This window comes from Roseovarius sp. SK2, assembly GCF_028807495.1.
GTDB classification, from domain to species: domain Bacteria; phylum Pseudomonadota; class Alphaproteobacteria; order Rhodobacterales; family Rhodobacteraceae; genus Roseovarius; species Roseovarius confluentis.
In genome coordinates this window covers 1-204,073 of sequence record NZ_JARAMK010000010.1, presented here as the reverse complement: position 1 = coordinate 204,073, position 204,073 = coordinate 1, and the positions used below count along the sequence as shown (strand labels likewise).

General features: G+C 61.3%; 214 protein-coding genes, 3 tRNA genes and 3 pseudogenes. 103 read left to right on the top strand and 117 right to left on the bottom strand.

Going from position 1 to position 204,073, the window contains the following annotated elements; translation table 11 throughout:
* Positions 1–103: 103 nt before the first annotated feature.
* Positions 104–922: pseudogene (locus tag PVV74_RS18100) on the top strand (polysaccharide biosynthesis protein); the annotation flags it as partial.
* Positions 923–929: 7 nt separating this feature from the next.
* Here PVV74_RS18100 and PVV74_RS18095 read toward each other — a convergent pair.
* The 3 genes from PVV74_RS18095 to PVV74_RS18085 form a co-directional block, all read right to left on the bottom strand.
* Positions 930–2,762, bottom strand: a complete 1,833-nt coding sequence (locus PVV74_RS18095) for an ABC-F family ATP-binding cassette domain-containing protein (RefSeq protein ID WP_274594203.1) — start codon at positions 2,760–2,762, stop codon at positions 930–932.
* 46 nt (positions 2,763–2,808) lie between these two features.
* Positions 2,809–3,546, bottom strand: coding sequence for a GNAT family N-acetyltransferase (locus PVV74_RS18090; protein ID WP_274594202.1), 738 nt, complete (start codon positions 3,544–3,546; stop codon positions 2,809–2,811).
* A gap of 88 nt (positions 3,547–3,634) precedes the next feature.
* A complete protein-coding gene (locus PVV74_RS18085; RefSeq protein WP_103761147.1) occupies positions 3,635–4,081 on the bottom strand; it encodes an outer membrane protein assembly factor BamE in 447 nt (148 codons plus the stop codon).
* 97 nt (positions 4,082–4,178) lie between these two features.
* Between PVV74_RS18085 and PVV74_RS18080 the strand changes: the two genes are divergently transcribed.
* The 8 genes from PVV74_RS18080 (at position 4,179) to PVV74_RS18045 (ending at position 9,868) form a co-directional block, all read left to right on the top strand.
* Entirely contained in the window at positions 4,179–4,733 is a 555-nt protein-coding gene (locus PVV74_RS18080) for a YceD family protein (RefSeq protein ID WP_274594201.1), read from the top strand.
* 151 nt (positions 4,734–4,884) lie between these two features.
* On the top strand, positions 4,885–5,091 hold the full coding sequence (gene rpmF, locus PVV74_RS18075; RefSeq protein ID WP_057789461.1) for a 50S ribosomal protein L32: 207 nt from the start codon (positions 4,885–4,887) through the stop codon (positions 5,089–5,091).
* Positions 5,092–5,116: 25 nt separating this feature from the next.
* Positions 5,117–6,217 carry a phosphate acyltransferase PlsX gene (gene plsX / locus PVV74_RS18070; protein WP_103761146.1) on the top strand — a complete coding sequence of 367 codons (1,101 nt, stop codon included), beginning with the start codon at positions 5,117–5,119 and terminating at the stop codon, positions 6,215–6,217.
* Positions 6,214–7,188 carry a beta-ketoacyl-ACP synthase III gene (locus PVV74_RS18065; protein ID WP_274594200.1) on the top strand — a complete coding sequence of 325 codons (975 nt, stop codon included), beginning with the start codon at positions 6,214–6,216 and terminating at the stop codon, positions 7,186–7,188. The genes plsX and PVV74_RS18065 overlap by 4 nt, the downstream gene beginning before the upstream one ends.
* Before the next feature lie 112 nt (positions 7,189–7,300).
* A complete protein-coding gene (gene ihfA / locus PVV74_RS18060; RefSeq protein ID WP_057789467.1) occupies positions 7,301–7,603 on the top strand; it encodes an integration host factor subunit alpha in 303 nt (100 codons plus the stop codon).
* Positions 7,604–7,613: 10 nt separating this feature from the next.
* On the top strand, positions 7,614–8,579 hold the full coding sequence (locus PVV74_RS18055) for a MerR family transcriptional regulator (RefSeq protein ID WP_245890351.1): 966 nt from the start codon (positions 7,614–7,616) through the stop codon (positions 8,577–8,579).
* Between the two features lie 62 nt (positions 8,580–8,641).
* A tRNA-Pro gene (locus PVV74_RS18050) sits at positions 8,642–8,718 on the top strand.
* A gap of 73 nt (positions 8,719–8,791) precedes the next feature.
* Complete coding sequence (locus tag PVV74_RS18045; protein ID WP_274594199.1) at positions 8,792–9,868, top strand: 2'-deoxycytidine 5'-triphosphate deaminase; 1,077 nt, start codon at positions 8,792–8,794, stop codon at positions 9,866–9,868.
* Here PVV74_RS18045 and PVV74_RS18040 read toward each other — a convergent pair.
* The 8 genes from PVV74_RS18040 to PVV74_RS18005 all read right to left on the bottom strand — a co-directional run bounded on the left by PVV74_RS18040 (position 9,865) and on the right by PVV74_RS18005 (position 18,517).
* Positions 9,865–10,083: a hypothetical protein gene (locus PVV74_RS18040; RefSeq protein WP_146049934.1), complete on the bottom strand. Its 219-nt coding sequence runs from the start codon at positions 10,081–10,083 to the stop codon at positions 9,865–9,867. The two genes, PVV74_RS18045 and PVV74_RS18040, sit on opposite strands and share 4 nt — an antisense overlap.
* Before the next feature lie 82 nt (positions 10,084–10,165).
* Positions 10,166–10,837 (bottom strand): SMC-Scp complex subunit ScpB, encoded by a 672-nt coding sequence (scpB, locus tag PVV74_RS18035; protein ID WP_274594198.1) that lies wholly within the window; start codon positions 10,835–10,837, stop codon positions 10,166–10,168.
* Positions 10,838–10,844: 7 nt separating this feature from the next.
* On the bottom strand, positions 10,845–11,633 hold the full coding sequence (locus tag PVV74_RS18030) for a segregation and condensation protein A (protein ID WP_211286090.1): 789 nt from the start codon (positions 11,631–11,633) through the stop codon (positions 10,845–10,847).
* Positions 11,626–12,633, bottom strand: a complete 1,008-nt coding sequence (gene nagZ / locus PVV74_RS18025; protein ID WP_274594197.1) for a beta-N-acetylhexosaminidase — start codon at positions 12,631–12,633, stop codon at positions 11,626–11,628. The genes PVV74_RS18030 and nagZ overlap by 8 nt, the downstream gene beginning before the upstream one ends.
* Positions 12,630–13,625 carry an SPOR domain-containing protein gene (locus PVV74_RS18020; protein WP_274594196.1) on the bottom strand — a complete coding sequence of 332 codons (996 nt, stop codon included), beginning with the start codon at positions 13,623–13,625 and terminating at the stop codon, positions 12,630–12,632. The genes nagZ and PVV74_RS18020 overlap by 4 nt, the downstream gene beginning before the upstream one ends.
* 77 nt (positions 13,626–13,702) lie before the next feature.
* Positions 13,703–15,448: an arginine--tRNA ligase gene (gene argS / locus PVV74_RS18015; RefSeq protein ID WP_103761139.1), complete on the bottom strand. Its 1,746-nt coding sequence runs from the start codon at positions 15,446–15,448 to the stop codon at positions 13,703–13,705.
* A gap of 48 nt (positions 15,449–15,496) precedes the next feature.
* The gene (locus tag PVV74_RS18010) at positions 15,497–17,344 is read right to left on the bottom strand and encodes a cation:proton antiporter (protein ID WP_274594195.1); all 1,848 of its coding nucleotides are present in this window, start codon (positions 17,342–17,344) and stop codon (positions 15,497–15,499) included.
* Between the two features lie 3 nt (positions 17,345–17,347).
* Entirely contained in the window at positions 17,348–18,517 is a 1,170-nt protein-coding gene (locus tag PVV74_RS18005; RefSeq protein WP_103761137.1) for a deoxyguanosinetriphosphate triphosphohydrolase, read from the bottom strand.
* Positions 18,518–18,594: 77 nt separating this feature from the next.
* Between PVV74_RS18005 and PVV74_RS18000 the strand changes: the two genes are divergently transcribed.
* Entirely contained in the window at positions 18,595–18,921 is a 327-nt protein-coding gene (locus PVV74_RS18000; RefSeq protein ID WP_057789486.1) for a HesB/IscA family protein, read from the top strand.
* Position 18,922: 1 nt separating this feature from the next.
* Here the strand turns inward: PVV74_RS18000 and PVV74_RS17995 are convergent, their stop codons facing one another.
* The 3 genes from PVV74_RS17995 to PVV74_RS17985 are packed head-to-tail and all read right to left on the bottom strand — an operon-like array spanning position 18,923 to position 21,235.
* The gene (locus PVV74_RS17995; protein ID WP_274594194.1) at positions 18,923–19,825 is read right to left on the bottom strand and encodes a DMT family transporter; all 903 of its coding nucleotides are present in this window, start codon (positions 19,823–19,825) and stop codon (positions 18,923–18,925) included.
* On the bottom strand, positions 19,822–20,898 hold the full coding sequence (locus PVV74_RS17990) for a DUF6902 family protein (RefSeq protein WP_274594193.1): 1,077 nt from the start codon (positions 20,896–20,898) through the stop codon (positions 19,822–19,824). The genes PVV74_RS17995 and PVV74_RS17990 overlap by 4 nt, the downstream gene beginning before the upstream one ends.
* A 43-nt stretch (positions 20,899–20,941) precedes the next feature.
* On the bottom strand, positions 20,942–21,235 hold the full coding sequence (locus PVV74_RS17985) for a DUF6749 family protein (protein ID WP_274594192.1): 294 nt from the start codon (positions 21,233–21,235) through the stop codon (positions 20,942–20,944).
* 325 nt (positions 21,236–21,560) lie between these two features.
* Between PVV74_RS17985 and xth the strand changes: the two genes are divergently transcribed.
* Entirely contained in the window at positions 21,561–22,343 is a 783-nt protein-coding gene (xth, locus tag PVV74_RS17980) for an exodeoxyribonuclease III (RefSeq protein WP_274594191.1), read from the top strand.
* On the opposite strand, the gene PVV74_RS17975 is transcribed toward xth, so the two are convergent.
* Both PVV74_RS17975 and dksA read right to left on the bottom strand, forming a co-directional pair.
* Entirely contained in the window at positions 22,340–23,509 is a 1,170-nt protein-coding gene (locus tag PVV74_RS17975) for an FAD-dependent monooxygenase (protein ID WP_274594190.1), read from the bottom strand. The genes xth and PVV74_RS17975 overlap by 4 nt on opposite strands.
* Before the next feature lie 72 nt (positions 23,510–23,581).
* Complete coding sequence (gene dksA, locus PVV74_RS17970; protein ID WP_057790282.1) at positions 23,582–24,004, bottom strand: RNA polymerase-binding protein DksA; 423 nt, start codon at positions 24,002–24,004, stop codon at positions 23,582–23,584.
* 204 nt (positions 24,005–24,208) lie between these two features.
* Here dksA and PVV74_RS17965 point away from each other — a divergent pair, with 204 nt between their 5' ends.
* The 7 genes from PVV74_RS17965 (at position 24,209) to PVV74_RS17935 (ending at position 31,123) form a co-directional block, all read left to right on the top strand.
* Complete coding sequence (locus PVV74_RS17965) at positions 24,209–25,048, top strand: AAA family ATPase (protein ID WP_274594189.1); 840 nt, start codon at positions 24,209–24,211, stop codon at positions 25,046–25,048.
* 353 nt (positions 25,049–25,401) lie between these two features.
* On the top strand, positions 25,402–26,757 hold the full coding sequence (locus tag PVV74_RS17960) for a DUF2927 domain-containing protein (RefSeq protein WP_274594188.1): 1,356 nt from the start codon (positions 25,402–25,404) through the stop codon (positions 26,755–26,757).
* 17 nt (positions 26,758–26,774) lie between these two features.
* Positions 26,775–26,942 (top strand): hypothetical protein, encoded by a 168-nt coding sequence (locus PVV74_RS17955; RefSeq protein WP_170067084.1) that lies wholly within the window; start codon positions 26,775–26,777, stop codon positions 26,940–26,942.
* Positions 26,943–26,950: 8 nt separating this feature from the next.
* Positions 26,951–28,135 (top strand): vWA domain-containing protein, encoded by a 1,185-nt coding sequence (locus tag PVV74_RS17950; RefSeq protein WP_103761129.1) that lies wholly within the window; start codon positions 26,951–26,953, stop codon positions 28,133–28,135.
* A 152-nt stretch (positions 28,136–28,287) separates the two neighbouring features.
* Entirely contained in the window at positions 28,288–29,229 is a 942-nt protein-coding gene (locus tag PVV74_RS17945) for a nucleoside hydrolase (RefSeq protein WP_274594187.1), read from the top strand.
* Positions 29,226–29,672, top strand: a complete 447-nt coding sequence (locus tag PVV74_RS17940; RefSeq protein WP_274594186.1) for a GNAT family N-acetyltransferase — start codon at positions 29,226–29,228, stop codon at positions 29,670–29,672. The genes PVV74_RS17945 and PVV74_RS17940 overlap by 4 nt, the downstream gene beginning before the upstream one ends.
* 32 nt (positions 29,673–29,704) lie before the next feature.
* Positions 29,705–31,123, top strand: coding sequence for a protein adenylyltransferase SelO (locus tag PVV74_RS17935; RefSeq protein WP_274594185.1), 1,419 nt, complete (start codon positions 29,705–29,707; stop codon positions 31,121–31,123).
* Between the two features lie 2 nt (positions 31,124–31,125).
* Here the strand turns inward: PVV74_RS17935 and PVV74_RS17930 are convergent, their stop codons facing one another.
* Entirely contained in the window at positions 31,126–31,776 is a 651-nt protein-coding gene (locus PVV74_RS17930) for a hypothetical protein (RefSeq protein WP_274594184.1), read from the bottom strand.
* Positions 31,777–31,814: 38 nt separating this feature from the next.
* Between PVV74_RS17930 and PVV74_RS17925 the strand changes: the two genes are divergently transcribed.
* The 5 genes from PVV74_RS17925 (at position 31,815) to PVV74_RS17905 (ending at position 35,763) form a co-directional block, all read left to right on the top strand.
* Entirely contained in the window at positions 31,815–32,516 is a 702-nt protein-coding gene (locus PVV74_RS17925; protein ID WP_274594183.1) for an endonuclease/exonuclease/phosphatase family protein, read from the top strand.
* Positions 32,517–32,588: 72 nt separating this feature from the next.
* Entirely contained in the window at positions 32,589–33,002 is a 414-nt protein-coding gene (locus PVV74_RS17920) for a Fur family transcriptional regulator (protein WP_103761123.1), read from the top strand.
* 84 nt (positions 33,003–33,086) lie between these two features.
* Positions 33,087–33,965: a DMT family transporter gene (locus tag PVV74_RS17915; protein WP_103761122.1), complete on the top strand. Its 879-nt coding sequence runs from the start codon at positions 33,087–33,089 to the stop codon at positions 33,963–33,965.
* A 99-nt stretch (positions 33,966–34,064) separates the two neighbouring features.
* Complete coding sequence (eno, locus tag PVV74_RS17910; protein ID WP_103761121.1) at positions 34,065–35,342, top strand: phosphopyruvate hydratase; 1,278 nt, start codon at positions 34,065–34,067, stop codon at positions 35,340–35,342.
* 1 nt (position 35,343) lies between these two features.
* Positions 35,344–35,763 (top strand): cupin domain-containing protein, encoded by a 420-nt coding sequence (locus tag PVV74_RS17905; protein WP_274594182.1) that lies wholly within the window; start codon positions 35,344–35,346, stop codon positions 35,761–35,763.
* On the opposite strand, the gene pgi is transcribed toward PVV74_RS17905, so the two are convergent.
* The 3 genes from pgi to zwf are packed head-to-tail and all read right to left on the bottom strand — an operon-like array spanning position 35,760 to position 39,517.
* Positions 35,760–37,355 (bottom strand): glucose-6-phosphate isomerase, encoded by a 1,596-nt coding sequence (gene pgi / locus PVV74_RS17900; protein WP_103761119.1) that lies wholly within the window; start codon positions 37,353–37,355, stop codon positions 35,760–35,762. The genes PVV74_RS17905 and pgi overlap by 4 nt on opposite strands.
* Positions 37,356–37,394: 39 nt before the next feature.
* A complete protein-coding gene (gene pgl, locus PVV74_RS17895; RefSeq protein ID WP_274594181.1) occupies positions 37,395–38,066 on the bottom strand; it encodes a 6-phosphogluconolactonase in 672 nt (223 codons plus the stop codon).
* Positions 38,063–39,517, bottom strand: a complete 1,455-nt coding sequence (gene zwf, locus PVV74_RS17890; RefSeq protein ID WP_274594180.1) for a glucose-6-phosphate dehydrogenase — start codon at positions 39,515–39,517, stop codon at positions 38,063–38,065. Before zwf ends, pgl begins: the two co-directional genes overlap by 4 nt.
* Before the next feature lie 128 nt (positions 39,518–39,645).
* On the opposite strand from zwf, the gene PVV74_RS17885 reads away from it, so the two are divergent.
* Both PVV74_RS17885 and PVV74_RS17880 read left to right on the top strand, forming a co-directional pair.
* Positions 39,646–40,599 (top strand): radical SAM protein, encoded by a 954-nt coding sequence (locus PVV74_RS17885; protein WP_274594179.1) that lies wholly within the window; start codon positions 39,646–39,648, stop codon positions 40,597–40,599.
* Between the two features lie 114 nt (positions 40,600–40,713).
* Complete coding sequence (locus tag PVV74_RS17880) at positions 40,714–41,415, top strand: M48 family metallopeptidase (protein ID WP_274594178.1); 702 nt, start codon at positions 40,714–40,716, stop codon at positions 41,413–41,415.
* 21 nt (positions 41,416–41,436) lie between these two features.
* Here PVV74_RS17880 and PVV74_RS17875 read toward each other — a convergent pair whose 3' ends face one another.
* The 5 genes from PVV74_RS17875 to PVV74_RS17855 form a co-directional block, all read right to left on the bottom strand.
* Positions 41,437–41,982, bottom strand: a complete 546-nt coding sequence (locus PVV74_RS17875) for an RSP_2648 family PIN domain-containing protein (RefSeq protein WP_274594177.1) — start codon at positions 41,980–41,982, stop codon at positions 41,437–41,439.
* Positions 41,979–43,175: an RSP_2647 family RNA methyltransferase gene (locus tag PVV74_RS17870; protein ID WP_274594176.1), complete on the bottom strand. Its 1,197-nt coding sequence runs from the start codon at positions 43,173–43,175 to the stop codon at positions 41,979–41,981. Before PVV74_RS17870 ends, PVV74_RS17875 begins: the two co-directional genes overlap by 4 nt.
* Before the next feature lie 19 nt (positions 43,176–43,194).
* Positions 43,195–43,848, bottom strand: coding sequence for a DUF6778 family protein (locus tag PVV74_RS17865; protein WP_274594175.1), 654 nt, complete (start codon positions 43,846–43,848; stop codon positions 43,195–43,197).
* Between the two features lie 126 nt (positions 43,849–43,974).
* Complete coding sequence (locus tag PVV74_RS17860; protein ID WP_103761111.1) at positions 43,975–44,238, bottom strand: hypothetical protein; 264 nt, start codon at positions 44,236–44,238, stop codon at positions 43,975–43,977.
* Positions 44,231–47,017, bottom strand: a complete 2,787-nt coding sequence (locus PVV74_RS17855; protein WP_274594174.1) for a glutamine-synthetase adenylyltransferase — start codon at positions 47,015–47,017, stop codon at positions 44,231–44,233. Before PVV74_RS17855 ends, PVV74_RS17860 begins: the two co-directional genes overlap by 8 nt.
* A 207-nt stretch (positions 47,018–47,224) precedes the next feature.
* Here PVV74_RS17855 and PVV74_RS17850 point away from each other — a divergent pair, with 207 nt between their 5' ends.
* The 5 genes from PVV74_RS17850 (at position 47,225) to PVV74_RS17830 (ending at position 51,115) form a co-directional block, all read left to right on the top strand.
* A complete protein-coding gene (locus PVV74_RS17850) occupies positions 47,225–47,683 on the top strand; it encodes a DUF2852 domain-containing protein (protein WP_274594173.1) in 459 nt (152 codons plus the stop codon).
* 69 nt (positions 47,684–47,752) lie between these two features.
* The gene (locus tag PVV74_RS17845; protein ID WP_274594172.1) at positions 47,753–48,202 is read left to right on the top strand and encodes an RDD family protein; all 450 of its coding nucleotides are present in this window, start codon (positions 47,753–47,755) and stop codon (positions 48,200–48,202) included.
* A gap of 85 nt (positions 48,203–48,287) precedes the next feature.
* Complete coding sequence (locus PVV74_RS17840) at positions 48,288–49,118, top strand: arginyltransferase (protein ID WP_103761107.1); 831 nt, start codon at positions 48,288–48,290, stop codon at positions 49,116–49,118.
* 140 nt (positions 49,119–49,258) lie between these two features.
* The gene (locus PVV74_RS17835) at positions 49,259–50,269 is read left to right on the top strand and encodes a serine hydrolase domain-containing protein (protein WP_274594171.1); all 1,011 of its coding nucleotides are present in this window, start codon (positions 49,259–49,261) and stop codon (positions 50,267–50,269) included.
* Positions 50,270–50,398: 129 nt separating this feature from the next.
* Positions 50,399–51,115: a DUF1194 domain-containing protein gene (locus PVV74_RS17830; protein WP_425061862.1), complete on the top strand. Its 717-nt coding sequence runs from the start codon at positions 50,399–50,401 to the stop codon at positions 51,113–51,115.
* A gap of 8 nt (positions 51,116–51,123) precedes the next feature.
* Here PVV74_RS17830 and PVV74_RS17825 read toward each other — a convergent pair whose 3' ends face one another.
* The 4 genes from PVV74_RS17825 to PVV74_RS17810 form a co-directional block, all read right to left on the bottom strand.
* Positions 51,124–51,666 carry an AAA family ATPase gene (locus PVV74_RS17825; RefSeq protein WP_274594169.1) on the bottom strand — a complete coding sequence of 181 codons (543 nt, stop codon included), beginning with the start codon at positions 51,664–51,666 and terminating at the stop codon, positions 51,124–51,126.
* A 73-nt stretch (positions 51,667–51,739) separates the two neighbouring features.
* Entirely contained in the window at positions 51,740–54,094 is a 2,355-nt protein-coding gene (locus PVV74_RS17820) for a TRAP transporter large permease (RefSeq protein WP_274594168.1), read from the bottom strand.
* Positions 54,094–54,984, bottom strand: a complete 891-nt coding sequence (locus tag PVV74_RS17815; protein WP_274594167.1) for a TRAP transporter small permease subunit — start codon at positions 54,982–54,984, stop codon at positions 54,094–54,096. Before PVV74_RS17815 ends, PVV74_RS17820 begins: the two co-directional genes overlap by 1 nt.
* Before the next feature lie 107 nt (positions 54,985–55,091).
* The gene (locus PVV74_RS17810) at positions 55,092–56,174 is read right to left on the bottom strand and encodes a TRAP transporter substrate-binding protein (RefSeq protein WP_103761101.1); all 1,083 of its coding nucleotides are present in this window, start codon (positions 56,172–56,174) and stop codon (positions 55,092–55,094) included.
* A 539-nt stretch (positions 56,175–56,713) separates the two neighbouring features.
* Between PVV74_RS17810 and PVV74_RS22895 the strand changes: the two are divergent.
* The 4 genes and pseudogenes from PVV74_RS22895 to ilvN form a co-directional block, all read left to right on the top strand.
* A pseudogene (locus tag PVV74_RS22895) lies at positions 56,714–57,080 on the top strand (LuxR C-terminal-related transcriptional regulator); the annotation flags it as partial.
* Positions 57,081–57,204: 124 nt separating this feature from the next.
* Positions 57,205–57,531, top strand: coding sequence for a hypothetical protein (locus PVV74_RS17800; RefSeq protein WP_146049931.1), 327 nt, complete (start codon positions 57,205–57,207; stop codon positions 57,529–57,531).
* 685 nt (positions 57,532–58,216) lie between these two features.
* Positions 58,217–59,974, top strand: a complete 1,758-nt coding sequence (locus tag PVV74_RS17795) for an acetolactate synthase 3 large subunit (RefSeq protein WP_103761096.1) — start codon at positions 58,217–58,219, stop codon at positions 59,972–59,974.
* Between the two features lie 49 nt (positions 59,975–60,023).
* The gene (gene ilvN / locus PVV74_RS17790) at positions 60,024–60,584 is read left to right on the top strand and encodes an acetolactate synthase small subunit (RefSeq protein WP_103761095.1); all 561 of its coding nucleotides are present in this window, start codon (positions 60,024–60,026) and stop codon (positions 60,582–60,584) included.
* Between the two features lie 19 nt (positions 60,585–60,603).
* On the opposite strand, the gene PVV74_RS17785 is transcribed toward ilvN, so the two are convergent.
* Positions 60,604–60,999, bottom strand: a complete 396-nt coding sequence (locus PVV74_RS17785) for a hypothetical protein (RefSeq protein ID WP_146049930.1) — start codon at positions 60,997–60,999, stop codon at positions 60,604–60,606.
* 419 nt (positions 61,000–61,418) lie between these two features.
* Between PVV74_RS17785 and PVV74_RS17780 the strand changes: the two genes are divergently transcribed.
* The 4 genes from PVV74_RS17780 to PVV74_RS17765 all read left to right on the top strand — a co-directional run bounded on the left by PVV74_RS17780 (position 61,419) and on the right by PVV74_RS17765 (position 64,085).
* Positions 61,419–62,048: an XRE family transcriptional regulator gene (locus PVV74_RS17780; protein ID WP_338020431.1), complete on the top strand. Its 630-nt coding sequence runs from the start codon at positions 61,419–61,421 to the stop codon at positions 62,046–62,048.
* A gap of 122 nt (positions 62,049–62,170) precedes the next feature.
* Positions 62,171–63,331, top strand: a complete 1,161-nt coding sequence (locus PVV74_RS17775) for an aromatic ring-hydroxylating oxygenase subunit alpha (RefSeq protein ID WP_274594165.1) — start codon at positions 62,171–62,173, stop codon at positions 63,329–63,331.
* Positions 63,328–63,543, top strand: coding sequence for a hypothetical protein (locus PVV74_RS17770; RefSeq protein ID WP_103761091.1), 216 nt, complete (start codon positions 63,328–63,330; stop codon positions 63,541–63,543). Before PVV74_RS17775 ends, PVV74_RS17770 begins: the two co-directional genes overlap by 4 nt.
* A gap of 380 nt (positions 63,544–63,923) precedes the next feature.
* Positions 63,924–64,085 carry a hypothetical protein gene (locus tag PVV74_RS17765; RefSeq protein ID WP_274594164.1) on the top strand — a complete coding sequence of 54 codons (162 nt, stop codon included), beginning with the start codon at positions 63,924–63,926 and terminating at the stop codon, positions 64,083–64,085.
* Here PVV74_RS17765 and PVV74_RS17760 read toward each other — a convergent pair.
* Entirely contained in the window at positions 64,082–64,813 is a 732-nt protein-coding gene (locus PVV74_RS17760; RefSeq protein WP_274594163.1) for an RlmE family RNA methyltransferase, read from the bottom strand. The genes PVV74_RS17765 and PVV74_RS17760 overlap by 4 nt on opposite strands.
* The gene (locus tag PVV74_RS17755; RefSeq protein ID WP_103761088.1) at positions 64,813–65,943 is read right to left on the bottom strand and encodes a Ppx/GppA phosphatase family protein; all 1,131 of its coding nucleotides are present in this window, start codon (positions 65,941–65,943) and stop codon (positions 64,813–64,815) included. Before PVV74_RS17755 ends, PVV74_RS17760 begins: the two co-directional genes overlap by 1 nt.
* Before the next feature lie 232 nt (positions 65,944–66,175).
* On the opposite strand from PVV74_RS17755, the gene PVV74_RS17750 reads away from it, so the two are divergent.
* Genes PVV74_RS17750 through PVV74_RS17740 form a run of 3 tightly spaced genes read left to right on the top strand, consistent with a single transcriptional unit; the run spans position 66,176 to position 68,511 of the window.
* On the top strand, positions 66,176–66,481 hold the full coding sequence (locus PVV74_RS17750; RefSeq protein ID WP_103761087.1) for a virulence factor: 306 nt from the start codon (positions 66,176–66,178) through the stop codon (positions 66,479–66,481).
* 32 nt (positions 66,482–66,513) lie between these two features.
* The gene (locus PVV74_RS17745) at positions 66,514–67,446 is read left to right on the top strand and encodes a methylenetetrahydrofolate reductase (protein ID WP_274594162.1); all 933 of its coding nucleotides are present in this window, start codon (positions 66,514–66,516) and stop codon (positions 67,444–67,446) included.
* A gap of 3 nt (positions 67,447–67,449) precedes the next feature.
* On the top strand, positions 67,450–68,511 hold the full coding sequence (locus PVV74_RS17740; RefSeq protein ID WP_103761085.1) for a methyltetrahydrofolate cobalamin methyltransferase: 1,062 nt from the start codon (positions 67,450–67,452) through the stop codon (positions 68,509–68,511).
* Positions 68,512–68,584: 73 nt separating this feature from the next.
* Here the strand turns inward: PVV74_RS17740 and PVV74_RS17735 are convergent, their stop codons facing one another.
* Positions 68,585–69,478: a YihY/virulence factor BrkB family protein gene (locus PVV74_RS17735; RefSeq protein ID WP_274594161.1), complete on the bottom strand. Its 894-nt coding sequence runs from the start codon at positions 69,476–69,478 to the stop codon at positions 68,585–68,587.
* 615 nt (positions 69,479–70,093) lie between these two features.
* On the opposite strand from PVV74_RS17735, the gene PVV74_RS17730 reads away from it, so the two are divergent.
* Entirely contained in the window at positions 70,094–71,485 is a 1,392-nt protein-coding gene (locus PVV74_RS17730) for an Nramp family divalent metal transporter (RefSeq protein WP_211286089.1), read from the top strand.
* An 84-nt stretch (positions 71,486–71,569) separates the two neighbouring features.
* Here the strand turns inward: PVV74_RS17730 and PVV74_RS17725 are convergent, their stop codons facing one another.
* The 3 genes from PVV74_RS17725 to PVV74_RS17715 all read right to left on the bottom strand — a co-directional run bounded on the left by PVV74_RS17725 (position 71,570) and on the right by PVV74_RS17715 (position 75,356).
* Positions 71,570–73,168 carry an ABC transporter substrate-binding protein gene (locus PVV74_RS17725; RefSeq protein ID WP_274594160.1) on the bottom strand — a complete coding sequence of 533 codons (1,599 nt, stop codon included), beginning with the start codon at positions 73,166–73,168 and terminating at the stop codon, positions 71,570–71,572.
* 323 nt (positions 73,169–73,491) lie between these two features.
* Positions 73,492–74,241 carry a maleate cis-trans isomerase family protein gene (locus PVV74_RS17720; protein WP_274594159.1) on the bottom strand — a complete coding sequence of 250 codons (750 nt, stop codon included), beginning with the start codon at positions 74,239–74,241 and terminating at the stop codon, positions 73,492–73,494.
* Positions 74,238–75,356: an anhydro-N-acetylmuramic acid kinase gene (locus PVV74_RS17715; protein ID WP_274594158.1), complete on the bottom strand. Its 1,119-nt coding sequence runs from the start codon at positions 75,354–75,356 to the stop codon at positions 74,238–74,240. The genes PVV74_RS17720 and PVV74_RS17715 overlap by 4 nt, the downstream gene beginning before the upstream one ends.
* A gap of 63 nt (positions 75,357–75,419) precedes the next feature.
* Between PVV74_RS17715 and tyrS the strand changes: the two genes are divergently transcribed.
* Complete coding sequence (tyrS, locus tag PVV74_RS17710) at positions 75,420–76,673, top strand: tyrosine--tRNA ligase (RefSeq protein WP_274594157.1); 1,254 nt, start codon at positions 75,420–75,422, stop codon at positions 76,671–76,673.
* A gap of 72 nt (positions 76,674–76,745) precedes the next feature.
* Here the strand turns inward: tyrS and PVV74_RS17705 are convergent, their stop codons facing one another.
* Positions 76,746–77,726 (bottom strand): zinc-binding dehydrogenase, encoded by a 981-nt coding sequence (locus PVV74_RS17705; protein ID WP_103761079.1) that lies wholly within the window; start codon positions 77,724–77,726, stop codon positions 76,746–76,748.
* On the opposite strand from PVV74_RS17705, the gene PVV74_RS17700 reads away from it, so the two are divergent.
* From PVV74_RS17700 to arsH, 3 genes are read left to right on the top strand one after another with little or no spacing between them, the layout of a single operon-like run.
* Positions 77,725–78,228 carry an ArsR/SmtB family transcription factor gene (locus PVV74_RS17700; protein ID WP_443217229.1) on the top strand — a complete coding sequence of 168 codons (504 nt, stop codon included), beginning with the start codon at positions 77,725–77,727 and terminating at the stop codon, positions 78,226–78,228. The genes PVV74_RS17705 and PVV74_RS17700 overlap by 2 nt on opposite strands.
* A gap of 28 nt (positions 78,229–78,256) precedes the next feature.
* Entirely contained in the window at positions 78,257–79,321 is a 1,065-nt protein-coding gene (arsB, locus tag PVV74_RS17695) for an ACR3 family arsenite efflux transporter (protein WP_274594156.1), read from the top strand.
* On the top strand, positions 79,318–80,043 hold the full coding sequence (gene arsH / locus PVV74_RS17690) for an arsenical resistance protein ArsH (RefSeq protein WP_274594155.1): 726 nt from the start codon (positions 79,318–79,320) through the stop codon (positions 80,041–80,043). Before arsB ends, arsH begins: the two co-directional genes overlap by 4 nt.
* Before the next feature lie 49 nt (positions 80,044–80,092).
* Here the strand turns inward: arsH and aroB are convergent, their stop codons facing one another.
* Together aroB and PVV74_RS17680 are read right to left on the bottom strand one after the other, a co-directional pair.
* A complete protein-coding gene (gene aroB / locus PVV74_RS17685) occupies positions 80,093–81,205 on the bottom strand; it encodes a 3-dehydroquinate synthase (RefSeq protein WP_103761075.1) in 1,113 nt (370 codons plus the stop codon).
* Positions 81,202–81,783 (bottom strand): shikimate kinase, encoded by a 582-nt coding sequence (locus PVV74_RS17680; protein WP_274594208.1) that lies wholly within the window; start codon positions 81,781–81,783, stop codon positions 81,202–81,204. The genes aroB and PVV74_RS17680 overlap by 4 nt, the downstream gene beginning before the upstream one ends.
* A gap of 89 nt (positions 81,784–81,872) precedes the next feature.
* On the opposite strand from PVV74_RS17680, the gene PVV74_RS17675 reads away from it, so the two are divergent.
* The 3 genes from PVV74_RS17675 to PVV74_RS17665 are packed head-to-tail and all read left to right on the top strand — an operon-like array spanning position 81,873 to position 84,512.
* Positions 81,873–82,022: a hypothetical protein gene (locus tag PVV74_RS17675; protein WP_170067083.1), complete on the top strand. Its 150-nt coding sequence runs from the start codon at positions 81,873–81,875 to the stop codon at positions 82,020–82,022.
* Positions 82,009–83,547, top strand: coding sequence for a hypothetical protein (locus tag PVV74_RS17670; RefSeq protein WP_274594154.1), 1,539 nt, complete (start codon positions 82,009–82,011; stop codon positions 83,545–83,547). The genes PVV74_RS17675 and PVV74_RS17670 overlap by 14 nt, the downstream gene beginning before the upstream one ends.
* Positions 83,544–84,512, top strand: a complete 969-nt coding sequence (locus tag PVV74_RS17665) for a site-specific tyrosine recombinase XerD (protein ID WP_274594153.1) — start codon at positions 83,544–83,546, stop codon at positions 84,510–84,512. Before PVV74_RS17670 ends, PVV74_RS17665 begins: the two co-directional genes overlap by 4 nt.
* Here the strand turns inward: PVV74_RS17665 and PVV74_RS17660 are convergent.
* A complete protein-coding gene (locus PVV74_RS17660) occupies positions 84,461–85,267 on the bottom strand; it encodes a metallophosphoesterase family protein (protein WP_274594152.1) in 807 nt (268 codons plus the stop codon). The genes PVV74_RS17665 and PVV74_RS17660 overlap by 52 nt on opposite strands.
* Before the next feature lie 70 nt (positions 85,268–85,337).
* On the opposite strand from PVV74_RS17660, the gene PVV74_RS17655 reads away from it, so the two are divergent.
* The gene (locus PVV74_RS17655) at positions 85,338–86,645 is read left to right on the top strand and encodes an HlyC/CorC family transporter (protein ID WP_103761070.1); all 1,308 of its coding nucleotides are present in this window, start codon (positions 85,338–85,340) and stop codon (positions 86,643–86,645) included.
* Positions 86,646–86,844: 199 nt separating this feature from the next.
* On the opposite strand, the gene PVV74_RS17650 is transcribed toward PVV74_RS17655, so the two are convergent.
* Entirely contained in the window at positions 86,845–87,720 is an 876-nt protein-coding gene (locus tag PVV74_RS17650) for a PA0069 family radical SAM protein (protein WP_274594207.1), read from the bottom strand.
* A 373-nt stretch (positions 87,721–88,093) separates the two neighbouring features.
* Positions 88,094–88,363: a helix-turn-helix domain-containing protein gene (locus PVV74_RS17645; protein ID WP_274594151.1), complete on the bottom strand. Its 270-nt coding sequence runs from the start codon at positions 88,361–88,363 to the stop codon at positions 88,094–88,096.
* Between the two features lie 69 nt (positions 88,364–88,432).
* Here PVV74_RS17645 and PVV74_RS17640 point away from each other — a divergent pair, with 69 nt between their 5' ends.
* Genes PVV74_RS17640 through PVV74_RS17630 form a run of 3 tightly spaced genes read left to right on the top strand, consistent with a single transcriptional unit; the run spans position 88,433 to position 89,497 of the window.
* Entirely contained in the window at positions 88,433–88,840 is a 408-nt protein-coding gene (locus PVV74_RS17640; RefSeq protein WP_274594150.1) for a hypothetical protein, read from the top strand.
* 13 nt (positions 88,841–88,853) lie between these two features.
* Entirely contained in the window at positions 88,854–89,249 is a 396-nt protein-coding gene (locus PVV74_RS17635; protein WP_274594149.1) for a hypothetical protein, read from the top strand.
* Complete coding sequence (locus PVV74_RS17630; protein ID WP_274594148.1) at positions 89,228–89,497, top strand: type II toxin-antitoxin system CcdA family antitoxin; 270 nt, start codon at positions 89,228–89,230, stop codon at positions 89,495–89,497. Before PVV74_RS17635 ends, PVV74_RS17630 begins: the two co-directional genes overlap by 22 nt.
* A 135-nt stretch (positions 89,498–89,632) precedes the next feature.
* On the opposite strand, the gene PVV74_RS17625 is transcribed toward PVV74_RS17630, so the two are convergent.
* The 3 genes from PVV74_RS17625 to PVV74_RS17615 form a co-directional block, all read right to left on the bottom strand.
* Entirely contained in the window at positions 89,633–90,055 is a 423-nt protein-coding gene (locus PVV74_RS17625) for a hypothetical protein (RefSeq protein ID WP_274594147.1), read from the bottom strand.
* A 99-nt stretch (positions 90,056–90,154) separates the two neighbouring features.
* A complete protein-coding gene (locus PVV74_RS17620) occupies positions 90,155–90,451 on the bottom strand; it encodes a hypothetical protein (protein ID WP_274594146.1) in 297 nt (98 codons plus the stop codon).
* Positions 90,432–92,462, bottom strand: a complete 2,031-nt coding sequence (locus tag PVV74_RS17615) for a PHP domain-containing protein (RefSeq protein ID WP_274594145.1) — start codon at positions 92,460–92,462, stop codon at positions 90,432–90,434. The genes PVV74_RS17620 and PVV74_RS17615 overlap by 20 nt, the downstream gene beginning before the upstream one ends.
* A 217-nt stretch (positions 92,463–92,679) precedes the next feature.
* Here PVV74_RS17615 and PVV74_RS17610 point away from each other — a divergent pair, with 217 nt between their 5' ends.
* Positions 92,680–92,952, top strand: a complete 273-nt coding sequence (locus tag PVV74_RS17610; RefSeq protein ID WP_274594144.1) for a hypothetical protein — start codon at positions 92,680–92,682, stop codon at positions 92,950–92,952.
* 649 nt (positions 92,953–93,601) lie between these two features.
* Here PVV74_RS17610 and PVV74_RS17605 read toward each other — a convergent pair.
* The 7 genes from PVV74_RS17605 to PVV74_RS17575 form a co-directional block, all read right to left on the bottom strand.
* Entirely contained in the window at positions 93,602–94,861 is a 1,260-nt protein-coding gene (locus PVV74_RS17605; RefSeq protein WP_274594143.1) for a benzoate/H(+) symporter BenE family transporter, read from the bottom strand.
* Between the two features lie 38 nt (positions 94,862–94,899).
* Positions 94,900–95,721 (bottom strand): enoyl-CoA hydratase/isomerase family protein, encoded by an 822-nt coding sequence (locus tag PVV74_RS17600; RefSeq protein WP_254703961.1) that lies wholly within the window; start codon positions 95,719–95,721, stop codon positions 94,900–94,902.
* A gap of 20 nt (positions 95,722–95,741) precedes the next feature.
* The gene (locus PVV74_RS17595) at positions 95,742–97,271 is read right to left on the bottom strand and encodes an AMP-binding protein (protein ID WP_274594142.1); all 1,530 of its coding nucleotides are present in this window, start codon (positions 97,269–97,271) and stop codon (positions 95,742–95,744) included.
* Positions 97,264–97,770, bottom strand: coding sequence for a (2Fe-2S)-binding protein (locus PVV74_RS17590; protein ID WP_274594141.1), 507 nt, complete (start codon positions 97,768–97,770; stop codon positions 97,264–97,266). Before PVV74_RS17590 ends, PVV74_RS17595 begins: the two co-directional genes overlap by 8 nt.
* The gene (locus PVV74_RS17585) at positions 97,758–98,585 is read right to left on the bottom strand and encodes an FAD binding domain-containing protein (RefSeq protein ID WP_274594140.1); all 828 of its coding nucleotides are present in this window, start codon (positions 98,583–98,585) and stop codon (positions 97,758–97,760) included. The genes PVV74_RS17590 and PVV74_RS17585 overlap by 13 nt, the downstream gene beginning before the upstream one ends.
* The gene (locus tag PVV74_RS17580) at positions 98,582–101,566 is read right to left on the bottom strand and encodes a xanthine dehydrogenase family protein molybdopterin-binding subunit (RefSeq protein WP_274594139.1); all 2,985 of its coding nucleotides are present in this window, start codon (positions 101,564–101,566) and stop codon (positions 98,582–98,584) included. Before PVV74_RS17580 ends, PVV74_RS17585 begins: the two co-directional genes overlap by 4 nt.
* A 115-nt stretch (positions 101,567–101,681) precedes the next feature.
* Complete coding sequence (locus tag PVV74_RS17575) at positions 101,682–102,479, bottom strand: helix-turn-helix domain-containing protein (protein ID WP_274594138.1); 798 nt, start codon at positions 102,477–102,479, stop codon at positions 101,682–101,684.
* A gap of 647 nt (positions 102,480–103,126) precedes the next feature.
* Here PVV74_RS17575 and PVV74_RS17570 point away from each other — a divergent pair.
* Positions 103,127–103,978 (top strand): metallophosphoesterase, encoded by an 852-nt coding sequence (locus PVV74_RS17570; RefSeq protein ID WP_274594137.1) that lies wholly within the window; start codon positions 103,127–103,129, stop codon positions 103,976–103,978.
* 639 nt (positions 103,979–104,617) lie between these two features.
* Here the strand turns inward: PVV74_RS17570 and PVV74_RS17565 are convergent.
* Positions 104,618–104,977 (bottom strand): TA system antitoxin ParD family protein, encoded by a 360-nt coding sequence (locus tag PVV74_RS17565; protein WP_274594136.1) that lies wholly within the window; start codon positions 104,975–104,977, stop codon positions 104,618–104,620.
* A gap of 411 nt (positions 104,978–105,388) precedes the next feature.
* On the opposite strand from PVV74_RS17565, the gene PVV74_RS17560 reads away from it, so the two are divergent.
* From PVV74_RS17560 to PVV74_RS17550, 3 genes are read left to right on the top strand one after another with little or no spacing between them, the layout of a single operon-like run.
* A complete protein-coding gene (locus tag PVV74_RS17560) occupies positions 105,389–108,049 on the top strand; it encodes a class I SAM-dependent DNA methyltransferase (RefSeq protein ID WP_274594135.1) in 2,661 nt (886 codons plus the stop codon).
* Positions 108,049–110,127 carry a DEAD/DEAH box helicase gene (locus tag PVV74_RS17555; protein ID WP_274594134.1) on the top strand — a complete coding sequence of 693 codons (2,079 nt, stop codon included), beginning with the start codon at positions 108,049–108,051 and terminating at the stop codon, positions 110,125–110,127. Before PVV74_RS17560 ends, PVV74_RS17555 begins: the two co-directional genes overlap by 1 nt.
* A 4-nt stretch (positions 110,128–110,131) precedes the next feature.
* A complete protein-coding gene (locus tag PVV74_RS17550; RefSeq protein WP_274594133.1) occupies positions 110,132–111,364 on the top strand; it encodes a GIY-YIG nuclease family protein in 1,233 nt (410 codons plus the stop codon).
* Between the two features lie 59 nt (positions 111,365–111,423).
* Here PVV74_RS17550 and PVV74_RS17545 read toward each other — a convergent pair whose 3' ends face one another.
* The 8 genes from PVV74_RS17545 to PVV74_RS17510 all read right to left on the bottom strand — a co-directional run bounded on the left by PVV74_RS17545 (position 111,424) and on the right by PVV74_RS17510 (position 122,030).
* Positions 111,424–112,719: a reverse transcriptase domain-containing protein gene (locus tag PVV74_RS17545; protein WP_274594132.1), complete on the bottom strand. Its 1,296-nt coding sequence runs from the start codon at positions 112,717–112,719 to the stop codon at positions 111,424–111,426.
* A 373-nt stretch (positions 112,720–113,092) separates the two neighbouring features.
* A complete protein-coding gene (locus PVV74_RS17540) occupies positions 113,093–115,042 on the bottom strand; it encodes an AAA family ATPase (protein ID WP_274594131.1) in 1,950 nt (649 codons plus the stop codon).
* Positions 115,039–115,497, bottom strand: coding sequence for a hypothetical protein (locus PVV74_RS17535; protein ID WP_274594130.1), 459 nt, complete (start codon positions 115,495–115,497; stop codon positions 115,039–115,041). The genes PVV74_RS17540 and PVV74_RS17535 overlap by 4 nt, the downstream gene beginning before the upstream one ends.
* Positions 115,498–115,552: 55 nt before the next feature.
* A complete protein-coding gene (locus PVV74_RS17530; RefSeq protein WP_274594129.1) occupies positions 115,553–116,023 on the bottom strand; it encodes a hypothetical protein in 471 nt (156 codons plus the stop codon).
* Complete coding sequence (locus PVV74_RS17525; RefSeq protein ID WP_274594128.1) at positions 116,013–118,442, bottom strand: hypothetical protein; 2,430 nt, start codon at positions 118,440–118,442, stop codon at positions 116,013–116,015. The genes PVV74_RS17530 and PVV74_RS17525 overlap by 11 nt, the downstream gene beginning before the upstream one ends.
* Positions 118,439–120,361 carry a hypothetical protein gene (locus PVV74_RS17520; RefSeq protein WP_274594127.1) on the bottom strand — a complete coding sequence of 641 codons (1,923 nt, stop codon included), beginning with the start codon at positions 120,359–120,361 and terminating at the stop codon, positions 118,439–118,441. The genes PVV74_RS17525 and PVV74_RS17520 overlap by 4 nt, the downstream gene beginning before the upstream one ends.
* On the bottom strand, positions 120,361–121,233 hold the full coding sequence (locus PVV74_RS17515; protein ID WP_274594206.1) for a tyrosine-type recombinase/integrase: 873 nt from the start codon (positions 121,231–121,233) through the stop codon (positions 120,361–120,363). Before PVV74_RS17515 ends, PVV74_RS17520 begins: the two co-directional genes overlap by 1 nt.
* A gap of 539 nt (positions 121,234–121,772) precedes the next feature.
* Positions 121,773–122,030 carry a hypothetical protein gene (locus PVV74_RS17510; RefSeq protein WP_274594126.1) on the bottom strand — a complete coding sequence of 86 codons (258 nt, stop codon included), beginning with the start codon at positions 122,028–122,030 and terminating at the stop codon, positions 121,773–121,775.
* 203 nt (positions 122,031–122,233) lie between these two features.
* Between PVV74_RS17510 and PVV74_RS17505 the strand changes: the two genes are divergently transcribed.
* From PVV74_RS17505 to PVV74_RS17495, 3 genes are all read left to right on the top strand, one after another.
* Positions 122,234–122,938 carry a corrinoid protein gene (locus PVV74_RS17505; RefSeq protein WP_103761068.1) on the top strand — a complete coding sequence of 235 codons (705 nt, stop codon included), beginning with the start codon at positions 122,234–122,236 and terminating at the stop codon, positions 122,936–122,938.
* 97 nt (positions 122,939–123,035) lie between these two features.
* Positions 123,036–123,221, top strand: coding sequence for a hypothetical protein (locus PVV74_RS17500; protein WP_146049929.1), 186 nt, complete (start codon positions 123,036–123,038; stop codon positions 123,219–123,221).
* Position 123,222: 1 nt separating this feature from the next.
* Positions 123,223–123,852 (top strand): DUF1638 domain-containing protein, encoded by a 630-nt coding sequence (locus PVV74_RS17495; RefSeq protein ID WP_274594125.1) that lies wholly within the window; start codon positions 123,223–123,225, stop codon positions 123,850–123,852.
* A 119-nt stretch (positions 123,853–123,971) separates the two neighbouring features.
* Here PVV74_RS17495 and PVV74_RS17490 read toward each other — a convergent pair whose 3' ends face one another.
* On the bottom strand, positions 123,972–124,382 hold the full coding sequence (locus PVV74_RS17490) for a SufE family protein (protein WP_103761065.1): 411 nt from the start codon (positions 124,380–124,382) through the stop codon (positions 123,972–123,974).
* 166 nt (positions 124,383–124,548) lie between these two features.
* Between PVV74_RS17490 and PVV74_RS17485 the strand changes: the two genes are divergently transcribed.
* Positions 124,549–125,103: a hypothetical protein gene (locus PVV74_RS17485; protein WP_274594124.1), complete on the top strand. Its 555-nt coding sequence runs from the start codon at positions 124,549–124,551 to the stop codon at positions 125,101–125,103.
* Positions 125,104–125,107: 4 nt separating this feature from the next.
* On the opposite strand, the gene rnd is transcribed toward PVV74_RS17485, so the two are convergent.
* Positions 125,108–126,268, bottom strand: a complete 1,161-nt coding sequence (gene rnd, locus PVV74_RS17480; protein WP_274594123.1) for a ribonuclease D — start codon at positions 126,266–126,268, stop codon at positions 125,108–125,110.
* 209 nt (positions 126,269–126,477) lie between these two features.
* Here rnd and PVV74_RS17475 point away from each other — a divergent pair, with 209 nt between their 5' ends.
* Positions 126,478–126,654, top strand: a complete 177-nt coding sequence (locus tag PVV74_RS17475) for a hypothetical protein (RefSeq protein WP_274594122.1) — start codon at positions 126,478–126,480, stop codon at positions 126,652–126,654.
* A 31-nt stretch (positions 126,655–126,685) separates the two neighbouring features.
* On the opposite strand, the gene purN is transcribed toward PVV74_RS17475, so the two are convergent.
* Together purN and purM are read right to left on the bottom strand one after the other, a co-directional pair.
* On the bottom strand, positions 126,686–127,279 hold the full coding sequence (purN, locus tag PVV74_RS17470; protein ID WP_274594121.1) for a phosphoribosylglycinamide formyltransferase: 594 nt from the start codon (positions 127,277–127,279) through the stop codon (positions 126,686–126,688).
* Positions 127,276–128,322 carry a phosphoribosylformylglycinamidine cyclo-ligase gene (gene purM / locus PVV74_RS17465; RefSeq protein WP_274594120.1) on the bottom strand — a complete coding sequence of 349 codons (1,047 nt, stop codon included), beginning with the start codon at positions 128,320–128,322 and terminating at the stop codon, positions 127,276–127,278. The genes purN and purM overlap by 4 nt, the downstream gene beginning before the upstream one ends.
* Positions 128,323–128,449: 127 nt before the next feature.
* On the opposite strand from purM, the gene PVV74_RS17460 reads away from it, so the two are divergent.
* Positions 128,450–128,526: transfer RNA gene (locus tag PVV74_RS17460), tRNA-Ile, on the top strand.
* 133 nt (positions 128,527–128,659) lie between these two features.
* Positions 128,660–129,985, top strand: coding sequence for a S8 family serine peptidase (locus tag PVV74_RS17455; RefSeq protein WP_274594119.1), 1,326 nt, complete (start codon positions 128,660–128,662; stop codon positions 129,983–129,985).
* Between the two features lie 326 nt (positions 129,986–130,311).
* Here PVV74_RS17455 and PVV74_RS17450 read toward each other — a convergent pair whose 3' ends face one another.
* The 46 genes and pseudogenes from PVV74_RS17450 to PVV74_RS17225 all read right to left on the bottom strand — a co-directional run bounded on the left by PVV74_RS17450 (position 130,312) and on the right by PVV74_RS17225 (position 162,265).
* The gene (locus PVV74_RS17450; RefSeq protein WP_274594118.1) at positions 130,312–131,430 is read right to left on the bottom strand and encodes a hypothetical protein; all 1,119 of its coding nucleotides are present in this window, start codon (positions 131,428–131,430) and stop codon (positions 130,312–130,314) included.
* On the bottom strand, positions 131,431–131,766 hold the full coding sequence (locus PVV74_RS17445; RefSeq protein WP_274594117.1) for a hypothetical protein: 336 nt from the start codon (positions 131,764–131,766) through the stop codon (positions 131,431–131,433).
* Positions 131,767–132,116: 350 nt separating this feature from the next.
* Positions 132,117–132,287 carry a hypothetical protein gene (locus PVV74_RS17440; protein ID WP_274594116.1) on the bottom strand — a complete coding sequence of 57 codons (171 nt, stop codon included), beginning with the start codon at positions 132,285–132,287 and terminating at the stop codon, positions 132,117–132,119.
* Position 132,288: 1 nt separating this feature from the next.
* Entirely contained in the window at positions 132,289–132,555 is a 267-nt protein-coding gene (locus tag PVV74_RS17435; RefSeq protein WP_274594115.1) for a hypothetical protein, read from the bottom strand.
* A 129-nt stretch (positions 132,556–132,684) separates the two neighbouring features.
* Positions 132,685–132,921 carry a hypothetical protein gene (locus PVV74_RS17430; RefSeq protein WP_274594114.1) on the bottom strand — a complete coding sequence of 79 codons (237 nt, stop codon included), beginning with the start codon at positions 132,919–132,921 and terminating at the stop codon, positions 132,685–132,687.
* On the bottom strand, positions 132,918–133,106 hold the full coding sequence (locus PVV74_RS17425) for a hypothetical protein (RefSeq protein ID WP_274594113.1): 189 nt from the start codon (positions 133,104–133,106) through the stop codon (positions 132,918–132,920). The genes PVV74_RS17430 and PVV74_RS17425 overlap by 4 nt, the downstream gene beginning before the upstream one ends.
* Positions 133,103–133,696, bottom strand: a complete 594-nt coding sequence (locus tag PVV74_RS17420; RefSeq protein ID WP_274594112.1) for a hypothetical protein — start codon at positions 133,694–133,696, stop codon at positions 133,103–133,105. The genes PVV74_RS17425 and PVV74_RS17420 overlap by 4 nt, the downstream gene beginning before the upstream one ends.
* Positions 133,696–133,986, bottom strand: coding sequence for a hypothetical protein (locus PVV74_RS17415; RefSeq protein WP_274594111.1), 291 nt, complete (start codon positions 133,984–133,986; stop codon positions 133,696–133,698). The genes PVV74_RS17420 and PVV74_RS17415 overlap by 1 nt, the downstream gene beginning before the upstream one ends.
* Entirely contained in the window at positions 133,973–134,194 is a 222-nt protein-coding gene (locus PVV74_RS17410) for a hypothetical protein (RefSeq protein ID WP_274594110.1), read from the bottom strand. Before PVV74_RS17410 ends, PVV74_RS17415 begins: the two co-directional genes overlap by 14 nt.
* A 72-nt stretch (positions 134,195–134,266) precedes the next feature.
* Positions 134,267–134,635, bottom strand: coding sequence for a hypothetical protein (locus tag PVV74_RS17405; protein ID WP_274594109.1), 369 nt, complete (start codon positions 134,633–134,635; stop codon positions 134,267–134,269).
* A 500-nt stretch (positions 134,636–135,135) separates the two neighbouring features.
* Entirely contained in the window at positions 135,136–135,564 is a 429-nt protein-coding gene (locus tag PVV74_RS17400) for a hypothetical protein (RefSeq protein WP_274594108.1), read from the bottom strand.
* A 66-nt stretch (positions 135,565–135,630) separates the two neighbouring features.
* Positions 135,631–136,458 (bottom strand): annotated as a pseudogene (locus PVV74_RS17395) (SU10 major capsid protein); the annotation flags it as partial.
* 99 nt (positions 136,459–136,557) lie between these two features.
* A complete protein-coding gene (locus tag PVV74_RS17390; RefSeq protein ID WP_274594107.1) occupies positions 136,558–137,277 on the bottom strand; it encodes a hypothetical protein in 720 nt (239 codons plus the stop codon).
* A gap of 73 nt (positions 137,278–137,350) precedes the next feature.
* Positions 137,351–137,497, bottom strand: a complete 147-nt coding sequence (locus PVV74_RS17385; protein ID WP_274594106.1) for an SU10 major capsid protein — start codon at positions 137,495–137,497, stop codon at positions 137,351–137,353.
* Between the two features lie 24 nt (positions 137,498–137,521).
* Positions 137,522–138,574 (bottom strand): hypothetical protein, encoded by a 1,053-nt coding sequence (locus PVV74_RS17380; RefSeq protein ID WP_274594105.1) that lies wholly within the window; start codon positions 138,572–138,574, stop codon positions 137,522–137,524.
* A 37-nt stretch (positions 138,575–138,611) separates the two neighbouring features.
* Entirely contained in the window at positions 138,612–138,854 is a 243-nt protein-coding gene (locus PVV74_RS17375) for a hypothetical protein (RefSeq protein ID WP_274594104.1), read from the bottom strand.
* A gap of 6 nt (positions 138,855–138,860) precedes the next feature.
* The gene (locus PVV74_RS17370; RefSeq protein WP_274594103.1) at positions 138,861–140,918 is read right to left on the bottom strand and encodes a portal protein; all 2,058 of its coding nucleotides are present in this window, start codon (positions 140,916–140,918) and stop codon (positions 138,861–138,863) included.
* 234 nt (positions 140,919–141,152) lie between these two features.
* On the bottom strand, positions 141,153–142,694 hold the full coding sequence (locus tag PVV74_RS17365; RefSeq protein WP_274594102.1) for a hypothetical protein: 1,542 nt from the start codon (positions 142,692–142,694) through the stop codon (positions 141,153–141,155).
* On the bottom strand, positions 142,691–144,217 hold the full coding sequence (locus PVV74_RS17360) for a hypothetical protein (protein ID WP_274594101.1): 1,527 nt from the start codon (positions 144,215–144,217) through the stop codon (positions 142,691–142,693). The genes PVV74_RS17365 and PVV74_RS17360 overlap by 4 nt, the downstream gene beginning before the upstream one ends.
* Positions 144,217–145,152, bottom strand: a complete 936-nt coding sequence (locus PVV74_RS17355; protein ID WP_274594100.1) for a hypothetical protein — start codon at positions 145,150–145,152, stop codon at positions 144,217–144,219. The genes PVV74_RS17360 and PVV74_RS17355 overlap by 1 nt, the downstream gene beginning before the upstream one ends.
* Positions 145,152–145,904: a DUF4214 domain-containing protein gene (locus PVV74_RS17350; protein WP_274594099.1), complete on the bottom strand. Its 753-nt coding sequence runs from the start codon at positions 145,902–145,904 to the stop codon at positions 145,152–145,154. Before PVV74_RS17350 ends, PVV74_RS17355 begins: the two co-directional genes overlap by 1 nt.
* Positions 145,905–145,908: 4 nt before the next feature.
* Complete coding sequence (locus PVV74_RS17345) at positions 145,909–146,238, bottom strand: hypothetical protein (protein ID WP_274594098.1); 330 nt, start codon at positions 146,236–146,238, stop codon at positions 145,909–145,911.
* Positions 146,239–146,257: 19 nt separating this feature from the next.
* The gene (locus PVV74_RS17340; RefSeq protein WP_274594097.1) at positions 146,258–146,464 is read right to left on the bottom strand and encodes a hypothetical protein; all 207 of its coding nucleotides are present in this window, start codon (positions 146,462–146,464) and stop codon (positions 146,258–146,260) included.
* A complete protein-coding gene (locus PVV74_RS17335; RefSeq protein ID WP_274594096.1) occupies positions 146,461–147,939 on the bottom strand; it encodes a hypothetical protein in 1,479 nt (492 codons plus the stop codon). Before PVV74_RS17335 ends, PVV74_RS17340 begins: the two co-directional genes overlap by 4 nt.
* Positions 147,940–147,942: 3 nt before the next feature.
* On the bottom strand, positions 147,943–148,542 hold the full coding sequence (locus PVV74_RS17330) for a hypothetical protein (protein ID WP_274594095.1): 600 nt from the start codon (positions 148,540–148,542) through the stop codon (positions 147,943–147,945).
* Positions 148,539–149,102: a hypothetical protein gene (locus PVV74_RS17325; RefSeq protein ID WP_274594094.1), complete on the bottom strand. Its 564-nt coding sequence runs from the start codon at positions 149,100–149,102 to the stop codon at positions 148,539–148,541. Before PVV74_RS17325 ends, PVV74_RS17330 begins: the two co-directional genes overlap by 4 nt.
* Positions 149,103–149,123: 21 nt before the next feature.
* The gene (locus PVV74_RS17320; RefSeq protein ID WP_274594093.1) at positions 149,124–149,471 is read right to left on the bottom strand and encodes a hypothetical protein; all 348 of its coding nucleotides are present in this window, start codon (positions 149,469–149,471) and stop codon (positions 149,124–149,126) included.
* Positions 149,468–150,649 carry a hypothetical protein gene (locus PVV74_RS17315; protein WP_274594092.1) on the bottom strand — a complete coding sequence of 394 codons (1,182 nt, stop codon included), beginning with the start codon at positions 150,647–150,649 and terminating at the stop codon, positions 149,468–149,470. The genes PVV74_RS17320 and PVV74_RS17315 overlap by 4 nt, the downstream gene beginning before the upstream one ends.
* Positions 150,649–150,831, bottom strand: a complete 183-nt coding sequence (locus PVV74_RS17310; protein WP_274594091.1) for a hypothetical protein — start codon at positions 150,829–150,831, stop codon at positions 150,649–150,651. The genes PVV74_RS17315 and PVV74_RS17310 overlap by 1 nt, the downstream gene beginning before the upstream one ends.
* Positions 150,828–151,436, bottom strand: a complete 609-nt coding sequence (locus PVV74_RS17305; RefSeq protein ID WP_274594090.1) for a phage adaptor protein — start codon at positions 151,434–151,436, stop codon at positions 150,828–150,830. Before PVV74_RS17305 ends, PVV74_RS17310 begins: the two co-directional genes overlap by 4 nt.
* A 52-nt stretch (positions 151,437–151,488) precedes the next feature.
* Entirely contained in the window at positions 151,489–151,875 is a 387-nt protein-coding gene (locus tag PVV74_RS17300) for a hypothetical protein (RefSeq protein ID WP_274594089.1), read from the bottom strand.
* Positions 151,872–153,164: a PBSX family phage terminase large subunit gene (locus PVV74_RS17295; RefSeq protein WP_274594088.1), complete on the bottom strand. Its 1,293-nt coding sequence runs from the start codon at positions 153,162–153,164 to the stop codon at positions 151,872–151,874. Before PVV74_RS17295 ends, PVV74_RS17300 begins: the two co-directional genes overlap by 4 nt.
* The gene (locus PVV74_RS17290; protein WP_274594087.1) at positions 153,139–153,450 is read right to left on the bottom strand and encodes a hypothetical protein; all 312 of its coding nucleotides are present in this window, start codon (positions 153,448–153,450) and stop codon (positions 153,139–153,141) included. Before PVV74_RS17290 ends, PVV74_RS17295 begins: the two co-directional genes overlap by 26 nt.
* Positions 153,451–153,795: 345 nt before the next feature.
* The gene (locus PVV74_RS17285; protein WP_274594086.1) at positions 153,796–154,341 is read right to left on the bottom strand and encodes a hypothetical protein; all 546 of its coding nucleotides are present in this window, start codon (positions 154,339–154,341) and stop codon (positions 153,796–153,798) included.
* A gap of 92 nt (positions 154,342–154,433) precedes the next feature.
* Positions 154,434–154,703 carry a hypothetical protein gene (locus tag PVV74_RS17280; RefSeq protein WP_274594085.1) on the bottom strand — a complete coding sequence of 90 codons (270 nt, stop codon included), beginning with the start codon at positions 154,701–154,703 and terminating at the stop codon, positions 154,434–154,436.
* A complete protein-coding gene (locus PVV74_RS17275; protein ID WP_274594084.1) occupies positions 154,703–154,918 on the bottom strand; it encodes a hypothetical protein in 216 nt (71 codons plus the stop codon). Before PVV74_RS17275 ends, PVV74_RS17280 begins: the two co-directional genes overlap by 1 nt.
* Positions 154,915–155,655, bottom strand: a complete 741-nt coding sequence (locus tag PVV74_RS17270; protein ID WP_274594083.1) for a hypothetical protein — start codon at positions 155,653–155,655, stop codon at positions 154,915–154,917. The genes PVV74_RS17275 and PVV74_RS17270 overlap by 4 nt, the downstream gene beginning before the upstream one ends.
* Positions 155,655–155,867, bottom strand: coding sequence for a hypothetical protein (locus PVV74_RS17265; RefSeq protein ID WP_274594082.1), 213 nt, complete (start codon positions 155,865–155,867; stop codon positions 155,655–155,657). The genes PVV74_RS17270 and PVV74_RS17265 overlap by 1 nt, the downstream gene beginning before the upstream one ends.
* 186 nt (positions 155,868–156,053) lie before the next feature.
* Positions 156,054–158,150, bottom strand: a complete 2,097-nt coding sequence (locus PVV74_RS17260; RefSeq protein ID WP_274594081.1) for an AAA family ATPase — start codon at positions 158,148–158,150, stop codon at positions 156,054–156,056.
* Positions 158,150–158,881, bottom strand: coding sequence for a hypothetical protein (locus PVV74_RS17255; protein WP_274594080.1), 732 nt, complete (start codon positions 158,879–158,881; stop codon positions 158,150–158,152). The genes PVV74_RS17260 and PVV74_RS17255 overlap by 1 nt, the downstream gene beginning before the upstream one ends.
* Positions 158,882–158,890: 9 nt before the next feature.
* Positions 158,891–159,106 (bottom strand): DUF6511 domain-containing protein, encoded by a 216-nt coding sequence (locus PVV74_RS17250; protein ID WP_274594079.1) that lies wholly within the window; start codon positions 159,104–159,106, stop codon positions 158,891–158,893.
* A gap of 355 nt (positions 159,107–159,461) precedes the next feature.
* Positions 159,462–160,067: a hypothetical protein gene (locus tag PVV74_RS17245; protein WP_274594078.1), complete on the bottom strand. Its 606-nt coding sequence runs from the start codon at positions 160,065–160,067 to the stop codon at positions 159,462–159,464.
* An 11-nt stretch (positions 160,068–160,078) separates the two neighbouring features.
* A complete protein-coding gene (locus tag PVV74_RS17240; RefSeq protein ID WP_274594077.1) occupies positions 160,079–160,342 on the bottom strand; it encodes a hypothetical protein in 264 nt (87 codons plus the stop codon).
* 5 nt (positions 160,343–160,347) lie between these two features.
* Positions 160,348–161,187, bottom strand: coding sequence for an ATP-binding protein (locus PVV74_RS17235; protein WP_274594076.1), 840 nt, complete (start codon positions 161,185–161,187; stop codon positions 160,348–160,350).
* A gap of 105 nt (positions 161,188–161,292) precedes the next feature.
* Positions 161,293–161,700 carry a putative PDDEXK endonuclease gene (locus tag PVV74_RS17230; protein ID WP_274594075.1) on the bottom strand — a complete coding sequence of 136 codons (408 nt, stop codon included), beginning with the start codon at positions 161,698–161,700 and terminating at the stop codon, positions 161,293–161,295.
* Between the two features lie 103 nt (positions 161,701–161,803).
* Positions 161,804–162,265, bottom strand: coding sequence for a hypothetical protein (locus PVV74_RS17225; RefSeq protein ID WP_274594074.1), 462 nt, complete (start codon positions 162,263–162,265; stop codon positions 161,804–161,806).
* Between the two features lie 280 nt (positions 162,266–162,545).
* Between PVV74_RS17225 and PVV74_RS17220 the strand changes: the two genes are divergently transcribed.
* The 15 genes from PVV74_RS17220 to PVV74_RS17150 all read left to right on the top strand — a co-directional run bounded on the left by PVV74_RS17220 (position 162,546) and on the right by PVV74_RS17150 (position 170,800).
* Positions 162,546–162,956, top strand: coding sequence for a helix-turn-helix domain-containing protein (locus tag PVV74_RS17220; protein ID WP_274594073.1), 411 nt, complete (start codon positions 162,546–162,548; stop codon positions 162,954–162,956).
* A gap of 191 nt (positions 162,957–163,147) precedes the next feature.
* Positions 163,148–164,278, top strand: coding sequence for a DUF7666 domain-containing protein (locus tag PVV74_RS17215; RefSeq protein WP_274594072.1), 1,131 nt, complete (start codon positions 163,148–163,150; stop codon positions 164,276–164,278).
* Positions 164,279–164,429: 151 nt separating this feature from the next.
* Complete coding sequence (locus PVV74_RS17210; protein ID WP_274594071.1) at positions 164,430–164,978, top strand: hypothetical protein; 549 nt, start codon at positions 164,430–164,432, stop codon at positions 164,976–164,978.
* Positions 164,975–165,325, top strand: a complete 351-nt coding sequence (locus PVV74_RS17205) for a hypothetical protein (RefSeq protein ID WP_274594070.1) — start codon at positions 164,975–164,977, stop codon at positions 165,323–165,325. The genes PVV74_RS17210 and PVV74_RS17205 overlap by 4 nt, the downstream gene beginning before the upstream one ends.
* Positions 165,326–165,523: 198 nt before the next feature.
* Positions 165,524–166,075, top strand: coding sequence for an HNH endonuclease signature motif containing protein (locus PVV74_RS17200; protein ID WP_274594069.1), 552 nt, complete (start codon positions 165,524–165,526; stop codon positions 166,073–166,075).
* Positions 166,076–166,158: 83 nt separating this feature from the next.
* Entirely contained in the window at positions 166,159–166,365 is a 207-nt protein-coding gene (locus PVV74_RS17195) for a hypothetical protein (RefSeq protein ID WP_274594068.1), read from the top strand.
* A complete protein-coding gene (locus PVV74_RS17190; protein WP_274594067.1) occupies positions 166,362–166,553 on the top strand; it encodes a hypothetical protein in 192 nt (63 codons plus the stop codon). The genes PVV74_RS17195 and PVV74_RS17190 overlap by 4 nt, the downstream gene beginning before the upstream one ends.
* 124 nt (positions 166,554–166,677) lie before the next feature.
* Positions 166,678–167,121 (top strand): hypothetical protein, encoded by a 444-nt coding sequence (locus tag PVV74_RS17185; protein ID WP_274594066.1) that lies wholly within the window; start codon positions 166,678–166,680, stop codon positions 167,119–167,121.
* On the top strand, positions 167,118–167,255 hold the full coding sequence (locus PVV74_RS17180) for a hypothetical protein (protein WP_274594065.1): 138 nt from the start codon (positions 167,118–167,120) through the stop codon (positions 167,253–167,255). Before PVV74_RS17185 ends, PVV74_RS17180 begins: the two co-directional genes overlap by 4 nt.
* 242 nt (positions 167,256–167,497) lie before the next feature.
* Positions 167,498–168,031 (top strand): hypothetical protein, encoded by a 534-nt coding sequence (locus PVV74_RS17175; RefSeq protein WP_274594064.1) that lies wholly within the window; start codon positions 167,498–167,500, stop codon positions 168,029–168,031.
* Entirely contained in the window at positions 168,021–168,266 is a 246-nt protein-coding gene (locus PVV74_RS17170) for a hypothetical protein (protein WP_274594063.1), read from the top strand. Before PVV74_RS17175 ends, PVV74_RS17170 begins: the two co-directional genes overlap by 11 nt.
* Positions 168,267–168,376: 110 nt before the next feature.
* Entirely contained in the window at positions 168,377–168,805 is a 429-nt protein-coding gene (locus tag PVV74_RS17165) for a hypothetical protein (RefSeq protein ID WP_274594062.1), read from the top strand.
* A 213-nt stretch (positions 168,806–169,018) separates the two neighbouring features.
* Entirely contained in the window at positions 169,019–169,504 is a 486-nt protein-coding gene (locus PVV74_RS17160) for an HNH endonuclease (RefSeq protein ID WP_274594061.1), read from the top strand.
* Positions 169,504–169,707 carry a helix-turn-helix domain-containing protein gene (locus PVV74_RS17155; protein WP_274594060.1) on the top strand — a complete coding sequence of 68 codons (204 nt, stop codon included), beginning with the start codon at positions 169,504–169,506 and terminating at the stop codon, positions 169,705–169,707. Before PVV74_RS17160 ends, PVV74_RS17155 begins: the two co-directional genes overlap by 1 nt.
* Positions 169,697–170,800, top strand: a complete 1,104-nt coding sequence (locus tag PVV74_RS17150) for a tyrosine-type recombinase/integrase (RefSeq protein WP_274594059.1) — start codon at positions 169,697–169,699, stop codon at positions 170,798–170,800. Before PVV74_RS17155 ends, PVV74_RS17150 begins: the two co-directional genes overlap by 11 nt.
* A gap of 427 nt (positions 170,801–171,227) precedes the next feature.
* Here the strand turns inward: PVV74_RS17150 and PVV74_RS17145 are convergent, their stop codons facing one another.
* The 4 genes from PVV74_RS17145 to PVV74_RS17130 are packed head-to-tail and all read right to left on the bottom strand — an operon-like array spanning position 171,228 to position 174,487.
* Positions 171,228–172,130 carry a helix-turn-helix transcriptional regulator gene (locus tag PVV74_RS17145; protein ID WP_103761060.1) on the bottom strand — a complete coding sequence of 301 codons (903 nt, stop codon included), beginning with the start codon at positions 172,128–172,130 and terminating at the stop codon, positions 171,228–171,230.
* 55 nt (positions 172,131–172,185) lie between these two features.
* The gene (locus PVV74_RS17140; RefSeq protein ID WP_425061850.1) at positions 172,186–173,004 is read right to left on the bottom strand and encodes a substrate-binding domain-containing protein; all 819 of its coding nucleotides are present in this window, start codon (positions 173,002–173,004) and stop codon (positions 172,186–172,188) included.
* A 27-nt stretch (positions 173,005–173,031) separates the two neighbouring features.
* Positions 173,032–173,787 carry an ATP-binding cassette domain-containing protein gene (locus tag PVV74_RS17135; protein ID WP_274594058.1) on the bottom strand — a complete coding sequence of 252 codons (756 nt, stop codon included), beginning with the start codon at positions 173,785–173,787 and terminating at the stop codon, positions 173,032–173,034.
* Positions 173,780–174,487: an ABC transporter permease gene (locus PVV74_RS17130; protein ID WP_371931571.1), complete on the bottom strand. Its 708-nt coding sequence runs from the start codon at positions 174,485–174,487 to the stop codon at positions 173,780–173,782. Before PVV74_RS17130 ends, PVV74_RS17135 begins: the two co-directional genes overlap by 8 nt.
* A 158-nt stretch (positions 174,488–174,645) precedes the next feature.
* Between PVV74_RS17130 and tsaA the strand changes: the two genes are divergently transcribed.
* Genes tsaA through PVV74_RS17105 form a run of 5 tightly spaced genes read left to right on the top strand, consistent with a single transcriptional unit; the run spans position 174,646 to position 178,789 of the window.
* Positions 174,646–175,116, top strand: a complete 471-nt coding sequence (tsaA, locus tag PVV74_RS17125; RefSeq protein WP_274594057.1) for a tRNA (N6-threonylcarbamoyladenosine(37)-N6)-methyltransferase TrmO — start codon at positions 174,646–174,648, stop codon at positions 175,114–175,116.
* A gap of 32 nt (positions 175,117–175,148) precedes the next feature.
* Positions 175,149–175,940 carry a molybdate ABC transporter substrate-binding protein gene (locus PVV74_RS17120; RefSeq protein ID WP_274594056.1) on the top strand — a complete coding sequence of 264 codons (792 nt, stop codon included), beginning with the start codon at positions 175,149–175,151 and terminating at the stop codon, positions 175,938–175,940.
* Between the two features lies 1 nt (position 175,941).
* The gene (locus tag PVV74_RS17115) at positions 175,942–176,970 is read left to right on the top strand and encodes an iron ABC transporter substrate-binding protein (protein ID WP_274594055.1); all 1,029 of its coding nucleotides are present in this window, start codon (positions 175,942–175,944) and stop codon (positions 176,968–176,970) included.
* The gene (locus PVV74_RS17110) at positions 176,943–177,965 is read left to right on the top strand and encodes a FecCD family ABC transporter permease (protein WP_103761055.1); all 1,023 of its coding nucleotides are present in this window, start codon (positions 176,943–176,945) and stop codon (positions 177,963–177,965) included. Before PVV74_RS17115 ends, PVV74_RS17110 begins: the two co-directional genes overlap by 28 nt.
* Positions 177,965–178,789 (top strand): ABC transporter ATP-binding protein, encoded by an 825-nt coding sequence (locus PVV74_RS17105; protein WP_274594054.1) that lies wholly within the window; start codon positions 177,965–177,967, stop codon positions 178,787–178,789. Before PVV74_RS17110 ends, PVV74_RS17105 begins: the two co-directional genes overlap by 1 nt.
* Here the strand turns inward: PVV74_RS17105 and PVV74_RS17100 are convergent.
* Positions 178,744–178,953: a TOBE domain-containing protein gene (locus PVV74_RS17100; protein ID WP_274594053.1), complete on the bottom strand. Its 210-nt coding sequence runs from the start codon at positions 178,951–178,953 to the stop codon at positions 178,744–178,746. The two genes, PVV74_RS17105 and PVV74_RS17100, sit on opposite strands and share 46 nt — an antisense overlap.
* 111 nt (positions 178,954–179,064) lie before the next feature.
* On the opposite strand from PVV74_RS17100, the gene PVV74_RS17095 reads away from it, so the two are divergent.
* The 10 genes from PVV74_RS17095 to PVV74_RS17050 all read left to right on the top strand — a co-directional run bounded on the left by PVV74_RS17095 (position 179,065) and on the right by PVV74_RS17050 (position 192,144).
* A complete protein-coding gene (locus PVV74_RS17095; RefSeq protein ID WP_274594052.1) occupies positions 179,065–180,219 on the top strand; it encodes a putative sulfate/molybdate transporter in 1,155 nt (384 codons plus the stop codon).
* 105 nt (positions 180,220–180,324) lie between these two features.
* On the top strand, positions 180,325–181,212 hold the full coding sequence (locus tag PVV74_RS17090) for a LysR family transcriptional regulator (protein ID WP_103761830.1): 888 nt from the start codon (positions 180,325–180,327) through the stop codon (positions 181,210–181,212).
* A 92-nt stretch (positions 181,213–181,304) separates the two neighbouring features.
* On the top strand, positions 181,305–181,781 hold the full coding sequence (locus tag PVV74_RS17085) for a formate dehydrogenase subunit gamma (RefSeq protein WP_274594051.1): 477 nt from the start codon (positions 181,305–181,307) through the stop codon (positions 181,779–181,781).
* Entirely contained in the window at positions 181,778–183,286 is a 1,509-nt protein-coding gene (locus tag PVV74_RS17080; RefSeq protein WP_274594050.1) for a formate dehydrogenase beta subunit, read from the top strand. Before PVV74_RS17085 ends, PVV74_RS17080 begins: the two co-directional genes overlap by 4 nt.
* Complete coding sequence (fdhF, locus tag PVV74_RS17075) at positions 183,283–186,216, top strand: formate dehydrogenase subunit alpha (RefSeq protein ID WP_274594049.1); 2,934 nt, start codon at positions 183,283–183,285, stop codon at positions 186,214–186,216. The genes PVV74_RS17080 and fdhF overlap by 4 nt, the downstream gene beginning before the upstream one ends.
* Positions 186,213–187,043 (top strand): formate dehydrogenase accessory sulfurtransferase FdhD, encoded by an 831-nt coding sequence (gene fdhD / locus PVV74_RS17070; RefSeq protein ID WP_425061849.1) that lies wholly within the window; start codon positions 186,213–186,215, stop codon positions 187,041–187,043. The genes fdhF and fdhD overlap by 4 nt, the downstream gene beginning before the upstream one ends.
* Complete coding sequence (locus PVV74_RS17065) at positions 187,033–187,239, top strand: formate dehydrogenase subunit delta (RefSeq protein WP_103761048.1); 207 nt, start codon at positions 187,033–187,035, stop codon at positions 187,237–187,239. Before fdhD ends, PVV74_RS17065 begins: the two co-directional genes overlap by 11 nt.
* A gap of 261 nt (positions 187,240–187,500) precedes the next feature.
* The gene (locus PVV74_RS17060) at positions 187,501–187,806 is read left to right on the top strand and encodes an SH3 domain-containing protein (RefSeq protein WP_103761047.1); all 306 of its coding nucleotides are present in this window, start codon (positions 187,501–187,503) and stop codon (positions 187,804–187,806) included.
* A gap of 218 nt (positions 187,807–188,024) precedes the next feature.
* A complete protein-coding gene (locus PVV74_RS17055; RefSeq protein WP_274594048.1) occupies positions 188,025–189,086 on the top strand; it encodes an efflux RND transporter periplasmic adaptor subunit in 1,062 nt (353 codons plus the stop codon).
* Between the two features lie 4 nt (positions 189,087–189,090).
* Entirely contained in the window at positions 189,091–192,144 is a 3,054-nt protein-coding gene (locus PVV74_RS17050; RefSeq protein WP_274594047.1) for an efflux RND transporter permease subunit, read from the top strand.
* 43 nt (positions 192,145–192,187) lie between these two features.
* Here PVV74_RS17050 and PVV74_RS17045 read toward each other — a convergent pair whose 3' ends face one another.
* Positions 192,188–193,492, bottom strand: a complete 1,305-nt coding sequence (locus tag PVV74_RS17045) for an ATP-binding protein (RefSeq protein WP_274594046.1) — start codon at positions 193,490–193,492, stop codon at positions 192,188–192,190.
* 46 nt (positions 193,493–193,538) lie between these two features.
* Between PVV74_RS17045 and PVV74_RS17040 the strand changes: the two genes are divergently transcribed.
* The 8 genes from PVV74_RS17040 to PVV74_RS17010 all read left to right on the top strand — a co-directional run.
* Positions 193,539–194,441, top strand: a complete 903-nt coding sequence (locus tag PVV74_RS17040; RefSeq protein WP_274594045.1) for an MBL fold metallo-hydrolase — start codon at positions 193,539–193,541, stop codon at positions 194,439–194,441.
* Positions 194,442–194,511: 70 nt separating this feature from the next.
* Positions 194,512–194,586 (top strand) — tRNA-Asn (locus PVV74_RS17035).
* Between the two features lie 1,067 nt (positions 194,587–195,653).
* Positions 195,654–197,345, top strand: a complete 1,692-nt coding sequence (locus PVV74_RS17030) for a glycine/sarcosine N-methyltransferase (protein WP_274594044.1) — start codon at positions 195,654–195,656, stop codon at positions 197,343–197,345.
* A 70-nt stretch (positions 197,346–197,415) separates the two neighbouring features.
* Positions 197,416–198,288, top strand: coding sequence for a methylenetetrahydrofolate reductase [NAD(P)H] (metF, locus tag PVV74_RS17025; RefSeq protein WP_103761026.1), 873 nt, complete (start codon positions 197,416–197,418; stop codon positions 198,286–198,288).
* Positions 198,289–198,303: 15 nt separating this feature from the next.
* Positions 198,304–199,377, top strand: coding sequence for a homocysteine S-methyltransferase family protein (locus PVV74_RS22890; protein ID WP_443217228.1), 1,074 nt, complete (start codon positions 198,304–198,306; stop codon positions 199,375–199,377).
* Positions 199,374–202,040, top strand: coding sequence for a methionine synthase (gene metH, locus PVV74_RS17020; RefSeq protein ID WP_443217227.1), 2,667 nt, complete (start codon positions 199,374–199,376; stop codon positions 202,038–202,040). The genes PVV74_RS22890 and metH overlap by 4 nt, the downstream gene beginning before the upstream one ends.
* 66 nt (positions 202,041–202,106) lie before the next feature.
* Complete coding sequence (gene metK / locus PVV74_RS17015) at positions 202,107–203,297, top strand: methionine adenosyltransferase (protein ID WP_103761828.1); 1,191 nt, start codon at positions 202,107–202,109, stop codon at positions 203,295–203,297.
* Positions 203,298–203,331: 34 nt separating this feature from the next.
* The coding region (locus tag PVV74_RS17010; RefSeq protein ID WP_274594043.1) for an adenosylhomocysteinase at positions 203,332–204,073 on the top strand (742 nt) is incomplete at its 3' end.

Here is a 204,073-nt window from a genome sequence, read left to right as displayed (position 1 = left end):
CGTAACTTCGTGATAATTTCTTCGGGCTTCGGTCGCTTGATTGCCATGTGGTTCCTCCGTTTTCCTAAACATAGCGGAGGACCACTTCATTGGGGGAGGATCAATGCGGTCCCACGAGATCGACATCGTGCTGCACGCCGCCGCCTACAAGCACGTGCCGATGGTTGAGCAGAACGCGCTGGAAGGAATCCGGAACAACGTCTTCGGGACGCGGACCGTGGCCAGCGCGGCGATGCGCGAGGGCGTGGACCGGTTCATTCTTGTGTCGACGGACAAGGCTGTGCGCCCGTCGTCGATTATGGGCGCGTCCAAGCGCTTTGCCGAGCTGGCGGTACAGGACCTTGCGACGCGATCGAGCACAACGCGATTTTCAATGGTGCGCTTCGGCAACGTACTAGGCTCTTCGGGTTCGGTCATTCCGCTGTTCCAGGAACAGATTGCGCGCGGCGGCCCTGTGACACTGACTCACCAAGACGTAACGCGGTATTTCATGACCATTCCCGAGGCGGTTCGCCTGGTGCTGCTGACCGGATCCTTCGCGCGGGGTGGCGATGTCTTCGTGCTGGACATGGGCAAACCCGTGCCGATTTACGAATTGGCCCGGCGGATGATCGAAAGCGCCGGCCACACGGTGCGCGACGACGAAAATCCGGGCGGCGATATCGGGATCGAGGTGACCGGCCTGCGCCCGGGCGAGAAGTTGCACGAGGAATTGCTGATCGGGTCAGACATGCTGACCACGCCGCACCCCAAAATCCTGCGGGCGCAGGAAAAGCACCTGTCGGAGATTGAAATGGCCAACGCGCTGCAATCGCTGCGGCAGGCCATCGACAGCCGCAACGTGGAACAGATGGAAGCCACGTTGCAGCAATGGATGGAAAAGAGCGACATGAAGGTCGGCGGGAAATCCGTCAACGAGTGAGCTGCCGTCAGCCTGCGTGCTCGGACTTCTCCGCCAGTACCAGCCATTCTTCCTCCGCCTTTGCGAGCGCGGTCTGGCGCGTGCTGAGTCCCTCGCTCGCCTTGGCGAATTTGACCGGCTCGCGGGTGAAAAGATCAGGGTCGGACAGCAGGTCTTCCAACTTGGCAATCTCGGCTTCGAGCCGCGCGATTTCGTCGGGAAGCGTGTCGAGCCGGTGCTGATCCTTGAAGCTGAGTTTGGTTTTGCGGGGCTTGGCCGGTTCGGCGGATTTCGACGACGCGGGCGCGGCCGGCGCCGGTTTGTCGGGCTTTCCCTCTGTTGCGGACTCCGGCGGAACGCGCTGCGCCATGTAATCGGTCCAGCCGCCGGCGTAGACGGTCTGCCGGCCGCGTCCTTCCATGGCGACGGTGGTGGTGGCCACGCGGTCAAGAAAATCCCGGTCGTGGCTCACCAGAAGGACGGTGCCGTCGTAGTCGTCGAGCAGTTCCTGAAGCAGGTCCAGCGTTTCGATGTCGAGATCGTTGGTCGGCTCGTCCAGCACCAGCAGGTTGCTGTCCCGTGCCATCAGCTTGGCCAGTAGCAGGCGGGCTTTCTCGCCCCCGGACAGCGAACGGACCGGCGCACGGACCTGGCGTTCATCAAAGAGAAAATCCTTGAGATAGCCCACCACATGGCGCGGTGTGCCGCGCACCATAACCTGGTCGGCCTGCCCCGAGACGCGCATGTCGGAATCGCCGGTCAGGCTGTCCCAGAGGCTCATGTCGGGGTCGAGCTGGGCGCGTGCCTGGTCGAAAACGACAGGCACGAGGTTGGTGCCGTGGCGCACCTCGCCCGAGTCGGGCTCGAGCGTCTTCATCAGGAGATTCAGAAGCGTCGTCTTTCCGACACCGTTGGGACCGATGAAGGCGACGCGGTCCTTGCGCTGGATGGTGAGGGAGAAGTCGCGCACGATGGGCGCACTCTCGAAGCTCTTGGAGACGCCAAGCGCCTCGATGACCTTGCGCCCCGATTGCGGCCCGCTGGACAGCGCCATGGCGGCCGTACCCTGCCGCTTGATCTGCGAAGCGCGCTCGGCCCGGAGCGCCTGTAGGTTGCGCACCCGGCCCTGGTTGCGTTTGCGCCGGGCCGAAATGCCCTCGACCGCCCAGCGGGCCTCTTCGGCGATCTTGCGGTTGAGCTTGTGGCGAGCCTGGTCCTCTTCCTCCCAGATCTTGTCGCGCCAGGCTTCGAAATTCTCGAACCCCTTTTCCTGGCGGCGTGTGGCGCCGCGATCGATCCAGAGCGTGGCACGGGTGAGCGCGCGCAGGAAGGCCCGGTCGTGGGATATGAGAATATAGCCTGCGCGGGTCTCGCGCAGTTGTTGCTCAAGCCAGCCGATCGCCTCGATATCGAGGTGGTTGGTCGGCTCGTCCAGCAGCATGAGATCAGGCGCCTGCGCCATCAGCTTGGCCAGCGCGGCGCGGCGGCGCTCACCGCCCGACGCGGTGGCGACGGGGCGGTCGGGGTCGAACTTGAGGCCCTCGGCGGCCATTTCGATCCGGTAGTGTTCGGCCACGTCCAGCCCGTCGGCGGCAAAGGCCCCGAGCGTGTCGAAGCCTGTCATGTCCGGCTCCTGCTCCATGTAGCCGACGGAGGTGTCCGGATGAAGCACACGGGTGCCGCGATCGGGTTCCACGAGGCCGGCGATAACTTTCATCAGGGTCGACTTGCCGGACCCGTTGCGGCCCACCAGCGCCACGCGGTCGCCGGCTTGGACGACCAGAGACAGGTCGTCAAAGATCGGCGCTCCGCCGAAGGTCAGGGAGATGTCGGAGAGTTGAAGAAGGGGTGCACGCGCCATGGCGCAGCGCTATCCCGCGCGAGGTACGGCGTCAAGCGACGACGCGCTAGCCCGAAACGGCCCTCAGCAGGCGCTTGCGCGCGGCCGGGATGGCGTTGATCTCGAGCCCGGTGAAAACGTGCAGGGTATTCATTTGCCGGTCCACAACCGCATGGTCGCTGACCCAGCCTCCCATCACCAGGTAGGTGCGCAGGAGCGGTGGCATCCGTAGCATCGCCTGCTTGGCGTCGGGCTTGCGCAAGCGCAGTGCTTGGGCAAAGCGAAATACAGACGGCGCCTTGACCCGCGGCAGCCAGCGGCGAGGCGCAAGGTGGCGGTCCTTTAGCATGGCAAAAGCGTCGAGATAGGTGTCAGCGTCGGTGCCCTTGAACGAAGAGCAGCCGAAGAGCAGTTCGACCTCGTTTTCATCGACATAGCGGGTCATCGCGGCCCAGGCCAAGCGCAGGATATCCGGGTCGCGCGCGTCGGGATGGACGCAGAAGCGGCCCATCTCGACCATGCGGCCGGGAAAGGCGCGCAGCGCGGACAGCTCGTAAAACTGGGCGGAATAGCTGCGCTCGATCTCGTCCCCGCCATTGAGAGGCAGCATCCTGAAACTGCAGATCAGGCGATTGTCCGTGGTGTCCTCGACGAGGATGTGCGTGCAAATGCCGTCAAAGCTGTCCTGGTCGAGCGCCCCGGTCGCCTCGTCACCCTTGAAGGCCAGATGCCGCAGGCGTTGCGCCGCTTCGATATCGGCTGCGCTTTCGGCCGTTCGCGTCCTGTAGCGTCCCTTGCTCAACATGTCAGCCTCATCTGTGACGGTCGCCTAGACGGTATATATATGCGAACCGCTTAGCATGAATCATGTGACAGGCGAATGACGTCGAAGGTCAGAAGAACTCGCCCGGATCGACATTGCCGAAGTTGCCAAGAATCTGACGCAGGAAGCCGTTGTTGACGACCGAGGAGTCGGTCACCCGACGGGTCAGAGGCACGATGTTGCCGTCGGCCAGCGAGAAGGTCTCGATATTGGCAATGGTATCATTCGGGGCGAAGCTGATGGCCAGCACCTGACGCTCGATCACCTCGGGGCGGTACATGCCGAGCTCTTTGACCCGACTGCGTACGTAATAGTAATCGCCGCCGCTGAGCATGCCGGCTGAGGACGGCGGGCCGACCACGTCGTCGACGGTTTCGCGTGTGTCCACACCCACCTGAAGGTTGTTGAGGTCTTCCTGAAGCGGAATATACCCGTGGTTGCGATAGGTCGGCGTACAGGCCGCGAGCGCCACGAACAGGCACAACATGACCCCCATCTTGGCAAACCAGATTTTCATGCCACACCTCTTCGCCTCTTGAACGGGTCCCCATTGCCCTTTTATTCCGATACAACAAGGTAGCGGTAAGGTTCAAGAAAGGATAGGTCATACGCCCATGACCGGAAAGACAGAAAATACGACCGTGCTGCATCTGGCACAGATGGCGATGAACCGACCGCATCCGTTTCGGATCGAGCCCGATACCGCAACCATGGCGCGGATGGCCGAGGATCTTGGGATCCTCTCTCTGAAAAAGGCCGTGTTCGAAGGCACGATGCATCCCGAGGACGGCGAGAACTGGCGGCTGGAAGCGCGGTTGGGCGCGACGGTGGTGCAGTCCTGCGTAGTGACGCTGGACCCGGTCACCACCCGCATCGAAGAACCGGTCACTCGCAAGTTCCGCAAGGACTGGCTCGGGGTTGACACCGATCAGGAAGAGATCGAAATGCCCGAGGACGAGACAATCGACCCGCTGAACGACCATATCGACCTGTCGGCCTTCATGCAGGAGGCCATCGCACTGGCCTTGCCCGCTTACCCGCGTAGCACAGCGCAGGAACTGGGAACCGCTCGGTATGCGCCCCCTGGCGTGACCCAGCTGACGGACGCGGATGCCAAGCCGTTCGCGGCACTGGCAAAGTTGAAGGAGCAGTTGAAAGACGACGATTGAGAGCTCGAAAGAATCGCTGGACAGCAAGCGATTTCCTTGTATTTTCGCGCTCTCACCGGATTTAGGGTTGCACGCCGGGCTCTTCAGGGATTAAGAGCCGCGTCAGCGTATGAAACCGGGCCGAAAGGCCCATAAAATTTGAGGTTGTGACATGGCCGTCCAACAGAACAAAGTATCGAAATCGCGCCGCAACAATCGCCGGGCGCATGACTCGCTGGAGGGTGCAAACCCGAACGAGTGCCCGAACTGCGGTGAACTGAAGCGCCCGCATCATGTGTGTGTCGCCTGTGGTCACTACGCGGATCGCGAAGTCATCGCGTTGGATGACGAGGTCGACCTGGACGAAGACGCAGCCTGAACGGCGGCATCAAGGGACGCGTCCAATGACGGCATCGGCCGACAGTAAGACAAGCGGGCGCATCCTTATTTCCGTAGACGCCATGGGTGGTGATCTTGGCCCGGCAACCGTTGTTGCCGGGATTTCCGTGTCTGCAAAGAAGAATGACCGGATCGGGTTTATCCTGCACGGGCCCGAGGACGTGCTGAAACCGCTGGTCGCCAAGCGAAAGCACCTCGCCGGGCGCTGCGAGATTCGCAACGCGGGCGACGTGGTCGAGATGGAGGACAAGCCGAGCCAGGCGCTGCGCCAGGGCAAGGACACCTCGATGTGGTCGGCACTGGAATCCGTGCGCAACGGCGAGGCGAGCGTCTGCGTGTCCTGCGGCAATACCGGCGCGCTGATGCTGATGTCAGTCATTCGCCTGCGCAAGCTGCCGGGGATCTATCGCCCCGCTATCGCGGTGCTGTGGCCGTCGCAGAATCCGCAGCGGCACAACATCATGCTGGATGGCGGCGCCGATATCCGGGCCGATGCCAAGGACCTGATGCAATACGCGCTGATGGGCACGTCCTATGCCCGCAACGGCTTTGGTCTGGAGCGGCCGCGCGTCGGGCTTTTGAATGTGGGCACCGAAGAGCATAAGGGCCGCGCAGAACTGCGCGAGGCGTACGATCTGATCGAGGGCAATGCGCGAAACGGCGATTTTGAATTCGTGGGCTTCGTCGAGGGGCGCGACCTGCCCGGCACGGTCTGCGACGTGATCGTGACCGACGGATTCACGGGCAACGTGGCGCTGAAGACCGGCGAAGGCACGGCAAAGCTTATTCGCGAGTTGCTCAAGGAAGCCTTTGCGCACACGCCGCTGTCGCGGCTCGCCTCGATCCTGGCGCTGACCTCACTGCGGCGGATGGGCAAGCGGATCGATCCCAGCCGGGCGAATGGCGGAGTATTTCTGGGTCTCAACGGGACAGTGGTGAAATCGCACGGCTCGGCCGATGCCACGGGGATATCCGCCGCCGTCAAGCTTGCCTTTGAGCTGGCCGATACCGGGTTCACCGAAAAACTGGCCGCACGGGTTGCAACTGCGACGATGCTTGAACAGGATGCCGCAAACGAACCCGACAGTAACGGTGAACAGGCATGACGATTCGCGCCGTTGTAGACGGTGTCGGTCACTACCTTCCTGAACGAGTGGTGCCGAATTCTCATTTCGAGACGTTTCTCGAGACATCCGACGAATGGATCAGGAGCCGGTCGGGGATCGAGCGCCGCCATTTTGCCGCCGAGGACCAGACCACGTCCGATCTTGGCGCTCGTGCGGCCCTTGCGGCGATGGCCGATGCGGGGGTTGGGCCCGACGACATCGACGGCATTCTCGTGGCCACCTCGACGCCGGACCTGACCTTTCCCTCGGTCGCCACAATGATCCAAAAAGAACTGGGCATGACACGCGGCTTCGGCTTTGACGTACAGGCGGTCTGTGCCGGGTTCATCTATGCGCTGGCAAATGCCAACGCGCTGATTGTGTCGGGCCAGGCCAAACGCTTGCTGGTGATCGGGACCGAAACGTTCAGCCGGATCATGGACTGGACCGACCGCTCAACCTGCGTACTGTTCGGTGACGGGGCCGGCGCGGTGGTGCTGAGTGCCTCCGAGGCCGACGGCACATCGCAAGACCGTGGCATCCTTTCGACCGATCTCAATTCGGACGGGCGTTATATCGACATGCTGTATGTCGACGGGGGCGTGTCGTCGACCGGTACCTCGGGCAAGCTGAAGATGCAGGGCAACCTGCTGTTCAGGCAGGCCGTAGAAAAGCTGACCACCACCGCCGAGGCCGCCCTTGAGAAGGCCGCGCTGAGTGATGACGATGTCGACTGGATCGTGCCGCACCAGGCCAATATCCGGATCATCCAGGGCACCGCGAAGAAACTTGGGGTCCCGATGGACCGGGTCGTCGTGACGGTGCAGGATCACGGCAACACATCGGCCGCATCAATCCCGCTGGCGCTTTCGGTGGGCGTGGCAGAGGGCAAGATCAAGCGCGGCGACGTAATCGTTTCAGAGGCCATCGGTGGCGGCCTGGCTTGGGGCGCCGTGGTTCTGCGCTGGTGAATGTCGGAACAAAGCGCGATTTTTCCGCTTAAACTGTACCTTCCAAGTCATTGACATTGACTCGGAAAATTCTTCGCCCCTAAAGTTCTTTGCAAACGACAAAGGGGATGTGATGACAAACGATACGGTGACACGGATGGACCTGAGCGAAGCAGTGTTTCGCGAAGTGGGTCTGTCACGCAACGATTCCGCCCAACTGGTCGAAAGCGTTTTGGAGCATATGTCGGACGCACTGGTGCGTGGCGAGCAGGTCAAGATCTCGTCCTTCGGTACCTTTTCTGTCCGCGACAAGTCCGCCCGCGTGGGGCGTAACCCGAAGACCGGCGAAGAAGTCCCGATCAACCCACGGCGTGTTCTGACATTCCGTCCGTCGCACCTGATGAAGGACCGGGTGGCGGCAGGCAACAAGGCCTGAGGGTCCACCGATGGGCAAATCCGCCGACGCGTTCCGGACCATCAGCGAGGTCGCCGATTGGCTTGAAACCCCGGCGCACGTGCTGCGTTTCTGGGAAAGCAAGTTCAGCCAGGTAAAACCGGTGAAGCGCGCAGGTGGTCGGCGGTATTACCGTCCCGCGGACATGAAGCTTCTGGGCGGAATCAAGAAACTGCTGCACGACGATGGCATGACCATCAAAGGCGTGCAGAAGATGCTGCGTGAACAGGGCGTTGGCCATGTTTCGGAGTTCTCCCAACCGCTGGGCGATGCGGCGGATGACGTCATAATAGATCATGTCGAGGATGCGCCAGCAGCGGAATCGGCCGATGCCGTGGCGGACATCACCTCACCTGAAGCTCAGCCGGATCCGACGGACCCGGTGGGGCGCCCTGCCCCACCCGCCGCTATGCCTGCAGGTTCGGCGCCCGAGTCGAACGCCCCACCACCCCAGCAATCGCCGGGCGCCGTGCCCGACCCCGCACCGCTGACGCCCAGTGCCGCGCCCGAGCCCGCGCCGGTTGCCTCAAGTCTGCCGCCGCGGCCGGATCGCGTGGCACAGACCGAGACACCGCCGTCCGAGCCACCTCAGAGCGCAAGCGACGAAAGCCCGGTGACCTTCAGCCGGAACAAGACTGAAGCCGAGTCGCCGCAAGAAGACGTCCCGCCGCTGCCAAGTTTCCTGCAACGGCGGAATGCATCAACTGAAGCCTCCGCGGCGTCCGGCACCGTGGACGGCCCGGTCGACGAACCGGAGCCTGCCAGGGCCGAGCCGCCTGCGTCGCAACCGATCGAGGTAGATGTTCCCGACGACCCTGATGACGGACTCGACGTCGATCCGGGTGTTCTGTCGATGCTGGCGCGGGTACGAAGACCGCTGACGCCCGACACGATTACCAGACTTGAAAGCCTGCTGTCCCGGCTGCGCGCGACAACCGGTTCCACGCCCAGAGAGTAGCGCGTGAATCTGGAATTTCCCCCTTGTCCTTGGCGCGAAAACCAGTATGAACGGCCAGACGTCGGGCTATGGCGCAGCCTGGTAGCGCGTCCGTCTGGGGGACGGAAGGTCGCAGGTTCGAGTCCTGCTAGCCCGACCAATTCTTCGCGTACCACAGGCCTTTTTTCCCGGGGCAACTCGGGTGCCGCCACGGCGCGTGTAAGGAGGATCGCATGACCGGCGTTCTGGCCAGCCAGCAACTGAGGGCAATGATCCTCGACGGGCGTCTTTCGGCACAACCGGCGATCACCGACGAACAGGTACAGCCCGCATCCCTGGATTTGCGGCTTGGTACAACGGCGTACCGGGTCAGGGCGTCGTTCCTTGCCGGGGCCGGTGCGAAGGTCGAGGACCGGCTGAAGGAATTCGAGATGCACCGGATCGACCTCTCGGACGGCGCGGTGCTGGAAAAGGGCTGTGTCTATGTCGTGCCGCTGATGGAGCAGCTGGACCTGCCGTCGAATATCCATGCGGTAGCGAATGCCAAATCCTCGACCGGGCGGTTGGACCTTCTGACGCGCACGATCACGGATGGCGGCGAGGAGTTCGACCGTATTCCGGCCGGTTATGCCGGGCCGCTTTACGCAGAGATCTGCCCGCGGTCCTTTTCGGTGCTGGTACGGCCCGGAATGCGGCTGAACCAGATCAGGTTCCGGTCCGGTCAGGAGGTGTTGAACGATGCCGCGTTGAGCGCGCTGCACGCCGAAAGCCCGCTGGTGGACGCCCCACCGGTGATCAGCGACGGGCTGGGATTCTCAGTCGACCTGAAGCCCGAGGCCGGTACGCTGGTTGGCTATCGCGCCAAGCCCCACACGGGCGTGATCGACCTGGACAATATCGCGGGCTATGACGCCGCCGAGTACTGGGAACAGGTCCATAGCGACACGGGCCGCATCATTCTGGACCCCGGCGCTTTTTATATTCTGGTAAGCCGCGAGGCGGTGCATATCCCGCCTGCCTATGCGGCCGAGATGGCACCCTACCTAGCGATGGTGGGAGAATTCCGGGTGCATTACGCGGGATTCTTCGACCCCGGGTTCGGCCATGACGCGGCCGGTGGTGCCGGATCGCGCGGGGTGCTGGAAGTGCGCTGTCACGAGGCGCCCTTCGTGCTGGAACACGGGCAGATCGTCGGACGGCTGGTGTACGAGCAGATGGACGAAGTGCCCGAACAACTCTACGGCGCGGGCATTGCGTCAAATTACCAGGGCCAGGGGCTCAAGCTGTCAAAGCATTTCCGGGCGGCCTAGAACTTACCAATCTTGCGCGCGACGCGCATGGACTGGCGCATACGCTTCTGCGTCTCGGCCGTCTGCTTTTTCTGCTGCGGGTCCGCTGCGCCCTTACCCTCGGGCGATTTCTTCCCGCGCTGCGAGAACTTGTCGATGCCGACATTCACGCCCGAGCGAACCACACGGTTCATGACCATGCGAATGACCATGTTGATGATACGGTTGGCGTTCATTGCGCCCTCCTCGTCCTGTGTCTTCTCCATGATGTAACACGGAAAGATGAAATTTTCAGGGCTTTGACCGAATTATCGCGGCTCAGTCCTCGAATAGCTCGGTCTGGCCTTCTTCGGTCTCTTCGTTCAGGTCATCGTCGCCATCGCCCATCTGCGGCATGTCGCCGGGTGGCGGACGATTTTCCAGCAGGCCGGCGGCGCGCAACTCCTTCAGACCCGGCAGGTCGCGGGCATTTTCCAGGCCGAAATGGTCGAGGAAATGGGGTGTAACGACGAAGGTCACCGGCCTCCCCGGCGTCATTTTGCGGCGTCCGAAGCGGATCCACTCCATTTCCAGAAGCTGATCCACCGTACCACGGCTGACGCTGACGCCACGGATTTCCTCGATCTCGGCGCGGGTGACGGGCTGGTGGTACGCAATGATGGCCAGCGTTTCGATCGCAGCGCGGCTGAGCTTGCGGGTCTCGACCGTTTCCTTTTGCATCAGGAAGCCGAGGTCGGGTGCCGTGCGCATGGCCCAGGCGTCGCCGACCTTGATCAGATGCACGCCCCGGCCCTCGTAGCGTTTGCGCAGATGTACCAGCGCCTCGGCGGCGTCACAGCCATGCGGCATCCGCGACTCGATCTCCTTTGCCGAGATCGGCTCAGCAGTCGCAAATAGGATCGCTTCGCACATGCGCTCCTGCTCGGCCATGGGAGGGGCCTCGAAAAGGCTTTCTTCCTGCGGCGCGGGGTGTTCAGTTTCGTCCGACATAGGCCTCTTATCCTTTACGCCGCAGTTCCAGCGGCGCGAAAACCTCAGACTGGCGCAGTTCGACCTTGCCCTCCTTGGTCAACTCGAGCGCGGCCGCGAAGGTCGAAGCAGTCGCCGAGCGCCGGCGGGCCGGATCGGCAGTGAAGCCATCGGGCAGATAGGATGCGATGTCGGTCCATGCGCCGGCAAATCCGATCAGGCCGCGCATCCGTTCCAGCGCTTGTTCCAAGGTGAATAGCGCCTCGCGGTCGAACGCGTATGGGCGAAACTCATCCCTTGTTCGGATGCGGGCATAGCCCTGCATCAGGTCAAGCAGCGTGGCGGTGTACTGCACGCGGCGGATGCGCGTGACGTCCTCGGGCAGGCCGCGGGCAAAGAAATCGCGGCCGAGCTGGTCGCGGCCCATCAGCCGCGCGGAGGCCTCGCGCATGGCTTGCAAACGCTCCAGCTGGAAGGCGAGGTGTGCGGCAAGCTCCTCGCCCGAGGGGCCCTCTTCCGACGGATCGGGTGGCAGTAGGAGGCGGGATTTGAGGAAGGCCAGCCAGGCGGCCATCACGAGGTAGTCGGCGGCCAGTTCCAAGCGTAGCGCCTTGGCGCGTTCGACAAAGGCGAGGTATTGTTCGGCCAACTGAAGCACGGAGATCTTGCGCAAGTCGACCTTTTGCGTACGGCTGAGTGTCAGCAGCAGGTCAAGCGGTCCCTCGTAGCCGTCCACGTCGACGATCAGCGCCTCGGCCGCCATGCGATCGCTCACGCTTTCGATTTGCCCCATTTCTTCGAATGTATCTTCAGACATTGCCCTGGCCGTGTAGCAGTTCGGCAAGCTTTGCCTCCAGCGCAGGAATGTCAACCTTTGTTGGGGTTTTCCGCGCGGCAAGGGCAGCTTCGGCCCGCCGCAGGGCGGCACCGGCCAGCGTGCCGGAGGCGCCGGTGACCGCCTTCATCTCGTCGAACGTGCCATTGCAATGCAGGATCACGTCGCAGCCCGCTTCGATCGACTGCCGCGACAGAGTGGCAAGATCGCCTTTGAGCGCCTTCATCGAGATGTCATCCGTCATTATCAGGCCGTCGAAACCGATCTGGGCGCGGATCAGTTGCATCATTCGGCGCGACGTGGTCGCGGGCGCTGCATCGCAGGCCTCATAAACAAGATGCGCGGTCATGCCCATCGGAAGATCGCTGAGAGCGGCGAAGGGGCGAAAATCGGTCTCGGCGAGGGTGTCGATGTCGGTATCGACGACAGGCAGGTCGAAGTGGCTGTCAACGACGGCCCGGCCATGACCGGGGATGTGCTTGACCACCGGCAAAACGCCACCGTCCAGATGCGCGTTGGCCACAGCGCGGCCAACCTTCGCCACCGAATCCGGATCCGTTCCATAGCAGCGGTTCTTCAGAAACGGGTGCGTTTGGCGCCCGGCGACGTCGACCACAGGCGCGCAGTTGGCGTCTATGCCCAGTTCGATCAGTTCGTGCGCGATGATGCGATAGCGCGCGTACATCGCCTCTTCGGCGTGACGTCCGGCCAGTTCGACCTGTTCCAATGGCGGCAGCCATTCGCGCCAGACCGGGCCGCGCAAGCGTTGGACGCGCCCGCCCTCCTGGTCGATCAGGATGGGCGCGTTGTGATCCGCGGCTTGACGCAGGCTGTCACAGAGTGCGCGCACCTGGTCGGGGCTGTCGATATTGCGGGAAAACAGGATGAAGCCGAAAGGACGGCTCGCGCGGATGAGAGCAGTCTCTTCCGGTGTCAGTTCTGTGCCCGCTACGCCAAGGATCGTGGCGCCAAGCGTGCTCACCTTGTCACCACCGGAATGCAATCGGCCTTCTCGGCCACCAGCGCCGAGCAGAAGCGACGCGCATCACTGAGGTCGCCGAAGCCCATGGCCCGCAGGCGATAGAAGGTACGGCCGCCGCTTTGCGCTTTCTGGATCACCCGCTGCTTATCGTCGAGATATTCCGCGAACTTGTCCGACAGCTTGCCCCATTGCTGTTCCGCAATGGCGGCGCTTTCGAAGGCGCCGAGCTGGGCCATGCGAGTGCCGGCGGGGATGGTCTCGGGATTGATTTCGGGCGCGGCCTGCGCGGCGACGCTAGCGGCGACAGCATCCTCAACGGTGCTGACCTGCGCGGGGCGAGCCCTTGGCCGCAATGAGCGCCCAAGACCTTCGGTCACCTGCGTGGCAGTGGAGTCGGGCTCTGCCGCAGGCTCTTCGTCGGCATCAAGCGCCGGTTCGGCGGTGGCGTTATCTGTGCTGTCGTCCGTTGCAGGGGCGACAGGAGTCAGGGGCGCGACACCATCAGACAATTCGTCGGCCAAGGTGTTGAGGGCGGCCAGCGTGGCGGCATCTTCGTCGGTTTCAACGGCATCCTCGGACTCGGCGATTGGGGTCACTTCTTCTGTTGCATCCTCGGTTCCTGTTGCCGGAGCGGCGACCTGTGTTTCTGCCTGGGGCGTGTCCTCGAGGCTGAGAGCCAGCGGTTCCGGTGCCAGCACCAGTCGGTCCGCCGGCTGTGCCGCAGAGCCGTCGGCGGCCACGTCGTTGACCGCAAGCCCCTGGTTTTCAGCCGTGGAGCCACCGGGATTCTCGGGCTGAATGCGCATCGGGCCTTCTGCGACGCGCACCACCGGCACGCCGCTGACATCGCGCACGAGGATCTTGTAACCCCAGACGCCGATCCCGATCACGAGGGCCAGCGATATCGCCGCCCCGGCCATGTTGGTGAATTTCTGAACTGATATCTGCCGAACTGTCCCCGTTTCATCGGAGACACCATGCATCTGTGCCATCGCTCGCCTCGCTACCTCCGGCGATACTTGGCCGCCGGGTTGGATTACTGCCACGTCCCCGGCGCTGGCACGGTTTATTACCGCATCTCTTCGGCCGGAGTTACGCCCAAGATACCAAGACCGGCGGAAATAACAACGGTTACGGCCCGCGCAAGCGCAATTTTCGCCTGCGAACCGGCGATATCGGTCTCGTCAAGGAAGCGAAGCGCAGGCAAGTCGTTACCCCGGTTCCAGAGGCTGTGCAGGTCGCTGGCGAGGTCGTAGAGATAGAAGGCCACGCGATGCGGCTCGTTTGTGCGACCTGCGATCTCGACCAGCCGGGGCCATTCGGCGATTTTCTTTGCCACGGCGAGTTGTGCGGTGTCCTGAAGCACCGAGAGATCCGCGCCGGCCAAGGTGGTGTCATCGACATCGATGCCGGCCTCGCGTGCCTTGCGCATTACGGAAGAAATCCGCGCATGAGCGTATTGCACGTAAAAGACCGGATTTTCCTTGGATTGCTCCAGGACCTTGTCGAAGTCGAAATCGAGCGGCGCGTCGTTCTTGCGGGTCAGCATGACGAAACGGGTGACGTCCGGACCGACCTGGTCGACCACGTCGCGCAGCGTGACGAAGGTCCCTGCCCGCTTGGACATCTTGAACGGCTCGCCGTTCTTGTAGAGTTTCACCAACTGGGTGAGCTTGATGTCGAGCGGCACGCGGCCATCGGTGAGCGCGCTGACGGCGGCCTTCATCCGCTTGACGTAGCCACCGTGGTCGGCCCCGAAGACGTCGATCAGCGCGTCGAAGCCACGCTCGACCTTGTCGTAGTGGTACGCGATGTCGGGCGCGAAGTAGGTCCAGCTGCCATCGGATTTCTTGACCGGGCGATCGACGTCGTCGCCATGTTCGGTGGACTTGAAGAGCGTCTGTTCGCGCGGCTCCCAATCCTCGGGCTTCTTGCCCTTGGGCGGCTCGAGCACGCCTTCGTAGATCAGACCCTTGGCTTGCAGCGCGTCAAGCGCCTGTTCGATCCGGCCCGTGCCATAGAGGGACTTCTCGCTGTAGAAGACGTCCATCCGGACACCGAGCGCGCGCAGGTCTTCGCGGATCAGATCCATCATCGCGTCGGTGGCGAAGTCGCGGACCTCTTCCAGCCAGACGGCCTCAGTCTGGCCGACATATGCATCGCCCACCTTCGCCTTGAGCGCTTCACCGACCGCGATGAGGTAGTCGCCCGGATAAGTGCCGTCTTCGAAGGCGATTTCCTGGCCATGCGCCTCAAGATAACGCAGGTAGACGGAGCGTGCGAGCACGTCGACCTGGGCGCCGCCGTCGTTGATGTAGTATTCGCGGGTGACGTCATAGCCCACGTAATCCAGCAGGCTGGCCAGCGCGTCGCCGAAGACCGCGCCGCGGGTGTGACCCACATGCAGAGGACCAGTCGGGTTGGCCGAGACGTATTCGACATTGACCTTCTTGCCGTTGCCCAACTCGGACCGGCCATAGGCCTCACCGCGCTCAAGCGCGGCGCGCAGGACGTCCTGCCAGAGCGTGTCCGACAGGCGCAGGTTCAGAAAGCCCGGTCCCGCCACTTCGGCGCTCTCGATCCGGTCATCGGCGGCCAAGAGACCGGCCAGCGTGTCGGCGATATCGCGGGGTTTCTGGCCAGAGGGCTTGGCCAGAACCATCGCCGCATTGGTGGCCATGTCGCCATGCGCGGGATCGCGGGGCGGCTCGACCGTGACGTTCGACATCTCAAGGCCGGCCGGCAGTTTCCCCTGCCCCTGCATGGTATCAAGGGCGGCAAGGACGCAGGCGCGGATTTCGGTAAACAGATTCATCGGACAATCCTTCATTTCGGCGCCGGTTTATCACCCGGGCCGGTCGCGTCAATCCGCGCTGTCCGTCTCGGCGGCCGCCTCGGGCGTCTTGTCTTCGCGCGGGGGCCCAAGCCAGAGAAGCTTGAACTCGCCGCCGGTCTCGACTTTCGAGGTCTCGGACAGGATCCGTAGACCGGTGGCCGGGCTGTGCGTGGCGAGGGGGATGCCTTCTTCGTTCTGGGCTGACCAGTCCTCCATCGTGAAGTCGTCGGTCATGTTGGTGGCGCGGACCTGCCAGTCTTGGACCATCCTGCTCGCCAAATCGGTATAGCCATAGCCCTGCGCCACGACGCGCCCACCCAGCGAGGCGGGAAGCGCGTGGCGCTTGCTGTCCTGCTTGGCGCGGCCAAGCTGGTAGACGTTCTCGCGCCCGAATTCCGGCGCGAGGTCGGTGGCGACCAGCGTGTTGTAGGCGTCGTTGTCACTGAGCGCGAGAACGACGCCGTATTTCATGATCTCGGCGCTGTGCTCGGCGGCCTCTGACAGCACGTCGCCGAAAAAGGTCGGCAACCCGGCTTCACGTGCGCTGCGCAGGCGGGCACGGTTGGTGTCGGTGATCAGGATCGGCACCTCGAGGTCCTGAAGTGTTTTCGCGAAGGAGGTGGCGAATTGCGAACCACCCGCCAACAGAACGCCCGGCTGCCCCTTGCCCGCCAACCCCATGGCGCGGGCCAGCGGGGCCAGCGTGAAGCCGTGCAGAACTACGGTCGCGGCGACCAGCGCAAAGGCGAAGGGTGTGAGAAAGGCCGCGTCCTCGACCCCTTCGGCCACAAGCCGCTCGCCGAAAAGGCCCGCGACCGCGACCAGCACGACCCCGCGTGGCCCGGTCAGCCCGACAAGCAGTCGCTCGCGGAAGGGAATGTTGGTGAAGGCCAGTGAGAACAGCACCGTCAGCGGGCGCACCAGCAGGATCACGACCGCCACCATTGCGGCCGCGTTCCAGTTGATCCTGTTGAGTGTTGCAACGTCCATGCTGGCCGCCAAGAGGATAAACACCCCCGAGACCAGCAGGATCGTCGCGTGCTCCTTGAAGCGGCGCAGTTCGGTATAGCTGGGCAGGTTGGCGTTGGCCATCACAACGCCCATCACGGTGACGGCCAGAAGGCCGCTTTCGTGAAGCATGTAATCGGTGACAGCGAAGATTCCGAGCAGGATGGCGAAGAGCACCGGCACCTTCATGTATTCCGGCACGTACGCCCGGCGGAACGCCTCGCTGAGAACCCAACCTCCGGCCCAGCCAAGCGCGCCCGCCACGACGATACCACGGATGATCTGCCAAGCCGCGAGGCCGAGACTGCTCTCGCTGGCCGTCAGGACGACAACCTCGAAGGCCAGCACGGCGGCAAGCGCGCCGATAGGATCGTTTACGATGGCTTCCCATTGCAAGAGCTGCGCGGGACGACGATTGAGACGCGCCTGGCGCAAAAGCGGTGCGATGACTGTGGGGCCTGTGACGATCATGATGCCGCCGAAGACAGCGGAACTTTCCCAACTGAGACCGCCCACATAATGCAACGCCAGGGCGCTGCCGATCCAGCCCACGGGCGCTCCCAGCAGAACGAGACGCTTAACGCCCTGCTCGGCCCCGCGCAGGGAGTGGAAATCGAGCGTCAGCCCTCCCTCAAAGAGAATGATGGCCACGGCAATGGAAATCATAGGCCCCATCAGCGTGCCGATGTCGCGTGCCGGATCAAAGATTCCGAGGATCGGTCCCGCAATGAGGCCCGCGGCGAGCATCAGCACGATCGCCGGCATCCGCAGGCGCCACGCCACCCATTGGGCCCCGACGCCGAGCGCCCCCACCAGCGCGACCGCCATGACCGGGTCGATCGCCCCTTCCGCACCGCCAGTTGCCATAGGCTATATTCCCTTTCTCTCGCTCATGTCGGCGTCGCCGCCCAACAGCCGCGCATGAGCCTCGAGCGCGAACCGGTCCGTCATTCCCGCGATATAGTCCGCGACCAGACGCGCCAGCGCCGTTTCATCGGGGGCATCGGCCACGTCCTGAAGCCACCGCCGCGGAAGGAAGTCGGGATGCGACATGTAGAACGGAAACAGGTCCTCGACTACGTTGGTGACACGCTTGCGCATCTCGACCACTTTGGGAGCGCGGTACATACGTTTGAAAAGAAAAGACCTTATCTGCTGAAGATCAGACCACATTGGATCGGAAAAGCGGATAACGGGGCGGCCAAGGTCACGCACTGCCTGGGCGTCGGCCGGCGCAGCGCGCTGAAGACGCGCATGCGAGGTTTCGATCACGTCCGTGACCATGACGCCAAAGACTCGACGCAGCGCCTCGTGTCTTCGGCGATAAGGATCGAGTCCGGGATATTTTGCATCCACTTCACGATAGCACGCGCCGACGACCGGAAGCTCGGCAATGTCGTCTTCGCTGAAAAGTTTCGCGCGCAGGCCGTCATGCAGATCGTGATTATTGTAGGCTACGTCATCGGCAAGTGCGGCCACCTGCGCCTCGGCACTGGCATAAGTGTCGAGTTCAAGGTCGTGGCGAGCATCATAGTCGGCCAGCGCATAGGGAAGGTCGCCCGAGACTGGGCCGTTATGTTTGGCGATGCCTTCCAGCGTGTCCCATGTCAGGTTCAGGCCATCGAATTCGGCATAATGCCGCTCCAGCGAGGTGACTATGCGAATGGCCTGCGCGTTATGATCAAATCCGCCATATTGCGCCATCAACGCGTCGAGCGCATCCTCGCCGGTATGGCCGAAAGGTGTGTGGCCCAAATCATGCGCCAGCGCCACGGCCTCGGTCAATTCGACATTCAGACCAAGCGCCCCGGCGATGGTCCGGGCCACTTGCGCCACTTCGATCGAGTGTGTCAGGCGGGTGCGGAAATAATCGCCCTCGTGCTCGACGAAAACTTGCGTTTTGTGCTTGAGACGACGAAACGCACTGGAATGGATGATCCGGTCGCGATCCCTTTGATAACAAGACCGAAATGCGCTTTCTTCTTCGGCGTACAGACGTGCGCGCGCTGCTGCCGGATCCGAAGCATAAGGGGTATGCATCGCCTGTTTCCTTGTCGTCCTGTCCCAGCGTTCGTATATTCCAAGATGAACGGCAAAGAAACCTTGAGGATCGCCAGATGCAAATGCCCCCCAAAGTGACGCAACGCGCCTATGAACGCCTTGCTGAAATCGGTGCCGGCGAACAGGGTCAGGCCCTGCGCGTCGCCGTCGAAGGCGGCGGGTGCTCGGGCTTTCAGTACGACATCAAGCTGGACGCGCCCACGGGTGATGACCTTGTTCTGGAAGGCGGCGATGGTCAGAAGGTCATCGTTGACAGTGTGTCCCTGCCCTTCCTGGCCGGGGCGACGATTGACTTCACCGAGGAACTGATCGGCGCGCGGTTCACCATCGACAACCCGAACGTGACCAGCGCCTGCGGTTGCGGGACGTCCTTTTCAATGTGATCTATTCGGCGGGCACGGCCGCTTTCGGTGCATGGGTCCGGACCTGGTCCCAAACCAGCCATGCGCCGGCCGCGATCAGGAGTGCGGCGCCAAGAAACACCCCTGCCCCAGTCCGTTCGCCGAACGCGAGCGATCCGATAGCGACCATCCAGAGAAATTGCAGGTTCATCAAGGGTGTGACCACATAGGCCGGAAGCAGCTTGAGCGCGGCCACGAGAACCCATCGCGCGGCAAAAAGCAGCCCGGCGTAATAGGTCACCCACATCACATCCAACCAGCCCATCGGCACGAAGACGAAAGGCAAGGCAGCGCTCATCATGACCATCAGCGCGAGGTTGGGATAGAAGACCTGCGACAGCAGCCCACCCGGGTCGCGCTGGCCGATATAGCGCGAAGCGACCATGGAAACTGCTCCCATCGCAACTGCAAGAAAAGCGACGAGATGGCCTGCCCCGAAACTGTCAAGGCCGCCAGGAAACAGCGCGGCCATGCCGAGGACGCCCAAAATCATCGCGCCCCAGACCTGCCCTCCCGCGCTTTCTTTAAGCATCACCCGCGACAGAAGCGCGGCTAGGATCGGGATGATGGCGATAAACAGGAAAACCTCGGCGAAGGGCAGCAGCTTGAACGCATAGAAGAAGGCGCAAGTGCCGATGACGGTGGCGGCGGCGCGCAGCGCCATGACGCGTGGGCATCGGGTGGCAAGCACGCGCGTGGCGGCGGATTTGCGGCCCGCCGCCAGGCAAAAGAGTGAGACCAGACCGCCGGAGAGCGCGAACATCTGGGGTGCAGCGTAAGTGGATGAAAAAAGCTTGGTGATGGCATCGGCACCTGTGATCAGTAGCGTGTAGATCACTGTCAGAAACACACCCAGAAAGACCGCCTCGCGGCCCCGGGCGATCATGCCGGTATTCCTTTGACGGTCGCGGCGCGGGAGAAGCCGTGGAAGAAGGCGTCGAAGTCGACGGCCTTTTCGGCGGCCTCGACCACCTCGCGGGCCTCGGCGGTCAGGAGCGGGTCGATGCGGGTGCGCATCCGGGACCAGTCGGCAATGCGGTCGCCCTCGAGGCGGTACATGCATTCCGACAATTCGCGCAGCGGGGCCACGTGCGGCCTTGGCGCGGTGATCCGAAGCCCGCCTTCGGGAAGCATCGTACCGAACCCGCCAAGCCCGGCAGTGGACAGGAACCATTGGACCATCAGGTAGGGATGGTAGTCGTCCGACACCCAACCAGTCGCGTCGGCCTCGATCACGAAATGCCGTGCCTGCGCCGCCAGCCAGCTTTCCCAGGTGTCAGGCGGAGTTTGCCCGGAAAAGCGCAGGGCGATGCAGATTTCGGCAAGGAGGTCGATGTTCATTTCGAGGAACGCTACAGTTCCGGCAAACCGCAGGCTGTCGATGAAAACGGCTGGCAGGTCGGGATCGCGGTGGCCGTACTCGGACAGATAGAAGACAATATGAGTGAGTTCGTAGGCGGCCTTTTTGTTGGGGAGCGTGAACGTCGCGCTTCGGCTGCCGAAGCCGCGCAGTCGATCATCCAGCCCAGAGTCGCAAAAGGTAGGATCTATGCCGCGGCGTAGGCAAAGGCGACGGGCCTCGGCACGCTGAAGGTCAGAGAGCTCTGCATGCACCAGCCCCTCAAAGGCAACCCACTCTACTGATCGTGCGCCCATGTCTCCGGGCATGCCGAGATCCTCGAGGTCGAGGCAAAGCGACAGGAGGAACCGGTAATATTGGGGGAAGAACGCAAGCTTGCGATCCAACGTGATGTAGTGCGGGTCAAATGGAGCAAGGGCCGAAAGCGGTAGCTTTGCGCCTGTGCTCGTCAGAATGTTCAGAACCTCGGCGTTTTCCTTGAGCCAGAAGACGTCGGTGTCAGGCCGCCGCTCGCAGGCGAAGCGTTGCAGGAGCGCGGTTTGCCGGGCGTCCCGCGTGGTCTGGCGGAACGGAAGGTCGAGTGTGACAACGGATCCCATAGTTATGATATCCCTGTAATTTGTTTCCGTTCCGCCGTAGGTCTTAGAGGCTTGACGTGAAGGCGCCGACAATTTCGCCTTCGCCGGCACGCTCTGTCCGGACGGGGCTGAGGCTGGACGTGAATGCTTCGACGGCGTCGCCAGCGCTGGTGGTGGTTCCGGTCACCGGGCCGAGGCTGGAGGTGAAGAGGTCAACCGAGTCACCGGTTGCGCTGTCGGACGTTGCGCTGGCGGCCAAGCTGGAGGTGAAAGCTTCGACAGCGGTGCCGTCGTGCAGGCTGGCCTCGATAGAAGCGGCGGAGTTTTCGGCGAAACGATTTTTGCGAAGTGCAACCATTGGTGGTCTCCTGATTTGGTCAACACTCAAAACGGTTACACGCAAAACGGGTTTTGCAAACTGAAATTCGCGGTTAGCGAGTTATCCACAAGGCTAATTTTCTGATCGCGATTTTCGCGCGGCCTTGCCTGCTTTTCCGTGCGCTGCTTTGCAGCGCACGGAAAAATTTGTTTTCCACAGCGCAACGAATCTGTGGATAACCGGATGATTGTTTCCAATTTAAGCCGAATCAGCCTCGATGAGAATCGTTAAGGAAGTCCTTGTTCCGGCTTGCCTCGCCATTCGTGCTGAGCGATAGATTGCAAAGAACCGAGGGGGGCCGTGCATGAAGATCGCCAGTTTCAATATCAACGGCATCAAGGCCCGGCTGAGTGCCCTGACCGATTGGCTGGATGAAGCACAACCTGATGTGGCGTTGCTGCAGGAGATCAAAACGGTCGACGAAGGCTTTCCCCATGAACCATTCGAAGACCGCGGGTATAACGTAGAAACCCATGGTCAAAAGAGCTTCAACGGGGTTGCGATTCTGTCAAAACTGCCCTTGGAGGACGTCACACGTGGCCTGCCCGGCGATGACGAAGACGACCATGCGCGGTGGATCGAGGCGACGGTCGTGGGCGAGAAATCGTCGGTGCGTCTGTGCGGGCTTTACCTGCCCAACGGAAACCCGGCGCCGGGTCCGAAATACGACTACAAGCTTGCCTGGATGCAACGTCAAAAGAAGCGCGCCGCCGAGTTGCTTGCGACCGAGGAGCCCTTTTTGATGGCAGGCGATTACAACGTTATTCCACAGGATGAGGACGCCAAGCGCCCAGAGGCCTGGGCCGAGGACGCGCTGGCCCTGCCGCAAAGCCGGGGAGCCTTTCGCGAGCTTCTGGCCATGGGATTCACCGAGGCCTTCCGTGCGCGTGTGCCTGGGCCCGGCCACTACACATTCTGGGATTATCAGGCGGGCGCCTGGAACCGGGACGACGGCATCCGCATCGACCATTTCCTGCTGAGCCCGCAGGCGGCGGACCTTTTTGTCGGCGTGGGCATCGACAAGGATGTCCGCGGTCGGGAAAAGCCCTCGGATCACGTGCCGATCTGGGTCGAACTGGATGCTTAGACGTCCGTCGCCGTAACGTCGTAGCCGTAGATCCAGTCGAACTGTCCAACCATGCGGCCGGGCATCAAAGCCCCGCCAATACGAAGGGCGGCGTGTGCCGCGGCGCGGAGCGGCGGAAAACTAAGGTGGTATTTCCAGGCATTTCGGCTGGCGGTGTCTACAACCCGTCGCACGCGGTCAAAACGCATGTCTTGGTAAGCACTTAGCGCGGCTTCCAAAGTCGAGCCGTCGCCAAGGCAACGGCCAAGAGCGAAGGCGTCTTCCAGCGCCATATTGGCCCCTTGCGCCATGAAGGGAAGCGTAGGATGGGCCGCGTCTCCGGCCAGAACCACGGCACCCAAATGCCATTTTGCGGCCACCGAATGGCGGAAAAGCCCCCAGCGATTCACTTTTTCCACCCGGTCGAGCAAATCCTTCGCGTCGCGCCCGAAATCCCCGAAGACGCCGCGCAGCGTTTCCGGATCATCCTCGGCGGTCCAGCTTTCCTCGTGCCACTGAGCCCGTTCCTGTACAGCGACGAGGTTGCGCATACGCCCGCCGCGGAGGGGATAGGTGACAAGATGCCGGTGTGGGCCCATGAACACCTGCGCCTGAGGGTCGGCGCCGGTTTCGGGTATCACGGCGCGCCAGGCCACCTGCCGGGTAAAGAAAGGGGCGGACGTGCCGTTGAGCGCCTGTCGCGCAACCGAATGGAGCCCGTCGGCGCCGACCACCAGATCGCAGTCGAGCATGGATCCGTCCTTCAGGGTGACCTGGGGCGCCGGTCCCGGCGTCACGGACATCGCCGTATGGCCCAGCGATATCTCGACCCCTGCTGCAAGGGCTGCGTGTTCGAGGATGTGGACGAGGTCGGCGCGATGCACGAAATGGTAGTCACCGCATGGCAGCCGCGCGAGATCGAGACGGACGACTTCGGTCCCCTTGTAGTCGCGCAACAGCACCGACTGCCCGCGCACGGATTTCGCCCTCAGCGCACTGCCCAAGCCCAGCTTTTCGAGCACGACGAAGCCGTTGGGACTGATCTGCAGGCCCGCGCCCACTTCCGTGATCCGGGGGGCTTGTTCAAGAACGCGCACGGCGGCGCCCGCGCGGCGCAGCATGATCGCCGTTGTCAGCCCACCAATGCCTCCGCCGAGAACGATGCAATTGAGAGACGCGATATCCATGACGATCCTTTGAATGCGAAAACGCCGAAGCAAAAGCCTCGGCGTCTTGAATTCGCTTAGGTTCTCCGGCGATCAGTCGTCGCGGTGAACCTTTTCGCGCCGTTCGTGACGTTCTTGCGCCTCGAGACTCATTGTCGCGATCGGGCGCGCATCCAGACGCTTGAGGCTGATCGGCTCGCCGGTCACTTCGCAATAGCCGTATTCGCCCTCGTCAATCCGGCGCAGCGCAGCGTCGATCTTGGCGACAAGCTTGCGCTGGCGATCGCGTGTGCGCAGTTCCAGCGCCCGGTCGGTTTCCTCGCTGGCGCGGTCGGCCACGTCGGGGATGGCGCGCGTGCCGTCCTGAAGGCCCTCGATGGTATCGCGGCTGTCCTCGAGCAATTCGCTCTTCCAGGTCAGCAGCTTGCGACGAAAATACTCCACTTGCCGTTCGTTCATGAACGGCTCGTCTTCGGCCGGAGTGTAATCCTCCGACAGAACCACGTCCTGTTTCATTTCCACTCCCTCCTGCAGGTCCCCGTCGGTCACCCAACTTCCCCTTTAGAAATCCACCTTGTGGCGTGCAATTACACGCGCCTCGACAGATTGTCACTACACAAATGCCCGCCATTGATGTGAATTCCCCATGACACTAGGGTGCTGCAAAAATTCCATGCGACCCGCCACTTGCGCGTGGCGGGACCAAGAAAAGGGACGCTCATGAAATTCGAAGGCACCGACGCCTATATCGCCACCGACGACCTGACCGTCGCGGTAAATGCCGCCGTGACTCTGGAGCGCCCCCTTCTGGTCAAAGGCGAGCCGGGCACCGGAAAAACCGAGTTGGCCCGGCAAGTTGCCAACGGCCTGGGCCTGCCGATGCTGGAGTGGAACATCAAGTCCACCACCAAGGCACAGCAGGGTCTTTACGAGTACGACGCGGTGTCGCGGCTGCGCGACAGCCAGTTGGGCGAGGAACGCGTGCACGACGTGCGCAACTACATCCGCAAGGGCAAACTGTGGCAAGCGTTCGAGGCCGAGGAAAAGATCGTGTTGCTGATCGACGAGATCGACAAGGCCGATATCGAGTTTCCCAACGACCTGTTGCAGGAACTGGACCGTATGGAGTTTCACGTCTACGAGACCGGCGAGACCGTCCGCGCGGTCCAGCGGCCGATCGTGATCATCACCTCGAACAACGAAAAGGAACTGCCCGACGCCTTTCTGCGACGGTGTTTCTTCCATTACATTCGTTTTCCGGACCCCGATACGATGAAACAGATCGTCGAGGTTCACCATCCGGGTATCAAGGAACGGCTGCTGACCGAGGCGTTGACGCAATTTTATGACATCCGAGAACAATCGGGACTGAAGAAGAAGCCTTCGACCTCGGAAGTGCTGGACTGGCTGAAGCTTATCCTGGCCGAAGACCTGACGGCGGAAGACCTCAAGCGCGACGGGGCCGACGCCCTGCCCAAGCTGCATGGGGCGCTACTGAAGAATGAGCAGGACGTGCACCTTTTTGAACGGTTGGCCTTCATGGCGCGTCGGCAACGCTAAAGTTTTCGTCTGAAAATTCGACACCGGCACGCAAACGCGTGCCAAAGCGGCAACAATCATTCCCCAGAATGGAGACGGGAAATTCCGTATGTCCAGAATTCGGGGATCATTCCAAATGGACTTCGAATCGTGATTCGGATTGCTGGCGATTCGGCCACAGTTTTGTCTTTTTTGCTCCTTACTGGGAACGAAGTAAGAGGCAATCAAGGCACCTGTCCGGTAGGCTGTATTGAGCAGGTCGAAATGCGTGCGGTCAAGGACGCGCAGAACGATCAGGCGGCGACTGCGCCGGATGGCAGGGTGAATCACGACGACCGCCTGCCACTAGAGTTGATACAGGCATCGGGGGGCTTATGCGCCGCGTCATTCTTCCATTGTTCCTTATGCTGGGCGCGTGCGTTCCGGGTCCCTCCAGTGAAATGCCGACCCGTGCGGCCACACCGTCCGCCAGTTCCCTGCCCGCGTTGAAGTCCTTCTCCGCGCCGCGCCCGGTCCCGCCGTCACGGTCCAACAGCGATATAGCTCGGGATTTCCTGGAACTGTCCTTCCAGCTTGAGTCGGGACGAAAGTTGAAGAATTTCTCGCGGTTCGAGGGACCGATTTCCATACGGGTCACGGGCAATCCTCCGTCGACGCTTATTCCCGATCTCAACCGGCTGGTGCACCGCCTGCGCACCGAAGCAAAAATCGACATCGCCCGCGTCCGGTCCGACCTCGCCAACATCACCATCGAGGCCGTGCCGCGGGCAAAGATCCGCAGGCACCTGCCCAAGGCGGCCTGTTTCGTGGTCCCCAATATCAGCCGCCTGTCAGAGTACCGCGCGGCGCGCAACAAGCGGCAGACGAACTGGAGCACGCTGATAGAGCGTAAGAAGATCGCGATCTTCCTGCCCAACGATGCCTCGCCGCAAGAGGTGCGCGACTGCCTGCACGAGGAAGTCGCGCAGTCGCTGGGCCCGCTCAACGATTTATACCGGCTACCCGACAGCGTGTTCAACGACGACAACGTGCACACGATTCTTACTGGCTTCGACATGCTGATCCTCCGGGTCTACTACTCGCCGGATCTGCGTTCGGGCATGACACGAGGACAGGTCGCGGCGCGACTGCCGTCGATCCTGTCGCGCCTCAATCCTGCCGGCGATTCAATTGCGCCGCACGCACTGTCATCGACCCCGCGGGCCTGGATCAAGGCGGTGCAGACCGCGCTTGGCCCCGGCGCTGGCCATTCGCAACGGCTGGTGGCCGCAGCCGAGGCACTGCGTATCGCAGACGCTATGGGCTGGTACGATCACCGACGGGCGTTTTCGCATTTCGCCATGGGGCGCCTGACCCAGGCCAGCCAACCCGATACCGCATTCGAGCATTTCCGCCTCGCCGAGCGGTTCTACAGCCAGACCCCCGGCACCGAGCTGCACCGCGCCTATTCCGCCTCGCAGTTGGCCGCGTTCGCCATTGCCGAGGGCAATGGTCAATTGGCCCTGACCATCCTGGCGCCGCATCTTGCGATCGCGGAACGTCATGAAAACGCCGCGCTTCTGTCTACGCTGATGTTGCTCAGGGCCGAGGCGCTGGACCTGACGGGCCGCGTCGCTGAGGCGCAGTCGGTGCGGCTGGACAGTATCGGCTGGGCGCGGTACGGGTTCGGCGCGGACTGGGCGGTACGCGCGAAACTGCGGGAGATCTCATCGCTCAGCCCCCTGAAGTGACCTGACGGGAAGACACGATGATCGTAGTATTCGGCGCGATCCTGGGCGCGAGCCTGGGAGCATTCACCGCGTGGCGGCGCAAGGGGCGAACTGCCGACATTCTTCTTTACGCGGCGGTCTATTGCCTGATTTTCACCCTGCTCGGGCTTTTCGCTACGCTGATTATTCACCGCATGTCGATCTGAGGTAAGCGATGTTCCTGCCCTTCTTCGAGAATCTCAGGAAGGCGGGCCTGCCGGTCTCGCTGCGCGAGTACCTGACCTTTTTGGAAGCGATGGGCGCGGGACTCGTGACCTATGACTTGGAGGGGTTCTACTATCTCGCCCGCACAGCGATGGTGAAGGACGAGCGGATGATCGACCGCTTCGACCGCGCCTTCGCCGCCAGTTTCGAGGGCCTGGAAGCCATCAGTTCAAACGACGTGATCGAGGCGGTCGATATCCCTCAGGAGTGGCTGGAAAAGCTGGCAGAAAAGCACCTGAGCGAGGAGGAACGGGCCGAGATCGAGGCGCTTGGCGGATTCGACAAGCTGATGGAGACCCTGAAAGAGCGGCTGAAGGAACAACAGGGCCGGCACCAGGGCGGCAACAAGTGGATCGGCACGGCGGGCACCTCACCCTTCGGCGCCTATGGTTACAACCCCGAAGGCGTGCGCATCGGCCAGAAGGAAAGCCGCCACCAGCGGGCCGTCAAGGTTTGGGACAAGCGTGAGTTCCGCAATCTCGACGATACGATCGAGTTGGGGACACGCAACATCAAGGTGGCGCTGAAGCGACTGCGGCGATGGGCGCGGGACGGCGCCGAGGAGGAACTGGACCTCGACGGTACGATCCGGGCGACGGCCGAGCACGGTTATCTCGACGTCAAGACGCGCCCCGAGAAGCGCAACGCGGTTAAGGTGCTGCTGTTTCTGGACGTGGGCGGGTCAATGGACCCACATATCAAGATGGTCGAGGAACTGTTTTCTGCCGCGCGAACCGAGTTCAAGCACCTGGAGTACTACTATTTCCACAACTGCCTTTATGAAGGCGTCTGGCGCGACAACCGCCGCCGCTGGGACGCGCAGACCCCGACCGACGAGGTGCTGCGCACCTATGGGCCGGACTACAAGTGCATCTTCGTCGGCGACGCCTCGATGTCGCCTTACGAGATTGCCTATCCGGGCGGCGCTAACGAGCACTGGAACGCCGAGGCCGGACAGGTCTGGCTGCAGCGGGCACGAGCGCAATGGCCCGAGCACCTGTGGATCAACCCGGTGCCCGAGGCCTATTGGGGCTACACCCATTCGATCGGAATGGTTCGCGAGATATTCGAGGACCGAATGGTACCGATGACCCTAGACGGTATCGAACGCGGGATGAGGGAGTTGGGCCGCTGATCCGCTTGAGTTTCCTCACCACGCAGGACGGTTTTGCTTAGACTTCCTGCCGCTCCGGTCGAACCTAGGATAACGCCCCTCCCCCGGAGTATTTCCGCCAAGAAGAATCATGCGCAGTGGACAAGCAATGTCCGCCGTGACAGGGGATTTGCATGAGCGTGCGCAAAATCATCATCGACACCGACCCCGGGCAGGACGACGCCGTCGCGATACTTCTGGCACTTGGGAGTCCGGACGAGGTCGAGGTTCTGGGAATTACCTGTGTGGCCGGCAACGTGCCGCTCGACCTGACCACCCGCAATGCAAGGATGGTCTGCGAGCTTGCCGAGCGGCGCGACATCAAGGTTTATGCCGGATGCGACCGCCCGCTGGACCGTGACCGTGTGACGGCAGAACATGTGCACGGCAAGACCGGATTGGACGGTCCCAACCTGCCCGAGCCGACGATGCAGGTTGAGGATATGCACGCGGTCGATTTCATCATCGAGACACTACGGAAGGAGTCTGAGGGCACTGTCACTCTGGTGCCGATCGGGCCGCTGACCAACATCGCCACGGCGTTCCGCAGGGCGCCCGAGATCGTTCGGAACGTGCGGGAGGTCGTCCTCATGGGCGGCGCCTATTTCGAAGTGGGCAACATCACGCCCGCGTCCGAGTTCAACATCCACGTCGATCCGCATGCGGCAGACACGGTTTTCAGTTCCGGCGTCCCGATCGTGGTCATGCCGCTCGATGTGACGCACAAGGCGCTGGTCACCCGGGCGCGCAACGATGCCTTTCGCGCCCTGGGCAACCGCGTGGGTCAAGCTGTTGCAGAGATGACAGACTTCTTCGAACGGTACGACCGCGAGAAATACGACTCGGAGGGGGCGCCGCTGCACGATCCCTGCACCGTTGCCTACCTGATCCGGCCAGAGCTGTTCTCGGGCCGACACGTCAATGTCGAGATCGAAACTCAATCGGAACTGACCATGGGAATGACCGTGACGGACTGGTGGGGAGTGACGGACCGGACGCCAAACGCGTTGTTCATCGGGGACCTGGATGCCGACGGATTTTTCGACCTACTGACCGAAAGGCTGGCCCGGCTATGACGAAACTGACCCTTGCCGCGATAGAGGACATGGAGCGCCTTATGCCGCTGGTGGCGGCGTTCCACCAAGAAGAAGGCATCGTGCAGGACGATGCGACCCGGCGGGACGCCCTTTCGCCGCTTCTGGAGGGATCGCCGCACGGTTGCGTCTACCTGGCCGGACCGAGACGCGCACCGATCGGCTATGTCACCATCACCTTCGGCTGGTCGGTGGAGTTCGGCGGACTGGATGGGTTCGTCGACGAAATCTTCATCCGCCCCGGTGTGAGAGGCCGCGGAATCGGTTCGGAAATACTTCTGACCTTGCCCAAGACGCTGGCATCGGCCGGCATGAAGGCAATTCACTTGGAGGTCAGCCGCAACAACGCAAAAGCGCGGCGCATCTACGAGAAACTGCGCTTCGAGCCACGCGAGAACTATATGCTGATGTCACGCAAGCTCTAGCGTTCGCGGGATATGCTACTATGTTTTGAGGTATGAACCTGCAAATCCCATTCGACAATTCCTATGCCCGCCTGCCCGACCGCTTTTTCACCAGACAGCCCCCCGTGCCTGTCAAAGCGCCGCAGCTGATCGTATTCAACGATGTGCTGGCGCGTGATCTCGGGATCATAACGGGCTCCGAGGACGAAATGGCGCGCGTTTTTTCTGGCAACGCGATACCAACCGGCGCTGACCCGCTGGCACAGGTCTATGCGGGGCACCAGTTCGGCGGCTTTTCACCACAATTGGGTGACGGCCGGGCCAACCTGTTGGGAGAAGTCGCTTCGAACGGGACGCGATTCGATATCCAGCTCAAAGGCTCCGGACCGACGCCCTATTCGCGAATGGGCGACGGGCGCGCCTGGTTGGGGCCAGTGCTACGGGAATACGTGGTGAGTGAGGCGATGCACGCGCTTGGCATCCCCACCAGCCGCGCGCTGGCGGCGACGCTGACTGGCGAGTCGGTGTTTCGCGACACCGGCGCCCTGCCCGGTGCCGTGCTCACCCGCGTCGCGCAAAGTCATATCCGAGTCGGCACATTCCAGTTCTTTGCAGCACGGCGCGACCTGCCCGCGCTTCAGGCGCTCTACGAACACGTGGTGGAGCGTCACTATCCCGAGGTGACTTCCCCGGCGGAGCTGCTGAACGCAGTGATCGCGCGACAGGCGCGGCTGGTGGCGCAGTGGATGTCGGTCGGGTTTATTCACGGCGTGATGAACACCGACAACACCACGCTGTCGGGTGAGACCATCGACTATGGGCCCTGCGCCTTCATGGACGCCTACCATCCCGACACCGTATTTTCGTCCATCGACATGCACGGGCGCTATGCCTTTGCCAACCAGCCCAACGTGATCGCGTGGAACATGGCCCAACTGGCGACGGCACTGGTGCCCTTGATGCCGGATCAGGACAAGGCGGTCGAAGAGTTTACAAATGCCGTTCACACCATGCCGGGCCAGGTTCATGACACCTGGCGCGCGCTTTTCGGGCGCAAAATCGGGTTGGCCGATGCGACGTCAGAGGACGAACCGATGATCGTATCGCTTTTGGATACCATGGCCGCCTCCCGCGCCGACTTTACGAACACGTTCCGGGCGTTGAGCGACGGCAAGCCCCGGGACGAATTTCTGGACCCAACGGCGTTCGACGCCTGGGAAAAGGACTGGCGCGAACGGTTGGAGCAGGAACAGGCGCCGGATGACGTGATGCGCGCGGCCAACCCAGTCTACATTCCGCGCAATCACCGCGTCGAGCAGATGATCGCGGCGGCGGTGGCCGGGGACATGGCTCCGTTTCACCGGCTGTGCGAGGTGCTGGCCGAGCCATACCGCTCCCGGAGCAATGCTGCGGACCTCGCCCGCCCACCAGAGCCGTCCGAAGCGGTCCAGCAGACCTTCTGCGGCACGTGAGGCTACTCTCGTCGGTCGCGACGTCGGCGCAGTCTGCGGAACAAGCGCGGGTTACGACGCACGAACTCGTCGATGAAGGTTCCGATACCAACATGCCGTCCCTTGAGGTAGCCATAACCCGCCGCCGCGCCCAGCAGGGCACCGACCGCGTTGATGATGAGATCGCCCATGGTGTCCTGAAGCCCGGATTTCTGCATGTTGAGCCCAAAGATCTGATCCATCGCGAATTCGAATATCTCCCAGACCGTTCCAATCGTCATGGCGAAACAGAATGCGAGGAAACTCAATTGCAGATGCGGCGCGGCGAACCGGTCGCCCTGGAACATCATGAAGACGAAGACGAAGCCGATCAGCCCGAAGGCTACGGCGGACGTGCCGTGCATGGCGATGTCCCACCACCAGAACCGTTCGTAGAAATCGAAGACCTCACCCAGGAACAGCGTGGCCGCCACGAAGATCACAACCACCGCGATGAAGGTCGGCGGCACATGCACCTGCGCCCAGTTTGCCACGACGACCGGAGTCAGAGAAAGGCCCAGCGTTGCCAGCGCCACGAAGGCCAACTCAAGCCGCAGCACGGCCAGCGCCCACAGGGCGGCTCCCGCAAGTGCCAGCCAGATGATCCGCGCCAGCCAGGTCTGATCTGCGAACATGAGCAGCGATCCTTTCTTTGTCGTACAGGTGTCGTAGCATGAACGAACCCCGGCTGAGAATTGCAACTTACAACCTGCAAAAATGCGTGGGCCTGGACATGCGCCGGCGACCAGATCGCAGCCTTCAGGTGATCAACGCCCTGGGCGCCGACATCGTGGTCTTGCAGGAAGTCGACAAGCGCTTACCGCCCCGGCCCGCAGCCCTGCCTCATAACCTTGTGGAGCGTGACGGCTGGCACATCCTGCCATTCGGCGCACCGGGTGGATCGCTGGGCTGGCATGGGAACGCAATGCTGGCGCGGCACACCCTGTCGCTCAGGCACACACGGCATGTTGAACTTCCGGGGCTGGAGCCGCGCGGTGCGGTGATGGCCGAGTTCGAGACCAGTCTTGGTCCCTTGCGGGTCGTTGGCGTGCATCTGGGGCTGGTCCGGCGGTACCGGCTATTGCAGATGAAGGCGGTGATGCGGGCCGTTGCACGGTGCGAGACGATGCCGCTCGTACTGGCGGGCGATTTCAATGAGTGGCGTCCCCCCGCCGCGCTGCGAGGTGCAGCCAGCAGCGTGGAGTTCGTGCCGACACCGGCCAGTTATCCGGCGATACGCCCTGTGGGGCGGCTGGATCGGATCGCCCATTCTGCCGAGCTTGAAGTCGCAGCAACTGGCGTCCACTCGGACAAGCCCGCGCATATCGCCTCGGACCATCTGCCCGTCTGGGCGGACCTGACACGGCAGCGCTAGTGGGTAGCAAAAAGCTGGATTTCCGATATCACACCCGTTATCCAACGCTCCGAAAACGCGAAGAAGGCCGTAATGACAGACACCATCATCGACCGTTGTGAGGCGAAGGGCTTGAGGATGACCGACCAGCGGCGCACCATAGCGGCGGTGCTGGAATCCTCGGACGATCATCCCGACGTGGAAGAACTGTATTCTCGCGCGAGCGGTCGTGATCCGAAGATTTCTATCGCCACCGTCTATCGCACAGTGAAGTTGTTCGAAGAGGCCGGGATCATCGACAAGCTGGAATTCGGGGATGGGCGCGCCCGCTACGAAGACGCCGAGCGTGACCACCACGATCACCTGATCGACATGCATTCCGGCGAGGTGATCGAATTTGTCGATCCGGATATCGAGAAATTGCAGGAAAAGATCGCCGCCAAGCTTGGCTACAAGCTGAAGGGCCACAAACTGGAACTCTACGGCGTTCCGATCCGGAAGGACTGATCCGGCTCCGGCTTGCCGACTGACTTGTATCGTCCCGAAAAGCCGCCTATTGCGGCAGGGGAACTTTCAGGCGGTACGGTGATCATGGACAATCTTCGCGGAATAGTGCTGGTGATCCTGTCCATGGCGGCCTTCACCGTCGAGGACATGTTCATCAAGAAAATGTCGGCGGATATTTCAGTTGGTCAAATCCTGATCTTCCTCGGGATTGGCAGCGCGTCGATCTTCGCGGTCGTGTCCCGCCTGGGCGGGCACCGTATTTTCGTGCGGGAAGCGTGGCGCAGGCCCTTCCTGCTGCGCGCAGGGTGCGAGGCCGGGGCGGCGCTGGCCTTTACCACAGCGCTGTCCCGGGTCGATATCTCGGTCGTGGCCTCGGTGTTTCAGGCGACGCCGCTGTTCATCACCATGGGCGCAGCGCTTTTTCTGGGCGAGGACGTGGGCTGGCGCCGGTGGAGCGCGATTCTGATCGGGTTCTGCGGCGTGCTGCTTATCATCCGCCCGGGCCTTGCCGGTTTCGACCCTTCGGCGTTGCTGGTATTGGTGTCCGTGGCCTGCGTGGCCGCGCGCGACCTTATCACCCGGCGCATCGATGTCGCTGTGTCCTCGGCCGTGGTGTCGTTCCAAGGCTTTGCCGCGGTGGTACCGGCCGGGATTCTACTGATCCTGCTTGGGCCACAGACGCTATCACCGTTGACGCCGCAGCTGTGGGCGATGATCGGAGGCGGCATGGTTTTCGGGGCTTTGGGGTATTACGGGATCGTTGCAGCCATGCGCATGGGCGATGCGGCGGTGGTCACGCCGTTCCGGTATACCCGCCTGCTTTTTTCACTGATCGTGGGGGTCGTGGTCTTTGCCGAACGGCCCGACAGCCTGACGTTGCTGGGGGCAACGCTGATCATCACCACCGGGCTTTACACTTTTCTGCGCGAGCGGCGGTTGGCCCGGCGGGCGCGGACTACCTGAACGGTCGAAAGATTGCGCGACACCGCCATGCGTCGCAGTTCCCATCCACGCGCGTTCTTGCTATGGGACCTGCAACTGTATTTTGCCAAAGGGTCTCTCATGAGCATCATTCTGGATATCCACGCACGCGAAATCCTCGACAGCCGCGGCAATCCGACAGTCGAGGTGGACGTGATCCTCGAAGACGGCACCATGGGCCGCGCCGCCGTTCCATCTGGCGCATCCACAGGTGCCCATGAAGCGGTCGAAAAGCGCGACGGCGATGCCGCCCGCTACATGGGCAAAGGCGTACTGGAGGCCGTGGCGTCAGTGAACGGCGAGATTGCCGACGCGCTGGCGGGGTTCGATGCAACGGAACAGGTCGCGATCGATGAGGCGATGATCGAGCTTGACGGCACCCCGAACAAGGGCCGGCTGGGCGCTAACGCCATTCTCGGCGTCAGCCTTGCCGTCGCCAAGGCCGCGGCCGATTTCGCCATGCAACCGCTCTTTCGTTATGTCGGTGGCACGTCGGCACGTACCCTGCCGGTGCCGATGATGAACATCATTAATGGCGGCGAACATGCCGACAACCCGATCGACATCCAGGAATTCATGATCATGCCGGTCAGTGCGGGAAATATTCGCGATGCCGTGCGCATGGGGGCAGAAGTCTTCCACACGCTGAAGAAAGAGCTATCCAGCGCGGGGCTGTCGACCGGGATCGGCGACGAGGGTGGCTTTGCCCCGGACATCGCCTCGACCCGCGATGCGCTGGATTTCATCCTGCGGTCGGTCGAAAAGGCCGGCTACAAGCCCGGTGAGGATATCTACCTTGCGCTTGATTGCGCCGCGACCGAATACTTCAAGGACGGGAAGTACGAGCTTGCGGGCGAAGGTAAATCCCTGTCGTCAGAAGAAAATGCGGCGTACTTGGCGGCACTTGTGAACGACTATCCGATCATCTCGATCGAAGATGGCATGTCCGAGGATGATTGGGACGGCTGGAAGACCCTGACGGACCAGATCGGTGACAAGGTGCAGCTGGTGGGTGACGATCTGTTCGTGACCAACCCCACGCGCCTGTCGGACGGGATCAAGCGCGGCGTGGCAAACTCGATGCTGGTCAAGGTCAACCAGATTGGCAGCCTGACCGAAACGCTTCAGGCGGTCGAAATGGCGCATCGCGCGGGCTACACAAACGTCATGTCGCACCGGTCCGGCGAGACCGAGGATGCCACAATCGCCGATCTTGCGGTGGCCACCAATTGCGGTCAGATCAAGACCGGGTCGCTCGCCCGCTCGGACCGGCTGGCAAAATACAACCAGCTTATCCGCATCGAAGAGGCGCTTGGCGACACGGCGATCTATGCCGGGCGCTCGATCCTGCGGGACTGACGTGACAGCCGACGAGATCATAGCCGCCCTCGATTTGTCACCGCATCCCGAGGGCGGGTTCTTTCGCGAAACATGGCGCGCGTCCAACGCAGGGCGTGCCCATGGCACGGCGATCTATTTCCTGCTGCGGGGCGAGGACACCAACCAGTGGCACAAGGTGGACGCGGCCGAGATCTGGCATTTCTACGCGGGCGCGCCGCTGGTCCTGTCGATCTCGGAAAGTGAGGCCGGGCCCGCGCGGGACACGGTGCTTGGCCCGGACCTGACCGACGGTCAGCGGCCGCAGGTCATCGTGCCCCCCGGCGCCTGGCAGATGGCGCGGTCGACCAGGGACTACACGCTGGTCGGCTGCACTGTCTCGCCCGGCTTCGAGTTCGAGCATTTTACGCTCGCGCCTGACGGGTTCGATATTCCGCGCTAGCCACGGATCGCTTTCAGGAAGGCCAGAAGGTTTTGCGTCGAGCCGTCCTTGTCTTCGGGTGCGGCAGCGCCCGCAACCATTGGCTCCATCTCCTTCGCCAATTCCTTGCCCAACTCAACCCCCCATTGATCGAAGGAGTTGATGCCGAGGATCACCCCCTCAACGAAGACCCGGTGCTCGTAAAGAGCGACGATCTGCCCAAGCCGATAGGGCGTAAGTCTGTCATAGACCAGAGTGGTCGAGGGGCGGTTCCCTGGAAAGACACGGTGCGCGGCCTGCCGTTCCAGCTCCGCGCCTTCAAAGCCCGCGTGGCGCATCATGTCGCGTGCGGTGTCGATGTCCCGGCCTCGCATCAACGCTTCGGACTGAGCGAGGCAATTGGCGATCAGCAAGCGGTGATGGTTATCCAGCGAAGGCTCGTATCCCCAGGCGGCGACCATGAACTCGCAGGGTACCACCTGGGTGCCCTGGTGGATCAACTGGTAGAACGCGTGCTGTCCGTTGGTGCCGGGCTCGCCCCAGATTATGGGCCCCGATCCGTCTTCCACCGGTTCGCCCTGCATAGTCACGCCCTTGCCGTTGCTTTCCATCTCCAGCTGCTGAAAATAGGCGGGCATGCGCGACAAGCGCTGATCGTAGGGCAACACTGCCCGCGTGGGATAGCCGCAGGCGTGACTGTGCCATAAGCCAGTCAGCGAAAGCATCACCGGCATGTTCCGTTCAAGCTGTGCGGTCCTGAAATGAGTATCCATCGCGGCACCGCCGGCAAGAAATGCGTCGAATTCCTCCGGTCCGACGGCCAACATCAGCGACAGCCCGATCGGCCCCCACATAGAATAGCGACCGCCGACCCAATCCTCGAAACCGAACACGCGCTCAGGCGCGATACCGAACGCCTTGGTCTTGTCCAGAGCCGTGGACACGGCCACGAACTGAGCATTGGGGTCCCCTCCACCAAGCTGCACCCAGGCCTTGGCGGTCTCGGCGTTGGTCATCGTCTCGATGGTGGTGAACGTCTTTGAGGCGACGATGAAGAGCGTCGTCTTCGGCTCCAGCCCGTCGAGGCAATCGGCAATATCCGCCCCATCGACGTTCGACACGAAGTGACAGCGCGGGCCGTCATGATAAGGACGCAGTGCCAGCGTGCCCATTTCTGGGCCGAGATGCGAGCCGCCGATGCCGATATTCACCACGTCGGTGATCTGACCGCCCGCACCCTTGTGCTGCCCTGAGCGCACGTCTTCGGCAAAGGCGCGCATGCGGGACAGGACGTCGCGGACGCCGGGCATCACGTCGTGCCCGCCCGCCTTTATCACTGCGTCGGCCCGTGCCCTGAGCGCCACGTGCAGAACCGCGCGCCCTTCAGTTTCGTTGATCGGCTCGCCTGCGAACATCGCGTCCCGCCGCTCTGCAACATTGCGGTCCGTGGCCAGTTGCAAAAGTCGCTCACGGGCCGACTCGGTCATCGAGGTCTTGGCGTAGTCGAACAGCATCCCATCGGCCTGGACCTGGAACCGAGTCGCCCGGTCGGGCGATTGCAAGAGATCGCCGATCGGCGTTCCCGTCTCAGACTTCAGCGCCGCCCAGGTCATGTGGTCTCCTCCTGCGTTGTCGCGATGGACTGCCCGGCACTAGGGCGCCCAGTGCACATCCATTTCTTCAAGGATCGCGGCCACGGGAGCCTGCTCGGGCCGGCAGGTGCGAGCGCGCTCGACAGCCTTGCGCTTGTCCTCGCCGGTGATCACCAGGTGCTTGGCCACCGCCGCGTTCAGCACCCGGGCCGACAGGCTGATCCGCACATCCTCGACCTTGCCAGGTCGCAGGGGAACCAGTACCGGCGCGTCATGTGCCAGCGCCGCGTCCAACCCGTCGGTGCCTGGAAAGAGCGAGGCGGTATGCATGTCCGCACCCATGCCAAGAAGTAGAACGGCGATCGGCAGGCGCGGCTGGATGACGGCTTCCAATTCGGCAAGCACCGCCTCGGGCGCCTCGGCGCGGGCATAGAGCGGCAGGTAGCCGGCCTTGGCGGCACGCCCCACCAAAAGCCGCTCGCGCAGCATCCGGGTGTTGGAGCGGATGTGCACCTCGGGCACCCAACGTTCGTCGCTGAGGCAGATATCGATCCGCGACCAGTCTAGGTCGGCGTCGCACAGCACATCGAATACCGGACCGGGCGTACTGCCCCCCGGCACGACGAACAGTGCGCGGTCGTCATGTTCCAGCGCCGTGTTGAGATCCCCGGCAAGCTGGTTGGCGAGGTTGATCGCCATCATCTCTTCGTCAGCGTATTCGATCAGCCTCATGCGCGTATCTCCCGCCAGCGGCGGCCGTCGCGGTGCATCAGCATCAGCGCATCATCGGGCCCCGAACTTCCCGTGGCATACGTAAGCGGCGCGCGGGCCGAGTCTTCCCAAAGCCCGATGATCGGGTCGATCCACGCCCAGGCAGCCTCGACCTCGTCGCCGCGCATGAAAAGCGTCTGGTTGCCGCGGATCACGTCCATGATCAGACGCTCATAGGCATCGGGGAAATCGGCCTCTTCGGGTCCCAACGCCTCGGCGAAGGTCATGTCGAGCGGCACGTCAACCAATCGCATACCGCCCGGCCCCGGCTCCTTGATGGTCACGCCCAGTTCGATCCCCTCGTTTGGTTGCAGCTTGATCGTCAGGATGTTGCGGTGACGGCCGGCATCGGCGCCGAAGATGGAATGCGGCGCGTCCTTGAAGACCACGGCGATCTCGCTGGCCCTTTCACGCAGGCGCTTGCCCGTACGCAGGTAAAACGGCGTGCCGGCCCAACGCCAGTTGCTGATCGTGGCGCGCAGGGCCACGAAGCTTTCGGTCATGCTGTCGCGGTTGCCGACCTCGTTGCGATAGCTGCCGGACTGGCCACTGCCTTCGTACTGGCCGCGCACCGCGTCCTCGGGCGCGACGGGGTCCAGCGCGCGGATCACCTTGAGCTTTTCATCGCGCACCGCGTCCGGGTCGAACTTGGCCGGAGGCTCCATCGCGATCAGGCACAGCAGTTGCATGATATGGTTCTGCATCATGTCCCGCATCGCGCCGGAGCGGTCGTAGTAATCTCCGCGCCCGCCGACGCCCACGTCCTCGGCCACGGTAATTTGTATGTGGTCGACATACTGGCTGTTCCACAGCGGCTCGAACAGAGTGTTGCCAAAGCGGATCGCCATGAGGTTCTGGACCGTTTCCTTACCAAGGTAGTGATCGATCCGGTAGATCTGGTGCTCGTCGAAATACTCGGCGATGGTTGCGTTCAGCGCCTTGGCCGTTTCGAGGTCGCGGCCAAAAGGTTTTTCCACCACGATCCGGCAATTCGGGCAGTCCATGCCGTATTCGTGCAGCCTGTCGGCAAGATCCCCGAACAAGCTGGGCGCGACGGAAAAGTAAAAGGCGCGGATTTCGTCGTTACGTAGCATGGAAGTCAACTCGGACCAACCGGCGTCGCCGCGGGCATCGATCGTCACATAGTCGAGCTGTCGCAGGAAGCTGTCGAGATGCTCGCTGTCTTTCGCGGCCTCCGGCTCGAACTCCATCACGGCTTTTCGGGCGAAATCTCGATAAGCGGCGGCATCCATGTCGCTGCGCGCTGCGCCGATCACGCGGGCATTGTCGCCCATCTGGCCCGCCCGGAACCGGCGGAACAGGCCGGGCAGGATCTTGCGCTGCGCCAAATCCCCCGTGCCCCCGAAGATCACGAGGTCAAAGGGGTCGACCGGAATGACGCGAGATACCATGTTTTTCTCCTGAACTCGGTGCAAGTCTAGGTGGCGATCACGAAGGTGTCACCTGCCCGAACTCGACTTTCAAGGGAAGAAAGGACAGGTTATGGGCGAAAGGCAAATGAAATTCGGAAGATAGACAGATGAAAGATGTAGCAGCCCCCCGTGCGAACGGTGGAAAATTCATCGACCCGAAGGTCACTGCGGATGGTGAACCGAGGGCGCATGTCGCGCTGAGCAAGCCACAGACGCTTTGGTTCAATACCGGAACGCTGTGTAACATCACCTGCGCGAATTGCTATATCGAAAGTTCTCCGGAAAACGACAGTCTTGTCTATATCACCGCGGCCGAGGTCGAAGACTACCTTGATCAGCTGGACACGCGCGCCTGGCCTGTCGGCGAGATCGGGTTCACCGGCGGTGAGCCCTTCATGAACCCACAAATGGTCGAGATGACCCGCGCCTGCCTGTCGCGTGGCTACGAAGTTCTTATTCTGACGAATGCAATGCGTCCCATGATGCGCAGGCACGTACAGGACGGCCTTAGAGCGCTGCACGAAGAGTTTGGTGAAAAGCTGACCCTGCGCATCTCGGTCGATCATCACTCCGAGTCGCTGCACGACGAGGAGCGTGGCAAGGGCAGCTTTGCCCGGACGCTGGAAGGAATGCACTGGCTTCGACAAACTGGGATCCGCATGGCCGTAGCGGGCCGGAGCCTTTGGAACGACAGCGAGGCCGAGTCCCGCGCGGGCTATCAGGCGTTTTTCGACGCGCATGGGTTCGACATCGACGCACACGACCCTGCAACGACTGTTCTGTTCCCGGAAATGGACGAAAGCGTCGAGGTTCCCGAAATCACCACCGGCTGCTGGAACATCCTCGGGAAATCGCCGGACAGCGTGATGTGCGCGTCTTCCAGAATGGTCGTCAAGCGCAAGGGCGCGGAGCGGCCCTCCGTGCTGGCCTGCACCCTTCTGCCTTATGACGCGGAGTTCGAACTGGGCGAAACACTGGCGGAGGCCGAGGGCGACGTGGCACTGAACCACCCCCATTGCGCCAAGTTCTGCGTGCTGGGGGGCGCCAGCTGCACGGGCTGACCGGAACTCGGGCCTCGTGCCCTTTTGCAAATCTCCAGAGTTGCGTGGTCATTCTGGATATCAGACGGCGATGCGTCGCTTGCCCCGCCCGGCGACAGGGCCCATATCTGTAGAATGATCAAGTTCACCCCGATCCTTCTGGCAGTCCTCTATGCCGTGGTCATGTACCGCTTCTCGGTCTGGCGCACCAAGCGAGAACTGGACGCACGTTCGACCGAACTGGCGGATCCCAAGCTGACGCCGCTCTTCACGCGGCTGGCCAAGGCGCTCGACCTGCCGCGGATCAAGGTGCATATCTACGAGATCGATCCGGTCAATGGGTTGGCCGCGCCGGACGGGCGGATCTTCATCACGCGGGGCTTTTACCGCAAGTTTCTTTCCGGAGAGGTCTCGGCAGAAGAGATGACAAGCGTCATTGCGCATGAGCTGGGCCACGTGGCGCTTGGTCATTCGCGCCGCCGGATGATCGATTTTTCGGGTCAGAACGCACTGCGTACCGCGCTGGCGATGGTTCTATCGCGGTTTTTGCCCGGTATTGGCGTCTGGCTCGCCAATGGCATGGCTTCGTTGCTTGCGGCACGGCTTTCGCGCGGCGACGAGTACGAGGCCGATGAATACGCCGCCGCCTTGCTGACAAAGGCGGGAATCGGCACCGCGCCGCAGAAGTCCCTGTTTGAAAAGCTGGAGGCCCTGACCCAGTCGCGTGCGGGCGCCATGCCGGCCTGGCTGATGAGCCATCCCAAGACGACTGAGCGGATTGCCGCGATCGAAAAGCTTGAAACGCGCTGGAACGGCTTGCCCGAGACACGGGACTAGTGGCCGGCGACGCCGCGGGATTCAGGCAAAGGCCAAAGCTTTACCCAAACGTGGCAACCGCGCTTTCTTCATCAGGCGTCTGATGTCCCAGTCTTCGCCGCTGAGGCGCCGTGCGTCGGCCAGCACCGCCCCGCCGATTTCCTGCATCAATTCCGGCGTTGCTTCGAAAACGCCGAGCAGGAAGGTATCGGGATCGGCCCGGTTTACGCCTTCCTCGGCCAGGATGTTGCGTGGAAAATCCTTGGCGTTGACCGTCAGGATCAGGTCGGCGGAGCCGGCGATGGCGGCCGCCAGCACATGGATATCCGCAGGGTCCGGCAGCCATAGCCGCGCTTCCAGCGACGGCGGCCAGGACACCTGCGCGTCGGGCCACTCGACAGCCAGCATCGCCGCCTCGGCCTGGGCCTGCGCCATGCCACCGGGGCCAAGCTTGACAACCGCGCGTTGCCACTCCTCGATGATGCGGGCAGACCAGAGCGGTTTGAAAACGCCCCGTTTCGCGGCGCCAAGCAGCATCTGGCGCATCACGGTAGGGTAGATTACGCAGGTGTCGAGAACCGCCTTCATAACCGGAAGAAGAACGCCTTGAGATACCCGCTTTCGGCCAGTTGCGGATGCAGGGGATGGTCCGGACCCGCAAAGCCGGTGTGGATGAGCGCACCCTCGCGCCCGGCCCGGCCGATGCCCCGTGTGCAAGCCGTGCGAAACTTGTCGAGTGTCGCGGCATGAGAACAGGAGCAGAGCCCCAGATACCCGCCTGCCGCCACCAACGGGGCCGCCAGCCGCGCGACCCGCTCATAGGCGCGCAGGCCCTTTTCCAGCGCCTGCTTGTTCGGGGCAAAGGCCGGTGGATCACAGATGACCACGTCAAACCGTTCGCCCTGTTCGGCGAGGGCCGTCAGCACGTCGAAGGCGTCGCCCCGCCGTGTGGCGAAGCTTTCCGAAAGCCCCATACGCGCGGCCCCGTCCCGGGCCAGATCAAGTGCCGGTTGGGAGCCATCGACTGCAAGCGCCCCGGACGCACCGGCCGCAAGCGCAGCGAGGGAAAAGCCGCCCACGTGGCTGAACACGTCGAGCACGCGACTGCCCTGTGCGAGTGTCGCGGCAAAGGCGTGATTAGGTCGCTGGTCGTAGAACAGCCCCGTCTTCTGCCCGCCAATGACGTCGGCCATGTAGGTGGCTCCGTTCATCTGCACCGGTAAAGGACTGTCGGGCAAGTCGCCCACAAGAGCCAGCGTAGCGTCATCAAGGCCTTCCAGCGCGCGGGCACGCCCAGACGCGTTCTTGATCACGCATGTAACGCCGGTGACGTCGACCAGAGCCGCCGCGATCTGCGGTAGCAGCACATCGGCCCACGCCGCGTTGGGCTGGATGACGGCGACGGAGTCGAAGCGATCTATGATTACGCCGGGCAGACCATCCGCCTCGGCATGCACCAACCGGTAGAAAGGCGCGTTGAACAACCGGTCGCGCATCTCGAAGGCGAGGCGCAGTCTGGTTTCCAGCCAGGATTGATCAATCCGAGCGTGAGGGTCACGGTCCAGCACCCGTGCCATGATGCGGGACTTGGGATTGACCGCGACCGTGGCCAGCGGTGTTCGCTCGGCGTCTTCCAGGACCGCCACAGTGCCGGGCGCCAGTGCTTTGGTCCGGCGGTCGGTCACGAGCTCATTATCGAAGACCCAAGGAAACCCGTGCAGGATGGCGCGGGCCTGCACTTTGGGTTTCAGACGTATGGAAGGCAAAGAGGACGGCGTCATGCCGTCCCCTTAAGCCGTTTCAGTTTTCGTTGGAAGCACCGAGTTGATTCAGCGCACCCATCAAGCCCAGGTTTGCCGCCTGGTAACCCTCGGGGCTCGTCAGCTGGCGCTGGATCACCGAGGCAAGGTGATTGGTGATCCGATATTTCTGGGTGATGCCCTGCTGCTCCGCCTTGATTGCCGCTTGCCCTCCAAGCGCCTTGAAGTCGGCCTTTACGAATTGCGGCTTGCCATATGCGACGCCGGTCTCGGGATTGCGCAGAAGCATGTGGAATTGCAGGGCATGAACGCCACCAACGGTATAACGCGCCTTTTCGGTCAGTGCGTGAAAGCGCGTGACCTGGATATCCAGGACCGCCGGTACATGGCCGGGTTGCATGGCGTTGACGCCCTGCTGCATCGCCGCCTCGAAGATCGCCTTGACCTGTGCGTGCCGGTCGCCCGCAGGGTCTTCGCGCCAGACGATGTCACCGCCCGGAAGGTACCGGTTGGCTTCGGAAACCCTGAGAGACTTCGGAACATTGACCCGGATTTCCTGGATCGCATAGGCTGGCGCAGCCACGGCGACCGAAGGAGTCTCAAGCGAGGCATTCCGTGTTGCCGTCTCGGGCGTGGAGCAGCCCGCGACGGACAGTCCCACGATGAGTGCTGCGATAGCTTGACGGGTCTTCATGTCATCCTCCTAGCGCGATTTCAGCGCATTGGTTGGAGACATTTTGTCGAGTAATTGAGGCGAGTTTTCGGCGGTCTCGGTACTTAATCAAGATTCCGCAAGGCCGGAAAACGCGACCATGGAGCGTCAGCGTCCACGCCCGCGCCAGCCGCCGCGGCGCTTTGGCGCCTCAGTCGATTTCAGGCCTTCATTCAAAACGGCGGTCATCGGGTGGTCCGGGTGCTGCGTGCCGTGGCGCTCGATTAGGCCCTCAAGCAGCACTTTCATATCGCCATCGCCGTCAATCGAAAGCGCCCAGTCCAGAAAGATCGAGCGGCATTCGCCAGGCGTAATGCCCTCAATATTGTAGGACTCCCGGATCAACCCCTTTGGGTCTAACACGTCAGCCATCTTCGGTTCCTCGCTTCAATGCAGCATCAATCACTATGGCGGCGTCTGCCGTACGCCGTTGCAGTTCTTCGCGCAGGTCAGCCATATTTTCCTGCGCGGTCTGCCGCAGGACGAAAGCCTTTGCCCCGGCGCCAAGCACATCTTCGTCGATGGGTTTATCGCCCAGCAGGCGCGCCGCCTGCGTCACTTTCCAGCAAAGCGCGTAAGCAGCGCCGAGCGCAATTTCTTCTGCGTCAGTTAACCAACCGGCGGCGACACCGGCGGCCAATCCAGCCTCGACACTGCGTTCGGGCCGTCCGGCAAGCAGGCATCCAGCCTGTGCCACTAGCTCGATCTCCTGCATCCTCCCGTCGCCCAGCTTGGTGTCCCAAGGACCGCCGGACGCTTTGGCGGACTTGATGCGCGCTCGCATCTGCGCCACTTCCCTCAGAACGATTGCGGCATCCCCTTTTTGCTGCAACAACTCACAGCGGAATGCCTCGACATCTTCCGCCAGCGCGTCGGGACCGGCCACGACATGGGCGCGCGTCAGCGCCAGATGCTCCCAGACCCAGGCTTGCTCTTGCTGGTAGGTCTGAAACGAGGCCCAGCTGGTGGCGACCGGCCCCTGATTGCCCGAGGGACGCAAGCGCATGTCCACCTCGTACAGCCGGCCTTCGGACATAGGCGCCGTCACGGCAGTGATCAACGCTTGGGTCAAGCGCGCATAGTAGGGCCGTGTTGCCAGCGGCCTGCACCCATCGGAGCCTTCGACCCCTTCGGAATCGTAGATCACGATCAGGTCGAGATCAGAACCCGCGTTGAGTTTGCCCGCCCCCAGAGAGCCCATCCCCAAAACCACGGCCCCGCGCCCGGGTGGCGGGCCGTGCTTCTCGGCGAACTGGGCGCAGACCACACTCCAAAGTTCGGCGAGGATCACCTGCGCGAGATCGGCATACTGCGCACCGGCCTTGTCGGCGTCGATCAGGCCGCGCAGGAGGTGGACCCCGGTGCGGAAATGCCACTCCTTCAGCCAGCGGCGGGCCGCGTCCAGCTTGCGCTCGTAATCGTCTTCGCGGTCCAGCCGCGCAGCAAGTTCACGGCGCAGATGTGCCCTGTCTGGCCAAGGTGCGAAGAAATCCCCGGCGATCACCGCGTCGAACACGCCCGCATGGCGCGACAGGTAGCTGGCCAGCGCTGGTGACACACCCGCGATATCGACCATCAGGTCGATCAACTGGGGATTGGCCTCGAACAATGCGAAAACCTGAACGCCCGCAGGCAGACCAGCCAGGAAGCCGTCGAACGCCACCAACGCCTCCTGCGGGTTGGACGACCGATTGAGACGTTCGAGGATCTCCGGCCTCAGCCGGTCGAAGATCGTGTTCGCGCGCTCGCTGCGAAGGGCCGGATAACCTCGCCAACGGGCGATAATATCCTCGTCCAGACCGTCGACCGCGACCGGCTTCTCGGCGCCGCTTTCGGGAGCAAAGAACCCCTCAATCAGATCGTGCACCTGTTGCAGCCGTCCGGTCAACTCGTCGCGAAAATCGGCCAAGTCGCGGTCGCAGAGCGCCGCGAGCCGCGCCCAGCCCTCAGGTTGCTCTGGCAGGACCTGCGTCTGCGCGTCGCGCACCATCTGAAGGCGGTGTTCAACCTCGCGATGCGCCCGGTAATGCTCGGACAGTGTCTCTGCCGCGTTCTCGGGAACCCAATTCTTGTCCGCCAGCCGCTCCAGTCCAACGACTGTGCCGCGGACCCGCAGGTCCGGGTCACGACCGCCAGATATCAACTGGCGGGTCTGGGTGAAGAACTCGATCTCTCGAATACCGCCCCGACCCAGCTTCATGTTGTGACCGTCGAGCCGGATGGGACCGTGAAGGCCCTTATGCTCGCGGATGCGTAGACGCATGTTATGCGCGTCCTCGATGGCGGCGAAATCTAGGTGCTTGCGCCAGACGAAGGGACGCAGCGTATCGAGGAACCGCGTGCCGGCCGAGATGTCGCCCGCCGCGGGACGCGCCTTGATGTAGGCCGCCCGCTCCCATGTCCGCCCAAGGCTTTCGTAATAGGTTTCGGCAGCGCCCATTGCCATGCAAACTGGTGTTACGTTGGGGTCGGGGCGCAGGCGCAGGTCGGTGCGGAAGACGTAGCCGTCGGCAGTCCGGTCGTTCAGCGTCGCAGCCATGCGGCGGGTCGCCCGCACGAAGCCGGCCCGCGCCTCGTGATAGCTGTCGCCATCGAACCGTTCTTCGTCGAAAAGACATATGAGGTCGATGTCGGAGCTGTAGTTGAGCTCGTGCGCGCCCATCTTGCCCATTGCCAGAACGACCATCCCGGCGGCCTCTTCCAGCGCATTCTCGTCCTGACCCGGTATCTTGCCGCGCCGCAACTCGGGCAGCAAAGCCGCGCGCAGCGCCTGGGCCACGGCAAGGTCCGCGAACCGCGTCAGGGCGCCGGTCACCTGTTCCAGCGTCCAGACCCCGGCAAGATCGGCCAGCGCGATCATCAGCGCGACCCTGCCCTTGGCCCGGCGAAGGCACGGTCCCACCTCGTCCATGGGAAACTCCGCAACCTCCTCCATCAGGGCGTCGAAGACGGCCTCGGGGTCGTCGAAGACTTCCGGCAACCATTCGCGCTCCTTGATACAGAGAGCTTGCAGAAACGGGCTGCATCCCGCTGCGCCTTCGACCAGTGCCGCGAGCTCGGACGGCAGGTTCGGAACTGCATCGCGCGCCTCCAGGCCGGGATCGGCTTCGAAGGGGCGCGGGCAACGTGTCATGCGGTCGGAAAAGCTCATGGATGCAGTGATACACCCTTGGCAGGTCCGGTCAACGACCCGCTTGCCGATGAAAACAACAAGTGGGAACGTCGAGAATGGCGCACAGATCGCGCCATGTGAAAATAATTTACATTACCCCTTGCACGCGTTGCGCCTGTTTCCCATCTCTTCAATGTAAATGCAATTCACATACTGCCCTTACACAACGTTCGAAAGGACCCAAGGATGAGCACATATACCTACAATTCACCCCATAGCGGCATAACCAGTTGGTTCGTCCGCTCAGAGGCATGGCTTGACGAGAAAGGCAAAGCTGCTTGGATCGCGGTTCTCGTGGTTTCGTTGATCGTCTTTTGGCCCGTTGGCCTCATGCTGTTGGCCTACATGATCTGGAACAACAAGATGTCCTGCCCGTCCGGTCGGACCTCTCGTCGCAGGATATCACGCCCGATGAACGGGTCCTCCGGAAACAGCACCTTCGATGCCTACCGCGACGAGACCCTGCGCAGGCTGGAGGAAGAGCAGCAGAACTTCGAGGCATTTCTCGAACGGTTGCGGGCCGCCCGCGACAAGGCGGAATTCGATCAGTTCATGGAAGACCGCGCCCGAAAGGCAGAGTCCGGTGACGATACCGAAGATCAAGGCGACGAAGAACAAGAACGTGGCGCCGCGCCCGCCAGCTGACCCACCGAAATCCCGTGCCCCCGGCGCCGAGACCCTTCAAGGCGCTTGGGGCGAACCTATATGATACGAATGAGTGATACGACCTGGCATATCCCCGACCCCGACAGTCAGCCCGACTTCTACGCAGACGTCCCGTTAAAGCGATTTTTGGCATGGCTGGTCGACAGCGTGCTGATACTGGGCTTCTGCGTGCTGGTGCTGCCGTTCACGGCCTTTACCGGTCTGTTCTTTCTTCCGGTCCTGTTTCTTTCCATCGGCCTGATCTACCGCACGGCCACCATAGCGCAAGGATCAGCAACTTGGGGTATGCGCCTTTTCGCGGTCGAGTTCCGAACGGCATCCGGGCACCGCTTCGACGGCTTGATGGCGTTCTTGCATTCGATGGGGTTCACGTTTTCCTGTGCCGTACCCCTGGCGCAGCTTGCCTCGGTCCTGTTGATGCTAACGGGGTCGCGGGGTCAGGGCCTGACCGACCTTGTCCTTGGAACCGTTGCGATAAACCGACGAGCGGCTTCCTGACGCCGCGCCGACGGCGCCGGATTTGACCTCTTGGCGCAGCGTCACATCGTTGTTATCGTCGGTTCCGAAAGTTGCGAATTCTGCCATGCGTCACACTCTTCCCATCGCGCCCCAGTTCTATGTGACGGCGCCCCAGCCCTGCCCGTATCTCGAAGGCCGGATGGAGCGGAAATTGTTTACGGCCTTGCAGGGTGACGGAGCGCAACGTCTCAATGACACGCTTTCAAAACAAGGCTTTCGTCGGTCGCAAAACGTGCTCTATCGCCCGTCTTGCGCGGACTGTGCCGCCTGTCTTTCGGCACGGGTGAATGTCGAGAATTTCACTGCGTCGCGCAGCCAACGCCGCACCATCAAGCGCAACCAGCGGCTCGAGCGCCGCGCCACGTCACCCTGGGCCACGGAGGAGCAGTATGCTCTGTTTCGAGAATATCTCGAGGACCGGCACGCGAATGGCGGCATGGCTGACATGGATACGTTCGAGTTCGCCGCGATGATCGAGGAAACGCCAATTCGCACGCGCGTCGTGGAATACGCCGACCAGGAAACAGGCGACCTGGTCGCGGTGTGCCTGACCGACGTGTTCGATGACGGTGTCAGCATGGTCTATTCCTTTTACGATCCGAACCGACCGCGCGACAGTCTCGGCACCTATATAATCCTCGATCACATCGAAATCGCCCGCGAGGCCGGCCTACCCTATGTCTACCTTGGATACTGGGTGCCAGGCAGTGCGAAGATGGGGTACAAGGCCGCGTTTTCCGGGCTGGAGGTCTACTCGGGTGGCGAGTGGCAGAAGATGCATGATCCCGAGGATTTCGAAGCGCACCGACATCCACTCTCGAACGATCCGATTGCCGAGCAAGTCGCGAATATTTCGCTGCCCGACGGCAAGCCCCTGCGCAACAAGAAGTACTGAGGCGCCAAGGGGTTCTTTCGCGTCCCGGGGACGCACGATCCGAACACGTTCACGTGTTTGACGGCTATTCGATGTCCCTGCCCTCTGGCCCTTCGCACGGTGCGTGATATCTGGTGAACTTCCCAGAAAAGCGAGGTTGCATGTCCTGTCTTAGTCGTCGCCATATTCTTGCCGGTGCCGCCGCATTTGCCGCATGGCCCGCCCGTGCCCAGCCCGCCGAATGGCGCGGCGTGGCGGATGTGGCGGGTGCGCTGGATCAATGTCATGCCGTCATGATCCACCAGCACGGCGCTGAGGTGTTTTCCGAGGCGTTTCGCGGTCCCGAGATCGGGACGCCAGTCCCGATAAAGTCGGTGTCAAAAACCGTCGTTGCGGCGCTGACAGGGGCCGCGCTGGACCGCGGCGAAATACCGACACTGCAGACCACTATCGGCCAACTTGCCCCCGGCCTGATCCCCGCAAACGCCGAGCCGGGCGTTTCGGATATATCGGTCGAGAACCTCGTGACCATGCAAGCCGGGCTAGAGCGAACATCAGGACCGAATTACGGAGAGTGGGTCAGCAGTTCGAATTGGGTCGCCAACGCCCTGTCGCGCCCGTTCGAGACGGAACCCGGCGCGCGCATGCTATATTCGACAGGCTCGTTCCACGTGCTGGGTGCGATCCTGTCCGAAATCACCGGGCAAAGCCTTCTGCAGCAGTCGCGAGAGCGGCTAGGTGCGCCGCTTGGCATCAGCATCCCGCCTTGGACCCGCGATCCGCAAGGGCGCTATCTTGGCGGCAACGAGATGGCGCTCAGCCTGCCCGCGATGATCCATTTCGGCGAGATGTACCGGCGCGGCGGCATGTGGGACGGCACGCGCGTGTTGAGCGAGGACTGGGTCACCCGGTCTTTCGATCCCGTCACACGCTCGCCATGGTCCGGGCTGCGCTATGGCTATGGCTGGTTTCTTGGACAGTCAGACGGAGATGATTTCGCCCTTGCGCGCGGATACGGCGGACAGGTGATCTGCATAGTGCCGGGACTGGGCCTGACTATCGCGATCACGTCTGATTCCACACGCCCTGCGCGCAGTGTCGGTTATTTCGGAGACCTGATGCAGCTTATCCGCGGAACCATCCTGCCGCTGGCCCGGGGTGACAGGACCTGAGCGCGGTACTGACGCCCGGTTCGCCTGTTTTCGCATCATGGGACCACGCAACGCCTGTCCACACGCGGATGTGACCACGGGCGGCTTGCCCTGATGCGGTTTGCAGGGAAAAGTTGTCTCATGCGCATCATGGCATTTTTCTTTTGCTGGCTTGCGGGTTCGGCTCTTGCCGAAACCCGCCAAGAGGTCGGACTGGAACTGGTCCTGCTGGCGGATGCGTCTGGGTCAATCGACGACATGGAGCTGTCCTTCCAGCGACAGGGCTACGCGACCGCGATAACGGACCCAGAGGTTTTAAAAGCCATAGAGCAATCGCTTTATGGCAATGTCGCGGTGACCTATGTCGAGTGGGCCACCAATACCGCCGTTGTCGTGCCGTGGACCGTGATCGACGGCGACGCCACCGCACAAGCCTTTGCCGACGCGCTGGACGGTCCGCCGCGTCAAGCTTATGGCAGCAACGCCATTGGTGGCGCTCTTCTTGATGCAAAGCGGTTGATCGAGTCCAACGACATCATCGCGCCCCGTGCGGTAATCGACTTTTCCGGGGACAGTATCCGTAACTCCTCGGGTCCTTCCATCGCTTCGGCCCGGGCCGAGGTTCTGGCGGCAGGGATCGTCATCAACGCCCTGCCGATCCTGCGGCCCGAAGACGGTCGCCGCGCCGGGGCGAACCTAGAGGAAGAATATGCCAAACGCATCATTGGCGGTCCCGGTGCCTTCATGGTGACGGCCGAGGGTCGGGACAGTTTCGCACGCACCGTGCGGCGCAAGCTTGTACTGGAGATCTCCGGGCGGACACCGGACCCCGACCGCGGCCGTATTGCCTTGATCCCAGCTCAGTAGGCATCGTTTCAACCCAGGTGGTTCAGAACGAATGCGGTCCGCTCAGCGACACTAGTTTTGGGCAAAGACACAATCGTGTAGCCAAGCCGGTCATATGCTTTGCACAGCCGGTGATACTCTTCGATCGCCACGTCAAAGCCGTGGCGTCGCGCGTTGTCGGATTTGTAGATCTCCGGCCAGGGCGGGGCCACGAATACCTTTTGGTGAAAGCGTTTCGCGGGCGCCATGGTGACGGCCATATCTATGCCCGCGGCATGCTCCAGCGCAACGGCAGCGTCGATCAATCCGCGATCAAAGAACACCCAGCCTGTATCGCTGGCCACGTCGGCCCGGTCCTGCAGGGCCATATCCACCGCTCGCCGGGCAAATGCGGTGGGATCGACCCAAGGTAAGGCCACGCCGCGGCCGCGCGTCTCTTCCGCAACGATGCGTCGCCCGGGTTCGGGCACGGTGCTGTACCCGGTGCGGCCAAGCGCCGTCAGCAGCGTTGACTTTCCCCCACCGGAGCATCCGGACAGGATAACATGCCTTGTATTTGCTTCCTGTGTCATTTGGTGCGCTGCATTTGTCGGGAATGAAAGCGCCCGGCGATGCCCGAGCCCTTGTTATGTTGGCGATGCCGGGTCAACCGCTCAGCAGATCCGGGAAGATCGTGACGATATCCGGGAAGAACCACAGTATCGCCAGACCTACGACCTGGATTAGCACGAAAGGCGCGACACCGCGGTATATGTGCCCGGTCGTGACCTCCTTCGGCGCCACCCCCCTTAGGTAGAAGAGCGCGAAGCCGAAAGGCGGTGTCAGGAACGAGGTCTGCAGGTTCACCGCAATCATGATCGTCACCCATTTCGGATCAAAAGTTCCGCCGTAGATCACAGGCCCCACGATCGGGATCACGATGTAGATGATCTCCAGGAAGTCGAGCACGAAGCCGAGTATGAAGAGCACCAGCATCACGATCAGGAATACCTTGTATTCGTTGTCGAACGAGCGCAGGAACTGCTGGATGTAATGCTCGCCTCCGAAGGAGATCACCACGAGGTTCAGAAGCTGCGAACCGATCAGGATGGTGAACACCATGCTGGTCACCTTCGCCGTCTCGCGCACGACCGGGCTGAGTATGCCGCCGGCGAAGAGTACCCAGCAGGCGAAGAGCAGCCCGAAAAGAGCGTACAGATACGCCGCCTGAGCGACGAAAAACGCGATCCAGCTCTCGGCCGAGGCGCCCTCGACGTTGATCCGCAAGTCGAAATTGATGCCGACGATGATCGAGATGACTATCGCGAAGGTGGCGAAGATAATGATCTTGCCCGAGCGCTCGTCGTCCTTCAGCTTGCGGTAGGCGGCCAGCATGATCGCCCCGCCCGCACCCAATGCGGCGGCCGGTGTGGGGTTGGTGATGCCCCCGAGTATCGAGCCCAGTACCGCCACGATGAGAACCAGCGGCGGAAAGACCACGCGGATCAGCTCGTTCTGGGCCAATCGCGCAGCGCCATGGGCACAACCGTAAAGCGCCAGCGCAACGGGGATCGCCAAGATCGCGAAGGTCGCGCCCGCACTCCATTGCGGACCGATCAACAGGATGTCGACCAGAAGACCAAGCGTGATCCCGAGCGCCCCCACGATCAAGGGTGTTGGGCTTGCAGATGGAAGAACGCCGCGCGCAAGGGCCAGGACGAGGGAGAATATCAGCATCATAATCGCGATGCCGGTTCCAATCGGTGCCGCGTTCTCGACCTTTCGGGCCAGCATTTCGGCCTGTTCTTCCTCGGACAAGCGGACGCTTTGGGTCACGCCACCGGACTCGTCGATGGATTTTTGCTCGGCCACGGCGCGGTCCCAGGCGGCCTGTCCGTGCAGTTCGATCATCGCTTCCTTGCAGTCGGGGCCGACGCTGGTGCGCAGGCTGGCGCTTTGACCCTGGTCGCTGAAGCTGTCGATAGTCGTGCTTTGGCTACCAATGATATTCATCTGCCCCAGCACCAGCATGCCGGCAACCAGCGCAACCGGGATCCCAAGAAACCAGGTGAACGCCTCGCCGCGGGTGATGGCCTCTGCGTTGGTGGCACCCAGCTCGACCGCGGGCGCCTTGCTGGGGTAGACCAGAGCATAGCCGAAGGCATAAAGCGCATAGAGCAGCGCCAGAAGGATGCCCGGCAGCAGAGCCGCCTGGAAGAGCGTGCCGACGGACACCACTGCAGGTTCCCCCAGGTAGGTCAGCGCGTCGGTGCAGCCCACCTCCTGCGCGCGCGCCTCCTGCGAGACCGAGTAGAGGTCGCCAGCAAGTGTGCCAAGAAGAACGATCACGATCGAAGGCGGAATGATCTGCCCCAGCGTGCCCGAGGCCGCAATAACGCCGGTGGCTATTTCGGGGCTGTAATTGCTGCGCAGCATGGTGGGCAGGCTGAGCAGCCCCATGGTGACCACCGTCGCGCCCACGATCCCGGTCGAGGCGGCAAGGAATGCACCGACGACGACCACCGAAACCGCAAGCCCGCCCGGCAGCGGCCCAAATACCCGCGCCATGGTTGTCAAAAGGTCGTTTGCGGTTTTCGACCGTTCAAGCGTGATTCCCATCAGCACGAACATCAGCACCGCCAATAGCGTTTCGATCGACTGACCGGCGAAGACGCGTTCGTTCATCCGGTTGACGATGAAGCTGACGTTGCGATCAAGCGCGGTTTCCCATCCCTGCGGAAATACTGGCTCGCCCACCCTTGGCAGGTCGGGATATCGGAAGATCGAAACGGTTTCGGGCTTTACTCCCGATCCGACGAGGGTGCGATACGCCTCGCTTCCGGTGTCGATCGCCTGGTGGATCAGCAGGCCTGCACTGTCGAGCCCCGCGATGATCGCAAAGGAAATCGCACCCGCACCGCCGATGGCAAAGGCCACCGGAAACCCGGAAAGTATGCCACCGAAGAGACATAGAAATACGATGATCAGGCCGACCTCGACGCCATCAAGTCCAAACAACATCAGTGTGTACCCTCATAGGCTTCTTCGCCTTGTCCGAGGTTATCCTTGTCGAGGTACCTGCCCTCGCTTTCCGGCCCCTCCTTGAACTCCAGATACGAGCGGTAGAAAAACGCTATGGCTTGGATAAAGACCATACCCGCGAATGCGACCGTCAGGATCTTGAACAGAAAGTAGCCGTTGAACCCATTCGGGCTGAACCCGATCGTCTCGACGTTCCAGCGGACCGCACGCGCCTTCATCATAAGCCGGTCGAGCGTGTCAGACGCCGACGGCTTGGGAGTGATCAGATGCCGCCACATGAAATACCAGCCGTACATCCAGACCAGCACGGCCATCGGCGCCATGAAGATCAGGCTTCCGATCATGTCGATGATCCGCTTTGTGCGAAATTTGACGGCGGCATAGAACAGATCGACCCGCACGTGCCCGCCTTGGACGAACGTGTAGGTACAGCACAGGGCGACGACGAGCGCGTTGTGAAACTTGAGCATCTCGGCCCACCAGCTGATGTCGTAGGACAACGGGATGCCAAAACCGAACGAGATGTCGGGCCGCACGAAAATCCTTTGGACGAAGACAATGATGATCTGCTGGATCACCATGATCAGGCCGGCCCAGGCAAAGATGCGCCCGGTGATGTTGGCAAACCCCTCCATCACACGCACACAGCCCCACATGAAGCCGTTGCGCCAAAGACCGATCACTGTCAGCACCAGAACGAAGGTGAACACGACAAAGAAAAATTCCACCGATCCGCCGTAATAGACGAACCGCATGATCGCTTCCTTGTCTGCCCAGTTCAGCCAGCTGGCGGGATGGGTGACGGCATAGGCCAAGTTGTAAAAGGCCAAGCCGATATTTTGGAAAAACCAGAGAAGAGCGTCCAGCATGGGTTCCCACGTCCCTCATGTCGGTGCGGGTCCCCCGAGACCCGTTTACGGGATCGAGGCGGGCCCCGCCGAAGGGCCCGCCCACAAGACAGCACGCTACAGGGCGATCAGCCCAGAACGCGGTCGCGTTGCTTGGTATAGGCGCCGTCGGACTTGGCAAGCCAAGCCGACGAGGACTTCATCGAGGCCATGTAGCTGTCGTAAACCCGCTTGTAGATGTCGTCGCCCATATTCTCCTGGTGAACTTCGTCAGCGGCCTGGCCAAACGCATCCCAGACCGAATCGGGGAATTCAAGCGTGTTGACGCCGCTCGACTGAAGCCGGCTCAGCGCGGCAGAGTTGTTCGACAGGAATTGTGCAAGGTTCCACTGGTGCGCCTCGGCACAGGCGGTTTCGACCATCTTCTGCTGCGCCGGAGTCAGGCTGTCGAAGACTTCGCGGTTCATCCCGATGGATAGGCCAGCGCCCGGCTCGTGGAAGCCGGCGGTGTAGTAGGTCTTCGTGATCTCCTGGAAGCCTGCCTTTTCGTCCGCCCAAGGGCCAATCCACTCGGTGCCATCAATCGCTCCCGAGGCCAGCGCCTGGTAGACTTCAGCACCCGGCAGGTTCTGAACGGATGCGCCCAGCTTGCCCAAGGCCTTGCCGCCCAGACCGGGCATCCGGAATTTCAGGCCGTTGAAATCTTCGGGGCCGTTGATCTCTTTCGAGAACCAACCACCCGCCTGAGCGCCGGTGTTGCCCGCGAGGAAAGATTTAAGGCCGAAGATCTGGCCCAACTCGTCGTGGAAGCCCATGCCGTCACCGTGATAATACCAGTTCACCAGTTCCTGCGCCGTCATGCCGAACGGAACCGAGGTGAAAAAGGCATAGGCCGGATGCTGCCCCACGAAATAGTAGTCGGCGCCATGGTACATGTCAGCCTGCCCGGCGGTCACGGCATCGAACACCTCGAACGCGCCGACCAGTTCGCCCGCACCCTTGACGTCGATGGTCAGTGCGCCGTCAGCCATGCCGTTGATGTTGTCGGCGGCGCGCTGTGCTGCGTCGAAAACACCGGCGAGGCCGCGACCCCAGGTTGTGACCATGGTCAACGTGCGGTTGCCTTGGGCATAGGCCGGTGCGGCCAGCGTCGTGGCGGCGGCGGCCGACCCACCCAATGCCGTATTCTTCAGGAATGAACGACGATCCATGTGATTTATCCTCCCAATAGATGATGCGCGAAAACCCGTCCCTGGCAGCCTTCGCGCGGACCGTTGCAGTCGCCGGGACACTATCGTGTACATTTTGCGATGGGAATACCGAGTAGAGCGTAGGATCTGCATTCCGACCCGTCAAAAAGTGCAAAACCGGACCAGATGCAGCGGCGCGCGCACAATCCAAACGTGTACTGTCGCGCCACCTGACGCAGGGCCTTTGATGCGATTCGCATTATCAATTCACGAGAAGAGAATCGATGTTCGTATACCGCGTGACCTACGGCCGGAAACAGTTCCTGACAGCCACGCCGCTGCTGATCGTAGCGGTAGAAACCATTTCCGCGCGGGTCACGCTTCAATCGCGCAAAGTCGCGGTGCGCAATATCCGCAACCTCGAGCAAAACTCATCTCGGCGAAACGCGACGAGCAGAAGAACTGGGTGTTTTTGGCATGACCTGCGGTTGTCAACATCTACGTCCGCGTCGTGCCCGAAGACGACGCGGCAATGTTGTCCCTCACGCAGTCCTTTAAGGCATGGCAGCGCCGAATACATCAGTTCCGCATTGGGCACGGTGCTATGGGATCCGTGCTGGAAGACGTGCCCGCATTGAAGATCAATTGCGCGATCGACGAGGCCATCAAAGCCCAGTGTTACCTGTGCACCAGGGCGCAGGAACCACTGGTGCCGGATAGCCGCGAAGGGCGCGTTCGATTGACTGACCGCGAACAGATGACCTTGATTCAACTGGCACAGCGTTAGGCGAAAAAGGCGGGGCTCAGGTTTTGGACATCTCGGTGCGCACCGTGGAAAAGCATCGCAAAATCATCAAGCGCAAGCTGCTTATCAGTGCTACCGTCGGCCTGACCCGCTATGTAATGGAACACGGTGTACTCCAGGGTCACAGCACTCATCTGGTCAACTTTGCGGCATATGATGCCGCGGCGCAGAAATTTTTTCGCTGCACCCCTTCCATAAACTGAATTTTGTGTCATCGTTGTGTCATTCATTGCCATGGGGGACACCATGCAGGATGTACAAGAGGACTACGGCGAAAGCACGGTCGAGTTCGCCGATTTCACCTTCGACCGCCAGAAAGCCGTATGTTACGGCCTACAGAACAACGCTGGTGGCACCACAACGATCATCAACTTCGCCTCAGAACGGCTGGCTGACAGGTTTCGCGTCGCTTATCTCCGGGACCTGAACATCCGGATTATCCAAAACGAGGCACAGCTGATCTGTTTTGCCGATTACGACACGGTGATGCGCACGTCGCAGGACGATCCCCGCGTGCAGGCGCTGCACTATAACCGAGACTACATGATGGGCACGCTGGGTCACATGATGTAGGGCGTTTCGCCCAAGATTCTTCGTACGAAGAATCTTGGGCTCGCTATTTTGCACGAATTTTCGCCATCCCAGCGGCGCACCGTCGTCGCGCTTGCCGGTCACCATTGCAGAACGCGGAAGCTTGCCTTCGCCGCCGGAGAATGGCGCGGCTGGGTGCCGAATACCCATGATCTTTGTGCGCCGGTCGGTCGACCATGTCAGCCCCGTCAGATCGGACCCTTTCGGCCCGGTCAGAAAGCATGAGATTCCGCCCCTGACCGTATCGCACGCAAACACCTGGCGGACAGGCGGTTCAGGTCGACATCTTTCATGGCGGGTCTGCGGATGGTGGTGGCAATAGATCCCCTAGATTGTCACACGAGTTTGACAGCCCTCGGACGGGTCCGCGACATCCTCCAAACCTGCGCGTTTCTGCCGCGCCGCATTCCGCGCAACAAATGCAAAGAATCCGCCCCCTCGCGCGACATTTTTCGCGGAAAGCCTGTTGACGCTCCTGACCCTCACACATAATGTCCCCGAACGCAGCAAGGAGTCGCCGCACATGGCATCGCTAATCGTAGTCGTAGGTAAATGGCGCATGGGCCGGTAACGGACACCATAAAGGTACCCCATGCGCCCTCGGAACCCTCCGGGGGCTTTTTTATGCGTAACGCAAAGAGACACATGTCATGAATGGAGCAATGAGATGACACGTCAGATGACCGGAGCGAAAATGGTGGTTCAGGCCTTGAAGGATCAGGGTGTGGACGTCGTATTCGGATATCCCGGCGGCGCCGTGCTACCGATTTATGACGAGATCTTTCAGCAGAATGACATTCGGCACATCCTCGTCCGGCATGAGCAAGGCGCGGTCCATGCCGCCGAAGGCTATGCCCGGTCGACCGGGAAGCCCGGCGTCGTTCTGGTGACCTCGGGGCCCGGGGCGACCAACGCCGTGACTGGCTTGACCGACGCGCTGATGGACTCGATCCCGCTGATCGTTCTGACCGGCCAAGTACCAACATTCATGATCGGCTCCGACGCGTTTCAGGAGGCCGACACGGTCGGCATTACCCGCCCCTGCACCAAGCACAACTGGCTGGTCAAGGAAACCGAGCGTCTGGCCCAGACCATCCACGAGGCGTTTCACGTGGCCACGTCGGGCCGACCAGGACCGGTGCTGGTGGACATTCCGAAAGACGTGCAGTTCGCATCGGCCAAGTACCTGGAGCCTGCGCAGACCAAGACCTCGCATTACCAGCCGCAGACCACGGGCGACATCGACACGATCACCGAACTGGTCGAGGCGCTGGAGCAGGCCGAGCGGCCCGTCTTCTACACAGGCGGCGGCGTCATCAATTCCGGCGACGAGGCGACCGCGCTTCTGCGCGAGCTGGTCGAGGCGACGGGTATTCCGATCACATCGACCTTGATGGGCCTTGGCTGCTATCCGGCGTCGGGCAAGAACTGGTTGGGTATGCTGGGCATGCACGGCCTCTACGAGGCGAACATGGCGATGCATGACTGCGACCTGATGATAAATATTGGGGCGCGGTTCGACGACCGGATTACAGGGCGGTTGGACGCGTTCTCACCCGGATCGCAGCGGGCGCATATCGATATCGACCCGTCCTCGATCAACAAGGTGATCCGGACAGACTTCCCCATCGTAGGCGACGTAAAGGAGGTCCTGCGCCAGTTGATGTCGGTCTGGAAGGAGCGCGGCAGCAAGGTCAACCGTGAGGCCATTCGCAATTGGTGGGGTCGGATCGAGGAATGGAAAAAGATCAACTGCCTCGCTTTCACTCAACAAGGCAAGACGATCAAGCCCCAGCATGCGATGCATCGTCTTGAAGAACTGACCAAAGGCCATGATCGCTACATTTGCACCGAAGTGGGCCAGCACCAGATGTGGGCGGCGCAGTACCTTGGGTTCGAAGACCCCAACCGCTGGATGACGTCTGGCGGGCTGGGCACCATGGGATACGGCTTTCCGGCCTCTATTGGCGTTCAGGTGGCGCACCCAGAGGCGTTGGTGATCAATGTCGCGGGCGAGGCATCGTGGCTGATGAACATGCAGGAATTGGGAACGGCCGTTCAATACCGCCTTCCGGTCAAGCAGTTTATCCTCAACAATGAACGCCTTGGCATGGTGCGCCAGTGGCAGGAGTTGCTGCATGGAGAGCGTTATTCGCACTCGTGGTCCGACGCCCTGCCCGATTTCGTCAAGCTGGCCGAGGCGTTCGGGGCGAAAGGCATCCAGTGTTCGGACCCTGCCGATCTGGACGATGCGATCATGGAGATGCTGAACTACGATGGACCGGTGATTTTCGATTGCTTGGTTGAGAAGCATGAGAACTGCTTCCCGATGATCCCGTCGGGCAAGGCGCATAATGAGATGCTGCTGGGCGAGAATGCGTCCACCGCGGATGCCATCGACGCAGGCGGGGCGGTGCTGGTGTAGGCCACCCCCCGTCCCTGCCCTGCACGACACACTTCAAAGGATTAATCCCATGTCAGCCCTGAAAATCAAGAAAGGCGCGACCAGCCATTCCGCCTATAACTTGCGGCCCACGTTTTCCGACGCGGAAGAGCGTCACACTCTAGCCGTCATCGTGGATAACGAGCCCGGCGTTCTGGCCCGCGTGATCGGCCTCTTCTCGGGACGCGGTTATAACATCGACAGCCTGACCGTGGCCGAAGTGGATCATACCGGCCATATGTCCCGCATCACTATTGTCACCACGGGCACGCCTCAGATCATCGAGCAGATCAAGGCGCAACTTGGCCGGATCGTAGTGGTGCACGAAGTCCATGACCTGACGGTCGAGGGCCGCACGGTAGAGCGCGAACTGGCGCTGTTGCGCGTCACCGGCACCGGCGACAAGCGGGTCGAGGCCCTACGGCTTGCGGATATCTTCCGCGCCAGTGTGGTGGACAGCACGCTGGACAGCTTCGTCTTCGAGATTACCGGCACGTCGGAAAAGGTTGATGCGTTCGCTGACCTCATGCGTCCGCTGGGCCTGGAAGAGATCGCCCGAACAGGTGTTGCCGCGCTATCCCGAGGAAACTGATCCGCGGTACCGTTAAAATCTAGCGGGACAGATTGACCTTCCCAAGGCGAGCGCTGGGCTGCTGCGGCTGCGCGGCAGTTCGGACGTCCATGCCGGGCTGAACCGGAAACGGCAGAACCTTGCGCTCTTCGCTGTCCTGCGCAGCGGCGTATCCAGGATCACTGTCCGAGGTAGCGCAGCGCAGATCGGCCGCGAGGCAGGGGTATTCCTCGGTTGCAACGACCTCGACCTCGAAGGCAAGGCGCATGCCGCGACCGTCACGGATCTTGAACGCAACGAAGTCTCCCTCCTCGAATTTCGAAGCTTTGGTGGAGTCGCTCGGTTCACCTTCGAAGAACGCCAGTTCGCCATGATCTTCACACCAGATCAGCGCGCGGTTCGAACACCGATCAGCCCACAATACTGCACCGTACATAGCAACCTCGCTGTATCCTGAATTTAGGATAGGCCAGCGCAAGGTTGCGATCACTGGAAATCTGAAGCATCTGCGGCACCTATTTGTGTCAGCAGTCAACGAATCTGACGCTAAAGCGCGTCAACTTCTGGACAGAATCGTACATCTTCGTGTAGCGAGGGCAATAATTCCATTCGCGAGACTATGGACGACGTATGGGAGGACGGAGAATCGGTACTGTTTTGAACCGGAAAACCCAGTCAAACACCCCGCCTGCCTCGTCGACCGATCCTGCGGTCCTTCGCGGTATATTTGGCCAGAACTTACAGATCCTTAGTGCACCGTACAAATCTGTCTCAGGCCTGTGCCGGGAGATTGGGATCAATCGCACGCAGTTCAACCGCTACCTCTCTGGCGAAAGCTTCCCACGGCCCGATCTGTTGTACAGGATCTGCCAGTTCTTCGATGTGGATGCCCGGATCCTTCTGGAACCGGTCGAGTCGATTTTCGCGACATCGCCCGAACTTCTGGGCCATTCTTTCCTGTCAGGCTTTTTCGGAGCGTCGCCCACCGCTGTGCCCGAAGAGATTTTTCCCAGCGGGTTCTACAGTTTCGTCCGGCGGTCCTTCATCGACGACACCCTTTTTACCATCGGCCTTGTCCACGTGCACCGCGAGGCGCCCTATACGTTTCTGCGCGGATTCGAGCCGCGTGATGCGATGCGCAGCCAGGGTCTGTCCACAGAGCCCGCGAGCAGGGAATTCCGCGGCCTGATCATGCGGCAGGAGGAAGGCGTGGCGGCGCTGGTCACGCATCGCAACTCGCTCGCCTGTTCGTTCAACTTCCTGACGCCCGAAACCTCTTTCCAGTCCAATATCTGGGAAGGCTACGCGACACGCACCGTGCGTGAGAAAGTGACCGGGAGGCGCGCGGCCCGGATGGTCTATGAATACCTTGGCCCGGGGCTGACCAAGGCGCTGCCGGTGGCGCGGCAAGCCGGGCTGGTAACATTGGAAGAGGTTCCGGTATTTCATGCGCGCCTGCTGCGCCTGAAAGAGGAATTCCGCTAGGCCGCAGAATTAACCTGCGTTTAGACAGTCGCTTTGCGGAAATTCGTGTCGTGAATCGTCGGTTTTTCCGGCGCGGTTTCAGGCAATCGGTGAACATCACCAGCCAAGGGGATGTGTTACCGATGTCTGCAACGATCACCGATCTTTCCGCCGTTCGCACCAGTGTCGACAAGGCCAATGGCCTTCCCAACGCCCACTACATCGACCCCGCCATTTACGCCGAGGAACGCCAGGCGCTGCTCTATACGCAGTGGGCCGGACTGTCTGTCGCGGCCGACGTGCCGGAGCCGGGTGACGCCAAACCGATCGAGTTCCTGGGGATGCCCCTGCTGCTTTTGCGCGACAAGGATGGCGACGTCCGGGTGTTTCAGAACATCTGCCGTCACCGGGGCATGATCCTTGTGGAAGAGCCACGCAAGATCGAGGGTGCGATCCGCTGCCCCTATCATTCGTGGTGCTATTCCACCAAGGGCAAGCTGGTCTCGACCCCGCATGTGGGCGGACCGGGTCACAATACGCACGACGCGATCAAGCGCGACGACCTGGGCCTGATCGAGGTGCGCAGCCACGTGTGGCGCGATGTCGTGTGGATCAACGTCTCGGGCGATGCGCCGGACTTCGAGGAGGCCATGAAGGACGTCATCGCGCGCTGGTCGGAATTTGAATTGCCGGTCTATCACGGCGGATTCGACAGCAAGATCGAGTTCGAGGTCAACACCAACTGGAAGCTGGCGGTGGAGAACTATTGCGAGAGCTACCACCTGCCGTGGGTGCATCCGGGGCTCAACAGCTATTCCAAGCTGGAGGACCACTACAACATCGAAGAGCCCGGTGCATTCTCGGGTCAGGGCACGATGGTCTATCGCCAGCTGACCAACGAGAACGGCGAAAAATTCCCGGATTTTGAAGGAGTTGGCGCAAAGTGGAATGAACAGGCGGAGTACATCGCCGTCTACCCGAACGTCCTGCTGGGCGTACATCGCGACCATGCCTTCGCCATCATCTTGGAGCCGAAAGGTCCCGAGAAAACGGTCGAACATATCCACCTCTACTATTCCGTGCCCGATAGTGACGAAGGGCTGCGGATGCGTAACACGCAGCTTTGGAAGACGGTCTTTGAAGAGGACATCTTCGTGGTCGAAGGCATGCAGCGCGGGCGGCACGCGGACCAGTTCGACGGGGGGCGTTTCTCGCCTGTGATGGACAGCCCGACCCATTGTTTTCACGCCTGGGTCGCCGGCAAGATCGAAACCTATCGTGGTATGGGAAAGGCGGCGGAATGAGTGCAGTTCTGGACAACGCGATGATCGCCGCGCACGAGGCGCATGACAGCTCCGCGCTGATACAGCTTTACACCAAAGCCGCGGATACGGCGAACGATCTGGATGCGTCGTGCTTCTACCTGACGCATGCGTATGTGTTCGCGTTGGAGGCCGGGGCGCCGGATGCGCGGCGGCTGCATGCGCGGCTGGTGCGACACGGTCGCGAGGCGTGAGGCGACTCAAAAGTTAATTTTTTCGATCGCCCGATTCCGGCGTCGGTATCGCGTCGGTATTCGGGTGGTATCGCGACGGTGCGGTTTTCGCCGGGGCCGGATTAACAGGGCGTGCGGTGGGACGGCGCGATCGGAAAGACGTGAAGATAGGGTGAAGACGGCGCGCGGAGGTCGCGCGGGTTTTCACCCACCCTACGAATTCGGCAAGACGTTATCCCGGACCTGATCCGAGATCTCTGGCGGCAAGGGATCTTCGCCCCTGCCCGCAAATCGAACGATGATCGGGCCAAAACCGCCTTAATGGAATGGCAGGAATTTCGCGCGACACTGAGCGGACCCCCCGTCGAGGCCACATGCAGAGCAGACCGGACAAATCCCCGATGCAACGCCACGCACGGCTTTTCGAGCTTCTGCGGCAGGAGAATGCCGCGCGGCGGGCGCGTGACAGGGCAGCACAAGTGCAGATCACTGACGGCAACGCGGCGCTGACGTTTCGGGAACTGGCGGAGTTGTCTTTCGACACCCGGCCCGCGGTGCTTTAGCCGCGGAACCCCGTGGCGATGACAAACTTCTCGGAACTGTCCGAGCGTGACGCGGGTGGCTTGACGTTGGCAACTTTGGCGAAGCGTTGCTTCAGCAATTTCTGCAAATCGCCCTCGGCCCCTCCGGCCAGCACCTTGGAGACAAAGGTGCCGCCCTCTTCCAGAACGTCGAAGGCGAGATAGGCCGCGGCCTCGCACAGTGCGATGATGCGCAGGTGGTCGGTCTGTTTGTGGCCCGAGGAGGAGGCCGCCATGTCGGACATGACCACGTCCGCCTTTCCGCCCAGCCATTCCTTGACCTTGTCGTCGGCGTCGTCTTCCATGAAGTCGAGCACGTGCAACTCGCAGCCCGCGATGGGTTCGACCTCTTGCAGGTCGATACCGAGGATATAGCCCTGCGCCTTGCCGGATTTCTCGCCCAGTGCGTTTACGCGCGGCACGGCCACCTGGCACCAGCCGCCGGGGGCACAGCCGAGGTCTACGACGCGCGCGCCGGGGACGAGAAAACGGAACTTGTCGTCCAGTTCCATGATCTTGTAGGCGGCACGGCCACGATAGCCTTCGGCCTGGGCGCGTTTCACGTAAGGGTCATTGAGCTGCCGTTGCAGCCAGCGGGTGGAACTGCTGCGCCGGCCCTTGGCGGTCTTGACCTTGACGGTCAGGTCGCGCTGGCCGCGGCCGGACGTGTTCTTGCCCGTGGGGCCCTTGCCGGTTGGTTTCTTCGCCATCAGTCCTGTCCTTCGATCAATACGCCGTCGGCGGCCATCTGGGCGTAGAGCATCCCCTCGCGCAGGCCGCGGTCAGCGACCGACAGGCGGTCGGTGGGCCAGCAGCGCAGAAGCGCCTGAAGGATGGCTGCACCCGACATGATGAGCGCCTGACGGTCGAGCCCGATACGCGGGTCACGACGGCGTCCGGCGGGGCCCATGGCGAGGTAGTCGCGGATCACGCGGTCGATCTGATCGGACGTCATGCGGAGCCCGTCGACCTTGTTGCGGTCGTAGCGTTTGAGGCCGAGATGGCTCGCCGCGACGGTGGTGACAGTGCCCGAGGTACCGACGATCTGAAAGCCTGCGCGGGGCGGCTCGTCCTTGTAAGGGGCGAATTCAGCGAGGTTTTCCTCGAAGAACCAGCTCATGAGGGCAAAGCGGGCGGCGTCATCCTCGACATCGTTGAACTGGTCACGAAGCGTGGCCACGCCAAGCGGCACGCTGATCCAATCGACCACGCGGGCCGACGGGCCATCGCCGCGTCGCGCGTCGGGAAACCCGCCATGCATCCGCATGATGGCCGAGGCCCGCTCGCGCGGGCGCACATTGGTCAGGTCGATCCACACAAGTTCGGTCGAGCCACCGCCGATATCGACGACCAGCAGTTGCTCGGTCTTCTTGCTGACCAGCGGGGCGCAGGACACGACGGCCAGCTGCGCCTCTTCCTGGGGTTCGATGATGTCGAGGCGCAGGCCGGTCTCCCGCTCGACCTTCTTCATGAAGGCGGCGCCGTTGGAGGCGCGGCGGCAGGCCTCGGTGGCCACCAGCCGCATGTTCTTGACCTTGTTGCGCTTGAGCTTTTGCTGGCAGACGCGCAGGGCCTGGATGGTGCGGTAGATCGAGGCGCGCGACAGCTTGCCGCTCTGTTCAAGCCCCTGCCCCAGCTGCACCGATTTAGAGAAGCTGTCCACGACTTTGAACTGAGCGCCGTCAGGCCTGGCGATCAGCATACGACAACTGTTCGTTCCCAGATCCAGCGCCGCATAAAGCGAGCCGGATTCGGGCGAGATCAGTGCGGGGCTTTCGACCTTTGGTCGTTCTGGTGAACGAGGGACCGCGCCCGCACTTTCGGGACGCTTGGGCGCCATAACTCACGCCCTCCATTTCGAGTTACCTAGAAGGTAGTGGTTGCTCGGGCTTCGCGCAAGCTTTGAGCCGCGCACGGGATAAACTTGAATCATTTTCCAGTGCCTTGCGATGGCCTTGAAACGGCATGGCGGATAAGGTGACGTCGCTGGATGACGTCGTTAAGTCGAAAAACGACCCTGTCGGAGGCAGTGGGTGAATTAGAGAGAGTCAACCGAGGTAGAGGAATCAGCGATGGTTGATGTGACTGTGGTATACTGGCGGGACATCCCCGCGCAGGTGATCGTCGGCAAAGGCCGGCGCGGCTCCAAGCGCCCCCTGCCCGAGCGGTTCGAGCAGGCCATTGACCGCGCCGCGATGAAGATCGGCGCCGAGGATACCGATGCCTATCTCGCCGAGTGGCGCAAGGCCGCCCCCTACGAGGTGGAGGGCGATGCCGACGCGGTGGCCGAGGCCGAGGCCGCACGGCTGGACAAGGAATACGATCAGGCGCGCATCAAGCAGCTGATCGCGAATGACGGTTGGGCCGGCTCGTCGTGAGTTCTGGCCGCAAATCTTTCTGGGAGGCCGCGATGGCGCTTTTGAACTTCAAGAAACGTGAGACCCCGGGCGCGCGCACGGTCAACCCGCAGGTGGAGGCCTTCCTGGACGGCTATTCCATCGAGGTGATGCCGCGTACTGCCGAGAAGGTGGACAATTTCCGCGATCTGCTGCCCGAAGGCACGCGCGTCTACATCGCGCATATCGAGGGCACGCCGATCGAGGACATGGTCGTGACCGCCAAGCGCGTGGCCGCCGAAGGCTACAAGGTGATGCCGCACTTCCCCGCGCGGATCATCAAGGACCAGGCGACGCTGGAGGACTGGATCGCGCGCTACCAGGGAGAAGCGGGCGTCGAGCAGGCGCTGGTGCTGGCCGGTGGCGTCAAGGATCCGCATGGCGATTTCGACAGCTCGATGCAACTGTTGCAAACCGGCGCGTTCGACCGGGCGGGATTCAAACGGCTGCACGTGGCGGGCCACCCCGAGGGCAACCGCGACATCGACCCAGATGGCAGCATGAAGAACGTCGAGGATGCCGTTCAGTGGAAGCAGAAATTCTCGGAGCGCACCGATGCCGAGATGGCTCTGGCCACGCAGTTCGCCTTTGACGCCGACCCGATCATCAAGTGGGCCGACGACCTGGCCGCGGCCGGTGTGACCCTGCCCATCCATATCGGCATCGCGGGGCCCGCGAAACTGCAGACGCTGATAAAGTTCGCCATCGCCTGTGGCGTGGGCCCGTCGCTGAAGGTGCTGCAAAAGCGCGCGATGGACGTATCCAAGCTGCTGTTGCCCTACGAGCCCACGGACGTGCTGACCAAGCTGGCGGCGCACAAGGCGGCCAACCCGGACTTCAACATCACCAACGTTCACTTCTTCCCGCTGGGCGGCATCAAGACCAATGCCGAGTGGGCGATCGAAAACGGTGGCGCGTCGACCGTGCCCGCCGCCAAGCAAGGATAAGTCATGACGCGTACCATCGTCGAAAGCAAAACCAAGACCGCCATCATCGGGTTCGACCAGCCGTTCTGCGTGATCGGTGAGCGGATCAACCCGACCGGCCGCAAGAAGCTTGCCGCCGAGCTGGAAGCGGGCGATTTCTCGACCGTGGAGGCCGATGCCATCGCGCAAGTCGCGGCCGGCGCGACGGTTCTGGATATCAACGCGGGCGTTGTCTACAACTCGAACCCCGATCCCAACCAGACCGAACCGCCGCTGATGCGCAAGGTCGTGGAACTGGTGCAGGGGCTGGTCGATGTGCCGCTGTGCATCGACAGTTCGGTGCCTGGCGCGCTGGAAGCGGGGCTTGAGACCTGCGAGGGCCGTCCGCTGCTGAACTCGGTCACCGGCGAGGAAGAGCGGCTGGAACTGGTTCTGCCGCTGGTCAAGAAATACAACGTTCCGGTGGTGGCGATCTCGAATGACGACACCGGGATTTCCGAAGACCCCGACGTGCGCTTTGCCGTCGCCAAGAAGATCGTGGAACGGGCCGCCGATTTCGGCATTCCGGCGCATGACATCGTGGTCGATCCGCTGGTCATGCCGATCGGCGCGATGGGCACGGCCGGTTTGCAGGTCTTCACGCTGGTGCGGCGCCTGCGGGAAGAACTGGGCGTGAACACCACCTGCGGCGCATCGAACATCAGCTTCGGGCTGCCCAACCGGCATGGCATCAACAACGCGTTCCTGCCGATGGCGATGGGTGCGGGCATGACCAGCGCGATCATGAACCCGATCGCCCTGCCCGTGAAGGAAGCCGACAAGGCCGCCAAGCGGGCCGAGGCCGAGGCCGCGGGGATCATCATCCCCGAGGACATGGACGACGAGACCTTCTGCAAGCTTTTTGAACTGGGCAGCACCAAGCCGCGTGCCGGCAAGGAAATGGAAGCCATTCGCGCGGCCAACTTCCTGACCAACAACGACCCGCATGGCGGCGAGTGGATCAAGTTCAACAAGGCCCCGCCGAAAGCCGGCGAGGAAGAGGCCGGACGTGGCGGACGCGGTGGACGGCGGCGTCGCCGGGCCTGAGGAACAGGACAGTGAAATGGGAAAGCCCCGGTTTCGGCCGGGGCTTTCCTGCGTTCAGAGGCGGAGACGCGGCTCAGCTAGGGGTGGTCGTATCGCCGTCGGCCCGAGTCTCGATCTCGGCATTCAGCTTGGCGCCGAGCAGCACGATGAAGGCCGAGAGCCACAGCCATGTCAGCAGGATGATGACACCGCCCAAGGTGCCGTAGGTCTCGTTGTAGCTGCCGAAATTCTGTGTGTAGACGGAAAAGGCGACCGTACCGACCAGCCACAGGGCCGTAGCGGCCACCGCGCCGGGGCTGATCCAGCGCCAGCGGGCGGGCGGACGGGACGGGCCGAACCGATAGAGCACCGCAAGGCCGAGGATGGCGAAGAACGCCAGGATCGGCCATTGCAGCCACAGTATCGCGGTTTCCAGCCCCTCCGGCAGGCCGAGAAAGCCGATCATGTTCGGCAGGACGATCATCGCGCCCAAGGACACCAACAGGCCAGCTATGATGAACAGCGTCAGCGCGATGCCGGTGGCGTAAAGGGCGACGAAACCGCGGGACTCCTCCTCGTTATAGGCGATGTTCATACCTTCCATCAGCGTCATCATCCCCTTGGTCGCGCCGTAAAGCGCCAGTAAAAGACCGATGATGGCCGCCAGCCCCGTGGCGCCTTCGTCGCCGCCGGTGACCTGAAGCACCTGGTCGCGGATGATCTCGGCCGCGTTCTGGGGCAGGATGGCGACGATCTCCTTGAGCTGCGTGGCGACATCACCGGGGTCCAGCAGGACTCCCGCGATGGAGATCAGGGCGACCGCGGCAGGGAAGATCGCCAGAAGCCCGAAGAAGGCGACGCCGGCGGAGACCACCGACATGTGGTCTGCGACGATGCCGGACTTGATCCGAACTGCGATGTCCCACCAGCCGCGACGCGGGATGCGGGCCGGGTGATCTGCGATGTGTTCGCTTGCGTCGTTCTGCATGGCGTCCTGTCCCCTAGCCTGTGGTGTTTCGGGCTCAACGCATGACCGGGCCAAAAGATCGGGCCGAGGACCGTGAAAAATACGGTGTCCGCGCGGGAGGTCCGGTGTCGGGGCCCGGAACGGGGTAGTGGAGACACGTCGGTACAGGACCTGATTCCGGTGCCTGAAGGAGCCCTGCGCCGGCCTCACGGGCGCAAGGCCGGGCCCCTTGTGACACGATATCAAGGCCTGAGCACACTCCGGAAGCGAAACGAGCGGTGCTTCGCCCACATCTTTGCGAAGTATTTGATACCGATCCCAAGCCACTGATATCATGTTGGTTTCCGGTGGAACACTCCTGCATTTCTGTGTTCAAACCGCAAGCGTTTCAGAACAGTTGTCTTCGGCGGTCGAACATTCTACGCAACCAATGGTATATTTTGGTTGATATTTGGTGTGTGGGATGCCAGCCTACCACGGCGGGCAAAAGATGACGCGAACCAGGAAGTGCACAGCGTTTCATACTGCCTTGGAAAACAAGAGTTTGCCCGACGCATGTCGCGGACATCCGATGGCCCGAGGCCCATCGGGCACCGTTCCTGCCGAGGGCATGTTTTATGTCTGGGAGGACAAGAGTTGAGTGACATTTCGATACCCTTGGGTGGAAAGGACGCCGACAAGGGCGCGTCCGACGCATCGGAGAGCGAGACAATCTATTTGGATGCGCCGGGAACGACGCTGAAAGACACCTGGAAGAACGCAGGCCCCGGCATCGCCGCCGCGATGACCGGTATCGGCGCCAGCCACATCATGCACGGGCCCACGGCCGGCGCGCAGTTCGGCTATGCCCTGCTGTGGATCATCCCGGTGGCCTATATCCTGAAATACTGCTGTTTCGAATTCGCCCACCGCTACACGATGGTGAAGGGCGAAAGCATCATGAACGCCTATGCCCGGGTCGGCCAGTGGCCGTTCTGGTATCTTGGCTTCCAGTCGCTGGCCAACACGTTTGGCATCGCTGGGCGGGCGCTGGGGTGTGGCGCGCTACTCTGGGCCGCCTTCCCGTTCATGCCCCTCGAGATGTGGTCGATGTCCGTCCTGCTGATCAGCGTCGCCATCCTGTGGCTGGGCAAGTACGAGGTGTTCGAAGGCATCGTCAAGGTCGCGATCATCGTCTTCGCGCTGTCGTCCTTTGTCGCCTTCGCGCTTCAGGCGCCGCCTGCGGGTGAATACCTGTCGCGGCTGCTGCCGAGCCTGCCGCCTGCCGGTGCCATGATCCTTTTCGGGTCGATGTTCGGGTACTTCCCGACCACGACCGAGGTCTCGGCGATGCAGTCCAACTGGGCCGTCGACAAGAAAAGCGGCATGGTCTACGTGCGGGAGATGCGGGAGAAAGGCCACAAGGTCGACGTGCATCCCGACTACATGAAGAACTCGATGATCCTCTATCGCCGTGACATGAATGTGTCCTACATCGTCGCGGCGCTGACCGGCATGGTGTTCCTGATCGTCGGTGCCGTCGTGCTGAACCCGATCGGCCTTGTTCCCTCGGGGCGTGAAATGGGCGTAACGATCGCACGCATCTACACCGACACGTTCGGCGCGTGGGTCTTCCCGATCATCATCGCCGGTGGTATCGCGGCGCTCTTTTCGACGGTCTTCACCTACTTCGACGGTCAGGCCCGGGTGTTCGAGGAATGCTGTGTCCGGCTCAAGACAAGCTGGGACAAGCCTACGACACGCAAGCTGATCAACCGCGGTTTTCAGGTGTTGTGGGTCGTCGGCGGCGCTGCCGTGATGTTCGGTATGCCGAAGCCGATCCTGGTGGTGCAGGTCGCCTCGATCCTCGCACTGGTCTTCTCGCCGGTTATCTACTGGCTGACGATCAAGGCGGTCACCGACGGCTTTCAGACGCCCGAGGAGCGCGAGCATATGCCCGGTCGCTTCATGATGGGGCTGGCGTGGACCGGTACGGTGGGGCTGGCCCTTGTCTCGGTCTACGTCCTGTTCATGATGGCCACGGCGTAGCACCAAACAGGACCTTGCAAGCGCAGGCCGCGCCACGGGAAACCGTGGCGCGGTTTTTTGACCGGACCGCTCTTTCGTTTCAGGTCACGCGGTGAGCCACCAACGCTCCATGTAGCGTTCGCCGTCGAGATCCCAGTTGGTAGCAATCGTCTCGGGCGTGCCGACGTCGTCGCCCACCCCGAAGACATAGGATGCGAACATCGGGATGGCCGAGCCGCCCTCTTCGTTGAGGATCTTCTGCATTTCGAAATACATGTCGCGGCGCTTGGTCTCGTCGAGTTCCGCGCGGGCCTCGACCAGAAGCTTGTCGAAACGCTCGTTCGACCAGTGTGACTCGTTCCACGACACGCCGGTCTGGTAGGTGGTCGAAAACATCTGGTCCTCCACCGGACGCCCGCTCCAGTAACTGGTGATGAAGGGGGATTTCATCCAGTGGTCGGCCCAGAAGCCGTCATTGGGCTGGCGGTTGACGTTGAGATCGATGTTTGCGCCCTTGGCGGAGTTCTGGATCAGGATGGCCGCGTCGACCGCTCCGGCGAAGGCGGCCTCGGAGGCCATTATCTCGATCTGGAGCGAGTCGAGGCCCGCCTCCTTGAGGTGGAACTTGGCACGGTCGGGGTCATAGGTGCGCTGTTCCAACTCGTCGTTGTAGAAGCGCTGGCCCGAGCCGATGGGATGGTCGTTGCCGACCTCGCCGTAGCCGAAGAGGATCTTGTCCACCAGTTCCTGCCGGTCGATGGCGTATTTCACTGCGAGCCGGATGTTGTTGTCGGTATAGGGATCGACATCGCAGAGCATCGGCAGCGAATAGTGCAGCGTGCCGGTGGTGGTCTTGAGGTTGACCCCGTCGCGGCGGCCCAGCAGGGCGGCGGTCTTGAGATCGACCCGGTCGATGACGTGAACGTCGCCCGAGACCAGCGCCGAGGTGCGGGCGTTCTGGTCGATGATCGACAACACCTCGACCGTGTCGAAAAAGGCCACGTCGTCGTTCCAGTGGTTGGCGTGGCGGGAAAGCTGCGAGCTGACGCCGGCATCGTAATTGTCGAGGACGTAGGAGCCGCAGCCGATGTAATCCTGCCAGTTCATCGTGCCGTCCTCGTTGGCGGGCATCACCGGCAGGTGGTAGTCGGTCATGATGAAGGGGAAGTCGGCGTTCCCGCTCTCCAGCTCGACCACCACGACGAGGTCGCCATCGGCGGTGATCTCGGTCACCGGTGCGACGAGCGGCCCGGCGGCGGAGGTGTTGCCCTCGCCCCGGTGGTGGTTGATCGAGGCGATGACGTCGCTGGCCTTGACCGTGCGGCCATTGTGGAATTCCAGACCGTCGCGCAGCTTGAACGTCCAGGTCTTGGCGTCGGGCGAGGATTCCCAGCTTTCGGCGAGCGAGGGCGCGAGGCTGCCGTCGGGCGCGATTTCGGTCAGGTAGCCCTGGTAGCCACCCAAGGAGAGGCCAATCGTGTAGCCGTTCTCGATGACGCCGGGATCGAGCTTGTCGGTGGTCGCGCCGTGGCCACGGGCGACGCGAAAATGACCGCCTTTCCGTGGGGTCTGGGCGTGGACCATGTCGGCGGTCAGGGACAGGGCCGAGACAGTCGCGCCGGCGGCCAGCCCCTGTTGCATGAAGCGGCGGCGCGAGATCCGTCGCGTGCGCAGGTCGCGCGTCAATTTGTCGAGGAAATCCATTCTCTTCTCCTTGTTGGACCGGCCTTTTGGGTGGCCGTTTCTTGTTTTTGCCGGGATGCGACGCATGTCTTGCCGCTCCCGCAGCGCAAGCATAGCGCGGTTATTCGCGGCCTGTCTCTTGGTTGTTGGCGCGATGCGCGGGTTCCCTCTGGCAAGCGACTGGTTTTTCAGCGCCCTGCCCGTCCCAGCGGCGCTGCGAATGGCAGGGGCGCATTGAGGGTCGATGAAAGGACGGCAGCCGGTGAGGTACGGTGGGTTTTCACCCACCCTACGCGGCGGACGCCATCCCGGGACAGGCCCGGGACCGGAGCGCCGAGGCGCGGTCAGGCGACCGCGGTGCGTACGCCTTCGGTCTCGAAGAGCCGCCCCGGGCCCCATCCGCGCGCATCTATCCCGGCGCGGCCCAGAATGTGCCACAGCAGCGCCTGGTTGGAGCTGATGACCGGCAGGCCCAACTCGGATTCGAGGGGGGCGATCACGCCGAAGGTGCGCAGGTTGGTGCAGGAGGTGAAGATGGCCTGCACGCCCTTGGCCTTGGCGGCCTCGGTGACGGCGGCGTGGGTGGAGCCTTCGGTGATGCGCGCGACGCGACGGTCGTCGGTTTCGCCGAAGCTGAGGTTGTGCACGACCTCGATGCCGCGTGATTCCAGAAAGCTGCGCATGGGGGCGATGACCTGCGCCGAGTATGGCGTGACCATCGCGATGCGCGACGCCCCGAGCGCGCGGAGACCGGCGACCACGGCGCTGATCGGGTTGGTGACGGGGACGCCGGGATGGGCCAGTTGCACCTGCCCCTCGACCAGCTCGGGGCCCATCAGCGCCGAGGCGGAGGTACAGCCATAGCCCACGGCATCGAGCCCGTCCGGCAGAAGCGAGGCGGAGGCGGCCATGCGTTCCTGCATGGAAACGAGGTTTTCGGCCGTGACCTCGTTGTCCGAGAAGATGCGGGTGTGATGCACGGCCACGTCGCGGCCCGCGAGGATGCTGCGCGCCTCGGTTTCCAGCGTCTCGTCGGTGCTCAGGACCACGAGACCGATGCGCGTTCCCATACCGTTGTCCAGGTCGTATTTCATCGCGTGCTCCCGTCCGGCCAACTGACAGTGCCGCCTGCCACTGCCGCCGCGACGCCGGTTGTCGCGGGGCAGGATGTTGGCAGGCCGCGTAGCACGCGCACGGCAAGATGGCCGAAGGCCTGTGCTTCCAGCATATCACCATCAAGGCCCACCGCCTCGACCGGGTCCACCACGGCGTCGAGTGCGGCGCGCAGCATGGACATCATGACGGGGTTCTTGCGCCCGCCGCCGCAGACCAGCAGGCGTTCGGGCGGGGATGGGCAATGCTCCATCGCCTGCAGAACCGCCGCGGCGCTCATCGCCGTGAGGGTGGCCGCGGCGTCGGCGTCACCGAGTTCGTGCACGAGGGTGTAGAGGTCGGAAAACGCGTCGCGGTCGAGGCTTTTCGGGGGGATCTTGCGAAAATACGGCTCGTCGAGGAAAAGCTCGAGCGCGCCTTGCGCCACGGTGCCTTGCAGAGCCAATGCGCCGTCACGGTCGCAGGGCTCGCCCCTGCGCTGCATCATCAGGTCGTTGACGGGGGCATTTGCAGGGCCGGTGTCAAAGGCCAACAGCGCGCCGTCCTGATCGGGGCGGTCGCGGCTGGGGTCGATCCAGGTGATGTTGCCCACGCCCCCCAGATTTAGGAACGCGAGCGGGCGTTCGGCCTCCATCCACTTGGCGCAGGCGAAGTGGAAGAACGGGGCGAGCGGCGCGCCCTCGCCACCAAGGCGCACATCGGCCGAGCGGAAATCCCAGATCACCGGGAGGTCGAGATGCATGGCCAGCGCCGCACCATCACCCAGCTGGTGCGTTCCGCGCCCCTGTGGATCATGCGCCAAGGTCTGGCCGTGGAAGCCGACGATCTGCGCGCCTTCAAAGCGCGACAGCACGTCGACATGGGCCTGTTGGACGAGCGGCAGGACCTCCTGCCCCACCTCGTCGGGCCATTTGCCAAGGGCGTCGCGCAGAACGGCTTCTTCCGTGGAAGAATACTCGCGATAGCCGCTGTCGCCGAAGGCAAAGATCGCCTCGCCATCGGTCTGGACCATGGCGGCATCGACCCCGTCGAGAGAGGTGCCCGACATCGCCCCGAGCGCCCAGACCGGGCCGCTCTTCAAACCGGCCTTCAACATGGCCTTTTCCTTCGCCTGAACCATCCCTATACATGCCGCGCAAAACCAGCTGGGACAAGCGATATGACCTACCACGCCAAATCGGATTTCATGGCCACGATGATCGAGCGCGGCTTTCTGGCCGACTGCACCGATTACCAGGGGCTGGACGACGCCCTGAGCGCGGGCGTGGTGCCGACCTATATCGGTTATGACGCCACGGCGCAGTCGCTGCATGTGGGGCACCTGCTGAACATCATGATGCTGCGCTGGTTGCAGAAAACCGGGCACAAGCCGATCACGCTGATGGGTGGCGGGACCACGAAGGTGGGTGACCCGAGCTTTCGGTCGGACGAGCGGCCCTTGCTGGGGCCCGAGCAGATCGAGAGCAATATCAACGGGATGCAGCAGGTCTTTGCGCGATACCTGGCCTATGGCGACGGGCCCACGGATGCGCTGATGCTGAACAATGCCGAATGGCTGGACGGGCTGAATTACCTGGAGTTCCTGCGCGATATCGGGCGGCATTTCTCGGTCAACCGGATGCTGTCTTTCGAGAGCGTCAAGTCGCGGCTGGACCGGGAGCAGTCGCTGAGCTTTCTCGAGTTCAACTACATGATCCTTCAGGCCTATGACTTTCTGGAGCTGAACCGGCGCTATGGCTGCCTGTTGCAGATGGGCGGGTCGGACCAGTGGGGCAATATCGTCAACGGGATCGACCTGACGCGGCGGGTGCTGGACCACGAGATCTATGGCCTGACCTCGCCCCTTCTGGAGACCGCCGACGGGCGCAAGATGGGCAAGTCGGCGGATGGCGCGGTGTGGCTGAATGCGGATATGCGGTCACCTTACGAGTTCTGGCAGTTCTGGCGGAACACGATGGATGCCGATGTGGGGCGGTTCCTGAAGCTTTACACCGAGTTGCCGGTGGACGAATGCAACCGGCTGGGCGCGCTGGCAGGGGCCGAGATCAACGAGGCCAAGGTGATCCTGGCGAACGAGGTGACGACCCTGCTGCACGGGGCCGATGCGGCGGCGAAGGCGCAAGCCACGGCGCGGGAAGTGTTCGAGAAAGGCGGTGTCGGGGACGATCTGCCGACGCTGGAACTGTCGCCGGCCGAGGTAGGCGACGGGATTTCCATCGTGCAACTGATCGTGAAATCCGGACTGGCCGGATCGGGCAAGGAGGCCAAGCGCCTGATTGCCGAGAACGGCGCCCGGATGGACGACCAGCCGCTGACCGATGCGGGGTTGATCGTGGATCAGGGTGCGCTGTCGTCACCGATCAAGCTGTCGGCGGGCAAGAAGCGGCACGCTTTGGTGAAGATCGCCGAATGAGGCATTGACGCCCCGGAATTATTGAAAAATTCCGGGGCGTTTTCCTTGCAAGACAACGAGCGCGTGGCGGCGTCAGGGTTTCAGCATGACCTTGCCATCACGACCGGGGGTCAGAGAAGCGGTCACGGCGTCGGTGACCTGATCGAGGGAATACGTGCCGTCCGCTGCCAGCGGCAGCTTGCCCTGCACCGCGAGTGTCACCAGTTCGGTCATCAGGCTTTCGCGGCGGTCGGGGTCCATCTCGGGCCCGACACGGGCGCCCCAGAAGCCCTTGACTGTGATCTGTTTCATGATGAGCGGACCAGAGGCAAGCGGCATTGGTGCGCCGGTTGCTGTGCCGAAGACGATCATTTCGCCGTCGCTCGACAGCAGGTCGACAAGATGTGCCGCGACCTCACCGCCAACGGAATCGATGGCCGAGACGCCCTTGCCGTCGCCGATGGTTTCACTGACTTGATCGGTCCAGTCGTCGTCAGAGGTGGAAATGACATTCGTGGTTCCTGAGTCGCGCAGGCCTTGCGCGGCTTCGTCCCGGCGCACGAGGTTGACGAGGTTGATGCCGCGTTCCTTTGCCAGAACGGCCATGATGCGGCCCACAGCCCCGTTGGCGGCAGTCTGGATGACCCAGTCGCCCTGCTCGGCCTTGAGGCTGTCGAGCAGGGAAATGGCCGAGAATGGCATGGCGATAAGCTGCGCGCCCTGCTCGTCGGAGATCTGCTCGGGCAAGGGCATGAGGCCGTTCGCGGGCGCGAGGAAATACTCGGCCCATGTGCCATGCACGCCCGCGACGGCGACGCGCTGGCCCTTGAGGCTGTCATCGACGCCTTCGCCCACGGCGTCGACGATGCCCGCCGCCTCGGAGCCGCCGATCGCACCGGGCAGTTCGGGCTTGTAGCCGTAGGTGCCGCGCACCGTCCAGAGGTCGTGGTTGTGGATGGGCGACAGGAGGGTCCGGATACGCACCTGCCCCTCGCCCGGTTCGGGCGTGTCGGTGTCGGTCGTGTAGAGGACCTTGGCGGGGTCGCCGAATGTATCGTGGATCGCGGCTTTCATGAAGATCGACCTTTCCTATTTGGTGTGTGGCCGGACAACGGACCTATTCCCGGCGAAACGGGTGGCGATGCGCTTTGTTCCTGCGCCGCCGCGCTGCCGTCGCGGCGGCGGTTCAATGTTACACAGAGATCGCTTGCGTTCCACGCTAAATATCCATATTTCTCGATATATGGATAAGCCAAGCGCCCTTGCCGCCTTTCAGGCCCTGTCACAGGATACACGGCTGGACGTGTTTCGCCTGTTGATGCGGGCCGGCCCCGAGGGCATGGCGGCGGGCGAAATCGCGACAACTTGCGGCGTGCGGCAGAACACCATGTCGGCGCATCTGTCGATCCTGTCGCAGGCCGGGTTGGTCCGGGCCACGCGGGACGGTCGCTCGGTGCGCTATCGCGCCGAGATCGGGGGCCTCCGTGGGTTGCTGGCGTTTTTGATGGAGGATTGCTGTGGCGGAAATCCTGCGCGATGCCAGTCGCTTATCGACGAAATTTCGCTGGAATGCTGACCCGGGCAGACGCGAAGGAAAGGCAAAGATGACGGACAGAACCGACACCCCGCAGGACAGCGGATTGGGCGTTTTCGAACGCTACCTGAGCGTCTGGATCGCGCTGGCGATCGTGCTGGGTATCGCGCTTGGCGTGATGGCGCCGGGGCTGGTGGAGGCCGTCGCGGCGGCAGAGGTGGCACGGATCAACCTCGTGGTGGCGGTGCTGATCTGGGCGATGATCTATCCGATGATGATCGGTGTGGACCTGAGCACCATTCCGGCGGTGGCGAAACAGCCGAAGGGGCTGGTGATCACGCTGATCGTCAACTGGCTGATCAAGCCGTTCACCATGGCGCTGCTGGCGGTGCTGTTTTTCGATTACGTTTTCGCGCCGTGGATCGCGCCGGAGGATGCGGCGCAGTACATTGCCGGGCTGATCCTGCTGGGCGCGGCGCCCTGCACGGCGATGGTCTTCGTGTGGTCGCAACTGACGAAGGGCGACGAGACCTACACACTGGTGCAGGTGTCGGTGAACGACCTGATCATGGTCTTCGCTTTCGCCCCCATCGTCGCGGTTCTGCTGGGGGTGACCGACATCACAGTGCCGTGGCAGACACTGGTGACGGCGACGGTCCTCTACGTGGTGCTGCCGCTGGTGGCGGGGCTGGTGACGCGGCGGATGCTGGGCTCGAAAGCGGCGATCGAGGCGTTCACGGCACGGGTGAAGCCATGGTCGATCATCGGTTTGATCGCGACTGTGGTGATCCTGTTCGGGTTGCAGGGCAGCATCATCCTGGCGAATCCCTTCGTGATCGCGCTGATCGCGGTGCCGATCCTGATCCAGAGCTACGGGATTTTCGCGCTGGCCTATGGTGCGGCCTACGTGATGCGCGTGCCGCACCGGGTGGCGGCGCCCTGCGCGATGATCGGGACCTCGAATTTCTTCGAGTTGGCGGTTGCTGTTGCCATCAGCCTCTTTGGTCTCAATTCGGGTGCGGCGCTGGCCACTGTGGTCGGTGTGCTGGTGGAGGTGCCGGTGATGCTGTCGCTGGTTGCGTTTGCCAACCGGACGCGGGCGCGGTTCGGTCAACGCCAAGAGGTGCGCGGATGAGTGATTTACCCAACCTGAACGCGGACGCCCTGCCGGGCACAGACGAGGACCGCCTGTTCCCGGCGGAGCGGGCCCGCCATGCGCCGCGACTCCTGCTGCTTTATGGCAGTTTGCGGGAACGGTCGTTTTCGCGGCTGTTGAGCGAGGAAGCGGCGCGGGTGTTGCGCCATCTCGGTGCCGAGACGCGGACATTCGATCCGCATGGCCTGCCCCTGCCCGACGATGCCGAGACGAGCCATCCGAAGGTGGCGGAGCTGCGCGAGTTGGTGATGTGGTCCGAAGGTATGGTCTGGGTCAGCCCCGAGCGGCATGGCGCAATGACCGGCGTGATGAAGGCGATGATCGACTGGATCCCGCTGGCGCCCATCGGCGGCATCCGCCCGACGCAGGGCAAGACCCTGGCCGTGGCGCAGGTGAGTGGCGGGTCGCAGAGCTTCAATGCGGTGAACCAGATGCGGATCCTGGGCCGGTGGATGCGGATGCTAACGATCCCGAACCAGTCGTCCGTGCCGAAAGCGTGGGACGAATTCGACGAGACCGACCGGATGAAGCCGGGGCCGCTATACGACCGGGTGGTGGACGTGATGGAGGAGTTGGTGAAGTTCACGCTGCTGACGCGCGATCAGGCGGCGTACCTGACCGATCGGTATTCCGAGCGGGTCGAGACGCTTGAGGAATTGTCGAAGCGGGTGAATACGTCAAAGGCGATCGGGACAGAGTGAATGGGTCGCGCGTGGGTTATCACCCACCCTACGCAGGTGGCGGCGGGACTCAGCGCGCGGCCAGTGCCTCGGACAGGACTTTGTGGACCACATCCATGTCCACGTCCTCGGCCACGAAGGCGTCTCCGATGCCGCGCGCGAGGATGAAGCGCAGCTTGCCGTCGACCACCTTCTTGTCCTGGCTCATGAGCTCGATAAGGCCGTCGGCATCCGGCAATTCTCCTGCAATATCCGACAGGTCCACCTTCATGTTCATGTCGCGCAGATGGGCGCGGACGCGGCTGGGGTCTTCCTGCGAACACAGGCCCAGACGGCTTGAGAGCTCGAACGCCAGCGCACAGCCGATGGCGACGCCCTCGCCGTGAAGCAGGCGGTCGCCGTATCCGGTGGCGGCCTCGAGCGCGTGGCAGAAGGTGTGACCAAGGTTCAGGAGCGCGCGGCGGCCGTGTTCCTTTTCATCCTCGATGACGATCTCGGCCTTCATTTCGACCGAGCGTTTGACCCCCGCGATCCGGCCAGCCATGTCGCCCTGCGCCATACTGGGACCGTGGGTTTCCAGCCAGTCGAAGAAGGCGGCGTCCCCAAGCAGGCCGTACTTTACCACTTCGCCATAACCGGCCAGGAAATCACGACTTTTCAGCGTTCCGAGTACATCCGTATCCGCCAGAACGAGGCTGGGCTGATGGAAGGCACCGATGAGGTTCTTGCCCTGGGGCGCGTTGATGCCGGTTTTGCCTCCCACGGAACTGTCGACCTGGGCAAGCAGGCTGGTGGGTACCTGCACGAACCGCACCCCGCGGCGCAGGACAGACGCGGCGAAGCCCACCAGATCGCCGATGACGCCGCCGCCGAAAGCGATGACCACGTCGCTGCGTTCGACCTTTTCGGACAGGAGCCATTCGACACAACGTTCGAACTGCGGCCAGCCCTTGGTGCCTTCGCCGGGGGGCAGCGCGAGGGCGGTGCTGTCGATGCCGCCCGCCTTCAGTCCCGCCTGAAGCGTGGCGAGATGCAACGCTCCGACTGTTTCGTCCGTGACGATGGCCACGCGGGGGCGGCGCAGCAGCGGCGCGATCAGCGCCCCGGCCTGTCCGAGAAGCCCGGGGCCGATATGGATGTCATAGGCCCGGTCGCCCAGCCCCACGTGAACACGTTCTGTCATGTCACCTTCTCCAGCACATCGGGCCGCTGTTGAAGCGCCTCGCAAACCTTGATGGCCATCTGGTCGATCGTGTAGGACGCATGGGCGGGCACCGCGAGATCGGCCATTTCGTAATACGGCAGCCGCGCCTCATAGAGGTCCTTTAACGTCTTGTAAGGATCAGCCGTGCGCAGCAAGGGCCTGGTATCTTTATGCTTTACGCGATTCCACAAAAGCTTCAGGTCGGCCTGAAGCCAGACCGAGACGCCCTTGGCCCCGATAAGATCGCGGTTGCGCTCGGAGAGGAAAGCGCCGCCTCCGGCCGACAGAATGCAACGATGGCCGTCAAGCAGCCGGTCGATCACCTGCGTTTCGCGGTCACGGAAAAACGTCTCGCCGTCGCGGGAAAAAATTTCGGCGATCGTCATGTTCGCCGCGGCTTCGATCTCGACATCGGAGTCGAGCAAAGGAACATCAAGCATGGCCGCCAACGCCTTGCCCACGGCGGTTTTTCCGGCGCCCATCATACCCACCAGCACGACGGTTTTCTTCAACTGCCAATGTCCCGAGGCCGCCACTTTCGGCGCTCCTATGCCAATCTCTTCTTTTCAGCCACTGAATGACGTGATCTTGATGAAATTGCCAGTTATAAAGTGGTAAAAGACGGTAAGAAACGGGCAGGCACGTTATGTTCAGACTTCTCAAATGGCTGATCTATCTTGGCATTCTAGCGTTCCTGGCGCTGGTCGGCTATGCCTATATCGGCCCGTTCTTCGGGGCGGATTTCTCGCCCGAGCGAGAAGAAATTCGACAGGAAATCATACTTGAAGACACTTGAAACCATTTGTTTCTCAATAATTCTTGCCACGCCGGTGCTGGCGCAGGAACCGCTGGCGGCCATCGACTGGTTGAAAGATCCCGCGCCGATCAGCGTGGCCAGACCGCTGGAGGAGGCGCTGAAACCGCCCGCGGCGGACGACGTGGAAGGCGCCGTGGTGCCGGACGTCGAGGTGATGCCGCTGGACGGAGCACAACCCGATGCGGCGGGGCTCTTGCCCGGCAGCACCACGGGGCTGCCGCCGAACCTGTGGGCGGGCAGCAGCACCGACACCCTTGTGTCGCAATTCTCGCGCCTGCCGCCGGATCCGTTGCCGGCGATCCAGGCGCTGTATTACACGTTACTATTGGCGGAAGCCGAGGCGCCCGCTGACGCAGGACGCGATGCGCGGTTTCTGCGGGCACGGCTGGCCGCGCTGCGCAAGATGGGGGCCGTGGATCCGGCGCTGGCGCTGGTGCAGCAGGCGGGAAGTTATGATGCCAATCTGTTTGATCAGTGGTTCGACCTGTCGCTCCTGACCGGCACCGAGGAAGAGGCCTGTGCCGCGCTGAGCCGGGAACCCGAGTTGAGCGAGCAATACGACGCACGGATCTATTGCGGGGCGCGCGCCGGGGACTGGCAGACTGCGGCGCTGACTTACGAGACGGCCACGGCGGTGGGAGTGCTGGACGCGGCAAGCGCGCGGCTTTTGGCGCAGTACCTGGACCCCGAGACGATCGGGGCCGAGGTGTCGCTGGCCCCGTCGACGCAGATGACGCCGCTTCTGTATCGCCTGTACGAGGCGGCGGGCACGCCCCTGCCCACACGCAATCTGGCGCGGGAATACGCGGTGGCGGACCTGCGCGGGCTGACCGGGCTGAAGGCCGAGATCGAGGCGGCAGAGCGGTTGACCCGCACCGGCGCCCTGCCCGCCAATCGCCTGCTGGGACTTTACACAGACCAGCGCCCGGCGGCCTCGGGCGGGGTGTGGGACCGCGTGGCGGGCGTGCAGAATTTGGAACAGGCGATTGCCGATACCGACCCGCAGGCGGTGGCGCGCCATCTGCCGGGGCTGTGGCGGGACATGAAACGCGAAGGCCTTGCGGTGGCCTTTGCCACGCTGTTCGCGCAGTCCCTGTCGACGCTGGAGCTGGACGGGCGGGCACGGGACGCGGCGTTCGAGGTGGCACTTTTGTCGCAGGATTACGAGACGCTGGCACCGAAGCTTGCCGGGAGCGAGGCACGGGCGCAGTTCCTGTTGGGGTTGGCGCGGGGCGCACCGGATGCCACGCTGGCCAGCGAGACTCCACAGGTCGCCATCGCCGAGGCCTTTGCCGCAACAGCCGCGCACCCCGACCATGCCGACATGCTGGAGGCCGGGCGGCTGGGCCAGGCGATTCTGACCGCGGCGTTGCAGCTGGACACTGCCGGACCGAACCAGGCGAGCGACATCGTGGCGGGCCTCGCGACACTGCGCTCCGTGGGGTTGGAGGACACCGCGCGACAGGCGGCGTTGCAGATCCTGCTACTGAAGGCGGACACGTGAGCACGGCGCACTGGCTGGCGAATTTCCTCGACGCGCAGGCGGCCGAGGCCGGGGCGGCAAAGAACACGTTGCAGGCCTATGCCCGAGACCTGACGGATTTCACCGAGTGGCTGGAACGGACCGGCCAGGATGCCGCCAGCGCGGGCCAGGCGGATATCGAGGCCTACCTGGTGCATTGCGACGCGCAAGGTCTGGCGCGCTCGACACGGGCGCGGCGGCTGTCGGCGATCAAGCAGCTCTATCGGTTCGTTTTCGACGAAGGGCTGCGTAGCGACAATCCGGCGATCCAGATCAAGGGACCGGGCCGGGATCAGCGCCTGCCCAAGACGTTGGAGCTGGACGAGGTGGACCGGCTGCTGGAGGCCGCACGGGCCACGGGCCGGAGCGAGGCCGACAAGCTGCGCAACACCTGCCTGATGGAGCTGCTATACGCCACGGGGATGCGGGTGACCGAGCTGGTGTCGCTGCCGGTGGCGTCCTGCCGGGGCGATCCGCAGATGTTGTTGGTGCGCGGCAAGGGCGGCAAGGAGCGGCTGGTGCCCATGTCGCCGCCTGCAAGGCAGGCGCTGGCGGCGTGGCTGGAGAGACGCGATGCCGCCGAGGAGGCCGCGAAGGCCAAGGGCAAGCCGGTGTCGGCCTTCCTGTTTCCCTCGGGCGGCAAGGCGGGACACCTGACGCGCAATCGCTTTTTCCTGTTGGTCAAGGAGTTCGCCGTGGCGGCGGGAATCAGCCCCGAGCGGGTGTCGCCCCACACGCTGCGCCATGCCTTTGCCACGCATCTGCTGGCCGGGGGCGCCGACCTGCGCACCATCCAGACGATGCTGGGTCATGCCGATGTGGGCACGACAGAGATCTACACCCATGTACTCGAGGACCGCCTGCGCGAACTTGTGTTCGACGCGCACCCGCTGGCTCAGGAGGAACGGCGCAACGATGCGGGCAGCACGTCTTCGGACGGCCAGTAGCCGGTGCGAAGCGCGTTGTCGTAGCCTTGGGTCAGGCCTGCCGACTGCATGTCCGCATGGGCAGCGGCGTGATCGTAGTCCAGTTTGTGGAACGTGACCGCGCCGTCCCGCAAAAGCGCGTACTCGGTGCGCGGCGTGCCGTCATTGGGCGGCATGCCGATCACACCGGCATTGACCCAGTCGACCTGCCCGATGCGGCGCTGGAAGGCGATGCCGGAATGACCCGCGAAGACGATATCGAGGGGCCCGCCCTGCGTCTCGATCAGGGCGATTTCGCTGGCGAAGGCAGACGCGGGGCTGCTGGACCAAAGAAAGCGGCTGATATCGCTGAGACCGCCATGGATGACGGCGCAGCGCAGGCCGTGATGGGTGAAGCGGATCATGTCGGGCAGACCGTCCATCCATGCGCGGGCGTTCGCACCGATGGCCGCGTCGGTATGGGCATACCAACCCGCCGACAAGAGGTCGCAGGCGCTGCCGTTCTCGAAACCGCAGCCGCAATCCATCTGGTGCGCGGCCAGCTGTTTCTCGCAATTGCCGGCCACGACGGGCAGACCCGCCGCCCGGATCAGCGCCACGGTCTGTGCCGGCGCCCCGCAATAGGCCACCAGATCGCCGGTGCAGATGGTATCGCGCGGGGCAATGCCGAGACGCGCCGTCAGGGCCAGCAGAGCCTGCGTCGCGTGCAGGTTCGAATACGGCCCGCCGAAGACCGCGAGCGGAGTGTCCCGCGCGCCCAAATCGACAAGTTTCATCGCCTGTTTCCTTGAATGACCGGCGTCCACGCCCCATAACCCCTGCAACGCATAACGTGACTATTGGACAATGGACCCCGCCTTAACAACCTTTGACACTGCCTTCTGGATCTCCGCCGGTGCGATCCTGCTGCTTCTTGTTCTGTCCGCCTGCTTCTCGGGCAGTGAAACCGCGCTGACCGCCGCATCGCGCGGCAAGCTGCGGGCCCGCGCCGACAAGGGGTCGAAAGGCGCCGAGCGGGCGCTGCAGATCACCGAGGACAACGAGCGGCTGATCGGCTCGGTCCTGCTGGGCAACAACCTTGTGAATATCCTGGCGACCTCGCTGGCGACGGCGCTGTTTACCCGCGCCTTCGGCGAGAGCGGCGTGGCGCTGGCGACGCTGGTGATGACGCTTCTGGTCCTGATCTTTGCCGAGGTGCTGCCCAAGACCTACGCGATCACCAATGCCGAGGCGGCGGCGTCGCATGCCGCTCCGGTCATTCGCTGGGTGATCGTCGTGTTCTCGCCCGTGGTATCGGCGGTGCGCCTGCTGGTGCGCGGCGTGCTGCGGGTGTTCGGGGTGAAGACCGACCCCGACAGCCAGATCCTGGCCGTGCGCGAGGAAATCGCCGGGGCTCTCTACCTTGGCCACTCCGAGGGCGTGGTGGAAAAGGAGGACCGTGACCGGATCCTTGGCGCGCTGGACTTGGGCGACCGCGCGGTCGAGGAAATCATGCTTCACCGCAGCCAGATCGAAATGATCGACGCGGCGCTGGAACCCGAGGCGATCCTGGACCAGTGCCTGAAATCCAACCACACGCGCCTGCCGATCTATCGCGACGATCCCGACAACATCATCGGGGTGGTGCACGCCAAGGACTTGCTGCGCGCCATGCACACGCTTGCCCTGCAGGCCGAGGGCGCGCGCGGCGCCTTGGCGACGTTCGATATCTGCGACGTCGCGATGGAGCCCTATTTCGTGCCGGAGACCACCACGCTCGATGACCAGATGCGGCAATTCCTGCGGATGCGGAGCCATTTTGCGCTGGTGGTGGACGAGTATGGTGACTTGCAGGGGCTGATTACGCTGGAAGATATCCTGGAAGAGATCGTGGGCGAGATCACCGACGAGTTCGACCCGGACGGCGACCACCCCGTGGGGCGCAGCGATGACGGGCAGTTCCTGGTGGACGGGGGCACGACGATTCGCGATCTGAACCGGGCGACGGACTGGACGCTCCCGGATGACGAGGCCAACACGGTGGCAGGTCTTGTGATCTACGAGGCGCAGATCATCCCGGAAGTGGGACAGGTGTTCAATTTTCACGGCTTCCGGTTCGAGGTGGTGGAGAAGGAAGACAACCGGCTGACCAAGTTGAAGGTGCGTAAATTGTAGCGCGGGTGTGGTGGGTTTTCACCCACCCTACGGAGGCATCGAGGTCCCGGGTCAAGCCCGGGACGGGATGCGCGTAATTCGGGGCGCAGTGGTGGGGTGCGACCCCACCCTACGGCAGCCGGCAGGTCCCGGCGCGATGTCGTGCGGACCCGTAGGGTGGGTGAAAGCCCACGCGCGGACGCCGATGTGATCGCTTATCTCAAAACAACTCCATCTGGTCCCCGGCCCGTGCGGGCGGTTCAAACAGATCACATCGCAGCGGCGGCTGCTTGGCATCCAGCCCCAGCCGCCTTGCAGCCACCTTGAACCGCTGCGCCACCATCTCGGCGTAAGGCCCTGACCCGCGCATCCGGCGCCCCCAATCCGCGGCGTAATCCTTGCCGCCATGCATGTCGCGCACATGGCCCATGACGCGGGCGGCCCGGTCGGGGCAGGTCGCGGCCAGCCATTCGCGGAACAGCGGCGAGACCTCCAGCGGCAGGCGCAGCATGATCCAACTCGCCGCCTCGGCCCCTGCCCCGGCAACGGATTTCAGTATCGGCTCGATCTCGTGGCAGGTCAGGCCCGGGATCACCGGCGACACCATGGCGCGTACGGGGATACCCGCACTAGCCAGCCGCTCGATCACTTTCAGCCGCCGCGCCGGGGCCGGTGCGCGCGGCTCCATCGCGCGCGACAGCGCCGCGTCGAGCGTGGTGACGGAAATGCCCACCCGTGCCAGCCCGCGCGCGGCCATGTCCGACAGGATGTCGATGTCGCGCTCCACCAGGCTGCCCTTGGTGACGATGGCGACGGGGTGGTTGAACTGTGACAGAACCTGGAGGCAGGCGCGCATGATGCCATGAGTCTTTTCGATGGGTTGGTACGGATCGGTATTGGTGCCGATGGCGATGGGCCGAACCTTGTAGCCGGGCTTGCGCAGTTCCGCGACCAGCACCTCGGGGGCGTCGGGGCGGGCGACCAGCCGGGTTTCGAAATCAAGCCCCGCCGACAGGCCGAGCCAGGCGTGGCTGGGCCGGGCGAAGCAATAGATGCACCCCGAATAAATAAGAAGTGCTTTTTGGCTATTTTGTATGTATGCCTCGGAATAAAAAGGGCTAATTCCGCCACCATTCCCATAACTGTAAGTGTACACAAAAATGCATTCTCTACAATTCCACCGCTCAAGGTCGGCGGGTGTCCCGGGTGCAGATCGCATACGCGATCTGTCCCGACGGCGGGCCTAAGGATCGAGCCACAGGTCTCGATCCCTCCAACGGCCCGCCGCCGCGCCCGTGAGCCTTTCACCCGCCTTGACGGCGTCTTGCTTGGTTCGGCCTGCGGCCCCCTGCCGCCGGTTCTGCGACCCGCCGACAACGGCAGCATCAGCCAAGCAAGACGCCGTCAACCCTGAGCTCTTTGCATCGCAATACTGAGGCCATTGCCCATTCGTGCGCTTCGAAGCTTTTTCACTCGAAAGGCTTTTCTGGTATTCGGCGCGGTAGATCGGTGAGGTGCTCCCTTATGAAGGCATACGGATCAATGTCCAATGCTCTTAGCCAGATGCAAAATTCTACAATGTCCAGACGGCGCTCGCAAAGTTCTACCTTGGCCACATAAGAAGGCGGCTTCCCTAAACGCTCTGCCAAATCCTTTTGTGAAACACCCCTTTGACTGCGGAGACCAACCAGAGCTTTGGTGACATTCCGGTATTCTTTCGTGTGTTGTGTGCCCGCCATGCTGCCTCTCCGGCTATAGACACACCCGCGTACCTCATGCTACTACCCACTCCCAAAATGGGAGTGATCATGAATACTCAGGACTTTGTCTACCTTGATGTCCGATGGCGAGAAGATGGGTGGCTTGAAGCCATCCGGTTGCGATTGTCAGGCTGGCTGCCTGACAATCTTGTGGCGCAGGGCGTCGAGAAAGGCGTTTTTGAGGAAGTCCGGACACGGGATCGGAAGTATTTCGGGCTGTCGGCAAGAGGCCTTGCTTTGACCGACGTCCGCCCGCACAGCCTTGCGAATGAGAACTGCAGCCAACTGGCGCAAGTGCTTTTGTTGAATGGATACAGCGAGGAATGGATCAAAGCCGGGGGCGACGGATCCGTTGAGTGTCCTGAAGCCCTTCTGGAAGCTACCTATCGGGCAAAGCTGATGTCATTCCTTAGCCCCACTTCCCTAAGCTCAACAGCGGGAAACCCGATGCTCTGACAACGGGACTGACATGGCATCCCCGATCTATCGATTTCCAGAGATTCAGGCGACTATGGATAGGTCGCTGGAAGCGGCCAAACAATTCGATCAAGATGCGATTGCTGTCCTGTGCTGGTTGGACGCGGAATATCCAGAACTGCTCTTTAGTACAGAGGTGCAACGGCTTTACACCTGCGGAGATGAAGAACACGCACATGCTGAGCCACGGGTAACGGAAGGCACCGGTGTAGGCGGGCAGCTGCCACATCTTTCGTGGTGCGCGCACCATAGGTCGCCTGCAAATGCGCCCGCTGATCCGCGCCAAAACACCACCGGAGCGGACGATTTCCTGCTGATTGTAGTGGCGATCGATCGCGACGATTACAGCCATGTGAAGGTATTACAATGGAACGCCATGGTTTGGTAGCAGCGCCAAAATGTAAGGTTTCTCTGATGCTCGATATTGAAGCTCTCAGGAGCGCGAAAGAATTCGAGATCAACGTCTCTGCAGTCGTCGAGGTCGCGCTCGTCGAGGCCGTCGTGGAATCTCGTTGCAAAAAATGGCTTGAAGAGAATGCAAACGCTTTTGCGGCCCAATCGGGTTGGCACGAGCATCATGGACACCCTCTCGCGGGCATCATTATACCGCCCTCCAAATCTTCATGGACTTCCTAACCCGTTGTGTGGTCACCGCAGTCTCGGAAGAGCGCGCTCTGTTGCAGAGCCAGACGAGGGATCGGCATCGCGAAGCGCTCAATAATATGCGCCGTCGGTAGGAGTTAGGAGGATGGTGATCTTGCCGTTGGGCGTTCAGGCCGGGCGCTCCTGCGCAAGAGGCAGGCACTCCAAACCAAACTCATCAGACACTCTCAGGATGGCGGGCTCCATTCGCGTGGCGCGGATCGCCTTGAGAACACGCGCTCCGAAGGCATCGTCGCCGATGTCGCCGCGAAACAGGATGGTTTCGTACTGCTGTGCCAGATCTATGCCCTTATATGCGACGCCCAGCCTTGCCTCGGCGATGAGTGGATCGATCAAGCCATACCAGATCGTCGTGAAGTCGCCATCCCGTGTGAGATACACGTTCAGTCGCAGCGTATCGCGACTATCCATGACAATATCAGGACAGTGACACTCGAACCACTGCAGGCCACCGGGGCCCTCCAGGTCCAGCTTTCGGAAGCCGTACCGTTCGGGCGCGAAGGGAGACTGTGAGGGAGAGTAAGCGATCATGCGCCTCCTCTATGCTGTCGCGGGCATCTGACAAGGGCAAGCGACTTGGGCTTCAGCTTGCCGGCGGTGCGACCAGTTCGCGGCGGATTGCGGGTAAGATTACTTAGGAGCGTACTTCTTGATCTCATCAAGATAGAGGGTTTCGCTCTCGTCCTTAAACCTGCTTTTTTCTTCGGCGAGTTGAGACAACTTTTCGAAGATACCACGATAAATTATGGCGTGTGCCTGATTGCTCACGCTCTGATCATCCGGGGAGTCCATCTCAACATCGTTATCAAGATACAAGTCCAAGAGTTTGAGCAAGGCGTTTTTGTCAATCGTGTCGATGGGCTGCCACCCACCGCCTTGTTCAAGGCAAAAGTATCCATTTTCCTTTTCAATCTTTAAGACTTTCATAGCTCTGCCTTCTTTCGTCATATGCTTCTGAACCCGCTTCGAGGCTGCCAAGGACTATATCAAGAGTATCTACCTCAGTGCCGTCTGGAGATGTTAGTTTTTTGCTGGTCGGATAGCCTGAGTATGCGCGCCAAACGACTTCGCCACCTTCAATGGCCTTCCGAGTAAACAGCAAATAGTCTGGCTTAATGGTCATGCCGACAGTATTGTTATGCGTGACCACGACAACCGGCATCTTCTTAGCCATCTCTTTTATGAGAGTGTTCACGTCGTCTTTCAGGAATGAGTTATCAAACGATGACTCAGGCTCATCGATCAAAAGCATTTCGTGGTCCGCAGCTCCTTCGATCTCGTCCAGCAGGAAAAACTCGGACCTTTCGCCGCCCGACGCATCAAATCCATCCTTGTTCAGGATACGATAGTCGATTTTCACGAAGTACATCGAGAAGTCCGCGGGCTTCACATCTCCGCCAATCGCTTTCAACTCCTGCAAAAACTTGTATGGCTCGTTGTATGTTTTGAATGCATTTGAGAATGATGCTGGGCGTCGCCTCAGCACATTCCACATTTCTTGAGCACCGCTAAAGGGCCGGACTTCGGCGACAACGGAAAAACCGCGCATACTTTTGCGCAAAGGTGTTTTTGGCACTCTGGACAGCTTCGAAATGTCTTCGAACTTGCCTATTTTTCTCTTGTTCAAAGCAACATCATACAAGTCGACGTCAGATATCCTCGGTGCTGCTGACCGCAGTTGGAGCTTGGATTTAATGTTTTGGACAAGGTCGTTGACCCAAGCTCTTTTCAATCTCAGTTCTTCTTGGCGTGCATACTCCTGGATAAGGTCGACGTAGAGGGCGACAAGGCTGTCACGAGCAAGATGTTTGGCAATGGTCTCCTTGAACTCAACGTTGCTGATAAGATTCTTGGTCGAAGCGATCAGGTCTTTGAGGCCCTTAAGGTTCCGATCTGGAAATGGGTCCTCGCTGTAGATCTTGGCCTTTGAAAAAGCATCGTGCCTTTCCCGCTCGCGGGCAAAGTCCAACAGCGAAGAGAGGTACGTTTCAACTTGGCGCTCATCTTCTTCCAAGTCGATGTCCAGAACATCTTCAATGACCTGTTGCAGCGCCGCCAAATAATCTTTCGAAAAAAGGCCCTGCTTACGTGTCAGGTATGAATTAAACTTCTTTTCATCCTCGTCGGAATCTCGAGCTACCAAAGCAAATTGCCGTATGTGGTAGGCTTCGGGAAAGCGCTTCTTAAGCGCCTCAAGCGTGTGTGACTTGCCCGACGACCTGTCACCTAAGATTACATTCAGACCTGTTGAGAGCTGTTGACCGTTCTCAAATACTTGAAATAGTCGGTTTCCGTCTGCTTCTGAAAGCGCGACCTTGGTTTTGTCACGAAAGCATTCTCTGATCGCGCTAAAGGTCGGTTCGCTACAATCCAAATAGGTTTGACGGGTGGGCAAGGGATCGAGATCATCTCGGACACGACAGTCACTAAAGTATACAGGCACCAATCTCTCGGCACTGTTCATACAGTACATAAATTTTTTGACGCTGCTCACCTCCCCCGCCGTCACATGTGGAGCGAGTTGGGCGAGCGTGGTCTCATCTATTGCTGGTTTTTTGTCATAGTGAGGGATCAGTATGTAGTTGCTCAGGTCGCCAAAGATGTTTTTGAATTCTTCAATGGAGACAGAGGCTCCCACCTCTGCACAAAGAGCGGTGACCTGACTGCATTGTGCTTCAAATCCATCCAGATCTTGCCCGTCACTGAACACGAGGATTTGAGACTTACAAAGATCAACTTCAATGCCCGGAAATACGGGTACTGAAACAGAGTTCCTGATCCTGACAAACTGATCCTTATCGAACAGATTGTGATTGGTGATAGCAATGCAGTCGAGGTCTGCACTCGCGATGTATTCATCAAGTTTCGCTGGGGAAAATTCAAATGCTGCATCAAGAATGCTCGTTTTTGTGTGAATGTGCAAATCGATCTTGATCAAGAGGAAGCGTCCAGTTTCGAGTAAACTCTGCCAAGAATTACCCGTGTGACGCTTTTGTTGAAACCCCCTATGCGGGACTGTGCTGCCGTTTCAGAAATATCTACAACCACCCGAGTCGCCTCACTCTGGTCACACTGTTTTCTGAAGAATTGCGAACAAGTTCGTTTTGCTTCAGGTCTCAGAACATTATCCAGAAGAAACTTAGCAGTGGGCAGAAATGATGGGATGGACGGTGGGCACCTGTATTTTCATGACTTTCGTCATTGCCACGTTGTTAGAAGTAGTTGGTATTTTCTTGTTGTGGAAATCAACGGGTGAAACGCAAACTATCCGCTCGGCCTATGGTTACGCGTCTAATTCACTTCGCGGAAGTTTAGAGAATAACCGTTTCAAGCCACTTGCATTCTTTGCTGCTTCACTGGCAGTTGCTGCTCGAGCCGCATTCCTACTCACTGTTGTCGTCCTGATTTGGCACTTCGCAACCCAATAAACGGCAGCCTTCATAAAGATCCAGCTGTAGGCGTGCGCATACTTCTTCGCGCGCACGTGTGGAAAATCAGCATCTTGGCGCCGTTTTAAGCGCAAATTATTTCGGCTTCCACGCCCATATTTTTTCGCTTCATTGCCGAAGCTCTGCTGCAATCACACGCAGAACCAGAAATCCGATGTAGAAGATGAGATTTGGGGCGTTGGCAACGGAATCTCGAGTTTTCAAAACCCTGTTGAAGCCATTCATGTAGCCTCTCCATCGGCGATAGCACGCAATGGGCGGAGAGTTGACCTTCGCTGCGGACGGTATGAATGTCGGCTGTCAGGACATAATCCTGCCATGCGTAACGAGTGCTCGATTTGCGCTAACGCTGCGAAGCAGCTCCGGTATGAGGGCAGCAAGCGTCTGTTCATCGCAAATGCAAAAATATCGAGAAACTCTGGGAGAATTTCAAGGCAAAACAAATGGCGAGCGAGACACGCCACCATACCGAAATCCCGGAACGCCAGCGCAATGATGGAAACTTAATGTTTGTCGACGTCCCGCCAGTCAACGGGATTGCGGCGGCGGCAGATTCAACTTTCATGAGGGGCGTCGTGTTTTGACGGACGCCCCCCGTTTGATTGCTGGCGCGACTTGGCACTGTCCTTCAGGACGCCGAGTTCGCCACGGGCTGGGATTTGACCACCCCTTCGTTCAGAACAGATACCGCGGCGCCCGCAACCAAGGCCCAGAAGGGCGCGCTGATGCTTAGGAACGACACGTTCGACATCGCCACTATCAGGGCGACGAAGGCTCCGATCTGGTGGCCCGCTTTCCGGTCGAAGGCGGACTGGAATGCGCTCAGTAGAACAGTGATCATCGCCAGGCCCGCCACCGCGCCGATCAGGGGCCCTGGCAGCGCCATGATGAGCGGCACCGCAACCCCGGCGAATATCCCGAAGGCGGCGAAGAGCACGCCGTTAAGCACCGTGGCCGCATAGCGCCTTTCAGGATTCTCACCTGCCTGATCGGAGGAACAGATCGCGGTCATGGGTCCCGCGATATTGGCGTTATGCCCGCCGATGAACCCGGCCAGCATGCCGCCGATGCCCGAGATCACGGTCATAGCGTTGATCGGAGGACGGTAGCCCTCGGCGTAGAGTACCCCGATGGCCTGCGCGTTCTCGGCCCCAATCACGAGCACGGCCAGCGGCACGGCGATGGCCAAGAACGCGTCGACCGTAAAGACGGGTGCGGTGAATTCCGGTGCTACAAAGCTGATTGCCGCCTCGCCCCCCTGGAAGCCTCCGGTTAGGGCTACGGCCACGAGGCCGACGACAAGCGCCGTCAGCACCGGCGGGACGGCCCGCAGGAACCGCATCGACAGGAAGAAGGCGATGGTCGCCGCACCGACCACGATGGGCAGTTTCTCGATTGAGGTAACCGCGCCGATACCGAAACGGATGAGCGCCCCCGCGATCATCGCCATCACGATGGGCATCGGAAGCCAGCGCATCACCTTGCCGATTAGTCCGGTGATCCCCAGCACGAAGACCATCGCGCCCGCCATCAGGAATGCCCCGACCGCCTGTTCGAACGGGAATGTCCCAAGCGCACCTGCGACCAGCGCGGCCCCGGGGATGGAGTAAGCCCCCGTCACAGGCAGCTTGTAGTAAAGCGCCATGAATAGGCTGATCAGCCCGCCGAGCCCGTAGATCGCCAGAAGCCAGGCCACGGTCTGACCTTCGGTCAGACCGCCATTATTGGCGGCACCGATCACGATCAGAGCAGGCCCTGAGCATCCGAAGATGGCCGCGACCAGTCCCGCGCTCGCCGTTTTGATTCCCAGCGCGTCGCGCAGGCCCGAAAGGCCTGCGCCGAAGCCCGGTCCTTTCTCAATCCAGTTTGTCTTTTCCGTCCGTTCCATTCAGGTTTCCCTCCCTTGATTTTGGTTGCGTAGCCGTCTCAGCGGCCGGTAAATTCGGGCTTGCGTTTGGCGTGAAAAGCCTCGACGCCCTCGCGGAAATCTTCCGATTGACGCAAGCGGCTGTAGTTCAGCCCTTCCATCTCGATCGCGGTGCTGAGAAGCGCGTCGTCGGTATCGTTCAGCAGCTTCTTTGCGGTGCGTTGCGCAATCGGTGAAAATTCACGGAGTTCATTCACGAGGTCGGTCACCGCCTGTTCGAGATCGCCATCTGGCACGCATTCGGTAGCGATGCCCCAGTCAAGCGCCTGCTGGCCCTTGATGCGCTTTGAGCGCATGACAATGTCTTTCGTCCGCGTCACGCCGACGATCTTCTGCAGCCGGGCGGACCCCCCCGATCCCGGGATCTGGCCCAGCTTCTGTTCGGGCAGCGCATAGCGGCAGGTCTCGGACACGATGCGGAAATCGCAGGCCAATGACAGCTCGAACCCCACGCCGAAAGCGTAACCGCGATTGGCCGCGATCACCGGCTTGGAGCAGCGCGCAGGGGCCGCCACGTTCCAGGCGAGGTGCGAGACATGCTCGGGACTGGCCTCGAGGAAGCCTTTGATATTGCCGCCCGAGGAAAAATGCTCGCCCTCGGCGGAGACGACGATGATGCGCACGCGGTCATCTTCATCAAGTGCCTCGAAGACAAGGCGCAGCTGATCGCGGGCACCCATCGAGATCACGTTGTAGGGCGGCCGCGCGAGGACGATGTCCGCGCGTTCGCTGGCTTCATCGAGCTGAACGCGAAAACCGTCGAGCTTGGAGAGGCGCGGATCGGTGAAGGTCATCGTCTCGGTCATCGGAGTTTCTTTCATCTGGATGTCTTTCTCTGGAGTTACGCAGTTGTGGTTTCGGCTGGTTCGACCTCGTATTCGCCTGCAACCAGCAGGCGGCGGAGGAGCTTGCCGACAGGGGATTTCGGGATTTCGCGCACGAAGACGTAGCGGCGCGGGCGGCGGAAATTAGACAAGTCAGAGTCGCGGCAATGGGCGTCGAGTTCGTCTTCGGTGACCTTTTCGCCGCGCTTGACGAAGGCGGTAACGACCTTGCCCCAGCGTGCATCCGGCAGGCCGACCACGGCGACCTCGGCCACGGCGGGGTGCAGCGACAGGCAGCTTTCGACCTCGACGGGTGATACGTTCTCGCCTCCGGTGATGATCATGTCATCGGCCCGGCCGGTGACGAACAGATCGCCATCTTCGTCGAAGTGCCCGCAATCGCCGGTGAAGTACCAGCCGTCGCGAATAGCCTTCTTGTCCGCTTCGGGGCGGTTCCAGTAGCCCTCGAAAGCTTCATCTCCCTGCATGGAGGCGACGATTTCGCCTTCTTGTCCGGGTGCACAGGTCTGGCTGACATCGGTCGTGCCCAGCGGAACCACGCGCAGTCTCTGGTTGATCGCAGCGCGGCCCGCTGATCCGGGTTTGGCGGCAGCGTCCTGACAGATGGAAAATGTGTAGATCTCGGAAGAGCCGTAATGATTCACGAAAAGCTCGGGCCGAAAAGCCTCTGCCAGTTTCTGCAAAAGACCGTCGGTCATGGACGCCCCGGCAAAACCGAGCTTTCGCACGCTGGCCACCCGGTGTGGCGTGAAGCTCGCGTGATTTACGATGTCGTGATAAAGCGTCGGCACCAGATAGAGATTGTCGACATCATGTCTTTCGATCGCATCGAGCGCGTCTGGTACATTGAAGCGCGGCAGGCACACGAAGGCACCGCCGATCACGCTGGCCGACAGGAGCGAACGGATCCCCATCGTGTGGTAGAGTGGCATCACGCCCAGCGTGCGCTCGCCATGCCCGTACATGTTCTGCGCCACATGGGCGATGGCCGCGGCCCGTTCGGCCCGGTGGCGGCGCGGCACGCCCTTGGGCTTCGAGGTCGTGCCGGATGTGTAAAGCATGACGGACATATCGTCGGCCCCGGCTTGCGGCGCCGCATCGGCGGCACGGCCTGCCAGCATTGCGGCAAGGCCCTGATCGCCATCCAACGGCAGTACGTTGAGGTCCGCCGCAAGGGCCGATCCGGCCACGGCCTCGGACGCGGCATCGTCATGCACCAGAACGCGGGCCTCACTGTCGCGCAGCGCATGGTCCAGTTCATCGGCGGTGACGCGCCAATTCACGGGCGTGATGACGATCCCGGCAATCTGGCAGGCCCAATGCAGCGAGGCATTCTCCCACCGGTTCTGCATCGCCGTGACCAGCATGTCGCCCTTGCGAAGTCCGATCTGGCCAAGCGCATCCACAAGCGCGCTGATCCGGCAATACCAGTCGGAATAGGTGATCGTCCGGTCGCCTTCGGCAATTGCCATCGCGCCGGGGTCGCGTTCGACGGACGCGATAAAGCTGGTTCCGAGGTCAAGCATCGATTGGTCCTCCCTTGATGCGGTTACGGGCGGCCAGCGCCGCCTGAACGATGGGCGCATAGCCGGTGCAGCGGCACAGGTGGCCCGAGAGCGCCTCGCGGATCGCGTCTTCCTCCGCGTCCGGTTGACGCGAAAACAGCGCGTCGAGGGTCATCAGAATGCCGGCCGTGCAAAAGCCGCATTGCAGCGCGAAATGTTCGCGGAAGGCCTCTTGCAGCGAGGTCAGCGCATCGCTCTTGCCCAGACCCTCGACCGTGCGGATCTCGCAGCCCTCGGCCTGTTGGGCGAGCATCAGGCACGCGCGGGCAGGCTCGCCGTCCACCTGCACTGTGCAGGCACCGCAGACGCCGTGTTCGCAACCAACATGGGTGCCCGTCGCGCCGATCTCGTGGCGCAGCACGTCGCTCAGAAGTTTGCGCGGGGAGACGCGGAGCGATACGGGCTGCCCGTTCAGGGTGAAGCGCAGCGCGTGCGTCTCGTCTTGGGTCAGTCGCGGCATGACGAAGCCTCCTTCAAGGTTGCGCGGCCGAGCTTGCGGACCAGGTCGCGGCGATAGCGCGCGGTGGCATGCAGGTCGTCGCGGGCCTTAAGGTGCCACGCGAACTCGTTCAGCCGGTCGTCGAGATCGGCTGTGTCTGCCGGCAGCTCGAGTGTGCGTGGCGTGTCGGCGACGCCGCCCACGGTCAGCGCGGCGGTGCCGTCAGGTCGGGCCACCGCAGCGCAGGCGACGATGGCAAAATCACCATGGCGGCGGGCGACCTCGCGGAAGGCGTAGCCGGTGCCCGTCTGCCTGGTCGGGAAGGTGACCGAGGCGATCATCTCTCCGGGGGCGAGGTCCGTGGACATCATGCCCTGAAAGAAACTCTGCGCCGCGACCGTCCGCGTCTTGCGGCGGCGGCGCAGGGTCACGCTGCCGCCGAGCGCGATCAGGCACAGCGGCAACTCGGCGCTGGGATCGGCATGGGCGACGGAGCCGCAGACCGTGCCGCGATTGCGCAGCTGCATGTGCCCCACCCAGGGAAGCGCGGCATGCACCAGCGGCAGGCGGTCTGCAAGATCGGGCCAGCGTTCCAGCGTGCTCTGGCGCACGGCGGCCCCAAGGGTGACACAGTCGCTCTTGGTCTCGATCCGCGACAGCTCGGGGATGCGGGTGATGTCGACAAGCGTTGCGGGACGCGCGAGGCGCATGTTCAGCATGGGCACCAACGACTGGCCGCCGGCGATGACGCGGGCCTCTGTGCCGCCCTGATGCAGCGCTTCCAGAGCCTCACTCATCTCCGTCGCCGCGACAAGATCGAACGGGGCGGGTTTCATGACCTGCCTCCTTTGGTGACTCGATTGAGAAGACTTCTCAGGCGGGCCATGGGGCCGCTCTGCGCGCCGCCGCCGCAATGGCGGGCCAGGGCGCGGAAAAACTCGCCGATCACGACCTTCGCCGCGCCGTCCAGAAGCCGTCCACCGACCGAGGCGACCTTGCCGCCGATCTCGGCCTCGTAGCGATAGGCGATCTCGGTGCCGCCTTCGGTGTCGGTCAGCGTGATGCGGCCTTGCCCGCCGCCCGTACCCAGTGCGCCCACGGCTTGCCCTGAAAGGGTGACCGCATTGGGCGGGTCGAGGTCTGACAGGTCGATACGAGCCTTGTAGCGCCCGCGCACGGGTCCGACGCCAAGCGTCACATCCGCCTCGAAGCGCGTCTTGCCGACCTTCTGGACGCCATGCGAGCCGGGAATGATCGCGTCGAGCGTCGCTGGGTCGAGCAACATCTGCCAGACATCCTCGCGGCTGGCCTGCACCACGGCGCGGCCTTCGCCGGTGAGCTTGCGGCCGCCTGCCGTGGCCTCGGCTTTCGTCTCGGGCACAGGCTCTTTCGGCGCGGGCTCCGCGCCGAAGATCAGAGGCGCAAGCTTGGATGCCGTCGCAGGCAACACGATGTCGGGCGCGCCTTCCTCGGAGGCCAGTGCGTCGGCCACCGCATTGGCGATGCAGACTGGCGTCGACATGCAGTTGCCCTCGCCCACACCCTTGGCCCCAAGCGGCGTGAACGGCGACGGTGTTTCGTGATGCAGGATGATCGGCTCGGGCACCTCCATCACCGTGGGCAACAGGTAATCGGCGAGCGTGCCCGACTGGAACGAACCGTCGGCACCGTATGAATATTCCTCGAGGAACGCGGCGCCGACCGCCTGGGCAAAGCCGCCCCGCACCTGGCCATCGACCATGGCCGGGTGCAGGATCCGTCCGCAATCGTGCATGGTCACGTAGCGGTCGATCCTTGGCTCGGCTGTATCGGGGTCGATTTCTATTCCACAGAAATCGAAGATGAACCCGTGACAGAGCGAGGAATTCACCCCATCCTGCGGCGTCGGTGCCTCCAACTGCGGCGGGGTCCAGTAGACGGTCTCGCGCATGGTCTGGTCCAAGCCATCGGGCAGCGTGCCCGGCGCCCAATGCGCCGTGGCGGCAACCCGTGCGAAGGACACGCTGTTGTCGGGATTGCCTGCGGCACCGATGCGGCCGGCCTCGAAGTTCACGTCGCCCGGCGGGATATTCAGCTGCGAGGCCGCGACCTTTGCCAGCTTGTCGCGCAATCGATCCGCCGCGATTTCGGTCGCACCAGCGACGGCGGGGGCAAAGCGCGATGCGTAATTTCCCGACGCGATAGACCAGCTATCGCGCATCGTGTCCACATCGGCCAGAACGCGCACCGCGTCTATCGGCAGGCCGAACTTGTCAGCCACGACCTGAGCCAAAACTGTCCGGTGGCCCTGGCCCTGGGGGACCGAGGCGACCTTGATCGTCACCGAGCCGAGCGGGTCGATGGAGATGGTCGCCGTTGCCTGCGCACCGTTCTTCGGCCCGGCCTTGGCGCGCTCTTCGGGTGTCAGGACGGTGGTGATGTAGCCCATGTTCGACACCGAGGGCTCCACCACGCAGGCAAAGCCTATGCCATAGCGCCGGCCTTCGGCGCGGGCCTTGTCGCGGCGGGCGTAAAGCTCGTCCAGCCCGCCTTCCGCGACGGCGCGGTCCAGCGCCGTGGCGTAGTCGCCCGAATCGTAAAGGGCACCGCTGGCCGTGCGGTAGGGAAAGGCTTTGGCGGGGATGAGATTGCGGCGGATGACCGCAAGCGGGTCCAGCCCGAGCTGCCGCGCAATGGTCTCCATCAACCGCTCGAGTGCGAAATAGATCTGCGGTCCGCCGAAGCCGCGATTGAGCCCCGTCGGCGTCTTGTTGGTCAGCACGATGCGGTTGCGGATCGCCAGGTTCGGGATGTCGTAGGCACCGGTCATGTTGCCGTGCATCCGGTAGAGCGTGGCAGGCTCTGGCGCGCGCAGATGAGCGCCGCAATCCTCGACCTGGTCCCAGTCGAGCGCGGTGATCCGTCCATCCGCCGCCACCGCCGCCTCTATCCGTGTCTGACGATTGGTGGCCGAGACGCTTGCCGACAGATGCTCCAGGCGGTCCTCGATCCACTTGACCGGTGCGCCCGCAATTCGCGCAGCGATAGCCGCAAGGATCATGTAAGGAAAAACACCCTGCTTGATCCCGAAGGAGCCGCCTGAGTCGGGCGGCGTACGCAGCCGCAGCCGGTTGCCCGGCACGTTCAGCGACCTGGCAACCACCGCATGGATCGAGAAGGGTCCCTGGAAATTCGCGGTGACGTCATAGGCATCCTCGCCGGCCTCGTAGCTGGCGATGACGCCGTAAGTCTCGATGGGCGTGCAGGCACTGCGCGGATAGGTGACGTCGATGCCGATCCGGTGCGTAGCGGCGTCGAAGGCCGCCTCGGGATCGCCGTAGCGGAAGCTGCGCTCGTTGATGAGATTGCCGCCGAGGCTGGGATGCAGCACCGGTGCGTCCGCGGCCAGCGCTGCCTCGGGCTCCAAGACGGCATCGAGCGGATCGTAGTCGACCTCGACAAGATCCGCGGCATCCTCGGCAAGGTAGCGGTCGGTCGCGACGATCATCGCCACCGGTTCGCCGACATACCGCACGCGGTCCACCGCCATGGGCCAGCATTCGACATCGGCTTTCACGCCGACGGTCATCGACCGGGTGCGCGCCGCAACATCTTCTCCGGTGATCACGGCAACGACGCCCGCCGCCTGCGCGGCCTTGGCAGTTTCGACTGACCGGATCGCCGCATGGCCGTGGGGCGAGCGGACAAAGGTCAGCGCCAAGGTGCCCGTGGCAACCGGCAGGTCGTCGATATAGCAGCCGCGACCGGACAGCAGCGCCGGGTCCTCGACGCGCAGCGCGGACCGGCCAAGCAGCTTCTCTGAAACTGTATCGTTCATGTCTCCTCCCGGCTTGGCATAAGCAAGCCCTTGGGAGAGGACGTTAGACGCAGGTCTGCTGGTCTTGCGATCCCGCCAGGTCTCAGACCTTACCAAGGAGTCTCAAAAAGCGGGATCAGATGGTATCGCGCAGGGTCGAGACATTGCGGAAGACGCTGGGCGAGGAGCCGGCATGGTCGTGGAAGAATCGCGAAAAATGCGCCGGGACAGAGAAGCCAAGATCGTTGGAGATGGCCGAGAAACTGCGTGTTTCCTTGGCCACGGCCTGCACCGCACGCTCCACCCGCTGGGTGTTCAGGTAGACCCGGGGCGAGATTCCTGTATTCGCCTCGAACAGCCGGAAGAAATGCGCACGCGACAGGCCGCATTCGCGGGCGAGCCAATCCATCGAGACGACGCTGGCCGGATCCTCGCGGAGAAGGACCAAGGCCCGTGCGATCCGTCGGTCGGGCATGCGCGTCGCTTTGGCCTGTGCCCGAAGCGAAGGTTGCACATCGCGCCAGGGGGCCAGCCGCTCGATAATGGAGATCATCAGCCGCCCGATCAGCCGCTCATGCGTTGCGGCGTCACCGGGCGCCCGTACCATCGCCTCTGCTGTCTCACCGACCTGCCTCCGGATTTGCGGCGAGATGGCACCGCCTGGCTGCGGAAAAAAGTCCGGTCCGGCGCTCGCCTCCCAATTGCCGCGAAACGCGCCAAGCCAACTCGGTTCTATATACATTGCGAGGATGATGGTTGGCGGTTGATCCGTGCGGTGGACGTAGCTGTGATGCTCCCACGCATTGATTAGAACCGCGCTTTCGTCGGTCAACATCACGCGGCGCCCACCCACATCGAACTCGGTATCGACACCTTCGACCTTCAGAAGGACGTGGCATTGCGCATGGGCGTGCTTAACCAGAGGCCGGTCCATATCAAGCAGAGCGACCCGCCCGAAAGGCCCAATAGCAATCCTCAGAGCAGACGACATTCGAAATCGTTACCAGTTTTTTTGATCGGGTCAATCTTGCTCGACTGCAGGCATTTTGACGGCTCCGTGTTTCAGCACGTCTTCGGTGTCACTTGATAAGCCTGTGACGCTACGCATTTCGCGCCGTTGCCGGATACCAAGCTTTTTCATTTTGGAACGCATTCCGATAGACCAAAAAATGTTTCGTTGCTGTTGGCATCGCTCCGTCTAAGCGCAGCGGTGCGTTGCCATGTCAAAGCCCCTCGGGCGACAAGGTAGCCATGTTCTTCCTATCGCACCTAAGCCCGAGCTTTTCCAGATCTCAGGTGTATGTGCGGAGCAAAGCCTTGCATCGTTATTCGTGTTTCACAGATGCGGCGAATAGACATCGAATGGTCGATCCGAAGGACACAGGGCTACTTGCGGACCTTCGCCGCAAAGTCCGCGAAGGTCGGGTTTGGGCCGGGAACGGCACAAGCGGAGTCGAGCTGACGCGGAAGGCCCGCCGCGCCGCCGCATGACTGCTTCGAGTCCAAGTTCATCTCATGCTGCACACTATGTGCCCGCAAACACTTGATGCAATGGCAACAACGTCATGCCACCATAAGATCATGATTACCACAGACTGGAAGTCGAACCTTGGCCCGGACTTTTCGACTCAAACCTTCGCTATCGGTGATGTCCATGGACAGGCAGACGCATTGTCGGAATTGCTCGATCACATCCATGCTTTGCCACGCACGTATAGCAAGCGCGAACTCATATTCACAGGCGATCTCATTGATCGCGGTCCGAGCTCTCTTCGATCAATAAAACTCGCAGTAGATGCGGCGTCACGCTTCGACGACTGTAATTGGCTTCCAGGAAACCACGAATTGGTGATGGCGAAATGCCTTTCTGGAAAAGCCACGAGAGATGAACTTGCAACTTGGTTTGCAATGGGTGGTCATGAAACATTGACCGAAGCCTCTACGACCCCTTATTCGAGGGACTCGTTCCGGTTACTACGTGATGCGGTGCCCGACACATTTCGCGATGCTATTTTCAGAGGTCCAACGCATCTGGTCCGTAATGGTGTGCTTTTTGTGCATGCTGGCGTGGATCCCAATTCGGTCGCGACAGAATTCCTGGAGCGAGATCGTTTCAAAGCAGCCAGCTACATGTACAACCATTGGTCTTGCATCCGGTACCGGTTCCTCAAATGGGAGAATGGCTGGAAACAGCTGGGCTTTAACTTGGTTGTCCACGGCCATACCCCCGCTACCAACCGAGCGGTGAAGAACCGCCAAGAGGCAGAAAATCTGCTCGAGTTCGTCGAAAGTCATCGCCGTATCAACATAGACGTTGGTGCAATGTCGCTTGCACAAGTTGCGGCAGTAGAATTCTCGGGCACAAGCCACCGCCTTCATGTGCGGCCGGCGCCGATTGACCACAACGTACTCGACAAGCTTCTGAACAAATGAATTTTGCAGGTCAGGCACAAGCTCCGGGAAGTGAGAGTTAGCGGTTACTAATGGGCAATGGCAGAATTCAGCAATCGACAAGTGACAACGGAAACGAAGATGCCCGATCAGATCCGGCCAAGAGCAGCCGAACCCCAAATAACTGCCGAAAAGTAAATATCACCCTCGCCACTTATAATTCAATGAAATCTGGGATGCATGACCTTCCGCGACACGAAAAAATATGCGCATCGCGAAAAAATATCTGCGCGCCTACACCAGCGCAATCAAATAGTAACTTTGGGCTCGAAGCGGACGATCGCCCTTTTTTGTGATCGCGCCTGACATGGTCGAGATCATCAACACTTCTGGTAAGGGGCTTGCTTGGTCGGGAACCCCCTATTTCTTCCTGCCGCCGTCCTTATCGCCAGAGGGCTTCCAGTTCGAAGGTATCGGAAATGTCTGTATGATTTTGGTCAATTCGTTGATCCTCTGTTAGTCTCAAATAATACCGCGATCTGCTTGACTATGCCAGTATGGCAGTATTTTTCGACCGCTCATCAATTAAAGTTGTCGGCGAATGCCGGTGCCTCGCGAGCCTGGTAATGATTCGAATTGCCGGCTCTATTAGGATCGGCAACAGCAGGACCATTGTCAGGCTCATCCGTCGGACTGTTCGTCTGCTCGGACGATCCTACCGGCAGCATCAAGGCCTGCCGCAGCGCCGCTCGTACGCAAATCGGCGAAGAAAGTCTTTTCCTCAAAGCCGGGGTTCGACATCTTCTCAAGGAATGCCTCTGACCAAACCGCCTTTTCTTCAGCGGTCAGGGTGCCCGTTTCAAGATCGCCGGCAAGTGCACGCGAAATCTTGTTATGCTCAAACCTGCCGGATCTCTCGATGGCACGACCGATGCGCGCCCAATGCATGATCTGTTCGGCAAGCGACCGTCTCTGGACCACGGAAACAGCGCGGGCATCATCAATGAACACAACATCGGTGAATTCCACGAACTTGGCCATTTCGCAACTCCTGAGCCAAAAGGTGGCATTTCGCCACTCAAATGTCGAGTCATCACTATGGCGACGCATCATGATACCGCTTCAGAGCAGAAACCTTCGATTGTCGTGATCGCGCTCAGCTGGAATTGTCCACGAAGCAACATCGACCCGTTAACGGTGACAACATATCCGGTAGGGGGCTTGCCGCAAATCTTGCCGGTTACTCGAGATACCGGGCTGCCATCAGGTACCGGTTCCTAAAATGAGAGAATGGCTGGGAAAGATTGGTCTTCAAGGCGGTTGTGCACGGCCATACTCCAGCGAGCTACCGATCGGTGAAAAACCGTCAAGAGGCGTTTAAGTGAAACTGCCATTGAGATACGTTCTGACGCGAGCAATATTCAAATCTAAAGAGATTTACCGAGTGAACTCATGAACCCGACAGACATCTTCGAGGCCTTGGAGGCCTTTTCCAAGGCCCCCTTCGATCCGGCGGAATTCGGGTTCTCTTTCGCGGAGGCGACTGACAATGCCCAAGCGACGGTTTCCAAGCTGCGTGGTGGGTCTCTGAACAGGTCGGACATCGAGGGCGGTGTCTTGATGAACCTCAAGTTCCATTATGCCCCGGCCGACGCGCTTGGGGTTGAAGCCACGCTCGATGCGCTGAAGGGCAGCAAGCGGACCGCGAAGCACAAGCCGGCGATCCTGATCGCCACCGACGGGGAGACCGTCGCAGCCGAGCATTGGAAGAGCGGCGAGCGGCTGCACTGCGCCTTCTCGGAGATCGGCGACCATTTCGGCTTCTTCCTCCCGGCCGCCGGCAAGGACCGATATCGCCCGGCTGAAGAGAACCCGGTCGACGTCAAGGCCACGGGCAAGCTCGCGAAGCTTTACGACGCGCTTGTGAAGGCCAACCCCGACTGGGCGACCGATGCCCGGCGCCACGACATGAACCAGTTCATGACGCGGCTGATCTTCTGCATGTTCGCCGAGGATGTCGGCATCTTCCCGGAGAACCAGTTCTCCCGCGCGATCTTCACCCATGCCGGCGACAAGGGCGAAGAGGCCCACGTCGTCCTGATCTCCGCCTTCCAGGCGATGAACCTGCCAAAGAACAAACGGGCTGACCTGCCGGCCTGGAGCCACGACCTCGAATACGTCAACGGCGGCCTATTCGCGGGCACGATCGACGCGCCGCGCTTCGACGTGATCGCGTTCCGCTACCTGCGCGAGGCCTGCGACCTCGATTGGAAGGAGATCAACCCGGACATCTTCGGCTCGATGATTCAGTCGGTCGCCGACCCGAAGGCGCGTGCCGAGCTCGGCATGCATTACACCAGCGTGCCCAACATCAAGAAGGTGCTGGGGCCCCTTTTCCTCGACGAGCTCGACGCCGAGATCGACAAGGCGTGGGATCGGCCGAACGGGCTGCGCAAAGTGCTGGATCGGATGTCGGCGATACGGGTGTTCGACCCGGCCTGTGGCAGCGGCAACTTTCTGGTCGTCGCCTACCGAGAGCTGCGCGCCCGCGAAATCCGCATCCTGCGGCGTCTCGACGCGATCGAAGGACAGACCCAGATCCAGATGTGGTCGCAAATCCCGATCACAAACTTCTACGGCATCGAGATAACTGACTTCTCGGCCGAAACAGCGAAGCTTGCCATGTTCATCGCCGAGTATCAGGCGAACGCCATGTTCGGCGAAGCCTTCGGGCGCAAGCCGGCCGCGCTGCCGCTGAAAGGTGGCGCTAATGTTCTGTGCGGCAACGCCCTCAGAGTAAACTGGTCCTCATTCTGCCCGAAAAAGGACGGCGACGAGGTCTACATCGCAGGGAATCCACCGTATCTTGGCGGCAAGAAGCGCGAGGCTTGGCAGACGGACGATATGCGCTACTGCGGCCTCGAGGACGTCCTTTTGCTGGATTACGTCACAGCTTGGTTCTTTAAGGCTCAGGGATATTCTCCGAGCGCATTCGCGTTTGTGGCGACAAGTTCGATCTGCCAAGGAGAACAAGTAGCCCCCCTTTGGAGCAGGCTTTTCAACGCTGGTCTCTCGATCAGCTTTGCCCATATGCCGTTCCAATGGCGCAATTCCGCAGCCGACAACGCTGGGGTATGGGTAGTCATAGTCGGTTTGCGCAATCGGCCCCGCAAACCGGTCAGGTTGTTTGACCAAGGATGGGTTGGAACTGGCCCCACCATCAGCCCTTATCTGTTTCTCGGCGCTGAGACCTATGTCTCGGCTCGATCTACTCCACTGTGGAGGCTTCCAGAAATCGTCATGGGTTCGAATCCTGTCGACGGTAAGCGGTTGGTTGTCTCTCCCGAGGAAAAGAACCGCATCGTGAATTCACACCCGGAAGCTGAGGAGTTCATCCGGCCATATCTTGGTGGCGACGAGATCCTTGGCGGGAAAGAACGATTCTGCGTTTGGGTCGATGACAACGCCGTGGAGAGAGCACAAGCCTGCCCTCCGATTGCTGCCAGGATAAGAGAGTGCCGGGAATACCGAAAAGATGCAGGTCGAGACGCGCGGCGCTACCAAGACCAGCCGCATCGATTCGCTTATCGCGGGACTGTGAAAGATCTTCCCTGCATTGCAATACCGAATTCTCAGTCGTCAAAACGGCCCTATCTGCCCACCGCGCGAGTTCCAGCTGGCACCGTCGTAAGCAAGGAAGCATTTGCCGTATACACTACAGAAGACTGGGTGCTCGCCATTCTCTCTTCGAGAATGCATCAAGTTTGGCTTGCAACGGTCGGCGGTCGGATAGGAAACGGTTTCAGGTATTCCGGCACCCTCGTATATAACACCTTTCCCCTTCCCGGAATGACCGATGGCGATAGAGAAGAGCTGGCGGCGGCGGGGCGCCAAATTCTCAAAGCCCGATACGAAAATTACCCTCACAACCTCGACGAGCTCTACTCCGAAGGTAGCTTTCCGAACAATTTAAGGACTGCACACGAGAAGAACGACAGAATTCTCGAGAACCTGTACACCGGAAAAACATTCGCGAATGATGCTGCGCGCCGGGATATGCTCATGAAACTCTACTCCGTTCGTGTTGCAAGGGAAAACGAGGAGGCCGCGTGATGGTCGATCTGGTAAAGGTCGCCTACGGGCGCACGGGCACATCGAAGACGACGAACGCCATGGGCATGCGGCCCATGCAGGCGCGGGTCTACGAAGCCCGCGGTGCGCAGTTCATCCTGCTGAAAGCTCCGCCCGCCGCGGGCAAGTCCCGGGCGCTCATGTTCCTCGGCCTCGACAAGCTCGAGAACCAGGGTGTCCGCAAGGTAATCGTCGCCGTGCCCGAGACCTCGATCGGCGCCTCGTTCCGGTCGACCAACCTGACCTCGCATGGCTTCTTCCGCGACTGGCATGTCGAGCCGCGCAGGAACCTCTGTGTCAGCGGCGCCGAGGAAGGATCGAAATCGCAAAAGGTGAAGGCCTTCCAGGAGTTCATGGCCTCCGACGACGAGGTGATCGTCTGCACCCATGCCACCTTCCGGTTCGCCTACGATGCCATCGAGGCCGATACCGGCGCCGAGGCTTTCGATGACTGCCTGATCGCGATCGACGAATTCCACCATGTCAGCGCCGGCGACGACAACCGGCTGGGCGAAATCCTGCGCCGGATGCTCGTGCGCGAGAAGGCGCATGTCGTGGCGATGACCGGCAGCTACTTCCGCGGCGACAGCATTCCGGTCCTACGGCCTGAGGACGAGGCCAAGTTCCGCTCGATTACCTACTCCTACTACGAGCAGCTCGATGGCTACGAGCACCTCAAGTCGCTGGGTATCAGCTACAGCTTCTACCGCGGTAAATACATCTCGGCCATACCGGACGTGCTCGACACCGACCTCAAGACCATCGTACACATCCCGCACCGCGGCTCGGCCGAGGCCTATGGCGAGAAGAATGACGAGGTCGGCCGGATCACCGACGCAATCGGCCAACACGTCGGCCGCGACGAGGAGACCGGCTTTGACCTGGTCCGTCGTAGATCGGATGGGAAGATCCTCAAGGTCGCGGATTTGGTGAACGACAACGATGAGCGGGGCGGTGTCAAGGCCGCCCTCACCCGCGAGATTACCGGGCCGGACGGCCGCCGCGACGACACGGCCGACCGCGACAAGGTCGACATCATCATCGCGCTCGGAATGGCCAAGGAAGGTTTCGACTGGCCCTGGTGCGAGCACGCGCTCACCATCGGCTACCGATCCTCGCTCACCGAGATCGTTCAGATCATCGGCCGCGCCACGCGGGATGCTACAGGCAAGGCGCACGCGCAGTTCACCAACCTGATCGCCGAGCCCGGCGTCGAGACGACGGTCGTGGCAGACGCGGTCAATGACATGCTGAAGGCGATCTCCGGCGCCCTGCTGATGGAGCAGGTACTCCAGCCCAACTTCCGCTTCTACCGGCGCGAGGACGGCGACATCCGCGAACCCGTGGAGATCGACGATACCGGAACGGTTCATATCGGCATCAAGGGCCTCATGGCGCCACCCACGGATCGTTCGAAGGCGATCTGCGAGAACGACATGCAGGATCTTGTGGCGAAGGCTTGCCAAGCCATGGACCGTCGCACAGTCGCCGACGATGTAGCCCCAGAAGTCGCCACCCAGATGGTCCTGACCGACATCATCGAGAACAGCTACGAAGATCTGTCCGAGGATGAGACCGAGGCGATCCGCCAGGATCTTGCCGCCCGTATGAACATCGCGAGCATTGCTCGGAAAGAAGCGGCGAAAGCCGACGACACCCTCGATGCCGACCCCAATGGCTCCGATGATGACGACGAGAATGAGAGCGCACCGGATGGCATGAACCTCATCAACATGGTCAAAAAGTTCATAAATGTCCGCGACCTCGACATCGACCTGATCGACGGGATCAATCCGTTCCGAGAGGGTTTCGATGTCGCCTCCAAGGCACTCGACACTCCGCTCCTCAAGCAGATCCAGAGCGCCATGGTCGCGCAGCGTATCCAGATGACCGAGGACGAAGCGCGCACACTTTGGCCACGCATCAAGCGCTTCCGCGAGGCCGAGGGCCGCGAGCCCAACGCGCATGCCGCGGATCCACTTGAGAAGCGCATGGCCGAGGCCCTTGCCTATATCCGGGCCAAGAAGACAGAGCGCATGCGTTCGGCCGCTGCGGAGTGACCACATGCCTCGCCCGACGCTTGACGAAATATTAGAGGAACCTGACGAGTTCGGGCTTCTCGAGGTCAGCCTTAAATCGCGCGGCACGCGGCCGCCGGAACTCGAACGCGATGCGGGCCTCGTCCGTGACGTGAACGATTTCTACGACCGGCACGGCCGGCTGCCGAACGAGAATGCCGCCGACCACGACGAGATGCGGCTCGGGACGATCTGGAGCGGCCTTGCAGAACGCGCCGACCCCGAGGTCTTCGAGGATGTCGACCGCAACCGGCTCCTCGTCATGGCGCCGGTGCAAGAGGCACCTCCAGTTAGGGATTGGCGCGACGACCCGCTCGAATACGAGATCCCTGGCAGCCTCGACGACATTCTCGACGAGGACGATGGCGATGTCTCCGAGGCCTTCACCCGGATCCGGAATGTCACACCGGTGTCCGAACGCCACCTGCCTGACCATCGAGCCGAGTTCATCCCCTGCCCTGACTTCGAGGTTTTCCAGCCGGCTTTCGAAGAGCTTCAGGCCGAGCTCGAGACCGGCTTGCGGGAAGCGGCAGCCGTCGGTTCTCGCGAGGTGATCGACGTCCAGGAAGGCGGTTACTTCATCCGTAACGGCTTGCTCGCCTACATCGCCGAGAAGGCGGAGATGACCGCGCGCGGCGGCAAGCGAGATCATCGCCTCCGCGTCATCTTTTCGAACGGCACCGAGAGCGACCCGCTGATCTCTTCGTTCCGGAAGGCACTCGCGTCAGACCCGACCGCCAGGGTCATCCATCGCCCCGGCATTGGCCCACTCGATCCGGACTGGGAAGCCGACCAGCTCGACCTCACCGGCACGATCTACGTGGCGCGCAGCCGCTCCGACCAACCGACCATTGCCGAGGTGCGCGACATCCTTCTCAAGATCGGGGTCACCACCCAGGACGTGCACCGCCGGGTCGCGGACGCCCGGAACGATCCGACCTTCCTGCTCGCCCCCGTCGACATCGTGGCCACCTACGAACTGAAGAACCTCTCAAGGCGCAAGGTCGAGGACCTTTTACATCGCTTCTTCGATACGGCCCGGCCGAGGGATCTCTGGATCAGGGATCGGTTCAACAAGCGCATTTACCCGCGCGAGTGGTTCTATGTCTTGCCGGATCACGTCAGCCAGGCGGTGGCGGCGATCAGGAACGGCACTCTGCATCAGCTTAGATACGACCCCAAAAGCCAAAAAATCGTTAAGAAATTGTCCGCAGGTTGAAACTGATCACCCTCGACCTGGAAAGGCCGTGAGATCAAGACATTTTACATTGCGTCGAATTACAGATTCTTGATCTTTTCGATCTCACGTAGAACCGCGCGTTCAAATCGCTTGATCTGCCGAGTGATTTTCTCATCACCCTCGAAGGCAGCCGCACTGCGCCGTCCGTAGGATGAGAAATTTCGAACGGTCCGGACACCGTTCTCGTCTCGCACCTTGAGATGCGTGAAGCGACGATAAAGACGCTTGGTATGAGCCTTGGTTGATTTTCCTGAAGCGATGTTTCGCTCCGCAATCTTGCGGGTCCGCCGCATCGCCTTTCGCATCTTCCGCCATTGGCGTGCAAGAGAGCTTCCGCGAATGGCAGGCCCAGCTCCGTGTAGGGTGAAACCGAGGTATTGCGCCGCCTTTTCCCCCCTTACAGCGCCAGTACCTGTGAACACGGTCCGTTCGGTCTTGTGTGTCGAGATCTCCAGCTTCTCCGCCTTGATGAGATCCATAATTGTCGTCTCGGCCGTTTTCGCATGGGTGGGTTCGCAAATCACCAATATATCGTCTGAATATCGGCGATAGAGCGCACCAATGCTGTCGCAGTAGGCATGTGCCGCGGCGTCAAAATCTATCATGTATAGATTCGAAGCTGCCGCGCTGATGGGGGTGCCCTGAGGGATGCCGCGTCTATGACCCCTTACGATTTCCGGGTTCGGGTGGAATTTGATACCGTTGGCCTTCAATTCCTCGACGCTTGCAATTCGGTCCCTGTTGTTCTCCTTGAGCCGAGCTGCGAAAATGGCGCTTGCCTTCAGCTCCCCCATATCGACGTAATGGAAGGATGTAATCGCCCGAAAAACGCGCATCCAATGCTCGGGAAGCGACGTCACGCCCAGCAAGGCTTTTAGTCTGCGCTTCAGTAGCTTGTGGTCAAGATTGGCGAAGAAACTGCTGACGTCGAATGCCAATACCGTTACGGGGGCACGTTTCTTCGCAAAGGCAAACACTTCCGCCGAGAAATCGTAGTTGGCGCGTCCGAGCGCACGATAGGCCAAGACGTCATCGGAGAGCCCCGTGGCCTCATAGTGCGTATCCAGAAGCTTGTTCATCTCGCTCGCATAGAACGAAAGGATGCAGGCGTCCCTGTGCGATGCATACTCGATTGGGCGGTCCTTGGAGGCGATCGTCCGCTTCCCCGTTTTCGCGCATCGCTTATAGCGCTTCTCGGACTTCGTGTAGTGCAGGAGCGGTAGGAACGAGTGCCGTAGCACGAAGTTCGTGTCCACTACCTTTCTGGCAAACTTTTCGCCTACGGGCAGATCGAAATGGCGGTAACTTCTGGGCTTAAACCAATCGAGCGACATTAAACCTCCTTGTCGCAGAGTTCGGAGGACTGGCCCTGACCCTGGGCTCCGGTTCTTAGGCCGGACGTCCCCCGAACGCACGCCACCTTCTGCCAGCGGATACGTTCAGCGTCTCACTTCCGAACGCCTCGCAGACACGGGTCTCGAAACGCGAGGTGGTATAATGTAACCGTGGAGGTCCGAGCGATGCTCAGTGTCTCGTTTAGTCTGGCTCTGGTCGCAGCGATGCTGTTCGGCATCGTGTTCCCAGGTCACCATACTGAAGTTGACAAGTTCAACGGCCAAACCCGTGAGCCAATTCCCGCGGGCACTACCAACTTGGTAAGCGGGTTTTCGCCGTTCAAGGCATTCTCGAAAAAATTTATAGCACTTATCATTCGTTACTCAACCTTGGCAGCCTGCCAATTTGGCGCCGCGCCAAGGTCAACCAATCTGGAAAACCGCAGGAGCGGCGCTCAGCGGAAGGGGGGCGGCTCACCGCGACGGTGATGGCCTCCCAGTCCCCAAGAAAGAGGACCTGGTCTCGAGCTCGTGTGAGTGCTGTATATATAAGCGAACGATCCACGACTTTACTGCGGAATACTGGGACGATAACTTTGTCCCATTGGCTTCCCTGCGCCTTATGCACGCTGATGGCGTATGCGAGTTGAAGGTTCGCGCCGTCGGCGATCTGGAGAAAGTGCTCATCCCCATCCAGCTCCGCCAAAACACCATCCGCCATGATTTTCTTGACGCGTCCGAGCGAGCCGTTGGTGAGGCCCCGATCTACATCGTTTTTGTCCGTCCAGATCACCGGCTCTCCCTCGGCTATATGCCCTTGACCTGGCCAGAGTGCCGGGTTCTGAGCGAGGCGTTTAGTATGAAAGAACCGGTTGATCCTGTCGATCTCGTGGTTGGTAGGCGCGATGATCTGCACATTATCACGATCAACCCCTGCACGCTTCAGGATTGATCCAATCCATAGGATATTCTCAGCGAGAGTATTTCTGTCGCTGTGCAAAAACGTAATTCCCGGCTCGGCCTCGGTGAAGGCGCGCAGCTTTGGGATCCGACCGTTCCGGATGCCTTCGGCTAAGACCGGAATCCCCGTCTTTTCGTCCTGACGATGCACCCGATCGAGGATTACCTTTCGGATATCATGATCGCCCGCCAGTTGGTGGAAAACAATTCCTGGTGAAACTGGCGGTAATTGAGCAGGGTCACCGCAAAGCATCAAAGATGCTTCACCAAGCCGTCGCAGGATCCGCCAGATCTCTACGAGACCCAGCATGGAAGCCTCGTCAGCGATCACGACAGTATCCGGACCCAGAGCCATATTGGATTTTTCCTGTTCAACCAGGAAGCGGGCGACAGTGATCGCTCGCCGTCCAGTCGCTTCCGCAGCGCGCTTGGCAGCCCGGCCAGACAGGGTCACAAGCAGGGGCTTACGGCCCGTCGCTTCAAGGGTTTCGCAGACACCGCGCAGAACAGTCGTCTTGCCGCTACCCGCGTAACCGGCAAGCAACAGCAGGCGGTGCCGGTGCGCCATCCTCACGGCCTCTCGCTGCGCCTCGGTCAAACGGAAAGGTTGGGAAGCCTCGTAAGCATCGACCAACCCATCGAGGCGTCCCACAGGCGTAATCCCCTTCACGGGCGGTTCCGGCGCCAGCCTCATTAGTTTCAGGGCGCATTCGGCCTCCATGTAGGCCGTCCCCGGGGGCTGGAGGTCGTGAGCAAGTTGGACAGCGGCGCCAGTTGACACCGCGACGTCGATTGCCGTCTTTGCAACCGAGCGTTCCAGAAGCCTCGCCGCCGCTCTCTGAGCGTCTCCCAAGGTCATCCGGGTCGATCCCTGACCAAGACAACTTTTGCCCGTCAAGGCGGCCTCAAGCGCTGCGATATCGCGCCGGAGGTCCTTCCTGCCGATGCCCACCGACCAAGCGATCGTATCGACGGTATTGAAGTCGCTAACGGCGAGGAGAAGGTAGGGGTTGGCCTTGACAACCTCGATTCCCTGCGGCCCCCAAGCGCGGGCCACACGGATAGCTTTCTGAGGGTCGATATTCGCGCCTATCTCGTCCAACCAGGATAAGAAGCCCGTTTCCGGTACGCGTAGTTCCATCGCCGCCGCGGCTGCGATCGCTGGCTCCTCGCCGATGATCTCGATTACTCGGTCATCAATCGCAAGCAGCGCCGCCTGCAAGTCATCACCGAAAGCGTCAGCGAGCGCCCTGGCGCGTTCTTTCCCGATCCCACGAAATGCACGTTCGCGCCTGAGGTAAGCGGCAAGTAGCGGAGTCTTGGACGGCAGCCCCTGTGGCTTGGGCGCACGATAGTGCGTCATTTTGGTCCCGAAGTTATCCGACCGCCCAGAGCGATCAGTTCAACCACCTCGCTGTTTCGCTGTATTTCTGCGCGCAGAGAAGCGTTTTCCGCCCTTAATTCAGCAGCCTTGCGTTCCATTTGAGCGAGACGAAGCTGGGCCTCGCGTAAGCGAGCAGCCGGCACCAGTTCACAGTGATCGTCCGGGGGCATCGCAGCGTCCTCCTCAGGTGCCACAAGACCACGCCGGCTGAATGCGATGCCATGTTTGTTCGCATGCTCGACAAGCATCTCTCGGATTGCAGAATTGCCATCGATCTGGCCGTTGGTCAGCCCTGCCTGGCGCTTAATCTCAGCATGCCATAATGCGCCCTTCTTGACCGGTAGCATTCTTCCCTGCCCCTCGCTCTCTTCTATCAAGGAGCGCAAGCGGGCGGCGGCTTCGCGAGCGGTGGTACGGTTGCTTTTTCGTTCCATGTTTGTCTCCATCGGACCACAAGTTCCGTTCGCCGGCGTAGCGTCACCTCTCCAGCTACTCCTCGTCTCCGTCGAACGGAACGACCTTCCCATTGAGGCCGGAACCCGAGCGTCGACGATCGAGCGCACTCTTGTATCGCTTTGCCTTTTTCTCTGCTTTCAGCCGCTCAGCCAAATGCCAAGCGGCGTGGGTCTTCACTTCTTTTAGCTCGGCGCGCAACTCAGCCACCTCCGCGCGAAGATACCTAATGACATCTGCGAGGTTTCCTGGCTCGTGGCCTTCTTGACCAGCTGCGGCCAGAACCCGGTTCCGCACGCCCGGGTATCGACAATCCTCCTGTCCAATCAAAACCCGGGAACGGCCGGCTTCTTTTGCGACGTTCGATATGTTGACCTTGACCGATTTACCCTTATTGAGCCGTGCTCGAAGTTCGGGACTTTGCGGACGACCAGCTTCCAAGCGTTCGAGGGCATCGAGGAAGTCCTGTTCGATGATATCTCTGTCTTTCGTGCGCCTACGAGCCATCGCGAAGTTCCTTGAGTTGCTCCTCAACGCGTTTGTCGAGTGCATCGATGTGTGCACCAAGCTTCCAGCATAGAGCAGCGGCTTGCCTGGCCTGCGCATGCATCAGTTCGTTGGCACGGTCCATGTGGGTCATATCCATTTTGAGGACCTCGTATTGGCGAACGGCGAAGACGCTCTCGACATAGCGATCTTCCCAGAATGGAAGATGCCAGCGCGCAATTGCAAAAGAAGGGCAGCCGGCACAAAGGCCGGGAGTGCGCGTCGAATAGTTCGGTGTAAGATCAGGGCGCCACCGCGCGAGCGATTCAGTTCGAGCCGCTTTGTGGCATTCCATTTCAGAAGCACTGCGCGCACCGCATATGCCATAGGGCTCAAAAAACATCCGGTGTAGGCCAGCTTCTTCAACATAGAGGAAAGCGGTCCGGTAAGCATCTTCGGTTGAAGATCCCGCGATTTCCGGACCGAGTTCATTAAGGATCTTCTTCTCGAGATCCTCGCCGTTGCGGCCAGCGAGTTCAGAACCACCGCTCGCGATTTCCAGCGCCAACATTGCCACCTTCTGGCGCTTGATGTCGTTCACGTCCCCAAGCTGCACCACGTGGTTCAGGTAACCGCCGTCGGTCATCGCGATGGAAACGTGATGAAAGTGAGCCTGCAAGACTGGTAGCATCGAAGGATCGACCATGTAGGCGAAATGCGCGAAGCTCTTACGCCACTGATGGGATTTGAGGATGCGCCCATGGCTTTCACGCCAAGGCACTAATTCACTGTCCATCGTCTTGCGCGCCGCTTCATCAGGCAGGCCCGAAAGGTCAACCCACTCGGCCACGAAGTCTCTCATGGCGGACGTGAGTGTTTCACCCGTAACGCGCGCAACACCTGATGCAGTTTTCGGCAGGCCACTTCTCGACACCAAGTTGACGAAAAGGTCATCCGTTTCAAGAAGTTCGCGATAGGGCGCAAGCAGCCGGTCGACAACGAGGATTGCCTGCACGGCGGGCGGCATGTGGTCGGAGCCTTTCGGGCGGTATCCGATCGTCCATTCCTCGGCGCGCGGCGTCTCCTCTGTCTTCGAAAGCTCTGTTGTAACAACGAAGACCTCCGCAAGCCCCGTCAACGTGTCTCGAACGCGCACGCAATATGGCAAGCCCGTATCGGCGTCGACTCCAGCCTTGAGGCCGCAGACCTCGCTGATTCTAAAGCCGACTGTACCCTGTATTACGGTTTGGGCCGCTGACATGACGGCTTTAACCAGCTGACGAACTCGGCTCATTGAGCCGATGGGAGAAAACCTCAGTCCGGCGCGGCGCGCCACTTCAGAGACCTTTGCGCTCATCTTTGGGCAGGCAGTGACATAGAATTCCGTTCCAGCCTGGTAACCCATCGACAGGACTATTTTCCGAGTGTCGATGTGTTCGTGACTTTGATTGGAGTATGTCGGCAGGTCGTCGCATCGGTCGAGATAGGTCACCAGAGCCTCGCCAAGGCTGTCTACAAAGCTGTGATCCCACCCGTTCCGATTGAGCGGTGGATGCCAAGGCGCGCCGTCTACTTCCGAAAACAAAAAATTCAGGGCGGCAGTGCGCTGCCGCCGGAAACCAATATAGCGTCTCCGATCTGGACTGACGTTTTCCAGCTCCGCGGAGGCATAGGCATCGGCGCAAAGATCGCGCAGGCGAATGACATCCTCAGCCGGCGTTCCGAGCATCTTCATACTGGTGTTCAGAATCGGCAGACCCACCTCGCTCGGCACGGGGCGATAGGAGCCAGCTGAGATCGCACCGATCTCTTTTGCGACAGAGAGAAGCCCTCTCCGCCCGAAAGGTGCCTCCGGCATCGGTGCGACACCCGCGCGCTCCAGTGCGTTGCGTTGCTGCCAGATGAGAGCGATCGATCTTAACCGGCTTCGCGCAACATTAGCGGTCAGACTTTCCTCCTCGCCTTCATCGTTCGCCTGCTCCCGAAGGCAGTCGACGTAGGCCTCTACAACGACCCGAGTTATTTGCGACGGCCAAATAACATAATGCTCCACGCACCAGACGACGAAGCTCCGCAGACTGGCGCTGATAGTGCCAAGCCCCCCCGATTTCAGTCGGCCAGCGGCCCCGTCCCCGGGCGCTGCGTAAGCCGACCAGACAAGCCGCTTCAGCCAATCGAGCAGATCGGAGTACTGATGATCGCAGAGGTTCGTACCGTCCGTCAGGTCAAGATCCCACGTGATTGTGCTTTGGTTTGCACGCGCACCCGGTGTGGCGTTGTTGAAGACCCAACGGCGATCCGACCATCGGCTCTCGCTGGAAACGTATACGTCCGCCAGTTCTTCTCGTGGCCGGAGATGCAGCGGGCGCGCCGCGGTGGCCTCGAGGATCTCCTGAGTAGTCAGCGTTTTGCTGTTGTGGGCCGCGATCCTCACAGTCATGCTACAGATGGAAGGGTTACGTGGTAGCGTTGGGCGTTGTTCATGGTGGCCATCGGGACCTGCTCAAGCAACGCCTCGAGATCGCGGAGTATCGGCACCCACTTCTCCTTCCACTGCAGGGCAGATACCCGACCGTGCTGGGCGGTGTAGATTGCTCGGCGCAAGGCGAGATATCGCGCGACCGCCTCGTCACTGCGGGGCTGGGCCGCGGCAAGCGGACACGAAGGGCATTCGCCGTAGGCCGCGCACAGCTTGCCACTTTCCTGCGCCGGCCGTGGACTGTGATACGGGTCGAGGCAGAGGAAGCCCGGCGTCGCCGCCGCCTGTTGACCGTTTGCACCGAGACCACGCGGGTCGATCCTTCCGTGCGTCTCGGCCGCTCGCGCATAAAGTTCCTGCGTCTCGCCGATGCGATCCTGGCCCTGCTTTCGCACCCAGTCGGACGTGTAGAAGGTCCACGTCGTTTTCGGGCTTGAGTGACCCTGCCGTTCCTGTTGCGCAAAGATTCCGAAATAGCGCCGCGTCTGGTCGGCACCCGTTGCACGGATCAAATTGAGTGTGAACGGTGCAAGATCGTACCGCTCGATGAACCCGCCGAGTGCCTTTTTCCATACGATATCATTCGAAGGTCCACCTCGATGGTTGAATGCCTTCGCGACCGAACCGCCCCACTTTGGCGCCCCCAAAAATAGTCGATCATCATCGGTTTTGTTGGCGAGGATTGCACGGCTGTTCAGGGTCAGACGCTTGAGAATGTTGAGGAGATCTTGCAGCCCGAGCGGAGTTCCGCTTTCCGCCGGCAGGCGGACATCGCCGGCGATTTCGGACGCATTGTGCGTGCTCGTTTGCGTTCGGTTGGACCTATTTTTCTTAGTGTGGAAGATGAGTGTGGAGCCATCGAAAGATGTCTCAATCGCGTTCCATTCGAGCGAGAGGAGCGGATCGGGATTGAAGATTGTTTTGAACCCGATCAGCACGACAAACGGTACGAGGTCTTCGAAAGTGTTGTAGAGAACCTCTCGAATAGCACGCATACCGTGTCGGTTCACCGCGTTCCCAAGATCTCGATCGAGGCGGCTCAGATCCTTTAAGGACGCCAAACGGTCTGGGAAGGCCTCGTGGATTCGCGCCGCGCAGACGCTTAGGCATGAGTAGTCCGGCGCGGCGTCGCATCCGCGCGCATCGTCCAACTCACACTGCCCCACCTCAAGAATGCTCGTATTCCGGTCGAGACGCTTTTGGATGGCAGCGACATCGGCGAGGCATGCCGTGAGTATACGGTCAACCTCATGGGGCAAGATGACTTCTGTCGGCTTATTCTTAATCGTGCGTCCGGCCCAGGGGTTTGATGGAAATCCAGAATGGTAAAGCAGGCGTTTCGCCCTCTCGCCCCAAGCCGCGTTATTCTCAAGGGCTTCGATACACAATCTCACAGCACCAAGCATCCCCGCACGCGTCTTGACCGCCCATGGCTGGTCGTCAGCATTCGGAGCGTCGAGAAACCGCAAGAAACCAGTCCAGAATGCTTCATCGATGGTCTCCAGCGTCACAGCCATTGGCGGATAGCTCTCAAGATGGCTCGCAAGACCACGTCGCAAGTCGCCACATTTCACATCGCGTGCACGAAAACCGGCTGGCTGTGCCCAGCAGCGAAAGCCCTCGACAATTAGCTCTGCGATCTCCGGCTGGCGGAGAAACAGTGTGAAATCATAGATCTCCGGCTCCGCCCCACCAGGAATTATCACCCGGATGCGCGGCGAACCGGCCTCGGGATCCGGCGACCGGTCGATCCGGGAATGCAGGCGTTCGCGGGCCGTGAGCGAGGTAACGTTCGCAGTGTCGCGTGTGCTCTTTTCCGATCGCGCCCGCGCTTGTGCTACAATCGATGCTCCTATTCTCTTAGACTTGCCGCGCGGCATCAGCGCATACTCTTGAGCGCCGCGGACCTTCCTGGAGTTGCCCAGACATTCACGTGCTTGAGATAAGTGTCCATGGTCGTGCCCAGATCTTCATGCCCGAGCTGGTGCTGTATGTATTTCCAAGTTTCTTCTTCTTTCCAGCCAGCCGCCAAGCTGTGATGCCACGTCATCACTGCGAAGGTGTGCCGGAGCGGATGGTCGCTGAATCGTGCACCCGCGCGGACGCCTCTTTCGCCGGATTCCGGGTTCTCGAATTTGCGCTGCTCGATCAAGCCCGCGCCAATGCATGCTCGTTCGATCATTGATCGGATTCCACTTGCTTCCATCGGGTGTCCGGCGCGGTTCGTTGATGTCTCGGAGTTCAAAAGAAGCTGTCCCTCACGGGCACTTCTTCCACGCCGCTTGAGAGCTCTTTTCCGTTCACCCTGGATGTAAGCTTGGATGTCGATGACAAGCCAGGCAGGCACATCGACCGTCCGCACCTTGTTTCCCTTGCCGACGACCTTGATCTTGTGATGTCGAAGCAATTCAGGATCGGGTGTCAGAGCCTCGAACGGATAAATACTCAGCGATATCTTTTCGGAGCGGCGAAGCCCGACGGCCCAACCAAGATCGATAATGAGCCGGTCTCGCGCCGACCCCTGGCTATCCACGTTCCGTTTGCTGGCAGGTGGGCCTGCCCATTCCAGAAGCGCCAATAGCTCATTCTCCGTCAGCACGCGAACCTTATCAGCACGATACTTTGGGATGATCCGCTTGCTTCTATCGCGAGATGCCTTCCCTTTACGAGTGTGTGCGAGCGGATCCCTCTTTATAGGCGCGAGCCCAGACCGCGAGACGCGTAGCGTGTCGGACAAGGACGGCTCCGTCATCCAGCCCCGCGTCGCGGCAAACAGCAGGAAGTCTAAGATCGCGGTCAGTCGATTTGCGATGGTACCGGCCTCGTAGGGCCTTCCAGTGTGCGGGGAGATGCTGTTCGAATAGGCATCCCGATATGCCACGACATCATCGCGAGACGCGTCTCGCCAATCAAGATCGACCGCCTCGCACCACTCGAGCCAAGTGATCAGGGCCCGAGCGTTGTTTTCCCAAGTTCGCGGCGATGGCGATTTGGGCACGACCTCCTCGTTCAGCCAATAACAGGCTGCCTCATGTAGCAAGGGTCCGCGCCAGATGGACGGGTGCCCTGCAGCGAGACTGCCTATTGAAGAATGGTTTGAGTGAAAAGTGTACATGGAGGCTACAAGAGAATTGATCTTAGTTGCGACCACTATGGAGTTTTACAGCAATATTGCAATTACTTAAGCGATATTATAGGCAAAAAAATTAGTAACGATATTGAGATGAAACACGTGAGCGTGTGATGCGCGTTCTGCAACACTGCATGACACGAAGAACCAGTACCCGCACTTCATATTTCATGCTCGCAGCCCCGGTAGGGGTTGATCGAGCGGTCGAAGGGCAGATCAGGCGAGCGATTGTACGTGATGATACTGCGCGGCCGCTCGATGCTGACGCGGGTGCCGAGGGCCGCCTCCTCGGGCGCGAGGTTCCAGCCGTCGTCCTCGAAACTTCGCGACTCGCGCTCGTAGCGGCCCACGGCGTTGCTGACCGCCCCCCGGCCCGGACGGCGCAAACGTGGATCGATGGTGTCGGAGGCATCGGACATGCCCGAATTATAGGAACATTAAGAGAACATATGCAACAAGCGGATAGTGAGCATGGAGATTTTCCACCGCTGGGGGCGTGAAACTGCGCCATCTGTCGGTGCAAGAACCGAGCATGTCGGAATTGGAAAGTCGTGTGCGACAAAATGGACGTAATCGCGGAGGCTAGACAACGGGCCACGCGCCACACCAAGGGATCAAGCACATGTCCGACGAAGAAGACGACATCATCCTCAGCGAACTGGACGACGAGGAGCTTGTCCAGCAGATGTTCGACGACCTCTATGATGGTCTGAAAGAAGAGATCGAGGAAGGCGTGAACATCCTGCTGGAGCGCGGCTGGCAACCCTACCAGGTGCTGACCGAGGCGCTGGTGGGCGGCATGACCATCGTCGGCAAGGATTTCCGCGACGGTATCCTGTTCGTCCCCGAGGTGCTGCTGGCCGCCAACGCGATGAAGGGCGGCATGGCCATCCTCAAACCGCTGCTGGCGGAAACCGGCGCGCCGCGCGTGGGCAAGATGGTCATCGGCACGGTCAAGGGCGACATCCACGACATCGGAAAGAACCTGGTGTCGATGATGATGGAAGGTGCGGGATTCGAGGTGGTCGATATCGGCATCAACAACCCGGTCGAGAACTACCTCGAGGCGCTGGAAACCGAAAAGCCGGACATCCTGGGCATGTCGGCGCTGCTGACCACCACGATGCCCTACATGAAGGTCGTGATCGACACGATGGTCGAACAGGGCCTGCGCGACGACTATATCGTGCTTGTGGGCGGTGCGCCGCTGAACGAGGAATTCGGCAAGGCCATCGGCGCCGATGCCTATTGCCGCGACGCCGCCGTGGCGGTGGAAACCGCAAAGGACCTGGTGGGTCGCAAGCACAACCAGGGTGCGACGGGCTGAGCCTTTGCCAATGGTGACCGAGAAAGCCCTGCCCGACCCGGCGGGGCTTTTTTCGTCAACGCACTGCGCTTATGTCATTGCGGAAAGGAACACGCCCATGCCGCTCAACAAGCTGGTCCTGCTGCTGATCGCGGTGATCGCCGCGGCTGGCGCCACGATCTTTGTGGCGACGTCCGCCTGGGGCCCCGAGACACTGTCGGAGAACTGGATGATCGCGGTGCCGCTGGTGCTGGTGGTCTATCTTTTGGTGCGCGCGATCGGCCTGCGCGGCGGCGGGCGCTGAGATGCTGCCGAGCGACACAACCCTGACCGAGGACGGCTTTTCCGAGCGCACGAAAGGCAACATCCTGCTGATCGCCTGTGGCGCGCTGGCGCGCGAGATCCTGGCGTTGAAACAAGCCAATGGATGGGATCACATGGTCCTGCAATGCCTGCCGGCAAAGTACCACCTTTTTCCCGACAAGATCGTGACAGCGGTCGAACGAACGGTGGCCGAGAACCGCGATGCCTATGACCAGATATTCGTGGTCTACGCCGATTGCGGCACCGGCGGGCTCTTACAGGCGAAATGCCGCGAGCTGGGCGTCGAAATGGTCGAAGGACCGCATTGCTATTCCTTCTTCGAGGGCAACGAGACCTTCGCGGCCCGGGACGAGATCACCGCCTTCTACCTGACCGATTTCCTGGTCAAGCAGTTCGACGCCTTCGTCTGGAAGCCGATGGGCCTCGACCGGCATCCCGAACTGCGCGGCATGATCTTCGGCAACTACACCACGCTGGTCTACCAGGCCCAGGTCGAGGACCCCGCCCTCAAGGCCAAGGCCCAGGACTGCGCCGACCGGCTCGGGCTCGACTTCGAATACCGTTTCACCGGCTATGGCGACCTCGAAACCGCGCTTGCCGCCCGCGCCTGAGCGGCCTTTTCCTCTGGCCAAAAATATCCCGGGGAGGAGGTCGAAACCAAAGTTTCGACCGGAGGGGCAGCGCCTCTCTTCATGAAAAAAATCGAGCGTGGCGCAGCCACTCCACTGGGTTACGCGGCCTCCGACGCGACCACGCGAATGCGTTCGATCATCGCGCGAAGACCGTTGGAGCGTTGCGCCGACAAATGGTCGTTCAATCCCAGCCGGGCCAGTTCGCCGGGGGCATCCACCTGCCCCACCTGCCCCACCGGCAGATCATTGTAGAGCGCACGCAGCACCGCGATCAGGCCGCGCACGATCAAGGCGTCCGAATCGCCATCGAAGCGGAACGTGCCGGCCTCGGTCTGCGGGTGCAACCAGACCTGGCTCGCACAGCCATCGACCTTCGTCGCGGGTACCTTGAGCGCGTCGTCGAGCCCGTCCATCGCCTTGCCGCGGTCGATCACGTAGCGGTAGCGGTCTTCCCAGTCCTCCAGAAACTCGAAATCCTCGACGATCTCTTCGAATGCCTGCTGCGCCATGCAACGCGTCTCCTGTCTGTTTCTTGCCCCACAGTTAGGTGTGCAACACCTCGAGGTCCAGTGCGCCAAGTCCCTTTTCAAGCCAGCGCGGATGGGGTAGTCGAAGAGAAACGAGGAAGGGGCGGTCGAAATGCGGGTTCTGCTTTCGGTGATGTTGATCTCAAGCATGACGCTGACAGCGTGCAGCGGCTGGCGCGATTCCGGCGCCAACCCGCGCAACTGGTTCGGCAACAGCAGGTCCACCCCGATCGTGAACACCACCAATACCGGCGAGCGCCGTTCGCCCAGCGACCGGCAGACCGGCAACCCGCTGATCGACGATCAGAACGCCGAGCTGATCGTGCGCCGCAATGCCTCTTCGGCGCAGAAGGCGGGCATCTTCCGCCGCCGCGCCAAGGTCGAGATCTACGACGGCAGCCTGGTGGACCAGGTGACCAGCCTGGTGGTTGAGCCGCTGCCCACGGGCGCCATCGTGCGCGTGACCGGCCTGCCGCAGCGCGAGGGCGCGTTCGACGTGCGCCTGCTGCCGATCAACGAGGACGGACCGATCAACGGCGTCATGGAATACACGCTGAACGCCTATCAGCCGATCGAGACGCCGGTGGGCGCGCAAAGCACCCGCGAGGTGCGCGTGGGTGCGTTCCTGAGCAACAACGACCTCGAAGAGATCAACGAGATCCGCGTGCGCGGCGAGCTGAACGCTCTCAGCTCACGCCGCTGACGGATTAGAGGTCTATCGCCACGATCGACCCGCGACGCGCGGCCAGCGCCACCTTGCCGTCGCAGAGCCGCATCGCATCGTCACCGAAGACATCCCGCCGCCAGCCTCCAAGGGCCGGCACATCGCGTTCGCCTGCCGAGATGGCGTCCAGGTCGGCCGCCGAGGCTATGAGCTTGGAGGCGACCGAGTATTCCTCGGATTTCGCCTTGAGAAGAACGCGCAAAAGGTCGGCCAGCGCCGGGTTGATCTGAAGCCGCTCGCGGCTGCGGTCAGGTTTGGGCAGGTCGTCGTTGCCGCAATCGAGCCCCGCCTTGACCGCGGCGATGATACCGTCGGCGACGTCACCCCGTCGGGCCTCGCGCAGCAAGAGCCGCGAGCGTGACAGGTCGTTCGCCGATTTGGGCTTGGTCGAGGCCAGCTCGACAAGCGCGTCATCCTTGAAGACCCGGTTGCGGGGGATGTTGCGCGTCTGGGCATAGTCTTCGCGAAAGCGCGCCAGTTCCCGCACGATGGCCAGGAACCGGCCCGACGCGTTGCGAGTCTTGACGCGCTGCCATGCCTCTTCGGGCCGGGTGATATAGGTTTCGGGGTCAGTCAGGACCTGCATTTCCTCCGCGACCCACTTGTCGCGGCCCGACTTTGCCAGCTTTCCGGCAAGAAACTCGTAGATGTCACGCAGGTGCGTCACGTCGGCAATGGCATAGGTCTTCTGAGCGTCGGTCAGCGGGCGGCGCGACCAGTCGGTGAAGCGCGAGGTCTTGTCGAGCGATTGTTTTGCGATCTTGCGCACCAGCGTCTCGTATCCCACCTGCTCGCCGAACCCGCAGACCATCGCCGCCACTTGGGTATCGAAGAGCGGGTCGGGAATGAGCCCCGCATCGACATAGAAAATTTCCAGGTCTTGCCGGGCGGCGTGAAAGACCTTGACCACCGAAGGGTCGCGAAAGAGGTCGTAGAGCGGTTCGAGCGACATGTCCTGCCCCTCGATGGGATCGACCAGCACGGCATCGTCCTCGCCGCGGGACGGCAGGGCCAGTTGGATCAGGCAGAGCTTGGAGTAATAGGTCCGCTCGCGCAGGAACTCGGTATCGACGGTGACATACTCGGACTCGGCCGCACGGGTGCAAAAGGCGGCGAGGTCTTCGGTGGTGGTGATGGTGTGCATTCCTGCTCCCGCGGATCAAACGTGGTAATCCAATCGCCTATACCGAGGCGCGGCGGAAAGCAAAGCGCAAGTGATGCGTAGAGGCCGGCGATCGGATGAGAGGCTCACAAACGCATCAGCGTTCGTGATGGTGCGCGCAACATTCATTCGTTTTCAAAATACATTGCCCGGGTCTATGTGACATGTAGTTCCAATAATGGAGACATGCCATGACGACCCTCGACCATATCCCCGCCCGCCCTGCCCCGCGGCTCGACCTGCGCACAGTGGCAATGACGCTGAGTGCTATCCTGCTGCTGGCGTTAGGCGCCGTCGCACTCACCGCCCCACCCGACCGTGTGTCGGCAGACTGGCACGGCAACGTTGCGGCTTCGGCGCCGCGTTAAGACCATGAAAGGGCCCGCTTGCCCTGTCCTGTCAGGGCAGGTGCACCGGCATGTGGTCGCCGGCGGCGAAACGGCGCAGGACGGCCGGGTAAAGCCGGTGTTCCTGTTCCAGCACGCGGGCGGCCAGCACCTCTGCTGTATCACCGGGACGCACGGGCACGCGGGCCTGACCGAGGATCGGGCCGTCATCGAGTTCCAGCGTGACCTCATGGACGGTACAGCCGGCCTCGGCCTCGCCCGCCTCGATGGCGCGGGCGTGGGTGTCGAGGCCGCGATACTTAGGCAGAAGCGAGGGGTGGATGTTGATCATCCGGCCCTGCCAGCGCGAGATGAAATCGTCGGTGAGGATGCGCATGAAGCCCGCAAAACAGATTATGTCGGGGGCGTAGCGATCCAGGGTCCGGGTCATCACGGCCTCGAAGGCCGGGCGGTCGCCCTTGAAATCCCGGTGATCGACAAGCTCGGTCGGCACGCCGCGCGCCTCGGCCTTGGCAAAACCGGGGGCATCGGGCGTGTTGCAAAGCGCCACCACGGGGCGTGCCGGGTGGTCGCCGGTCATGCTGTCGATCAGCGCCACCATGTTCGAGCCGCTGCCGGAAAACAGGATTGCGACGCGTTTGGTCACGCGAGATTGCCAGTGTAGCGCACGCCCTCACCCTCGGTGACATGGCCCAGGCGGACCACGGTCTCGCCGGTGCCAACCAGAAGGTCCGCAAGCGCGTCGGCGCGGGCCGCATCGACCGCCAGCACCATGCCCACGCCGCAGTTGAAGGTCTTGAGCATCTCGGTCTCGGCCATACCGCCCTGTTCCATCAGCCAGCGAAAGACGGGCGGCAGGTCGAAACTGTCGAGGTCGATGTCGACGCCAAGGTCCTCGGGCAGAACGCGCGGGATATTCTCGGTCAGGCCACCGCCGGTGATATGGGCGAGCGCATGGACGCCGCCAGCACGGATCGCTTCCAGCGCTTGGGTCACGTAGAGGCGCGTGGGGGTCAGCAGGGCCGCGCCGAGGGTGCCATCAGACCAGGGGCAGTCGGCATCCCAGCCGAGGCCCGACATCTCGACCAGCTTGCGCACGAGGGAATAGCCGTTGGAATGCACGCCGTTGGAGGCAAGGCCCAGTAGGACATCGCCCGAGGTCACGCCCGCCGGCAGGTCGCTGCCACGCTCCATGGCGCCGACGGCAAAGCCGGCGAGGTCGAAATCGCCTTCCGGATACATGCCCGGCATTTCCGCAGTCTCACCGCCGATCAGCGCGGTGCCGGAGCCCACGCAGCCTTCGGCGATGCCTTCGATGATGCGGGCGGCCGTGTCGGTGTCGAGCTTGCCGGTTGCGAAGTAGTCGAGGAAGAAAAGCGGTTCGGCCCCCTGGCAGACAAGATCGTTGACGCACATGGCGACAAGGTCGATGCCCACGCCATCCACGTTGCCGGTGTCGATGGCGATGCGCAGCTTGGTGCCCACGCCGTCGGTGGCGGCCACCAGGATGGGGTCGGTATAGCCCGCGCCCTTGAGATCGAAAAGCGCGCCGAAGCCGCCCAGACCCGCCATGACGCCCGCGCGGTTGGTGCGCTTGGCGGCGGGCTTGATCCGGTCGACGAGCGCATTGCCCGCGTCGATATCAACGCCGGCATCGGCATAGGTGATCCCGTTCTTGGCGTCGGTCATGTGCGCTCTCCGCTCTGGCTTGGGGCTTCGGTTAATCCATCGCGCCCGCCCGTGCAATCGGGAAAGCCCCGAACCCTCTCAGAGCCCTTGACGCCCGCCCTGCCGCCGCCTATCCCGAGCAGAGGTCGGGCCTGTAGCTCAATTGGTTAGAGCAGAGCGCTCATAACGCTTTGGTTGGGGGTTCGAGTCCCTCCGGGCCTACCATTATCCATAAATTTCAAGCACTTGCAAGCCGTGTGGGGCAAAATATGCCCCATATGGAATCAATGACTTACGTGAGAAATGCCCCATGCCGCGAACGGATGGTGAAAATGGGTTCGCCCGGAAAGGACTACCAATGAAATACATCGCAACAGCTACATCTGACGAATTCGCCGCATCGCTGCGCGAGAAAATAGAAAGCGCGGGCGGGACGGTCCTGCGCCAATCCCCGGCAATGCCCGAGATAATCATCTTTGACGGCGGGGATCGGCCTGACGAGTTTTGGATTTACCAGTTCACCCATCCGGGCCTTAAATCCATCACCCGCGATCAGAAGGTAAACTTCATTTCGGAGTTTGACCCTATCGAAACGCCAATTGAAACGCCTTTGGTCAATGCGACGGCTGCGGGAAACTGGCACCTCGACGCTATCAATGCAGGGCCGATTTCCGAAGGCATCCCGCAAAGCCCGGTCAATGTTTACGTGATTGATACAGGCATTGCTTCCCACCCTGATCTGCCCGGAGATATCGGCTATCTGGGGGAAATGCACGCGACGGGCGGAAACACCGACCGCAACGGTCACGGCACGCACGTCGCAGGGCTGGTAACGTCCAAGCAGCACGGCGTCACCATGCCAAACGAGTATATCCGCCTCTATTCATCGCAGGTTCTTGATGAAAACGGATCTGGGTCCATGACGACAATGGTGGACGGAATGCTTGCGTGCCTGGAGCATCATGTGCAGCAGGCTTACCCGTCAGTCGTCAATATGTCCCTGAGTGCACGCGGCCAGATCGGCTCCATGCCTGCACTGGCTGTGCTGCGCAAGATGCAAGACGCCGGGATGATGATTGTGGCCGCTGCGGGCAACAGGGGCGAAAGCCTAGACCACCACGGCGAATTGCCGAACTGGGAAGCTGGCATTGACACATTTCCGGCAGAGGTGCCCGGCGTGCTATGTGTCAGCGCGGCTTTCATTGATGATCTTGGGAAATACGGCCTCGCCACGTTTTCCAACTATGGTGGAAACGCGCGTATCAACGCCCCCGGCCACGAGGTCACAAGCACCTATCTCAACAGCCAGCACGCCACCATTAACGGCACAAGCATGGCATCTCCGCTGGTCGCGGGCGCACTGGCCTTGCGCATGACCGGCGCGGGCAATCCACCGACCAATGCACAAGAGGCCGCTCATTACATCGACGGCTTTGTCACGGCGTTCAATTCGCCCTCAGTGATAGTCTCGGACCACAAGATGCATACGCGGGACTTTCTGGACCTCAGCTTTATCCGCAAGCCTGAACTCTGGAACACGCCCGACGCTGTGCCAAACCCACCCAAGGACGAGCCGTGGATTGACGACCCGCCGTATATTGAGCCACCGAAGGACTATTCCAAGCCGATTATGTTCGCGGCGGTTGTAGTGGGGCTGGCTGTGCTGGCGTGGGTGCTGGCGTAATAGCGCTGATAGCCAAATTCCTTGGCTAGTAAGCCAAACCGCTTGCATTCCCCGAAAGCAACCAGAAACGCTTGCCTAACGAATCTGAATTTCGTTAGGCAAGCGCCACAACGGCAAGGCAGGTGAGCAGGCCCTTTTCGTCGGCGTTCATGATACGGCCTTCTGCGCCAGTTCTTCGGCGCAGCGTTTTACCATGTAACATAATTGTTGCTGTGTGGGCCTAAAGGAACATAGAAGTTCACGCCCACGATAAATTTTCACCACGCCGTCAGTCAGGGTCCAAGGCCATTCTGTTTCATGCTCTACGATTGCAGTTCTGACTTCCATTATGCGTATCTCCGCTTCAACATCTGCGTAAACTCAATCCCATCTGCGAGGTCCATGAACACCCGCTGACGCCCGTCATGCGTTTCTGACAGGGGATTGACCACCAGAAGCGCAGAGCGGCCTTCCATGCCGTTGAAGGGCGCGAACTGCGGCCTGCCCTCGGAATAGCCGTCACGCGCCTTGTAGCCCCGAACACGGACTGTCTGGTACGTCTTGTCGCGCCAGCCGTTGGGGAACTTGGTTTCACCGTGGTTGTGCCTGTGACCGGCAACGTAGGTATCTGCCGTGCCGTCCTCCAGGGCCATGCGCATCGGCCCGTGGTTGGGGTTATAGATGCTGTTGCCTTTGAAGTCGTGAGACGCCGCGACAACGTGCTGATCATTCGGCCCTTCGCCCCACTTGTAGATCAGGCGGGCGTTCCAGTCGTAAAGGCGAGATTTGGCCTGACGCACCCACGATTCCAGCAGCGCCACGCCCTCCGGTCCCTGCCATGCGTCATGATTGCCGAGAACGTGAGCATCCCACCGCACGCCGGATTCCGCGATGAACCACTTGGCGAGGGATCGGGCTTGTTTCGTGGTCAGGAAGTTGTCAGCCTCGTTTCCGGCCAGCTTCCCGATGTACCGGAAGTTGTCGAGAATATCGCCTACCTGCACCGCGCGAGTGCCGGTGGCTACCAGCAGGTTAATGTCGTCATGCAGCGCCGTTAAGTCACAACCCTTGTTCGATAGGTGCGGGTCTCCAATGAAAGCCACGCAGAACGGCTCTGGCTTCATCAGGAACACCTGCGGCTTCTTGCGTGCACCGATGTAGGCCGAAGTTGCTATCTTGGCGCGGCGCAGGATTTCAAGCGGGTCCTCGCGCTCCCCATCTTCATTATCCCACTCGCCCGAAGTCGTAAGGACGTTTTCCGGGGTAATGCCGAACCGGACTTCCGCCTGCTTGACGCGATGCCTTAGCGTGGAGTGGTTTTCGTGCTTGGACTCTGCTGCGGCCCGTATGGCCCCGACTTCGTTCGTTCCGATCTCCGGGGTTAGTGGATACCCGAGATCCATAAAGCGGCGCACTTCGTGAACTGCTTCGATGCACGCCTGTCGCGTGAGTGCTGGTGTCGGCATTCAGAGGGCCTCGCCCTCGACATACCCCACGGCGACAAGACACCCCTTGCCTTGATGAATGGCATAAACCTCGCGGTAAGTGTCATCCGCGTTTGTGAAAATCAGAATGGTAACACCCGGCATTGCGGGAAATATCTTGACCAATTGCAGGCCCTTGCTTTCGGCGTATGTCTTGTGTTCTAGCTGGCTGGTGAAGCACGGGCCGTTTTCGACCTTGTAGCCCGTCAGGCCGGTTTCCCTGTTGTAGTCAGGCGGGCCAAGATCCAATTCGTGCTTTTCAAATGCCCATAGCGGAGACGCGACAAGGAATGCCGCAAGAAAGGTTGCAAGTTTCATGATACTGCTCTTTCGGGGTTGGCCGCTCTTTACCCGCGCGACTGAGGGTTAGCTGTACCGTTGCCAGCTACGTTCGCAGTGTTCGCGGCCCCATACGCGGACCCAAACACGCCAGAATAACTTGTGCTGATTTTCCCAAGCGTGAGCACACCAAGATCGATTATCCCGAGTGATAAGGTTGCGTGTCAGGCGGGAAATATCGTCAAGCATTTGGCTTCCCTTGCTTAAGGGGTGGTGTTATACTGTGGAGATGTGCGGCGGCGCTGAAATGTAGAAGCGCACCCCTGATCGGCGGTGGATACGAACTCCGTTACAAAGCCACCTAGCGGGAGTAACGCCCCGCCCGCACATTACCCTTCCAACTCTCGCTGAACCTCGGCCTTCACCTTCTGCCGAAATCGCCGGTTGTACTTGCGCTTGATGGCTTTGCAGACGCCGGGACGGTCTGCAGCACAAAGCACCTTCCGCCAGCCGGTCAGGAAGTCCTGCTCATCGCCACCTTTTAGGGGAATGCGCTTCATCTCACTTATCCGCCTTGCCCTGCAAAGAGGCTTTTATCTCGTCTAAGGTTCTGACGATGTTCTTTTGCGTCACGATGATTTCGGCAAGCTGGATCTGCTCGGAAATACCCTGCTCTTCCAGCTTCTCGATGCGCAGCCCTTGGTTTTTCACTTCCTTGCCAATCTCATCAACGCGGTATCGTTGGCGTTCCCTGCCGACAAAAAACGAAATAATGGCCCCGCCGATAAACGCGATGAAATGCCACCACTCTGCAATAAAATCTTCCACTCTACTCACCGCTCACATGCCCCCGTCATTCTGTCGTCTGTATCGGCCACCCACTGGCCCCAAGGGCCGTCTGGCAGGGGTACACCCCGAGGCATGGCTAGACGCGCCTCAGCGTAGGCTGAGCAGCCGCTACCAACGCTGGTCATTCCGGCGCAGGCGGTCATCAGGAGAAAGGCCGCTATTCCGACCTTCGCGGAGCCTATCGCGGCCAGCGGATTCCCGGCGTTGCTTGTCCTCATGGTATTCAACCTTTGTCTTATTCTTGCCGTCGCCGCGGCCCTTGAAGTATGCGCCCACGACACCGGCCAGCGCGGCAGCGGCGGCTATGATGTAGGGTAGGAAGTCGCCCAGCAGTGCGCCGATCATGTCTTGCCGCCCCTCATTTTGGCGTGGGCATAGAAAGCCTCTACCGCCGCGCCCAGAACCGCCGAGATGGCAAACACAAGGTCAGGGTCCGCCGCGAGTTGTTCGCCAATAGCCGCAGACCCCATTAGCCCCGCGCCGACAAGATACCGTAGGCCAATGCGGACGAATGGTGCGTAGTTGTTCATTTCTTGCCTCCGAAAATGGCCTTGATGATTGACGCCCAGAAGCCGCCCGTGGGGGGCTTGGGTGCGGCTGGGGCAGGCCCACCATCCTTAACGTCTTCAACGGCCTGCATGAGCGCCTCAATGGTCACATGAGACTTGTTCAGCCCGTCACCTGCGTAGTAGCTTTGCCCGCGTGCAGGACGGCCCTTGCGGTCTTTAATGGTGCAGGGAAGGCTGGCCCATTCTTTGGAAAGGTTTTGCGCAAACTTCAGGGGTGTAATTCGGCCTGACATGTAGTCGGTCAGCCCACGGCGGCGCAAAAGCTGCGTGGCGAGATAGTCTTGGCCGCTTTCATCAAACTTGTCATTCCGCGTAAGGCCCGCCTCACGATACAGACCCCGCAAGGTGTCCTCCATGATCTGGTACTTGCCCGCCGCCTCGCTCGGGTAGAACGGATCAATACTGTCCTGCCAGTCCAGTACCTCGCCAATGGTCATGGATGTAAGCGGTTTGGACGGGCGGTCTTTGCGTGCAATACCACCATAGACAATGTTGTAGTCGCCGCCGCTTTCCGGTTTTGCGATGAAGTCTAGAAGGCGCTTGATGCTCATCAATACGTTCCTTCCCACGGGCGAAGCGCATTGAATTCGCCACTCAGGAGTTTCTTGTGCAGCACGTCCGCAACGGCGTCCTGATCGTCAAAACGCACCCCGGCCTCGTTGATCCACATTTCCAGCAGAAAGAACGGAACACGGCCAACATGCCGCTTGTCCGAATTGCCGGTCAGCCCGTTGCTTTTCATTTGAGCAACGCTGTCAAGAACCGGGTTCGGATCGTGCGTCTGGATTTCCGTCAGCGTGTCGGTATCCGCGTCATAGTGGAGGCGTTCAGCTATCTTCATCGCTGGCCTCTTTTTTCGGACGCCCGCGCTTCTTCGGCGCGTCTTCCGGGAGTTGAATCATGGAAATGCGGGCCGGACGTTCCGCCTCGGCATCCCTGGCAATGATCCAGTCAATCCAATCCTGCGATGCTTCGAAGGTGTCCCCACGAAGGCGCTTTGTTTCCGTTTCGTCGTAAATGTTGCTGTGCAGGCAAACTGCGTATGGCATTCCGGCCTCCTGGAAATAAAAAAGGCCACCCCCGAAGGGATGGCCCGATTGGTTTAGCACTGAGTGCTGTATTTAACCGCGCTTGGCTTCTGCCTTTTTGCGGCTTGTTTCACGCCCGCGCGCTAATGAAGCATTGCGTGCGGCAACGTATTCTGGCGTTTCGCGTCTGTTTTGCGCCTGCGTTTTTGCGTCGGCCCACCGGCAATTTTCCGGCGTGTAATCGCCGTCGCTATCTATCCTGTCTATGGTGTGGCCTTTGGGCCGCTTGCCCATATCGTTCAAGAAGTTTTTGAAGCCATCCGGCCCCTGCCATCGTTCGCAAACATTGATACCCCTCCCACCGTAAAGATGGTAATTCGGCATAGATGGGAGCAGGCAACGCTGGCGCATGTTTTTCCACGTTGTATAGGTAGGCGACTTTTTTCGCTTGCCGTTTGGCATAACCTTGGAATGGCCGTGCGTGGCGCGACTTTTGTTTGCTTCAGAGGTCTTTTCGGAATGCAGGCACCCGCATGATTGAGTTCTGTTTTTGTGCAAGTCAGAGCCGCGAGCAACAATTATGTTTCCGCACTGGCATTTGCACTCATACGCAGTTCGCCCGTTTATGGGTGCAACTTTACGCACAATAGTTAGTCGCCCCGTTCTTTCACCGCTTCTATTCGTAGCGGTGTTTTTGCCAATTTTAGACGCCTTTTCTCTTTGTAGGCATCCGCATGAACGGGTGAGGTTGCTAGGCGCAAACTGTCGCGACGGCACAATAATTACGTTCCCGCAATCGCAAATGCATTTCCAGTTGCGACCTCTTTTATCACGGGCGGCCTGAGATATAACTTTTAGCCGCCCGTAACGTCTTCCTGTGTGATCTATTCCGCGCAATGCAGCCTCCTGTGTTGCCACAAAAGCCTACCACTTGCGCAGGACTAAATCAAGTCAAGCCCGCTCTACACGGCGGCGCTAAACGGAGTCACTTCGGTGCCGCTGGACTCCGAAACGACCTCGACCTGCCAGGTATCCGCCGCCACGTCGATCAGCGTCACCCGTGCGCCCTTAAGACCGCCAGAGGTGGTGCCGTTGAGCGTAATGGTGTCTGTTGCATCAGCCGTGGGCCAGATCACGCCGGTCATGTCGGTCATGGCAACACCCTGCATCACGTTGTCAGCATCGGGCGCTTGAATAACCAAGTCGCCGGTCTGATCCACAATCGTGATGATGGTGTAGACATAGCCCGTTCCGGTCGCGTCCGGCAGGGTAATGGTCGAGCCTGCGGCCCGGTTCACGACGACAAGACCACCGGCCTCGTAGTCAGTCAGCGTTGCGGTCGCCTCGGTAATCGTGCGAACAACGCCATTCACTTTGTATTGGCTAGGCATTTGAGCCTCCTTTTCAAAAAGAAAGGGGCGACCGAAGCCGCCCCCTGTTTTCAGTTGTTCGCCCTGTTACGAGCAATCAGCGACGAGGCCGTTTGCCTTCTCGTTGAGAGAGACAAGCGTCCACTCCGCAACGATGTGGCGCTTTTCGGAGTCGCCGGTTTTGGCCAGCGGCTCGTTCTTCACCGGGCGCAAGTTGGCAACCTGCCACTTGTCCTTCTGAAGAATCCACACGTCCTGATTGCGGACGTGGCGCGACGGCACGAACTCAACCCGGCCCCAAGGCGTCACGTACACGTCAACGGCGTTGACAATGCTGTTCTGCCCGGTCTTCGACGCTTCAAGGTACGAACGCTGGTTGTTCATGCCGGTGAAGTTGTCGATTGCGACCTGAAGCTGCGACGCGGCCAGATACACAACCTCGGGCTTGCCGCCTTCGGTCCAGATCGACTGCATGACGCTATCGAAGTCCGCTTGCTCGAAAGCGGTTTCAGTACCGTCATCGCGTGCGTCGGTGCCGTTGCCAGTGGGGTCAGCCCCGCCGCTGCCGACATTCGCCGTGTTGGTCGTAACCCACGAGCCAATGCCGCCCAGAATACGCGCCGACGCGCCGCCGCCTGCACTGCGTGCCTTGTTGGCAAACATGGATTTCTCCATGTCGGTTTTCAGTTCCTTCATGCGCTTTTGGATCTGATACGCCATTTCACGCGCACGACCGGCCTTGTCTAGACCCGTATCCGTGCCAGAAACCGTGCAGCTCTTCTTCATGATCTGCGTGTAGTTCCCGAGACGGGTGGTGGGGCTGATTGCCTGCGCAACGGTGTCGTCGCCTTCAACGTGCGCGTTATCCTCGCTGGGATCGTCCAGCGTGTCGGTCTGCCATTCCGTACTGTTACTTTCGGTCCGATGACCTACTGACCCTTGCGGGCGGGGGCATGTTTCACAACTTCCCCTCTACCGATTTCGCGGTAGACCGGACTCTATCATCACCGCCTGTTAACAGGCAGCGTCTGGCGTATTAGCCTCTGAGGTTAGCCTACGCGGGTTTGTGGCCCTGCGCTCATATGGGCCAATTGCGGCCCACTCATCTACTCTGTTTTGCTTACGCGCGATATTAAATCGCGCTCCGCTGTCAATCCATGACTGCATCTTAATGCTAAACCGTGTCGGCGACTTGTAGTGTGCTTTCCTCGGCTTCTCATGAGACACTTTCCCAATTTTTATCCCGACGCTCTCAAGCACTCTGATAAATTCAGGAACCCAAACGTCGCATGACTTATAGCCCATGTAATAGCGACGGTTTGTTGGGTTTGAGTTGTTGGCAGCGACAAAGCCTTCACTATCCATGATGCCAGCGATAAAAGCCAGCTTTTCACCTTTCGACCAATCATGCACAAAATCAGGAATGACCTTCTTTTGATGGGTGACGGATTTCAGATTCTCACAGATTTCAGGATCGCCGCAACGCAAGCTGTAGTTTGGCTTGCTGCTTTTACTCACTTCGTGTTTGTGGATTGAAATCGGACGGTCTGTAAATTTTGACAACGCCCGTTTAGTAGATAGCGCAAAATCTTCATCAATAGTGTTCAAGCGAAACACAGGATACACAGAAACGCTTCCTGAATTTTTTGTCGGCTGCATTGTAACGCAGCCATCGCCAAGAAAAACACCTAGAAGATAAGCATAACTCTTACCTGCTGATTGCCCAATTTTCATAACTTTTCCTCTGCGGGGTATGAAATTCTAAGGGGTTCCCAGCATATAGCCAGATTTTACTACCACTGTCTAGTTAATGGTAGGTGTTGGTTGCCTTAACCTTGCGGACGCTGGAATACCAAGGCGTCTCGAAAGGGTCGATGTTGGAGATGATATCCGAAAGATCCTCGCGGATACCAATTTGGTCCGTACTCTTGTACGTGTTGGTAGGTGCAGCCATTACTGCCTCCTGTGAAAGATGGTTTTAGGGAGTCAAAAGAACGTTGACCCAATCATCGTCCGACTGGGTTTGACGTGCCTTTTGAAGTTGCTTTTGCGCCTGCGCCCGCTTGCCACCGTCTCGACGTTTGCCCGAGGGCTTGGTCACGGCTTTCGCCTTTTCACGCGGCTGTTTTGCCGCCTGTTTTCCAGCCTTCAGTTCCCGGTAAGCGATAGCGTCTTTCAGCACCGCGATAGCGCGGGCATCATTCACTTGGTTCACTTCTTCGGGGGTATACTCGTAGTATTCAGCCGCGCTTTTCGTCAGCTTTTCGCGGAGTTCCGGTGCCTTTTTGGCGTCCCCAAACTCGGGCACTAGCTGCGTTAGCCGCTCCATTTCGGAGGCAAGATGCTTTTGTTCCTGCTGGTAGAGGTGTTCTTCTTCCCGCTGTTGCAGGTATTGCATTTGCCGCTGTTGTTGCTGGTAGGCTTGGAGGTCTTCGCGATACTGTGCGTCGGCCTCCATGTAGGCATACAGGTCTTGGTCCAGAAGTTCACGCGCGGGCGGTTCAGGTGCCGGTTTGAAGCCGGTCTGTTGCGCCTGCTGATACATCTGCGCCAAGAGTTGGCGCTCCTGTTGCATGGCTTGGGATTGCTCGATCAGTTGTTTTTCAAACTGCTTTGCTTTCTCCATGCCCTGCTGGATGTAAGCCTGACCACTTTCCTCGCGGCGACGTTCTCCGAGTGTGCCTGTCACCCATTCACCATCCACTTTGTAGCGGATGGGCGTATTGTCGGGCAGATCAAGGTAGTCCCCTTCGGAAAGGGTTACCTGCTGACCGCTTGCCGTTGTGAATGTCCAAGCGTCGGGATCGTCGTCGGTGTCTTCCTGGTCGTCGTCCTCATCCTCCTCAGAGTCAGCTTCGGCGTCTTCGCCTTCCGCCTCTTCCTCGTCCGTATTCTCAGCCTCGTCAGGCTCATCGCCTTTCGCCTCGACTTCTTCGGCTTCGGTCTCTTCTTGAGGTGCCTCGTCCGTGTCTGTCTCGGGTTCCGGGGATTCCGGTGAAAGCAGCCAATCCACCGCTGCGTCTTCGTTCATTGGCCCTTCTTGGGATGCTGCTGTGTCAGTCGCGTTGTTATCCACGGTGCCGACCTTTCTTCTGCTCGATTGTATGGGTGTCGATGTGCGACCGGAGAGCCGCCACGACGGTTCGGACGGCCTGCAATTCCATTGCCGCCGCTTGCAGCCCTTCCGTGTCGGAAGGCTTGCAACTGGTCAGACGGTCGATTGCCGCCTGCTCTGTTTCGGTGAATGCCGATGACAACAGGTCATCGCTCAGCAACGCGCGGGCGCGTTCTGCCTTTTGTTCAATGTCCATTTGGGATTAGCCCTGCGGGTTAGGCCGCTGCTGTGCCTGCAATTGGCGAATGCGCTGGTCGTCTACCTTGATGCCGTATTCGCCCAGCTTCTCTGCCGCTTCGAGAATGGCGTTTTGTTCCATCTCGTCGCGCTTGCGGTCGTCCTCCATGTACAGCTTGCGCAAGTCGAGTTGATGCTTGCGGATGCTTTCGCTTTCGCGCTGCTGCACCTTTAGCCCCTCGGCCTGCATAAAGGCTGCGTTTGGGTCGGACCCCTGCGTCTGCTGCTGTGTCTCCCGCCGTGCACGCTCGATAATCATCCGCTCAAGTTCGGGGTTCATCGGCACAAAGTGACGGTCCACGTTATGCACGCCGGACAGCTTAAGAATGTCCTCCAAGGTGTTGCGAATGTTGGTCATTGTGACCAAGCCATTCTGCGGCCCGTAGGTCTGCCAAATGCTGAATTGATGCGCCAAGGTTTCGCGCAGCGTGGCAACACGTTCGTCATGCTGCCCCGTGCCAAGCCCCACGTTGGTCGTTAGATCCATAGACGCGGACCAGCTTTTCGGATCAACCGGGATAAACTGCCCGTTAAGCCGCATGACCTCGCCGGGTTCCGAGTGTTGGCGCGTCATCATCAGCATAAGCTTGAACAGCCGACGCATCCCGCCTTCTGCGAGGTTGCGGGCCATAAGTTCCGCCGCTGCCGATGCGGCCTGCACAGCCGCGTTGACACCCGCTGCCGTGGTCGATTGCAGCGCGTCCGCGTCCATGCCCAGCGTCGAACGGGAAACGCCCGTTTTTGTCTCAATCTCCCGGTCATAGTATTCCAGCGCGGGCAGTGTTTGCTGCGCCGTGAATGGAATGGTCAGGGGAAAGTAAGCTGCACTTGGGTCGCTGTTGGCCCGCAGCACCGCGCCAATTTCATTATTCAGCGCGTCCTCAAGGTTTCCGTTTGAAGTCTGGACAACCAGCCGGGGATTATTCGACATGTGCACGTTGTCGATCAGACCACGCAGCAGCGACGTGCTGGCCGTCTGGTCATTAAGCACAATGTCCGCCAGTGACCGGCCAAAGAAGGCGTGCGGTTCCGGGTCTATCTCAAAGACGGAATACGGCTTTTCATCGGCTAGGCTGTAGTCGAGAACCTTGTAATTCGGACCCGCCAGAATGAACTGGTACAGGCGCGGCACGCCGGTGCCCTCAACGTCCATCCGCATGTACGCTTCGGTGACAATGATTTTGCGCATGGACGGGTCGTTAATTTCCTCGTCCCGCCATTCGTCGGTATAGCCGCGCCGCTCAAAGTCGGCTTCCTCGTCAATGGTGCCTTCATCCGTTCCGGCCAGCGAATAGACTTCCTCAAAGTCAAAGCCCATTTCCACCAGATCACCGACGCGCATTTCGGTACGGTCGCCGCAAACGAATGCATCCGCTACACAGGTTGCCCCGGCATCAACGAAAAAATCCTCGGGCGGGATGGACTTGATTTTTAGGCACCCGCCCCTTTTGGTCATTGCCACCTTGGCATTCACCAGCGTGATCGGCATACCGTCCGGCGTTACGTCTTCGACTTCCTCTTGTTCAAGAATTTCAACATCGTCATCTTGCTGCACCAGCGCGAATTGCTCAGGCGTGAGGTTTGAGTAATCGTCAAATTCAACGTCTTCGGTTTCGTCCCACCACGTTTTTGCCACGCCCGCCTTTTTAATCAGCGCGTCATGAAACACGTCACTGATAACGGAATACCCGTCGCTTTCGTTGAACTTCCAGGAGACGTACTTTGTGGCCTGTTCCGCCGCCTGAATGTCCTCCTGCCCGCGCGGGACGAACTCGACCGGATTTTCCGCTTGCAGGAATGTCCGCATAAGCACGGGCTTGACCATGCGCACGGTGTCGCGGACCTTGGTTGCGACAACCTGCGACCGGCCTTCTTCGCTTTCCAGATCCACCTCGCCGTTAAAATACCGCTGCGCCCGAATGCGGTCGTCGGCCACTTCGCTTTCGATGAAGTCCACGGCATCCGTCACCGCGTAGCGCACGGCGTTCTGGATTTCGTCCTCGGACATTGGTTTGGGCTTCATGTGGCCTCCAATAAAAAAGCCGCCCCAAAGGACGGCTTGCAATTCGGTGCGCGTGGGCGCATTTTAGGGAGATGGATGTAAATCAACTTATTGGCGGCGTGGCCGCTGGCATTCTTTTAGCTGTCGCGTTTCTTTGGTGTTGTCGGCATCTGGACACACGGGAGAGTGATGGATACCCTCCCTGGTGGGCGCTGTTAGGCTCCTTGTTCATTATTGCCTATATCAGCCTGTCGATTACGGACTTTGAGAAATTGCCCCTGCGCGGCCAGCCCGAAGCAGAGCCTCGTCAAGAAGCCCAGCAGCTTGATTAGACAACGTAGGTAGTTGGACGTTACCGGCCCGCACAACGTCACTCACACGCTGCGCCGCTGCGTTTGTCATGCGTTCCGACCCCTTGCGGGCCGCAGTGCCGACCAGAGGCGCGGCAATAGCCCCAACAGGCCCGCCAATAGCTGCACCACCGCCAGCGCCCAACATGCCCCCCAAGGCATTCGAGCCATTGTCTAGCGAAACACCAATACGGCCCACCTGCCGGATGAGGCTTTGAAGCAAGCCCGGATTTGTCACCTGCTTCATCGCTTTCAATTCCGCCTCGCTGAAACCACGTTGCAGCTTCTTGTTTTTTAGAATGCGGCGAAACTCGGACATGAGGCCGTTTTGTGTGCCACTGGCGTACTGTTCCGCCCGTGCAAAAATATCGTCCATCTGATCCATTTTGCGGAGCGTAGACCACATTTGCCGGGCTTCTTTGCCGCGCTCACCAAGGCGCGGTGCAACGTTTTCAACGTGATCATCAATGGCGCTGATAAAGCGTGACCCAATTGCACTTTCTGTACGGTTGGCGATATTACCGGCTGGAACCTGTGCTTGACGACGCAAGGTGTTGACTTCGCGCATTCCCATCTCAGGCGTATTGGCTTGAGCCGCATCATCCATCTTGGTTGCCACCCTTGCCGCGCCCGGCGTCAGCATTTCATCCATGCCGGATTCTCGTGCCTCACGGATTGCCATAGCCATAGCGTCCCGAAATTCCGCACGGGGTAGGTTTTGTGCTTTAATGTCTTCGAAAATCTCCGAAGCACGGCGTTCAAGCTGCTCGCGCGTGGGCGCAGCCTTAGCTGCCTGCTTGATTGCGCGATTGCCGCGCACTCGGTTCACACCTTTTGCCGCCAACACACCAGCTATTGGCGCTGCCGCGCCCAAAGCGCCGCCGACCTTTGCTGATTCAACGCCGGATTGCCTTCTATTCTCAAACCCGCCCTCGCCTTCCATAAAGCCAAACAAACCAGCCCCAGCACCTCCAGCCGCAGCGCCGCGTACGGACTTACCAAGAAGAGATGCTCCTTTCATGGCCGCACCAGCCGGAACCGCCAAGCTAGGCACCACAGTTGACGCCACCGCCGCGACCGGGTTTTCCTCGCTGAACTGCCGCTCATCACCACGATACTTGGCAAGGCGCTCGTCGTAATCTCCGCGCCCTACAGCCGCGTCAGCCGCTGCTGCGGCCTCATCCCCCACAAGACCAAGGGTAAGGCCCTCACCGCCCATATTGAGAGCGGTCGCGGCCTTTTCCCCGAAAGACATGACCCCATCGTCAACGCCAACCACGTTATCCTTGAGACGCCCCATGAACGACATGTCGGCTTGTGGCGCATCCGGCGCTTGTTGGCCTTGCTGCCCCTGCCAATACCTTTGGGCCGCCGAACGCATAGCGTCGTCAGACATACCATCCGGGAATTCCAGAATAGTGCCGTCAGGCATTTCTATTTCGGTCATTCAAAATCCCCTGTGTCAGGATTGAATCGCTTACGCTGGACCGCGCCGCCGCTGTCCGTAGAGGGCGTAGCACTCGGCTGATTACCCTGCACCTTGCCCACGTAATCCGCCATAGTACCGCCGCCCGCGAAGTGCGCGGAGGCTTCCACAAGAGCCGCGTGCATCTTGGTTTGCGCCTCGCGCTTCTGCACCAGCCACTCGCGCAGCTCTTCCGGCCCAAGGCTTTGCGGGACGGCGGTATCCATCGCCAGTTTCAACTCGCCTTCGCTCAATGCGCCGAAGGTTACAGACCCAATCACATCAAGGCCCATGCGTTGCTTGGCGTTCGCTAGTTCCGCCGATGCCTTCGTGACATTCGGAAGCATGTTGTAGACGATGCCCGACTCCGCGCCCTGGTCGATTGCCGCAATGGCACTGTCCATGTTGCGGATGGTCGAGCCGACAAGTTCGGCTTGCTGAAGGTATTCCTTGGCCGTCTCAGGGGCCATCTGACCTTCTTTGGCAACCCGCGCGGCCTCGCCGCCCATCTCAATATCCGCGCCCAGCGTGCCCTCGCGCCGTGCGCCGTAGATGCTGCGCTGTTGATCGGTGTAGGTGCTGCCCGCCTTACGGACAAACTCCATTGCCTGATCGCCGGTAAGAACCTCACCGCCCGCCGTGACAACGCGCGTCGTGCCGTCTCGCATGACCTGAACAACACCGGAATTATCGGGAAGCGACTGCGAGGATTGAACGCTCGGATCGTTTGCGTCAGCCTGCTGCCGCGCCATAGTCATAGCGTCCCGCGCCGTAATGGCCCCGGATTCCACACCAGCGGCATACTGATCCATCCCTTGACCGCGCAACCAATCCGCCGTCTTGTTCCGCTGCGTCGCGTCACGCTTGGTATCCCGCCGATCCTGCGCCCGATCCTGGATAGCGCCCATCTGCGCCCGCATACCTGCCGTGGGATAGGCGGACATGCTCATGAGACCCATTGCAATGCGGTCCAGAGCCTCGCTGCGGTCTGGTCGGTCGTTACCCCCGCCCAACATGCCTAGAAGGCCCTGTGAGCCGCGTGTGCTGATCGTCTGGTTCATTGTGCCACCTTCCGACATGCCCAGAAGTTCCGCCGCCTTTGCTCTGTGCGGTGCCATCTGGTTTTCTACCTTGTCCTGTACCGTGCCCGGTGCGCCGCCGTTGTTCGCGTCTGACGCATTGTAGCGCCCCGGTGCGCCCGCATTGACGGTCGAGTAGAGGTCAAGCAACCCCATCCCCGGCTTATAGCCGCTTGCCTTGAAGTACCGCGCAACCGCGCCATCCGCCCCAAGCTGTGAGCCAACCGGATCATTCCAATCCACGCCGTATTGCCGCGCCTGCGGCTCCCCGAACTGGATCAACCCGCGATGCTGACCCCATTGCGTTGTTGGACCGCGCTTTGTCGGGTCGAATGTGCCCGCCGTTTCATAGCTAATGACCGTTGCCAGATCGAGCGGGTCCGCTCCGATGGCGCGGGCCGTTTCTATGATGCCGTCGCGGATCATCAGAGAATACCGAAGCCTGACGCAATGCTGAGGCCGCTACCAAGCATTCCCAACAGGCCGGGATTACTCGTTTCGCTCGTCGTGCCGCCGTAGTTCCCGCTCACGAATTGCGATAGCGGCGACAGGCCAAGATTGCCCGCATTGGTGTAGTTGCCGAACTGATTGCGTGCCGCGTCAATGACGTCTTGGTTGATCCCGCGTGTCAGCGCCCCTTGCTGCATCTGCTGGTTGGTAATGTTTTGACCAAACCCAAAGCCCTGATCGGCAAGGCTACTGTACCCCCGCGCCGCGCTCATGGTGTTGGTGAAGCGGTTCTGGTTGGCTTGGTTCTGCGCCAGTGCATTCGCAAGGCTGGCCTGCGTTCTGGCCTGTGCACCCTGCGCCCGTGCCGCGTTTTCCGCCTGTGCGTTATATTGGTTGGTCGTCAGGTCCGCGCCTTGGTTCGACATGTCGGCCTGCATCGTGTTGCCAATATCCTGCAACGCCATGTTTTGCGCGTTCTGATAGCCTTGATACCGCAAATCGCCCAAGGTCGCGCCAAGACGGTCGTAATAGTTCCTGTTAGTCTCCGCGTTTGCGATACCATGACGAGCGCCGCCAAACGCCCCCGCCGCCTGCATGGCGTCGTTGGCTTGGTTTTGCTGCATCAGCCGCGCCCGCTCCATGTCCGCCGTCACCTGATCGGTGACTTGGCCGGTAAACTGGTTCATGTACGGATCAAGGCTGGTGTTCGACAATTGCCCCGCCACAACGTCCCGCGCACGATCCATTGCCTGTGCGTCGTATCCATACCCCTTAGCCTCCGCGACCGGCGTATTCTGCATGGTTGTCATGGCTGTATTCACGGTATTCAGGGCGTTATTGTACGCCCCGGAAGCCTGTTGATACGGGTTTTGCTGTTGCGGCTGTCCACCGCCCATAGGTGCGCCTGCCATTACTTCCCCCAGTTCTGCCAATAGGACTCGTCGCCGTACACAGTCCGTGCCCATTCTCGGGCCTGCCGCTCTTTCGGACTCATCCACGGTTGCCCGCTGGCGGGCGCAGTCTCATTGCCAAGCCCGCTTGGTGACGCGCCGGTCTGAGGATCAATAAACATGCCCTCATACGCAGCGAACTGCCCCGGCCTGCGCCGCTGCAACTCATCCAGCGCCCCTTGGTACATCGGGCCGGACGAATAGCCCGCCATGCCGCCATAATTGCCCGCAGCCGGTAGCCCCGTGAGCGGGTCTTGCGGAATGCCCTGATTAAAGCCCTGCTTGAACGCCTCGGGGTTATCCATGTTGATGTCTTTGGACATGTAATAGTCATACCCGGCTTGATCCGGTGCGCGGCCTAGCTGCGTTTGATACATGTCATTGACGAACTGCGCTTTTTCGCTGTCGCCCACGTTCGCAACCTTGTACTGCCCGGTTGCGTGCATCAGTCCACCTTGACCACTCCGTTGACTGCCGCCTGTCGCAGCATCCATCAGCCCCGGTGACGCCATGCCAAAAGCATTCGCAGCCCCTGCGGTGTTCTGTATCCCCGAGTATTCCATCGGAGACAATGCCGCCACGTCCGGCCCGAAATAGGGCATGTACCCCATTTCCGCGAGTTGCTTGGAACGATCAACGCCGAACTTGCCGCCATCCGTTACAAATGCCGGAACACTCGACGTGCTTTCCGCGCCGCCCTTCAAACTGCCCATAGTTTTACCCCTTTATATCGCGGGACATGACAATGCTTGCCTGTGTCCAGCCATCGTCTGCCAAAACGCGCTTCCAGCCGGTGCGGCCCGATAGCGTGACCTGCCCGCATCCCTGCATTTCCGCCCAGACATAAATCGAGGGCAGAAAATCAAGGCACTGGTCCATCTCGCCGCCCGCCAGAAAGATGTGCAGCGCCTTCAGCTTCGGATAACTTTGAATTTCGGTTACAAGTGCCCCGCGTTCGCCAAGCCAAAGCTGCATGTGCCCGGAAGCTACAGCGCGTTCTATGTCCTCAATGTCGTGTGTGTCGTGCAGATCCAGCGCGGGCTGCAACCACCCCCGCACATCCTCGTTAAAGCGAAGTGGCGCTGATTGTGCCGTCATTGGCTACCGTGATGTTGAAGCGTGTGCCGTCAGGGCTTTTCAAAATCAGCCGTTCATCGCCAATCTCAACGTCATCCCGGCGTTTGCGGTTTTGCCTGTCGGCCAATTCAAGCGTCCGATTGCGCTCTTTTTCGGTCGCGGCCCTGTATTGCGCCGGAACGTTGGGAAGTCTCACCGCTCACCCCCTGCGTCTGCGTCAATCCGCATTGTCCCGACCCGCCAATCCTGCGGGCCGGTGCTTTCGAGCCTCATGCGCACTTGCCGCCCCGTGAAGCGAATGCTTGTCGGGTTCGTCATGTCATAAGGACCGTATTCGCGCTCCGTTCCATTCGGATAAAAGCGCGTTTTGAATGTCCCTTGCACTTCGCCTTGTGTTTCTTCGTCGGGGTACAGGTTCTTGCAAACCATCACCCTGTCACCCGCGCCGAGAAGCACAGGCCCGCTCTCAACAAACGGCGTTTCCCCGCCGTGCGCGAAGGCATATTCCTGTTCGTACAAGTCCCCGGTGCTGTCGATCCACATGGGATAGCGCCACGTACCACGGTCAAAGCCTGCCGTCCGGTCGATGCTTCCCGTTGCCCAATGGCCCGCGCGGTAATTGTACACCACGTAGCTATCAACCTCGATGCTGCTGGCCGAAGGGTAAAACCACCAGATTTCGCCAAAGAGCGAGTTTGTCACCGACCATATCAAGGACGCTTGTGCACGGTTCATGTTCGTAAACACTTCGTCCGCGACTTCGCTTTCAAGCGGCTCCGCGCCACCGCCCGTATATTGAAAAAAGGACCGTTGCCCCATCCAGAAGGCGGACCCCTCTGCAACGCAGCACCCAAGCCGGGAAATAACGCCGCACGCCTCGCCTATGCGTTCAAAGCTGTAGACCGTGTTGCCACCCACGAACGTCGCTGTGTGGGCGTCCACGTTGGTCAGGATGAGCGTCTGCCCCCGCGTTCTGACGCCCTGCATGATTTCGCCGGACGTTTGCAGGGGAAAATCACCCGCTTGGTTTGTCGCGGCAGGCGTCCACGTTGTGTTGTCCTCCTGGTCGCACCACGCAACCAAGCGCCTGTTGCCAGACGCACCGAGGGCAAACAGAAACCGTTCCTCCGTCGCAACCAGCCCGACGCAACTCGTCGGCGCGTTCGATATGGCCGCTGCTGCTGTTCCGGTGTCAAGCTGCCACTCGTAAAGCTTTCCATCCGACCGACAGCATCCGACAAGATACTCGCCCCATGTGTCCAGCGACCACACAGCCGCTTCGTCGTAAGTCGTGGCATCGTCGCGTGGCGTGCCATAGGTGCCCGTGCCGTATGTCCCGCCGCCGTACCCCGTATTGATTGCAGAGCGAACAAGGCCGGACGTGAAACCGGACGGCGTTATGTCTGTGACCGTGCCGGACGTGGAGACAACGTGCAGCTCATCGCTGGACCCTGCCGCGACCCACCGCGACCCGTCATTCTCAACCCAGCCAAGCATTCCACGCACGGGGTTCGTGATGCCCGTTGCCTTGAACTCCCGCCAGCCGCCGATGGGACGCACGCTGTCCTCGTGAAAGCGTATCAGATTGCCGTCAGCCCACCGGCCACGGGCTTGCAGATCGGTGCCGTTCTTGACGATACCGGGGGGAATGTCCAAAGGCAAAAGCGGCATGTCTCACCCTGCGGTAATGCTGAATGTGGCGACGGAACGGTCAGCGCCGCTGAATGACCCGAAAGAACCGGGATTTTCGTTGGCGCTGGCGTCTTGCTTGTATGCCAGCGCAATGAATGAATCCGCCGCAGATGCGAACTCCGCCCCTGCAAGTGTATAACCAGACGGCGCGGATGCTGTCGGCTCATCCTTGTCTCGCGCATACAGGGCGAAAACAACATCACCACCAGCGTTAGCAATGGCTGGCGGATCGTCGCTATTTTCCAGGCTGTCGCTAGCGCCCGGCCATGCATTTCGCAGCACCGCCGTTGCAACATTGCTGGATGCAACCGAATTGGAAAACGTGGTTTCAGATCCAGTTGCGACCTTCGAGTAAATGCCGATGTTTGTCGAGGCACCCGTCAGTTCTTCAAGCGCGGTAAAGCCAGCCGGACCAGCCGGTGTATCCCCCACGCCATAAACGGAGATGGCAACCAGCAAATCACCTTCATCAAAGCTGATACTGGTGAAGTCCCACGCCGGTGCCGTGGTGTTGTCGGGCGAAACCCATGTGCCGAGCAGCTCCAAGTTCGGTATTGGCGAAAACACCGGCATCAGGCTCATTGAAGCGGCACCACGTTCAAATGCGAAAAGCCGTTGCAGCGTGCGATATAAAACAGGTAGTCATCACCGTCCGTTGTGCCGATGCTCACGCCTGTTACTGCTGTGAAGCCACTTGTCGTTACCGCACCTGCGCTGGCGTTGTTCGTGTACTGGATGACTAGCGAGCAATCACTGTCAGGCGGTGCGAGCGTGTGTGCGCCGCCATTCACCGCGTATTGAAAATTCCCGTTAGCCGGGTCAGGCGTGTACGTGCCGCTTGACTTGGTTCCGGCGTCATGAGCCGTGACGTCAAAGCCCTTGGTTAGCGTGTCAGTCTGTGCATCGCTCAACGGGTTACCAGTCACACCATCCAGTTTGTTCAATTCTGCTGCTGTGCTGGTGACAGCCACGCCGCCGACCTGCCAAGACCCCTCCGTCAGGTTCGGCGCAATGGCCGTAGTGCCGTCCAGAAGGTCATCAACCTTATCCCAATTATCGTTAATCTTGACGCCCCAAGTGGAATCGTTTGTATTATTTTGTTGCTTTGTGAGGCCGTAAGTTTCTGTCGTCGTGTCTGCCATGCTTTACCTCAAGAGATAGGATTAAACGATCTGGCCTGCCGCAATGAACAGGTCGTCCAGATCATCCGCATCAAGCCCGATGGCCGGGCCTAGAGATTGGACCAGCGGGTGATCTCGCTGTAGCGTGGTGGCGTATTCCCACTCGATCTGCGCTTCCTCGCCTGCCGTACCAGTCATGCCCGCGATAGCCGTCTCCGCATCGGCAAGCTTTCCGGCACGGGACAGAGCAAGCCGCGCTTGCCGCATTGTGACCTCAGAAGGAACTGGGGTGGGCTTGGCCTCGTTCGCTTCCCACTCATCCCGTAAAGCCTGTTCCTCGGCCGCGCTCATTTCGACGCGCTCGCCATTCACGTTTTTATACAGCGTCATGCGCTCACCATGCCGTACATTGTGATTGTGCCAGATGCGATATTTCCAGATGAGCAAAGGAAGCGCACTGCGTTCACATCAGCTTCGGACTGCCGCAGGCCACTGCCAGTAAGCATTACCAAGTTACCGCTTGGATCGTAGAAGCTGGTGTTCCAAAGGAACTGTGTTTTCTTTGCCAGATGCGGACCCGGTACAAAAAGCCGACCACTCAATCCCGGATACCCGGAAGTATTGCCGATGGTGAGCGCTCCGGTGCCGGTTAGGGCAATTGATGCGGCATTGCCGCTATCCGTATCAAAGACAGTGCCGGATCGCAGAATTATGCAGCCAAAATCATAGTCGCCAGATGTGTCGTCCCACGTTGACCCGCCGTCTGTGCTGCTCAGGAAGGTAAAATCCACATCGTCGGTGGCCGGAATTATGTTCTGAAACACGAACTCATAAGCATCGTACAGCCCCGCATCAAAGGCGGTGAAATCCGACGTAGCATCGGACGAAAGGTCAGACGACGCGAGGAAAACCAGCCCGCCGCCGCCTGCTGCATCCTCCCATGCTGCATTTCCAGCGCCATCGGCTGTAAGCACCTGACCATCCGTGGCCGAGCCAGACCCAAGCGCGTCCGCATCATCACCGGGCTGTACTGCCGTGTCAGCAAGCGCCCCTTGCGCTGCCGTGGCGTAGTCTGTGCTGTCAAATGCCTTGACCTGCGCAAGGTTCGTGACCTCGCTGTCCATCAACGCACCCGCCGCCGTGACATTGGCGGTATCAGTTACATCTGCATTGGCCTCAATGCCGTCCAGCTTGGTCTTGTCGCCGTCAACAAAAGCGCCCTCGGAAGGTGGCTGCTGTGCACTGTCGGCCAAAGCCCCCTGCGCTGCGGTGGCAAAGTCCCCCGTATCATTTGCCGCCGCCGTTCCAGCATCCGTGATATCGGACAGCGTGTGCGTATGAGACGCGGCAGCAAAGTCACCCGTGTCATTGCCCGCCGCTGTGCCTGCATCCGTGATATCGGAAAGCGTGTGATCGTGCTGCGTGGCAAGAATGCTCTGAATGGTAAACGTGACTGTTTCGCCGTTGCTGTCATTCGACACGTTGGACACATCCGTGCCAATGACATGATCCGCGTCCGCTGGCGTCGTGTTCGGGTAAATATCGGTGCGGTTAATCTTGTTGCCCATTACACGCTCACCCAGCTATCCGATGCTTCGCTTTGCGCGGCCCAGAACAACACACGCGGCCCCTCAAGCGCGTTACCGCTTTCATCCAGCAACAGATTGCCGCTTTCGTCTTCCAGAAACGTGCCTTCCGTGTCGGCCTCGGCCCAGCTATCGCTTGCCTCCGCAATATCCACCCACGTCATTTGATGCGCATCCGCAGAGAACCGCCGTGCGTGGCACGCTCCGACACCTTGTTGATCTGGTTCACCGCCGCGCCATATAGCGCCGTCCAGGTCTGCAACCGCTCGTCATCCCGCAGGAATGGCGCACTTTCCAGCAGAGAGGCGTAGAGATACGCATCGGGCGCAATCTCCAACAGCCAATTGCTCGTATTGCTGTCGCTCAGGCTTGGCAGCGTGGCGCGATAATACAGCGTCCCGGTATAATCCTCGTCCGGCGTCGGGTAGACCTCAAAGCTGCTATCGACCAAGGCGAAGTATTTCGGACGCCCCGCCGTGTTGCTTGTCCGCGCCCGCATCTGGTGCATTTCCTGCGCGTTCACAAGCTGCAAGGGCCGCTCGTCAATGTCCACTTGCAGGCGCAAAACCTCCAGCAGATCCGCAGGCACCGCTGTAAACCGGCCATCAAACGTGGCCGTTGCCCGCTTTTCGCCCTTCCAGTGCTTTACCTCGCGTTCCAGCTTGCGCTCACCCAAGGTAATAAAGTCGCCCGCGCTGTCCGATAGGTCGTCACGGTCAAGCCAATTCGCAATGGCTGTCTTGAGCTCTGCGTAGGTTGTGATTGCCATTACTTACCCCCACGCTCTGACCACGGCTTTGCGCGGCGCTGCGGTTCTTGGCTCAAAACGGCGACATGCCAACGGACCGCAAATAGCTGACCGTTTCTTCATCCAGATTGTACGGTATTGGCATTCCCACCATGCCGCGCCCGCCGTATTGCTTTTCCGGCACGTAGTTGTTGGCCGGTGTCATGCCGCTGCCCATCGGCTGCGGAGCAGGCTGTGGGGCTTGTTGAGGTATTGGCGCGGTTGATACCGGCGAAGGCATTGGAGCCGCCGTGCGTGGCCGCATTTGCGGGCGCACCATCTGTTCTTGCCTGTCACGATACCCACGCGGGCGAATGCCTATTTCGTTGAGAAAGTTGGACAGCAACCCGCCTTTGAATTCGCTACCTGACGTGCCAGCGCCGCCGCCGTCAATCAGGTCAAGCAAGCCTGTGTATTTCATGCCACGCCTTTCAACTTACGCCGGATTGGTCCTTGCATGGTTTCCTGCCCGTGCATCTCGAACCAAATCGCCAGTAAGCCCGCCGCGTCTGCCGCGTGGCTTGACCAGTCGTGATCCGGCCCAAGGCCAATACCCCGGTTTTCGTCTTTCTTTTCGTGATACCAACCCAAGGCTTCGCGCCCGCCCTTGGTTTTCTCATCGTTAAAGCGCAGACGCGGGAATATCCGCCGCAGCGCATCAATCCGCTGCAATGCCGCGCCGCGCCCCTGGTTCGGCACAACGTGGACACCAAAGCCCGCATCGCTCAGAAAGCCCCGAGGCGTGACGGAATACACCGTGTCGTGCTTGTGACCGTCATGCGGCAAAACGTTGAACGCATCCGGCCAGTGCTTGCGCAGCCAGCCCACGTGAACGTCAAACGGCTGTCCAATAGCCTCGTAATAGTCCAGCACCCGGATTTCGTCGCCGCGCTGCTGTGCAATCCAGATTGCCACCGCGTCCGATTTGTCGCTTGTGCCCGCCAGATCCCAGAAAGCGTAGGTTTTCAGTAGGTCATCCGTTGATAGCGGCCCAATCCGACCAGCCAACTGCGCTTCCGTCAGGTGACGCGCGTAATATGCGCCCTCCAGGACAGTCGCGTATTCGCCTTGCCAGATATGCCCGTATTTCTCTGGCCACAGGTTTAGGTCGTTTTCCCGCTCGTCATTCAGTTCTTTCGGAAACCACGGATTGTCAGACCACAAAGCCTGCACAACCGTTGCATTCGGCGGCTTTCTGTCGCCGCGCAATAGCTGGTCAATAGCATCCGTTGGCCTGCTCGGGTTCCAGCTTGCCCATATCTCGGAACCTTCGGCGCGGATTGTCGGGCGTAGAAGCGTTAAGCTTCGATCCGTGACGCCCTGCGCTTCTTCAATCCATGCCCGGTGAAAGTTTTCGTATGACTTGACGCTTTCCGCTGTGTGATCCGCAAGGCCAGTGAAAACAATCAAGCCATCGCCCGGCGTTTCGATAACCTCGCGGAATATCTTGAACTGCCCGCCTAAGCCGAGGTCGCCTATTTTTTTCTCGATGAGGTATTTCGCAGATTCTTTCAGCGACTTCTGTGTTTCACGGCAACACAGCCACCGAAGACCCTCGCCATAGTCACCGGGAAACCGTACCGCGTCCTCTATGCCCAAGCCCGCAAAGAAGTGTGACTTGCCCGACCCCCTGCCGCCGTGTGCGCCCTTGTACCTGCTTGGGTTGAGTAGCGGACTGAATACCTCAGCCGTTGGAATTCGAAGGTGCAACGATTTCTCGGGTGATCTTGGCAATCACTGTGTGTTCGCCGCTCTCGCCCGGACCATTCACTTGCAGCGGCATTAGCTTGGGAAAGATGCTGGACCAGAAAACGCGCTCGTTTGCTTCGTTTTCCTTTGCCCATGCAAGCAAGCGACCTGCGCCGCCTAGACCTTCTGCGGCCTCTTCGATGATGCTCTTGGCCGTTGCAGTTGTTTTGTTCTTGGAACCCTTTGGCCTGCCCTTGCCGCGATTACCGGCGGGCTTTTCCGTAGATTCCCCTATTTTGCGGGTCATGCTTCCAGTCCTTTCGGGTGCCGGAAAAAGAAAAAGCCACCCCGGTTAGGAGGTGGCCCTAAACGCAAAAACCGCCCCCTGTTTCTGGTGGGCGGTCCTCGCTTCGCGAGTATAATACGTGTTCCGCCGATGCGGGTCAACCTTGGTGTTTTGAAAGACGATCAAGCACATCATCTAGTGCGCCGGTAAAGGAAAAGCACCTGTTAGGGCAGGTTAAAACATACTCCCTGCGGATGGTTTCGCCTGTACGGGTGTTTATCCGCTCCTTAGACAATAGCTTTCTTGTTGTCTCCTTGCAGAATGGGCAAGCATGTGCCGCGTCTGACCAGCTTTTCAATTTCCGCATTATTCACTCTCCTTTTCCAGCGTTTCAACAGCTTCGACAAATCGCTTTCCAGCCTTCGTGACCGTTCCGTTATCCACCAACTCCCCCCACCCGTGCATGGCTGAGAATATTTCCGATGAATGCCCCAGGCCAATCGCATCAAGCGCAACCTTCCATTCGCCCCATTTATCCGCCGCATGCCGGTGCCGCTCGTCGTCGCTACGATCGTCGTAGTGCAGGCTTTCCTCTACTTCGAAGCGTTCGGGGAGCATTTCCAATTTCGCCGTCTTTGCGTGAACGGATGCCCCGATGCAAACGGACAGATACCGCCTGTAAGCGTCTGAGCAGCCCTTGTAGGTGGTCCAGAGGCTCTTAGCCACGTCAATCTCGTTGCCGTTGCTGTCACGCCGCACCGTGCCCCCATGAACGGCGTATATCGCCTGCCCTGCGGCCTCTCCAAGCGCGGGGTTGCGCATTTCGGTCTTGTCGCCTGTGTGGCCTGTGTGGCGGGCACGGGCTTCCAGCACCGTGCGTTCCGCCTCGGGGTCGGCTTTGAGTTCCTCCATGCGTGCCCTGCCCCGTGCTTTCTTGCGGGGCGTCTCCGCCAGCCCCGGCAGTGCCTTCTTGGCTCGGCGTTTCGCGGCTTTTGTGTATGCCTTCATTGCTCGTCCCTCGTTCCGCACAGTATTTCTTCAAGCGTTGTCCACTTTGCGTTCTGATGAAATTCCGCGACAATGCACTGGCGGTGGTCGCACCACGTCGCGGCCACACATGGGCCATCAGACCCATACTCGGCACCACCGACCATCATTACGTGTGAAACCAGCCCCTCAGGCTTTCCATCAAGCCAAAGGTCCAAGTCTTCTCGCAACACCTCGTCCAGATCCCGCTGTGGTGTGCCCTGCCATTCAATGGCGTAGTCATCCATCACCCCTGCCCTCCAAAATGCAATTCCGCCCTGTGCTGCGGGCTTTCCAGCCACTCCACGCGGTCTGTCAGTTGCTCGATTTGCTCACGCTGCCGCGTCAGTGCTTCGTCTTGCCTGTTGATGATGTCCTGCTGCGCGACCACCCGCTCTTGCAGGCGGAAGTTTTCGCGCTGGTAGCGGTGCACGGTTTCTGTTTGCGTGTCGTATCGGGTCATGCCTGCGCCTCCATGCCGTTTGCCTCGAAAACCGCCCGAAAAATTCCGCGCGGGCTGGCGTTCCTGATTGCCTTTGTCTTGGCGCTCTTGCCGCCCAGCTTCATAAACTGGCGTGATCCACGAATTGTCCGGCCTGACGCGGTTACGCGCTCCAGTATCTCAGGAGGCACCGGCTTTTTCTCGGGCCACACAAAGCCGCCACCAAGCCAAGCACCGCTACCCTTGGGGTAGGCATCCCTTGGCGCAATGTATTCCGGCCACTCCGGGTGTGTGTCGTTTTCGGGCAGATAGCCACCGAAATCATTCGGGTCCCAATAGTGGTCAGGTTTGCGCCATAGGGTGGAAAGCCTGCCCTTGGGGTTTTCTATGAAATACGCAAATCCGTGGCGTTCAAAGGTTTCAGCCGCCAACGTCGCCCGGCGAACAGCGGTCTGTTGAAACATCGGGTCGGCCAGCGCCTTGCCCGCAAAATGCCGCGCTCCGCTGCTGGTCAACCCATCACACGGCGGGAATGCCAGGCCAATCCGCTTGCCCTTGGCGTTGCGCATGGCGCTTTCCACAGCCAGCCATCCGCTTGCGCCAGGGTCAAGATCCGCCTTGATGCGATACACGTTGCCATCTTGCTCGTATCCATCGTGCAAAAGATCGAACATGTAGACCGTCGCTCCGGCGTCGATCCACGGCTGCACGGCATAATGAGTTTTGTTGAACAGTGCGATTACCGTTGCCCAAGTCATTACACCACCTCCCACGGCTCTGCCACCAGCGACACATCCATCTTGTGCGTTAACTCTGCCCCGCTGCATCCTAGAATGCTGCGCTCTACCTGGACGACCCTGAGGCCCTCCTTCGGAATTGTGCGGTAACGGTGCTTGCGGCACTTCTGGCCTTCATACCCGGCGGTGTTGCCGCAGCCGGGGAATATGCAGGTTTTCTTGTAGTTGCTCATGCCGCTTCCTTTCGCTCGGTTAGTGTGGATTAGTGTGGAGTGTGGATTTGCTGGTTAATTGGCAAACAGCACCACACCACACACCCCACACCCCATAGAGAGGGGTGTGGTGGTGTGGTGATAAGGTGCTCCACACTAGTGTGGTGGTTAGTGTGGATTTAGTGTGGCTAGTGTGGAAATTGGCCATTATGACACCTCCCGCAGATCGTTGTCGCCAGCCATTACAACCGGCACATCGCGGCCCGTTCTGGGGTCTTTCTCGTGGTCCAGCCGAAGCACATCTTCGGCAATCCAGCGCTTGATTATGGTGTTGATGCGGGTGCGCCCTGACTTGCTTTCGACGTCGATTCTAAGCGTTTCCGCAAGCAGGTATCCAATCCAGTTCTTGGCTTGGTGGTGCGCCCTGGGGGGCTTCACGCAGCCGATCACAGCAGCCTGACATGCGGCGGCTTGTTCGGCGCTGATACCATCGAAAGCATCGGGCCATTGCCACGGCTCTATGACGGCCACGTTGTCACCGTTGCGAAGCTGGACACCCAGGCGTTTGAACCATGTGGCGTGCGGTGCACTGCGGCTCAGGTTGTTCTTGCCTGCAGCCTCGATCCTGAAATGGTCTATGTGTGTGTCCAGACCGGCCTTGGCGGCCTCATCCGGCGTCATGGGATTAAGGGCGCGACCGGCCCGCACAGCGCCTATCAGGGCACTACCGCCCCGGCTGTCCTCTACGGACGCCTCACCGCCGTTCAGTTTGCGTGTGTGGTGCACCAGTTCAACGGATACATTCATGGCGTCTGCCAGGCGGGACAGGCGACGGCCAAGGCGGCGAAAGGCGTCGTTGGTTTCCGGCGCGTCTGTCATGTTGGCCAGCGGGTCGAAGGCCACAACGTCAATCGCCTCGGCTTCGCAGTATCGCTCGATCAGGCCAAAGACAGGCTCATTGATTTCACCAATATCACCGCGCGACAGAATAAGTTCCTGATCCCGGCCAGAAGCGATAAACAGTTGGCCCACAAGTTCCCGCTGCGGAATGTTGAAGAAGCTGCAAACTGCGAGAATACGGCGCTGGATTTCATCCAGTGGATCTTCGGCGTTGAAGTATATGACCTTGCAAAGATTGTTCGGGCGCGTGCCTAGCAAATCACGTCCGGTTGCCATTGCGATGCACTCGACAAGAACCAACGTGGATTTTCCGAGACCACCGGGCGCGACCGTCACAGAGGCAAATTTACGAATGTAATGATTGCCATAAAGGAAGTCCCTGGCCGGTATGCTCTCTTCCTCCATTTCCTCCCATGAGCGAAACGGAGCAACGGCGGGCAGGCCGTCACGTTCAGCTTGTGCTGTTTCCCCGCGCATCGTGTTGATAAGGCCGCGCAGGTCTGCGCCCTCTTGCGCAGCGTCTGCAGCGTCCCACTTTTCCGGCTTGTCAGCCGGGATGCGAAGCACGCTGACAGCGTGCGCCCCGGCGTATGAAACAGCTTGTCTTGCGGCCTCTGCGTACTTGTGGCCCGTTTCGTCGTTGTCAGGCCAGATAAGCACCTTGCGGCCACTGAGGGCGGTCCAGTCGGTTTGCTCGACCGGGGCATTGCTGCCGTTCATGGCGGTTGTGGCACAGATCCCCGCTGCGTTCAGCGCGTCGGCACACTTCTCGCCCTCCACAAGCACGATTTCCGGCTCTCTGACGACCTGTGGCAGGTTGTAGAGGGGGCGAGGCTCCGGGGCCTCATACTTGCGCCGTGTGGCGTCCCAAGGGCGAAAAGCCTTGCGCTGCTTTGTGCCATCCAGCCACTCGAACCGATCGACCTGGGCAATGATGCTGCCCTTGGCGTCGGTGTAGTTGTATGTTGCGACAGGTGCGCCCCACCCTTCCCCGCCATCCGGTGCTTTACGCTTGGGTGCACGGCGCGGAGCGTTTCCAGCTGCGCCGGAATAGTCTCCCATGTCCTGCAAGGTGTCGGCAAAATTCGTGAAGCCTCTTGCAGACTTCCAAAGGTCGAATATATCCCCTCCATCACCTGTGGCGAAGTCATGCCACAGACCGGCCCTGTCGCCGTTCAGAACGATATTCAAGCTTTGCCCGGCATCTCCGCTGGCATTGCCAATATAGAACGCTCGCCCCTTTGGATCTGCAAATCCGTTGGGATAAAGGTATCCAAGAACGCTCTCCAGGCGCGGCATGATGCTGTTCAGAACATCTTCCCGCGTGTAGCTGTTCTTGGCCCAGCCTGGCGTTTCTGTCCCTTCCGCCGTCTGTGGTGCGGCGTTGTTGAAGTCCAAAAGCATTATTTCCAGCACTCCCCGTGGTAGGGGCAGAACTTGCAGACAAACGCTGCGGGGTCGTTTGACGCGCGGGGCAAGTCTTCTTGGTGGTCACATGCCGCCAGAACCGTTGCGGCCTTGTCGATGCTGGTTTGCGCCAACTCCTGATCAAACGGCACAAGATCCAGATGGATTTCCATCGTGTCAGCGTTGAGGGCCGTGAAGAATGCAGGGTGTTCTGCAAGCTGCATATATGCCTGGTACGTTGCGACCTGTGCCGCGTACTTCGGATATGCTTTTTTGATCCCGTGTTTCTTGAGTTGGTTGAAGCCTTTCGCCCCAAGCACCTTGTTTTCCCAAAGTGCAGGGTATGCGAAGCCATCCGGCCCGCTGACAATCACGCCATCAATGTGGCCCTTGAATCTGTCGTCGCAGTCCGCGAAGCCAAATTGACCACCTGAAGCCTTGTGCGTCTTGAGGTCGAACCCTGCTTCCCTGATCCAGTCGATCATCCATTCTTCACCCTCATGGCCGCGCCGAAAAATCCGGCGTGTTCGTGGGGTGAAGTCCGCGCCCTCATCCTTGGGCGCGTTCTTAAATTCGTATTGAAGGCGGCGCAGGCACGGCTCACCAATCAGTGAGCCACCAAGGTAGTTGCGCGGCTTTTCTTGGCTGGCTTTTCTGCCAATCGCTGCGTCGATCAAGTCAACGAAGCGATCCGCCAGTGTGTTATGTGAGTTGAAGTCGAGAACCATTGCGCGACCTCAAAACGAAATTTCGTCGTCAAACGAATTTTGCATCTGGGAGCGTAGGCCTTTCTGCACACCCTCATGCGCGGCCCGGATCAATCCGCAGATGTCATCCTTGCTGAAGGTGTCGAAGGCTTCGACCTTGCCAATAGATTGCAGGTATTCCGCAACCGGCGCTCGGGCGTCCAGGATGGCCTGTATTTTTTCTTCTGTCGTCGGTTTGGTAATCATGCTCTTTTCCCCTTTCGACGGGTAACAGCCACAAGCGGTGTGCGGGTCATCTGGAAGGCCAAGCCAAGGCTCGGCCCCCAGATTGGAGCCACACACTATGCACCGAAAGTCAGGTCGCTTTCTCTTGTGTCCGATGTGCATCCGTTGATGGCCCTTTGCAGAACCCACCCCGTAAGGCAGGCTACGGCGAGTTTGCGCAGATCCGCTCTGTTCAAAGAGCCAAGAGGGCGCGTATGGTCCCAATTGCTCAATGGTCCCTCGATCATGGTTTGGACGGCCTTATCGAGGGCGAGAGCGTCTGCCTGATCGGCAGCGGAAGGGGGTGCGCTTTGCGCCCCCTTCTTGCTTTTGCGGCCTACTGCGCCCATGCTGGCGTTCCGCCACTGGTCGCACCGCTGCTCGATGGCGGGGGAGCGCTATTCGCTGCGCTGTTGCCCCCGCTCGGCTCCTGTCCGCTCATCAAGGCTGTGTAATCCTTGTGCGTGACCGGAATGACGGTGTTGATCTTGTTTTTGTCACCGTATTCAGAGCCGGGTTCCGCCTTTTCAACGTCGATTTGCGCCACGAATTCCAACCCATCCAGATCGGCAAGGCCGTTGATCTGACGGGCCTTCATGGCCTGTTCGCTTGTGTCCTGGGGGCGAATGCCGCGTGCGCTTTCCAGTGCGGCGCGGATGAAGCTGCGCCCCATCTGCTCCCACTTCGGCCCCTTGGGTGAGTGCAGGCCCACAAGCGACCAAACCTTGCGCTTGTTGTACTTGCCGCCCATCACGGTGAATTCGCAATCGAGGTAAACCGCGCCGGAACCATCGTTCCGCGTGGCCATGCCACCGGTCCAGCCTTTGGCTTCGTCGTTGTGGCTACCGGCCCGGATCTTCATATGAACCTTGGCCAGTGTCTTGTGCGGGATTACATCGCCGCCCGTTTGCTCGTCTGCATCGTTAAAGTTCATCCACGACATGAGTTTGCTCCTTATGCTGCGTCGGGGTTTTCGAGTTCTTCGACATTGATCACGGTGCTTTCACCGGCCACATCGAAGTCGGAAAGGTCGCCGTGCTTCTCTTCGGCGGCCTTGCGGTCAAAGCGCTTGGTGGCCCTGTTGCCGATGCTGACAACGGCAAAGTCGCCAGCCTCATCGAGATCACCGGCTTTGAAGCCGTTTTTCAGTTCCTCTTCTCGCGCCTTCAGTTCCTTGATTTTCTGGCGCACGAACAGAAGTTCATCGGCGGGCTTCATATTGCTCATGCCGCGTCCTCCTGTTTTTCAGGAATGTCCGTCTGCATGGCGTCATGGCGCTGGCCGTTCTTGATCTTGTCGAACAGTTCGCCAAGGTGCGGCTTTTCGATCTGATCCAGCCGTCCACTCCGATCCTTGGCGGGGTAGCCCCACGGGTTCGGAGATGTGCAGACAAGCCCGCGAAACTTCGCTCCGTCCTCGGCCTGGATTTCCTGGTACGTGATGACCTGGTCCACGATGCCGGGCAGTTCCCGGCCAACCTTGGAGCCTTCGATTTGCGGCACCCAATTGGAACGCCCGTAATCGTCCTCTTTCTGGTCGAGAATGCCGACAAAGATCACGTTACGGTCGCGGGCGTGTTGCAGGCAGGACAGCCAAGCCAGCATTTCACGGCCATGCAACCCATATGCGCCGCGCGTGTCGGGCTTACCGCTGCGCTCGCTGAACGCCTCGGGTTGGCCTTGCGCCCACTGGAAGCACAGCCGACCGGCCACGGTGATCGAGTCGATGAAAATCGTTTCGTATCCGGCAAATTGCTCGGCCTCGCCATTGGCGTTGATATGGTTGAAGTGCGCTTGGCTGTAAGGTTGTTCATCGCGCAGCGCCGGATTCGGGCCGCTGATCAGAGCCGCAAGTGTGCGGCAGTCGTCCCATGTACGCGGGCGCACCGCGTCACCGGGCCAGCCTTCAACGGCCAAATCACCGGCCTCCAAGTCGAAGAACAGGGTTTTGTCGGCGTCGAGCGACTTCAAGAGCGTCGTCTTGCCGATGCCAGACGGGCCGAAAAGCGCAGCCTTGATGCCGCCCCTCTCTTTCATCCGGTCACTTGCTTTAATGATTTGCATATTTTGCTCCTATGCTGCTTGTGCTCATTCGCTGCGCTTCGGATGAAGCCGGGGTGCAGCGGGTAGAGCGACCCATCGCGCAAAGCGCGATACCCCGGCTTCTATTCATGCCATCCCCTCACGGATCAGGTACGCGAACCCCTCAAGGTCCATGTCGATCATGTGCTGATCTTCTGCCGACCAGTTGCGGCGGCTGATGCATTCCATTGCGGCGCGAAGCTGAACGCGCACACGGATGGGTTGGCGGTCAAAGCGATAAATAACGGCAGCTCGTTTGTTCACGGCCAGTGCAGCTTTGTAGGCTTGCGACCACCATGCGGATTGAAAGCCGCCGTTGGCGTACCTTTTGCACTCGCACACAAAGGGGAACGCCGGATCGTCGCAGATCAGGTCGCCAAGGTCGCTTGCGCGGTATTGATCCAGGTCACGCTTCAGGCTGATGCCGGTCAGCAGGAACAGTTCCTTTGCGACCTCACGCTCAAACGCAGCGCCTTTGTTGCGGGAATTGGTCATGCCGCCCCCACGTCAGAAAAGCCCGCCAGCCCGAAGGCCAGCGGTAGTTGAGACAGGGAGTAGAACCCGGTATGACCCGACCGGGGCGGGGTTCTTTGAGTGCTCATTGTGCGGCCTCCGGCTGAGAAAGTGCTTCAACAACGGGCTGCCACATAAAAGGTACGTGACCTCTGTGCTTCCACATATAGACAGCGGCGCGGTCCAGCGTACGCTTGGAGCCGTTAAGCTTCTTGGGGGCCAACTCATGCGCAGACGCAGCTTCGGCAAAAGCCTCGACCGTTCCGAACCGGCCTATAAGACCTTCGGGGAAGCTATGACGCTCCTTGGGCGAGTTTTGTTGAAGCGCGATATTCATCGCCGGGGCCTCTTCCCGTATTGCTTCGCGCTCCGCCCTCTTTGCGTCTTGAAGTGTGTCGTGCCAATCTAAGGAAATATTGGCTACGCGGTAAAACCAGTCGGACGCGTTCTTGTGGCAGGCTATTCGTCTGCTGGGTGAGCTAGTGATACCCACGTAGAGCAACGTGCCTGCGGAGTCGTAGTGGCGGTAGAGGGCTGTTTTGGTCATTTCCCAACCCCACCTTGAACAGAAACCTTTGCGCCCCCATGTGAAATCTCGCATTCACTTTCAGGGCGGGCATTGTGTTCAGAAACCATTTCATCAAGTCGCGCGAGAACAGACTTAGCCGTTTCCGGCCAAACCCGTTTCCCCTCACAAAGACGCTTGTAGAATTGACCGCCCTGCCCCGCGCGTTCGCCTACGGTGCTAGGTGCCACCCCGAGGATACCGGCAGCCGCCTCAATCCTGGTTTTCAATTGATCGACATTGCTCATAGGGGGATTGTAGTGTGATTTATCACACGGCGCAACGAGAAACTTCACATTCGCAACCCGGCGCGGTCTGCGGTAAATTTCTCACTATGGACGATCAAGCCAGCGAAACATTTATTCGGAAGGTCATAGCCGCAGTCGATGCGGACCCTGACCTTAATGACACGAAGCTTTCTTTAAAGGCTGGCGTGAACCGCCGTATGGTAACGGACTTCCGTGAAGGACGCGTCAAAAGCCCCAAACTTTCTAGCGTCTTCAAGATAGCTAGGGCTTTGGATCGCGACCCTGGCGAGATGATGGGCCTCGGCCCGCGTCCAAAGATTCGCTCTGATCTGTCCGCATTTCTGTCTCAATACGACGAAGATGGGCAAGAGCGGCTTCTATCCGCAATGAAGGCTTTTCCGCCTGCGCCAGCCGAAGAGCAATAAGCCCGGCCACTTCCTGAAACTGTGTTAAATTTCTCATTACCTTCTCCCTAAAAGGGAATGGTAGCCGGGCATGTCGAATCTTCAAAATGAGATTTTTCACACATTTTATCTTGACGGTGTGATTTTTCACATTTACCTTACTCCCAAGCCCAGACCCGAAGCGGATCTGGATCAACACTTGGGAGACTGACATGAGCGTCACAGCATACAAAGCCTTCAACAGCGACTGGACCTGCCGAGACTTTCAATACGAAGTCGGCAAGACCTACACCCATGAAGGCAAAATAGAGATTTGCGGTTCCGGCTTTCACGCCTGCCTACATCCTCTGGATGTGTTGAATTACTACCCCGCAGCCGAGTCCAAGTTCGCGCTTGTCGAATTCCCCGAGGTTCAGGACGAACATGACGGCGACACCAAGGTTTGCGGCGCTGAAATCACGATCAAAGCGGAACTGCACATTTCCGAGATGGTCGAAGCGGCTGTAAAGCACGTATTTGACGCGGCGAAATGGCTCAAAAAATCTACGGCCACCAAGGAACGTGAGGCCGCTAAAGCAACCGGCGACAGAGGCGCGGCCAGTGCAACCGGCGACAGAGGCGCGGCCAGTGCAACCGGCGACAGAGGCGCGGCCAGTGCAACCGGCTACAGAGGCGCGGCCAGTGCAACCGGCGACAGAGGCGCGGCCAGTGCAACCGGCATCGGAGGCGCGGCCAGTGCAACCGGCATCAGAGGCGCGGCCAGTGCAACCGGCATCGGAGGCGCGGCCAGTGCAACCGGCGACAGAGGCGCGGCCAGTGCAACCGGCGACAGAGGCGCGGCCAGTGCAACCGGCTACAGAGGCGCGGCCAGTGCAACCGGCGACAGAGGCGCGGCCAGTGCAACCGGCGACAGAGGCGCGGCCAGTGCAACCGGCTACAGAGGCGCGGCCAGTGCAACCGGCGACAGAGGCGCGGCCAGTGCAACCGGCTACAGAGGCGCGGCCAGTGCAACCGGCGACAGCGGCGCGGCCAGTGCAACCGGCGACAGAGGCGCGGCCAGTGCAACCGGCGACAGAGGCGCGGCCAGTGCAACCGGCGACAGCGGCGCGGCCAGTGCAACCGGCGACAGAGGCGCGGCCAGTGCAACCGGCATCAGCGGCGCGGCTATGGCTTCTGGATATGCTGGAAAGGTCATGGGCCGCGAGGGGTGCGCACTGTTCCTTTGCGAACGCAATATTGAGACCGATGAAATTCTGCGCGTATGGGCCGGTATTGCCGGTCAAGGCGGGATTGAGCCTGACACTTGGTACACCTTGAAAGATGGGGGGCCGGTTAAATGCTGAATCTTGATCAAATGACCGGCGAGCAGCGCGTGCGCCACACCCTTGCAGCGGCTGACTTCCTGAGTACCCGTCGCGGATTGGTCTGCACCGCTGACCTCGCCAGATACCTCCCACCCTCAAACGCGCCGGTAACGCTGGCGAAGGAGGAACAATGAAAATCGTTGAAGGACGCTATTACCGCACCCGTGATGGGCGGAAGGTTGGGCCGATGGAGCCTGACCACAACGCGATTTTCCTTGTTTGGGATTGCCCAAACACAGGAGAAAGCTTCCATAAAGACGGGAGTTATAATGGCTCTGGAAGGGAAAGCCCTGACGACCTCATCGCCGAATGGTCCGACGACCCCCACACCTTCACCCACTCAGACGGACGCACCGTTGACCTGACAGCTATCACCACGCCGTTTGGACTGCTGGACGAGGAAACGCAAGCCGCGCTCAAAGAGCATGGTGGGCCGTATGAGTTTTTTCACGGAGACGCTTGTTGGTTGTCCGTAGCTGGTAGCCCGCTTTGGGTAGGGGCGACAACCTACCGCGCAAAGCCCGCTCCGAAGGTGGAGACGGTGACGGTTGAGCGTTTCTACAATCGCCGCAGCAATCAGGTCATCAACGACCGGAAGCCAGGGGCAGTCCTGGGCACCCTCACCACCACCCTGCAAGATGGCAAACCCGTGAAAGCCGTGTGGGAGGCTGACCAATGAAAACCGCACCCTTCTACATGACCATATGCGAGTTCCCAGATGGCGAAACCATCGCCAGCGAAACATGCCTGCCCAGCACGATTGACGACGCAGCAGATGCCTACGCGGAACACATGTCAAAGTTCGGCGGTGACGCCACCGTGTTCCGCATAGACCCGCCCAACCAGTTCATGGCCGGGGCTGCAACTGACGTGACAGAGGACGTTCTGGATCGCCTGCGTCGGCGCGATAGGTTTGGCGATTGGCCTGAGTGGCTTTCACCCTACAGCCCCGAGGAAATCGAGCGTGATCGGCAGATTGAACGCCGCACCGTAAGGGCAGAGCAAGCGCGTCTGAGGGTGGTGTGATGAGTGACGTCATCGCCGTTTTCCTGTGCCTTCTTCTGATCGGCTACATACTCGTCGCCGTTGGGGTTGGCCTCACTTGGCCTTTCTGGGTGTTTCTCCAATGATCCGTGAATACCTCGCATCAATCATTGGCCTGGCGTGCATTTTCGGAAGCACATGGCTGGGGCTTGTCTACGTATATGCGGCTGGAGGTTTCTGATGACTGACCTGACGCCAGATATTCTCCGCAAGTTTCTGCGCTACGAACCGGACACCGGAAAGCTGTTCTGGCGTGAGCGGACGCCCGAGGATTTCACTGACGGCAAGCAATCTAAGGAAAGCAAATGCGCATCTTGGAATTCTCAGCATTCGGGCAAAGAGGCGTTTCTCAATATGAAAAAAGATGGCCACTTGAACGGAAACGTAAGAAGACGCTCCCTCCAAGCACATCGCGTTGCCTGGGCAATTTATTACGGCAGGTGGCCGAAGCATCATATCGACCACATCAACGGCGATCCAGCAGACAACCGCATCAAAAACCTGAGAGACGTTAGCTCAACTCAAAACATGCGAAATTGCCGCCGGTTCTCTCATAATTCCAGCGGTTACAACGGCGTTCGCTGGCACAAAAGAGGTAAAAAGTGGATAGCGGAAGGCTGCTTAAACGGCCGCAAAAAACACCTCGGATCATTTGACGATATCGAGGATGCCGTCGCCGCCCGCGCCGATTTCAATAAGAACAACGGATTCACAAAAAGACATGGAACCTAATTCTGCGCGCCCTCCCCGCGCGGACAGCGCCGGGGCCAGCCCTCTCCCTGCGGTCCCGGTGCACATTAACGAAAGGACATGAGATGAAAGTTACTGCACACGATTGCAACAAGGCGTTTGACGATGCGGAGCGCGAATTTGGCGACCGATCAACTGAGTTCTTGGCGCAAATCGCTGGGGACCGGCTTGGAGTAGAAGCGCATGAAATTCTGGATGGGATTGCCTCTCTATCAACTGAGTGTGGCGGCACAATTCCCTTTGGCTACTCCGACGACAAGGCATCGGTATGACTCCCGACATGGTGACAGATTCACTCGCCAGAGCGCAGGACATTCTCAAGAAATTTGAAGATGCCTGCAACAAGGTGCTGCCGCTTATCGAGGCGGCGGGTCGAGAGGAAGTAACTGACACGAGGGACTGGGATGAAGCTGAGGCGATGATCCGAAGTGCTCTCGCATTCCGAAAGGACAGGAAATGACCCACCCCACCGACCAACAGACAGTCGAAAAAGCCGCCAGCGCCGCAAAGCTGGTGCTCGTAGCAGTAGCGTTCCTGGGGGCCGGTTTGGGCATTGCAGGATTGGCGGGATAGGAGAGCGAAGGATGGAACGCAACAAACTCACGGAAATGCAAGAGGCTTGGTTCAGGGCGCTGGAAGGCGGCAGGCACAAGCAAGTTACCTTAAACCTCTGCGCTTACGGGGGCATGTGTTGCTTGGGTGTGGCGACCTATGTCGTTAACCCCAAACACTACGCGCTCTCTCAAAATGGGTGGGGTCGAAAGGATTATCTAGATGATTACGATTTCGATGAACTCGAAGAAATGGGCGGCGACGGAGCTACAGCACCGCCCGAGACCGTCGAGGCCCTAAACCTAAGCAGTACAATGGGGGACTTCCGCTTTGGGTTCTCCATTGATGGCAAGCACAGTAGCCTCGTCCACCTGAACGACAACGCGCACATGTCGTTCCCCGGAATCGCTGCGTTCATTCGCGAGAAGCCGTGGCTGGTCTTTACCAACTTTGACCCGCCGGAGCCAGCACAATGACCCGCCTCGACCCCGAACTGGAACACGCGGAGCACTTCAACGAACCACAGGGCTTTGTCCTTGGCTACTCGCTGGGGGTCGTGGTGCTGCTGGGGTTCTGTGTGGTGCTGGCTTGGCTGTTGGGGGCGATATGATCACCCGCGCCTTTCATCAATTTCCCCCGCAGTCAGTGGACGTGGCGCACCCATACACCTGCGGTCACAGCAAAGGAACTTATGGAGAACAGCATGGCCGGTCGTGTTGGGAAAGCGGGCCGGTCAGATTATGGAGATGAGCATGAAAGAAAACGACTTTCAGAGATTGAACCGAGAATATCCATACTGCCCGTTTTGTCGAGTGGTCCGTGGGTATTGCGGGTGCAAGAAGGACCAAACCCATGACCACTGAAGCACCGGAACGGATATGGGCGCAGGACGCAGAGCCAAGCGAGTGTGACTATACTGGCGGCGGTTGGTGGGATGACGAGTGCGGGAGCACACAGCATTCGCATACGATTGAGTACGTCCGCGCCGACCTCGCCACCCGCCAGCAGGCCGAGGCCGTGGGGGCAGCGTATGAGGCGGCGGCAGGCGCTCGCGGAATGTGGTTTGGCTTTAATTCTGAAGGCGAGCCAGATGGAAGCTACTGCACCGTCAAAGCGCATGATCCCGGAGGAATGAAGCTATACGTCTCGCACGAAGCTATCCGCGCCCTCACCCCCTCCGACGCTACCACCGCGCTGGACCGTGTGAAGCGGGAGGTCTGGGATGCGGCGATAGAGGCGGCAGCGAACGCGGTTTCAATGTCTGCATGGACACATGGGGGCCACGATACCTTTAGCCAGTCGATGGATAACGTGGCGCGTCACCAAAACGAAGAATCGTACAAAGCCGTTTTGGCCTTAAAGAAAGGACCGACCAATGCCGATTGATGACGAAGTGCCTGAACTCCCCGATGAAATCATGGTCTGGCACCACCGGCCTGAACTGTGGTGGCTCGGAAGCTGGGCAACGACACGCTACCCAGAGGAAGCCGTTTCTTACGTTCCGAAGGCTGATTTTGAGCGCATGAAACACGCCGCCGAGCTTGGTTTAGAAGTGGCGCGAGCAAACGGCCTGAACATCACAGCGGAGACAATCCGTGAGGCACTGAATGCGGCTGACTGAAACGCAAAAGGCAATTCTTGAAACTATCCGCCGTGAACAAAGGCAGGCCGGGAAATGCCCGTGCCGTGGCTCTAACGACATGTGCGGATGCCAGAACAGAGGAACCCCCGATGCCCCCTAACACCACGGACAAGCGACTGACTGAGCCGGAGCATGTGGAGCGCATCCGCAAGTATGTCGAATGGCCATACACGACGCGCGACATCATTGTTTTGGACAGCGACCTTGTACGGATAACCGCTGGCGACTTGGCTGACCTTCTGGCTGAGCGGGACGCCCTATCCGCAAAACTGCAAGAGCCGGTGGAGGTGAAGCCGTTGGAGTGGGAGAGCGGGGATGATGTTCGCGGCATTATCCACCATCGCGCAAAGACACCAATTGGGATCATGGTCTACGACTGGCGGAATGCTCACGCTTGGAAGCGCAACTATGTGGAGTTTAATGGCGACGAGTACGACAGCCTTGAAGCCGCCAAAGCCGCCGCCCAAGCCCACCACGACGCCCGCGTCCGCGCGATGCTGGCTGACCGGGGGGAGTGAGGGATGCGGGAGTTCTTTTCAGCGGGCGCTGGCGGTCTTTGTTTCGGGCTTTTGCTCGGCATCTTGACAACCTACGGGCTTGGACATTGGGAGCAGGCCAAAGAATGGCGCAAGGAAACCGTAGAGCGCGGGCTTGCCCACTACTGCTCAGATACGGGCGCTTGGGCATGGAAGGGTGAATGCCATGACCAAAGTACAGCGGGGGACTAACCCATGCTCCTGGCCGTGAAAGACACGACTGCCGCCCGGATGCTGGATATGCCAGCGTCTGAGTTCCGGCGTCTTGTCGCGGCTGGGGTGCTGCCGAAGCCCTGCCAGATTGGCGACTTGGAGCGTTGGGAGTACGCCCACATCAAATGCATCGCTGTGGGGGCGGCTTCATTCGTTTCGGACTTTTTCGATACGGACGAGGAGTGGACATGGCGCGACCTGCTCGATGAATACGAGCGTATCCACGGTCTGACAGACAAGCCATCTCGGCATATCCCGATTGCAGTCCGCGCCGAGGTGTTCGCGCGTGATGGTGAAATGTGCGTTTACTGCGGATGCGAGGAAGGGCCGTTCCATCTCGATCACGTCATGCCACTGTCACGCGGCGGCGCGTCCGATGCTGACAACCTCGTGGTCGCCTGCAAGCCGTGCAATTACGACAAGCGCGCCCGCACTCCTGAAGAGTGGCGGGAGGCCAAGAAGAAATAATGGCAACCGCACGCGAATTTCCGCCCTTGCTGATGCCCGCCCCTGCGGCGGCGCATTATCTCGGCTTGTCGGAATCGACGTTGCGCACACTGGAATTGCCCCGCCGCGTGGTTGGGGCTAAGCGGCTCTATGACCGGCGAGACCTTGACCGCTGGGCGGATGGCCTGCCTTATGAGGGGGAGGCTCTGCAAGATGGCTGGTGATATGGCGCGTGTGAATTTCCCCGGATACTCCCCCGAACGCTTGCCGTCTGGCGCGATCCGTCACCGTGTCCGCGTCAAGGACTCCCCCAAGGTCAAGATCACCTTGCCGTGCGGACCGGATAACCCTGACTTCCAGACGGCGTATCTAGCCGCTCGGGCGGGAATCAAGCCCGACAAGACGCGCGTGGAGGTAGCCCCCCGCTCAGGCACCGTGGGATGGCTTGTAAACGCCTACATGGCCCATCTGGCCCGCATGGTCGATAGCGGGCAGGCAAGCCACCTGACACTCAAGCAGAGACGCGGCATGGCGCAACGCCTGTTAGACCGGCGCAGCACATCAGGCGGCTCCAAGGGCAAGGAATATCGGGGCCTGCCTATGGTCATTCCTGCTGCCGAACTGATGGCGATGCGTGATGATATGATGGCAACGCCAGGGGCCGCAAAGAACACGTTCAAGTTTCTGCGGGCAATGTATGCTTGGGCTGTGGACCGAGGCCATTGCTCGGTTAATCCAGCCGCTGCTATCAAGGTGGAATACACGTCAGCCGGTGGGGCGGTGCCGTGGTCGATTGATGACTTCGCGAAGTTCCGCAAAGCTCACCCACAAGGCACGATGGCACACTTGACGCTGACGCTCTTCGTGTTCACCGCGTGTCGGATTGAGGATGCGATTGCACTTGGACGCCGCCACGAAACGCGGAACGGCTCATGGCTGGCGTGGACACCCGGAAAGCGCGGTTCGCGTCCGGTAGACATCCCGATCCTGCCGCCGTTGGCCGAAGCGATCCGGTCGCAGAAGATCGTGGGCGATACCTACCTGCTAACTGAGGCGGGGAAGCCATTCGCAAGCCCCGAAGCGCTGCGGAACAGGCTGCGCAAGTGGTGCGCCACTGCCGGGCTGGAAAATCGCACGTCGCACGGCATACGGAAGGCAGCCGGTCACTTGCTCGCTCTACACGGGGCCACGCAGTACGAAATCATGTCTGTTCACGGTCACGCGAACGCAGCCACGTCGCAGATTTACACTCGCGATGTTGAGAGAACGCAGCTTGCAGAACGGGCCGTGGCGCGGCTATCGGGTGTGGAATGGTGATGCCTTTTGCCCCACGCCCAAATTCAAACTGCCCCACGGGCCACAATAATGCAGTTATATCAACAACATGCCCGGAAAGTACAAGTCCCTCCGGGCCTACCAATGATTTAAAAGGTTAGAGAAATTCAAGTTTTTTGAGGAAAAGGGTCATAGAACCCATCCGCGCCGCCTTGAGACCTGATTTCCGGAATGACTAGGTCGGCCAATCAAAAGCTCTACTGCCTGGCACGGTTCAAATACCGACTGTAAGGCGTCTGGTTTTCGAATTTTTCTCCCGGATCTCTTTTTGAATCCTCGAGGAAAAGCCGGTAGAGTGCGCCACTTTTTCGATTTGGCCCACGAACATGGCAGAGCCATAGCCAATAAGATGCTTCGGGTTGGCCCTCATTGTGTGCTGAGCCGACAGCGCGATTTCAACCGAAATACGCTACGCGTTCCATTGAACGGTACCAATCCTGTCGATGTCGTAGCCGCCATAGGCGTTCGCCCGCGTTCGGAAGGCATCCGTGGCACAGAAGTTCATAAGCGACTGGAAAGGCGGCTCGAACCACGCCCTGCGGTCGACAAGCAAGGCGAACTCTTCCTCGATGACGTGTACAAACTCCAGCCCGTAGCTCCGCGCGACCGCTTCTAGCCCGAAAGTCGTCTCGGCCGCGCCGCGCCGAACCGCCTCCACCGCTTCGTCTTCAGTCCGGGCGACGTCAGCGAGGTCGAGCGCCGCAAGATCCACACCCTCGCGCTCGGCCAGGTGTCGGAATAGCGTGTCGGTGCCCGACCCCGCCTGCCGCGGAACAAGCCGGACCCCGTCAAGATCGTGAAGTCCCGCCGGCACGCGCCCTCCGGGCCGGACGACGAGCCCGCGCCGACGTATCGCGAACCGGACGAGAACCGCGTTCTGGCGCGAGGCCGCCTTCGATACGGCAGGCACATTCCAGCGGTTGGTGTCAGCGTCAAGAATATGCAGGCCGGCTGCGATGCCCTCGCCGCTCGTGAAACGTTCGAGCCCGTCGTTCGAGCCGTCATGCAGCGTGGCCAGTCCGCATCCCGACTGGCGGATCGCCCAATCCAGCAAGGGATCGTGACTGCCAAGCATGATAGGCGTGCGCGATTTGGACGCGTCGCCTTGCGCGTCTCCGCCGCCACCGGACTGCGCCTTTTCGATCCATGTGCGGATCTCGTTTGCCGGAAACAGCAGCTTTCCCGTGGCGCGCGAACACGGCACGGCACCCGACGCGGCAAGGTCATAGACCTTGCGTTCCTTCAGGCGCAAGAGCTCGGCCAGTTCCTTGACAGTCAGGTATTCGTGGTCGGGAAGGTCGAGCTCGGTCATGGCGCCTGGATTTGTGTCTCGGGACGGCGGGTGCACCGCCGCCCCGACACGTCTATCAGTTTTTCGGTGCGTTGGGGAAGAACAGTTGCTGGTCGGCCACCTTGTAGGACCCGATTGCCTCCTGCCCCTCGTCCGAGACCAGCCAGTCGGCAAAGGTCTGTGCGGCGTCCACGTTCACGCTGGGGCATTTCTCGGGATTGACCGGGATCACGCCGTACTGGTTGAACATGTCCTCGTCGCCCTCGACCTGGATCGCGTAATCCTGTTTGTTGTCGAAGCTGATCCAGGTGGCGCGGTCGGTCATGACATAGGCGCCCATGCCGATGCCGGCGTTGAGCGTCGCGCCCATGCCCGAGCCCGTCTCGCGGTACCAGTCGCCGCTGGCCGCGGTCGGGTCGACGCCGGTGTCGGACCAGAGCGCCATTTCCTTCTTGTGCGTGCCGCTGTCGTCGCCGCGCGAGGCAAAGAGCGCGCCTTCTTCAGCAATTTTGGACATCGCGCCCTGCACGTCGTCCATGCCGCCCACGCCCGCCGGGTCCTCGCCCGGGCCGACGATGACGAAATCGTTATACATCAGGTCCGTGCGCGAGGTGCCGAAGCCGGCTTCGACGAATTTCTCCTCGGACGGCTTGGCATGCACCAAGAGCACGTCGCCATCACAATTCTCGGCATTCTTGATGGCTTGACCCGTTCCCACGGCGACGACGTTCACCTGGATGCCGGCCTTGTCCTGAAAGATCGGCAGCAGGTAGTCGTAAAGCCCTGAATTTGCCGTCGATGTGGTGGACTGTACGATGATCGACTGGTCCTGCGCCCAAGCTCCTCCGGCCATGAGCAGCGCGACAGTGGCCGCACCGAATGTGTTGAATTTCATGATGAATACTCCCTTTCTTGAAGTCTTTCAGACGACGAGCTTGCCGTTCAGGTAATCCCTTGCCGCCTTACTTTGCGGTTCGGGAAAGAAATCGGCGGCGCGGCTGTGTTCTGTTACACCGCCGCCGCTGAGAAACAGGATGTCGTCGGCCATGCGCCGCGCCTGCCCCATGTCATGGGTGACGAAAACGATGCGCACGCCGCGCGCGCTGGCCTCCCTGACGATCTCCTCGATGGCCAGCACGGACGCCGGATCGAGGCTGGCGGTGGGTTCGTCGAGAAACAGCACCTCGGGGTCGGCGGCCAATGCGCGGGCCAGCGCCAGCCGCTGCGCCTCGCCGCCCGACAACAGGCGCGCCGGCTGGTCGGCCTTGTGGCCCAGCCCGACGTGATCCAGGAGTGTATCGCGCCGCGCACGGTTCTTGCCGCGCACCTTCAGCACGAAGTCGACGTTGGCGGCCACGGACCGCCGCAAGAGAACCGGCTTCTGGAACACCAGTGCCTGCCGCGCGGTGATGTCCTGCGGCCCCTGTCCGCTCCAGTCGATTGTTCCCGAAGTCGGGGCCATCAGGCCATGGAGCAGCTTGAGCAGCAGGCTTTTGCCCGCCCCGTTCGGACCCATGACCATGGTGCAGCCTTCCGGCTGCAGGTCGAAGCTCACTCCGTCGAGTATCGTTGTCTGGCCGAAACGCAATTCCAGGTTACGTACCGCGAGCGGCAGGATCGGCGCGGTCCGGGCGCGGGGCACAACGTGATCGGCTGATGAGGCTGCCGTATCAAACATAGGCTTGCCGCGCCGCTGTCATGCGGACCGATTGCACGGCGGCGTTGACGCCAAGCGCGATGACCAGAAGGATAATGCCGAGCGCCAGTGCCAGTGCCAGATCGCCCTTGGAAGTCTCCAGCGCGATGGCCGTGGTCATCACCCGTGTCAGGTGGTCGATATTGCCGCCGACGATGATGACAGCGCCCACCTCGGCCACCGCGCGGCCGAAACCGGCAAGCCCCACCGTCAGCAGGGAATATCGTGCATCCCACAAAAGCGCCTGCACGGTCTGCAACTTCGTCAGGCAGAGCGAGCGGAACTGCTCGGCATATTCAGCATGCAGGTCTTCCAGCACCTGCCGCGAAAGGGCCGCGACGATGGGTGCGATCAGGATGGTCTGCGCGATGATCATCGCGGTGGGCGTGTAGAGCAGCCCGAGGAACCCCAAGGGGCCGGAGCGCGACAGGTGCAGGTAGACCAGCAGCCCCACCACCACCGGCGGCAAGCCCATCAGCGCATTCATCACGATCAGCACCGCGTTGCGCCCGGGAAACCGTCCGATGGCGATCAACGCCCCGATGGGCAGGCCGATCAGGCAGGCCAGCGCAGTGGCCGTCAGGCTCACGCGCAGCGACAGCAGCACGATTTCGATCAGATCCCCATCGCCCGAGGCGACGAGGTCGAGCGCGAGGCCGAAGGCTTCTCCCATGGACTGCAAAATTTCCCACCTTGCAAATCTTCCGTTCCCTCGCACACTATGCGATCCAACGGACAAAGTTCAAGCATCGCGGTGCCTGAAAAGAAATTCCACATACCAAGGAAAACCGATATGTTTCCTGCGCCCTACTCGCGACTGCAAATTTTACGGACATGGCGATGAGTGGCAATACCCTGCGCCCCGGCGAGGTAAAAGTTGCGGCTCTACCGTCTGCCGATGCCGCGCTCCAGTTCATCGGGACCATCCGCACGCCCTGGACGCGGCGCGAGGACTGTCCACGTCAAGGCCGGCAGGACGGCCCCGAGTGCCGCATCGAACTGAATCCCGTATGGCACCCGGCTCTGGAGGGGCTGGAAGACTATGAGACCATCGAGGTGCTCTACTGGCTGGATCGCAGCCGTCGCGATCTTGTGCGGCAAAGCCCGCGCAGCGACGGATCGACCATCGGCACCTTCGCCCTGCGCTCTCCCGTGCGGCCCAATCCCATCGGCACGTCGCTTGTGCGGTTGGTGCGGATCGAGGGCGGCACGTTGATCGTGTGCGGGCTGGATTGCCTGGATGACACGCCGCTGATCGACCTCAAGCCCGACCGGTGCGCCTTTACCCCCATGGCGCCGCCGAAACCCTGAGTATGCCGAATACAAAGAATGGAAGACAGACCATGCGACACGTATCCCTACTGGCAGCGGCCCTCGGCCTTGCGATGAGCGCCGCGCAAGCCCAAGACCTGTCCCTTTACGCTGCGGGCAGTCTCAAGGCCGCGCTGACGGACGTGGCCGCAGACTATGCCGAGGCCTACGATACGCCCGTCGCGACAAGCTTCGGCCCCTCCGGCCTGATGCGCGAGCGAATCGAGGCGGGCGAAACCGCCCATGTCTTCGCCTCTGCAAACATGCGCCACCCCCGGACACTGGAAAGCGCCGGCAAGGGCGGCCCCGTCGCGCTCTTTGCCCGCAATCGACTTTGCGGGCTGGCGCGGCCCGAGGTGGAAGTGACGTCCGAAACGCTGCTCGACGTCATGCTGGACGAGAACACCCGCCTGGGCACGTCCACGCCCAAGGCGGATCCGTCAGGTGACTACGCGTTTCAACTGTTCGAAAAGTCCGGCCATGCCGAGGCGTTGAAGGCCAAGGCCCTGCAATTGACCGGCGGGCCGGACAGCGCCGCGCCGCCCGAGGGGCGCAACACCTATGCGTGGGTGCTGGACAGCGACCAGGCCGACCTGTTTCTGACATACTGCACCAACGCCGTGCTGGCCCGGAAAGAAGTGCCGGGCTTGCAGATCGTGCAGATCCCGGAACCGCTGTCGGTGGGTGCGGATTACAGCCTGATCGTGCTCGACGGCGCGCCGCCCGAGGCATGGAAGCTGGCACTGCACATCCTGTCACCGGCAGGCCAGGCCGTATTGGCGGAGTACGGGTTCGACGCCGCCGCGGTGCCGAAAGGAGAGTGACGTGAGATATCTGCTGCTGATGCTGATGGTGTTGGCGCTGCCGGTTCAGGCGCGCACGATCACCGACAGCGCCGGGCGCGTCGTGGAGATCCCCGACGATGTGACCACCGTCTTCGCCGCCGGTCCACCCGCCGCCATCCTGCTCTACATCATGAAGCCCGAGGCGATGACCGGCTGGCCCCGCGCCCTGCGCCCCGAGGAGCGCACCTATATCGCCGCGCCTTATCGCGATCTGCCCGAAACCGGCCGTCTGACCGGGCGCGGCGGCGAGGCGAACCTGGAGCGTGTGCTGCAGATCGAGCCCGACCTGATCCTCGATTTCGGCTCGGTCCGGGACACCTATGTCGACCTTGCGGACCGGGTGCAAAACCAGACCGGCATCCCCTATATCCTGATCGACGGGCGGTTCGAGAACGCGCCCGCCGCCCTGCGCCTGCTGGGCGACGCGCTCGGTGTGCCGGAACGCGGCGACGCCTTGGCGAAGGATGTAGAGGAAACGTTTGCCCGGATCGACGCCATTCTCGTAGACGTCCCGGAAGAGGATCGCCCCCGCGTCTACCTGGCCCGTGGTCCCGAGGGGCTGGAGACGGGCATGAAAGGGTCGATCAACACCGAGATCATCGAGCGCGCGGGCGGGCGCAACGTGGCCGACGATGGCGGCGCGACGCGCGGGCTGGTGCAGGCGTCCATGGAACAGGTGATCGTCGCCAACCCCGACACCATCGTGACGTGGGACCCGAACTTTTACGGCGAGGTCTTTGACGACCCGCTGTGGCAGGGAATCGACGCGGTCAATGACGGGCGCGTCTTCCTGTCGCCCACCGCACCCTTCGGCTGGATCGACCGGCCGCCATCACTGAACCGGATGATGGGCCTGATTTGGATGGCCGGATTGTTGTATCCTGATCGGTGGGAGGGCGACCTGCGCGCGGAGACCCGCGACTTCTATGAACTCTATTATCATGTCGACCTGAACGACGAAGACCTTGAGAGGCTGCTGGTATGGGCCGAGGGACGACCGCCGAACTGAGGGGCTCAAAGCCCGGCCTGACCTTGACCGGTGGCCTTGCCCTGTGCGTGGCCGCGCTGGCGTTCGGCGCGGTCATGATCGGGCCCTTTGGCCTGTCCCCGGGCCAGACGCTGGCGGCATTGCTGGGGCAAGGCGAGCGGCAGGCGGAGATCGTGGTGTGGAACATCCGCCTGCCCCGCGTCGCGGCGGCGCTGCTGGTGGGGGCGGCGCTGGCGGCGGCGGGGGCCAGCTACCAGGCGCTTTTCCGCAACCCGCTGGTGTCGCCGGATATCTTGGGCGTGTCGGCCGGTGCCGGGCTTGGCGCGGTTGCCGGGATTTTCCTGTCGCTGCCGGTGGCGGCGATCCAGGCGTCGGCCTTTGTCGGCGGCATGGCAGCGGTGGGAATCGTGACGCTGGTGGCGTCGATGGTGCGCAACACGGACCGCACGCTGACGCTGGTGCTGATCGGGGTGGTGATCGGCGCGCTGGCCGGGGCGGCAACGTCGTTGCTGAAAGTCATGGCCGACCCCTATGACCAGTTGCCAGCGATCACCTTCTGGCTTCTGGGCTCGCTGGCCGCGATCACCACGGAGGATATCCTGCCCGCCCTGCCCATGGTGCTGATCGGCCTCGTGCCGCTGGCCCTGCTGCGCTGGCGGATCAACGTCCTGAGCCTTGGCGACGAGGAGGCGCGCGCGCTGGGGGTCGAGGCCGGGCGCACGCGGTTCCTGGTGATCGCCGCCGCCACGCTGATCACCGCGAGCGTCACGGCGCTGGCCGGCGTGGTGGGCTGGGTCGGGCTGGTGATTCCGCATATCGCGCGGATGCTCGTCGGGCCCGGCTTTGGGCGGCTCTTGCCCGCCTCTGTGCTGATCGGCGCGGGGTATCTGCTGATCGTGGACACGGCGGCGCGGACAATGGCGCAGGCCGAGGTGCCGTTGGGCATCCTGACCGCCGTGATCGGCGCGCCCTTCTTCGTGTGGTTGCTGGCCCGTGGCCGGCGGGGATGGTCGTGATGCTGGAGGCGCGGGAGCTGGTGATCGGCTACGGACGCACGCAGGTCGGCGCGGATCTGGGCCTGTCGGTTCAGGCCGGAGACATCCTGTGCCTGCTTGGCCCCAACGGCTGCGGCAAGACCACGCTCTTTCGCACCCTCCTGGGCCTGCTGCCTCAGCTGGCCGGTGAGGTGCGGCTTGGGGGCACCCCGATCACGTCACAGCGCCGGGCCGAGATTGCCCGGCGCATCGCCTATGTGCCTCAGGCTCATGCACCGCCATTTCCATTCGAGGCGCTGGAGGTCGTCCTGATGGGGCGCACCGCGCGGCTCGGGCCATTGGCACAACCTGGAAAGGCGGATCGTGATGCCGCGCGAAACGCGATGGATCAGCTTGGGATTGGCGACCTCGCCGCGCGCGATTATTCGCGCCTGTCCGGCGGTCAGCGACAGCTTGTCCTGATCGCGCGGGCGCTGGCGCAGGATACACCGCTGATCGTCATGGACGAACCGACCGCAAGCCTCGATTTCGGGAACCAGGCGCAGGTGTTGGCGCGGATCGCCCGGCTGGCGCAGGGCGCGTCGTCCGAGCGGCGCGGGATCATCCTGTCGACCCATGACCCGGACCAGGCCTTTGCGCTGGATGCCCGCGTCCTATTGATGCACCAGGGCCGGATCATGGCGGATGGCCCGGCCAGCGAGGTGCCGACCGGGCACAACCTGAGCACGGTCTACGGCATCTCCGTGACCATCGAGACCACCGGGTCAGGCCGCAAGGTCTGCCTGCCGTCCCTTCACCTTCAGTCGGACCCGACGATCACGTCCGACGCCTTGACGATTGCGTAGGCCGTCTTGCCGACCTCCAGCCCCAACTCCTCGACCGACGCATTGGTGATCATCGCCGTCACGGTGGTGCCGCCGCCAAGGTCGATCTGCACCGTGGCGTTGACCGCGCCCTTATCGATGGCGGTCACGGTTCCGGGCATCTTGTTGCGTGCGCTGAGTTTCATGGCGGGTGTCTCCTGTCATCATGGTTTCCTTGCCTACGGTATGGTCAACAACCGCGATTTCAACTCTTTAAGACTGATTTCGCGTCGCGTTGGAAACGCGGAGGAATTGCGATGAGCCCGCATGCTCCAGATCGTTTTCGTTTTGACCTGCGCGAAGTGAACGGGGCCCTGGGGGACCTGGGCACGCTGCTGCCGCTGACCATCGGGGCCATCGCCCTTGTGGGGCTCTCGGCGACACAGGTGCTGCTGGGCTTCGGCCTGTTCTACATCATCACCGGCCTGATCTACCGCCTGCCGGTCCCGGTCCAGCCGATGAAGGCCATCGTAGCCGTGGCGCTGGTGGCCGAAATCTCGCCCGCGTCCATCGCGCTCAGCGGGATGCTGATCGGTGCGGCGCTGCTATTGCTGGGGGGAACGGGCGTCATAGACCGGATCGCGCGGCTGGTGCCGCAATCGGTGCTGACCGGGCTTCAGCTGGGGCTGGGCCTGGGGCTGGCCTGGATATCGCTCGGGCTGATGGCCGGGCAACCACTGATCGGGGTGGTGTCCCTCGGGCTTGCGGCTGCGGCGTTGCGGCTGGGGGCACATGCGGCATTGATGACGCTGGGTTTCGGCGTGGCGGCGGGCCACTTCACCGGGCATGAGGCCCTGCCCGATCTGTCGGGCGCTGCGGCCATGGGCTGGCTGGCGCCGGTTCCAGACCTTGAGGATATGCGGATCGCCATTGCCGACCTCGCCCTGCCACAACTTGCGCTGACCCTGACCAACGCCGTTTTCCTGACCGCGCTTGTTGCGCAGGACAGTTATGGCGCGCGCGCCGCGCGGGTGACGCCCAGGCGCCTGTGCGTGACCTCGGGCGCCGCCAACCTGGCCCTCGCCCCGTTCGGAGCCTTGCCGATGTGCCACGGGGCCGGAGGCGTGGCGGCGCATCACCGTTTCGGCGCACGCAGCGGGGGGGCGCCGGTGATGCTGGGGGCCGCGCTTCTGGCGGTTGCTCTGCTGCCGCAAGACCTGCGGCACACGGCGTTGTTGGCCGTCCCGTCTGCAACGCTGGGAGCCTTGTTGCTGATTGCCGCGGTCGAACTTGCCGCCAATCGCCGGCTTTTCGATGCCAGACCCTCTTGCAGGCCCGTCATCGCGATCACCGCGCTCGCGACGCTTCTGGGCAACCCGCTGATCGGGCTGGTCCTCGGGACGCTTGCCGAGGCGGTCCGGAAGGCCATTCTTGCCCGTCTGTCGGGCCAAAAAGCGGATCAACCGGAATGACGACGCCACAGTTTCGGGTCCTGGTTTCGAGAACGCCGCGTCGGGAAGAACACCCATCATTCACGAATTCTATCAGGATGGCCGATTTCGATTGGCTTTATGCATATGATTGACAAGCTCGAAATGTTCATCGCCGTGGCCAAGGAAGGCCATTTCGGTCGCGCGGCCTCCGGCTTGGGCATCACCCAGCCGACCCTGTCGAACGGGATCAAGACGCTGGAGGATCACCTTGGCGTGCAGTTGATTTTTCGCGGGTCGCGATTTGGCGGGCTGACGCCGGAAGGCCAGACCGCGCTGGACTGGGCCAGGAAGATCGTCGGGGACACGCGGCAACTGCGCGAGGAAATGCGCGTCAAGCGGGATGGCTTGTCGGGGCAGTTGCGCATCGCCGTCATTCCGACGGCCCTGACGGTGGCGGCGCGGCTCTGTCAGCGCTTCAATGCCAAGCATCCGAAAGTGCATTTCACCATATTGTCGCGCACGTCGATCGAGATCATGTCGATGCTCGACAACCTGGAGATTGATGCAGGCATTTCCTATCTCGACAACGAACCTATGGGGCGGGTCAGCACCGAGCCGCTTTATGAGGAACGCTACATGCTCGTGTGCACGAACAACTCCCCCTTTGCGAACCGGCATGACGTGGCCTGGGAGGAGTTGTCGGGTAAAAAGCTTTGCCTGCTGACCCCGGACATGCAGAACCGGCGGATCATCAACAGGAATTTCTCCGCGGCCAACGTCTCGCCCGAGACATGTATCGAATCCAATTCGACGATCGTCCTGGTGGCCAATGTCGAATCCGGCGGTTACCTGACAGTGCTTCCCGAGGAGCTGGCACGCTTCCTCGTGGCCGGAAAGGCCCTGACTGTCGTGCCGCTGACAGGGCGCGAGCCGTCGCACGCGGTCGGCCTCGTGGCTCCTTACCGAGAGCCGCATACCCCTGTTCTGGATGCTCTTTTGCGCACGGCGAGGAAACTGTCGAAAGCGGTTTGATAGCCTATCCCTATCGATCGACCGATCTGCGATATTGTTGTCGGCCCGCACCTTCTGTCTGCTTGAAACAATAACATGCAGGAGGTTAGCCCATGCCATCAGCCGCCCCCACACCCACCGAAGACGAGCTTGCCGCGGTCATCGACGCGAATGCCGGCCTGGAAGGCCCGTTACTGCCGATACTGCACGCGCTGCAGGAAAATTTCGGCCACATTCCGCAGCCGGCCATGCAGATGATCGCGGATCGTCTCAACATCACCAAGGCCGAGTTGCATGGTGTCATCAGCTTCTACCACGACTTCCGCAAAGCCCCTGCCGGGCGTCATGTTCTGAAGATCTGCCGCGCCGAGGCCTGCCAGGCTATGGGCGGCAACACACTGGCCGAAGAGACGCTGGCAAAGCTGGGGCTGGACTGGCACGGCACCTCGATCAACGGTGCCGTCACGGTCGAGCCGGTCTATTGCCTTGGCCTCTGTGCCTGCGGCCCGGCCGCGATGATGGACGACCGATGCGTGGGCCGGGTGGACCGCAGCCGCATGGATGCGCTGCTGGCGGAGGCGGGCGCATGAAGATCTATGTTCCCATGGATAGCGCCGCCAAGGCGCTGGGCGCCGACGAGGTTGTCGCCGCCCTGAAACAGGCCGCGCCCGAGGCGCAGATCATCCGCACCGGCACCCGTGGCATGATCTGGTTGGAACCGCTTGTCGAGGTCGAGATCGAGGGCATCCGCCACGGTTTCGGCCCCGCGACGCCGCAGGACGCGGCGGCCATTCTCGATGGCAGCAGCGCCAAGGCGCTCGGCCCGGTGGACGAACTCGACTGGATGAAGCGCCAGACACGGCTGACCTTTGCCCGCGTCGGCGTGATCGACCCGCTGTCGCTGGACGCCTACGAGGCGCATGGCGGCCTCGCCGGGCTGAAACGTGCTCTATCGATGACCGGCCAGCAGGTCGTGGACGAGGTCAAGACCTCCGGCCTGCGCGGCCGCGGCGGCGCTGGGTTCCCGACGGGGATCAAGTGGCAGACCGTGCACGACGCGGACGCGCCGCAAAAGTACATTGTCTGCAATGCCGACGAGGGCGACAGCGGCACCTTCGCCGACCGCATGATCATGGAGGGCGACCCCTTCACCCTGATCGAGGGCATGGCCATCGCCGGACTGGGGGTCGGCGCAACCAAGGGATATGTCTACCTGCGCTCCGAATACCCGGATGCCATCGCGGTGATGACCCGCGCGGTCGAGATCGCCCGCGCCGAGGGCGTCCTTGGCGAGAATATCCTCGGGTCGCCACACAAATTCGACATGGAAATCCGCAAGGGTGCCGGCGCTTATGTCTGCGGCGAGGAAACCTCGCTGCTGAACTCGCTCGAAGGCAAGCGCGGGGTCGTCCGCGCCAAGCCGCCGCTTCCGGCGCTCGAAGGGTTCCTGGGCCGACCCACCGTGGTCAACAACGTCATCAGCCTGGCCACCGTGCCGGTGATCTTCGAGAAAGGCGCCGAGCATCACGCCAGCTTCGGCATCGGCAAATCGCGCGGCACCATCACGCTTCAGATCGCGGGCAACGTCGCGCGCGGCGGCCTGTTCGAGACCGGATTCGGCGTGACGCTGGGCGAGGTGATCGACGACCTTGCCGGCGGCACGGCCACCGGCCGCCCGTTCAAGGCGGTGCAGGTCGGCGGGCCGCTCGGCGCCTACATGCCGCAGTCGAAATTCGACGCGCCCATGGGATACGAGGAATTCGGCGCCGAAGGCGGGCTCATTGGCCACGCCGGGCTGGTGGTGTTCGACGACACCGCCGACATGCTGGGCATGGCGCGCTTCGCGATGGAATTCTGCGCCGTGGAAAGCTGCGGCAAGTGCACCCCCTGCCGGATCGGCGCGGTGCGCGGGGTGGAAACCATCGACCGCATCGCGCGCGGCGACGCCGACGCCGTGACCATCCTCACCGATCTTTGCGAGACGATGACCGACGGGTCGCTTTGCGCGCTGGGCGGCTTCACGCCCTACCCTGTCATGTCCGCGCTCACCCACTTCCCCGATGAATTCTCGACCACGAAGGAGGCCGCAGAATGAAAGACCTGATCATTCCCGACGACCGCGACATGGGCACCCCCGCCAAGACGGGCGAGCCCGTGACCCTGACCATCGACGGCTTCGAGGTGACCGTGCCCGAAGGCACCAGCGTGATGCGCGCGGCGGCCGAGGCAGGCATCCAGGTGCCCAAGCTTTGTGCCACCGACAGCCTTGACGCGTTCGGCTCCTGCCGCCTCTGCGTGGTGGAGATCGAAGGCCGGCGCGGCACGCCCGCCTCCTGCACCACGCCCGTCGCCCCCGGCATGGCAGTGCACACGCAGTCGAAGAAAGTGCGCAAGATCCGCACCGGGGTGATGGAGCTTTATATCTCGGACCACCCGCTGGATTGCCTGACCTGCTCGGCCAATGGCGATTGCGAGTTGCAGGACATGGCGGGCGCCGTGGGGCTGCGCGACCAGCGCTACGAGGCCGGGCGCAACCACTACGACGCCAAGGGCGGCACGCTGGCGCAGGGCGATACCCGGGCCCGTGCCCCGGAGGGCGACAAGGGCAATCCCGAGTATATCCCGGCGGACACGTCGAACCCCTATTTCAGCTATGACCCCAGCAAGTGCATCGTCTGCAACCGTTGCGTCCGCGCCTGCGAAGAGGTGCAGGGCACCTTTGCCCTGACGATCGAGGGTCGCGGTTTCGAGTCCCGTGTCAGCGCGGGCACCGCTGAGGACGATTTCCTCGCCTCGGATTGCGTCAGCTGCGGCGCCTGCGTGCAGGCCTGCCCCACCGCGACGCTGCAGGAAAAATCCGTGATCGAGATGGGCACGCCAGACCGCTCGGTCGTGACCACCTGCGCCTATTGCGGCGTCGGCTGTTCCTTCAAGGCCGAAATGCAGGGCGATGAGCTGGTCCGCATGGTGCCCTACAAGCACGGCAAGGCGAACCGGGGGCATTCCTGCGTCAAGGGGCGCTTTGCCTATGGGTATGCCCATCACAGCGACCGCATCCTGAACCCGATGATCCGCGACCGGGTGGACGAGCCCTGGCGCGAGGTCAGTTGGGATGAGGCGCTGGACTTTGCCGCGTCGAAAATGCTGGGGTTGCAAGAGACATACGGCAAGAAATCCATCGGCGTCATTACCTCCAGCCGCTGCACCAACGAGGAAACCTACCTGGTGCAGAAACTGGCGCGCTCGGTCTTCGGCAACAACAACACCGATACCTGCGCCCGCGTCTGCCACTCGCCCACCGGCTACGGGCTGGGCCAGACCTTCGGCACCTCCGCCGGCACGCAGGATTTCGACAGCGTCGAAGACACCGACGTGATCATCGTCATCGGCGCCAACCCGACCGACGGCCACCCCGTCTTTGCCAGCCGCATGAAAAAACGCCTGCGCCAGGGGGCCAAGCTGATCGTGATCGATCCGCGCCGGATCGACCTGGTGAAGTCGGCCCATATCGAGGCCGCGCATCACCTGCCCCTGCGGCCCGGCACCAATGTCGCCGTGGTCACTGCGCTGGCGCATGTCATCGTGACCGAGGGGCTTATGGATCAGGACTTCATCCGCAGCCGCTGCGACTGGGAAGAATTCCAGGAATACGCGGCCTTCGTATCGGACCCACGCCACAGCCCCGAGGCGACCGCGCTGCTGACCGGCGTAGATCCGCAGGCATTGCGCGCGGCGGCGCATCTCTACGCTACCGGCGGCAACGGCTCGATCTATTACGGCCTCGGCGTCACCGAGCACAGTCAGGGTTCGACCACCGTGATGGGCATCGCCAACCTCGCCATGCTGACTGGCAATCTTGGCCGGCGCGGCGTGGGCGTGAACCCCTTGCGCGGACAGAACAACGTGCAGGGCGCCTGCGACATGGGGTCCTTTCCGCACGAACTGCCGGGCTATCGCCACGTCAAGAACGCCGACGTGCGCGAGATGTTCGAGGCGCTCTGGAGAACCGAAGTCGACCCCGAGCCGGGCCTGCGTATCCCCAACATGCTAGACTGCGCGGTCGACGGCACCTTCAAGGGCCTCTACTGTCAGGGCGAGGACATCCTGCAATCGGATCCTGACACCAAGCATGTCGCGGCGGGCCTTGCGGCGATGGAATGCGTTATCGTGCATGACCTCTTCCTGAACGAGACGGCCAACTACGCGCATGTGTTCCTGCCCGGCTCCACCTTCCTGGAAAAGGAAGGCACCTTCACCAATGCCGAGCGCCGCATCAACCGTGTGCGCGAAGTGATGAAACCGCTCAACGGCTATGCCGACTGGGAGGTGACGCAGCTGCTGGCCAACACGATGCTGAAGAAATCCGGGCGTGCGGAATGGACCTATACCCATCCCGCCCGCATCATGGAGGAAATCGCGGCCACCACGCCCTCTTTCGCCGGGGTCGATTACGCCCTGCTGGAAACCAGGGGCAGCGTGCAATGGCCCTGCAACGAGGAGCACCCCGAGGGCACACCGCTGATGCACGTGGACAGCTTCATGCGCGGCAAGGGCAAGTTCATCATCACCGAGTACGTGGCGACCGATGAAAGAACCGGCCCGCGCTTCCCGCTGTTGCTGACCACCGGGCGCATCCTGTCGCAATACAACGTGGGCGCCCAGACAAGGCGCACGGACAACACCATCTGGCACGAGGCCGATGTGCTGGAGATCCACCCGCATGACGCCGAGAACCGCGGCGTGAACGAAGGCGACTGGGTCAAGCTGGCCAGCCGCTCGGGCGAGACGGCGCTGCGGGCGACGATCACGGACAGGGTCAGCCCCGGCGTGGTCTACACCACCTTCCACCACCCCGACACCCAGGCCAACGTCATCACCACGGATTTCTCGGACTGGGCCACGAACTGTCCCGAGTTCAAGGTGACGGCGGTGCAGGTCAGCCCCTCGAACGGGCCGACCGACTGGCAGGAGGACTACGCGGCACAGGCCGCGCAGGCCCGCCGCATCCTTCCGGCGGCGGAATGATGTCCTTGGGTTTTTCTCCCTGCCAAAGCCGCTCGGGATTGTCTGTACAGGCAGAGGGCGCGCACATGGTCAGGCGCGCTCTTCCCGAGGAACTGCCAGTCGCGCTGGTCTTCGACGGTTCGACCCAGGCGGTGATGATGGCCACACCGGACGATATCGAGGATTTCGCCCATGGATTCGCCGTGACCGAGGGGATCGTGACAGACCTCGCCCAGATCGAAAGCTTCGAGGTCGCCAGCCATGAGCGCGGCATCGAGGCCCGTTTCTGGCTTCGGGCGGACCGACGCGAGGCGCTGGCGGCACGCCGCCGTTTCATGGCCGGGCCGGTGGGCTGCGGGCTGTGCGGAATCGACTCGCTGGATCAGGCGGTACGCGACGTACCATGCGTGGCACATGTCGGCCCGACCTTCAGCCGGGACGACATTGCCCATGCCGCCGACGCGCTGGCCAATATCCAGCCCCTGCACCGCCGCACCCGCGCGACCCATGCGGCGGGCTTCGTCCTGCCGGGCAAGGGCGTTGTCATGGCGCGCGAGGATGTTGGCCGCCACAACGCGCTCGACAAGCTGATCGGTGCGCTCTGGCGGGCGGGGCGTGACCCGTCGGCGGGCGCTTTCGTCATGACCAGCCGCCTTTCGGTCGAGCTGGTGCAGAAATGCGCCATGGCCGGCTGCGGCACGCTGATCGCCGTCTCCGCCCCCACGGCCCATGCCATGCGCCTGGCCGATACGGCCGGTATCACGCTGGCCGCCTTTGCCCGCGGCGGCGGTTTCGACCTGTATTCCAACCCACACCGCATTTCCCACGAGGTTCCTGATGTCGCCTGATAAACTGGTCATGATGGCCAACCAGATTGCCACGTTCTTCAAGTCCCAGCCCGGCAACGACCAGGCCGAACGGGTCGCGAACCACCTGCAGGATTTCTGGGACCCGCGAATGCGTCGCCAATTCTGCGAGTACGTGGAAAACGGTGGCGAGAACGTCGATGATATAGCGAGAAAGGCGGCAGGGCTGATCACTTGAGTCGACCTCAAGATGTCTCATTGGTCTCGCACGAAGAGCGCGGCGGTGTACTGGCTGGACGTTATACCGCCGTTTGAATTTTCCCCAGCGGTGAGCGGCAGGGGCAATTCCGAATTGCGCCAGATGCACTTTTTGCTGCGCCAGCCTTTACTAAACGGATTGAAAGTTAAATAGTCCGCTCGGACACACGTCCCTCATAACGCTTTGGCTGGGGGGTCGAGCCCCGCCGGGCCTACCAGTACAACCCCGACGAGAGGCACCATGCGCACCCCCCTGACGATCCTTGCAGCCCTAGGTTTTCTTTCCGCCTGTGCCGACACCACGCCGGTCACGGCATTCACCTCGGACATCTACGAGGTCTACGGGGTGGAAGACGGCGACATGCTGAAGCTGCGCGGTGGACCGGGCCTGGGGTTCGAAACGCGCGTGGGGCTGCCCAACGGAACGCTGGTGCGGGTGCGTGACTGTAATCGGGTCGGCGGCACGCGCTGGTGCGAGGTGGCGCTGGACCGGGCGCCCGGTCTGACGGGATACGCGTCGGAGACATATCTGCGGCCACGCTCGTAATCGCTGAAGCACTGGCGCCGGCGCAGTGTTCGGCGCAAAAATGACTAGACAATACGTATTTTCCATTCCGGAAACTCCAAAAGTTTCCGGGCGGTTTTCCTTTTAAGAAGGCGGCTTACCTCGCTGCACCCATGGCGAGCAAAACTAAACTGTTGGTTTCACTTTTCACCTGCATTATGTGACGGCCCAACTGCCAGTCCGTTGCCAGGAGCCTTTTCATGCGCCGTCCACTGCCTGCTTTTCTTTCCTGCCTGCTGTCGCTGCTGATCGCCACGGCTGTCGCCGCGCAGGACGAAGACCCGTCCAAACAAGCAGACGCACCACCCAAGCCGGTCAAGCTGATGACGCTGTCGAGCGAGCCCGTTACGGTGCGGCGGCAGTTTTTCGGTCAGGTGGCGGCGCGGCAGACCGTCGATCTTGCCTTCCAGGTGCCTGGCAAGCTCGAGATGCTGGAGGCGGAGGAAGGCGCGCGCAAGGCTGAAGGCGCCGAGATCGCGCAGCTGGACCTGTCGGGATACCGGCGCGCCGTGGCCGAGGGGGAGGCCAATTTCGAGAAGGCGCAGCGCGATGCCGATCGGCTGGAGACGCTGCGCGGACAGGCGGTGAGCGAGGTGCAGGTCCAGGACGCGCAGACCCAGCTGCGGCTGGCCGAGATCGCGCTCAACAGCGCCCGGGAAGACCTGGAGCACGCGACGCTGCGCGCGCCCTTCGACGCACTGATCGCCAAGCGGCTGGTGGCCAATTTCCAGACGGTTCAGGCCGGCACACCGGTGGTCCGGCTGCATGACGTGTCGGAAATTCGGGTCGATATCCAGGTGCCGGAAATTCTGTTCCGGAAGGCCGGGGCCGATGACGATGTCGCGTTCTTCGCCGAGCTCCCGGGGGACGGACGCCGCTATGACCTTGCGTTGAGGGAATTCGAGACCGAAACTTCGGCCACCGGGCAGACCTATACGATCACGCTGGCCTTTATCGAGAATCCCGGCGCCTTCGTCTTTCCGGGCGCGTCGGTCACGGTCTACACCGCCGTCGAGGGGCCGGGGAAGACAGGCGTCATCCTGCCGGAGACCGCGCTGGTCTACGACCCTGAAGGCAATGCCGAGGTCATGGTCTTCGAGGACGGAAAGGTCACGGCGCACGCCGTAGAGATCGAGGTGCACGAGGACAGCCGCATCTACATGACCGAAGGCCCCGCCGACGGCACCCGGATCGTCGAGACCGGCGCCGCGCAACTGCGCGACGGCCAGAGCGCCCGTCCCTTTACCCGCATCGGGGAGTAGGCCCATGTCCATCGCACGCGCCTCGATCGACAGGTCGTTGATCACGTGGATCCTGATGCTGACCTGTCTGATGGGCGGGATCTGGGGATTTGCCACGATCGGCCGGCTGGAAGACCCGGCCTTCACCATCAAGAACGCCATCGTGATCACGCAGTATCCCGGCGCCTCGGCCGAACAGGTGGCGCGAGAGGTCAGCGAACCGATCGAGTCCGAGATCCAGAAGATGGGCGAGATCGACTTCATCACCTCGTCCAACAAGCCGGGAATCAGCCGGATCTCGGTGAACATCGAGAGCACCTATGACGGCACGGAACTGCCCGCGATCTGGACCAAGCTGCGCAACCGGGTCCAGGACGCCACGCGCAACCTGCCGTCCGAGGCCGCGCGTCCGATCGTAAACGACAATTTCGGCGACGTGTTCGGCGTGTTCTATGCCTTTACCGCCCCCGGCTTTTCCGATGCGGAAGTGCACGAGATATCGGAGTACCTGAGGCGCGAATTGCTGGCTGTGGAGGGCGTGGCCGACGTGGCGCTGGCGGGCCTGCCGTCGGAGGCGGTTTACGTCAACGCGCGGACCTCGATCATCAGCAACCTGGGCGTCAGCCCCGACGCAATCGCCGGTGCCCTGTCGCAGGCCGACACCCGCACGCCCGCCGGCAGTTTCCGGCAGAACGGGCAGGATATCCGCATCCAGGCGCCCGAGGGGTCGGACACAGTGGACGAGATCGCCAACCTGACCATTGGCGTGGGCGGCGACGTGATCGACCTTCTGGACCTCGCGCAGGTCGAGCGTGACCGGGTCGCGGAACCGACCGAGATTATCCGGTTCCAAGGCACGGAGGCGTTCACGCTGGGGGTCGCTGGCAAGGCGGATCTCAATATCGTGGACGTCGGCAAGCGGGTGGATGCGCGGCTGGCCGAACTGATGCGCGACGTACCTGCCGGGGTGGAACTGCACCCGATCTACCAGCAGCACGTGGTGGTGGACGAGGCCTCGAACGATTTCCTGCTGAACCTGGCCATGTCGGTGACGATCGTGGTGCTGGTGCTGGCGGTCTTCATGGGCTGGCGCTCGGCCGTGGTGGTGGGGTCGACACTGCTTCTGACGGTGGTGGGCACGGTGTTCCTGATGGCCATCTTCGGGATCGAGATGGAGCGGATTTCGCTGGGGGCGCTGATCATCGCGATGGGGATGCTGGTGGACAACGCCATCGTGGTGGCCGAGGGGATGCAGGGCGACATGGCGGGCGGCAAGTCCGCCCGCGATGCGGCCGAGGACGTGGCCGGCAAGACCCAGACGCCCCTGTTGGGTGCGACGGTGATCGGGATCATGGCCTTTGCGGGCATTGGCCTGAGCCCCGACGCCACGGGCGAGTTCCTGTTCTCGCTTTTCGCGGTGATCGGCATGTCGCTGCTCTTGTCCTGGGTTCTGGCGATCACCGCGACGCCGCTTCTGGGGCATTACTTCTTCAAGGTGGGCAGTGGCGACGCTCATGACCCCTATGCCGGGCCGCTCTTCCGCGCCTACCGCGCGGTGCTGTCCGGCGCGCTGCGGGTGCGCTACCTGGTGATCCTGGCGCTGATCGGGGTGACGGTGGTGTGCTACATGGGATTTGCGCAGGTCAAGCAGCAGTTCTTTCCCGATTCCAACACGCCGCTGTTCTACGTGCATTACAAGCTGCCCCAGGGCGCCAGCATCCATCGCGTGTCGGAGGACATGGCCCAGGTCGAGGCGTGGCTGGCCGAGCGCGACGACGTGGTGTCGGTGGCCACCTTCATCGGTGGCGGCGCGACGCGGTTCATGCTGACCTACGCCCCCGAGGAGGCGCTGCCGACCTATGGCCACCTGATAATCCGCACCGAGACCCTGGAGCAGATCCCGTCGCTGCGGGCGGATGTCGAGGAATTTGGCCGGACCGCCCTGCCCGAGGGCGAGTTCCGCACCGAGCGGCTGGCCTTCGGCCCCGGTGGCGGGGCGCCTATCGAGGCGCGGTTCTCGGGGCCCGACCCCGATGTGCTGCGGCAGCTGGCCGATGAGGCGGCAGGGGTCATGGTCGGTGCGTCAGACCGGCTGGTAGATCTGCGCACCAACTGGCGCGAGCGCGAACTGACGCTGGTGCCGCGATTCGCCGATGAGCGGGCGAAAGCGGCGGGTGTTGCGCGCGACGACCTGGCCCAGGCGCTTCAGTTCGGGACCGAGGGCGTGCAGGTGGGGTTCTACCGCGAGCAGGACCGGCTGATCCCGATCATCATGCGGGCCGACAGCGCCGGGGGTGAGGGCGCGGAACACCTGGCAGACCTGCCGGTCTATTCCGACGCGGCGCAAGCCTATATCCCGGTGGCGCAGATCACCGACGGGTTCGGGTGGGAAGCACAGAACACGTTCCTTGTGCGGCGCGACAGGGTCCCGACGATCTCGGTTCAGGCCGGGGTGCCCGCGGGCGAGAATGCCGCCAGCGTCTTTGGTCAGTTGCGCGGCGCGGTCGAAGCGATGGATCTGCCCGAGGGCTATGCCCTGGAATGGGGCGGCGAATACGAAAGCTCGACCGAAGCGCAGACGGCATTGGGCAAGCAGTTGCCGATATCGTTGATCATCATGGTGCTGATCTCGGTTCTGCTGTTCGGCAAGATCCGCCAGCCGGTGATCATCTGGCTGCTGGTGCCGATGAGCGTCAACGGCGTGGTGATCGGCCTGTTGGGCACCGGCCTGCCGTTTTCGTTCACGGCGCTGCTGGGGCTGCTGAGCCTGTCGGGGATGCTGATCAAGAACGGCATCGTACTGGTCGAGGAGATCGACCTTGTACGTGCCGACGGCGTGCCTTTCCGGCAGGCCGTGCTGGATGCGTCAACCTCGCGCCTGCGGCCCGTGGTGCTGGCGGCGGCTACGACGATCCTGGGGATGATCCCGCTCTTGTGGGACGCGTTCTTTGCCTCGATGGCGGTGACGATCATGGGCGGGCTGGGATTCGCCTCGGTGCTGACGCTGGTGGCCGCGCCGGTCTTTTATTACAGCTTCTTTCCCAAGGAACGAAAGGCCGACGCCGCCGCAACAGCCTGACACCGGGCCCCTGCCCCCGGCCCTGATCGTGGCCCAACGCCTGTCAGCGCCCGATCACCAGGTCGACTTGCAACCCGCCAAGGCGCTCGCTGCTTCCCAGGCGCAGCGTGCCGCCATGGGCGCGGGCGATATCCATCGCGATGGCCAGGCCCAGCCCGACCCCGGTGCCGAGGTTCTGGTTGCGGGCCTCGTCCAGCCGGGCGAAGGGTTTGAGCGCCTCTTCGCGCTGCGACTGCGGGATGCCAGGGCCGTCATCCTCGACACGAATGCGCAGGGCACGGTCGGTCAGCTGGACCGACACCTCGGCCCTTTTGCCGTAGCGCACGGCGTTTCCGATCAAATTCTCGACCGCGCGCCGCACTCCGCCGGGGCGCAGTGCCACATCGCCCTGCCCTTCGCAGGGGCCAAGCTCGACGGCCTTTCCGGCACGCTGGAACTCCTCGACGATCCGCGCGACGAGGGCCTGCGGATCGGTGGGCTCGGGTGTCGTTTCCTGCGCACCGCGGGCGAAATCGAGGAATTCGGTGATCAGGCGTTCCATGTCGGACACGTCCTTTTCCATCGGGCCGCGATCCTCGGCGTCGAGCATCGAAAGGGCCAGTTTCAGCCGCGTGATTGGCGTGCGCAGATCGTGGCTGACCCCCGACAACATCAAGGTGCGCTGTTCGATCTGGCGCTCTATACGGGCGCGCATGTCAAGGAAGGCTGCCCCCGCCGCGCGCACCTCGGTCGAGCCCGACGGCCGATAAGCGACGTGGCGGCCGCGACCGAACGCCTCGGCCGCGCTGGCCAGGCGTGTGATCGGGCGCAGCTGATTGCGCAGGTAGAAATAGGCGATGATCGTCATCAGCGCGGCGAAGAAGAACATGTAAACCAGCAGTTGATGCGGGTTGGAGGCCGACACGCGCCGACGGTCGAAGGTCAGCCGCACACCCTCGTTCTGCATGGCGAAATACAAGTGCACGACCTGGTCATCGGGCAGCTCGAGCGCGTGCAGCATCGGCAGAAGCCGGTTAAACTCGGCAATCACGTAGCCGCCTGTGAAGTCGTACCAGCGGCGCCTGTCGCCTTCGGGGAGAGCGTCGAGCGGCATTTCCTCGACCGAGATACGCAGGTTCCGCGCCAACCGCGAGTCGCCGATTTCGGACGGTGGCAGATCGGCGTCGAGCAGAACCACGACCTCGCGGCTGGCGGTGCGGGTCATCTGCTTGGTCACACCTTCGAAATGGCGCTGCACGAAGACGATCGAGACCACCAGCATCAAGGTGATCACCGGCAGCAGCAGGATCGCGATGGCGCGACCGTAAAGCGACCGGGGCATATAGGGTTTGAGCCAGCGAAAGGACATGCGCTAAACCTATCCGCGACGATCAGGATCGGAAAGAGCCAAGCATATGGATGAAGACCGCCCCACACCCGGCGTCGCCGAGGAACTTTCGCCGGGCCTGCGACGGGTACTCGCCGACAACCCCTCGCCGATGACCTACTGGGGGACGAATACCTACCTGGTGGGTACGCGCGACATCGCGGTGATAGACCCCGGACCCGACAATGCGGCACATCTGGCCGCCATACTGGGCGCGTTGACCCCGGGACAAAAGGTGAGCCACGTGCTGGTCACGCACAGCCACGTCGATCATTCGCCGCTGGCGCATCGGCTGGCGCGCGAGACGGGCGCGCAGGTGCACGGCTTCGGACCGTCGGGAGCTGGGCGCAGCGCCATCATGACGCGGCTGGCCGCATCAGGACTCGAGGATGCGGGCGAAGGCGTGGAGGCCGGCTTCGCCCCGGACGTCGCGTTGAGCGATGGCACGGTGATCGAAGCCGAGGGTTGGGCGCTTGAGGCACTCTGGACCCCTGGGCATCTTGGCAACCACATGGCCTTTGCCATGGGCGACACTGTGTTTTGCGGTGACCTGGTAATGGGCTGGGCCAGTTCGCTGGTGGCGCCGCCGGACGGAGACCTGACGGATTTCATGGCCTCCTGCCGTCGGATGAGGGCCCGCGGCGCAAAGGTGTTTCATTCGGGTCACGGCGCGCCAATCAAGGACCCGATGGAGCGGCTCGACTGGCTGCTCGCGCACCGCGAGGGGCGCGAAGCGTCGATCCTAGGTGCGCTGCGCGACGGCCCGGCAGACGCGCAAACCCTGGCACGGCGCATCTACACCGACACGCCCGTCGCGCTACTTGGCGCGGCCGCAAGAAACGTTCTGGCGCATCTCATTGATCTTCATGGAAGAAACCTGGTTGTCCCGGATGGAAACCTGACCGCGACCTCGCGTTTCGAATTATTGTGAAGGCGGCGAAATTTTTGTCACAATCCCTCTGGACGCCGCCAGACGAGGTTGCTATATCCGCCCCCGGTATTCCGGCGTAGCTCAGCGGTAGAGCAGTTGACTGTTAATCAATTGGTCGTAGGTTCGATCCCTACCGCCGGAGCCAAAAATCAACAGAACACAAGCCTTTACGAGCAAGCTGTCTTTGGGCTCTCCTTCGTTTTGGTGCGCGGGTAAATCTGGGGTACAAAATAACCTCGAACCTCAACAACGAAAAAAGCGCCGGCCCGTGGCACCGTCACAAGCCTCTACAACGCCGTGGTGCGCACTATGCTTGGGGACCCACTGCGCATCGGAGGGCATTCGCTTGCCAATACTGTCGATCCCGACAACGCTAGTTCCATGACTACTGACCACCGTTACGTTTGACGGTCTGCCTAAAGGTGTCCTGATCTCGAGTCGTCGGACTGTTGGGGAAATTGTTTCTGTCGAAAGAATAAGCCCTCGGCTTACTTTGAACATTCAAACTGGACCACTCAGGTGCGCCTGATCATTTCCCATATCACGTCCAGGCTCGAATGTGATCTTGGGACCAATCGCGACGCTTGGCTGACAAGAGCGACAACCTAGCCGGACGTCCGGATTACCACGTCCTGGTAACGTCGCTTGTTTGTGTTGTCCGTCATTCGGTTCCCGAACATGAAGGAATGGACAATCAGGTGGAGAGACTATTGGCGCGTGTCTTACCACTTCGAACCGGGTGAGACTGAATGAAGTTATCCTGTCTGACGTGGCTCGGCGAACCCGCAAGAAATTAGCTTATCGAAGCATAACCTGAACTGCCGCTGGTCGCGATTCTTCGGGTTATCGCCCGGTGAGGCGTGACGGCTAATTTTTGAGCGTTAAATTTATTAAGCCTTTATAGGTATTTGAGTGAGTCATTGCGCGATTTCATGAAAATTCCGCACACAAAGGTTGAATACGCTTCAGTTGAAAAGGTACGCAATGGGACATTAAAGGCCGGCGAAAACTTCTATAAACGAAATTTTCCGGCTGGGCGGCGAGGTCCAAACCGATCCGACCGCCAGTGATCACAGGGATCTGCCCACGCAACGACGTGCGGACTGAACAACGACAACCCTGACGGTACCGCCTCTGTGTTCCGCACCGCGGAATCCGGAAGCCCGGTTGCGGCCAAGTGCGGGCTGCCGTCACCAGATAACGGAGAGAGACATGACCAGCGATGTCGCCGGCAACGCCGAACTGACGATGACCAAGCAGACCTACAGCAAGGATCCGCTGGCAGACCGCGAGACGGGACATTATCGCAAGGAATACGTCACCAGCTTCGTCGACAAATGGGACGAGTTGATCGACTGGGACGGTCGCGCCCAGAGCGAGGGTCAGTTCTTCATCGACATCCTGAAGGCGCGCGGCAAGGAACGCGTGCTGGACGTGGCCTGCGGGACCGGCTTTCACTCGGTGCGCCTGACCGAAGCGGGTTTCGACGTCACCGCTGCCGACGGCAACGCGGCCATGGTCGCCAAGGCGTTCGAGAACGGCCAGAGCCGCGGCCTGATCCTGAAGACGGCCCAGGCGGACTGGCGCTGGCTGAACCGGGATATTCACGGCAAGTACGATGCGATCATCTGCCTGGGCAACTCTTTCACCCACCTTCACGAAGAACAGGACCGCCGCCGCGCCCTGGCCGAGTTCTACGCCGCGCTCACGCATGACGGCGTGCTGATCCTCGACCAGCGGAACTATGATGCCATGCTCGACCACGGCTTTTCGAGCAAGCACAAGTTCTATTATTGCGGCGACGATGTCACCGCCGAGCCGGACCATATCGACGACGGGCTTTGCCGGATGCGCTACAGCTTCCCCGACGGGTCGTCCTACACGCTGAACATGGCCCCGATCCGCAAGGATTACATGCGCCGCCTGTTCCGCGAGGCCGGGTTCGAGCGCGTGCGCACCTATGGCGATTTCCAGGATACGTATGCCGAGGAGGAGCCCGACTTTTTCATCCACGTCGCCGAGAAATCGGCCGAGCACGTGGCCCGCTGGGGCGGTAACGGCGCCGATGGAAACGCGGATATCCGCGATGTCGCGGAAACCTACTATGACAGCGACGATGCCGATACGTTCTACTCCACCATCTGGGGGGGCGAGGACCTGCATATCGGGCGCTACGCGACCACCAAGAACATCCGCGAAGCCAGCGACCTGACGATCGAAAGCATGATCGAGGCGCTGCCCGACCTGAAAGCCGGATCCCGGGTTCTCGACCTTGGTGCGGGCTATGGCGGGGCGATGCGCACCGTCGTGAAGAAGACCAGCTGCGAGGCTGTCTGCCTTAACATCTCCGAGACGCAGAACGAGTATAACCTTGGCAAGGTTCGCGCCGCGCGGCTGGCCGACAAGATCAGCATTCGCCACGGCGTATTCGAGGACGTGCCAGAGGCCGACGAGAGCGTCGACGTGGTCTGGAGCCAGGACGCCTTCCTGCATTCCGACCAGCGCGACCAGATCCTGGCCGAGGCGTTCCGCGTGCTGAAGCCGGGCGGGCACCTGATATTCACCGACCCGATGCAGGCGGATGACGTGCCCCAGGGCGTGTTGCAACCCGTCTATGACCGGCTGCAACTCAACAGTCTCGGGTCGCCGGGGTTCTACCGCCAGACAGCCGAGGGGCTCGGCTTCGAGACCGTACAGCAGGAGGATGCGGTCGGAGATCTGCGGGCGCACTATGCCCGGGTCCGCGAAGAGCTTCTGGCGCATTACGACGAATTGCGCGAAAAGGGCTGCTCGGCCGAGTATCTCGACAAGATGGCGGTTGGCCTGCAGAACTGGGTGAAGGCCGCAGATGACGGCCACCTCGCCTGGGGCATCCAGCATTTCCGCAAGCCCGTAAAACACTGAAGTCCACGACGGGGGCGCCGTGGCGCGCCCCCGCCCTTTCGCTCCCGACCACCGAGATGGAGACACGCACATGACAGGTACGTCCGACACGCCGTCGATTTCATTCGAGCTTTTTCCGCCCAAGTCGGAGGCCGGTGTGACCCGACTGCGCGATACCGTGGCGCAACTGAGTGCGGCCGACCCGGAGTATTTTTCGGTCACCTACGGCGCCGGAGGCACCACGAGGGACCGCACCGCGCGCATCGTCGAGATGGTGGGTAACCGCACGGGGCTGCCGGTGGCGCACCACTTCACCTGCGTCGGCGCCAGCCGGGCCGAGATCGACGCCCAGGCCGAGGCGTTCTGGGAGACCGGCATGCACAGTATCGTCGCGCTGCGCGGGGACCTGCCGGAGGGCCAAAGCCTGCCCGAGGATGGCTATAACGATGCCGCGGAACTGGTGGCGGCACTGCGCCGCAAAGGCGAGTTCGACATTTCGGTCGCCGCCTACCCAGAGGTGCACCCCGAGGCCCGCGATGCCGCTGCCGACATGGACCACCTCAAGCGCAAGATCGATAACGGCGCGGCGCGAGCGATCACGCAATATGCTTTCGACACCGACACCGTGCTGCGGTTCGTCGATCGCGCGCGGGCCGCGGGCATCGACGCGCCGATCGTTGCCGGGATCATGCCGGTCGCCAATTTCGAGGGGCTGAAGCGGTTTTCCGCAGGCTGTGGCGCCTCGGTGCCCGACTGGATGGGCCAGATGTTCGACGGGCTGGACGAAGCCCCTGAAACCCGCGCGATGGTGGCGACGGGCGTTGCCGCCGAGCAATGCCGCCGCCTGATGGAAGCCGGGATCACCGACTTTCACTTCTATACGCTCAACCAGCCGAAAGTCACGCTGGCTGTCTGCAGGACATTGGGGCTGACACCAAGTATTGTGGCCGAGAACGCCGCTTGAAGGATTGAAGAACGCATGACCAAGACCAACGACATAGCCGCCGCCAACGCCGACCGCATCCTGGTGCTGGACGGGGCGATGGGCACGATGATCCAACAGGAAAAGCCCGACGAGGCCGCCTATCGCGGTGCGCGGTTCAAGGATCATCCCAGTGATGTGGGCGGCAACAACGAGCTGTTGACCCTGACCCAGCCCGACATGATTCGCAAAATCCACGAGGATTTCCTGCATGCGGGCGCCGACATCCTGTGCACCAACACCTTCGGCGCGAACGCGATCAGCCAGGCCGATTACGACATGACCGACCTGGTGGTCGAGATGAACACCGAATCCGTCCGCCTTGCGCGGGAGGCCGCAGACGCGGTCGCCACGCCAGACCGGCCGCGCTGGGTTGCGGGAGGCATCGGCCCGACCAACCAGACGGCCAGCATCAGCCCGGACGTGAACGACCCCGGCTTCCGGGCGGTGACGTTCGACGACCTGGCCCGCGCCTATGGCGAGGCGGCGCGCGCGCTGATCGAGGCGGGCGCCGACCTGCTGCTTATCGAGACGATCTTTGACACGCTGAACGCCAAGGCCGCGCTTTTCGCCATCGACAGCCTGTCGGACGAGGGCCTGACCATTCCGCCGCTGATGATCTCGGGCACCATCACCGACCGTTCGGGGCGCACCCTGACCGGCCAGACGCCCGAGGCGTTCTGGGTGTCGATGAGCCACGCGCGGCCCTATTCCATCGGGCTGAACTGCGCGCTGGGCGCGGGCGAGATGCGCCAGCACGTGCGCACCCTGTCCGAGGTGGCCGATACACGGGTCAGCGCCTATCCCAACGCCGGCCTGCCGAACGAGATGGGCGGCTATGACGAAACGCCCGAGGAAACCGCCGAGCATCTTGAAGAGTGGGCGTCGTCGGGGCTGGTCAACATCGTGGGCGGCTGTTGCGGCACCACGCCCGAGCATATCCGCGCCATCGCGGAGGCGGTCGCGGGCAAGGCCCCGCGCAAGATCCCGCAGAAGGTCAAGCGCATGCGGCTGAGCGGCCTGGAGATGTTCGAGACACAAGGCGCGGACGTTAAGGAGGGCGCAGCATGAGCACCGGAGTTGCCAGTTTCATCAATATCGGCGAGCGGACCAACGTCACCGGCTCGGCCAAATTCAAGAACCTGATCATGGACGACGACTATGCCACCGCGCTCGACGTGGCCCGGCAGCAGGTCGAGAACGGCGCGCAGATCATCGACGTGAACATGGACGAAGGGTTGCTCGATTCAGAGCAGGCGATGAAGACCTTCCTGAACCTGATCGCGTCGGAGCCGGACATCAGCCGCGTGCCGGTGATGATCGACAGTTCCAAGTTCGAGGTGATCGAGGCCGGGCTGAAATGCGTGCAGGGCCGCGCCGTGGTCAATTCGATCTCGCTCAAGGAGGGCGAGGAGGCGTTCCTGGAACAGGCCCGCACCGTGCGGCGCTATGGTGCCGCCGTGGTCGTAATGGCGTTCGACGAGAACGGTCAGGCCGAAACCGCGAAGCACAAGTTCGACATCTGCAAGCGGTCCTACGATCTGCTGGTCGAGAAAGCCGGGTTCGAGCCGTGGGACATCATCTTCGACCCCAACATCTTTGCCGTGGCGACGGGGATCGAAGAGCATAACGACTATGCCAACGCCTTTTTCGAGGCGACCCGCCTGATCAAGGAGGCGATGCCGGACGTGCATGTCTCGGGCGGCCTGTCGAACGTGTCCTTCAGCTTTCGCGGCAACAACGCGGTGCGCGAGGCGATGCACTCGGCGTTCCTCTACCACGCGATCCCGCTGGGGCTGGACATGGCGATCGTCAATGCCGGGCAGATCACGGTCTATGACGACATCCCCGAAGAGCTGCGAGAGCATGTCGAGGACGTGCTTCTGAACCGCCGCGACGATGCCACCGAGCGCCTGCTGGAGATTGCCGACAAGTACAAGGGCACCGGTGAAGCCTCCAAAAAGGAAGACCCCAAGTGGCGCGAACTGCCGGTCGAGAAACGGCTGGAACACGCGTTGGTCCACGGCATCACCGACTATGTCGTCGACGATACCGAGGAATGCCGCCAGCGCGCCGAAAAGCCGCTCGACGTGATCGAGGGGCCGCTGATGGACGGCATGAACGTGGTGGGCGACCTCTTCGGGGCGGGCAAGATGTTCCTGCCGCAGGTGGTGAAATCCGCCCGCGTGATGAAGGCCGCCGTGGCGCACCTGCTGCCCTTCATGGAAGAGGAAAAACGCCTGTCGGGCGACACCTCGGCCAAGGGCAAAGTGATCATGGCGACGGTCAAGGGCGACGTGCACGATATCGGCAAGAACATCGTCGGCGTCGTGCTGCAGTGTAACAACTACGACGTGGTCGATCTTGGCGTGATGGTGCCGGCCGAGGATATTCTCGCGGCGGCGAAGAAGGAAAAGGCCGATATCATCGGGCTGTCCGGTCTGATCACCCCGTCGCTTGACCGGATGGTCGACGTGGCCGCCGAGATGAAACGGCAGGAGTTCGACCTGCCGCTGCTGATCGGCGGGGCGACCACCTCGAAAAAGCATACCGCGCTGAAGATCGCGCCGGAATATGAGCATGGCGTGATCCATGTCGATGACGCGTCCAAAGCCGTCGGCGTGGTCTCGAGACTGCTGTCCAAGACAGCGCGGCCGGACTTTCTGGCCGATGTCGTCTCCGAGCAGGACAAGCTGCGCGACGGGATGAAAGGCGCCGGCGACCGGCCGACCGCTGCGCTGGCCGAGGCGCGTAAATCCAGGTTCGACGGCGGCTGGGAGAGCTACACGCCACCTGCCCCGCAGACGCCGGGCCTGACGGTCATCGACGACATGAACATCGCCAAGCTGCGGGAGTTCATCGACTGGACGCCGTTCTTCAACACCTGGGAGATGAAAGGCAAGTTCCCGAACATCTTCGACGATCCCGACAAGGGGCCCGCCGCGCGCGAACTGTACGACAACGCGCAGAAGATGCTGGACCGGATCGAGACCGAAGACTGGTTCAGTCCGCGCGGCGTGGTGGGCCTCTGGCCAGCAAATGCGCAGGGCGACGATATCGTCGTATGGGCGGACGAGGACCGCAAGACCGTGCGCGCCCGCATGCCGCAGCTGCGCCAGCAGCGCAGCAAATCGAACGGCCGGCCGCAGATGTGCCTTGCCGACTTCGTCGCGCCCGAGGGCACCGAGGACTGGGTGGGCGGCTTTACCGTGACCGCCGGGCGCGAGGTGCACGACATCGCCGACCGGCTGAAGGCCGAAGGCAACGATTACGACGCTATCATGGTGCAGGCGCTGGGCGACCGGATCGCCGAAGCCTTTGCCGAGGCATTGCACGCCCGCGTGCGGCGGAGCCTGTGGGGCTATGCCGCCGATGAAACGCTGGATAACGAGGCTCTGATCCGCGAGCAATATCGCGGCATCCGCCCTGCCCCGGGCTATCCGGCCAACCCGGACCACACCGAGAAGCGCACGCTGTTCGACCTTCTGGATGCGCCCGAGCATACCGGCGTCACCTTGACCGAAAGCTGCGCGATGTGGCCCGCATCGGCGGTTTCGGGGCTCTATTTCGCCCACCCTGACTCGGCCTATTTCGGCATTGGCCGCATCGGCCCCGACCAGGTGGCCGACTACGCCGAGCGCAAGAGCATGAAGATTGCCGAGGTGGAGGCGTGGCTGCAACCCAGCCTGTCCTACACGCCCGACAAGTCATCGGCCGATCGAAAGATCGCCTGACCCCTGCAAAAATCCAATTTTTGCCAAAAGCGACCCAACCCCACGACAGTGGAGAAAGGAACGATTATGAGCGACAAGTCATGGCTATTCACCAGTGAATCGGTGTCCGAGGGGCACCCCGATAAGGTCTGCGACCGGATTTCGGACGCGGTACTGGATGCCTACCTCGCCGCAGATCCGCAATCGCGCGTGGCCTGCGAAACGCTGGCCACCACCGATCACGTCACCATCGCCGGCGAAGTGCGCGGCCCGGAAAGCGTGCTGAAGGAGGTCGAGCAGATCGCCCGAGATGCAATCCGCGACATCGGTTACGAACAGCATGGCTTTTCCTGGAAGGATGCAGAGATCGTCTGCCGCCTGCACGCCCAATCGGCCGATATCGCGATGGGCGTCGACGAGGGCGAAAAAGGCGAGGAAGGTGCCGGCGACCAGGGCATCATGTTCGGCTATGCTTGCAACGAGACCGAGGAGTTGATGCCGGCGCCGATCCAGTTCGCCCACAAGATCCTGCGCACGATGGCCGAGGACCGGAAATCCGGCAAGCAGCCGAATTTCGGGCCGGATGCCAAAAGCCAAGTGACGTTGAAATACCAGAACGGCAAACCGGTCGGCCTCGACACCGTGGTCGTCTCGACCCAACACGCCGAAGGACTGAGCCAGGACGACGTGCGCGCGCTGGTCGAGCCCTACATCACCGATTGTTTCAAGACCGAGGGCTGGAGCCTGCCGTCGCAGGACAAGATCATCGTCAACCCGACCGGCAATTTCGTCATCGGCGGCCCGGACGGTGATGCGGGCCTCACCGGCCGAAAGATCATCGTCGACACCTATGGCGGCGCGGCCCCGCATGGCGGCGGCGCGTTTTCTGGCAAGGACCCGACCAAGGTGGACCGCTCGGCGGCCTATATCTCGCGCTACATGGCCAAGAACGTGGTCGCCGCCGGGCTGGCCGACAAGTGCCAGATCCAGCTGGCCTATGCCATCGGCGTGCCCGAGCCGGTCGCCCTCTATGTCGACACGCTGGGCACGGGCCGGGTCGACGAGACCAAGCTGGCCAGCACCCTGCGCGAGATGGTCCGACTGACCCCGCGCGGCATCCGCGAGCATCTGGGCCTTCTGAAGCCGGTCTATGCACGTACCGCTGCCTATGGCCATTTCGGGCGCGTCCCGGACGATGACGGCGGCTTCAGCTGGGAACGCACGGATCTGGCCAGCGAACTGGCCCGCACCTTCGGCGTATCCGCCGCAGCAGAATGATCCGAAACATCAGAACGAAAAAAGGAGACGCGACATGAACAAGCCAGAGAGAGTCAGTCCCGCGGACAGCGCGATCCGTGACATCGCTCTTGCCGGTTTCGGCCGCAAGGAGCTGGACATCGCCGAAACCGAGATGCCGGGCCTTATGGCCCTGCGCGAGGAATACGGGTCTAAAAAGCCGCTCAAGGGCGCGCGCATCGCGGGGTCGTTGCACATGACGATCCAGACCGCCTGCCTGATCGAAACGCTGGTGGCGCTGGGCGCGGAGGTCCGCTGGGCCTCGTGCAACATCTTTTCCACCCAGGACCACGCCGCGGCCGTGATCGCCGAGGGCGGCACGCCGGTCTTCGCGGTCAAGGGCGAGACGCTGGAAGAATACTGGGATTATTGCGACCGCATCTTCCAGTTCGAGGACGGCGGCGCCAACATGATCCTGGACGATGGCGGCGACGCTACGCTCTATATCCTGATCGGCGCGCGGGTCGAGGCTGGTGAAACCGAGCTGATCGAGACGCCGACCTCCGAAGAGGAAGAGTGCCTGTTCGCCCAGATCAAGAAGCGCATGGCCGAAAGCCCCGGCTGGTTCACCAAGCAGCGCGAGATGATCAAGGGCGTCAGCGAGGAGACAACGACCGGCGTGCATCGCCTTTACAAGATGATGCAGGAAGGGCAACTGCCGTTCCCCGCGATCAACGTGAATGACAGCGTCACCAAGTCGAAGTTCGACAACAAGTACGGCTGCAAGGAAAGCCTTGTCGACGGTATCCGCCGCGCCA

Coding starts and splice junctions, on each gene's coding strand:
- purM (WP_274594120.1), bottom strand. CDS start 128,322: ATGACCGACGCCAAGAACGGGATCACCTATGCCGATGCCGGCGTTGAT.
- PVV74_RS17700 (WP_443217229.1), top strand. CDS start 77,725: ATGAAGATCGACCTTTCCTATTTGGTGTGTGGCCGGACAACGGACCTA.
- PVV74_RS17200 (WP_274594069.1), top strand. CDS start 165,524: ATGACTGACCTGACGCCAGATATTCTCCGCAAGTTTCTGCGCTACGAA.
- eno (WP_103761121.1), top strand. CDS start 34,065: ATGAGCATCATTCTGGATATCCACGCACGCGAAATCCTCGACAGCCGC.
- PVV74_RS17265 (WP_274594082.1), bottom strand. CDS start 155,867: ATGAGCAACTACAAGAAAACCTGCATATTCCCCGGCTGCGGCAACACC.
- PVV74_RS17320 (WP_274594093.1), bottom strand. CDS start 149,471: ATGACGCTGTATAAAAACGTGAATGGCGAGCGCGTCGAAATGAGCGCG.
- PVV74_RS17085 (WP_274594051.1), top strand. CDS start 181,305: ATGCCATCAGCCGCCCCCACACCCACCGAAGACGAGCTTGCCGCGGTC.
- PVV74_RS17155 (WP_274594060.1), top strand. CDS start 169,504: ATGGCAACCGCACGCGAATTTCCGCCCTTGCTGATGCCCGCCCCTGCG.
- PVV74_RS17800 (WP_146049931.1), top strand. CDS start 57,205: ATGCAGGATGTACAAGAGGACTACGGCGAAAGCACGGTCGAGTTCGCC.
- PVV74_RS17930 (WP_274594184.1), bottom strand. CDS start 31,776: ATGTTCGCAGATCAGACCTGGCTGGCGCGGATCATCTGGCTGGCACTT.
- PVV74_RS17440 (WP_274594116.1), bottom strand. CDS start 132,287: ATGAAGCGCATTCCCCTAAAAGGTGGCGATGAGCAGGACTTCCTGACC.
- PVV74_RS17950 (WP_103761129.1), top strand. CDS start 26,951: ATGTTCCTGCCCTTCTTCGAGAATCTCAGGAAGGCGGGCCTGCCGGTC.
- PVV74_RS17975 (WP_274594190.1), bottom strand. CDS start 23,509: ATGGATATCGCGTCTCTCAATTGCATCGTTCTCGGCGGAGGCATTGGT.
- PVV74_RS17215 (WP_274594072.1), top strand. CDS start 163,148: ATGAGCGTCACAGCATACAAAGCCTTCAACAGCGACTGGACCTGCCGA.
- PVV74_RS17525 (WP_274594128.1), bottom strand. CDS start 118,442: ATGACTGTGAGGATCGCGGCCCACAACAGCAAAACGCTGACTACTCAG.
- PVV74_RS17720 (WP_274594159.1), bottom strand. CDS start 74,241: ATGAAATACGACCTGGACAACGGTATGGGAACGCGCATCGGTCTCGTG.
- PVV74_RS17765 (WP_274594164.1), top strand. CDS start 63,924: ATGCAACGCCACGCACGGCTTTTCGAGCTTCTGCGGCAGGAGAATGCC.
- PVV74_RS17300 (WP_274594089.1), bottom strand. CDS start 151,875: ATGAAATACACAGGCTTGCTTGACCTGATTGACGGCGGCGGCGCTGGC.
- PVV74_RS17815 (WP_274594167.1), bottom strand. CDS start 54,984: ATGCTGGACGCTCTTCTCTGGTTTTTCCAAAATATCGGCTTGGCCTTT.
- PVV74_RS18040 (WP_146049934.1), bottom strand. CDS start 10,083: ATGAACGCCAACCGTATCATCAACATGGTCATTCGCATGGTCATGAAC.
- PVV74_RS17960 (WP_274594188.1), top strand. CDS start 25,402: ATGCGCCGCGTCATTCTTCCATTGTTCCTTATGCTGGGCGCGTGCGTT.
- PVV74_RS17330 (WP_274594095.1), bottom strand. CDS start 148,542: ATGAGCCTGATGCCGGTGTTTTCGCCAATACCGAACTTGGAGCTGCTC.
- PVV74_RS17660 (WP_274594152.1), bottom strand. CDS start 85,267: ATGAAACTTGTCGATTTGGGCGCGCGGGACACTCCGCTCGCGGTCTTC.
- PVV74_RS17740 (WP_103761085.1), top strand. CDS start 67,450: ATGACGCGTACCATCGTCGAAAGCAAAACCAAGACCGCCATCATCGGG.
- PVV74_RS17855 (WP_274594174.1), bottom strand. CDS start 47,017: ATGAGCTTTTCCGACCGCATGACACGTTGCCCGCGCCCCTTCGAAGCC.
- PVV74_RS17625 (WP_274594147.1), bottom strand. CDS start 90,055: ATGATCGCTTACTCTCCCTCACAGTCTCCCTTCGCGCCCGAACGGTAC.
- PVV74_RS18065 (WP_274594200.1), top strand. CDS start 6,214: ATGACGATTCGCGCCGTTGTAGACGGTGTCGGTCACTACCTTCCTGAA.
- PVV74_RS17555 (WP_274594134.1), top strand. CDS start 108,049: ATGGTCGATCTGGTAAAGGTCGCCTACGGGCGCACGGGCACATCGAAG.
- PVV74_RS17580 (WP_274594139.1), bottom strand. CDS start 101,566: ATGAACGATACAGTTTCAGAGAAGCTGCTTGGCCGGTCCGCGCTGCGC.
- PVV74_RS17040 (WP_274594045.1), top strand. CDS start 193,539: ATGGATGAAGACCGCCCCACACCCGGCGTCGCCGAGGAACTTTCGCCG.
- PVV74_RS17210 (WP_274594071.1), top strand. CDS start 164,430: ATGAAAATCGTTGAAGGACGCTATTACCGCACCCGTGATGGGCGGAAG.
- PVV74_RS17630 (WP_274594148.1), top strand. CDS start 89,228: ATGGAACGCCATGGTTTGGTAGCAGCGCCAAAATGTAAGGTTTCTCTG.
- PVV74_RS17135 (WP_274594058.1), bottom strand. CDS start 173,787: ATGTTTGATACGGCAGCCTCATCAGCCGATCACGTTGTGCCCCGCGCC.
- PVV74_RS17160 (WP_274594061.1), top strand. CDS start 169,019: ATGCTCCTGGCCGTGAAAGACACGACTGCCGCCCGGATGCTGGATATG.
- PVV74_RS17610 (WP_274594144.1), top strand. CDS start 92,680: ATGATGGGATGGACGGTGGGCACCTGTATTTTCATGACTTTCGTCATT.
- PVV74_RS22890 (WP_443217228.1), top strand. CDS start 198,304: ATGACCAAGACCAACGACATAGCCGCCGCCAACGCCGACCGCATCCTG.
- PVV74_RS17990 (WP_274594193.1), bottom strand. CDS start 20,898: ATGGGATCCGTTGTCACACTCGACCTTCCGTTCCGCCAGACCACGCGG.
- PVV74_RS17235 (WP_274594076.1), bottom strand. CDS start 161,187: ATGCAAATCATTAAAGCAAGTGACCGGATGAAAGAGAGGGGCGGCATC.
- PVV74_RS17255 (WP_274594080.1), bottom strand. CDS start 158,881: ATGGTTCTCGACTTCAACTCACATAACACACTGGCGGATCGCTTCGTT.
- PVV74_RS17080 (WP_274594050.1), top strand. CDS start 181,778: ATGAAGATCTATGTTCCCATGGATAGCGCCGCCAAGGCGCTGGGCGCC.
- PVV74_RS17945 (WP_274594187.1), top strand. CDS start 28,288: ATGAGCGTGCGCAAAATCATCATCGACACCGACCCCGGGCAGGACGAC.
- PVV74_RS17165 (WP_274594062.1), top strand. CDS start 168,377: ATGCCCCCTAACACCACGGACAAGCGACTGACTGAGCCGGAGCATGTG.
- PVV74_RS17955 (WP_170067084.1), top strand. CDS start 26,775: ATGATCGTAGTATTCGGCGCGATCCTGGGCGCGAGCCTGGGAGCATTC.
- PVV74_RS17190 (WP_274594067.1), top strand. CDS start 166,362: ATGACTCCCGACATGGTGACAGATTCACTCGCCAGAGCGCAGGACATT.
- PVV74_RS18055 (WP_245890351.1), top strand. CDS start 7,614: ATGGGCAAATCCGCCGACGCGTTCCGGACCATCAGCGAGGTCGCCGAT.
- PVV74_RS17880 (WP_274594178.1), top strand. CDS start 40,714: ATGATCAAGTTCACCCCGATCCTTCTGGCAGTCCTCTATGCCGTGGTC.
- PVV74_RS17410 (WP_274594110.1), bottom strand. CDS start 134,194: ATGCCATACGCAGTTTGCCTGCACAGCAACATTTACGACGAAACGGAA.
- PVV74_RS17355 (WP_274594100.1), bottom strand. CDS start 145,152: ATGGCAGGCGCACCTATGGGCGGTGGACAGCCGCAACAGCAAAACCCG.
- PVV74_RS17280 (WP_274594085.1), bottom strand. CDS start 154,703: ATGGATGACTACGCCATTGAATGGCAGGGCACACCACAGCGGGATCTG.
- PVV74_RS17590 (WP_274594141.1), bottom strand. CDS start 97,770: ATGCCGCGACTGACCCAAGACGAGACGCACGCGCTGCGCTTCACCCTG.
- PVV74_RS17275 (WP_274594084.1), bottom strand. CDS start 154,918: ATGACCCGATACGACACGCAAACAGAAACCGTGCACCGCTACCAGCGC.
- plsX (WP_103761146.1), top strand. CDS start 5,117: ATGACGGCATCGGCCGACAGTAAGACAAGCGGGCGCATCCTTATTTCC.
- PVV74_RS17420 (WP_274594112.1), bottom strand. CDS start 133,696: ATGAGCATCAAGCGCCTTCTAGACTTCATCGCAAAACCGGAAAGCGGC.
- PVV74_RS17380 (WP_274594105.1), bottom strand. CDS start 138,574: ATGAACGAAGACGCAGCGGTGGATTGGCTGCTTTCACCGGAATCCCCG.
- PVV74_RS17030 (WP_274594044.1), top strand. CDS start 195,654: ATGACCAGCGATGTCGCCGGCAACGCCGAACTGACGATGACCAAGCAG.
- PVV74_RS18085 (WP_103761147.1), bottom strand. CDS start 4,081: ATGAAAATCTGGTTTGCCAAGATGGGGGTCATGTTGTGCCTGTTCGTG.
- PVV74_RS17430 (WP_274594114.1), bottom strand. CDS start 132,921: ATGATCGGCGCACTGCTGGGCGACTTCCTACCCTACATCATAGCCGCC.
- PVV74_RS17565 (WP_274594136.1), bottom strand. CDS start 104,977: ATGGCCAAGTTCGTGGAATTCACCGATGTTGTGTTCATTGATGATGCC.
- PVV74_RS18020 (WP_274594196.1), bottom strand. CDS start 13,625: ATGGCACAGATGCATGGTGTCTCCGATGAAACGGGGACAGTTCGGCAG.
- PVV74_RS17260 (WP_274594081.1), bottom strand. CDS start 158,150: ATGCTTTTGGACTTCAACAACGCCGCACCACAGACGGCGGAAGGGACA.
- PVV74_RS17560 (WP_274594135.1), top strand. CDS start 105,389: ATGAACCCGACAGACATCTTCGAGGCCTTGGAGGCCTTTTCCAAGGCC.
- PVV74_RS17575 (WP_274594138.1), bottom strand. CDS start 102,479: ATGGACCGGCCTCTGGTTAAGCACGCCCATGCGCAATGCCACGTCCTT.
- PVV74_RS17065 (WP_103761048.1), top strand. CDS start 187,033: ATGTCGCCTGATAAACTGGTCATGATGGCCAACCAGATTGCCACGTTC.
- PVV74_RS17585 (WP_274594140.1), bottom strand. CDS start 98,585: ATGAAACCCGCCCCGTTCGATCTTGTCGCGGCGACGGAGATGAGTGAG.
- fdhF (WP_274594049.1), top strand. CDS start 183,283: ATGAAAGACCTGATCATTCCCGACGACCGCGACATGGGCACCCCCGCC.
- PVV74_RS17450 (WP_274594118.1), bottom strand. CDS start 131,430: ATGCCGACACCAGCACTCACGCGACAGGCGTGCATCGAAGCAGTTCAC.
- PVV74_RS17180 (WP_274594065.1), top strand. CDS start 167,118: ATGACCCGCCTCGACCCCGAACTGGAACACGCGGAGCACTTCAACGAA.
- PVV74_RS17825 (WP_274594169.1), bottom strand. CDS start 51,666: ATGACACAGGAAGCAAATACAAGGCATGTTATCCTGTCCGGATGCTCC.
- PVV74_RS17935 (WP_274594185.1), top strand. CDS start 29,705: ATGAACCTGCAAATCCCATTCGACAATTCCTATGCCCGCCTGCCCGAC.
- PVV74_RS18010 (WP_274594195.1), bottom strand. CDS start 17,344: ATGGCAACTGGCGGTGCGGAAGGGGCGATCGACCCGGTCATGGCGGTC.
- PVV74_RS17620 (WP_274594146.1), bottom strand. CDS start 90,451: ATGAAAGTCTTAAAGATTGAAAAGGAAAATGGATACTTTTGCCTTGAA.
- PVV74_RS17715 (WP_274594158.1), bottom strand. CDS start 75,356: ATGTTGAAGGCCGGTTTGAAGAGCGGCCCGGTCTGGGCGCTCGGGGCG.
- rnd (WP_274594123.1), bottom strand. CDS start 126,268: ATGCACACCATCACCACCACCGAAGACCTCGCCGCCTTTTGCACCCGT.
- PVV74_RS17400 (WP_274594108.1), bottom strand. CDS start 135,564: ATGCCTAGCCAATACAAAGTGAATGGCGTTGTTCGCACGATTACCGAG.
- ilvN (WP_103761095.1), top strand. CDS start 60,024: ATGTCAGCCCTGAAAATCAAGAAAGGCGCGACCAGCCATTCCGCCTAT.
- PVV74_RS17100 (WP_274594053.1), bottom strand. CDS start 178,953: ATGAAACTCAGCGCACGCAACAAGATGCCCGGAACCGTGACCGCCATC.
- PVV74_RS17725 (WP_274594160.1), bottom strand. CDS start 73,168: ATGGATTTCCTCGACAAATTGACGCGCGACCTGCGCACGCGACGGATC.
- PVV74_RS17290 (WP_274594087.1), bottom strand. CDS start 153,450: ATGACCCGCAAAATAGGGGAATCTACGGAAAAGCCCGCCGGTAATCGC.
- PVV74_RS17090 (WP_103761830.1), top strand. CDS start 180,325: ATGATTGACAAGCTCGAAATGTTCATCGCCGTGGCCAAGGAAGGCCAT.
- PVV74_RS17925 (WP_274594183.1), top strand. CDS start 31,815: ATGAACGAACCCCGGCTGAGAATTGCAACTTACAACCTGCAAAAATGC.
- PVV74_RS17760 (WP_274594163.1), bottom strand. CDS start 64,813: ATGGCGAAGAAACCAACCGGCAAGGGCCCCACGGGCAAGAACACGTCC.
- PVV74_RS17870 (WP_274594176.1), bottom strand. CDS start 43,175: ATGACGCCGTCCTCTTTGCCTTCCATACGTCTGAAACCCAAAGTGCAG.
- pgi (WP_103761119.1), bottom strand. CDS start 37,355: ATGACCTGGGCGGCGCTGAAGTCTGAGACGGGAACGCCGATCGGCGAT.
- PVV74_RS17830 (WP_425061862.1), top strand. CDS start 50,399: ATGGCATTTTTCTTTTGCTGGCTTGCGGGTTCGGCTCTTGCCGAAACC.
- PVV74_RS17965 (WP_274594189.1), top strand. CDS start 24,209: ATGAAATTCGAAGGCACCGACGCCTATATCGCCACCGACGACCTGACC.
- PVV74_RS17545 (WP_274594132.1), bottom strand. CDS start 112,719: ATGTCGCTCGATTGGTTTAAGCCCAGAAGTTACCGCCATTTCGATCTG.
- PVV74_RS17105 (WP_274594054.1), top strand. CDS start 177,965: ATGCTGGAGGCGCGGGAGCTGGTGATCGGCTACGGACGCACGCAGGTC.
- tyrS (WP_274594157.1), top strand. CDS start 75,420: ATGACCTACCACGCCAAATCGGATTTCATGGCCACGATGATCGAGCGC.
- PVV74_RS17095 (WP_274594052.1), top strand. CDS start 179,065: ATGAGCCCGCATGCTCCAGATCGTTTTCGTTTTGACCTGCGCGAAGTG.
- PVV74_RS17225 (WP_274594074.1), bottom strand. CDS start 162,265: ATGACCAAAACAGCCCTCTACCGCCACTACGACTCCGCAGGCACGTTG.
- PVV74_RS17735 (WP_274594161.1), bottom strand. CDS start 69,478: ATGCAGAACGACGCAAGCGAACACATCGCAGATCACCCGGCCCGCATC.
- PVV74_RS17240 (WP_274594077.1), bottom strand. CDS start 160,342: ATGAAGCCCGCCGATGAACTTCTGTTCGTGCGCCAGAAAATCAAGGAA.
- PVV74_RS17840 (WP_103761107.1), top strand. CDS start 48,288: ATGCGTCACACTCTTCCCATCGCGCCCCAGTTCTATGTGACGGCGCCC.
- PVV74_RS17365 (WP_274594102.1), bottom strand. CDS start 142,694: ATGACCGAAATAGAAATGCCTGACGGCACTATTCTGGAATTCCCGGAT.
- PVV74_RS17060 (WP_103761047.1), top strand. CDS start 187,501: ATGCGCACCCCCCTGACGATCCTTGCAGCCCTAGGTTTTCTTTCCGCC.
- PVV74_RS17285 (WP_274594086.1), bottom strand. CDS start 154,341: ATGGAGGAACTCAAAGCCGACCCCGAGGCGGAACGCACGGTGCTGGAA.
- PVV74_RS17860 (WP_103761111.1), bottom strand. CDS start 44,238: ATGGCTGACGTGTTAGACCCAAAGGGGTTGATCCGGGAGTCCTACAAT.
- PVV74_RS18045 (WP_274594199.1), top strand. CDS start 8,792: ATGACCGGCGTTCTGGCCAGCCAGCAACTGAGGGCAATGATCCTCGAC.
- PVV74_RS17415 (WP_274594111.1), bottom strand. CDS start 133,986: ATGAAGATAGCTGAACGCCTCCACTATGACGCGGATACCGACACGCTG.
- fdhD (WP_425061849.1), top strand. CDS start 186,213: ATGATGTCCTTGGGTTTTTCTCCCTGCCAAAGCCGCTCGGGATTGTCT.
- metF (WP_103761026.1), top strand. CDS start 197,416: ATGACAGGTACGTCCGACACGCCGTCGATTTCATTCGAGCTTTTTCCG.
- PVV74_RS17645 (WP_274594151.1), bottom strand. CDS start 88,363: ATGGCGGGCACACAACACACGAAAGAATACCGGAATGTCACCAAAGCT.
- scpB (WP_274594198.1), bottom strand. CDS start 10,837: ATGTCGGACGAAACTGAACACCCCGCGCCGCAGGAAGAAAGCCTTTTC.
- PVV74_RS17385 (WP_274594106.1), bottom strand. CDS start 137,497: ATGGCTGCACCTACCAACACGTACAAGAGTACGGACCAAATTGGTATC.
- PVV74_RS17820 (WP_274594168.1), bottom strand. CDS start 54,094: ATGTTGTTTGGACTTGATGGCGTCGAGGTCGGCCTGATCATCGTATTT.
- PVV74_RS17520 (WP_274594127.1), bottom strand. CDS start 120,361: ATGCCGCGCGGCAAGTCTAAGAGAATAGGAGCATCGATTGTAGCACAA.
- argS (WP_103761139.1), bottom strand. CDS start 15,448: ATGAATCTGTTTACCGAAATCCGCGCCTGCGTCCTTGCCGCCCTTGAT.
- PVV74_RS18030 (WP_211286090.1), bottom strand. CDS start 11,633: ATGTCTGAAGATACATTCGAAGAAATGGGGCAAATCGAAAGCGTGAGC.
- PVV74_RS17375 (WP_274594104.1), bottom strand. CDS start 138,854: ATGGACATTGAACAAAAGGCAGAACGCGCCCGCGCGTTGCTGAGCGAT.
- PVV74_RS17745 (WP_274594162.1), top strand. CDS start 66,514: ATGGCGCTTTTGAACTTCAAGAAACGTGAGACCCCGGGCGCGCGCACG.
- xth (WP_274594191.1), top strand. CDS start 21,561: ATGAAGATCGCCAGTTTCAATATCAACGGCATCAAGGCCCGGCTGAGT.
- PVV74_RS17390 (WP_274594107.1), bottom strand. CDS start 137,277: ATGAAAATTGGGCAATCAGCAGGTAAGAGTTATGCTTATCTTCTAGGT.
- tsaA (WP_274594057.1), top strand. CDS start 174,646: ATGAGTGGCAATACCCTGCGCCCCGGCGAGGTAAAAGTTGCGGCTCTA.
- PVV74_RS17140 (WP_425061850.1), bottom strand. CDS start 173,004: ATGAAATTCAACACATTCGGTGCGGCCACTGTCGCGCTGCTCATGGCC.
- PVV74_RS17885 (WP_274594179.1), top strand. CDS start 39,646: ATGAAAGATGTAGCAGCCCCCCGTGCGAACGGTGGAAAATTCATCGAC.
- PVV74_RS17455 (WP_274594119.1), top strand. CDS start 128,660: ATGAAATACATCGCAACAGCTACATCTGACGAATTCGCCGCATCGCTG.
- PVV74_RS17995 (WP_274594194.1), bottom strand. CDS start 19,825: ATGATCGCCCGGGGCCGCGAGGCGGTCTTTCTGGGTGTGTTTCTGACA.
- PVV74_RS17195 (WP_274594068.1), top strand. CDS start 166,159: ATGAAAGTTACTGCACACGATTGCAACAAGGCGTTTGACGATGCGGAG.
- PVV74_RS17750 (WP_103761087.1), top strand. CDS start 66,176: ATGGTTGATGTGACTGTGGTATACTGGCGGGACATCCCCGCGCAGGTG.
- metK (WP_103761828.1), top strand. CDS start 202,107: ATGAGCGACAAGTCATGGCTATTCACCAGTGAATCGGTGTCCGAGGGG.
- PVV74_RS17205 (WP_274594070.1), top strand. CDS start 164,975: ATGAAAACCGCACCCTTCTACATGACCATATGCGAGTTCCCAGATGGC.
- PVV74_RS17875 (WP_274594177.1), bottom strand. CDS start 41,982: ATGAAGGCGGTTCTCGACACCTGCGTAATCTACCCTACCGTGATGCGC.
- PVV74_RS17785 (WP_146049930.1), bottom strand. CDS start 60,999: ATGTACGGTGCAGTATTGTGGGCTGATCGGTGTTCGAACCGCGCGCTG.
- PVV74_RS17495 (WP_274594125.1), top strand. CDS start 123,223: ATGCTGCCGAGCGACACAACCCTGACCGAGGACGGCTTTTCCGAGCGC.
- PVV74_RS17230 (WP_274594075.1), bottom strand. CDS start 161,700: ATGACCAATTCCCGCAACAAAGGCGCTGCGTTTGAGCGTGAGGTCGCA.
- metH (WP_443217227.1), top strand. CDS start 199,374: ATGAGCACCGGAGTTGCCAGTTTCATCAATATCGGCGAGCGGACCAAC.
- PVV74_RS17305 (WP_274594090.1), bottom strand. CDS start 151,436: ATGGCAATCACAACCTACGCAGAGCTCAAGACAGCCATTGCGAATTGG.
- PVV74_RS17310 (WP_274594091.1), bottom strand. CDS start 150,831: ATGACGTGGGTGGATATTGCGGAGGCAAGCGATAGCTGGGCCGAGGCC.
- PVV74_RS17530 (WP_274594129.1), bottom strand. CDS start 116,023: ATGGCTCGTAGGCGCACGAAAGACAGAGATATCATCGAACAGGACTTC.
- pgl (WP_274594181.1), bottom strand. CDS start 38,066: ATGAGGCTGATCGAATACGCTGACGAAGAGATGATGGCGATCAACCTC.
- PVV74_RS18090 (WP_274594202.1), bottom strand. CDS start 3,546: ATGTTGAGCAAGGGACGCTACAGGACGCGAACGGCCGAAAGCGCAGCC.
- PVV74_RS17605 (WP_274594143.1), bottom strand. CDS start 94,861: ATGGAACGGACGGAAAAGACAAACTGGATTGAGAAAGGACCGGGCTTC.
- PVV74_RS17550 (WP_274594133.1), top strand. CDS start 110,132: ATGCCTCGCCCGACGCTTGACGAAATATTAGAGGAACCTGACGAGTTC.
- PVV74_RS17325 (WP_274594094.1), bottom strand. CDS start 149,102: ATGGCAGACACGACGACAGAAACTTACGGCCTCACAAAGCAACAAAAT.
- PVV74_RS17845 (WP_274594172.1), top strand. CDS start 47,753: ATGAGTGATACGACCTGGCATATCCCCGACCCCGACAGTCAGCCCGAC.
- PVV74_RS17835 (WP_274594171.1), top strand. CDS start 49,259: ATGTCCTGTCTTAGTCGTCGCCATATTCTTGCCGGTGCCGCCGCATTT.
- PVV74_RS17570 (WP_274594137.1), top strand. CDS start 103,127: ATGATTACCACAGACTGGAAGTCGAACCTTGGCCCGGACTTTTCGACT.
- PVV74_RS17175 (WP_274594064.1), top strand. CDS start 167,498: ATGACCACTGAAGCACCGGAACGGATATGGGCGCAGGACGCAGAGCCA.
- PVV74_RS17655 (WP_103761070.1), top strand. CDS start 85,338: ATGGACCCCGCCTTAACAACCTTTGACACTGCCTTCTGGATCTCCGCC.
- PVV74_RS17635 (WP_274594149.1), top strand. CDS start 88,854: ATGGCATCCCCGATCTATCGATTTCCAGAGATTCAGGCGACTATGGAT.
- PVV74_RS17505 (WP_103761068.1), top strand. CDS start 122,234: ATGTCCGACGAAGAAGACGACATCATCCTCAGCGAACTGGACGACGAG.
- PVV74_RS17360 (WP_274594101.1), bottom strand. CDS start 144,217: ATGATCCGCGACGGCATCATAGAAACGGCCCGCGCCATCGGAGCGGAC.
- PVV74_RS17510 (WP_274594126.1), bottom strand. CDS start 122,030: ATGTCCGATGCCTCCGACACCATCGATCCACGTTTGCGCCGTCCGGGC.
- PVV74_RS17595 (WP_274594142.1), bottom strand. CDS start 97,271: ATGCTTGACCTCGGAACCAGCTTTATCGCGTCCGTCGAACGCGACCCC.
- PVV74_RS17865 (WP_274594175.1), bottom strand. CDS start 43,848: ATGAAGACCCGTCAAGCTATCGCAGCACTCATCGTGGGACTGTCCGTC.
- PVV74_RS17775 (WP_274594165.1), top strand. CDS start 62,171: ATGTCTGCAACGATCACCGATCTTTCCGCCGTTCGCACCAGTGTCGAC.
- PVV74_RS17150 (WP_274594059.1), top strand. CDS start 169,697: ATGGCTGGTGATATGGCGCGTGTGAATTTCCCCGGATACTCCCCCGAA.
- PVV74_RS18000 (WP_057789486.1), top strand. CDS start 18,595: ATGCAAATGCCCCCCAAAGTGACGCAACGCGCCTATGAACGCCTTGCT.
- PVV74_RS17045 (WP_274594046.1), bottom strand. CDS start 193,492: ATGTCCTTTCGCTGGCTCAAACCCTATATGCCCCGGTCGCTTTACGGT.
- PVV74_RS17640 (WP_274594150.1), top strand. CDS start 88,433: ATGAATACTCAGGACTTTGTCTACCTTGATGTCCGATGGCGAGAAGAT.
- PVV74_RS17120 (WP_274594056.1), top strand. CDS start 175,149: ATGCGACACGTATCCCTACTGGCAGCGGCCCTCGGCCTTGCGATGAGC.
- zwf (WP_274594180.1), bottom strand. CDS start 39,517: ATGGTATCTCGCGTCATTCCGGTCGACCCCTTTGACCTCGTGATCTTC.
- PVV74_RS17110 (WP_103761055.1), top strand. CDS start 176,943: ATGGGCCGAGGGACGACCGCCGAACTGAGGGGCTCAAAGCCCGGCCTG.
- PVV74_RS17185 (WP_274594066.1), top strand. CDS start 166,678: ATGGAACGCAACAAACTCACGGAAATGCAAGAGGCTTGGTTCAGGGCG.
- PVV74_RS17475 (WP_274594122.1), top strand. CDS start 126,478: ATGACGACCCTCGACCATATCCCCGCCCGCCCTGCCCCGCGGCTCGAC.
- PVV74_RS18080 (WP_274594201.1), top strand. CDS start 4,179: ATGACCGGAAAGACAGAAAATACGACCGTGCTGCATCTGGCACAGATG.
- PVV74_RS17335 (WP_274594096.1), bottom strand. CDS start 147,939: ATGCCGCTTTTGCCTTTGGACATTCCCCCCGGTATCGTCAAGAACGGC.
- PVV74_RS18095 (WP_274594203.1), bottom strand. CDS start 2,762: ATGGCGCGTGCACCCCTTCTTCAACTCTCCGACATCTCCCTGACCTTC.
- PVV74_RS17315 (WP_274594092.1), bottom strand. CDS start 150,649: ATGGGCAACAAGATTAACCGCACCGATATTTACCCGAACACGACGCCA.
- PVV74_RS17795 (WP_103761096.1), top strand. CDS start 58,217: ATGACACGTCAGATGACCGGAGCGAAAATGGTGGTTCAGGCCTTGAAG.
- PVV74_RS17270 (WP_274594083.1), bottom strand. CDS start 155,655: ATGACTTGGGCAACGGTAATCGCACTGTTCAACAAAACTCATTATGCC.
- PVV74_RS17675 (WP_170067083.1), top strand. CDS start 81,873: ATGTTCAGACTTCTCAAATGGCTGATCTATCTTGGCATTCTAGCGTTC.
- PVV74_RS17540 (WP_274594131.1), bottom strand. CDS start 115,042: ATGACGCACTATCGTGCGCCCAAGCCACAGGGGCTGCCGTCCAAGACT.
- PVV74_RS17985 (WP_274594192.1), bottom strand. CDS start 21,235: ATGGTTGCACTTCGCAAAAATCGTTTCGCCGAAAACTCCGCCGCTTCT.
- PVV74_RS17920 (WP_103761123.1), top strand. CDS start 32,589: ATGACAGACACCATCATCGACCGTTGTGAGGCGAAGGGCTTGAGGATG.
- PVV74_RS17245 (WP_274594078.1), bottom strand. CDS start 160,067: ATGTCGTGGATGAACTTTAACGATGCAGACGAGCAAACGGGCGGCGAT.
- PVV74_RS17050 (WP_274594047.1), top strand. CDS start 189,091: ATGTCCATCGCACGCGCCTCGATCGACAGGTCGTTGATCACGTGGATC.
- PVV74_RS17170 (WP_274594063.1), top strand. CDS start 168,021: ATGCCGATTGATGACGAAGTGCCTGAACTCCCCGATGAAATCATGGTC.
- PVV74_RS17770 (WP_103761091.1), top strand. CDS start 63,328: ATGAGTGCAGTTCTGGACAACGCGATGATCGCCGCGCACGAGGCGCAT.
- PVV74_RS17600 (WP_254703961.1), bottom strand. CDS start 95,721: ATGAAAGAAACTCCGATGACCGAGACGATGACCTTCACCGATCCGCGC.
- PVV74_RS17055 (WP_274594048.1), top strand. CDS start 188,025: ATGCGCCGTCCACTGCCTGCTTTTCTTTCCTGCCTGCTGTCGCTGCTG.
- PVV74_RS17810 (WP_103761101.1), bottom strand. CDS start 56,174: ATGGATCGTCGTTCATTCCTGAAGAATACGGCATTGGGTGGGTCGGCC.
- PVV74_RS17350 (WP_274594099.1), bottom strand. CDS start 145,904: ATGGGCAGTTTGAAGGGCGGCGCGGAAAGCACGTCGAGTGTTCCGGCA.
- PVV74_RS17500 (WP_146049929.1), top strand. CDS start 123,036: ATGCCGCTCAACAAGCTGGTCCTGCTGCTGATCGCGGTGATCGCCGCG.
- PVV74_RS17705 (WP_103761079.1), bottom strand. CDS start 77,726: ATGAAAGCCGCGATCCACGATACATTCGGCGACCCCGCCAAGGTCCTC.
- PVV74_RS17145 (WP_103761060.1), bottom strand. CDS start 172,130: ATGACCGAGCTCGACCTTCCCGACCACGAATACCTGACTGTCAAGGAA.
- PVV74_RS17915 (WP_103761122.1), top strand. CDS start 33,087: ATGGACAATCTTCGCGGAATAGTGCTGGTGATCCTGTCCATGGCGGCC.
- aroB (WP_103761075.1), bottom strand. CDS start 81,205: ATGACAGAACGTGTTCACGTGGGGCTGGGCGACCGGGCCTATGACATC.
- PVV74_RS17535 (WP_274594130.1), bottom strand. CDS start 115,497: ATGGAACGAAAAAGCAACCGTACCACCGCTCGCGAAGCCGCCGCCCGC.
- ihfA (WP_057789467.1), top strand. CDS start 7,301: ATGACAAACGATACGGTGACACGGATGGACCTGAGCGAAGCAGTGTTT.
- dksA (WP_057790282.1), bottom strand. CDS start 24,004: ATGAAACAGGACGTGGTTCTGTCGGAGGATTACACTCCGGCCGAAGAC.
- PVV74_RS17485 (WP_274594124.1), top strand. CDS start 124,549: ATGACGCTGACAGCGTGCAGCGGCTGGCGCGATTCCGGCGCCAACCCG.
- PVV74_RS18005 (WP_103761137.1), bottom strand. CDS start 18,517: ATGCATACCCCTTATGCTTCGGATCCGGCAGCAGCGCGCGCACGTCTG.
- PVV74_RS17490 (WP_103761065.1), bottom strand. CDS start 124,382: ATGGCGCAGCAGGCATTCGAAGAGATCGTCGAGGATTTCGAGTTTCTG.
- PVV74_RS17250 (WP_274594079.1), bottom strand. CDS start 159,106: ATGATTACCAAACCGACGACAGAAGAAAAAATACAGGCCATCCTGGAC.
- PVV74_RS17370 (WP_274594103.1), bottom strand. CDS start 140,918: ATGAAGCCCAAACCAATGTCCGAGGACGAAATCCAGAACGCCGTGCGC.
- PVV74_RS17445 (WP_274594117.1), bottom strand. CDS start 131,766: ATGAAACTTGCAACCTTTCTTGCGGCATTCCTTGTCGCGTCTCCGCTA.
- rpmF (WP_057789461.1), top strand. CDS start 4,885: ATGGCCGTCCAACAGAACAAAGTATCGAAATCGCGCCGCAACAATCGC.
- PVV74_RS17405 (WP_274594109.1), bottom strand. CDS start 134,635: ATGCCAAACGGCAAGCGAAAAAAGTCGCCTACCTATACAACGTGGAAA.
- PVV74_RS17425 (WP_274594113.1), bottom strand. CDS start 133,106: ATGAACAACTACGCACCATTCGTCCGCATTGGCCTACGGTATCTTGTC.
- PVV74_RS17940 (WP_274594186.1), top strand. CDS start 29,226: ATGACGAAACTGACCCTTGCCGCGATAGAGGACATGGAGCGCCTTATG.
- arsB (WP_274594156.1), top strand. CDS start 78,257: ATGACGGACAGAACCGACACCCCGCAGGACAGCGGATTGGGCGTTTTC.
- arsH (WP_274594155.1), top strand. CDS start 79,318: ATGAGTGATTTACCCAACCTGAACGCGGACGCCCTGCCGGGCACAGAC.
- PVV74_RS17755 (WP_103761088.1), bottom strand. CDS start 65,943: ATGGCGCCCAAGCGTCCCGAAAGTGCGGGCGCGGTCCCTCGTTCACCA.
- PVV74_RS17850 (WP_274594173.1), top strand. CDS start 47,225: ATGAGCACATATACCTACAATTCACCCCATAGCGGCATAACCAGTTGG.
- PVV74_RS17515 (WP_274594206.1), bottom strand. CDS start 121,233: ATGACGGAGCCGTCCTTGTCCGACACGCTACGCGTCTCGCGGTCTGGG.